The organism is Pseudonocardia nematodicida, assembly GCF_040105385.1.
GTDB classification, from domain to species: Bacteria; Actinomycetota; Actinomycetes; order Mycobacteriales; family Pseudonocardiaceae; genus Pseudonocardia; species Pseudonocardia nematodicida.
Map to the genome: position 1 here is coordinate 111,762 of NZ_JBEDNQ010000005.1, position 227,387 is coordinate 339,148.

Annotated in this window: 223 protein-coding genes, 2 tRNA genes and 1 pseudogene (2 of these 226 cut by a window edge); 100 read left to right on the plus strand and 126 right to left on the minus strand. The window is 74.2% G+C overall.

Going from position 1 to position 227,387, the window contains the following annotated elements; genetic code table 11:
* Positions 1-138 carry the 3' portion of a DUF485 domain-containing protein gene (locus WIS52_RS13500; RefSeq protein ID WP_349298561.1) on the plus strand. The gene continues 273 nt to the left of window position 1, outside the view, so the window shows 138 of its 411 coding nt (coding positions 274-411); its start codon lies beyond the left edge, outside the window; its stop codon occupies positions 136-138.
* Positions 135-1,790 carry a solute symporter family protein gene (locus tag WIS52_RS13505; protein WP_349298562.1) on the plus strand — a complete coding sequence of 552 codons (1,656 nt, stop codon included), beginning with the start codon at positions 135-137 and terminating at the stop codon, positions 1,788-1,790. Before WIS52_RS13500 ends, WIS52_RS13505 begins: the two co-directional genes overlap by 4 nt.
* 129 nt (positions 1,791-1,919) lie before the next feature.
* On the opposite strand, the gene WIS52_RS13510 is transcribed toward WIS52_RS13505, so the two are convergent.
* On the minus strand, positions 1,920-5,321 hold the full coding sequence (locus WIS52_RS13510) for an ATP-dependent helicase (RefSeq protein ID WP_349298563.1): 3,402 nt from the start codon (positions 5,319-5,321) through the stop codon (positions 1,920-1,922).
* Positions 5,322-5,384: 63 nt separating this feature from the next.
* A complete protein-coding gene (serS, locus tag WIS52_RS13515) occupies positions 5,385-6,635 on the minus strand; it encodes a serine--tRNA ligase (RefSeq protein WP_349298564.1) in 1,251 nt (416 codons plus the stop codon).
* 130 nt (positions 6,636-6,765) lie between these two features.
* Between serS and WIS52_RS13520 the strand changes: the two genes are divergently transcribed.
* Both WIS52_RS13520 and WIS52_RS13525 read left to right on the plus strand, forming a co-directional pair.
* Positions 6,766-7,605, plus strand: a complete 840-nt coding sequence (locus WIS52_RS13520) for an LLM class F420-dependent oxidoreductase (protein WP_349298565.1) — start codon at positions 6,766-6,768, stop codon at positions 7,603-7,605.
* Positions 7,606-7,631: 26 nt separating this feature from the next.
* Positions 7,632-8,309, plus strand: coding sequence for a phosphatase PAP2 family protein (locus tag WIS52_RS13525; RefSeq protein ID WP_349298566.1), 678 nt, complete (start codon positions 7,632-7,634; stop codon positions 8,307-8,309).
* Between the two features lies 1 nt (position 8,310).
* Here WIS52_RS13525 and WIS52_RS13530 read toward each other — a convergent pair whose 3' ends face one another.
* Complete coding sequence (locus WIS52_RS13530; RefSeq protein ID WP_349298567.1) at positions 8,311-11,829, minus strand: ATP-dependent helicase; 3,519 nt, start codon at positions 11,827-11,829, stop codon at positions 8,311-8,313.
* Between the two features lie 62 nt (positions 11,830-11,891).
* Between WIS52_RS13530 and WIS52_RS13535 the strand changes: the two genes are divergently transcribed.
* Positions 11,892-12,173, plus strand: a complete 282-nt coding sequence (locus WIS52_RS13535; protein ID WP_349298568.1) for an MGMT family protein — start codon at positions 11,892-11,894, stop codon at positions 12,171-12,173.
* A 205-nt stretch (positions 12,174-12,378) separates the two neighbouring features.
* On the opposite strand, the gene WIS52_RS13540 is transcribed toward WIS52_RS13535, so the two are convergent.
* The 13 genes from WIS52_RS13540 to WIS52_RS13600 all read right to left on the minus strand — a co-directional run bounded on the left by WIS52_RS13540 (position 12,379) and on the right by WIS52_RS13600 (position 30,568).
* Complete coding sequence (locus WIS52_RS13540) at positions 12,379-13,143, minus strand: putative protein N(5)-glutamine methyltransferase (RefSeq protein ID WP_349298906.1); 765 nt, start codon at positions 13,141-13,143, stop codon at positions 12,379-12,381.
* A 76-nt stretch (positions 13,144-13,219) separates the two neighbouring features.
* Entirely contained in the window at positions 13,220-13,978 is a 759-nt protein-coding gene (locus WIS52_RS13545; protein WP_349298569.1) for a sirohydrochlorin chelatase, read from the minus strand.
* Positions 13,975-15,180, minus strand: coding sequence for a uroporphyrinogen-III synthase (locus WIS52_RS13550; RefSeq protein WP_349298570.1), 1,206 nt, complete (start codon positions 15,178-15,180; stop codon positions 13,975-13,977). The genes WIS52_RS13545 and WIS52_RS13550 overlap by 4 nt, the downstream gene beginning before the upstream one ends.
* Before the next feature lie 89 nt (positions 15,181-15,269).
* Positions 15,270-15,665 carry a nitrite reductase small subunit NirD gene (gene nirD / locus WIS52_RS13555; RefSeq protein WP_349298571.1) on the minus strand — a complete coding sequence of 132 codons (396 nt, stop codon included), beginning with the start codon at positions 15,663-15,665 and terminating at the stop codon, positions 15,270-15,272.
* Positions 15,662-18,220 carry a nitrite reductase large subunit NirB gene (gene nirB, locus WIS52_RS13560; protein ID WP_349298572.1) on the minus strand — a complete coding sequence of 853 codons (2,559 nt, stop codon included), beginning with the start codon at positions 18,218-18,220 and terminating at the stop codon, positions 15,662-15,664. Before nirB ends, nirD begins: the two co-directional genes overlap by 4 nt.
* A complete protein-coding gene (locus WIS52_RS13565) occupies positions 18,217-19,668 on the minus strand; it encodes an FAD-dependent oxidoreductase (RefSeq protein WP_349298573.1) in 1,452 nt (483 codons plus the stop codon). The genes nirB and WIS52_RS13565 overlap by 4 nt, the downstream gene beginning before the upstream one ends.
* A 117-nt stretch (positions 19,669-19,785) precedes the next feature.
* On the minus strand, positions 19,786-20,151 hold the full coding sequence (locus WIS52_RS13570) for a hypothetical protein (protein ID WP_349298574.1): 366 nt from the start codon (positions 20,149-20,151) through the stop codon (positions 19,786-19,788).
* Between the two features lie 237 nt (positions 20,152-20,388).
* Positions 20,389-22,506, minus strand: a complete 2,118-nt coding sequence (locus WIS52_RS13575; RefSeq protein WP_349298575.1) for a molybdopterin oxidoreductase family protein — start codon at positions 22,504-22,506, stop codon at positions 20,389-20,391.
* Positions 22,506-23,879 (minus strand): nitrate/nitrite transporter, encoded by a 1,374-nt coding sequence (locus WIS52_RS13580; RefSeq protein ID WP_349298576.1) that lies wholly within the window; start codon positions 23,877-23,879, stop codon positions 22,506-22,508. Before WIS52_RS13580 ends, WIS52_RS13575 begins: the two co-directional genes overlap by 1 nt.
* A gap of 163 nt (positions 23,880-24,042) precedes the next feature.
* Entirely contained in the window at positions 24,043-24,867 is an 825-nt protein-coding gene (locus WIS52_RS13585) for a TIGR02569 family protein (protein WP_349298577.1), read from the minus strand.
* Positions 24,868-25,168: 301 nt separating this feature from the next.
* Positions 25,169-28,084, minus strand: coding sequence for a hypothetical protein (locus WIS52_RS13590; protein ID WP_349298578.1), 2,916 nt, complete (start codon positions 28,082-28,084; stop codon positions 25,169-25,171).
* Between the two features lie 208 nt (positions 28,085-28,292).
* Positions 28,293-29,465, minus strand: coding sequence for an adenylyltransferase/sulfurtransferase MoeZ (gene moeZ / locus WIS52_RS13595; RefSeq protein ID WP_349298579.1), 1,173 nt, complete (start codon positions 29,463-29,465; stop codon positions 28,293-28,295).
* Positions 29,466-29,551: 86 nt separating this feature from the next.
* Entirely contained in the window at positions 29,552-30,568 is a 1,017-nt protein-coding gene (locus tag WIS52_RS13600; RefSeq protein WP_349298580.1) for an alpha/beta fold hydrolase, read from the minus strand.
* Between the two features lie 165 nt (positions 30,569-30,733).
* Between WIS52_RS13600 and WIS52_RS13605 the strand changes: the two genes are divergently transcribed.
* The 3 genes from WIS52_RS13605 to WIS52_RS13615 are packed head-to-tail and all read left to right on the plus strand — an operon-like array spanning position 30,734 to position 34,278.
* Positions 30,734-31,678, plus strand: coding sequence for a hypothetical protein (locus WIS52_RS13605; RefSeq protein ID WP_349298581.1), 945 nt, complete (start codon positions 30,734-30,736; stop codon positions 31,676-31,678).
* Positions 31,679-31,684: 6 nt separating this feature from the next.
* Positions 31,685-33,619: a hypothetical protein gene (locus WIS52_RS13610; RefSeq protein WP_349298582.1), complete on the plus strand. Its 1,935-nt coding sequence runs from the start codon at positions 31,685-31,687 to the stop codon at positions 33,617-33,619.
* Between the two features lie 29 nt (positions 33,620-33,648).
* A complete protein-coding gene (locus WIS52_RS13615; RefSeq protein ID WP_349298583.1) occupies positions 33,649-34,278 on the plus strand; it encodes a TetR/AcrR family transcriptional regulator in 630 nt (209 codons plus the stop codon).
* Between the two features lie 19 nt (positions 34,279-34,297).
* Here the strand turns inward: WIS52_RS13615 and WIS52_RS13620 are convergent, their stop codons facing one another.
* On the minus strand, positions 34,298-35,206 hold the full coding sequence (locus WIS52_RS13620) for an alpha/beta fold hydrolase (protein ID WP_349298584.1): 909 nt from the start codon (positions 35,204-35,206) through the stop codon (positions 34,298-34,300).
* A 285-nt stretch (positions 35,207-35,491) separates the two neighbouring features.
* Between WIS52_RS13620 and WIS52_RS13625 the strand changes: the two genes are divergently transcribed.
* Positions 35,492-36,163 carry a TetR/AcrR family transcriptional regulator gene (locus tag WIS52_RS13625; protein ID WP_349298585.1) on the plus strand — a complete coding sequence of 224 codons (672 nt, stop codon included), beginning with the start codon at positions 35,492-35,494 and terminating at the stop codon, positions 36,161-36,163.
* Between the two features lie 129 nt (positions 36,164-36,292).
* Here WIS52_RS13625 and WIS52_RS13630 read toward each other — a convergent pair whose 3' ends face one another.
* The 9 genes from WIS52_RS13630 to WIS52_RS13670 form a co-directional block, all read right to left on the minus strand.
* Positions 36,293-36,523: a DUF3107 domain-containing protein gene (locus WIS52_RS13630; RefSeq protein ID WP_349298586.1), complete on the minus strand. Its 231-nt coding sequence runs from the start codon at positions 36,521-36,523 to the stop codon at positions 36,293-36,295.
* Positions 36,524-36,615: 92 nt separating this feature from the next.
* Positions 36,616-37,287: a ferritin-like fold-containing protein gene (locus tag WIS52_RS13635; protein ID WP_349298587.1), complete on the minus strand. Its 672-nt coding sequence runs from the start codon at positions 37,285-37,287 to the stop codon at positions 36,616-36,618.
* Positions 37,288-37,354: 67 nt separating this feature from the next.
* Positions 37,355-38,467, minus strand: coding sequence for an ABC transporter ATP-binding protein (locus tag WIS52_RS13640; RefSeq protein WP_349298588.1), 1,113 nt, complete (start codon positions 38,465-38,467; stop codon positions 37,355-37,357).
* Positions 38,468-38,503: 36 nt separating this feature from the next.
* Positions 38,504-39,493 carry a nucleoside hydrolase gene (locus tag WIS52_RS13645; protein ID WP_349298589.1) on the minus strand — a complete coding sequence of 330 codons (990 nt, stop codon included), beginning with the start codon at positions 39,491-39,493 and terminating at the stop codon, positions 38,504-38,506.
* A gap of 5 nt (positions 39,494-39,498) precedes the next feature.
* Complete coding sequence (locus tag WIS52_RS13650) at positions 39,499-40,350, minus strand: carbohydrate ABC transporter permease (RefSeq protein ID WP_349298590.1); 852 nt, start codon at positions 40,348-40,350, stop codon at positions 39,499-39,501.
* Between the two features lie 3 nt (positions 40,351-40,353).
* A complete protein-coding gene (locus WIS52_RS13655; protein WP_349298591.1) occupies positions 40,354-41,277 on the minus strand; it encodes a carbohydrate ABC transporter permease in 924 nt (307 codons plus the stop codon).
* 45 nt (positions 41,278-41,322) lie between these two features.
* Positions 41,323-42,624: an ABC transporter substrate-binding protein gene (locus WIS52_RS13660; protein ID WP_349298592.1), complete on the minus strand. Its 1,302-nt coding sequence runs from the start codon at positions 42,622-42,624 to the stop codon at positions 41,323-41,325.
* 5 nt (positions 42,625-42,629) lie between these two features.
* On the minus strand, positions 42,630-43,661 hold the full coding sequence (locus WIS52_RS13665; RefSeq protein WP_349298593.1) for a LacI family DNA-binding transcriptional regulator: 1,032 nt from the start codon (positions 43,659-43,661) through the stop codon (positions 42,630-42,632).
* A 10-nt stretch (positions 43,662-43,671) separates the two neighbouring features.
* A complete protein-coding gene (locus tag WIS52_RS13670; protein ID WP_349298594.1) occupies positions 43,672-44,613 on the minus strand; it encodes a ribokinase in 942 nt (313 codons plus the stop codon).
* Between the two features lie 416 nt (positions 44,614-45,029).
* Between WIS52_RS13670 and WIS52_RS13675 the strand changes: the two genes are divergently transcribed.
* On the plus strand, positions 45,030-46,787 hold the full coding sequence (locus tag WIS52_RS13675; RefSeq protein WP_349298595.1) for a DEAD/DEAH box helicase: 1,758 nt from the start codon (positions 45,030-45,032) through the stop codon (positions 46,785-46,787).
* Between the two features lie 14 nt (positions 46,788-46,801).
* The gene (locus WIS52_RS13680) at positions 46,802-48,043 is read left to right on the plus strand and encodes an Rv3212 family protein (protein WP_349298596.1); all 1,242 of its coding nucleotides are present in this window, start codon (positions 46,802-46,804) and stop codon (positions 48,041-48,043) included.
* 118 nt (positions 48,044-48,161) lie between these two features.
* On the opposite strand, the gene WIS52_RS13685 is transcribed toward WIS52_RS13680, so the two are convergent.
* The 5 genes from WIS52_RS13685 to WIS52_RS13705 all read right to left on the minus strand — a co-directional run bounded on the left by WIS52_RS13685 (position 48,162) and on the right by WIS52_RS13705 (position 51,451).
* A complete protein-coding gene (locus WIS52_RS13685) occupies positions 48,162-48,422 on the minus strand; it encodes a hypothetical protein (protein ID WP_349298597.1) in 261 nt (86 codons plus the stop codon).
* A gap of 479 nt (positions 48,423-48,901) precedes the next feature.
* Positions 48,902-49,792: a RecB family exonuclease gene (locus WIS52_RS13690; RefSeq protein WP_349298598.1), complete on the minus strand. Its 891-nt coding sequence runs from the start codon at positions 49,790-49,792 to the stop codon at positions 48,902-48,904.
* Between the two features lie 52 nt (positions 49,793-49,844).
* Positions 49,845-50,720: a PHP domain-containing protein gene (locus WIS52_RS13695; protein ID WP_349298599.1), complete on the minus strand. Its 876-nt coding sequence runs from the start codon at positions 50,718-50,720 to the stop codon at positions 49,845-49,847.
* A gap of 16 nt (positions 50,721-50,736) precedes the next feature.
* On the minus strand, positions 50,737-51,294 hold the full coding sequence (locus WIS52_RS13700; RefSeq protein ID WP_349298600.1) for a PH domain-containing protein: 558 nt from the start codon (positions 51,292-51,294) through the stop codon (positions 50,737-50,739).
* A gap of 4 nt (positions 51,295-51,298) precedes the next feature.
* Complete coding sequence (locus WIS52_RS13705) at positions 51,299-51,451, minus strand: hypothetical protein (RefSeq protein ID WP_349298601.1); 153 nt, start codon at positions 51,449-51,451, stop codon at positions 51,299-51,301.
* A gap of 355 nt (positions 51,452-51,806) precedes the next feature.
* Between WIS52_RS13705 and WIS52_RS13710 the strand changes: the two genes are divergently transcribed.
* Complete coding sequence (locus tag WIS52_RS13710) at positions 51,807-52,214, plus strand: NUDIX hydrolase (RefSeq protein WP_349298602.1); 408 nt, start codon at positions 51,807-51,809, stop codon at positions 52,212-52,214.
* A 17-nt stretch (positions 52,215-52,231) separates the two neighbouring features.
* Here WIS52_RS13710 and WIS52_RS13715 read toward each other — a convergent pair whose 3' ends face one another.
* Entirely contained in the window at positions 52,232-52,735 is a 504-nt protein-coding gene (locus WIS52_RS13715) for a MaoC family dehydratase (RefSeq protein WP_349298603.1), read from the minus strand.
* Positions 52,736-52,867: 132 nt separating this feature from the next.
* On the opposite strand from WIS52_RS13715, the gene corA reads away from it, so the two are divergent.
* A complete protein-coding gene (gene corA / locus WIS52_RS13720) occupies positions 52,868-53,974 on the plus strand; it encodes a magnesium/cobalt transporter CorA (RefSeq protein WP_349298604.1) in 1,107 nt (368 codons plus the stop codon).
* Positions 53,975-54,028: 54 nt separating this feature from the next.
* Here the strand turns inward: corA and WIS52_RS13725 are convergent, their stop codons facing one another.
* The 7 genes from WIS52_RS13725 to WIS52_RS13755 all read right to left on the minus strand — a co-directional run bounded on the left by WIS52_RS13725 (position 54,029) and on the right by WIS52_RS13755 (position 61,877).
* Positions 54,029-55,234, minus strand: coding sequence for a class I SAM-dependent methyltransferase (locus WIS52_RS13725; protein ID WP_349298605.1), 1,206 nt, complete (start codon positions 55,232-55,234; stop codon positions 54,029-54,031).
* A 141-nt stretch (positions 55,235-55,375) separates the two neighbouring features.
* Positions 55,376-55,567 carry a YbdD/YjiX family protein gene (locus WIS52_RS13730; protein ID WP_349298606.1) on the minus strand — a complete coding sequence of 64 codons (192 nt, stop codon included), beginning with the start codon at positions 55,565-55,567 and terminating at the stop codon, positions 55,376-55,378.
* Positions 55,568-55,573: 6 nt separating this feature from the next.
* Positions 55,574-57,823, minus strand: a complete 2,250-nt coding sequence (locus WIS52_RS13735; RefSeq protein WP_349298607.1) for a carbon starvation CstA family protein — start codon at positions 57,821-57,823, stop codon at positions 55,574-55,576.
* A gap of 150 nt (positions 57,824-57,973) precedes the next feature.
* Entirely contained in the window at positions 57,974-58,495 is a 522-nt protein-coding gene (locus tag WIS52_RS13740) for a general stress protein (protein WP_349298608.1), read from the minus strand.
* A 107-nt stretch (positions 58,496-58,602) separates the two neighbouring features.
* Positions 58,603-59,796, minus strand: coding sequence for an acyl-CoA dehydrogenase family protein (locus WIS52_RS13745; protein ID WP_349298609.1), 1,194 nt, complete (start codon positions 59,794-59,796; stop codon positions 58,603-58,605).
* A gap of 54 nt (positions 59,797-59,850) precedes the next feature.
* Positions 59,851-60,810 (minus strand): HpcH/HpaI aldolase/citrate lyase family protein, encoded by a 960-nt coding sequence (locus WIS52_RS13750; protein WP_349298610.1) that lies wholly within the window; start codon positions 60,808-60,810, stop codon positions 59,851-59,853.
* 140 nt (positions 60,811-60,950) lie between these two features.
* A complete protein-coding gene (locus tag WIS52_RS13755; protein ID WP_349298611.1) occupies positions 60,951-61,877 on the minus strand; it encodes a PhzF family phenazine biosynthesis protein in 927 nt (308 codons plus the stop codon).
* Between the two features lie 165 nt (positions 61,878-62,042).
* Here WIS52_RS13755 and WIS52_RS13760 point away from each other — a divergent pair, with 165 nt between their 5' ends.
* Together WIS52_RS13760 and WIS52_RS13765 are read left to right on the plus strand one after the other, a co-directional pair.
* Complete coding sequence (locus WIS52_RS13760; RefSeq protein ID WP_349298612.1) at positions 62,043-63,344, plus strand: magnesium transporter MgtE N-terminal domain-containing protein; 1,302 nt, start codon at positions 62,043-62,045, stop codon at positions 63,342-63,344.
* Positions 63,337-63,942, plus strand: a complete 606-nt coding sequence (locus WIS52_RS13765; RefSeq protein ID WP_349298613.1) for a DUF1003 domain-containing protein — start codon at positions 63,337-63,339, stop codon at positions 63,940-63,942. Before WIS52_RS13760 ends, WIS52_RS13765 begins: the two co-directional genes overlap by 8 nt.
* Here WIS52_RS13765 and WIS52_RS13770 read toward each other — a convergent pair.
* On the minus strand, positions 63,932-64,414 hold the full coding sequence (locus WIS52_RS13770) for a MarR family winged helix-turn-helix transcriptional regulator (protein ID WP_349298614.1): 483 nt from the start codon (positions 64,412-64,414) through the stop codon (positions 63,932-63,934). The two genes, WIS52_RS13765 and WIS52_RS13770, sit on opposite strands and share 11 nt — an antisense overlap.
* An 87-nt stretch (positions 64,415-64,501) precedes the next feature.
* Between WIS52_RS13770 and WIS52_RS13775 the strand changes: the two genes are divergently transcribed.
* On the plus strand, positions 64,502-65,650 hold the full coding sequence (locus WIS52_RS13775) for an Mrp/NBP35 family ATP-binding protein (RefSeq protein WP_349298615.1): 1,149 nt from the start codon (positions 64,502-64,504) through the stop codon (positions 65,648-65,650).
* An 81-nt stretch (positions 65,651-65,731) separates the two neighbouring features.
* Here WIS52_RS13775 and WIS52_RS13780 read toward each other — a convergent pair whose 3' ends face one another.
* The 5 genes from WIS52_RS13780 to WIS52_RS13800 form a co-directional block, all read right to left on the minus strand.
* Positions 65,732-66,988, minus strand: coding sequence for an aspartate aminotransferase family protein (locus tag WIS52_RS13780; protein WP_349298616.1), 1,257 nt, complete (start codon positions 66,986-66,988; stop codon positions 65,732-65,734).
* A 235-nt stretch (positions 66,989-67,223) separates the two neighbouring features.
* Positions 67,224-68,153, minus strand: coding sequence for an AEC family transporter (locus WIS52_RS13785; protein ID WP_349298617.1), 930 nt, complete (start codon positions 68,151-68,153; stop codon positions 67,224-67,226).
* 70 nt (positions 68,154-68,223) lie between these two features.
* Entirely contained in the window at positions 68,224-68,895 is a 672-nt protein-coding gene (locus WIS52_RS13790) for a GntR family transcriptional regulator (RefSeq protein WP_349298618.1), read from the minus strand.
* Positions 68,896-68,927: 32 nt separating this feature from the next.
* Positions 68,928-69,656, minus strand: a complete 729-nt coding sequence (locus WIS52_RS13795; RefSeq protein WP_349298619.1) for a maleate cis-trans isomerase family protein — start codon at positions 69,654-69,656, stop codon at positions 68,928-68,930.
* A 66-nt stretch (positions 69,657-69,722) separates the two neighbouring features.
* Positions 69,723-70,223, minus strand: coding sequence for a DUF3830 family protein (locus WIS52_RS13800; RefSeq protein ID WP_349298620.1), 501 nt, complete (start codon positions 70,221-70,223; stop codon positions 69,723-69,725).
* A 106-nt stretch (positions 70,224-70,329) separates the two neighbouring features.
* Here WIS52_RS13800 and WIS52_RS13805 point away from each other — a divergent pair, with 106 nt between their 5' ends.
* Both WIS52_RS13805 and WIS52_RS13810 read left to right on the plus strand, forming a co-directional pair.
* Positions 70,330-71,319, plus strand: coding sequence for a D-2-hydroxyacid dehydrogenase (locus WIS52_RS13805; RefSeq protein ID WP_349298621.1), 990 nt, complete (start codon positions 70,330-70,332; stop codon positions 71,317-71,319).
* Positions 71,316-72,716, plus strand: coding sequence for an amidase (locus tag WIS52_RS13810; RefSeq protein ID WP_349298622.1), 1,401 nt, complete (start codon positions 71,316-71,318; stop codon positions 72,714-72,716). Before WIS52_RS13805 ends, WIS52_RS13810 begins: the two co-directional genes overlap by 4 nt.
* 23 nt (positions 72,717-72,739) lie before the next feature.
* On the opposite strand, the gene tatB is transcribed toward WIS52_RS13810, so the two are convergent.
* The 4 genes from tatB to sigE all read right to left on the minus strand — a co-directional run bounded on the left by tatB (position 72,740) and on the right by sigE (position 76,235).
* Positions 72,740-73,192 carry a Sec-independent protein translocase protein TatB gene (gene tatB / locus WIS52_RS13815; RefSeq protein ID WP_349298623.1) on the minus strand — a complete coding sequence of 151 codons (453 nt, stop codon included), beginning with the start codon at positions 73,190-73,192 and terminating at the stop codon, positions 72,740-72,742.
* 57 nt (positions 73,193-73,249) lie between these two features.
* Positions 73,250-74,860 carry a S1C family serine protease gene (locus WIS52_RS13820; protein WP_349298624.1) on the minus strand — a complete coding sequence of 537 codons (1,611 nt, stop codon included), beginning with the start codon at positions 74,858-74,860 and terminating at the stop codon, positions 73,250-73,252.
* Between the two features lie 68 nt (positions 74,861-74,928).
* Positions 74,929-75,588, minus strand: a complete 660-nt coding sequence (locus WIS52_RS13825; RefSeq protein ID WP_349298625.1) for an anti-sigma factor family protein — start codon at positions 75,586-75,588, stop codon at positions 74,929-74,931.
* Positions 75,585-76,235, minus strand: a complete 651-nt coding sequence (sigE, locus tag WIS52_RS13830; RefSeq protein ID WP_349298626.1) for an RNA polymerase sigma factor SigE — start codon at positions 76,233-76,235, stop codon at positions 75,585-75,587. The genes WIS52_RS13825 and sigE overlap by 4 nt, the downstream gene beginning before the upstream one ends.
* 168 nt (positions 76,236-76,403) lie before the next feature.
* Between sigE and WIS52_RS13835 the strand changes: the two genes are divergently transcribed.
* Positions 76,404-77,036: an O-methyltransferase gene (locus WIS52_RS13835; protein WP_349298627.1), complete on the plus strand. Its 633-nt coding sequence runs from the start codon at positions 76,404-76,406 to the stop codon at positions 77,034-77,036.
* A 40-nt stretch (positions 77,037-77,076) separates the two neighbouring features.
* On the opposite strand, the gene glgC is transcribed toward WIS52_RS13835, so the two are convergent.
* Positions 77,077-78,312: a glucose-1-phosphate adenylyltransferase gene (glgC, locus tag WIS52_RS13840; RefSeq protein WP_349298628.1), complete on the minus strand. Its 1,236-nt coding sequence runs from the start codon at positions 78,310-78,312 to the stop codon at positions 77,077-77,079.
* Between the two features lie 125 nt (positions 78,313-78,437).
* Between glgC and glgA the strand changes: the two genes are divergently transcribed.
* Positions 78,438-79,601, plus strand: coding sequence for a glycogen synthase (gene glgA / locus WIS52_RS13845; RefSeq protein WP_349298629.1), 1,164 nt, complete (start codon positions 78,438-78,440; stop codon positions 79,599-79,601).
* A 51-nt stretch (positions 79,602-79,652) separates the two neighbouring features.
* Here the strand turns inward: glgA and WIS52_RS13850 are convergent, their stop codons facing one another.
* From WIS52_RS13850 to dapE, 8 genes are all read right to left on the minus strand, one after another.
* Positions 79,653-79,820, minus strand: a complete 168-nt coding sequence (locus WIS52_RS13850) for a DUF3117 domain-containing protein (protein ID WP_344026400.1) — start codon at positions 79,818-79,820, stop codon at positions 79,653-79,655.
* Between the two features lie 186 nt (positions 79,821-80,006).
* A complete protein-coding gene (locus WIS52_RS13855) occupies positions 80,007-80,615 on the minus strand; it encodes a DNA-3-methyladenine glycosylase I (protein ID WP_349298630.1) in 609 nt (202 codons plus the stop codon).
* A 20-nt stretch (positions 80,616-80,635) separates the two neighbouring features.
* Positions 80,636-81,166: an SRPBCC family protein gene (locus WIS52_RS13860; protein WP_349298631.1), complete on the minus strand. Its 531-nt coding sequence runs from the start codon at positions 81,164-81,166 to the stop codon at positions 80,636-80,638.
* Positions 81,141-81,503: a DivIVA domain-containing protein gene (locus WIS52_RS13865; protein WP_349298632.1), complete on the minus strand. Its 363-nt coding sequence runs from the start codon at positions 81,501-81,503 to the stop codon at positions 81,141-81,143. Before WIS52_RS13865 ends, WIS52_RS13860 begins: the two co-directional genes overlap by 26 nt.
* Before the next feature lie 36 nt (positions 81,504-81,539).
* Positions 81,540-82,610: a glucosyl-3-phosphoglycerate synthase gene (locus tag WIS52_RS13870; RefSeq protein ID WP_349298633.1), complete on the minus strand. Its 1,071-nt coding sequence runs from the start codon at positions 82,608-82,610 to the stop codon at positions 81,540-81,542.
* A gap of 30 nt (positions 82,611-82,640) precedes the next feature.
* A complete protein-coding gene (locus WIS52_RS13875) occupies positions 82,641-83,231 on the minus strand; it encodes an LOG family protein (protein WP_349298634.1) in 591 nt (196 codons plus the stop codon).
* Entirely contained in the window at positions 83,231-84,016 is a 786-nt protein-coding gene (locus WIS52_RS13880; protein WP_349298635.1) for an LOG family protein, read from the minus strand. The genes WIS52_RS13875 and WIS52_RS13880 overlap by 1 nt, the downstream gene beginning before the upstream one ends.
* 45 nt (positions 84,017-84,061) lie before the next feature.
* Positions 84,062-85,117, minus strand: a complete 1,056-nt coding sequence (gene dapE / locus WIS52_RS13885; protein ID WP_349298636.1) for a succinyl-diaminopimelate desuccinylase — start codon at positions 85,115-85,117, stop codon at positions 84,062-84,064.
* Positions 85,118-85,708: 591 nt separating this feature from the next.
* On the opposite strand from dapE, the gene WIS52_RS13890 reads away from it, so the two are divergent.
* From WIS52_RS13890 to WIS52_RS13900, 3 genes are read left to right on the plus strand one after another with little or no spacing between them, the layout of a single operon-like run.
* A complete protein-coding gene (locus WIS52_RS13890; protein WP_349298637.1) occupies positions 85,709-86,410 on the plus strand; it encodes a helix-turn-helix transcriptional regulator in 702 nt (233 codons plus the stop codon).
* Between the two features lie 11 nt (positions 86,411-86,421).
* Positions 86,422-87,360, plus strand: coding sequence for a 2,3,4,5-tetrahydropyridine-2,6-dicarboxylate N-succinyltransferase (gene dapD / locus WIS52_RS13895; protein ID WP_349298638.1), 939 nt, complete (start codon positions 86,422-86,424; stop codon positions 87,358-87,360).
* 21 nt (positions 87,361-87,381) lie between these two features.
* The gene (locus tag WIS52_RS13900; RefSeq protein WP_349298639.1) at positions 87,382-88,350 is read left to right on the plus strand and encodes a CHAD domain-containing protein; all 969 of its coding nucleotides are present in this window, start codon (positions 87,382-87,384) and stop codon (positions 88,348-88,350) included.
* Positions 88,351-88,359: 9 nt separating this feature from the next.
* Here the strand turns inward: WIS52_RS13900 and WIS52_RS13905 are convergent, their stop codons facing one another.
* The 3 genes from WIS52_RS13905 to fdxA are packed head-to-tail and all read right to left on the minus strand — an operon-like array spanning position 88,360 to position 91,060.
* Positions 88,360-89,589, minus strand: coding sequence for an MFS transporter (locus WIS52_RS13905; protein ID WP_349298640.1), 1,230 nt, complete (start codon positions 89,587-89,589; stop codon positions 88,360-88,362).
* 44 nt (positions 89,590-89,633) lie between these two features.
* Positions 89,634-90,737 carry a succinyldiaminopimelate transaminase gene (gene dapC, locus WIS52_RS13910; protein ID WP_349298641.1) on the minus strand — a complete coding sequence of 368 codons (1,104 nt, stop codon included), beginning with the start codon at positions 90,735-90,737 and terminating at the stop codon, positions 89,634-89,636.
* Positions 90,734-91,060 (minus strand): ferredoxin, encoded by a 327-nt coding sequence (fdxA, locus tag WIS52_RS13915; RefSeq protein ID WP_349298642.1) that lies wholly within the window; start codon positions 91,058-91,060, stop codon positions 90,734-90,736. Before fdxA ends, dapC begins: the two co-directional genes overlap by 4 nt.
* A gap of 127 nt (positions 91,061-91,187) precedes the next feature.
* Here fdxA and WIS52_RS13920 point away from each other — a divergent pair, with 127 nt between their 5' ends.
* Complete coding sequence (locus WIS52_RS13920; protein WP_349298643.1) at positions 91,188-92,252, plus strand: GNAT family N-acetyltransferase; 1,065 nt, start codon at positions 91,188-91,190, stop codon at positions 92,250-92,252.
* Here the strand turns inward: WIS52_RS13920 and WIS52_RS13925 are convergent.
* From WIS52_RS13925 to tsaD, 4 genes are read right to left on the minus strand one after another with little or no spacing between them, the layout of a single operon-like run.
* Positions 92,228-93,037, minus strand: a complete 810-nt coding sequence (locus WIS52_RS13925; protein WP_349298644.1) for a hypothetical protein — start codon at positions 93,035-93,037, stop codon at positions 92,228-92,230. The genes WIS52_RS13920 and WIS52_RS13925 overlap by 25 nt on opposite strands.
* The gene (locus WIS52_RS13930) at positions 93,034-93,414 is read right to left on the minus strand and encodes a hypothetical protein (RefSeq protein ID WP_349298645.1); all 381 of its coding nucleotides are present in this window, start codon (positions 93,412-93,414) and stop codon (positions 93,034-93,036) included. Before WIS52_RS13930 ends, WIS52_RS13925 begins: the two co-directional genes overlap by 4 nt.
* Positions 93,415-93,428: 14 nt before the next feature.
* Positions 93,429-94,316, minus strand: a complete 888-nt coding sequence (gene mshB / locus WIS52_RS13935) for an N-acetyl-1-D-myo-inositol-2-amino-2-deoxy-alpha-D-glucopyranoside deacetylase (RefSeq protein ID WP_349298646.1) — start codon at positions 94,314-94,316, stop codon at positions 93,429-93,431.
* Between the two features lie 9 nt (positions 94,317-94,325).
* A complete protein-coding gene (gene tsaD, locus WIS52_RS13940) occupies positions 94,326-95,435 on the minus strand; it encodes a tRNA (adenosine(37)-N6)-threonylcarbamoyltransferase complex transferase subunit TsaD (protein WP_349298647.1) in 1,110 nt (369 codons plus the stop codon).
* Positions 95,436-95,672: 237 nt separating this feature from the next.
* Between tsaD and WIS52_RS13945 the strand changes: the two genes are divergently transcribed.
* The 5 genes from WIS52_RS13945 to WIS52_RS13965 all read left to right on the plus strand — a co-directional run bounded on the left by WIS52_RS13945 (position 95,673) and on the right by WIS52_RS13965 (position 101,298).
* The gene (locus WIS52_RS13945) at positions 95,673-97,286 is read left to right on the plus strand and encodes a peptide ABC transporter substrate-binding protein (protein WP_349298648.1); all 1,614 of its coding nucleotides are present in this window, start codon (positions 95,673-95,675) and stop codon (positions 97,284-97,286) included.
* Between the two features lie 101 nt (positions 97,287-97,387).
* Positions 97,388-98,314 carry an ABC transporter permease gene (locus tag WIS52_RS13950; RefSeq protein ID WP_349298649.1) on the plus strand — a complete coding sequence of 309 codons (927 nt, stop codon included), beginning with the start codon at positions 97,388-97,390 and terminating at the stop codon, positions 98,312-98,314.
* Positions 98,307-99,245 carry an ABC transporter permease gene (locus WIS52_RS13955; protein ID WP_349298650.1) on the plus strand — a complete coding sequence of 313 codons (939 nt, stop codon included), beginning with the start codon at positions 98,307-98,309 and terminating at the stop codon, positions 99,243-99,245. Before WIS52_RS13950 ends, WIS52_RS13955 begins: the two co-directional genes overlap by 8 nt.
* Complete coding sequence (locus tag WIS52_RS13960; RefSeq protein WP_349298651.1) at positions 99,245-100,279, plus strand: ABC transporter ATP-binding protein; 1,035 nt, start codon at positions 99,245-99,247, stop codon at positions 100,277-100,279. The genes WIS52_RS13955 and WIS52_RS13960 overlap by 1 nt, the downstream gene beginning before the upstream one ends.
* On the plus strand, positions 100,276-101,298 hold the full coding sequence (locus tag WIS52_RS13965) for an ABC transporter ATP-binding protein (RefSeq protein WP_349298652.1): 1,023 nt from the start codon (positions 100,276-100,278) through the stop codon (positions 101,296-101,298). The genes WIS52_RS13960 and WIS52_RS13965 overlap by 4 nt, the downstream gene beginning before the upstream one ends.
* Before the next feature lie 53 nt (positions 101,299-101,351).
* Here WIS52_RS13965 and WIS52_RS13970 read toward each other — a convergent pair whose 3' ends face one another.
* Both WIS52_RS13970 and typA read right to left on the minus strand, forming a co-directional pair.
* The gene (locus WIS52_RS13970; RefSeq protein WP_379610746.1) at positions 101,352-103,202 is read right to left on the minus strand and encodes an ABC transporter family substrate-binding protein; all 1,851 of its coding nucleotides are present in this window, start codon (positions 103,200-103,202) and stop codon (positions 101,352-101,354) included.
* A gap of 50 nt (positions 103,203-103,252) precedes the next feature.
* A complete protein-coding gene (typA, locus tag WIS52_RS13975) occupies positions 103,253-105,187 on the minus strand; it encodes a translational GTPase TypA (protein ID WP_379610841.1) in 1,935 nt (644 codons plus the stop codon).
* A gap of 69 nt (positions 105,188-105,256) precedes the next feature.
* Here typA and WIS52_RS13980 point away from each other — a divergent pair, with 69 nt between their 5' ends.
* A complete protein-coding gene (locus WIS52_RS13980) occupies positions 105,257-105,406 on the plus strand; it encodes a hypothetical protein (RefSeq protein ID WP_349298654.1) in 150 nt (49 codons plus the stop codon).
* Positions 105,407-105,748: 342 nt separating this feature from the next.
* Here the strand turns inward: WIS52_RS13980 and WIS52_RS13985 are convergent, their stop codons facing one another.
* Positions 105,749-106,765: a hypothetical protein gene (locus tag WIS52_RS13985; protein WP_349298655.1), complete on the minus strand. Its 1,017-nt coding sequence runs from the start codon at positions 106,763-106,765 to the stop codon at positions 105,749-105,751.
* A gap of 106 nt (positions 106,766-106,871) precedes the next feature.
* A complete protein-coding gene (locus WIS52_RS13990; RefSeq protein WP_349298656.1) occupies positions 106,872-107,696 on the minus strand; it encodes an NUDIX domain-containing protein in 825 nt (274 codons plus the stop codon).
* A gap of 119 nt (positions 107,697-107,815) precedes the next feature.
* Between WIS52_RS13990 and WIS52_RS13995 the strand changes: the two genes are divergently transcribed.
* The 3 genes from WIS52_RS13995 (at position 107,816) to WIS52_RS14005 (ending at position 110,533) form a co-directional block, all read left to right on the plus strand.
* A complete protein-coding gene (locus tag WIS52_RS13995) occupies positions 107,816-108,826 on the plus strand; it encodes an ABC transporter ATP-binding protein (RefSeq protein ID WP_349298657.1) in 1,011 nt (336 codons plus the stop codon).
* Positions 108,823-109,590, plus strand: coding sequence for an ABC transporter permease (locus WIS52_RS14000; RefSeq protein WP_349298658.1), 768 nt, complete (start codon positions 108,823-108,825; stop codon positions 109,588-109,590). Before WIS52_RS13995 ends, WIS52_RS14000 begins: the two co-directional genes overlap by 4 nt.
* Positions 109,591-110,233: 643 nt before the next feature.
* Positions 110,234-110,533 (plus strand): 4a-hydroxytetrahydrobiopterin dehydratase, encoded by a 300-nt coding sequence (locus WIS52_RS14005; RefSeq protein ID WP_349298659.1) that lies wholly within the window; start codon positions 110,234-110,236, stop codon positions 110,531-110,533.
* Between the two features lie 6 nt (positions 110,534-110,539).
* Here the strand turns inward: WIS52_RS14005 and WIS52_RS14010 are convergent, their stop codons facing one another.
* On the minus strand, positions 110,540-111,340 hold the full coding sequence (locus tag WIS52_RS14010; RefSeq protein WP_349298660.1) for a carbon-nitrogen hydrolase family protein: 801 nt from the start codon (positions 111,338-111,340) through the stop codon (positions 110,540-110,542).
* Between the two features lie 194 nt (positions 111,341-111,534).
* Between WIS52_RS14010 and WIS52_RS14015 the strand changes: the two genes are divergently transcribed.
* The gene (locus WIS52_RS14015) at positions 111,535-112,611 is read left to right on the plus strand and encodes a 3-deoxy-7-phosphoheptulonate synthase (protein WP_349298661.1); all 1,077 of its coding nucleotides are present in this window, start codon (positions 111,535-111,537) and stop codon (positions 112,609-112,611) included.
* Positions 112,612-112,690: 79 nt separating this feature from the next.
* Positions 112,691-113,110, plus strand: a complete 420-nt coding sequence (gene mscL / locus WIS52_RS14020) for a large conductance mechanosensitive channel protein MscL (protein ID WP_349298662.1) — start codon at positions 112,691-112,693, stop codon at positions 113,108-113,110.
* Here the strand turns inward: mscL and WIS52_RS14025 are convergent, their stop codons facing one another.
* Both WIS52_RS14025 and WIS52_RS14030 read right to left on the minus strand, forming a co-directional pair.
* Positions 113,111-113,533 (minus strand): YunG family protein, encoded by a 423-nt coding sequence (locus tag WIS52_RS14025; RefSeq protein ID WP_349298663.1) that lies wholly within the window; start codon positions 113,531-113,533, stop codon positions 113,111-113,113.
* An 11-nt stretch (positions 113,534-113,544) separates the two neighbouring features.
* Positions 113,545-114,033, minus strand: coding sequence for a GNAT family N-acetyltransferase (locus WIS52_RS14030; protein ID WP_349298664.1), 489 nt, complete (start codon positions 114,031-114,033; stop codon positions 113,545-113,547).
* Positions 114,034-114,296: 263 nt separating this feature from the next.
* Here WIS52_RS14030 and WIS52_RS14035 point away from each other — a divergent pair, with 263 nt between their 5' ends.
* The gene (locus WIS52_RS14035) at positions 114,297-114,905 is read left to right on the plus strand and encodes a thermonuclease family protein (RefSeq protein ID WP_349298665.1); all 609 of its coding nucleotides are present in this window, start codon (positions 114,297-114,299) and stop codon (positions 114,903-114,905) included.
* 56 nt (positions 114,906-114,961) lie between these two features.
* The gene (locus tag WIS52_RS14040) at positions 114,962-115,507 is read left to right on the plus strand and encodes a TetR/AcrR family transcriptional regulator (protein WP_349298666.1); all 546 of its coding nucleotides are present in this window, start codon (positions 114,962-114,964) and stop codon (positions 115,505-115,507) included.
* A 60-nt stretch (positions 115,508-115,567) separates the two neighbouring features.
* On the opposite strand, the gene WIS52_RS14045 is transcribed toward WIS52_RS14040, so the two are convergent.
* From WIS52_RS14045 to WIS52_RS14055, 3 genes are all read right to left on the minus strand, one after another.
* Positions 115,568-116,197, minus strand: coding sequence for a hypothetical protein (locus tag WIS52_RS14045; protein WP_349298667.1), 630 nt, complete (start codon positions 116,195-116,197; stop codon positions 115,568-115,570).
* Between the two features lie 516 nt (positions 116,198-116,713).
* Positions 116,714-117,091 (minus strand): DUF3817 domain-containing protein, encoded by a 378-nt coding sequence (locus WIS52_RS14050; RefSeq protein ID WP_349298668.1) that lies wholly within the window; start codon positions 117,089-117,091, stop codon positions 116,714-116,716.
* Positions 117,088-117,624, minus strand: coding sequence for a hypothetical protein (locus tag WIS52_RS14055; protein ID WP_349298669.1), 537 nt, complete (start codon positions 117,622-117,624; stop codon positions 117,088-117,090). The genes WIS52_RS14050 and WIS52_RS14055 overlap by 4 nt, the downstream gene beginning before the upstream one ends.
* A 53-nt stretch (positions 117,625-117,677) precedes the next feature.
* On the opposite strand from WIS52_RS14055, the gene WIS52_RS14060 reads away from it, so the two are divergent.
* Positions 117,678-118,145, plus strand: a complete 468-nt coding sequence (locus tag WIS52_RS14060) for a MarR family winged helix-turn-helix transcriptional regulator (protein ID WP_349298670.1) — start codon at positions 117,678-117,680, stop codon at positions 118,143-118,145.
* Between the two features lie 16 nt (positions 118,146-118,161).
* Positions 118,162-119,022 carry an RCC1 domain-containing protein gene (locus WIS52_RS14065; protein WP_349298671.1) on the plus strand — a complete coding sequence of 287 codons (861 nt, stop codon included), beginning with the start codon at positions 118,162-118,164 and terminating at the stop codon, positions 119,020-119,022.
* On the opposite strand, the gene ychF is transcribed toward WIS52_RS14065, so the two are convergent.
* The 3 genes from ychF to WIS52_RS14080 are packed head-to-tail and all read right to left on the minus strand — an operon-like array spanning position 119,012 to position 122,165.
* A complete protein-coding gene (gene ychF / locus WIS52_RS14070) occupies positions 119,012-120,085 on the minus strand; it encodes a redox-regulated ATPase YchF (RefSeq protein WP_349298672.1) in 1,074 nt (357 codons plus the stop codon). The two genes, WIS52_RS14065 and ychF, sit on opposite strands and share 11 nt — an antisense overlap.
* Before the next feature lie 25 nt (positions 120,086-120,110).
* Positions 120,111-120,791, minus strand: a complete 681-nt coding sequence (locus tag WIS52_RS14075) for a response regulator transcription factor (protein ID WP_349298673.1) — start codon at positions 120,789-120,791, stop codon at positions 120,111-120,113.
* Positions 120,792-122,165, minus strand: coding sequence for a sensor histidine kinase (locus WIS52_RS14080; protein WP_349298674.1), 1,374 nt, complete (start codon positions 122,163-122,165; stop codon positions 120,792-120,794).
* A gap of 344 nt (positions 122,166-122,509) precedes the next feature.
* Here WIS52_RS14080 and WIS52_RS14085 point away from each other — a divergent pair, with 344 nt between their 5' ends.
* The 3 genes from WIS52_RS14085 to WIS52_RS14095 all read left to right on the plus strand — a co-directional run bounded on the left by WIS52_RS14085 (position 122,510) and on the right by WIS52_RS14095 (position 125,086).
* On the plus strand, positions 122,510-122,998 hold the full coding sequence (locus tag WIS52_RS14085) for a hypothetical protein (protein WP_349298675.1): 489 nt from the start codon (positions 122,510-122,512) through the stop codon (positions 122,996-122,998).
* 64 nt (positions 122,999-123,062) lie between these two features.
* Entirely contained in the window at positions 123,063-124,577 is a 1,515-nt protein-coding gene (locus WIS52_RS14090; RefSeq protein WP_349298676.1) for a DNA-3-methyladenine glycosylase 2 family protein, read from the plus strand.
* On the plus strand, positions 124,574-125,086 hold the full coding sequence (locus tag WIS52_RS14095; protein ID WP_349298677.1) for a methylated-DNA--[protein]-cysteine S-methyltransferase: 513 nt from the start codon (positions 124,574-124,576) through the stop codon (positions 125,084-125,086). The genes WIS52_RS14090 and WIS52_RS14095 overlap by 4 nt, the downstream gene beginning before the upstream one ends.
* A gap of 375 nt (positions 125,087-125,461) precedes the next feature.
* Here WIS52_RS14095 and WIS52_RS14100 read toward each other — a convergent pair whose 3' ends face one another.
* The gene (locus WIS52_RS14100; protein ID WP_349298678.1) at positions 125,462-126,037 is read right to left on the minus strand and encodes a DUF4232 domain-containing protein; all 576 of its coding nucleotides are present in this window, start codon (positions 126,035-126,037) and stop codon (positions 125,462-125,464) included.
* 237 nt (positions 126,038-126,274) lie between these two features.
* Between WIS52_RS14100 and WIS52_RS14105 the strand changes: the two genes are divergently transcribed.
* The 3 genes from WIS52_RS14105 (at position 126,275) to WIS52_RS14115 (ending at position 129,394) form a co-directional block, all read left to right on the plus strand.
* Entirely contained in the window at positions 126,275-127,798 is a 1,524-nt protein-coding gene (locus tag WIS52_RS14105) for a DNA recombination protein RmuC (protein WP_349298679.1), read from the plus strand.
* Positions 127,799-127,802: 4 nt separating this feature from the next.
* Positions 127,803-128,642 (plus strand): DUF6542 domain-containing protein, encoded by an 840-nt coding sequence (locus tag WIS52_RS14110; RefSeq protein WP_349298680.1) that lies wholly within the window; start codon positions 127,803-127,805, stop codon positions 128,640-128,642.
* Between the two features lie 206 nt (positions 128,643-128,848).
* The gene (locus WIS52_RS14115; RefSeq protein WP_349298681.1) at positions 128,849-129,394 is read left to right on the plus strand and encodes a L,D-transpeptidase; all 546 of its coding nucleotides are present in this window, start codon (positions 128,849-128,851) and stop codon (positions 129,392-129,394) included.
* A gap of 70 nt (positions 129,395-129,464) precedes the next feature.
* Here WIS52_RS14115 and WIS52_RS14120 read toward each other — a convergent pair whose 3' ends face one another.
* Positions 129,465-130,427 (minus strand): 4-hydroxy-3-methylbut-2-enyl diphosphate reductase, encoded by a 963-nt coding sequence (locus WIS52_RS14120; protein WP_349298682.1) that lies wholly within the window; start codon positions 130,425-130,427, stop codon positions 129,465-129,467.
* Between the two features lie 124 nt (positions 130,428-130,551).
* On the opposite strand from WIS52_RS14120, the gene WIS52_RS14125 reads away from it, so the two are divergent.
* From WIS52_RS14125 to WIS52_RS14140, 4 genes are all read left to right on the plus strand, one after another.
* Positions 130,552-131,139 (plus strand): lipid droplet-associated protein, encoded by a 588-nt coding sequence (locus WIS52_RS14125; RefSeq protein ID WP_349298683.1) that lies wholly within the window; start codon positions 130,552-130,554, stop codon positions 131,137-131,139.
* Positions 131,136-132,587 (plus strand): exodeoxyribonuclease VII large subunit, encoded by a 1,452-nt coding sequence (gene xseA / locus WIS52_RS14130; protein WP_349298684.1) that lies wholly within the window; start codon positions 131,136-131,138, stop codon positions 132,585-132,587. The genes WIS52_RS14125 and xseA overlap by 4 nt, the downstream gene beginning before the upstream one ends.
* Positions 132,588-132,596: 9 nt before the next feature.
* Positions 132,597-132,818, plus strand: coding sequence for an exodeoxyribonuclease VII small subunit (locus tag WIS52_RS14135; protein WP_349298685.1), 222 nt, complete (start codon positions 132,597-132,599; stop codon positions 132,816-132,818).
* 191 nt (positions 132,819-133,009) lie between these two features.
* Complete coding sequence (locus WIS52_RS14140; RefSeq protein ID WP_349298686.1) at positions 133,010-134,191, plus strand: FUSC family protein; 1,182 nt, start codon at positions 133,010-133,012, stop codon at positions 134,189-134,191.
* A gap of 5 nt (positions 134,192-134,196) precedes the next feature.
* Here WIS52_RS14140 and WIS52_RS14145 read toward each other — a convergent pair whose 3' ends face one another.
* Positions 134,197-134,889 carry a DUF4245 domain-containing protein gene (locus WIS52_RS14145; protein WP_349298687.1) on the minus strand — a complete coding sequence of 231 codons (693 nt, stop codon included), beginning with the start codon at positions 134,887-134,889 and terminating at the stop codon, positions 134,197-134,199.
* 192 nt (positions 134,890-135,081) lie between these two features.
* Here WIS52_RS14145 and glpX point away from each other — a divergent pair, with 192 nt between their 5' ends.
* From glpX to WIS52_RS14175, 6 genes are all read left to right on the plus strand, one after another.
* Positions 135,082-136,068: a class II fructose-bisphosphatase gene (gene glpX, locus WIS52_RS14150; protein ID WP_349298908.1), complete on the plus strand. Its 987-nt coding sequence runs from the start codon at positions 135,082-135,084 to the stop codon at positions 136,066-136,068.
* Between the two features lie 29 nt (positions 136,069-136,097).
* Positions 136,098-137,504 (plus strand): class II fumarate hydratase, encoded by a 1,407-nt coding sequence (locus tag WIS52_RS14155; RefSeq protein ID WP_349298688.1) that lies wholly within the window; start codon positions 136,098-136,100, stop codon positions 137,502-137,504.
* A 127-nt stretch (positions 137,505-137,631) separates the two neighbouring features.
* Positions 137,632-138,291: a hypothetical protein gene (locus WIS52_RS14160; RefSeq protein ID WP_349298689.1), complete on the plus strand. Its 660-nt coding sequence runs from the start codon at positions 137,632-137,634 to the stop codon at positions 138,289-138,291.
* Entirely contained in the window at positions 138,288-139,526 is a 1,239-nt protein-coding gene (locus tag WIS52_RS14165) for an alpha/beta hydrolase family protein (RefSeq protein WP_349298690.1), read from the plus strand. The genes WIS52_RS14160 and WIS52_RS14165 overlap by 4 nt, the downstream gene beginning before the upstream one ends.
* Before the next feature lie 131 nt (positions 139,527-139,657).
* Positions 139,658-140,920, plus strand: a complete 1,263-nt coding sequence (locus WIS52_RS14170; protein WP_349298691.1) for an EAL domain-containing protein — start codon at positions 139,658-139,660, stop codon at positions 140,918-140,920.
* Positions 140,921-140,973: 53 nt separating this feature from the next.
* Complete coding sequence (locus WIS52_RS14175) at positions 140,974-142,491, plus strand: ATP-dependent DNA ligase (protein ID WP_349298692.1); 1,518 nt, start codon at positions 140,974-140,976, stop codon at positions 142,489-142,491.
* Here the strand turns inward: WIS52_RS14175 and WIS52_RS14180 are convergent.
* A complete protein-coding gene (locus WIS52_RS14180) occupies positions 142,422-143,171 on the minus strand; it encodes a GntR family transcriptional regulator (protein WP_349298693.1) in 750 nt (249 codons plus the stop codon). The two genes, WIS52_RS14175 and WIS52_RS14180, sit on opposite strands and share 70 nt — an antisense overlap.
* Positions 143,172-143,261: 90 nt before the next feature.
* Between WIS52_RS14180 and WIS52_RS14185 the strand changes: the two genes are divergently transcribed.
* Positions 143,262-144,707 carry a GuaB1 family IMP dehydrogenase-related protein gene (locus WIS52_RS14185; protein ID WP_349298694.1) on the plus strand — a complete coding sequence of 482 codons (1,446 nt, stop codon included), beginning with the start codon at positions 143,262-143,264 and terminating at the stop codon, positions 144,705-144,707.
* Between the two features lie 73 nt (positions 144,708-144,780).
* Here the strand turns inward: WIS52_RS14185 and WIS52_RS14190 are convergent, their stop codons facing one another.
* Together WIS52_RS14190 and WIS52_RS14195 are read right to left on the minus strand one after the other, a co-directional pair.
* Positions 144,781-146,109, minus strand: a complete 1,329-nt coding sequence (locus WIS52_RS14190) for a PhoH family protein (RefSeq protein WP_349298909.1) — start codon at positions 146,107-146,109, stop codon at positions 144,781-144,783.
* Positions 146,110-146,435: 326 nt separating this feature from the next.
* Entirely contained in the window at positions 146,436-147,785 is a 1,350-nt protein-coding gene (locus tag WIS52_RS14195; protein ID WP_349298695.1) for a DUF885 domain-containing protein, read from the minus strand.
* Between the two features lie 307 nt (positions 147,786-148,092).
* Between WIS52_RS14195 and WIS52_RS14200 the strand changes: the two genes are divergently transcribed.
* On the plus strand, positions 148,093-148,485 hold the full coding sequence (locus WIS52_RS14200) for a hypothetical protein (protein ID WP_349298696.1): 393 nt from the start codon (positions 148,093-148,095) through the stop codon (positions 148,483-148,485).
* A 1,084-nt stretch (positions 148,486-149,569) separates the two neighbouring features.
* The gene (locus WIS52_RS14205; RefSeq protein ID WP_349298697.1) at positions 149,570-150,037 is read left to right on the plus strand and encodes a hypothetical protein; all 468 of its coding nucleotides are present in this window, start codon (positions 149,570-149,572) and stop codon (positions 150,035-150,037) included.
* Between the two features lie 138 nt (positions 150,038-150,175).
* On the opposite strand, the gene WIS52_RS14210 is transcribed toward WIS52_RS14205, so the two are convergent.
* Positions 150,176-150,946: an isoprenyl transferase gene (locus WIS52_RS14210; protein ID WP_349298698.1), complete on the minus strand. Its 771-nt coding sequence runs from the start codon at positions 150,944-150,946 to the stop codon at positions 150,176-150,178.
* Between the two features lie 132 nt (positions 150,947-151,078).
* Here WIS52_RS14210 and trhA point away from each other — a divergent pair, with 132 nt between their 5' ends.
* Complete coding sequence (trhA, locus tag WIS52_RS14215; protein ID WP_349298910.1) at positions 151,079-151,705, plus strand: PAQR family membrane homeostasis protein TrhA; 627 nt, start codon at positions 151,079-151,081, stop codon at positions 151,703-151,705.
* Positions 151,706-151,731: 26 nt separating this feature from the next.
* On the opposite strand, the gene WIS52_RS14220 is transcribed toward trhA, so the two are convergent.
* The 3 genes from WIS52_RS14220 to mca form a co-directional block, all read right to left on the minus strand.
* A complete protein-coding gene (locus WIS52_RS14220) occupies positions 151,732-152,301 on the minus strand; it encodes a hypothetical protein (protein WP_349298699.1) in 570 nt (189 codons plus the stop codon).
* Positions 152,302-152,406: 105 nt separating this feature from the next.
* A complete protein-coding gene (locus tag WIS52_RS14225) occupies positions 152,407-152,697 on the minus strand; it encodes a hypothetical protein (protein ID WP_349298700.1) in 291 nt (96 codons plus the stop codon).
* Positions 152,698-152,828: 131 nt separating this feature from the next.
* Complete coding sequence (mca, locus tag WIS52_RS14230) at positions 152,829-153,761, minus strand: mycothiol conjugate amidase Mca (RefSeq protein ID WP_349298701.1); 933 nt, start codon at positions 153,759-153,761, stop codon at positions 152,829-152,831.
* 506 nt (positions 153,762-154,267) lie between these two features.
* On the opposite strand from mca, the gene greA reads away from it, so the two are divergent.
* A complete protein-coding gene (greA, locus tag WIS52_RS14235) occupies positions 154,268-154,756 on the plus strand; it encodes a transcription elongation factor GreA (RefSeq protein ID WP_349298702.1) in 489 nt (162 codons plus the stop codon).
* 73 nt (positions 154,757-154,829) lie between these two features.
* Here the strand turns inward: greA and ilvA are convergent, their stop codons facing one another.
* Complete coding sequence (gene ilvA, locus WIS52_RS14240; RefSeq protein ID WP_349298703.1) at positions 154,830-156,071, minus strand: threonine ammonia-lyase; 1,242 nt, start codon at positions 156,069-156,071, stop codon at positions 154,830-154,832.
* A 93-nt stretch (positions 156,072-156,164) separates the two neighbouring features.
* Here ilvA and WIS52_RS14245 point away from each other — a divergent pair, with 93 nt between their 5' ends.
* The gene (locus WIS52_RS14245) at positions 156,165-156,392 is read left to right on the plus strand and encodes a hypothetical protein (protein ID WP_349298704.1); all 228 of its coding nucleotides are present in this window, start codon (positions 156,165-156,167) and stop codon (positions 156,390-156,392) included.
* Between the two features lie 4 nt (positions 156,393-156,396).
* Here WIS52_RS14245 and WIS52_RS14250 read toward each other — a convergent pair whose 3' ends face one another.
* Positions 156,397-157,542, minus strand: coding sequence for a cystathionine gamma-synthase (locus tag WIS52_RS14250; protein WP_349298705.1), 1,146 nt, complete (start codon positions 157,540-157,542; stop codon positions 156,397-156,399).
* Between the two features lie 49 nt (positions 157,543-157,591).
* Positions 157,592-158,959 carry a cystathionine beta-synthase gene (locus tag WIS52_RS14255; RefSeq protein WP_349298706.1) on the minus strand — a complete coding sequence of 456 codons (1,368 nt, stop codon included), beginning with the start codon at positions 158,957-158,959 and terminating at the stop codon, positions 157,592-157,594.
* Between the two features lie 177 nt (positions 158,960-159,136).
* Here WIS52_RS14255 and WIS52_RS14260 point away from each other — a divergent pair, with 177 nt between their 5' ends.
* A complete protein-coding gene (locus WIS52_RS14260) occupies positions 159,137-160,357 on the plus strand; it encodes an acetyl-CoA C-acetyltransferase (RefSeq protein ID WP_349298707.1) in 1,221 nt (406 codons plus the stop codon).
* Positions 160,358-160,363: 6 nt separating this feature from the next.
* Here WIS52_RS14260 and WIS52_RS14265 read toward each other — a convergent pair whose 3' ends face one another.
* From WIS52_RS14265 to WIS52_RS14275, 3 genes are all read right to left on the minus strand, one after another.
* The gene (locus WIS52_RS14265) at positions 160,364-160,813 is read right to left on the minus strand and encodes a hypothetical protein (RefSeq protein WP_349298708.1); all 450 of its coding nucleotides are present in this window, start codon (positions 160,811-160,813) and stop codon (positions 160,364-160,366) included.
* A gap of 81 nt (positions 160,814-160,894) precedes the next feature.
* A complete protein-coding gene (locus WIS52_RS14270) occupies positions 160,895-161,707 on the minus strand; it encodes a Bax inhibitor-1/YccA family protein (RefSeq protein WP_349298709.1) in 813 nt (270 codons plus the stop codon).
* A gap of 157 nt (positions 161,708-161,864) precedes the next feature.
* Positions 161,865-162,215, minus strand: a complete 351-nt coding sequence (locus tag WIS52_RS14275) for a hypothetical protein (RefSeq protein WP_349298710.1) — start codon at positions 162,213-162,215, stop codon at positions 161,865-161,867.
* Positions 162,216-162,388: 173 nt separating this feature from the next.
* Here WIS52_RS14275 and WIS52_RS14280 point away from each other — a divergent pair, with 173 nt between their 5' ends.
* Together WIS52_RS14280 and WIS52_RS14285 are read left to right on the plus strand one after the other, a co-directional pair.
* Complete coding sequence (locus tag WIS52_RS14280; protein WP_349298711.1) at positions 162,389-162,613, plus strand: hypothetical protein; 225 nt, start codon at positions 162,389-162,391, stop codon at positions 162,611-162,613.
* A 501-nt stretch (positions 162,614-163,114) separates the two neighbouring features.
* Positions 163,115-163,342, plus strand: coding sequence for a DUF397 domain-containing protein (locus WIS52_RS14285; protein WP_349298712.1), 228 nt, complete (start codon positions 163,115-163,117; stop codon positions 163,340-163,342).
* Positions 163,343-163,371: 29 nt separating this feature from the next.
* Here the strand turns inward: WIS52_RS14285 and WIS52_RS14290 are convergent, their stop codons facing one another.
* A complete protein-coding gene (locus WIS52_RS14290; RefSeq protein ID WP_349298713.1) occupies positions 163,372-164,424 on the minus strand; it encodes an NAD(P)H-dependent flavin oxidoreductase in 1,053 nt (350 codons plus the stop codon).
* Between the two features lie 120 nt (positions 164,425-164,544).
* Between WIS52_RS14290 and prcB the strand changes: the two genes are divergently transcribed.
* Positions 164,545-165,327: a proteasome subunit beta gene (gene prcB, locus WIS52_RS14295; RefSeq protein ID WP_349298714.1), complete on the plus strand. Its 783-nt coding sequence runs from the start codon at positions 164,545-164,547 to the stop codon at positions 165,325-165,327.
* Between the two features lie 18 nt (positions 165,328-165,345).
* Here prcB and WIS52_RS14300 read toward each other — a convergent pair whose 3' ends face one another.
* Complete coding sequence (locus tag WIS52_RS14300; RefSeq protein WP_349298715.1) at positions 165,346-165,561, minus strand: hypothetical protein; 216 nt, start codon at positions 165,559-165,561, stop codon at positions 165,346-165,348.
* An 85-nt stretch (positions 165,562-165,646) separates the two neighbouring features.
* Here WIS52_RS14300 and WIS52_RS14305 point away from each other — a divergent pair, with 85 nt between their 5' ends.
* The 9 genes from WIS52_RS14305 (at position 165,647) to WIS52_RS14345 (ending at position 174,031) form a co-directional block, all read left to right on the plus strand.
* Positions 165,647-166,219, plus strand: coding sequence for a TetR/AcrR family transcriptional regulator (locus WIS52_RS14305; protein ID WP_349298716.1), 573 nt, complete (start codon positions 165,647-165,649; stop codon positions 166,217-166,219).
* A 171-nt stretch (positions 166,220-166,390) separates the two neighbouring features.
* Positions 166,391-167,437: an Ldh family oxidoreductase gene (locus tag WIS52_RS14310; RefSeq protein ID WP_349298717.1), complete on the plus strand. Its 1,047-nt coding sequence runs from the start codon at positions 166,391-166,393 to the stop codon at positions 167,435-167,437.
* A gap of 28 nt (positions 167,438-167,465) precedes the next feature.
* Complete coding sequence (gene dctP / locus WIS52_RS14315; RefSeq protein WP_349298718.1) at positions 167,466-168,512, plus strand: TRAP transporter substrate-binding protein DctP; 1,047 nt, start codon at positions 167,466-167,468, stop codon at positions 168,510-168,512.
* On the plus strand, positions 168,509-169,099 hold the full coding sequence (locus tag WIS52_RS14320) for a TRAP transporter small permease (protein WP_349298719.1): 591 nt from the start codon (positions 168,509-168,511) through the stop codon (positions 169,097-169,099). The genes dctP and WIS52_RS14320 overlap by 4 nt, the downstream gene beginning before the upstream one ends.
* Positions 169,096-170,379, plus strand: coding sequence for a TRAP transporter large permease (locus WIS52_RS14325; protein ID WP_349298720.1), 1,284 nt, complete (start codon positions 169,096-169,098; stop codon positions 170,377-170,379). Before WIS52_RS14320 ends, WIS52_RS14325 begins: the two co-directional genes overlap by 4 nt.
* A gap of 21 nt (positions 170,380-170,400) precedes the next feature.
* Entirely contained in the window at positions 170,401-171,744 is a 1,344-nt protein-coding gene (locus WIS52_RS14330) for an enolase C-terminal domain-like protein (protein ID WP_349298721.1), read from the plus strand.
* Positions 171,741-172,904 (plus strand): fumarylacetoacetate hydrolase family protein, encoded by a 1,164-nt coding sequence (locus WIS52_RS14335; protein ID WP_349298722.1) that lies wholly within the window; start codon positions 171,741-171,743, stop codon positions 172,902-172,904. Before WIS52_RS14330 ends, WIS52_RS14335 begins: the two co-directional genes overlap by 4 nt.
* A 16-nt stretch (positions 172,905-172,920) precedes the next feature.
* Positions 172,921-173,628 (plus strand): GntR family transcriptional regulator, encoded by a 708-nt coding sequence (locus WIS52_RS14340; RefSeq protein WP_349298723.1) that lies wholly within the window; start codon positions 172,921-172,923, stop codon positions 173,626-173,628.
* Positions 173,629-173,656: 28 nt separating this feature from the next.
* On the plus strand, positions 173,657-174,031 hold the full coding sequence (locus WIS52_RS14345; RefSeq protein ID WP_349298724.1) for a nuclear transport factor 2 family protein: 375 nt from the start codon (positions 173,657-173,659) through the stop codon (positions 174,029-174,031).
* On the opposite strand, the gene WIS52_RS14350 is transcribed toward WIS52_RS14345, so the two are convergent.
* The gene (locus tag WIS52_RS14350; RefSeq protein ID WP_349298725.1) at positions 174,032-174,430 is read right to left on the minus strand and encodes a VOC family protein; all 399 of its coding nucleotides are present in this window, start codon (positions 174,428-174,430) and stop codon (positions 174,032-174,034) included.
* Between the two features lie 69 nt (positions 174,431-174,499).
* The gene (locus WIS52_RS14355; protein WP_349298726.1) at positions 174,500-175,183 is read right to left on the minus strand and encodes an alpha/beta fold hydrolase; all 684 of its coding nucleotides are present in this window, start codon (positions 175,181-175,183) and stop codon (positions 174,500-174,502) included.
* A 164-nt stretch (positions 175,184-175,347) separates the two neighbouring features.
* On the opposite strand from WIS52_RS14355, the gene WIS52_RS14360 reads away from it, so the two are divergent.
* A complete protein-coding gene (locus WIS52_RS14360; protein WP_349298727.1) occupies positions 175,348-175,797 on the plus strand; it encodes an HIT family protein in 450 nt (149 codons plus the stop codon).
* 24 nt (positions 175,798-175,821) lie between these two features.
* Positions 175,822-176,847 (plus strand): ankyrin repeat domain-containing protein, encoded by a 1,026-nt coding sequence (locus tag WIS52_RS14365; RefSeq protein ID WP_349298728.1) that lies wholly within the window; start codon positions 175,822-175,824, stop codon positions 176,845-176,847.
* 27 nt (positions 176,848-176,874) lie between these two features.
* Here WIS52_RS14365 and WIS52_RS14370 read toward each other — a convergent pair whose 3' ends face one another.
* The gene (locus WIS52_RS14370; protein ID WP_349298729.1) at positions 176,875-177,264 is read right to left on the minus strand and encodes a nuclear transport factor 2 family protein; all 390 of its coding nucleotides are present in this window, start codon (positions 177,262-177,264) and stop codon (positions 176,875-176,877) included.
* 116 nt (positions 177,265-177,380) lie between these two features.
* Between WIS52_RS14370 and WIS52_RS14375 the strand changes: the two genes are divergently transcribed.
* Positions 177,381-177,923, plus strand: a complete 543-nt coding sequence (locus WIS52_RS14375; RefSeq protein ID WP_349298730.1) for a dihydrofolate reductase family protein — start codon at positions 177,381-177,383, stop codon at positions 177,921-177,923.
* 1 nt (position 177,924) lies between these two features.
* Here the strand turns inward: WIS52_RS14375 and WIS52_RS14380 are convergent, their stop codons facing one another.
* Positions 177,925-178,569: a dihydrofolate reductase family protein gene (locus tag WIS52_RS14380; protein WP_349298731.1), complete on the minus strand. Its 645-nt coding sequence runs from the start codon at positions 178,567-178,569 to the stop codon at positions 177,925-177,927.
* Positions 178,570-178,749: 180 nt separating this feature from the next.
* On the opposite strand from WIS52_RS14380, the gene WIS52_RS14385 reads away from it, so the two are divergent.
* Complete coding sequence (locus WIS52_RS14385; RefSeq protein ID WP_349298732.1) at positions 178,750-179,058, plus strand: hypothetical protein; 309 nt, start codon at positions 178,750-178,752, stop codon at positions 179,056-179,058.
* A complete protein-coding gene (locus tag WIS52_RS14390; protein WP_349298733.1) occupies positions 179,055-179,333 on the plus strand; it encodes a type II toxin-antitoxin system RelE family toxin in 279 nt (92 codons plus the stop codon). Before WIS52_RS14385 ends, WIS52_RS14390 begins: the two co-directional genes overlap by 4 nt.
* Here the strand turns inward: WIS52_RS14390 and WIS52_RS14395 are convergent.
* From WIS52_RS14395 to WIS52_RS14405, 3 genes are all read right to left on the minus strand, one after another.
* A complete protein-coding gene (locus tag WIS52_RS14395) occupies positions 179,318-179,842 on the minus strand; it encodes a RidA family protein (RefSeq protein ID WP_349298734.1) in 525 nt (174 codons plus the stop codon). The genes WIS52_RS14390 and WIS52_RS14395 overlap by 16 nt on opposite strands.
* A 247-nt stretch (positions 179,843-180,089) precedes the next feature.
* Positions 180,090-180,386, minus strand: coding sequence for a DUF1905 domain-containing protein (locus tag WIS52_RS14400; RefSeq protein WP_349298735.1), 297 nt, complete (start codon positions 180,384-180,386; stop codon positions 180,090-180,092).
* Positions 180,387-180,498: 112 nt separating this feature from the next.
* Entirely contained in the window at positions 180,499-181,374 is an 876-nt protein-coding gene (locus WIS52_RS14405) for a methylenetetrahydrofolate reductase (protein WP_349298736.1), read from the minus strand.
* Positions 181,375-181,757: 383 nt separating this feature from the next.
* On the opposite strand from WIS52_RS14405, the gene WIS52_RS14410 reads away from it, so the two are divergent.
* From WIS52_RS14410 to WIS52_RS14430, 5 genes and pseudogenes are all read left to right on the plus strand, one after another.
* Complete coding sequence (locus WIS52_RS14410) at positions 181,758-181,988, plus strand: DUF433 domain-containing protein (RefSeq protein WP_349298737.1); 231 nt, start codon at positions 181,758-181,760, stop codon at positions 181,986-181,988.
* A 57-nt stretch (positions 181,989-182,045) separates the two neighbouring features.
* Entirely contained in the window at positions 182,046-182,351 is a 306-nt protein-coding gene (locus tag WIS52_RS14415) for a DUF5615 family PIN-like protein (RefSeq protein WP_349298738.1), read from the plus strand.
* 128 nt (positions 182,352-182,479) lie between these two features.
* Positions 182,480-183,262 (plus strand): hypothetical protein, encoded by a 783-nt coding sequence (locus WIS52_RS14420; RefSeq protein WP_349298739.1) that lies wholly within the window; start codon positions 182,480-182,482, stop codon positions 183,260-183,262.
* Entirely contained in the window at positions 183,259-184,401 is a 1,143-nt protein-coding gene (locus WIS52_RS14425; protein WP_349298740.1) for an XRE family transcriptional regulator, read from the plus strand. Before WIS52_RS14420 ends, WIS52_RS14425 begins: the two co-directional genes overlap by 4 nt.
* Before the next feature lie 118 nt (positions 184,402-184,519).
* A pseudogene (locus WIS52_RS14430) lies at positions 184,520-184,717 on the plus strand (tyrosine-type recombinase/integrase); the annotation flags it as partial.
* Positions 184,718-184,845: 128 nt separating this feature from the next.
* On the opposite strand, the gene WIS52_RS14435 reads toward WIS52_RS14430, so the two are convergent.
* Positions 184,846-184,918, minus strand: a tRNA-Leu gene (locus WIS52_RS14435).
* A 33-nt stretch (positions 184,919-184,951) separates the two neighbouring features.
* Here WIS52_RS14435 and WIS52_RS14440 point away from each other — a divergent pair.
* Both WIS52_RS14440 and WIS52_RS14445 read left to right on the plus strand, forming a co-directional pair.
* Positions 184,952-185,773 carry a class I SAM-dependent methyltransferase gene (locus WIS52_RS14440; RefSeq protein ID WP_349298741.1) on the plus strand — a complete coding sequence of 274 codons (822 nt, stop codon included), beginning with the start codon at positions 184,952-184,954 and terminating at the stop codon, positions 185,771-185,773.
* A 57-nt stretch (positions 185,774-185,830) separates the two neighbouring features.
* A complete protein-coding gene (locus tag WIS52_RS14445; protein WP_349298742.1) occupies positions 185,831-186,178 on the plus strand; it encodes a PNPOx family protein in 348 nt (115 codons plus the stop codon).
* 119 nt (positions 186,179-186,297) lie between these two features.
* Here the strand turns inward: WIS52_RS14445 and WIS52_RS14450 are convergent, their stop codons facing one another.
* Both WIS52_RS14450 and WIS52_RS14455 read right to left on the minus strand, forming a co-directional pair.
* Positions 186,298-187,032 carry a uracil-DNA glycosylase gene (locus tag WIS52_RS14450; protein WP_349298743.1) on the minus strand — a complete coding sequence of 245 codons (735 nt, stop codon included), beginning with the start codon at positions 187,030-187,032 and terminating at the stop codon, positions 186,298-186,300.
* Positions 187,029-187,982, minus strand: a complete 954-nt coding sequence (locus WIS52_RS14455; RefSeq protein WP_349298744.1) for a Ppx/GppA phosphatase family protein — start codon at positions 187,980-187,982, stop codon at positions 187,029-187,031. Before WIS52_RS14455 ends, WIS52_RS14450 begins: the two co-directional genes overlap by 4 nt.
* A 91-nt stretch (positions 187,983-188,073) precedes the next feature.
* Here WIS52_RS14455 and WIS52_RS14460 point away from each other — a divergent pair, with 91 nt between their 5' ends.
* Complete coding sequence (locus WIS52_RS14460; RefSeq protein WP_349298745.1) at positions 188,074-189,717, plus strand: acyl-CoA dehydrogenase family protein; 1,644 nt, start codon at positions 188,074-188,076, stop codon at positions 189,715-189,717.
* Between the two features lie 65 nt (positions 189,718-189,782).
* Here WIS52_RS14460 and WIS52_RS14465 read toward each other — a convergent pair whose 3' ends face one another.
* On the minus strand, positions 189,783-190,961 hold the full coding sequence (locus WIS52_RS14465) for a Gfo/Idh/MocA family protein (RefSeq protein WP_349298746.1): 1,179 nt from the start codon (positions 190,959-190,961) through the stop codon (positions 189,783-189,785).
* 201 nt (positions 190,962-191,162) lie between these two features.
* Here WIS52_RS14465 and WIS52_RS14470 point away from each other — a divergent pair, with 201 nt between their 5' ends.
* Genes WIS52_RS14470 through WIS52_RS14480 form a run of 3 tightly spaced genes read left to right on the plus strand, consistent with a single transcriptional unit; the run spans position 191,163 to position 193,872 of the window.
* Positions 191,163-191,990 (plus strand): sugar phosphate isomerase/epimerase family protein, encoded by an 828-nt coding sequence (locus tag WIS52_RS14470; protein ID WP_349298747.1) that lies wholly within the window; start codon positions 191,163-191,165, stop codon positions 191,988-191,990.
* Entirely contained in the window at positions 191,987-193,012 is a 1,026-nt protein-coding gene (locus WIS52_RS14475; RefSeq protein ID WP_349298748.1) for a Gfo/Idh/MocA family protein, read from the plus strand. The genes WIS52_RS14470 and WIS52_RS14475 overlap by 4 nt, the downstream gene beginning before the upstream one ends.
* 8 nt (positions 193,013-193,020) lie before the next feature.
* The gene (locus WIS52_RS14480; protein ID WP_349298749.1) at positions 193,021-193,872 is read left to right on the plus strand and encodes a sugar phosphate isomerase/epimerase family protein; all 852 of its coding nucleotides are present in this window, start codon (positions 193,021-193,023) and stop codon (positions 193,870-193,872) included.
* Positions 193,873-193,878: 6 nt separating this feature from the next.
* Here the strand turns inward: WIS52_RS14480 and WIS52_RS14485 are convergent, their stop codons facing one another.
* The 3 genes from WIS52_RS14485 to eno form a co-directional block, all read right to left on the minus strand.
* The gene (locus WIS52_RS14485) at positions 193,879-194,364 is read right to left on the minus strand and encodes a DUF501 domain-containing protein (protein WP_349298750.1); all 486 of its coding nucleotides are present in this window, start codon (positions 194,362-194,364) and stop codon (positions 193,879-193,881) included.
* 4 nt (positions 194,365-194,368) lie between these two features.
* Positions 194,369-194,962 (minus strand): FtsB family cell division protein, encoded by a 594-nt coding sequence (locus WIS52_RS14490; RefSeq protein ID WP_349298751.1) that lies wholly within the window; start codon positions 194,960-194,962, stop codon positions 194,369-194,371.
* A gap of 199 nt (positions 194,963-195,161) precedes the next feature.
* A complete protein-coding gene (gene eno / locus WIS52_RS14495; RefSeq protein WP_349298752.1) occupies positions 195,162-196,457 on the minus strand; it encodes a phosphopyruvate hydratase in 1,296 nt (431 codons plus the stop codon).
* A 108-nt stretch (positions 196,458-196,565) separates the two neighbouring features.
* Here eno and WIS52_RS14500 point away from each other — a divergent pair, with 108 nt between their 5' ends.
* The gene (locus WIS52_RS14500) at positions 196,566-196,967 is read left to right on the plus strand and encodes a tetratricopeptide repeat protein (RefSeq protein WP_349298753.1); all 402 of its coding nucleotides are present in this window, start codon (positions 196,566-196,568) and stop codon (positions 196,965-196,967) included.
* 36 nt (positions 196,968-197,003) lie between these two features.
* Here WIS52_RS14500 and WIS52_RS14505 read toward each other — a convergent pair whose 3' ends face one another.
* A complete protein-coding gene (locus tag WIS52_RS14505) occupies positions 197,004-198,191 on the minus strand; it encodes an acyltransferase family protein (protein WP_349298754.1) in 1,188 nt (395 codons plus the stop codon).
* Positions 198,192-198,313: 122 nt separating this feature from the next.
* On the opposite strand from WIS52_RS14505, the gene WIS52_RS14510 reads away from it, so the two are divergent.
* From WIS52_RS14510 to efeB, 5 genes are all read left to right on the plus strand, one after another.
* Complete coding sequence (locus WIS52_RS14510) at positions 198,314-199,654, plus strand: sensor histidine kinase (protein WP_349298755.1); 1,341 nt, start codon at positions 198,314-198,316, stop codon at positions 199,652-199,654.
* Positions 199,651-200,268, plus strand: a complete 618-nt coding sequence (locus WIS52_RS14515; RefSeq protein WP_349298756.1) for a response regulator transcription factor — start codon at positions 199,651-199,653, stop codon at positions 200,266-200,268. Before WIS52_RS14510 ends, WIS52_RS14515 begins: the two co-directional genes overlap by 4 nt.
* Positions 200,269-200,361: 93 nt before the next feature.
* Positions 200,362-201,198, plus strand: a complete 837-nt coding sequence (gene efeU / locus WIS52_RS14520; protein WP_349298757.1) for an iron uptake transporter permease EfeU — start codon at positions 200,362-200,364, stop codon at positions 201,196-201,198.
* Between the two features lie 33 nt (positions 201,199-201,231).
* Positions 201,232-202,374 carry an iron uptake system protein EfeO gene (gene efeO / locus WIS52_RS14525; protein WP_349298758.1) on the plus strand — a complete coding sequence of 381 codons (1,143 nt, stop codon included), beginning with the start codon at positions 201,232-201,234 and terminating at the stop codon, positions 202,372-202,374.
* Positions 202,371-203,606: an iron uptake transporter deferrochelatase/peroxidase subunit gene (gene efeB, locus WIS52_RS14530; protein WP_349298759.1), complete on the plus strand. Its 1,236-nt coding sequence runs from the start codon at positions 202,371-202,373 to the stop codon at positions 203,604-203,606. Before efeO ends, efeB begins: the two co-directional genes overlap by 4 nt.
* On the opposite strand, the gene WIS52_RS14535 is transcribed toward efeB, so the two are convergent.
* From WIS52_RS14535 to WIS52_RS14575, 9 genes are all read right to left on the minus strand, one after another.
* Entirely contained in the window at positions 203,579-204,307 is a 729-nt protein-coding gene (locus WIS52_RS14535; RefSeq protein WP_349298760.1) for a lysozyme family protein, read from the minus strand. The two genes, efeB and WIS52_RS14535, sit on opposite strands and share 28 nt — an antisense overlap.
* A gap of 247 nt (positions 204,308-204,554) precedes the next feature.
* Entirely contained in the window at positions 204,555-205,481 is a 927-nt protein-coding gene (locus WIS52_RS14540; protein ID WP_349298761.1) for a nucleoside triphosphate pyrophosphohydrolase, read from the minus strand.
* 3 nt (positions 205,482-205,484) lie between these two features.
* Positions 205,485-206,411, minus strand: coding sequence for a SurA N-terminal domain-containing protein (locus WIS52_RS14545; RefSeq protein WP_349298762.1), 927 nt, complete (start codon positions 206,409-206,411; stop codon positions 205,485-205,487).
* A gap of 43 nt (positions 206,412-206,454) precedes the next feature.
* Complete coding sequence (locus tag WIS52_RS14550) at positions 206,455-209,817, minus strand: S41 family peptidase (protein WP_349298763.1); 3,363 nt, start codon at positions 209,815-209,817, stop codon at positions 206,455-206,457.
* A 36-nt stretch (positions 209,818-209,853) separates the two neighbouring features.
* The gene (gene mfd, locus WIS52_RS14555) at positions 209,854-213,474 is read right to left on the minus strand and encodes a transcription-repair coupling factor (RefSeq protein WP_349298911.1); all 3,621 of its coding nucleotides are present in this window, start codon (positions 213,472-213,474) and stop codon (positions 209,854-209,856) included.
* 197 nt (positions 213,475-213,671) lie between these two features.
* Positions 213,672-214,484, minus strand: a complete 813-nt coding sequence (locus WIS52_RS14560) for a siderophore-interacting protein (RefSeq protein WP_349298764.1) — start codon at positions 214,482-214,484, stop codon at positions 213,672-213,674.
* A gap of 75 nt (positions 214,485-214,559) precedes the next feature.
* Positions 214,560-214,829: a DUF2277 domain-containing protein gene (locus WIS52_RS14565; RefSeq protein WP_349298765.1), complete on the minus strand. Its 270-nt coding sequence runs from the start codon at positions 214,827-214,829 to the stop codon at positions 214,560-214,562.
* Positions 214,830-214,900: 71 nt separating this feature from the next.
* On the minus strand, positions 214,901-215,926 hold the full coding sequence (locus WIS52_RS14570) for an NAD-dependent epimerase/dehydratase family protein (RefSeq protein ID WP_349298766.1): 1,026 nt from the start codon (positions 215,924-215,926) through the stop codon (positions 214,901-214,903).
* Positions 215,927-216,027: 101 nt separating this feature from the next.
* Positions 216,028-216,714, minus strand: coding sequence for a PIG-L deacetylase family protein (locus WIS52_RS14575; RefSeq protein WP_349298767.1), 687 nt, complete (start codon positions 216,712-216,714; stop codon positions 216,028-216,030).
* A gap of 215 nt (positions 216,715-216,929) precedes the next feature.
* Between WIS52_RS14575 and WIS52_RS14580 the strand changes: the two genes are divergently transcribed.
* The 3 genes from WIS52_RS14580 (at position 216,930) to WIS52_RS14590 (ending at position 219,263) form a co-directional block, all read left to right on the plus strand.
* Positions 216,930-217,000 (plus strand) — tRNA-Gln (locus WIS52_RS14580).
* A gap of 492 nt (positions 217,001-217,492) precedes the next feature.
* The gene (locus WIS52_RS14585) at positions 217,493-218,143 is read left to right on the plus strand and encodes a hypothetical protein (protein WP_349298768.1); all 651 of its coding nucleotides are present in this window, start codon (positions 217,493-217,495) and stop codon (positions 218,141-218,143) included.
* Between the two features lie 454 nt (positions 218,144-218,597).
* A complete protein-coding gene (locus WIS52_RS14590) occupies positions 218,598-219,263 on the plus strand; it encodes a hypothetical protein (RefSeq protein ID WP_349298769.1) in 666 nt (221 codons plus the stop codon).
* Between the two features lie 434 nt (positions 219,264-219,697).
* Here the strand turns inward: WIS52_RS14590 and WIS52_RS14595 are convergent, their stop codons facing one another.
* From WIS52_RS14595 to WIS52_RS14620, 6 genes are all read right to left on the minus strand, one after another.
* Positions 219,698-220,240, minus strand: a complete 543-nt coding sequence (locus WIS52_RS14595; RefSeq protein WP_349298770.1) for a TetR/AcrR family transcriptional regulator — start codon at positions 220,238-220,240, stop codon at positions 219,698-219,700.
* Positions 220,237-220,746, minus strand: a complete 510-nt coding sequence (locus WIS52_RS14600; protein WP_349298771.1) for a GNAT family N-acetyltransferase — start codon at positions 220,744-220,746, stop codon at positions 220,237-220,239. Before WIS52_RS14600 ends, WIS52_RS14595 begins: the two co-directional genes overlap by 4 nt.
* Positions 220,747-220,753: 7 nt before the next feature.
* Positions 220,754-223,264 carry a helix-turn-helix transcriptional regulator gene (locus tag WIS52_RS14605; RefSeq protein ID WP_349298772.1) on the minus strand — a complete coding sequence of 837 codons (2,511 nt, stop codon included), beginning with the start codon at positions 223,262-223,264 and terminating at the stop codon, positions 220,754-220,756.
* Between the two features lie 86 nt (positions 223,265-223,350).
* The gene (locus WIS52_RS14610; protein WP_349298773.1) at positions 223,351-225,648 is read right to left on the minus strand and encodes a hypothetical protein; all 2,298 of its coding nucleotides are present in this window, start codon (positions 225,646-225,648) and stop codon (positions 223,351-223,353) included.
* Positions 225,649-225,774: 126 nt separating this feature from the next.
* Positions 225,775-226,158 (minus strand): hypothetical protein, encoded by a 384-nt coding sequence (locus tag WIS52_RS14615; protein ID WP_349298774.1) that lies wholly within the window; start codon positions 226,156-226,158, stop codon positions 225,775-225,777.
* Positions 226,159-226,452: 294 nt separating this feature from the next.
* Positions 226,453-226,896: an OsmC family protein gene (locus tag WIS52_RS14620; protein ID WP_349298775.1), complete on the minus strand. Its 444-nt coding sequence runs from the start codon at positions 226,894-226,896 to the stop codon at positions 226,453-226,455.
* A gap of 289 nt (positions 226,897-227,185) precedes the next feature.
* On the opposite strand from WIS52_RS14620, the gene glmU reads away from it, so the two are divergent.
* Positions 227,186-227,387, plus strand: the 5' end (the start) of a protein-coding gene (gene glmU / locus WIS52_RS14625) for a bifunctional UDP-N-acetylglucosamine diphosphorylase/glucosamine-1-phosphate N-acetyltransferase GlmU (protein WP_349298776.1). 1,376 nt of this gene lie beyond the right edge of the window; the window shows 202 of its 1,578 coding nt (coding positions 1-202); the start codon lies at positions 227,186-227,188; its stop codon lies beyond the right edge, outside the window.

A 227,387-nucleotide genomic window follows, 5' to 3' on the forward strand; every position in this document is an offset into this window, starting at 1 on the left:
CTGGGTCTGATCCTCGGCCTGCTGCAGTTCGTGTCGACCTTCGCGATCACCGTGGCCTACATCCGGTTCGCGGACCGCAAGCTCGACCCGCTGTCGTCGAAGATCCGTGAAGAGATCGAGGGGAGCTCCGCGAAGTGAACGCCGCCGTGAACGCCGTGCTGGCCCAGGACGGTGGGGCCGCCGCGAACCCCGTCCTCAACATCTCGATCTTCCTCGTGTTCGTCATCGGCACGCTGGCGATCGTGTTCTACGTGAACAGCCGGCACGCCAAGAAGACGGCGGCCGACTTCTACACCGCCGGTGGCGGGTTCTCCGGTACCCAGAACGGCTTCGCGATCGCGGGTGACTACCTGTCCGCGGCGTCGTTCCTCGGCATCGCGGGCGCCATCGCGATCAACGGCTACGACGGGTTCCTCTACTCGATCGGCTTCCTGGTGGCCTGGCTGGTGGCGCTGCTGCTGGTCGCGGAGCTGCTGCGGAACACCGGCCGGTTCACGATGGGCGACGTGCTGGCGTTCCGGATGCGTCAGCGCCCGGTCCGCGCCGCCGCCGCCACCTCGACGCTGGCCGTGTCGTTCTTCTACCTGCTGGCCCAGATGGCCGGTGCCGGCGCGCTGGTGTCGCTGCTGCTGGGTGTGTCCGGTGCGTTCGCGCAGGGCGCGGTGATCGCCGTCGTCGGTGTCGTGATGATCGCCTACGTGCTGATCGGCGGCATGCGCGGCACCACCTGGGTCCAGATGATCAAGGCAGTACTGCTGATCGCCGGAACCCTGGTCATGACGATCTGGGCGCTGGCGCTGTTCGGCTTCAACTTCTCCGCGCTGCTCGGTGCGGCGGTCGACGCCAACCCGGACGCCGGCGCGGGCCTGCTCTCGCCGGGCCTGCAGTACGGCGCGACCACCACGTCGAAGATCGACTTCATCTCGCTGGGCCTGGCCCTGGTGCTCGGTACCGCGGGCCTGCCGCACGTGCTGATGCGCTTCTACACCGTGCCGACGGCCAAGGAGGCCCGTAAGTCGGTCGAGTGGGCGATCTGGCTGATCGGCCTCTTCTACCTGTTCACCCTGGTCATCGGCTACGCCGCCGGCGCCCTGGTGGGCAAGGAGACGATCCTCGACGCGCCGGGCCGGGTCAACTCGGCGGCGCCGCTGCTGGCCTACGAGCTCGGCGGGCCGATCCTGCTCGGCGTGATCGCCGCGGTCGCGTTCGCGACGATCCTCGCGGTGGTCGCCGGCCTGACGATCACCGCGTCGGCGTCGTTCGCACACGACGTCTACATCAACGTGATCAAGAAGGGCGACGTCGTCGACACCGAGGCCACCCAGGTCAAGGTGGCCCGGCGGACCGCGATCGTGATCGGCATCGTGGCGATCCTCGGCGGCATCCTGGCCCGCAACCAGAACGTGGCGTTCCTCGTGGCGCTGGCGTTCGCGGTGGCGGCGTCGGCGAACCTGCCGACGATCCTCTACTCGCTGTTCTGGAAGCGGTTCAACACCACCGGTGCGCTCTTCTCGATCTACGGCGGTCTGGCGACGACCTTGCTGCTGATCGTCTTCTCGCCGGTGGTGTCCGGCCGGGGCGAGGACGCGCCGACGCCGTCGATCTTCCCGGAGGCGGACTTCATGCTGTTCCCGCTGTCCAACCCGGGCCTGGTGTCGATCCCGATGTCGTTCCTGCTGGGTGCGGTCGGGACCTACGTCGGCCAGAAGCGGCACGACGGCAGCAAGTACGCCGAGATGGAGGTCCGGTCGCTGACCGGGGCCGGCATCGCGAAGGCATCGTCGCACTGACGTATCCGCTGCACTGACGTCCGTTCCCTCACCGCAAGGCCCGCGAGCCCGCGTCCCGATGTCCCGGGGCGCGGGCTCGCGGCATGTGGTGGGTCGTGATCGGCTTCCGCTACTCCGTCGCGGTCACGATCACCCCACCGGGACGCCCGCGACGAGCGCGCGCAGCCCGTCGGCGTCGAGCAGGTCGGCGGGGCGCAGGGTGACGCCGTCGCGGACGTAGTGGAACGCCGCCCGCACCCGCCCGGCCGGCACCTCCTGCAAGGCGGCCCAGGCCAGCCGGTACGCGGCCAGCTGCACACCGACGGCATGCTCGCGGCCCGGGGCGGGCGGGCTGCCGGTCTTCCAGTCCACGACGGTCCAGCCGCCGTCCGGGTCGGCGAACACCGCGTCCATCCGGCCGCGCACCGACACCCCGGCGAGCACCGTCTCGAACGACACCTCGACGTCGACGGGCTTGCGGTCCGCCCACTCGGACGCCTCGAACGCGGCCTGCAGCTCCGCCAGCTCCTCGGCATCGGTCTCCGAGACCACCGACTCGTCGGCGGCCCCGGGCAGCTCGTCGAGGTCGAGCAGGCGCTCGGCGCCGAACCGCTGTTCCAGCCAGGCGTGGAACGCGGTCCCCCGGCGGGCGTGCGGGTTGGGCGGCAACGGGACCGGGCGGCGCAGCCGGGTCGCGAGCGCGTCCGGGTCGTCGGCGAGCTCGACCAGCCGGCTCACCGACAGCCGCCCCGGCAGCGCGACGGCCGGTCGCTCCGCGGCGGCGGCCCGCTCGGCGAGCAGGACGTCGACGTCGGCGGCCCAGCCCTCCGGGTCGCCGAGCCCGTCGTCCGGCGCGGACGCGGGCAGGTCGTCGCCGGTGTGCCCGGGGCCGTCCGGCTGTGGCTCGGGCAGCTCCAGCGTGAGCTGGTCGGGCGCGGGCCGCTTTCCCTTCCGGGGCCGCTTCGGTGCCCGGGCCCGCAGTGCGGCGCGGACCAGTTCGGCCCCGGTCCGGACGTCGTCGGCACGGTCGCCGAACGGGTCGGGGGGCCACTGCCCGGTGCGCTCGACGCCGAGCGCGGGGTTGCCGGTGTCGGCCTCCGGCGGCGGGGCCCACTGCTCGACGGTGCCCACCTCGGACCCGCCGGGTCCACTCAGGACCTCGTGCACCTCCTCGAGGAAGGCCGAGGGCTCCCTGGGCCGCTCCCCCGTCGCCGGCCACCGGTGCCCGGACAGCAGCAGCGTGACCTCGGCGCGGGTGAGCGCGACGTAGAACAGTCGCCGCTCCTCGGCGAGCCGCCGCTCGTCGAGTGCGTCGTCGTGGTCGTCGAGGGCGCCCTCGACCTGCTTGCGGTCCGCGCCGGCCGGGGGGAGGTCCAGGCCGGGGAGGTCGTCGGCGTCGCCGCGCAGCGGCACCGGTAGCTCCGAGGGATCGCGGAGCCAGCTGCCGGACTGCTTGCGGCCGGGGAAGACCTGCGCGACCAGGTGCGGGACCGCGACGATCTCCCACTCCAGGCCCTTCGCGGCGTGCACGGTGAGGATCTGCAGCGCCTGCTCGGAGACGTCGACCTCGGGCTGGGCGAGACCGTTCTCGGCCTGCTCGGCGGTGTCGAGGTAGTCGAGCAACGCGGGCAGCGAGGGCACGTCCGCCCCGGTGGCGAACTCGGCGACGACGTCGGCGAACGCGTCCAGGTGCATCCGTCCGGTGCCGCCCGGCCGGGACAGCGTCTCCACGTCCAGCAGCAGGGTCCGTTCGACGTCGGCGACCAGGTCGGCCAGCGGTGCCGCGGCCCGCGCCCGGAGGTGGCCCAGCTCCCGGCCGAGCCGCGTGATCCGGTCGAACCCGGTGGCGGAGTAGCGCTCCGGACCGCCGGGATCGTCGAGCGCGTCGACCAGGCCGGCCTGCTCGGCCTCGTCGCCGGGCAGGGCACCGAGCGCCAGCTCCTGCGGGGTGAGCGGGCCGGGCCGGGCCGGGCGCCGCGGGACGAGCTCGCGGGCCCGCTGCCACAGCGCCGCCAGGTCCGAGATGCCGAGCCGCCAGCGCGGCCCGGTGAGCAGCCGCACCGCCGACGGCCCGGCCAGCGGGTCGGACACCACCCGCAGCGCCGACACCAGGTCCCGTACCTCCGGGGTGGACAGCAGCCCGCCCAGCCCGACCACCTCGACGGGCACGTGGCGGTCGCGCAGCGCGGCGGCGAGCGCGTCCATGTCGGCGCGACGGCGCACCAGGACCGCGGCGGTCGGCGGCTTCCCGGCGTCGGCGACGCGGGCGTGCCAGCGGGTCGCGACGCCGTCGGCGACCCAGTCGATCTCGGTCGCGACGTCGGGCAGCAGTGCGGCCCGGACGTCGCCGGGGCCGGCGCCGTCGAGCGGGCGCAGCTCCCCGACCCGGACGGTGCCGGGCGCGGTGCGGAGCGGCTCGGAGGCCCGGTTGGCCAGGATCAGCACCTCGGCCGGGTTGCGGAAGCTGGTGAGCAGGCCGTGCACCGGCGCCGGATCGCCGTGACCGGTGGGGAAGTCGGTGCGGAACCGGGCGAGGTTCCCCGCGCTCGCCCCGCGCCAACCGTAGATCGACTGGCACGGGTCGCCGACCGCCGTCACCGAGCGGTGCCCGGCCGCGGGGTCCGGCGGGTCGGGCGCGAGACCCGGCGGCACGCCGAACAGCGCGCGCAGCAGCACCCGCTGCGCGTGGCCGGTGTCCTGGTACTCGTCGAGGAGCACGGCCCGGTACTGGTCGCGCTCGATCCGGCCCACCTCCGGGTCGGCCTCGCCGATCCGGGCCGCCAGGGCCATCTGGTCGGAGAAGTCCATCGCCTGCGCGGCCTGCTTGCGGCGGGCGAACTCCGCGACCAGCGGCAGCAGCTCGAGGCGCATCCGTTGCCCGGCGACCCGGGCCTTGTAGCCCGCCGAGGGTTCGGTGCGCTGGCGCTTGCCGGGCGGGGCGTGCACCAGCACCGGCAGTACCCGCTCGCTGAACCGCTCGATGGCCTCGGCGTCGACCAGGTGCTCGCCCATCTCCCCGGCGAGCGCGAGCAGGTAGCCGGTCACGGTGGCCGGGACCCGGTCGATCTCCAGGTCGGCCGCCCAGGTGGAGACGACGCGGTGCGCGAGCTGCCAGGTCGCGGTCGGGCTGAGCAGCCGGTCGGCGGGCTCGGCGGGCAGCCGCAGCGCGTGCTCGCCGACGAGCCGGCCGGCGTAGGCGTGGTAGGTGGAGACGGTGGGCTCCCCCGCCAGCAGCGCGGCCCGCCGGGCCCCGGTGGGGTCGAGGTCGTCGAGCAGCCGCGAGCCGGCGAGCCGGCGCAGCCGCGACCGCACGCGGGTGCCGAGCTGCTGGGCGGCCTTGCGGGTGAAGGTGAGGCCCAGGACCTGCTCGGGCAGCACCCGGCCGGTCGCGACCAGCCAGACGACCCGCGCGGCCATCGTCTCGGTCTTGCCGGCCCCGGCCCCGGCCACGACCAGCGCCGGCCCGTCGGCGGCCGCGACCACCTCGGCCTGCTCGGCGGTCGGCGGGTGCAGCCCCAGCGCCGTCGCGAGCTCGGCGGGGGTGGGGTCCATGCCGATGTTCTACCGCCCGCCCCCGACAGCGTCGCCGCCCGGGCTGCTCGGCGGCGGGGGCGGTCAGGCGGGCGGGGTGCCGACCGTGGCCGGGGCGCCGTGCCGCTGCAGCACCTCGGGGACGGCGACGGTGCCGCGCTCGTCCTGGAAGTTCTCCATGATCGCGAGCATCGCCCGGGCGGTGGCACCTGTCCCGTTGAGGGTGTGGACGTTCTCGGTGGGCGCGCCCGCCTCGCGGCGGAACCGGATGTTCAGCCGTCGTGCCTGGTAGTCGGTGGTGTTCGAGCAGGAAGTGATCTCCCGGTAGCGCTGCTGCGCGGGGAACCAGGCCTCGATGTCGTACTTCTTCGCAGCCGGGTTGCCCAGGTCGCCGACCGAGATGTTCTGCACCCGGTAGGGCAGGCCGAGGTCCTGCACGATCGACTCCTCGTAGGCGAGGAGCTGCTCGTGGATCTCGCGGGACTGCTCGGGCAGGCAGTAGACGAACATCTCGACCTTGTCGAACTGGTGCACCCGGAACATGCCCTTGGTGTCCTTGCCGGCGGCCCCGGCCTCACGCCGGAAGTTCGTCGAGAACGCTACGTAGCGCGCCGGCAGCGTGTCCAGGTCGACGATCTCGTCCATGTGGATCCCGGCGAGCGCGACCTCGGACGTGCCGGTCAGGTACAGGCCGTCCTTCTCCAGCTCGTAGAGGTTCGACGCCTCGGTCGGCAGGAAGCCGGTGCCGTACATCGACTTCTCGTTCGCCAGCACCGGGCCGAGGACCGGGACGAAGCCCTCACCGGCGAGGCGGTCCATCACGAACCGGAACAGCGCCATCTCCAGCATCGCGACGTCACCGAACCGGTAGGCGAAGCGCGACCCGGCCAGCCGCGCGCCGCGGACCATGTCCACCCGCCCGGTGGACGACGCCAGGTCCAGGTGGTCGCGCGGGGTGAAGTCGAACGACGGCGGCTCCCCCCACGTCCGGACGGTGACCGCGTCCTCCTCCGCCATCCCGTCGGCGGCGGTCGGGTCGGGCAGGTTCGGGATCCGGGCGAGCAGCGTGGTGCGCTCGGCGTCGGCCTCGGCGAGCTGCTCCTCGGTGGCCCGCAGCTCCTCCTTCTCCCGGGTGAACTGCTCGATCTGCTCCGGGGTCGGCCTGCCCTTGGGGCGCTGCTTCGCCGCTGCGCGCAGCGAGCCGACGCGGTCGGTCAGCTCGCGCCACCGGACGTCGACCTCGAGCAGGGCGTCGAAGTCCGCGGACGCGCCGCGACGGGAGAGTGCCGCGCGGACGGTGTCCGGGTCCTGTCGGGCCGCTTTGAGGTCGATCACTGCACGTCCAGCCTTTCCTTTGCTCTGCTCACCGGTACGCACCGCGCCAGGCTCACCGGTACGCACCGCGCCACGGAGCCGTCATCGTAGAGCCGGGAATGATCCGGGCCACGCGGTGGTAACCACTCGCATGACTGTCTCCCTCGGCCGGTACGGAGTCTGGCGGCACGCATCGGGCCTGTCGCCCGAGTTGGCCCGCGAGATCGAGTCGCTCGGGTTCGGCACCGTCTGGATCGGCGGGTCGCCGCCCGGCGACCTCCAGCTGGCCGAGGACATGCTGGACGCGACCGGCTCGCTGGTCGTCGCGACCGGCATCGTCAACATGTGGTCGACGCCCGCCGACGAGGTCGCGCCGTCCTACGAGCGGGTCGCGGGGAAGCACCCGGACCGGTTCCTGCTCGGCGTCGGCGTCGGGCACCCGGAGGCGACGAGCGACTACACCCGTCCGTACGCCACGGTCGTCGAGTACCTGGACCGGCTCGACGCCCTCGACGTACCGGTGCAGGGGCGGGTCCTCGCCGCGCTGGGCCCCAAGGTGCTCGACCTCGCCCGTGACCGCACCGCCGGCGCGCACCCCTACCTGACGACGCCCGAGCACACCCGCAGCGCCCGCGAGCGGCTCGGGCCGGGGTCGTTGCTCGCGCCGGAGCACAAGGTCGTCCTGGACGACGATCCGGTGGCCGCCCGCACGCTCGGCCGGCCCGCGGTGGAGAAGCCCTACCTCGGACTGCGCAACTACACGACGAACCTGCGCCGGCTCGGCTGGAGCGACGAGGACATCGCCGACGGCGGCAGCGACGCACTGATCGACGCCCTGGTCGCGCACGGTAGCGCGGAGCAGGTCGCGGCCCGGCTGACCGAGCACCTCGACGCCGGCGCCGACCACGTCTGCGCGCAGGTGGTCACCGCCGGCATGCGCGACCCCGAACCGGACCTGCGGCGGCTGGCGTCCGCGCTCGGGCTCCGCTGAGGGCGGAGGTCGCTACTCTCGATCCGGTGCGCGGCGATTCCCCTCCCTCCCTGCTGGGGCCGCTGCGCCGGCCGGCACCGGTGCTCGTCGCCGTCGCACTGACGGTCTTCGGGGTGCTGGCGGCCCGCTACGCCGGCAACGCCGCAGCAGGGCGGGTCGACGACCGGGCCGATGCCGTCGTCGAGGCGCTCCCGCACCTGCCCGGCGCCCTGCTGGCCCGCGCGATCACCTTCGGCACGCCCGAGTCGGTGGTGCTCTGGGCGGTGACCCTCGCCGGGACCGCGTTGCTGCTGCGCCGGCCGCGCGCGGCGCTGCTGGCCGTGGTCGCACCGGGACTGACCGGGGTCGCGACGACCGTCCTCAAGCCCGTGATCGGCCGCACGATCGGCGCCTTCGAACCCGGCTACGCCTACCCGAGCGGGCACACCGGCGGTGCGGTCGCGATCGGTCTGGTCGCGGCGGTGCTGCTGATCGGTCTGCTGCGGATGACGCGGCCCGGTCCGGCCGTGGCGGTACTCGCCGCCCTCACCCTGGCCGCGGGCGGTGCGGTCGGCGCGGGGATGGTGCGGGTCGGGGCGCACTACGCCACCGACACCGTCGGCGGGTTCTGCACCGCGGTCGCGATCGGGCTCGGGTCGGCGCTGCTGATCGACCGGGTGGCCGATCGCCGCGCCACCCGGGCCGTGCCGCCCGCGTCGAGCTGACTCAACCGTCCACCACGGAGCGGCCCGACTCGACCACCGGGCAGCTCGTACGGACCGGGCAGCGGTCGCAGTCGGGCCCGGCGCGCGCGACGAACACCGCGCCGGCGGAGTCCTCGGCGCAGCGGGCCAGCACGTCGCGCCAGTGCCCCAGCTCCTCGGGCCGCAGCGGGTCCTGCCGTGGCTCCTTCGCCTCGCCGCTCGCCTTCCGGTCGGCGAGGAACAGCAGCCGGGCCCCGCCCGGTCCGGAGCCCGCGCCGACGACGTCGTCGAACGCCCCGAGCGAGGCGGCCACCTGGTAGACGGCCAGCTGGTGGTGCTCGGCGGTCGCCCGGGTGGACGTCGCGGTCTTGCCGGTCTTGACGTCGACGACGACCGGCCGGCCCTGGTCGTCGCGTTCGAGCCGGTCGACCCGGCCACGCAGCCGGATCCGGCGGGCGGCCCGGGCGGCCCCGCCACCCGCGGCCGGGGGCTCCTCCGGGTCGTCGCTCAGCGGGACCAGCGGCTGGTCCGGCGACGCGGCCGAGGCCGGTGGCAGGTCACCCTCCAGGTCCAGCTGCACCGGGTGCTCGACGGCGACCAGGCCGAGCCCCTCGGCGCGGCTGCGGCGGACCCAGTCGTCGAACGCGGCGAGCATCGCCCGGACCCGTTCCAGCTCGCGGCGGCCGAACCAGGGCGCGCCGGCGTCGAGCCGGCGCCACGCCGACCGCAGCGCTCCCTCCAGTTCCGCCGGGTCGGCGCCCGCGGCCCGGGCCTGCACCAGTGCGTGCACCAGCGAGCCGGTGACCGCCGAGAGGGCACCGGACTCGTCGCCGCCGTGCCGGGACAGCACCCAGCGCAGCGGGCAGCCGGCGATCGTCTCGACGTCCGACGGCGAGATCGGCACGAGCTCGCCGTCGGCGCGCAGCGGCGCGGTGTCGGAGAGCTCGCCCACGCCGTACCAGTCGTCGGGGTGGGCGCCGGGTACGTCGTCGGCGGCGAGCCGGGCGAGCTGGGTGGCGGCGCGCCGGCGGCGGGCGGCCCGCGCGGGGTCGCCGTGGTCGGGGTCGGTGACGGCCCGGCGCAGCTCGCCGACCAGCTCGGCCAGTACCAGCGAGCGTTCCGGCTGGTGCACCGGCCGCGACTCGGCGGCGTCGGCCGGGCGCGGGTCGAGCTCGTCGAGGAAACGGGAGGGCTGCTCGTCCTCGCCCTGGACCGCGCTGACCAGCAGCCGTCGCCGGGCCCGGGTACAGGCGACGTGGAACAGCCGGCGCTCCTCGGCGAGCAGCGGCGCCGTCCGCGAGACCGCCTCGCCGGGGTCCGCGACGCCCGCCACCAGGTCGACGAGCTGCTCGTGACCGAGCAGGCTGCCGCGCAGCCGCAGGTCCGGCCACAGCCCCTCCTGCACCCCCGGAACGGCGACGACCGTCCACTCACGACCGCGGGCGCCGTGCGCGGTGAGCAGCTCGACCGCGCCGCCACGCGGGGCCTGCGGGGCGAGGGTCTCCCCGGGCAGCTGCTGGTCGGCGAGGTACTCCAGGAACCCGGCGGCATTCGCCCCCGGTAGCCGGTCGGTGTAGCGGGCGGCGGCGTCGAACAGGGCGAGCACCGCGTCGAGGTCCCGGTCGGCGGCCGCCCCGCCGGGGCCGCCGCGGCCGCTGGCCTCGCTCCAGCGCCGCGCCAGCCCGGTGCGCCGCCACACCTTCCACAGCGTGTCCTCCACCGAGTCGCCCGCGGTGATCGAGCGGGCAGCGGTGTCGAGCAGGCGGCCGACGTCGCGCATCGGGGCGCCCTCGGCCGGGGACAGCACCGCGAGCGGGTCCGGCCGGCCGTCGACGGCCTCGCGCAGCATCTCGACGAGCAGCGGGTCGCTGCTCGCGGCGGCCGGATCGGCCTCGCCGTACTCGGGGTTCTCGTCGTCGGGGTGGACGCGGACGTCGTGCCCGGCGGCGGTATCGATGCGCGGTCCGCCTGCGCTACCCGCGGCGTGCAGCCGGAGCAGGCCGCGGCGCAGCCGGCGCATCCGCATCGGGTCGCCCCCGCCGAGCGGGGAGGTGAGCAGCGAGCCGGCGAGGTCGGCGTCGATCGACGACGGCCGCGTCGCCGCCCGCAGCACCAGCAACAGCGGGACGACGGCGGGCTGGCGCGGCAGCGGCACCTCGTCCGGCGGGGCGGCGATCGGCACCCCGGCGGCGGCCAGAGCGCGCCGCAGCGCGGGCAGGGTGCGGCGGGCCGAACGGGACAGGACCGCCATCTCCGACCAGGGCACGCCGTCGACCAGGTGGGCGCGGCGCAGCCGGTCGGCGATCCAGCCGGCCTCGGCCGACGGGGAGCCGAACACCCGGACCTGGACGGCGTCGTCGTCGGCGGGTGCCGTGGCCGCGTCCGGCGCCGTTCCCGCTGCGGTCCCCGGGGCGTCGCCGTGCCCCGGCGAGGGTGCCTCGTCCGGCCCGCAGCGGGTCCGCGTCCGCCCCGCGCCGGGCAGCTGGGCCGCGATCCGCAGCCCGGCGGCGCGCACCCCGGCCTGCTGCCGGTGGTCGATCGTGAGCAGCTCGGTCGGGGCGTCGACCGCGTTCAGTCCCTGCGGGTCGGCACCGCGGAAGGTCAGCACCGCCTGGTCCGGGTCGCCCGCCAGCAGCGTCGACCCGGCGTCCGCGGCCAGCGCCGCGACCAGCTCCATCTGCTGCGGGTCGAGGTCCTGCGCGTCGTCGACCAGCAGGTGCCGGACCCGCTGCCGCTCCTGGTCGCGCAACCCCGGGTCGGCGGCCAGCACGTCCAGCGCCGCGGCGACGAGCTCGGCGGAGTCCAGCGCCGGCGCGGTGGCCTGCGGGGCACCCCGGCCCGCGGCTCCGCGCAGCAGCGTGACCTGCTCGTAGGTGCGGAAGAACCGGGCCGCGGCGATCCACTCGTCGCGCCCGTGCGCGCGCCCGAGGCCGGCCAGCTCGTCCGGGCCGAGCCCGCGCTCGGCGGCCCGGAGCAGCAGCTCACGCAGCTCCGCGGCGAACCCGGGCAGCCCGAGCGCCGGGTCGAGCCGCTCCGGCCAGCCGGACCCGGGGACGGCGCCGTTCCAGTTCTCGATCTCCCCGGCGAGCAGCTCGCGGACCACGACATCCTGCTCGGCCGAGGCCAGCAGCCGCGGCGGCGGGTCCTCGTGCCGCGCCGCGTGCAACCGCAGCACCCCGAACGCGTACGAGTGCACCGTGCGCACCAGCAGCTCCCGGGTGGTGCGGGCCCCGAAGTCCCCGCCGGCCCCGCCGCCGTCCGCGGTGAGCAGGGTCGTGAGCCGGCCCCGCAGCTCCTCGGCGGCGCGCCGGCTACCGACCAGCAGCAGCACCGAGCCCGGCGGCGCCCCGCCGCGGATCTTCTCGACCATCGCGTCGAGCAGCAGGCTGGTCTTGCCGGTCCCCGGGCCGCCGAGCACCCGCAGCGGCCCGCGATCGTGCGCCAGCACCCGGGCCGCCGCGCCGGACCACTCCCGGGCCGGCGCCGGGCCCGCGACGGCGCGGACCAGGCGCGGCGCCGTGGATTCCCGGGAGGTGGTCACGGCACCGATTCGACCACGGACCCCCGACAGTGACGCCGCGACCCGGCCGGGAGGATCGCTGCGTGGACTCCGAGACCGTCGAGCGCGTCCGGGACGTCGTCCGGGCGATCCCGCCCGGGGAGACGCTGAGCTACGGCGAGGTGGCCGAGCTTGCCGGGCTGCGATCCGCCCGGCTGGTCGGGCGGATCCTCGCCGAGGACGGCGGCGACCTGCCCTGGCACCGGGTCACCCGCGCCGACGGGACCGCGGCCCCGCACATCGCCGCCGAGCAGGCCGCCCGGCTGCGGGCCGAGGGAGTGCTGATGGTCGACGGGCGGCTGCCGCGGGAACACCGGCGCCGGTGACCGCGCCATGATCCGTCTCCATGGAGTCCTGATGCAGGTTCAGTGGCACCTCGGCTCCACGGACGCGGATCATGGCCGTGGGGCGGTGGTGCGCCGGAGGGTGCAGAGCACAGCGGCCTCGGCGCGTGGTGCGTATCGGTGTGCAGAGCAAAGCGGGCCCGGAGCGGCCCGGTCGTGTCGACGCTCCCGTCGAGGAAATCCCAGGTCAGGGAGCCAGGAGCCCGCTGACCCAGGTCGCGTCCCGCTCGTCGTCCCGACCGGCCTCCGCTACGAGCCCGGCCCGGCCGAACACCTGCACCAGCACCGGGGCCTGCGCCCGGCTCGTCTCGATCAGCAGCGTGCCACCGGGCGCGAGCCACTCCGCTGCGCCGGCCGCGACCCGGCGGGCGGGGTCGAGCCCGTCGGCGCCACCGTCCAGGGCGGTGCGCGGCTCGTGGTCCCGCGCCTCACGCGGCATGTCCGCGACCGCCCCGGCCGGCACATAGGGCGTGTTCGCGACGAGCACGTCGACCCGGCCGCGCAGATCCGGCGGGAGCGCGTCGAACAGGTCGCCGGTGTGCACCGTGCCGATCCCGGCGAGGTTGTCCGCCGCGCAGGTGGTCGCGACCGGGTCGAGGTCGGCGGCGTGCAGCTCCACCGGTGTCCGCCGGGCGATCGCGGCACCGATCGCGCCGGAGCCGCAGCACAGGTCGACCAGCACGGAGCCCGGCCGCAGCAGCGGCAGCGCGGCGTGCACGAGGGCCTCGGACCGGCGGCGCGGGACGAACACCCCGGGCACCACCCGGATGTCGAGGCCGTCGAACGAGACCCGGCCGAGCAGGTGCTCCAGGGGTTCGCCCGCGACCCGGCGGGCGACCAGCGACTCCAGCTCGGGACCGGAGACGGCGGCCGCGCACAGCAGGTCCGCTTCGTCCTCGGCGAACACGCACCCGGCCGTCCGCAACCGGGCCACCAGCTCGGATCCGGCCACGCTCACCCGGCCATCGTGCCCATCGCGGCCCCGAGTGGCACACCAGGGTCGTCGCGAGCCGGCGAAATCAGCCCTCTCAGGCCGCGCGGGCGATCTCGGCGGCACCGGCGGTGTAGCGGTCCAGCAGGGCGCGGACGACGTCGTCGTGCACGCCCAGCGGGTCGGCGACGACCTCGGCGCCCGAGTCGAGCAGCCGGTTCTGGAACACCCCGGGCGCGAGCAGCCAGGAGGCCACCGCCACCCGCGACTCCCCCGCCGCGTGCAGGCCCTCGACCAGCGCGGACACCGTCGGGGTGCCGGTCGCGGCGAACCCCACCCGGACCTTGCGCCCGACCAGCGACGACAGCATCCCGGCGGCGAGCCGGACCTGCGCCACGGCCGAGGCGTCCGACGATCCGGCGGCGGCCAGCACGACGGCGTCGCCGTCGCGGTACCCGGCGGCGCGCAACCGGTCCAGCGCCGCCGCGGCGAGCAGCGGGTCGGGGCCCATCGCGGGCGTCGTCCGGAACCGGGCCGGGTCGGCGCCGGCCTCGGCGAGCTGGGCGGGCAGGTCGACCCGCACGTGGTAGCCGGCGGCGAGGAACGCCGGGACGACGACGGCGCCGTCGTACCCGCGGTCCTGCAGCGAGCTGACGGCGTCGACGACCTTCGGGCCGCGGACGTCGACGTAGCAGACCTCGACCTGCGGCCCGTGCGCGGCGACGGCGCCCGCCAGCGACCGGACGACGGCGTCGGCGGCGTCGGACCGCGACCCGTGCGCCACCAGCAACAGCGGCGGGCCGCTCGAGGAGCACAGCGGCGGGCCGCTCGGCGAACACAGCGGCGGTGAGCTCATCGTTCGCCCCCCGGGACGTCCGCGCAGTGCCCGCCGTGCCCGGGCTCGAGCGCCAGCCGGTAGCCGCGGCGCACGACCGTCTGCACCAGCGCGGGGACGCCGAGCGCCGCGCGCAGCCGGGCGATCGCGTTCTCCACGGCGTGCTCGTCCGCGGCGGCGCCGGGCTGCGCGGCGAGCAGTTCGGCCCGCGAGACGACCCGACCGGGACGGCGGGCCAGCACCCGCAGCAGTGCCATCGGCGTCGGCGGGAGCGCGCAGAGCCGGCCGTCGACGAGCACCGCGTGCCCGCGCAGCTCCAGCTCGTGGCCGGCGACCGGCAGCGTCCGGGCCAGGTTCGGTGCGGCCGCCTCGCAGGTCCGGACCATGGCGCCGAGCCGGGAGCGCTGCGGCTGCACGGTCGGGATGTCGAGCGCCTCCAGCGGCGCCGCGGTGACCGGCCCGACGCACAGCGCCATGACCGGTCCGCGCAGCGCGGTCAGCAGCCCCTCGCGCAGCCCGCGCTCGCCGGCCCGGGCCAGGATGCCGGCCGCGGCCGGGGCACTGGTGAAGGACAGGATGTCGACCCCACCGGCCAGGGTGGTGTCGATCAGCCGGTCCAGCGGGCCGATGTCGGCCGGCGGCGCCCACCGGTAGACGGGGACCGTGACGACCTCGGCGCCGGCGAGCTCCAGGGCGTCGACGACGTCGGGCAGCGGTTCGCCGTGCAGCTGAACGGCGATCCGGCGCCCCTCCACGCCGCGGTCGAGCAGGTGCTCGAGCACCTCGGCGGTGGACTCCGACTCCGGCGACCACGCATCGACGAGGCCGGACGCCCGGATCGCGCCGCGCGCCTTCGGTCCGCGGGCGAGCATCTCCGAGCGGCCGAGCGCGGCGAGCAGGTCCTCGCCGAGCCCCCAGCCGTCAGCGGCCTCCACCCAGCCCCGGTAGCCGATGCCGGTGGTGGCGATGGTGATGTCCGGGGGCGACGCGACGAGCTCGCGGGTACGCCGCTCGAGGTCGGCGTCGTCGGCCAGGGCGACGATCCGGAGCGCCGCCCCGTGCTGGATCGTCGCGCCACGCCGTTCGAGCATGGTGGCGAGTTCGTCGGCGCGCCGCGCCGCGGTGATGCCGACGGTGAAGCCGGCCAGCGCCGGGACGGGCTGGGGCGCCTCCGTGGCCGTGCTCTCGCGGCCGGCGGGCGCGCGGGCGGCGGGACGGGTCACCGGGGTCTCCGTTCTCCGCGGGACCGGCACCGGCCGCGGGGCCGGGATCCCGGGGAGGTCGCGTGTGGTGGTGTGGCGGTTCGGGTCCGTCACCGTATCCCCAGCTGGACCGCCCCGCCCACGCATCGGACCGCGAAGGCGGGCAGGCTCACAGCGTCGTCGTCCAGGCAGCGGCCGTCGCGCAGCGCGAAGGACTGCTTGTAGATCGGGCCCGCGACGGTCGGTTCGCCTCCCCGGTCCCCGACGATGCCCCGCGACATCACCGCCGCTCCGCTGAACGGGTCGATGTTGCCGACCGCGAACAGCGCATCATCGGTGTGCCGGAACACGGCCACCTGGACGTCGGAGACGAGCGCGGCGACGCCGCGGAAGGGCTGCAGCCGCTGCAGCGGGCAGATCGTCAGCCAGTCGGCCGGCTCCTCACCCGCGGCGACGGGCCGGCGGTCGGCGACCTGCGACGGGGCGGTGACGGGCTGTGCGGTCATCGCGAGGACACCTCCGGGAGTCCGATGAGGACGGGCTCGTCGGGCCGCCCGGGAGCGGGGACGTTCTGCCCCCGTTCCTCGACGAACCGGACCGTCGGGTCCGGCGTGCCGGGGGCGTTGACGAAGGACACGAAGCGCTCCAGCTTCGCCGGGTCGTTCAGGACGCCGGCCCACTCGTCGGCGTAGGACTCGACGTGCCGGGCCATCGCGGCGTCGAGGTCGGCGCAGATGCCGAGCGAGTCGTCGACGACGACGGCCCGCAGGTGGTCCAGCCCGCCCTCCATCGCCTCGATCCACGGCGCGGTGCGCTGCAGCCGCTCGGCGGTGCGGACGTAGAACATCAGGAACCGGTCGATCGTCCGGATCAGCGTCCCGGAGTCCACGTCGGACACCAGCAGCTCGGCGTGCCGCGGGGTGAAGCCGCCGTTGCCGCCGACGTAGAGGTTCCAGCCGGTCTCGGTGGCGATCACCCCGAAGTCCTTCGAGCGGGCCTCGGCGCACTCGCGCGCGCAGCCCGAGACCCCGGACTTGAGCTTGTGCGGGCTGCGCAGGCCCCGGTAGCGCAGCTCCAGCTCGACGGCCATCCCGACCGAGTCCTGCACGCCGTAGCGGCACCAGGTCGTCCCGACACACGACTTCACGGTGCGCAGCGACTTGCCGTAGGCGTGCCCGGACTCGAACCCGGCCTCGACGAGTCGCGACCAGATCGCGGGCAGGTCCTCGACGCGGGCGCCGAACATGTCGATCCGCTGCCCGCCGGTGATCTTGGTGTAGAGCCCGTAGTCCCGGGCCACCTCGCCGATCACGATCAGGCCTTCGGGGGTGACCTCCCCACCGGCGATCCGAGGGACGACCGAGTAGGTCCCGTTGCGCTGCATGTTCGCCAGGAAGTGGTCGTTGGTGTCCTGCAGCGTGGCCTGCTCGCCGTCGTGGATGTGGCCGTTCCCGAGGGTGGCGAGGATGGAGGCGACCACCGGCTTGCAGATGTCGCAGCCCGCGCCGCGGCCGTGGCGCGCGATCAGCTCGGAGAACGAGGAGATCCCGGCTCCGGCGACGATCTCGAACAGCTCCGCGCGGGAGTGGCCGAAGTGCTCGCACAGCGCCTTCGAGACCTCGACGCCCTGCTGGGCGAGGATCTTCGCCAGGGTCGGCACGCAGGACCCGCAGGTCGTGCCCGCCCGGGTGCAGGACTTCAGCTCCGGGACGGTGTGCGCGCCGTCGCCGATCGCCGCACAGAGCTGTCCCTTGGTGACGGCGTTGCAGGAGCAGATCTGCGCCGAGTCCGGCAGCGCACCCGCGTCCGGCTCCGCGCCGCCCTTCGAGATCAGCGTGACCGGGTCCTCGGGCAGTGCCGAGCCGACCAGCGGGCGCAGCGCCCCGTAGCGGGACGCGTCGCCGACCAGGACACCACCGAGCAGCGTGGACGCGTCGTCCGAGACGACCAGCTTCGAGTAGGTGGCCGCGACCGGGTCGTTGACGACGATCTCCAGCGCCCCCTCGGTGGTCGCGTGCGCGTCCCCGAAGCTGGCGACGTCGACGCCGAGCAGCTTGAGCTGGGTGGACATGTCCAGCTCCTCGGGCGTCATGCTCGCCTGCCCGCCGAGCAGCCGGTCGGCGACGACCTCGGCCATCGCGTAGCCCGGCGCGACCAGGCCGTAGGTGCGCCCGTCCAGCGCGGCGCACTCGCCGATCGCCCACACGTGCTCGTCGGACGTCCGGCAACGGGCGTCGACCAGGATCCCGCCGCGCTCGCCGACCGGCAGGTCGCAGGCTCGGGCGAGCCCGTCGGAGGCCCGGATGCCGGCGGAGAAGACGACGAGGTCGGCGTCCAGCTCGACGCCGTCGGACAGCGTGGCGACCAGCCGGTTCCGGTCCTGCGCGACGCCGTTCAGCGACACCCCGGTCCGCACGGAGATCCCCTGCTCGGCGACCAGCCGGTGCAGCAGCGCGCCGCCGCCGTCGTCGACCTGCACCGGCATCAGCCGGGGTGCGATCTCCACGACCTGCGGGGACAGCCCGAGCAGCCGCATCGCGCGGGCCGCCTCGAGTCCCAGCAGCCCGCCGCCGACGACGATCGCCGACGGCCGGCCCCTGCGCGCCGGGTTCGCGACGGCGGCGGCAGCCGCCTCCTTGATCGCGTCCAGGTCGTCGAGCGTGCGGTAGACGAAGCAGCCGGGCAGGTCCCTGCCCTCGACCGGCGGCACGAACGGGTAGGAGCCGGTGGCCAGGACGAGCGCGTCGTAGTCCAGTGTCCGGCCCGACTGCGTGGTGACCCGGCGGGCGTCCCGGTCGACGCCCGAGACGGCGTCGCCGAGGTGGTAGGTGACCAGCGGGTCGTCGCGCAGGCCGTCGTCGTCGAGCCGGAGCTCCTCCTCGGACTTCCCGTCCACGTAGGACGACAGGGCGACCCGGTCGTAGGCACGGCGGGACTCCTCGCCGAGGACGGTGATCTCCCAGTCCCCCGGGGTGTCGCGGTCCCGCACGGCGGCGACCAGCCGGTGCCCGACCATCCCGTTGCCCACGACGACGAGATGCATCCTGTGTTCCTCCCTCATGCCGCGGTCTCCTGCGGCGGATCGGACTCGGTCAGCCAGTCGGAGATGCCGCACACGGTGCCGGTGCAGCTGCCGCAGCCGGTGCCGGCGCGGGTGCGGCGACGGAGCGCGTCGGCGTCGCGGGCGCCCTCGCGCCACGCGGTGACCAGCGCGTTCTTGGTGACGGTGTTGCAGCGGCAGACGACCGCCGAGCCGGGCATCCGGGACGGGTCGGCGGCCTCGGTGGCGCCGCCGGGCAGCGCGCGGCCGAGCAGCAGCGCGAGCCGGTCCTCCGGTGCGGGCGCGGCGGAGTCGTAGAGCTCGATGATCGACGCAGCGGCGTCGGGCAGGCCCAGCAGGATGGCGCCGACGACGCGGTCGTCGCGCAGCACGAGGGTCCCGTATCGGCCGCGGCGCGGGTCCGAGACGGCCACGGTCTCGTCCCCGGCGCCGACGTCACCGACGGCGGCCAGGTCGATGCCGGCGGCCTTGAGCCGGGTCACCGGGCGGGTGCCGCGGTAGCGCGCCGCCGGGTCGGTCCCGGTGAGCAGGTCGGCGAGCACCGCGGCCTGCTCCCAGCCGGACTGGACGAGGCCGGCGGCGGCCCCGGCGTGCTGGGCGCAGTCGCCGATGGCGTGCACCCGGCCGTCGTCGGTGGCGAGGCGGTCGTCGACGAGGATCCCGCGGTCGACGGCGAGCCCGGCGGCCCGCGCCAGCCCGGTCTCGGCACGGACCCCGGCCGCGACGACGACGGCGTCCGCGGCGATCCGGGTGCCGTCGTCGCAGTCCAGCCCGAGGTCGGGGTTCCATGCCTTGGCCGCGACGCCGCAGCGCACGTCGACGCCGAGCTCGCGCAGCGCGTCGCCGAGCACCGCGGCGGCACCGGTGTCGAGCTGGCGTTCCATCAGGTGCCCGCGCGGGTGGACCAGGGTGACGGCGACACCGCGCCCGGCCAGCCCACGGGCGGCCTCCACCCCGAGCAACCCGCCGCCGACGACGGCGATCCGGGCACCCGGCGCGGCCGCGGCCAGGATGCGCTCGCAGTCGTCGAGGTCGCGGAACAGGCTCACGCCACGGGCCGGAGCGCCGTCCCCGTCCTCGGCGAGCCCGTCGACCGGTGGGAGCCAGGCCCGGCATCCGGTGGCCAGCACCAGCTCGTCGTAGGGGTGGGTGGAACCGTCCGCGCCGTGCACGACGCGCGCGTCGCGGTCGATCGCGACGGCGGCGACCCCGGTGTGCAGGTCGACGCCGTTCGCCTCGGCCCAGCCGTCCGGGTGCAACGACACCATCGCGGGCTTCAGGCCGCCGGCGAGCACGGTGGAGAGCAGCACCCGGTTGTACGCCGGCCGCGACTCGGCCCCGAGCACGGTCAGCGCGACGCGCCCGCCGTCCGGGTCCCGGCGACGGATCTCCTCGGCGAACCGGGCACCGACCATGCCGTGCCCGATCACCACCACGCGCCTGCTCATGGTGTTCGACGGTAGGAACGGGGAGTTACGGGCAGGCGGCCCGCGATGACACGGGCGTTACGAGGTCCTCATTCTCCGCAGGTCGGGATCGTGAGCCGGGTTCCGCGCGGCAACGACTCAGCTCCGGTCGAGGACGGCGGCGACCCGTCCAGCCCAGCGCTCGTGCGCCGACTGCCGGGTGATGCCTGCGGCACCGCCGATCGTCTCCCAGCTGACGCCGATGCGGCGCAGCCCGATCAGCTGCGGGAGCGGGTCGAGCCCGGCGGCGAGTGCGATCCGGAACGCGGCGAGCTGCCACGCCGTCTCCCGGCGTGCCGGGGCGTCGGTGCCCTCCTCGGCGTCCCACTCGGGGGTGCCGGGCAGCGGCGGGACGCCGGCGATCGCGTCGGCGTGCCGGTCGAGCTCGGCGACGGCGGCGGCGGTCACGGCGCGGGCGGCGGCCGAGACGTCGAGGGTCAGGACGTCGTCCATACTCACGGTCATGCTTGTCAGGCTAGACCTGACAAGCATGAGGTGCGATCGAGATTCGCGGCGGCCGACGTCACAGCGCTCACAGGGGCCCGCGGCACCTGCGAGGTTCGCCGGGCCGACCGCAACCGCGTCCTCCCTCGACAACACCCGGGGCACGACGCTCACGCAACCGGCCCGCGCTCACGCGATCGCGTGCGCGTCCACGAGTCCGGTGAGCGCCGTCGGAGTGGGCGAGCGCCCGGGACCGGGTCAGGTGCGGGCGGCGGCGGGTACGGCCGGAGCGGGGTTCGTGGCGGGGGCCCGGACCGGGGTCAGCCGGACCGCGGCGACCTTGAACTCCGGCATCCGGCTGATCGGGTCCAGCGCCGGGTTGGTGACGTTGTTCGCCGCCCCCTCGCCTCCGAAGTGGAACGGCAGGAACAGCGTGTCGGTCCGCAGGGTCGGCACGCAGCGCACCGTCGCCCGCGTCGTCCCGCGGCGCGAGGTCACCTCGGCGAGGTCGCCGTCGGCCAGGCCGTGCCGGGCCGCGGTGTCCGGGTGCACCTCGACGAACACCTCCGGGGTCACCGCCGCGAGCTCGGCGACCCGCCGGGTCTGCGCGCCGGACTGGTAGTGCGCCAGCACCCGGCCGGTGGTGGCCCGCAGCGGGAAGCCGTCGTCGACGTTCTCGTCCGGCTCGACGTGGTCGACCGGCACCATCCGGGCCCGGCCGTCCGGGTGGGCGAACCGGTCGGTGAACAGCCGCGGCGTGCCCGGGTGGTGCTCGCCGGGGCAGGGCCAGTGCAGTGCCTCGCCCGCGTCGAGGCGGGCGTAGCTGACCCCGGCGTAGTCGGCGATCCCCCCGGCCGAGGCGCGCCGCAGCTCGTCGAACACCGTCATCGGGTCGGCCGGGAACTCGCCGGGCGCGTCCAGCGCGGCGGCCAGCCCGGAGATCACCTCGAGATCGGTGCGCACCCCCGGCGGCGGCACCAGCGCGCGTCGCCGACGCAGCACCCGGCCCTCCAGGTTGGTCATCGTGCCCTCCTCCTCGGCCCACTGGGCCACCGGCAGCAGGACGTCGGCCCGCGACGCGGTCTCGCCGGGCAGCACGTCGGCGACGACGAGCAGGTCCAGCGCGTCCAGCCGCTCGGCGACGGCGCGCGCGTCGGGGGCCGAGACGAGCACGTTGGAGCCGAACACCAGCAGCGCCCTCGGGCCGCCGGGCCTGCCAAGGGAGTCCAGGAGTTCGACGGCGCTGCGTCCCTTGCCGGGCAGAGACGCCGGGTCGACGCCCCACACCGAGGCGATGTGCTCCCGTGCGGCCGGGTTCTCGATGTGCCGGTAGCCGGGCAGCTGGTCGGACTTCTGGCCGTGCTCGCGTCCACCCTGGCCGTTGCCCTGGCCGGTGATCGTCCCGAACCCGGAGCCCGGACGACCGGGCAGGCCGAGCGCGAGCGAGAGGTTGATCCAGGCCGTCACGGTGTCGACGCCGTGCGCGTGCTGCTCGGCCCCGCGCGCGGTGAGGACGTAGCGGCGGGTGGTCGTCGCCAGCCACCGCGCGACGGTCCGCATGTCGGAGGCGGCCACCCCGCAGACCCGTTCCGCGCGTTCGGGCCACCACTGCGCGGCGACCCGCCAGACGTCGTCGAACCCGCTCGTGCGCATCTCCACGTAGGACGGATCCAGGTGCCCGTCGACGACGGCGGCGTGCAGCATCCCCAGCGCCAGCACCAGGTCGGTGCCCGGGCGCGGGGCCAGGTGCAGGCCGCCGGAGGCGAGCGCCCGTTCCGCGGTCGGGGTGCGCCGCGGGTCCACGACGACCAGCCGGGCGCGCTGCAGGTGCGACATCAGCGGCGGCATGGTCTCGGCGACGTTCGCGCCGGCCAGCACGACCAGCTCGGCGTCGTCGAGGTCGGTGACCGGGAACGGCAGCCCGCGGTCGACGCCGAACGCCCGGTTGCCCGCGGCGGCGGCCGAGGACATGCAGAAGCGGCCGTTGTAGTCGATCTGCGAGGTGCCCAGCGCGACCCGGGCGAACTTGCCGAGCAGGTAGGCCTTCTCGTTGGTGAGCCCGCCGGCGCCGAAGACCGCGACCGAGTCGGGGCCGTGCTCGGCGCGCAGGGCCGCGAGCCGCCCGGCGACCCGGGCCAGTGCGGAGTCCCAGCCGGTCTCGGCGAACCCGGCGTCGCGCGAGTCCCTGACCAGCGGGTTCGTCAGGCGGTGCGGATGGGTGAGCAGAGCAGAGGACGTCCAGCCCTTCTGGCACATGCCGCCGTTGTTGACCGGGAATTCCCGGGCGTCCACCTCGCCGGACGGGCCGACCCACTGCGCGCACTGCAGGGCGCAGTACGGGCAGTGGGTGGCGGTCCGGTGTTCCGCCGGACTCATCAGACCTTCGCGAGCGCGACGGCTTCTTTCCGGCCGACCAGGGCCGGCTGCGGGCGCAGGTAGACGACGTAGGTGACGACGATGCAGACCAGGTAGAACACCAGGAAGCTCCAGAACGCCGGGGTGCCGGACTGCACGGTGAGGAAGGACTGGCGGAACGCCAGGTTGATGAACAGCCCGCCCAGCGCGCCGACGGCTCCCGCGATGCCGATCACCGCGCCGGACAGCCGCCGCGCGGTGCCGAGCGCGATCGCCCGGTCACCGCCCTCGGCGATCGTGACCCGGGCCCGGCCGGTGAAGATCGCCGGGATCATCTTGTAGGTCGAGCCGTTGCCGATCCCGGACAGCGTGAACAGCAGGATGAAGCCGACCGTGAAGATCGTCAGCGACTGCGCGCCGGACGCCAGGATCACGATCACGGTGGCGACGGCCATGCCGACGAAGTTCCAGAGCGTCACCCGCGCGCCGCCGAACCGGTCGGCCAGCTTGCCGCCGTAGGGCCGGATCAGCGATCCGATCAGCGGGCCGATGAAGGTGACCATCGCGGCCTGCAGCGGGGTGCGGTCGAACTGGTTCTGAAGCACCAGACCGAAGGCGAAGGAGTAGCCGATGAAGGAACCGAAGGTTCCGATGTAGAGGAACGACATGATCCAGGTCTGGCGGTCCCGGCATGCCTCGGCGAAGGCGCCGGTGTCGTTCGACATCGCCGCGATGTTGTCCATCCGCAGCCAGGCGAGCACCGTGGAGACGATCACGAGCGGGATGTAGATCGCGATCAGGACGCGCGGCGAGCCGGCGCCGATCGTGGCGATGACCAGCAGGCCCAGCAGCTGGATGACCGGCACGCCGAGGTTGCCGCCGCCGGCGTTGAGCCCGAGTGCCCAGCCTTTGGTCTTCTCCGGGAAGAACGCGTTGATGTTCGCCATCGAGGAGGCGAAGTTCCCGCCGCCGACACCGGCGAACGCGGCGACGACCAGCAGCGTGGTGTAGGAGACCCCGGGCTCGATGACGACCATCGCCAGGATCAGCGGGACGATCAGCAGCGCCGCCGCGAAGATCGTCCAGTTACGGCCGCCGAACCGCGCGACCGCGAACGTGTAGGGCAGCCGCAGGATCGCGCCGACCAGGGTGGGGACCGCGACCAGGAAGAACTTCTGGGCCGCGTCGAAGCCGTACTCGTCGCCCATGAAGAGCACGAGCACCGACCACATCGTCCAGACCGAGAACCCGATGTGCTCGGAGAAGATCGACTGCCAGAGGTTCCGGCTCGCGATCTTCTTGCCGGTGCGCTCCCAGAAGCCCTCGTCCTCGGGATCCCAGTGCTCGATCCACCGGCCGCCGAGGCGGCGGGACGGCTGTTGTTCGGTCGTCACGAAAGCGTCTCCCTGGGGCGGTCGGTCACGTCGCCGAGGACGGTAGGGATCCGCAGTTTCCGTCGGGTGGCGCCGCGTGACACGGCGGAAACACTTATCTCACACCGAGCGGTCCGGCCGTGTGAGCACGGCCGGCGAAGTCAGTGGCTCACAGCCTCGGGGCTCACAGCCTCCGGCCGACCAGCTCCGCGACCCGCGCGATCCCGGTCATGGACTCGTGCGTCGCGTCCGGGTGCTGCGCGTGCAGCGCGAGCCGGTACAGCACGGCGCGCAGCAGCGACTGCGGCCACTCGGCCAGGTCCGACCAGCGCTCCAGCAGGTCGTCGTCGGCGCCACCCCAGGCGACGGCGTCCACGACGACGACGGCGGCGGCCCACTCGGCCGGCCGCCAGAACGGCACGAGGTCGAGCACCGCCGGGCGCCCCTGCGGGTCGAACAGCATCGCGCCGAAGAGCTCCCCGTGCACCACCTGCGGGGTGAGCCGGACGGTGCGCCGGTACGCGGCGAGCTCGCTGAACAACGCGCCGCCGGTCTCCGGGTGCAGGTCCAGCTTGTGCTCCCCGAACGCGGCCGCGGCTGAGCGGGAGAGCAGGTCGTCGCGGTCGTCGAGCAGGCGCGGACGGAGCACGGTCGAGGTGGCCGCGTGCAGCCGCAGCGACGCCGAGACGACCTCGTCGTGCCGTGGCTCGGGGGCGCCGGGGACGTACCGGGACGCCGCCCAACCGCCGACCACCCAGCGGCCGTCGCTGGACCGCACCGGGCGGGCCAGCCGGACGCCGTCGACCTCGAGGTTCTCCATCACCGTGGCCGACCATGCGGCGACGACGTGGTCGGCGACCGGCCGCAGCAGCACCTCACCGCACTGCCAGGCCCGCTGACCCGCCCACACGACGGGCCGCGGCTCGATGTCGCGCACACCGAAAGCGACGCGGACGTGCTCGGGCAGGGCGCTCGCCGACGCGGTGGCGAGCGTGCGGGCTGCGGTCACGGCGGCGACGGTACCGGCGCCGATGCGGTGACCGGGTCGCGCCACGCCCGGACGTCACTGATCGAACCCGCGACGAACGGGTGAGAGCCGGGGACGCCGGACGGTCCGGCCGGGCCGGACCGGCCTGCCCCGGCCCGCAGCGCGGGACGGCACTCGGTTCCGGAACCGGCCCCGCACCCCGGAGGGGACGCCGCACGTGCTCCGGACGGTGCGCGAGCGGCGACGGGATGCGAGATCGGCGTTTCGGCAGCGGCTGGGCCAGGTCGTCGGGCGTGGGCCGCGTCGTCGGGGCGCGGGCCGGTCAGTCGGTCCCGTCGTCGTGCTGCCCGTCGTCACCGGCGTGCTCGTCACCGTCGTCCTGCCAGCCGTCGCCACCGTCGTCCTGCCAGTCGTCGCCACCGTCGTCCTGCCAGTCGTCGCCACCGTCGTCCTGCCAGTCGTCGCCACCGTCGTCCTGCCAGTCGTCGCCCTGCCAGTCGTCACCATCGTCGTTCTGCCGGTCCCCGCCACCGTCGCCCTGCCGGTCCCCGTCACCGTCGGCCTGCCGGTCCTCGCCACGCTGGTCCTGTCGGTCCTCGTCGTCGTGTCGCTCGTCGCCGCCGTCGCGCCGGCCGCCGTCCTGGTGCTCCTCGTCGCCACCGTCGCGCTGTTCCTCGCCGTGCCGTCCGTCGGGGCCGCCCTCGTCCCGCGGCGGGTCGCCGCGGTCGCCGTGCTCCCGGTCGTCGCCGCGCGCGGAGTCACCCGCGCCGTCGGTGTGGGAGGCGTCGGTCCCTCGTTCTCGCGACGCGATCCGGTCCGCGGCCTGCCGGTCGACCTCGGCGAGGACCGGTGCCGCGGCCTCCTCGCCCAGCGCCGCCTCGACCCACGGTCGGGCCACCGCTCCCGCGAACGTGGCGGGGACCGTCTCGTGGAGCGAGGCACCGCGACCCGGGGTGGCCCCGTCGCCGCCCGACCGATCCAGCGCACCGTCCCTGCCGGACCGGTCCGGCGCCCCGTTGCCGGCCGGGCGGTCCGGCGCCCCGTCGCCGTCACGGTCGCCCCCACCCGCACGGTCGGACTCCCGCCCTCCGGACCGGTCACGATCCGCGCCGGCCGGGTCCCGGTCCACCTCCTCCGCGACGGCCCCGGTCCCCTCCTCCTCGGTCCGGTTCCGTTCCGGGTCGGCCGCCGGTACTGCTCCGCCGTCGACGCCAGGGAGGCCTGCGTCCGCGCCGGCCTGCCGGGCACGCGCATCGCGAGTCCCGGACCGTTGGTCGGTTCCCTCATCCGGGCCGGCCGGAGCCCTGCTCGCGTCGCCGGAGCCCGCCCCCTCACCGGTGTCATCTCCGATGTCGTCACCGGGGCCCGTACGGCCCACCCCTCCCGCGATGTCACCACCACGGCCGACCCCGGCCTCCCCACGGCCACTTCCGGCACCTGCCCGGTCCCCGCGATCACGGTCGGTGCGACCGCGGTCCGAGCCCCCGCCTCCGGGGTCCTCCGCACGGTCGCGGCCCGCGCCGGCCGCACGATCCGCACCGCGGGCATCGGTGCCCTCCGCGACGTCGCCGTCCGTGCGGCCGTCTCCGGCACGGCCCCGGTCACCCACGGATCGATCCGGCGCCACAGCGGGCTCCGCCGCCACCCGTTCGGACACCGGCCCCGAAGCCACGGCGTTCGCAGGCGCCGGGTTCGCAGGCGCCGGGTTCGCGGGACCGGAGGTGCCGCCCGACACGCCACCGGTCGACCCTGCGGCCGGCGCACCCCCGGCGGGCGTCCCATCGCCCGGACCGTCCGCAGCCGGCTCCGCCGGGCGTGCGGCGACCGCCCGCGCCCCCTCGGCAGCATCGGCCACCGCGCCGCCCAGCGCCTCCCCCGGCCCGGCGGCCACGGCGCCCACCACCGGCGCCGCGGAACGCCCGGCCGGGGCCTCCCCGGAGGGCGGCGCTGCGGTCTCCCCAGCCGGCGGGGCTGCGGTCTCCCCGGCGGGCGGCGCCGCAGTCTCGGCAGGCGGGGCCGCCGGGCCCCGGCCGGATGCCCCCTCCGGTCCCTCCGCACGGGGTGCCGTCTCGTCGCGCGGGCCACGCGGGTCGGGCGGCCCGCTGGTACCGACTTCGTCCCGAGGCCGGTCGGCGCCGGTCTCCCGGCCCCCCGGCACCGCGTGCGGGCGTTCCGGCGGACCGGCCGGAGCCTGCGGTGCCGGGGTCTCCCCGCGGCTGAGCGCGAGCACCTCCCCGGCGACCTCGTCGGTCCGGGCCGCGTTGCCGGGGAGCGGTTCGGTGCGGGCCCGGTCGACGGCCGCGTCCAGCGCCGCGAGCTCGTCCGCGGTCGCGTCCCGCCGACGTGCCCGCAGGTCCCGCTGCTCCTCCAGGGTGCGGGCCGCGTCGACCTGGCCGGCGGTGCGGCGGGCGGGCGGGGGCAGCTCGGCCACCACCCGCTCGAGCTGGCCGAGCTCGGCCTCGGCGACGGCGAGCGCGTCCCCGACACCCTGCCGCGAGTCGTAGGCCTCGAGCTGCGCCTGCAACGCGGCCCGCTGCTGGAGCAGGGTGTCGCGCTGCTCCCGGAGCCGGATGACCTCGGCCGGCGGCGTCGCCGGATCGTGCGGCACCGGTGCCTGCCGCCAGGTCTCCTCGGTGCCGTCGAGTGTCTCCAGCTGCTCCTCGATCCCGACCAGAGCGACGCGGGCCGCACCGGCCCACTCCTCGACGGTGCGCTCCTGCGCGGACGGGGTCCCGTCGACCGTCGACGGCGTCGTCGTCAGGGCGTACCCGCCGAGCAGCAGCGCGGTCGCGCCGATCAGCGCGAGGGCACGACGGTGCCGGAGCAGGGTGCGCGGGGCACGCAGCCGCGGAGGCGGGCCGCCGGCAGCGGGTCGGGAGGAGCGTGGACCGGCGCCGGTGACCGGCTTCCGGCCGACCGGCCCGCCGGGCGTGCCCGCAGCGGCCTCCGGTGCCCTCGCGGCCGGGCGGGATGCGCGTGCCGGTCCACCGGCGTCACTGTCGGAGGCGGCAGTCTCACGCGACTCGTCGGGCGGCTCACCGAGGGTCTCGACCGGCTCGCTGAGCCAGTGCGGCGACTCGGGTGCCTCGTCACCGGCGGTGCGCGCGGCGGCACGTCGGAGGATCCGGGCCCGGGCGCGGTGGGCCGCTGAGCAGTAGTGGCGTTCCGGGCGCCGGGGAACGGACTCGATCGGCTCGTCGCACCCTGACAGGGCACACCTGCGCACGGTCTTCTCCACCGACACCACCCCCGGCTCCGCGGGCCGTCCGTCGGCCTGCGAACGGGCACGTCGCACCTACCCGGCGTGATGTTTCGGTCACTCCCTCGCATTTCAGAAGGCAACGACGATGATCACCCGCCCGGAGCAGGGGAAGCGGACAAAAACGACGGAGGCCGCCTCCCGCGGTGCGGGGGCGGCCTCCGGTCGTGGAGCCTCGGCACGAGCCTCAGTAGGTGGGCTGCGAGGGGTCGATCTGCTTCACCCAGGACAGCACGCCGCCACCGACGTGCACGGCGTCGGCGAACCCGGCCCGGTGCAGCGCCGCGAGGGCCTCCGCGGAGCGGCCGCCGGACTTGCAGTGCAGGACGACGGGGCGGTCCTGCGCGATCTCGGCGAGCGCCTCGCCGGACAGGATCCGGTCCTTCGGGATGAGCGTCGCACCCGGGATCTTCACGATCTCGTACTCGTGCGGCTCGCGGACGTCGATCAGCTGGAAGTCCTTGCCCGCGTCGATCATCTGCTTGAGCTCACCGACGGTGATGGTGTGCCCGGCCGCGGCGTCCTGCGCGTCCTGGGTGACGGTCCCGCAGAACGCCTCGTAGTCGATCAGCTCGGTGATCTTCGGTGTCTCCGGGTCCTTGCGGATCTTCACCTGGCGCCAGGTGGTCTCCAGCGCGTCGTAGATCACCAGTCGGCCGAGCAGCGGCTCACCGATCCCGGTGAGCAGCTTGATCGCCTCGTTGACCATGATCGAGCCGATCGACGCGCAGAGCACGCCCAGCACGCCGCCCTCGGCGCACGACGGGACCATCCCGGGCGGCGGCGGCTCGGGGTAGAGGTCGCGGTAGTTGAGCCCCTGCCCGTTCGGCGCGTCCTCCCAGAACACCGAGGCCTGACCCTCGAACCGGAAGATCGAACCCCAGACGTAGGGCTTGCCCAGCAGCACCGCGGCGTCGTTCACCAGGTAGCGGGTGGCGAAGTTGTCGGTGCCGTCCAGGATCAGGTCGTAGCCGGCGAAGACATCGAGCACGTTCTCACTGGTGAGACGCTCGTTGTGCAGCCGGACGTCGACGTAGGGGTTGACCTCGCGGATCGAGTCCCGCGCCGACTCGGCCTTCGGGCGGTCCACGTCGGACTGACCGTGGATGATCTGCCGCTGCAGGTTCGACTCGTCGACGACGTCGAACTCGACGATGCCCAGCGTGCCCACCCCGGCCGCGGCCAGGTACAGCAGGGCCGGCGAGCCGAGCCCGCCGGCGCCGACGACCAGGACCTTGGCGTTCTTCAGCCGCTTCTGCCCGTCCATCCCGACGTCCGGGATGATGAGGTGGCGGCTGTACCGCTCCACCTCCTCCTTGGTCAGCTCGGCGGCCGGCTCGACCAGCGGCGGTAGCGCCATCTCGTCCACTCCTGTCGAAGTTCGCATGTCGCAGCGGTTCGCGGTGCCCGTGTCACGCACGACCCGCGTTCAGGCTTCGGAACGACTCAACGCCCCGTGTCCGCAACATCTTCCCCCGGGCCGGTCGAGGAATCCCACAGCCCGGCGATCGCCGACGCGACCGGTCCGGGCTGCTCGATCTGCGCGACGTGCCCGACCCCGGGCAGCACGACCAGCCGGGAGTCCGGCAGCGCGGCGGCGGTGCGGCGGGCGAGCCGGGGCGTGACGATCCGGTCGTCGCCGCCCCACAGCACCAGCGACGGGGCGCGCACCCGGGACGCGCGCGTCCACGTCGTCCGGCCCGCCCACAGCGCCAGCAGGCCGCGGGTCGCGCCGTCGGTCGCCTCGGCGGCCCACGGCAGCGTGGCGCGGTGCTCGTGCTCGGCGATCAGCTCCTCGAGCCGGCGTTCCGAGCCGCGCTGCGGATCGGCGAAGCACAGCCGCACGACGCGCTCGGCGCGCTCCCGCAGGGGCTCGGCGGCCAGCGAGCGACGGGCGGCACGTCCCAGGTACGGGACCATCGCCAGCGCCATCCGCGGGTCCGACAGCCGCCGCGGGTCCGGCCGGCGGTCCGGCATCGCCGGCGAGACCAGCGTCAGGGAGCGGACCAGTTCGGGGCGCCGGGCGGCAACCGTCATGCAGATCACCCCGCCCAGCGAGTTCCCGACCAGGTGCACCGGACGGCCCCGGCCCGCCAGCCAGCACAGCAGCGCGTCGGCCATCCCGTCCGGGGTGAAGTCGCGGGCCGCGGTCGGCTCGGAGTGGCCGAACCCGGGCAGGTCGACCGACAGCCCGGTGGCGCGCGGCGCGAGCAGTCCCGCCAGATCGGTCCAGTTGGTCGCCGACCCGGCGAGGCCGTGGACGTAGACGGCCTCCGGCGCCTCGACGGGCGCAGGTCCGGGGGTCTCCCGGACGTGCAGCGACACCCCGCCGGAGGTGACGGTCCGGCCGGGCCAGGGTGCCTGGTTCTCCCGCAGCCGGCCCAGCGTCGCCGGATCCGTGCCGCCACGGGGACGGGGAACGGTGTCCGTGACATGAACGGGGAGCGACGTACCGGCGGACATCACACCAGGATGACAAGACGCGGGCGGCGTCGCGGCACCCGGTGACGTCCGTTACTCCCACCTCGGCAAGTTGTCACTCGCCGCGATCAACATACAACGGAGCGCAACACCATCGGCTTCCGAGCGTTGTACCGGACGGGGGACCGACCGGAGGAGGAGACGCAGATGGGGCGGATCGCGAGCGCGGCCGCAGCCCGGCTGGCCGGTTTCGGCGCGGCCTCCGTACTCGTCTTCACCGGTGCGTGGACGGCGGGCGGCGTCGCCGGCACGGTCACCGGCGACGGGACCGGACCGGCCGCCGCCGGCGAGAGCAGCGCGGAGCCGGACGGCGGGCCGGTGCTGCCGGCGGGCAGCGCGTTCGCGCCCGCGAGCGCGGAGGGCGGCGGGGTGACGAGCACCGCCGCCGGCTACACCCTGTCCCCCCGACGCCTGATGCACCCGTGGCGGGAGCCGACGGCGATCGCCTTCACGGTGACCGGCTCGGACGGCGCGCCGGTCACCCGGTACGAGACCGACTCCGACGGGGCACCGGTGATGGACGCCGCGCTGATCCGCCGCGACGTCGCCGGCTACATGCGCCTGCACGCCACCCTCGGCGACGACGGCGTGTGGCGGGCCCCGGTGACCTTCCCCGGCGAGGGGGTGTGGCGGCTCTACGCCGGGTTCACCCCGTCCGGCGGCCCGGCCCTGGACCTGGGTACCGACGTGCACGTCCCCGGCCCGTACGGCGCGTTCTCGTTCCCGGAGGAGAACCGGGCCGGGATGTGCGGCGGCAGCGACCAGCAGGTCCGGATCGACGGGGCGCTGCTGCCCGGCGGGACCTCCCGGCTCTACGCGACCGTCGCCCGCGACGGGCGCCCCGTCACCGATCTCGAGCCGCTCTCCGGCGGCGCGTTCGGCCTGCTCACCGCGGTCCGCCAGGGCGACCTGGCCCGCTTCCCGATCCGCCCGGACGTGACCGGCGCCTCCACCGGCGACCGGGCCGGGCCGGGGGTCGCGTTCACGGCGGCCGTCCCGGCCCCGGGCAGCTACCGGCTGTTCCTCGACTACCGCTCCGGTGGCGAGCTGCGGTCCTGCGAGTTCACCGTCCCGACGGCGCCGGGGAGCTGACCACCGATGACCGGATCTCCGATCGCGGCCGCGGCCGTCGCGGCCGTGGTGGCACTGGCCCTGCCGGTCGCGGCGCTGGCCACCCCCGCGCTCCCGACGGCCGCCACCTGGGCCCTGATCACCGTGACGGTGCTGCTCGCCGTCGCCGTCGTCGCCGTGACCGGGGCGCCGGGGCACCGGGCCGCCGCCCGCGCACTGCGCCGGGGCGAGGCGACCGCCGACGTCGGGGTCTCGGCCGCGACGCTGCCCGCGCTCGCCTGGTCGGTCCCGGTGCTGCTGGTCGGCGCGATCTCCCCGGAGGTGCCGGCCACCGCGCTGAGCAGCGCCGGCGACGGCGGTGCGCCGGTGGACCCGGTGCTGCTCCCGGGGCTCGCCGCGGTGCTGACCGTGGCGGCCGTGGCGGTGCGGGGCACCGGCCGGGAGGACGCCCGGTCCCGGCCGGCCCCGGACGGCGGCACGGAGCGCGGCACGGACCATGCCGCGGCCGGGCCGTCCCCCGACGCGGAGGCGGGCCTGCGGACCCTGGCCGACCGCTGGAGCGCCCGCCTGGTGCCGTTCGCGCTGCTGGCGGCGGTCGCCGTCGCCGGAGCGCGGGCCGGTGCGGGCGAGCCGGTCGTGACGGTGGTCCCCGCCGCGCTGGCCGTCCTGCTCGCGGCGTGCCCGGTCGCGCTGCTGGCGGTGGTCCCGGCCGCGGTCCGGGCGGCGGACCGGGCGGGCGGCACGGCCGTCCGGCTGCCGCTGCCGGTGTCCCTGCGCCCGGTCCCGGCCGCCGACGCCGGCCCGTCGCCGGTCGAGTGGCTGGACCCGGTCGGCTGGACCGCGCCGGCCGGTCCGGCGGTCGCCGACCGGGTGGACACCGTCGTGCTGGCCGGGCCGGACGTGCTCGGCGGATGCGGGCCGGGCACCGTCGAGGTGCACCCGGCCACGGACGAGGACCGGGAGAAGGTGCTGCGGCTGGCCGCCTCGGTCGCGGCGGGCGCCGCCCCGGGGTCGGACCTCGCGCCGGTCGGACGGGCACTGGCCGCGGCCGTGCGGGACGGCGGCGGGGAGCCGCCGGAGGTCGCCGAGGCCGACGAGCGTCCCGGGCTCGGCGTCTCCGGGCTGGTCGCGGAGCTGATCACCGCCGAGGACGACACGACGGTCGTCGCGCACGCCGTCCTGCTCGGCTCCCCCGACTGGCTGCTCGAACACGGCATCGCCCTGCCGCCGGAGGTCGCGACCGAGCGGGAGCGGGCCGAGGACACCGGCCTGGCCGTCGTCGCGGTCGCCTGGGACGGCACCGCGCGCGGCGTGCTGACCCTGGACCGCGCCCCGCACCGGGAGGCCGCGGACGGGGTGGCCGCGTTGCGCTCCCGCGGGGCCCGGCCGGCGCTGCTCACCCCGGACGGCGAGGGCCCGGCCGGCGCGATCGCCGTCGCGGCGGGGCTGGACCCGGCCGACGAGGACGAGGTCCGGGCCGGGCTCGAGGGTGCCGGACGGGCGGCGGCCGTCGCGGGGCTGCAGGTGTGCGGGCGGACGGTGGCGGTCGCCGCCGACCCGGACGCGGACCCGGCGGCCCTGGCGCGCGCCGACCTCGCGATCGCGTTGACGCCCCCGGCCCCCGGCGACGGCGACGGGGCCCCGCCGCCGGTCGCGCCGGCGGGATCGGCGATGATCGCCGTCCGGGGTGGCCCGGCCGAGATCGCGCAGGCCCTCGACCTGGCGCGACGGGCGCGCGGGCACACCCGTTCGGGACTGGTCGCGGGGGTCGCGGTCGTCGTGGCGGGAGCGGTCGTGGCGGTGGCCGGCGCGCCGGTCGCCCCGGCCGGGGTGCTGCCCGTCGTGGCGGGTCTGGTCCTGCATCTCCGGAGGCTCCGGCGGCGCCCTCCGCGACGGCTCCGGGAGGCCCGGCACGCGCGGTCACGCACCGTTCGTCTTCCGGGTTACCTGCGGGTAGGGTGACCCCAGACCGGGTGAGAGGTAGGGGGCCGATGACCGGAACCGCCACGCCACGGGGGGCACGCCTGTCCCGTGGTGCGCGTCGCGCCCAGCTGCTGCTGGCCGCCCGCGACGTGTTCGCCGACCAGGGGTACCACGCGGCCGCGATGGACGACATCGCCGAGCGCGCCGGGGTCAGCAAGCCGGTCCTCTACCAGCACTTCCCCGGGAAGCTGGAGCTGTACCAGGCGCTCCTGACGACCTACGCCCAGGAGCTCGTCGACCGGGTGTCCGGGGCCATCGAGCGAACCGACGACAACAAGGAGCGGGTCCAGGCGGCCGTCGCGGCGTACTTCGACTTCGTCGCCGGCGAAGGCCGTGCCTACCGGCTGGTGTTCGAGTCCGACCTGCGCGGGGACCCGGAGGCCGCGGCGGTCGTGGAGAGCGCGCTGGACCGGTGCATCGACGCCGTCGCCGGCGCGGTGACCACCGACGCCGGGCTGGACCAGGACCGGGCCCGGCTGCTCGCCGTCGGCCTGGTCGGGCTGAGCCAGGTCGGGGCCCAGTTCTGGCTGGACTCCGAGCAGCGGGTCCCCCGGGACGAGGCCGTCGCGCTGATGGCGTCGCTGGCCTGGCGCGGGATCGCCGGGTTCCCGAAGCTGACCGAGGCCGAGCAGGCCTGACCCACCCACCGGCGATCACTCACGCCGCGCGGCTGCCGGCGGCGTGCCGGACCAGGACGGCCAGGCGCGCGGTCACGCCGCCGACGCGTTCCACCGGGAGCATGTGCCCGGCGTCGGGGAACTCGGTCACCGCGGCGCGGGGCAGGTGCGCGGCGATCCGGTAGGTGAACCGCGGCGGGGTGAGCCTGTCCCGCGCGCCGACCATGAGCTCGACCGGCAGGTCGGCGAACGCGGCCAGCGCCGCGTCGCGCTCGTGGGTGGTCAGGGTCGGGGTGAAGCCGGAGATCGTCGTCGGGCGGCAGGCCGCGATCGCCTCGCAGGTCGCCCGCACCGCGGCGGCACCGGGCCGGCGGCCCAGCAGCAGCCGCGCCACCCCCGGCCGCAGCACCCCGGGGTGGGCGGTCAGCTCCGCCCGCCCGGTCCACAACGGACTGTCGGTGACCTTCTCCCGGCCGACGAGGAACAGCTCCGCCGGACGACCGCTCATCCCCAGCGTCGCGGCCGCGCCGAGGCCGCCGCTCGCGGTGCCGACGAGCGCCACCCCGGCGACCCGGGACGCGACGAGCTCCGGGTGCCGCTGGGCCAGCGCCATGACCGTCATGCCGCCCATCGAGTGCCCGCCGAGCACCAGCGGCCCCGAGGGCGCCCGCTGCGCGATCACCTCGGCCATGTCGTCGGCGAGCTGCTCGACGGTCATCGAGGTCCCGGGCGTGTCGTCGGACCGCCCGTGCGCGCGGTGGTCGTAGCGCAGCACCCGCGGGACCGGGCCGGTGCGGACGGAGCCGACCAGCGCGTCGGCGACCGGTGCCCAGCACCGCTCGTCGAGGGTCCACCCGTGCGCCAGCAGCACGGTCACCGCGGCCGCGGCCGGACCGGACTCCCGGACGTGCAACCCGGTCCCGTCCCGGGTGACGACCTGCCTGCTCATCGCCCTCCTCCGGTCGACACGGCGCCGAGCGCGCCGATCACGACGGCATCGATCACGACAGCGTCGATCACGACAGCATCGCGCGGCGGACCGCCGGCCGCGCGCCCGCCACGTCGCCCCATCGGGTCGAGTCGCACCCCGGCCCGGTTCCCGCACCCTGCAGAGTGACCCCGCACCGGCTGAACCCGGTGCGGGAACGCTCCCGGGGTGCGAGGCCGGGACACCGGGGCGTGGTCAGTGCCGCCCCGCTTGTGGCTACCGGGGGTAGCCGTTACCACTGGTCACATGCCCCAGGACCGCAGGACCGACGCGCGCGAGCAGCGCCGCGCGCAGCGACGCGCGGAGATGGTCGCGGCCGCGATCGAGGCGGTGCGGGAGCACGGGCCAGGCGTGTCGGTGGCCCAGATCGCCGCCGCGGCCGGGATCACCAAGCCGGTGCTCTACCGGCACTTCGCCGACCGCGCCGACCTGCAGCGCGCGGTCGGCGAGCAGGCCGCCGAGATGCTGATGGAACGCGTCCACCCGGTGCTCGCGGCCGGGGCCGAGCCGGTCGAGCAGGTGGCCGCGGTCATCGACGCCTTCCTCCACGGCATCGAGGACGAGCCGGAGCTCTACCGGTTCGTCGTCGCGAACCCGGCCGAACCGGCGCCGGGCGCGGAGATCGTCTCCGACGTCCGCGGGCGGATCGGCGCGCTGCTCGCCACGCTGATCGGCGAGCGGGTGCGGGCCGCGGGCCGCGACTCGGGCGGCGCCGAGGTCTGGGCGCACGGGCTGGTCGGGATGGTGCAGTCGGCCGGCGAGTGGTGGCTGGAGCGGCGCACGATGAGCCGGGAGGCGCTCACCGGCTACCTCTCGGCCCTCATCTGGGACGGGATGGCGGGCGTCGCCGGGGTCGGGGCGCCCACCTCCGGCGCCACACCGCTGCGTGCGGTTCCCGACCCCGCGGGCGGAGCCTGACCCGCGCCCCGCCGCCGAGGGGTACACGGGCGACGTCGCCGCATGACCGGCTACTCCCCCCGGACCGCCCGGGCCGCACACACGACGGGCCCGGCTCCCGCAGGAGACCGGGCCCGCCGGGGACGTCGTTCAGCCGCCCAGGCCGAACCCGACCTTGCGCTCCTCCGACGGGCCGATCTCCACGTACGAGATCCGCCGCGCCGGCACGACGAACCGGTTCCCCTGATCGTCGGTGAGGTCCAGCAGCCCCTCGTCGGACTTCATCGCCCCGCTCACGAGCTGGGCCACCTCGTCCGGCGTCTGGTCGCTGGACACCACGAGCTCCCGCGGGGTCTCCGCGATGCCGATCTTGACCTTCACCGGTTGGACCTCCCGATCCGTTCACGTCCTCACTTCGTGCGGGCGCCAGGCTAGTCGAGAACCGCGCGGCGCCGATGTCCGCTCCGGCGAGCTCAGCTCAGCCCGAGCCTGCCCATCCGCTTCCCGTGCGCCGCCTGCACGGTCCTGATCAGACCGGCCACGCCGCCCGAACCGGAGCCCCCGACGATGAACTCGGCCAGCTCGTCGCGCTCGGCGACCACCCGCTGGGCGTGCGTGACCGCCTCGCCGAGCAGCCGGCGTCCCCACAGCGCGAGCCGGTCGCGCTGGTGCGGGTTCGCCTCGCAGGCGGCCCGGACCTCGCGTTCGGCGAAGGCCGAGTGCCCGGTGTCGGCCAGCACCCGGCGCACCAGCTCACCGGTCGCCGGATCCACCCAGCCGGCGACCTCGCGGTAGAAGTCGGCGCCGAGGCCGTCGCCCAGGTAGGCCTTGACCAGCGACTCCAGCCAGCTCCGCGGCGCGGTCGAGGCGTGGTAGCTGTCGATCAGCGCGGTGAACGGCGCCATCGCGTCGGCCACCGCGACACCGGCGCCGCCGAGGTGGTCCTCGACCAGCCGGAAGTGCCCGATCTCCGCGGCGGCCATCGCCGAGAGCTGGGCGCGGCCGGTCAGCGTCGGGGCCGCCCGGGCGTCCTCGGCCAGCCGGTCGAACGCCGACAGCTCGCCGTAGGCCAGCACCCCGAGCAGCTCGACGGTCACCGGGGCGGGTCCGCCGGCGGGGACCTCGGTGCCGGCATCGGTCGTCATGACCGCCACCCTAACCGGGGGCCCTCCGGGCTCGTGAGTCGTTGCGGTCCTGAGGAGCGATCACCACTCACGAGCGCGGAGCGCCGTCGAGACGGTCACCGGTGCCGGGGTCGAAGGCGTGCACCGCGCCCGGGTCGCGGACCACGGCGCGGACGGTGCCGCCGGTGCGGACGTCGGTGTGCCCGTCGGTCCGCATCACCACCGGCTTGCCGTCCTGGTCGCCGGGCGGCCGGCCGTAGACGTAGGCGTCGGCACCCAGCTCCTCGACGAGCTGCACCGCGAGCTCGATGCCGGGCTCGTCCGCCCCGGCCGGTGCGAGGTTCTCCGGGCGGACGCCGACGAGCACCTCGGTGAGCCCGAGCTCGCCGGCGCGGGTACGGACCTCGCGGGTGAGCGGGATCGGGGCGTCGCCGAACCGGGCGCCGTCGGCGGTCAGGGTCGCGGTGAACAGGTTCATCGCGGGCGAGCCGATGAACCCGGCGACGAAGGCGTTGCCCGGGCGGTCGTAGAGCCGGCGCGGCGAGTCGCACTGCTGCAGCAGCCCGTCCTTGAGCACCGCGACCCGGTCGCCCATGGTCATGGCCTCGACCTGGTCGTGGGTCACGTAGACCGTGGTGGTGCCGAGGCGCTGCTGCAGTGCGGCGATGTTCGCCCGCGTCTCCACCCGCAGCTTGGCGTCCAGGTTGGACAGCGGCTCGTCCATCAGGAACACCGAGGGCTCGCGGACGATCGCCCGGCCCATCGCCACCCGCTGGCGCTGGCCGCCGGACAGCGCCTTGGGCAGCCGGTCCAGGTACGGGACCAGGTCGAGCAGTCCCGCGGCCTCCTCGACGCGGCGCCGCACCTCGTCGCGGGGCTTACGGGACAGCTTCAGCGCGAAGCCCATGTTCTGCGCGACCGTCATGTGCGGGTAGAGCGCGTAGTTCTGGAACACCATCGCGATGTCCCGGTCCTTCGGAGGGAGCTCGGTGACGTCACGGTCGCCGATCCGGACGCTGCCGGCGTCGACGTCCTCCAGCCCGGCCAGCATCCGCAGGGCGGTGGACTTGCCCGACCCCGACGGACCGACCAGGACCAGGAACTCGCCGTCGGCGATGTCGAGGTCGAGCCCGTCGACGGCGTGCACCGGCGGTGTGCCCGGGTAGATGCGGGAGGCGTTGCGGTAGCAGACCTCGGCCATGAGACTGCGTCCTTTCTCGCGGGGGGCGGTGCCAGGTCAGGAACGGGTCAGGGTGTCGACGACCAGGTCGACCAGGCGGGCGTTGTCGACGCCGGTGACGACCCGGACCGGCGCCCGGTCCGGCACGTCGAGCCCGGCGTGCAGCACCAGCGAGCCGGGCCGCCAGCCGATCGGGCGGCTGCGGGTCAGGCCGTCGACCTGCACGTCGACCACCCGCTCCTCGGTCTCGACGAGGTCGGGGTCGAGCAGCAGCGCGACGGCCAGCGGGTCGTGCAGCCGGCAGCCGTCGTTGCCCCGGACCTGCTCGGAGTAACGGATCCACGGCGCGGTGGTGCGGCAGAGGTAGTCGACGAGCGGCCCGCCGCGGCCGGCGAGCCGGTCCAGGTCGGGCAGCCGCAGCGACGTCGTCGCGGTGACGTCGAGCGGGACCAGCGTGATCGGCGCGCCGCTGGCCAGCACCACCCGCGCCGCCTCCGGATCCATCCCGAAGTTGAGCTCCTGCAGGTAGCCGGGTACGTCGAAGGCACCGCCCATGATCACGATGCGGGCGACGTCGCGGGCCAGGCCGGGGTGCACCGCGAGCGCGTGCGCGATGTTGGTCAGCGGCCCGATCGCGACGAGCGTGACCTCCCCCGGCGCCGCCGCGACCCGGGCGGCGATCTCCGCGGCCGCGTCGTGCCGGTGGCCGGGGTCGTGCGCGTCCGGGCCGGGCACGCCCTCCCACAGCGTGGACGCCTCGGGCGAGTCGCGCTTCCTCGCGCGCCGGTCGGCCCACGGGGCGAGCGGCTCCAGCAGGGCGTGTGCGGCTCCGGTGTGCACGCCGATCCCCGGCGAGCCGGCCGCCTCGAGCAGGGTCCGGGCGCACGCGAACCCGGTGTCGCGCGGGGTGTTCCCGTCGACGATCGTCACCGCGGTCAGGTCCAGTTCCGGCGACGCCAGCGCGAGACCGAGCGCGAGCGCGTCGTCGACGTCGGTGGCCGGGACACCGTTTCCGGGGTCGCAGTCGATGATCACCTTGGTCGGCACGACCGTCACTCCTTGCTGCCCGACGACGCGAGCGAGTTGGTGAACTGCCGCTGGAACATCAGCAGCAGGATCAGCGGGATGGCCGAGGCGAGGATCGCCCCGGCGAACATCTGGCCGTAGTCGACCCCGGCCTCCTGGGCGAAGTCGGCGATCGCGACCGGGGCGACCCGGACCGAGGGCGCGGGCGCGATCAGCAGCGGCCACAGGAACGACTGCCACTGGAACACGAACAGGATCAGCCCGGCACCGACCAGCGGCGCCTTGGACAGCGGCAGGTAGATCCGCCAGAACACGCCGAACCAGGAGAGGCCGTCCAGCCTCGCCGCCTCGGACAGCGACGTCGGGATGCCGAGGAAGAACTGCCGGAGCAGGAAGATCGACAGTCCGTTGCCGATCGCGGGCAGGATCAGCCCGGCGTAGGTGTTGGCCAGCCCCCAGTCCCGGAACGACGTCGACAGCGGGATCGCGATCGCCTCGAACGGGATCAGGAAGCTGACCACCATCAGCGCGAAGACCGCGCCGCGGCCGGGGAAGTCCAGTGCGGCCAGTGCGAACCCGGCCATCGCGGCGACGAACAGTCCGATCGTCACGCTGAAGAACGCGACGATCACCGAGTTGACCAGCGACATCGCGAACGGTCCGGTGAGCACCGCGACGTAGTTGTCCAGCGAGACCGACTCGGGGACGACCGTCCGCCAGGTCAGCGGGTAGAGGTGGGCGAAGATCTCGTCGCCGGCGCGCAGCGAGGAGATCAGCGCCCACAGCAGCGGGGCGATGGACACCAGCGCCACCGGTACCGCGACGATCAGGCTCAGGTTTCCGGTGCGGCGTTCCCGCCGCAGCGCGTGTTCGGCCACGGTTCAGTCCTTCCCGGGCAGCAGGCGGAACTGGATGGCGACGATCACGACCACGATCGCGACCAGGACGAGCGTCCCGGCGGACGCGGCCTGGGTGTCGCCGAGCGTGTAGGCCCGCTCGGAGATGTCGTACATGATCATGTTCGTGGAGCCCTGCGGGCCGCCCTGGGTGAGCACCCGGACCGGCGCGAAGATCAGCAGGTTGGACACCGTGTCGGCGACCAGCACGAACAGCAGCGGGCGACGCAGCCCGGGCAGGGTGATCGAGCGGAACTGCTGCCAGCCGTTCGCCCCGTCGATCGACGACGCCTCGTAGAGCGAGGTCGGGATGTCCCGGATCCCGGTGACCAGGAAGGTCATCCAGTAGCCGACCCCGACCCACGAGCAGACGATCACGATCGAGGCCAGCGCCACGTCCGGGCTGACCAGCCACGGGACCGACGGCAGGCCCAGCGCGTTAGCGACGCCGTTGAGCGGGCCGTCCGGACGCATCAGGACCAGCCAGATGATCGCCGACACGGCCTGCGGCACGGCGATCGGCAGCAGGATCAGCGTCCGCCACAGCCCGACCGCGGGCAGCTTCTTGGTCAGCAGCACGGCCAGCGCCAGCGCCAGCCCGATCTGGATCGGGTTGACGACCAGGCTGAACAGCAGCGTCACGCGCAGCGAGCCGAGAAAGTCGGGGTCGCTGAAGATGTAGCTGAAGTTGGACAGCAGCGCGCGGTCGGTCCCGAACGGGATCGAGGTCCCCACCGCGGACAGCGTGGGGATGATCCGCAGCGCGAGCAGCGCGACGACGGCGGGCGCGAGGAAGAACAGCGCCGCCGTCCACACGTCACGCGACGTGCGACGCCGGCGGGGCGACGGGGTCGGGGGGCCCGCTGTGCGTTCCCGCGCGGGAGCGGGTTCCCGGAGCGGAGTGGCCACGGTGATACTCCTGTCGGATTCGGGGAGCTCGGGGTCGGGGAGCGGTCAGCGGTCGCCGGCGAGCTCGCGCTGCCGGTCGAGCTGGCGGGTGAGGGTGGCCTGCGCGCCGGCGAGCACCGCGTCGACGTCGGCCCCGTTGCGCAGGTCGCCGAAGGCCCGGTTCATGGTCGTCTCGAACTGGACGTAGCCGACGCTGGTCGGCCGGTGCCGGGCGTAGCGCTCCAGGTCCGTCTCGAGCAGCTCACCGACCCCCGCCGTCTCGTCCGGCGCCACCTCGTCGAGGTAGTCGAGGTAGGCCGGCATCGCGGCGGTGGCGACCGGGGGAAGGGTCATCTCCTGGGACGCGGCGATCACGCCCTGAGGGTCGAGCGTCACGAACCGGGCGAACCGGCGCGCCGCCTCCTGCTTCTCCGAGTACGCGCTGATGCCGACGCCCCAGGAGTCGGTCGGCGTCACCACCGGCCCGCCGGCGGCGTACGGCGCGGGGGCGATCCCCCAGTTCCCGGCGAGGTCGCTGCCGGCGGCCCGGCCGATGCCCGACGCCCCGGTCAGGAAGAACCCCACCTGGCCGGAGGCGAAGAGCTCGGGCATCTGACCCGGGTCGACACCGCGCGGGGCGAGGCCGTCGGCGTACAGGTCGCGGTACCAGTGCGCGAACTGCCGCCACTGCTCCGTGTCGACCGCGGGGGTCAGCTCGTCCGGGCCCTCCAGTCCCGGTCCGGCGCCCATCGACTCGAGGATCGGCTGCAGTGCGTAGTAGCGGTCGACCTGTTCGATGCCGAAGCCGTACCGGGCGGTGCCCGCCTCGGAGACCTTCCGGGCACCGTCGAGCACCTGGTCCCAGGTGAGCCGGTCGGCGTCCGACGGGCCGGGGAGCGGTACGCCGGCCCGGGTGAGCGCGTCGCGGTTGTAGAAGAGGAAGGCGTCGCTGGTCCAGAGCGGGTAGGCCCACGGGCGGCCGTCGACGGTCACCGAGTTGATCCCGACCTGGCTCGAGGTCGACTCCAGGAGGTCCTCCGACGCGCTCTCGTCGGTGAGGAAACCCTGGGCGACCATACCGGCCAGCCGCGGCGGGTCGACCGAGACGACGTCGACGCTGGTGTCGCCGGACGCGAGGCGGGCCTGGGTCTGGGACACCATCTGGTCGAACGGCACGCTCTGCTGCTCGACCCGGACGTCCGGGTTGCGGGCCTCGAACTCGGCGATGACCGCGTCGTAGGCCCCGGCGTGCGGGTTCAGGAACACGATCGTCTCCGGGCCGTCGCCGGCCGGGGCGGCGGCACAGCCGGCGACGACGGCGAGTCCGGCCGCGGCGGCAGCGGCGCGTCGCAGGAGTCGGGCTCTCACGGGGATCACCTCTCGTCGGTGGAAGGTGCGGGAACGGGGGCGGCGGGCGGGGGCCACGGGCAGCCGCAGGACGCCCGGACCACCAGGTCGGACGCACAGATCTCGGCCCCCGGGGCCGGGGCCCCCGCCCGGAGCAGGTCGATGGTCCGGCGGGCGAGCTCGTCGAACCGGGGCGCGACGGTGGTCAGCGGCGGGACCGAGAAGCGCGAGGCCTCGGTCCCGTCGAAGCTGGCGACGGCGAGGTCGCCGGGCACCGCGACGCCCAGCTCGGCCGCGGCGCAGAGCAGGCCCAGCGCCTGGTCCTCGCTCGCCACGAACAGCGCGTCCGGAACCGGACCGGAGCCGAGCAGGTCGAGTCCGGCCCGGTGCCCGCCGGCCCGGGTGAACGGGGCCCACCGGAGGTACCGGTCGTCGGCCGGCACGCCACCGGCGGTCAGCGCGTCGAGCCAGCCCGTGTGCCGGGCGCGGGAGGTGGGCAGGTCCGCAGGCCCCAGCAGCGCCCCGACCCGCCGGCGTCCGTGCCCGAGCAGGTGCTCGGTGGCGGTCCGCGCGCCCGCCACGTTGTCGATCACGACCGAGGCGGCGCGCTCGTCGTCGGCGGCCCGGTCGAGCACGACGACCGGCAGGCCCGCGGCGGTGGCGACCTGCACCGCGTCGTGCGGGCCGACACCGACGTAGACCAGCCCGTCGACCTGGCGGGCGACGAAGGTCTCGACGAGCTCCCGCTCCCGGGTGACGCTCTCGGCCGAGTCGCCGAGCAGCAGGACCAGGCCGTAGCGGGACGCCTCGGCCTCCAGCGCCTGGGCGAGGGTGGCGAAGAACTGGTTGGCCAGCTCGGGGACGACGAGGCCGAGGGTGCGCGTGGAGCCGGAGGCCAGCGCGCGGGCGACGCCGTTGGGCCGGTAGCCGACCTCCTCGATGGCCCGCAGGACCTTCTCCCGGGTGGCCGCGGAGATCGGGCGGGACCCCTCGTTGAGCACGTAGCTGACCACCGCGGTGGAGGTGCCGGCGGCCCGGGCGACGTCGGCCTGGGTCACCCGGCCCCGCCTACCCACGGTCACCCGCCGCGGCGAGGGCGTCCAGGTCGGACGCGTCCGGGTAGGACGACGTCGTCCCCCGCCGCGAGACGGCGACCGAGCCGGCGAGGCAACCGGCCCGGACCGCGTCCGGCAGGGTCGCGCCGGCAGCGAGTCGGGCGGCGACCGCACCGACGAACGCGTCCCCCGCACCCGTGGTGTCGACCACCTCCGACGGCGGGGTCGCGGGCACGTGCTCGATGCCGGTGCCGCTGCCGACCAGGGCGCCGCCGGCGCCGAGGGTGATCACCACGGCGGGCGCGTACCGGCGCAGTGCGGCGAGCAGGTCCCGAGGGTCGTCCCCGGCTACGACGCCGAGCCGGCCGGCCAGCTGCGCGGCCTCCACCAGGTTGACCACCAGCGGGTCCGCGCGCCGCAGCGTCGCCGGGTCGACCGGAACGGCCGGGGCGAGGTTGAGCAGGAAACGGTGCGGGTCACCGGTCGCGGCAGCCACCGCCGCCACCGTCGCGGGCGGGATCTCGCACTGGCAGACGACGACGGCCGGCCGGTCGGCGGCCAGTCCCCGGACGGCCCGTCCCGCGGCGTCCGGACCCAGCGCACGGTTGGCCCCGGAGTGCACGACGATCGTGTTCTCCCCGGCGGCGTCGACCGTGATCGCGGCGTACCCGGTCGCCTCGTCCGGGACCCGGCCGACCGCGTCGACCACGACCGAACGGGCTGCCAGCTCGGCGGTGGCGGCGAGCCCGGCCTCGTCGTCGCCGACCCTCGCGACCATCATGACGCCGGCGCCGAGCCGGGCGGCCGCGATGGCCTGGTTGGCGCCCTTGCCGCCGACCCCGCGGGCGGACGAGCCGGCCAGCACGGTCTCGCCGGGTGCGGGCAACCGGTCGACGTAGGAGAAGCGGTCCTCGTGGATCGAGCCGATCACCACGACGACACCGTCCTGCTGCACGAGTTCTGTCCCACTTCCGTCGGGGGTCTAAGCGCGTAGATCGGCAATCTACGCGCTTAGACCACGTCCACCACGAGACGTCGGCCACTCTCCGGTCGACCGTTCGGCTCCCGCGAGCGAGAAACCTCACCGCCGCGCCGGGCGCCCGCTCGTCGTCACACCACCTCGTTGCGGGTAGGATGCATGCTCAGCACGTCGCCGATCTGCGGCCGACGTGCCCACCGCGCGGGGACCGGGCAACGGGACGGGCGGGACGTGCCGGAACCGCCGTCACGACCGCCACGACTCACCGGGATCCGCACCCGAACTGGTGCGCGCAGCGCCTCGGCGGCTCTCCCGCCCGTCCCCCGCGGACCGGAGTGGTCGATGATCCCGCCCCCGGCTCCTGTGCGCGGAGAGAGGCGATCACCCTGTCCGTGTCCGACAGCTCCACAGAACCCGCCGACGCCCCCGAAGCCGATCCCGGCTTCCTGGACACCGGCATCACCCCCGTCGAGGCCCCGCTCGGGGTCGTCAACCCCGGCGGCGAGAAGCTCCCCCCGACCTTCGCGGAACTGGGCGTCCGCGAGGAGATCGTCACGGCGCTCGCCGAGAACGACATCGTCCGCACCTTCGCGATCCAGGAGCTGACCCTCCCGCTCGCGCTGGACGGCGAGGACGTCATCGGCCAGGCCCGCACCGGCACCGGCAAGACGCTGGGCTTCGGCGTCCCGATGCTGCAGCGGATCACCCCGCCCGGTGAGCGCGCCGCCGCCACCGCCGAGGGCGAGACCGCCGACCGCACCAAGGACGTCCCGCAGGCGCTGGTCGTCGTCCCGACCCGCGAGCTCTGTGTGCAGGTCGCCCGGGACATCGCCGCCGCGGGCAAGAACCTGGGCGTGCGTGTCGTGGCGATCTACGGCGGCCGCGCCTACGAGCCTCAGCTGGAGGCGCTGCGCAAGGGCGTCGACGTCATCGTCGGCACCCCGGGCCGGCTGCTCGACCTGGCCGAGCAGCGCCACCTGGTCCTCGGCCGGGTCAAGGCACTCGTCCTGGACGAGGCCGACGAGATGCTCGACCTGGGCTTCCTGCCCGACGTCGAGCGGATCCTGCGCATGCTCCCCGAGGAGCGGCACACGATGCTGTTCTCGGCGACCATGCCGGGCCCGATCGTGCAGCTGTCCCGGGCGTTCCTCACCCGGCCGACGCACATCCGCGCCGAGGAGGCCGACCAGGGCTCCATCCACGAGCGGACCAAGCAGCTGGTCTACCGCGCGCACGCGATGGACAAGGTCGAGCTGGTCACCCGGGTCCTGCAGGCCAAGGACCGCGGCCTGTCGATGATCTTCACCCGGACCAAGCGGACCGCCCAGCGGGTGGCCGACGACCTCGCCGAGCGCGGGTTCGCCGCGGCCGCGGTGCACGGCGACCTGGGCCAGGGCGCGCGGGAGCAGGCGCTGCGCGCGTTCCGGGCGGAGAAGGTCGACGTGCTGGTCGCGACCGACGTCGCGGCCCGCGGCATCGACGTCACCGGCGTCACGCACGTCGTGAACTACCAGTGCCCGGAGGACGCCAAGACCTACGTGCACCGGATCGGCCGGACCGGCCGGGCCGGCCGCGAGGGCGTCGCCGTCACGCTGGTCGACTGGGACGAGATGCCCCGCTGGAAGATGATCTCGGACGACCTGAACCTCGGGATCGACGAGCCGGTGGAGACCTACTCCACCTCGGACCACCTGTTCTCCGACCTGGAGATCGCCTCCGGTGCGACCGGGCGGCTCCCGCTGTCGGCGCGCACCCGGGCCGGGCTGGACGCCGAGTACATCGACAGCGAGGGGGACCACCAGGGTTCCCGCAAGCAGCGCGGCGGTGGGCGCGGCTCCCGCACCGGCGGCCGTCCGGAGGGTGACGGGGACGGCGGCGACGGTCGTCGTCCGGGCCGCAACCGGAACCGGAAGCGCACCCGGTCCCGCGGCGGGGTCGCGGTGGAGGCCGGTTCGGGCAGCACGGCGGACGCGTCCGGCGCCTCGGGCGCGTCCGAGGCACCCACGGCCGGCCCGGCCGGCGAGGCCGGCGGTGACGCCTCCGGCCCCGAGGGTTCGGCCACGCCGCGCCGTCGCCGTCGCCGCGGCGGGTCCCGCCGCCGCTCGGGCGACGGCGGGTCCGCGGGCGAGACCGACGCCGCCGCCAGCTGACCCCCGCGTCCCGCGTGCTGCGGCCGCGGGACCTGCGGCCCTGGCCGGGGGTCCCTGCCGAACGACGACACCGCGGCGACCGACTGGTCGCCGCGGTGCTCGTGCTGCTGCTGGGAGGTGCCGCACTGCTCTACGCGGTGCAGAGCCCGGCGGCGCGCACCGAGTCGGTGCCGGCGAGCGCACCGGCGGCCGCACCGCCCGGGGTCGGCGGGATACCGGCGGCTCTCGGCGAGCTCTGGCGGGCGCCGAGCCCGGCCACGCCGGTCCCGCTCGCGGCCGGGGACGGCGTCGTCGTCGCCGAGGGGTCGCGGGTGTCCGGCCGCGACGCGCGCACCGGGGCGGAACGCTGGAGCTACACCCGTGACCTGCCGCTGTGCACCGTCGGCGCCGCCGACGGCCGGGTGCTGGCCCTCTACCGCAACGACGAGTACTGCTCCGAGCTGAGCACGCTCACCCCGGACGACGGGCGGCGCGGCCCCGCCCGGACCCTCGACGCCCGTCCCGGGACCCGCCTCATCGGCCAGGACCCGGTGCTCGCGACGGGCGAGGACTACGTCGAGACGTTCCGCTCCGACCTGGTCCGCACCGCCGAGTACGGCACCGTCCGGGCCGCCGAGGAGCCCGGTGACCAGCCACGGGCCGGGTGCACCTTCCGGTCCTTCGCCTCGGCCGGCGACCGCGCCGGCGTCCTCGAGCAGTGCCCCGGCGAGACCGGGGAACGGCTCTCGGTGATCCGGCCCAGCGAGAGCGACGGCAACCGCCCGGAGTTCGACTTCTCCGAGCGGCTCGGCACCGACGACGCCCGGCTCATCGCCCTCGCCGAGGACCGCGCCGCGGTCCTGCTCCCGGGCGAACCACGGCTGCTGCTCCTCGACCGGGCGGGCAAGCGGGTCGGCGAGTTCCCGGTCGACGTCGGGCGGACGGTGAACGTGCCCGCCGACGGCGTCGCCCGCACCAGCACCGACGACACCTCCCGCTACTGGTGGACCGGCGGCGCGACCGTCGCCCTGGACGCCCGCACCCTGCAGCCGCGCTGGACCGTCCCGGACACGACCGGCCCCGGGACCCGCTACGGCGACCGGCTGCTGGTGCCGGTCGCCGGCGGGCTCGCCGACGTCGACCCGGACACCGGCACGGTCGGCCGGACCGTCCCGGTGGACCGCGACGGCTGGGACGGCCCGGTGCAGGTCACCGCGCAGGGCGGGCTGCTGGTGGAGCTGCGCGGCGACGAGGTCGTGGTGCTCGGGCCGGCCTGACCGGCCTGATTCCGGCCCGCCTCTGCTCTGCTCACACCGACGCACCGGAGGCTGGGACCGGGGCTCGGTGGTCGTGCGAGCGGCCGGTCCGGGATCGCGACGGCGGGCCCGCGCGGCGCTACAGGAACCAGCCGAAGCCGAGGACGGCCGCGGCGAGCCCGATGACGCCGAGCGCGGCGAGCGTGCCCGTCCGGTCCCCGCGCCGGTCGGCGACGACCTGCCCGGCGATCGCGCCCACGGCGGCGAGCAGGTGTGTGGTGAGGTCCCCGGGCCCCGGCCCCGGCAGGCCTCCGCGCCCGGCCAGCCACTCGACGCCGGCCAGGACGAGCGCGAGCACGACGAGGCCGCCGGCGAGCACGCCGCTCAGGCCACGGAGCACGCGCCCGCCGGTGTCCGGGCCGGGACGAGCCCCCCGGTCGGAGCGACCGGCACGGTCCGCGCGATCGGCACGGTCCGCGCGATCGGCACGGTCCGCGCGATCGGCACGGTCCGCGCCGTCGCCGCGTCCGGCGCGGTTCCGCCGCGGCGGTCCGGCGGCCGGGTGCTGCCCGGCCGGGTCCGGACGGCCGTCGCGAGCCGTGCCGGCCCCACCCGCGGCACCGCCCAGCCCGCGCCGCGAACCGGCGCCGGGCACCGGATCCCGCCCGGCCGGAGCCACCGCCCCGGGGCGGCCTGCCGGGGTCCGGCCCGGAGCCGGCGGGCCGTGCCGCGCGGGCCGGGTCGGCGCCTCCGCCGCACCGGGGTCGGAGGGCATGCCGCTCCGGCGCGCGGGGCCTCCCGGTGGACGCGGACCGGCCCCGTCGCGCGGCCCGGGACGCCGCGCTCCGGGGGCGCCCGGCAGCGGGTCGCGGAAACCGGTCACGGGACGAGCAGCTCCCACGGCCGCGGCTCGGACACCGCGGCCCGGCCGTCGGGGCAGTGCCGCCGTACCGGGCAGGTCCCGCAGTGGCCGCCGGTGCGCGGCGGGAACAGCAGGTCGGGGTCTCCCCCGGTCCGGACGGCGGCGGTGGCCTCCGCGGCGTCCGACGCCGACGCCTCGGCCGCCGCGACGTGCGCACCCAGCGTGACGTCGTCGTGGGTGAACCCGGCGACCCGTCCGGTCGGCACGTGGTGCAGCTCCACCCGCTCGCACCGGCGCCGGAACACGTGCGCGGCCGCGACCGCGTAGAGCGCCAGCTGGCGTGAGTCGCGGGCGTCGTCCTCGGTGGGGACGCGCCGGCCGGTCTTGAAGTCGACGACGGTGAGCGCGCCGTCGTCGGCGGGGTCGGAGTCGAGCCGGTCGATCCGCCCCTCCACGAGCAGCCCGCCGACCGGTGCGCTCACCCACCGCTCGACGGCGACTGGCTCGGCCGATCCGGCCGGGCCCGCGGCGGCGGCCGCCAGCCAGTCCTCGGCCCGCTCCCGGTACCGCGCCTCCTGGGCGTCGTCGGCGAAGCCCTCGCCGGACCAGTGCCGCCGGACGAGCGCGGCCGCCTCCACCGGGGTGCGCCGGTGCGCGGGCAGGCCGGCGAGCGACCGCAGCGCCAGGTGCACGACCGCGCCGAGCGTGGTGTGCGCGAACGCGCCGCCGCGCGCCGGAGGCGGTGAGTCCACATGCAGCATCCGGTAGCGGCGCCGGCAGGTGTCCCAGGTGTCGAGGCGGGCCGGGGTCACCCGGTGCAGGGCCGCCGCACCGAAGTCCGGGTCCAGCAGGTCGAGGCCGAGCTGGCCGTTCGGGCTCCCGGAGTCGGGCGGGGTTGTCCGGGGCATCCACCCACGGTACCGCGCGGATGATCGCCGACGGTCACGACGCACCCACGCCTCAGGCCCCCACCACCGCCACCCCGTGCGCCCGTGCGACGAGCGTCTCGAACACCTCGGGGTCGGTGGTCTCCGCGGCGAGCGGGGTGGTCTTGTTCGTGCCGTGGTAGTCGCTGGAGCCGGTGGCCAGCAGGCCGTGCTCGGCCGTGAGCCGGCGCAGCAGCGCCCGGTCCTCGGGCCCGTGGTTCGGGTGGTCGACCTCGACCCCGCCGAGCCCGCGCGCCGCCAGGTCGACCAGCACCGAGGGCTCCACCACCCGGCCGCGGACGCGGGCCAGCGGGTGCGCGAACACCGCCACCCCGCCGGCCGTCGCGATCATCTCGACCGCGGTCTCCACCGGGGTGTCGGCGCGCGGCACGTAGTACGGGCTGTCGTTGTGCAGCAGCTCGGCGAACGCCTCGTCCACCGACCCGACGACGCCCGCCGCCACCAGCGCGCGGGCCAGGTGCGGCCGGCCGGCGCTGGCGCCCTCGGGCAGGTGCGCGAAGACGGTGTCGACGTCGACCGGGTAGCCGTCGGCGGCCATCCGGCCGATCATCCGGTGCAGCCGCTGCACCCGCTCGGTGCGCAGTCGCTCCTGCTCGGCGACGATCGCCGGGTGCTCCGGGTCGAACAGGTAGCCGAGCAGGTGCACCGAGCAGCGCGGCTCGCCCTCGCGCCCGGTCGGGCTGAGGCAGGAGAACTCGGCCCCGCGGACGAGCCGGAGCCCGGGCGGGCACGCGGCGACCGCCTCGGCCCAGCCGCCGGTGGTGTCGTGGTCGGTGATCGCGACGACGTCCAGTCCCGCGGCGCCCGCGGCACGGACCAGCCCGGCGGGCGAGTCGGTGCCGTCGGAGGCGGTGGAGTGGGCGTGCAGGTCGATCACGGGCGGGACCATCGGGGCAGGCTAACGCCTACCGCCGCCAGCGGGGCTTCGCCAGCATCCCGGTGGCGCGCGTCTTGCCCTTCTCGCCGAACACGAGCTCGGAGAGCGCCTCGTAGATCTCCTCCGGCCGGGGCATGAAGTCGATCTGGTTGAGCGCCTGGATCTGACCCGCGGACTCGACGACCATCGTCCCGTAGCCGAGCATGCGCCCGGACAGGGTCCGCCGGAACGTCAGGTCGGTGACCTTGCCCAGCGGCATCATGCCGACGTTGTGCACGATGATCCCCTGGGCGATCATCACCCGCTTGTCGGTGATCACGATCCGTTCGATCCACCACAGGATGGTGAGCGCGGTGAACCGCAGCACCGCCACCAGCACCAGGTAGAACGACAGGTTGTCGATGACGACGGTGACCTCGCGGGCGACCTCGGTCTGCGCGAAGAGGACCTGGGTCCCGACCACGACCAGGATGAAGGTCGCCGTCTGGGTCATGTGCTTCGCCATGACCGCCCAGTGCTGGCGCACGCGGATGACCCGCCGCTCCGTGGGGAGCAGGTACTCGTCGATCTCCCGGGGCGCGAGCACGGGGTCAGATCAACGAGGTGACGAACGTGGAGACCGACTGCGCCGCGTCGTAGAGGATGTTGCCGACGTTCGAGACCGAGTTCGCCGCCGCGCTCGGAGCGGTGATCACCAGGAAGATTCCCAGTGCCACAGCGATCAGGATCAGGAGCCTGCGCACGTTATCCGCCCATCCGTTCCGGCCCGTGGGGACTTACCTCGTATGTGGTACCTGACGTCACACCGACGCCGGTACCGGCCACCCGAGCAGCGTACCGTCATTCCGGATGACCGACTGTAGCCGACACGTCCCCCGACTAGGCGGATTCCGGCGCACGGGTCGACGGACGGCACCCCCGATCGGCGCAGCGTACACCCGCTCCGACCAGCACCGATGCGGGTGGCGGCCGCTCGTCCGGGTCCGCGGGCGGATCCGCGCCCGACCGACCGTTGATCGAATCGTGCTTGCGTTGTCGCACAACCGCCCTGCCACCGACACCGGAGCGACACCCGGCCGCGGCGTACCGTCGCTCCGGATGACGGTCCGTAGCCAGCACATCGCCTGCGTCGGGGGAATCGTGTTCGACCCGGACGGCCGGCTACTGCTGGTGCGCCGGGCGAACGAGCCGGGCCGCGGCCTCTGGTCGGTGCCCGGCGGGCGGGTCGAGCCGGGCGAGGACGACCACACCGCCGTCGTCCGGGAACTCGCCGAGGAGACCGGGCTGGTGGTACGGCCGGGCCCGCTGGTGGGCGTGGTGCACCGCGGCCCCTACCGGATCGCCGACTACCTGTGCACCCTCGCCCCCGGCGGCCCTTCCGAGCCGCACGCCGGGGACGACGCCGACGACGCCCGGTTCGTCGACCGGGCCGGTTATGCGGGACTCGACGTCGTCGACGGTCTCACCGAGACGCTGCACGGCTGGGACGTCCTCCCCCGCCGCTGACCGGCGCGCCGTGCGGCTCAGGCCTGCGGGACCGGGCGGCCGGGCTGCTCGCCACCACGGGCGTCGCCGTAGGACCGCGTCGGCACCATGACCTTGCGGCGGAACGTGCACACCACGGTGCCGTCCTGCTTGTAGCCGCGGGTCTCGACGTACACCACGCCGCGGTCGTCCTTCGACCTCGACGGCGTCTTGTCCAGCACCTCGGTCTCGCCGTAGATGGTGTCACCGTGGAAGGTCGGCTTCGTGTGCTTGAGCGACTCGACCTCGAGGTTGGCGATCGCCTTGCCCGAGACGTCCGGCACGGACATGCCCAGCAGCAGCGAGTAGACGTAGTTGCCGACCACCACGTTGCGCCCGAAGTCGGTGGTCTCCCCGGCGTAGTGGGCGTCCATGTGCAGCGGATGGTGGTTCATCGTGAGCAGGCAGAACAGGTGGTCGTCGTACTCGGTCACGGTCTTGCCGGGCCAGTGCTTGTAGACCGCACCGACCTCGAACTCCTCGTAGTAGCGCCCGAACTGCATCGTTCACGCTCCCGTCGCCTCACGATCGTTTTCGGGGGTAACCTATCGGCCGGTCCGCGCGCGGACGGCTGCACGACCGGTCGGACACGTCACACCCCCGCCGGCCGGAGAGGTACGGAAGGTGGGTCCGCGGTGTCGCCCTCGCTCTCCCGGCTCCGCACGACACGGGTCCGCCGGGCGGCGCGCGCCGCCGCCCGGGCCGAGGCCCACCGTCCGCTCTCGCCGCTGCGGGTGCCGCTGTCGGCCTACGTCGTCGACTGCGCCGTCTACGTCGACGGGGTCCGGCTCACCGGCCGCTGGACCCACGACGAGGCGATCGCCGAGGTCCGCGAGCGCGGCGAGGGCTTCGTGTGGATCGGGCTGCACGAGCCGGACGCCGAGCAGATCTCCGGGGTCGCCGAGACCTACGGCCTGCACGAGCTGGCCGTCGAGGACGCGGTGCACGCGCACAACCGGCCCAAGCTCGAGCGGTACGACGAGACGCTGTTCATGGTGCTCAAGACCGTCCGCTACGTCGGTCGTGACGACCCGACGACGGCGAACGAGATCGTCGAGACCGGCGAGGTGATGGCGTTCCTGGGCCGGGACTTCGTCGTCACCGTCCGGCACGGCCGGCACACCGGGCTGCGCGACGTCCGCCGCCGGCTGGAGGACGACCCCGAACAGCTGGCGCTGGGGCCCGCCGCGGTGCTGCACGCCATCGCCGACCACGTCGTGGACTCCTACATCGAGGTGGTCCGGCAGATCGAGGGCGACCTCGACGCCGTCGAGGCCGAGGTCTTCTCCCCCGGTTCGCCGATGAACCCCGAGCAGATCTACGTGATGAAGCGCGAGATCCTCGACCTGCGCCGCGCGGTCATGCCGCTGGTCGGGCCGATGCGCAAGCTCTCCGAGGGCTACAGCGCGCTGGTCCCGCACGAGGTGCGGTCCTACTTCCGCGACGTCGACGACCACCTCGGCGGCGTCGCCGAGCAGGTGGCCGGGTTCAACGAGCTGCTGACCACGCTGGTCGACGCGGTGCTGGCGAAGATCAGCATGCGGCAGAACAACGACATGCGGAAGATCACCGCCTACGCCGGCCTGATCTCCGTGCCGACGATGGTCGCCGGGGTCTACGGGATGAACTTCGACATCATGCCCGAGCTGCACTGGGACTTCGGCTACCCGATGGTGCTGCTGGTCATCGCGACCATCTGTACGCTGCTGTACCGCAACTTCCGCCGCAACGGCTGGCTCTGACGCCGGCGACGGGCCGGCGGTGCCGGGACCCCGCCGACGGGCCGGACTCCCGGCTCAGACCCGCGGCGTGCCGGTCGGCGGGGTCGGCGGCTCCTCCTCGGGATGCGCCGGGCGCGGCCGGCGGATGCCGAGCCGCCGCCGGCCGTTCCCCGGCCTCGCCCCGCCCCCACCGGCCCTCCGGCCGCCGTCGTCGCCGTCGGCGGGATCACCGCTGTCGTCGCCGCCGCCGAGGTCTCCGTCGTCGACATCGTCCTCGCCGCCGGTGCCGGCGCGGGTGTCGTCGTCCTCGGCGCCCTCGTCCTCGCCACCGGCGGCCGGGCGGCCGTCCTCGTCGAGGTCGTCGGGCAGCTCGTCGGCGTAGCCCGGGTCCTGCGGGCCGCCGTCGTCCACCGCGGCGGGCCCGTCCTCGGCCGGCGCCTCCTCCGGAGGCTCCCCGGCCGCCGGGGCGGGCTCGCTCCGCGGCCGGAACCCGGCCGCGGCCAGCACCGACGCCGCGGCGCGCGCCTGCCGTCGTTCCCCCACGACGTCCGGCTCGTCGGGACGCCGTCCCAGGAACGTGTGCACCAGGTGCTGCTCGAGACCGCCGACGGTCTGCACCCGGACGTCGTCGAACCCGGCCCGCTCCATCTTGTGGGTCATCACCGAGGGCCCGCCGGCCGCGCCGATCCGCTTCGTCCGGTAGCGGGCCAGGTCGGCGACGCCCCAGCGCATCGCGGCCATCGGCACCAGGTACGTCCAGGCCGCGGTGGCCCAGCGCATCCGCCCGCGCGCCCCGCCGACGGCGTAGTCGTGCACCGCCAGCGGCGCGCCCGGGGCCAGCAGCGACAGCAGCAGCCGCAGACCGTGCTCGGCGTCGGGCAGGTTCGAGACCAGGTAGGACGCCAGGATCCCGTCGAACGGCCCCTGGACACCGGCCTCGGCCAGCGTCTCGAGCCGGGAGTGGACGAACGTCACCCGGGGCGACCAGTTCTTCCGCCGGGCGACGGCGAGCATCTCGGTCGAGGCGTCCACCGCCACCACCTCGGCGCCCTTCACCGAGGTCAGCAGCGCCTCGGTGGAGATCCCGGTGCCGCAGCCGATGTCGAGCAGCCGCAGCCCCGGGCCGTCGCCCAGCCCCATCCGGGACGCCGAGACCCGCAGGTGCGTCCGGTAGCCGGGGATCGACCCGACGAAGGCGTCGTACCCGGACGCGCCCCGGCCGTAGGCGCGGTGCACCGTGGGAGGGCGGATCTCGTCGCTCTGCCACGCATCGGCGTTCACGCCGTGATCCTCCCCCGCCGACCACCCGCGCCGGAACCCGACGCGCCCGGCCGGGTGGTCGTACGAGGACTCCGCGTTATCAGCGCCCAGGTTCGTTCCGCGAGCTTCTCTCAGCGCCCAGGTTCGTTCCGCGAGCTTCTCTCAGCAGCACCGGCCCTGCGGGTTCCGCTCCTGGTGCTCGGTCCGGGCGCGCCAGTACTCCCGCTCGGTCATCGGCGGGTGGGTGTGCCCGGCGCGGCGGTGGTGATCGAGGTAGCGGTCGTACTTGTCCGCCCCGATCACCCCCCGCCAGAAGCGGTTCAGGCTCCGCAGCCGGTCCACGAGGTCAGCCATCGCCGATCAGTGCCCCGCCCGGACCGTCGTCCCGACCTTCCCCGCCCACTCGGACTCCAGCTCCTTCTCCGCCGGCGTCGCGATCATGCCGGACGGCGCGTAGATCTTCGACGGGATCTCGTCGGCCTCGAAGCCCGGCCGGCCGCCCATCCGGATCGACGTCCAGGCCGCCAGCACCGCGGTGACGATCACGATGATCGCCAGCGTCACGAACAGGATCGACAGCGTGCCCTGGACGAAGGTGTTCCGGACGACCGCGGCCATCGCCTCCGGTGTCCCGGCGTTGCCGAAGCTCGTCTCCCCCGCGGCGATCGCGTCCCGGAACGCGACGTGCTGCGCCCAGTACCCGATCGCCGGCTTCGGCGAGAAGATCTTGTACATCGACGCCGTGATCGTGACGACCGCCGCGAACGCCAGCGGGACCGCGATGATCCACAGATATCTGACGTGCCCGCGCCGGGCGGCGATCGCCAGGCAGACGGCGAGCGCGATCGCGGCGAGCAGCTGGTTGGCGATGCCGAACAGTGGGAAGAGCGTGTTGATCCCGCCGAGCGGGTCGGTCACGCCCATCACCAGGATCGCGCCCCAGCCACCGACCATCAGCGCCGTGCAGATCCAGGCCCCGACCCGCCACGAGGTGTCGCGGAACTTCGGGACGACGGTGCCGATCGCGTCCTGCAGCATGAAGCGCGCCACCCGGGTACCGGCGTCCACCGCGGTGAGGATGAACAGCGCCTCGAACATGATCGCGAAGTGGTACCAGAAGCTCATCATGCCGGGACCGCCGATGAACTGCTGCATGATGTTCGCGAGCCCGACCGCCAGCGTGGGCGCGCCGCCGGTCCGGGAGACGATCGACTCCTCGCCGACCAGCGCCGCGGTCGTCGCGAGCTGGTCCGGTGTCACGTCGACGCCGGTCAGCCCGAGCGAGTTCACGAACAGCGCCGCACCCTCGACGGTGCCCTCGGTCAGCGAGGCCGGGACGTTCATCGCGAAGTAGAGCCCGCGGTCGATGGACAGCGCCGCGACCAGCGCCATGATCGCCACGAACGACTCCATCAGCATGCCGCCGTAGCCGATGAATCGGGTCTGGCGCTCCTTCTCGACCAGCTTGGGCGTGGTGCCCGAGGAGATCAGCGCGTGGAACCCGGACAGCGCGCCGCAGGCGATGGTGACGAACAGGAACGGGAACAGCGACCCGGCGACGATCGGGCCGTCGTCCCGGCCGGCGAACTCGCTGAAGGCCGGGGCGTCGATCTCCGGGCGGACCACGATGATCGCGACCGCGAGCAGGACGATCGTGCCGATCTTCATGAAGGTCGACAGGTAGTCGCGGGGGGCGAGCAGCAGCCAGACCGGCAGCACCGCGGCCACGAAGCCGTAGACGATGATGCCCCAGGCGATCGTCGTCCGCTCCAGGGTGAACAGCGCCTGGCCCCACTCGGTCTCGGCGACCCAGCCGCCGGCCACGATCGCTCCGATCAGCAGCGCGAAGCCGATCCAGGAGACCTCGGAGACCTTGCCCGGGCGCAGGAAGCGCAGGTAGACGCCCATGAACAGGGCGATCGGGATGGTCAGCGCGACCGAGAAGACACCCCACGGGCTCTCACCGAGGGCGTTCACGACCACCAGCGTGAGCACCGCGATCAGGATGATCATGATGCTGAGCGTCGCGACCAGGGCCGCGGTGCCGCCGACCCTGCCCAGCTCCTCGCGGGCCATCTGGCCGAGCGAGCGCCCGCCGCGGCGGGTGGAGAAGAACAGCACCAGGTAGTCCTGCACCGCACCGGCCAGGACGACCCCGACGATGATCCAGATCGTGCCGGGCAGGTAGCCCATCTGGGCCGCGAGCACCGGGCCGACCAGCGGGCCCGCGCCGGCGATCGCCGCGAAGTGGTGTCCGTAGAGGACGCGCCGGTCGGTCGGGACGAAGTCCTGGCCGTTCTCGGCGTACTCGGCAGGGGTGGCCCGCCGGTCGTCCGGCCGCAGGAGCTTGTCCTCGATGTAGGTCGAGTAGAAGCGGTAGGCGATCAGGTAGGTCGCCACCGCGGCGAACACGAACCAGATCGCGTTCACCGTCTCGCCGCGGACCAGGGCGATCATCACCCAGCCCAGGCCGCCCAGCAGCGCGATCGTCGCCCAGATCGCGATCTTGAGCGGGGTCCACGCCCGCCGCTCGCGCAGCAGTACGTCCTCGTCCACCGCGGCCGGCGGGAGTTCCTGCCCCGCAGCGCCGCCGCCTGACACCTGTGTCATCGCGCGTCCTCTTCCGGTCTGTCCGACGCGCGAACTATAGGCATCTCACTGCGCAATGCAACGATCGACCGGACGGGTACCGCCGAGCACGGCCGCCGTCGCCCGTTCGGGCGACGGCGGCCGGAGTGGTCGTCGTGCTGCGGGGCCCGGTCAGAAACCCCCGCCCGGGCCGCCCATCGCCAGCCGGGCCAGCATCTCGCGGGCCTTCTCCGCGTTGCGCGGCTCGCACAGGACGTCGTACCGGCCCGCCACCATCTGGCTCGACGACTGGAAGTCCCGGCGCCCCCGGCTCGCGCCGTAGCCGACGGCGGCGAACACCATCCCGAACACCGCGCCCGAGGCGAGACCGACCACGATCGGCCAGAAGCTCCCGTCGGGCGAGAACAGCGACAGCAGCAGACCGACGAACAGGCCGAGCCAGGCGCCCGACGCCGCCCCGGAGGCCAGGACACGGCTCCAGGTCAGGCGGCCGATGACCCGCTCGACCAGCATCAGGTCGACGCCGACGATCGTCACGTCCCGCACCGGGAAGTCCGAGTCGGCCAGGTGGTCGACGGCCCGCTGCGCCTCCTCGTAGGTGGCGTAGGAGCCGACCGGCCACCCGGTCGGCGGGGTGGGCAGCTGCGGCAGCCCGGGTGCCGGCCGTGGCTGTCCGCCGAAGGGGTTGGTCATGACGCTCTCCTCGCTCCCAGCATGTTCCTACCACCGGTGCAACGGTCGAGCGCCGTCCGGCGTGCCCAGGGAGCCTAGCGACGACCGCTACGTCACGTTCGCCGGTGCTACCGCAGCTTGTAGTCCCGCAGCAGACCCTTCGAGATGATCGTCTTCTGGATCTCCGAGGTCCCCTCCCCGATCAGCAGGAACGGGGCCTCGCGCATCAGCCGCTCGATCTCGTACTCCTTGGAGTACCCGTACCCGCCATGGATGCGGAACGAGTCCTCGGTGACCTCCTTGCAGTACTCCGAGGCGAGCATCTTGGCCATCCCGGCCTCGACGTCGTTGCGCTCGCCGCGGTCCTTCAGCCGGGCCGCATTGACCATCATCAGGTGCGCGGCCTCGACCTTGGTGGCCATCTCGGCGAGCTTGAAGCCGATCGCCTGGTGGTTCGCGATCGGCGTGCCGAAGGTGGAGCGCTGCTGGGCGTAGGAGACGCCCAGCTCGAAGGCCCGGATCGCGATGCCGCAGGCCCGGGCCGCGACGTTGACCCGGCCGACCTCGACGCCGTCCATCATGTGCGCGAACCCCTTGCCGCGCTCCCCGCCGAGGATCGCACTCGCCGGGAGCCGGAAGCCGGAGAACACCATCTCGGTGGTGTCCACGCCCTTGTAGCCCATCTTGTCGATCTTCCCGGGGACGCGGAGCCCGGGCAGCACCTCGCCGTAGCCCTCGGGCTTCTCGACCAGGAACGTCGTCAGGTTGCGGTGCGGCTTCTCGGAGCCCTCGTCGGTGCGGACGAGCACCGCGGTCAGGTTGGACGTGCCGCCGTTGGTCAGCCACATCTTGGCGCCGTCGATCACGAAGTCGTCGCCGTCCTGCACGGCCTTCGTCTTGATCGCCGCGACGTCCGAGCCCAGGTCCGGTTCGGACATCGAGAACGAGCCGCGGGTCTCCCCCGTCGCCATCAGCGGCAGGTACTTCTCCTTCTGCGCGGCCGTACCGTGCTGGCGCAGCATGTAGGCCACGATGAAGTGGGTGTTGATCACGCCGGAGACGCTCATCCAGCCGCGCGCGATCTCCTCCACCACCAGCGCGTAGGTGAGCAGCGACTCGCCGAGGCCGCCGTACTCCTCCGGGATCATGAGGCCGAACAGCCCCATCTCCTTCATCCCGTCGACGATGTCGGACGGGTACGCGTCGGAGTGTTCCAGGGCCGTGGCGTGCGGGATGATCTCCTTGTCCACGAACTGGCGGACGGTGGACAGGATCTCTTCCTGGATGTCGGTCAGTCCGGCGGTGCGGGCGAGACGGGCCATGGTTCCTCCGTGAACGTCGGTGGTCGGCAGGACGGTGCGCTCGGGGCTGCGGCGCTACGCCTCCGGCGGGGTCCACTTCTCGGTGCGGCTCATGCCGGCCGCCCGGCCCTTACCCGAGATCACCAGCGCCATCTTGCGGCTGGCCTCGTCGATCATCTCGTCGCCGAGCATCACGGCACCCCGCGCGCCACCGGCCTCCGAGGTGAACCACTCGTAGGCGTCGAGGATGTTCTCCGCGTGGTCGTAGTCGGCCTGCGACGGAGCGAACGTCTCGTTGGCCGCGTCGATCTGGCCGGGGTGCAGCACCCACTTGCCGTCGTAGCCGAGCGCGGCGGACCGGCCGGCGACCCGGCGGAACCCGTCGACGTCCTTGATCTGCAGGTACGGCCCGTCGATGGCCTGCTTGTCGTGCGCCCGGGCCGCCATCAGGATCGACATCAGGATGTGGTGGTAGGCGTCGCCGACGTCGTACCCGGGTGGCTGCTCGCCGACGACCAGCGACTTCATGTTGATCGAGGCCATGAAGTCGGCCGGGCCGAAGATGATCGTCTCGACCCGGGGCGACGCGGTGGCGATCGCGTTCACGTTGGTCAGGCCGAGCGCGTTCTCGATCTGCGCCTCGATGCCGATCTTCCCGACCTCGAGGCCGTTGGCCTTCTCGATCTGGGTCATCAGCAGGTCCAGCGCGACGACCTGCTCCGGGGTCTGCACCTTCGGCAGCATGATCGCGTCGAGGTTCGCGCCGGCACCCCCGACCACCTCGACGACATCGGTGAACGTCCACTCGGTCGTCCAGTCGTTCACCCGGACCACCCGGAGCTTCGTGCCCCAGCCGCCCTCGTTGAGCGACTCGACGATGGTGGTCCGCGCACCGGGCTTGGCCAGCGGGGCGCACGCGTCCTCGAGGTCCAGGAACACCTGGTCGGAGTCCAGCGTGCGTGCCTTGTCGATGAACTTCTGGCTCGAACCGGGCACGGCCAGGCAGGACCGCCGGGCTCGCAGAGTGGTGCTCACAGGCGTCGCTCCTCATCGAGTTCGCGGGCGGGTGGGTCGTGACTCCCGCGCCGCCGATGCTGGCACGCCGATCGCGCGGGCGCCCCGTCCAGGTGATTGGTTTCTCACCCGCCGGTGGTCAGAACGGGGTTACCTGCCGGTCACCCCTGTTCGGGAGGCGGGGTCAGCGATCCACTCGCCACCGCGACGACGGAGCCACCGACCCAGGTGCCGACGGCCCGCCCGCGCTCGGTGCGGACCCCCGCGTGCAGCGTCGAGGGCCGGCCCATCTCGACCCCCTGGGTGACGACGAACGGGTGCTCGCCGTCGTCGGGCACCAGGCCCCGGTCAGCCAGGAACACGCCCAGCGCGACAGCCGCGGAGCCGGTCGCGGGGTCCTCGGTGACCCCGGATCCGGGCGCGAACATCCGCGCGCGCACCCGCTCGGCTCCCGCGTCCACCGAGGCCACCAGGACGCCGACGGTGCCCTCCCGGACGGCGGCGATCGCGGCCGCGTCGGGGCGTGCGCGGGCGACCGCGTCCGGGTGCACGAGCAGGATCGCGTACTCCACCCCCGCGGCGGCGACGCCGGGCACCGCGGCGCCGTCGACGTCGTCCGGCCCGAGCCCGACGGCCGCGGCCAGCCGGACCGCGTTGAGCTCCTCGCCGACGGACGGGGTGCCGCCCTCCACCCGGGCCCCGCTGCCGTCGACCCGGATCGGGAGGACCCCGGCGCCGCACTCCTGCAGCCGGTCGCCGTGCCCGATCACGCCGTCGCGGGCCAGCACCCAGGCGGTGCCGACGCTGGGGTGCCCGGCGAAGGGCAGCTCGCGGACCGGGGTGAAGATCCGGACCCGGTAGTCGGCGACGTCGTCCGTGGGCGGGAGCGGGAACGCCGTCTCGGACAGGTTGAACTCGGTCGCGATCGCCTGCATGCGCGCCCCCGAGAGGGCCTCCGCACCGTGCACCACCGCGAGCGGGTTGCCGGCGTAGGCGCGGTCGGTGAACACGTCGACGATGTCGTAGTGGAGGGGATCCGGGGCGGGGACGAACCCCTCGTCGGGGTCGTCGCGGTCGGGCTCGGTCACGCCCGGCGAGCCTAATCGGCCCACTCCCCGCGCCGCCCACGTCACCGGCGTGTCGCCGGGCCGGCCACTGCCGTGTCGCCGGGCGGAGCACTGCCGCGTCGCCGGGCCGGGCACCGTCGTGTCGCCGCCCGCACCCGTCGCCCGGCACCGTTCTACGCTCGAACCATGGCCACGGCTCGGGTGTTCGTCGCGCGCATGGCCGCCCTGGCCGTGTTCGGCCCGGACGGCGAGCGGATCGGCAGGGTCCGCGACGTCGTCGTGTCGTTACGCGTCGACACCCGGCCACCCCGGGTGCTCGGCCTGGTCGTCGACCTGTCCGCCCGGCGGAGCATCTTCGTGCCCATGCTGCGGGTCGCCGACGTCGCGCCCGCCGCGGTCACCCTCGCCACCGGCTCGGTCAACCTGCGGGCCTTCGACCAGCGGCCCAACGAGACCCGGGTGCTGGGCGAGCTGCTCGACACCCCGGTCACGGTCCGCGAGTCCGGGGCCGAGGGCTCCGTCGCCGACGTCGCGATCGAACCGACCCGCACCCGCGACTGGGCGGCGACCCGGGTGGCGGTGCGGTTCCGCCGGACCCGGCTGGCCCGGCGGTCGCGGGTCGAGGTGTTCGGATGGGAGGCCGTCTCGGGACTCGACGTCGCCGGCGCGCAGGGCGCCGACCGGCTGGTCGCGGTCTTCGACTCGATGCGGCCGGCGGACGTCGCCGCCGCGCTGTCCCGGCTGCCCGACGGGCGGCAGCGCCAGGTCGTCGACGCCCTCGACGACGAGCGCCTCGCCGACGTCTTCGAGGAGATGTCCGAGTCCGACCAGCGCGAGCTGCTGTCCTACCTGGACGAGGACCGGGCCGCCGACGTGCTGGAGGCGATGAGCCCGGACGACGCCGCCGACCTGCTCGGCGAGCTGCCCGACGACGAGGCCGGCCGGCTGCTGGAGCTGATGGAACCCGGCGAGTCCGAGCCGGTGCGCCGGCTGCTGCGCTACGAGTGGGACACCGCGGGCGGCCTGATGACCCCGGAGCCGATCACCCTGTCCCCGGACGCGACGGTGGCCGAGGCCCTGGCCCGCATCCGGAACCCCGAGGTGCCGCCGGCGCTGGCGTCGATGGTGTTCGTCGTCCGGGCGCCCACCGCCACCCCGACCGGGCGGTACCTGGGCTGCGTGCACTCCCAGCAGCTGCTGCGGGCGGCGCCGTTCGAGCTGGTCGCCGGCATGGTCGACGACGAGCTGCCGCGGATCGGTCCGGAGGCGGGGCTCGGTGAGGTGACCCGGTGGTTCGCCACCTACAACCTGGTCGCGGGACCGGTGGTGGACGCGGCCGACCACCTGCTCGGCGCCGTGACCGTCGACGACGTGCTCGACCACCTGCTGCCGCAGGGCTGGCGGGACCGGGACCTTGCGACCGCCGACGAACTGGCGACCGCCGGCGAACTCGCGACGGCGGACGTATCGGAGGTGCGCGATGCCTGAGCTCGCTCCCGGACGGCGGCTGGACCAGCCGCTCACCGGTCGTCGCCGGTTCGAGGTGGATCCCGACGGCTTCGCCAGGCTGTCCGAGCGGGTCGCCCGGTTCCTCGGGACCGGGCGGTTCCTCGCCATCCAGTCCGTGGTCGTGGTGGTGTGGATCGCGCTGAACCTCATCGCGTGGCAGATCCGGTGGGACCCCTACCCGTTCATCCTGCTCAACCTGGCCTTCTCCACCCAGGCCGCCTACGCGGCGCCGCTGATCCTGCTGGCCCAGAACCGGCAGGACGACCGGGACCGCATCGCCCTCGACGAGGACCGGCGCCGGGCCGAGCGCACCAAGGCCGACACCGAGTTCCTGGCCCGCGAGCTGGCCGCGCTGCGCCTCGCCGTCGGCGAGACCGCGACCCGCGACTACCTGCGCGGTGAGCTGGAGAAGCTGTCCGAGCAGGTGCGGGACGCCGTCGAGCGGGCCGCCGGGACCGGCGACCACCCGGCCGCACACCCGGAGACCGACGGCCGGCCGGCCGACCGGCGGCGGGGACGCGGGAAGGGCCGCGCGGCCGACGGCACCGCCGGGACGGCCCGCCGCGTCACGGAATGAGCTTGCGGCAGATCCGCTCGAGGTCGGTCAGGTCGTCGTCGTCGAGCCGGTCGGCGAAGTGCCGGCGGACCCCCCGCAGGTGGGTCGTCGCGGCGATCCGCAGGCGCTCGTAGCCGGCCTCGGTGAGCTGGGCGGTGACCCCGCGCCCGTCGCCGACGACCTTCGCCCGGACGACCAGCCCAGCCCGCTCCAGCCGGTCCACCAGCCGGGTCACCCCGGACCGCGACAGCAGCACCGCGTCGGCCAGCTCGGTCATCCGCAGCAGGTGCCCGGGCGCCTCGGACAGCTGGACCAGCACGTCGTAGGCCGCCAGCGAGAGCTGCTGCTCGAGCTCCAGCTCGGTCTCGAGCGTGCGGGTGACGCCGGCGTGCGCGCGCAGGAAGCTCCGCCAGGAGGCGAGCTCCTCACGCGTCGGGACCACCCGGCGGCGTGCCCGGGTCGCGCGTCCCACGGCACCCGAAGCCTCCTCCACCCGGAGGATGGTAGGAGACGCGGGGACGGTCCGGGCAGACACGTAGCATGAGGGTGTCCCCGGCAGGAGAAAGAGGTCGTTGCACCCATGCCCGTCACCGGCAGCACCAGCACGGTCGAAGAGGCGGTGCACGCCGCCCTCGGCACCGTCGAGGACCCGGAGATCCACAAGCCGATCACCGAGCTGGGGATGGTCAAGAGCGTCGCCGTCTCGGCCGACGGGCTCGCCCACGTCGGGGTCTACCTGACCGTCGCGGGCTGTCCGATGCGCGAGACCATCACCTCCCGGGTCACCGACGCGGTGACCCGCGTCCCGGGCGTCGAGCGGGTCGAGGTCGAGCTCGACGTGATGAGCGACGAGCAGCGGACCGAGCTGCGCCGCTCGCTGCGCGGGGACGCCGACGAGCCGGTCATCCCGTTCGCCCAGCCCGGCTCGCTGACCCGGGTGTACTGCGTCGCCTCCGGCAAGGGCGGGGTCGGCAAGTCCTCGGTCACCGTGAACCTGGCCGCGGCGATGGCCCGGGACGGGCTGAAGGTCGGGGTCGTCGACGCCGACATCTACGGCCACTCGGTCCCCCGCATGATCGGTGCCGACGACCGGCCGACCAAGGTCGAGAACATGATCATGCCGCCGCAGTCGCACGGCGTGAAGGTCATCTCGATCGGCATGTTCACCGACGGCAACACCCCGGTCGTGTGGCGCGGCCCGATGCTGCACCGCGCGCTGCAGCAGTTCCTGGCCGACGTCTTCTGGGGCGACCTGGACGTGCTGCTGCTCGACCTGCCGCCGGGCACCGGTGACGTCGCCATCTCCACCGCGCAGCTGGTGCCGAACGCCGAGCTCCTGGTCGTCACCACCCCGCAGCAGGCGGCCGCCGAGGTCGCCGAGCGGGCCGGCGCGATCGCCACCCAGACCCGCCAGCGCCTGGCCGGGGTCGTGGAGAACATGTCGTGGCTGGAGATGCCCGACGGCTCCCGCAACGAGCTCTTCGGGTCCGGCGGCGGGCAGACCGTCGCCGACTCGCTGACCCAGCTCCTCGGCGCACCGGTGCCGCTGCTCGGGCAGGTGCCGCTCGACGTCGCGCTGCGCGAGGGCGGCGACGCCGGCACCCCGATCGTCCTCGGGGAGCCGGAGTCCGCCGCGGCGCAGGCGCTGGACACGATCGCCGGGAAGCTCACCACCCGCGCCCGCGGGCTGGCCGGGATGAGCCTGAACATCTCCCCCGTCGGACGCTGAACATTCGGACGCTGAGCATCACGGCAGAGGCCCCGCACACCGGCCGGTGTGCGGGGCCTCCGTCGTGTCGGCCACCCGTCGCTACGCGAGCGCGTCGTCGAGCGCCTTGGTCCACAGGGCCAGGCCCTCGTCGACCTGGTCTCCGGTCACGACCAGCGGCGGGATCATGCGCACGACGTTGCCGTAGACCCCGCAGGTCAGCAGCAGCAGGCCGTGCTCGGCCGCGGTCGCGTGCACCTTCGCGGCGGTCGCGCCGTCCGGCTTGCCGTCGGCGTCGACGAACTCGATGCCGACCATCAGCCCGCGCCCGCGGACGTCGCCGATCGCGCCGACGCCCTCGGCGGCATGGCGTACGCCGGCCAGCAGCTTCTCCCCCTGCACCCGGGCGTTCTCGACCAGGCCCTCGGACTGGACGACCTCCAGGGTCGCCAGCGCCGCGGCGCACGCGACGGCGTTGCCGCCGTAGGTGCCGCCCTGCGAACCCGGCCAGGCCTTCTCCATCAGCGAGAGCGGGGCGGCGATCGCGGACAGCGGGAAGCCCGACGCCAGGCCCTTCGCGGTCACGATGATGTCCGGGGTGAACCCGTCGGCGTGCTGGTGGCCCCAGAACTTCCCGGTGCGGCCGTAGCCGGTCTGCACCTCGTCGGCGATCACCAGGATGCCGTGGCGGTCGGCGCGCTCGCGCAGGCCGTGCAGGAACGCGGCCGGGGTCGGCACGTAGCCGCCCTCGCCCAGAACCGGCTCGACGATGAACGCCGCGACGTCGGCCGCCGGGGCGGTGCTGGCCAGCTGCCGGTCGAGCTCGGCGAGCGCGAAGGCGACGGCCTGCTCCTCGGACCAGCCGTACCGGTAGGCGAACGGGAACGGCGCGAACGCGACGCCGCCCATCATCGGCCCGATCCCGGCGCGGATCTTCGCCCCGGAGGTGGTGAGCGCCGCGGCGCCCATCGTGCGGCCGTGGAACCCGCCGTCGAAGGCGACGATCGTCGACCGGCCGGTCGCCTGCCGCGCCAGGCGCACCGAGGCCTCGACGGCCTCCGAGCCGGAGTTGACGAAGAAGACCGAGTCGATGCCCGCCGGCAGCACCTCCCCCATCCGCTCGACCAGCGTGAGCAGCGGCTGGTGCATCACGGTCGTGTACTGGCCGTGGATGAGCGTGCCGACCTGCTCCTGCGCGGCCGCGACGACCTTCGGGTGGCAGTGCCCGGTGGAGGTGACGCCGATGCCGGCGGTGAAGTCCAGGTGCCGGCGGCCCTCGGTGTCGTAGAGGTAGACACCCTCACCGCGGGCGGCCTGGACCGGGGTGGCCTGCTTGAGCAGCGGGGACAGCTGTGCCATGGGTTCGCAGCTCCTGATCGGTCGAAGATGATCCAGGGTTGTCGAGTTGTCGACAATCTCAGGGAAGCACGCTCGAGCGGCCGAGGGCAAGGCGTTCCCCCACCTCGCTTTACTCTGCACACCCCCACGCGCCACCCCCTGCCGGACGCTCGGTCCGGGCGGTGGTGCGTGGGGGTGTGCAGAGCAAAGGAAGGGTGCGGACACCCCGCCGCACGGGACACGGCGATGATCGTCGTCAGGCCAGCAGTGCCGCGATGACCAGCAGGATCGGGACCGACACGATCGTCGACGCCAGGGCGGAGTCGCGGGCCAGGGTGACCCCGCGTTCGTAGCGGACCGCATAGCCGAAGACGTTCTGCGCGGTCGGCAACGCGGCCAGCACGACCGCGGCGAGCAGCGCCGGTCCGGTGAGGCCGAGCACGCCCGCCGCGAGTGCCCAGGCGATCAGCGGGTGCACCACGTTCTTGATCACGACGGCGATCCACACCGAGCCGGCGCTCTCCCCGGTGCCGGGGAACCGGGCTCCGTACAGCGAGATCCCGAAGGCGAGCAGCATCGTCGGCACCGCGAGGGCCGCGAGCAGCTCGAGCGGCGCGACCAGCGGGCCGGAGAGCGTGAGGCCGGTGGCCGAGACCGTCAGACCGGCGGCGGTGGCGATCGCGATCGGGTTCCGCAGCGGGGCGAACACCACCCGCGCCCAGGACGGAGCCTCGCCGCGGCCGTCCCCGGGGAGCACGTCGAGCAGCGTGGTGAACAGCGGCGTCAGCACGGCGAGCTGGAACAGCAGCACCGGCGCGACGGCGGCGGGGTCGCCGAGCACGTAGGTGGCGATCGGGATGCCCAGGTTGCCGGCGTTGACGTACCCGGAGGCCATCGAGCCGACGACCACCTCCCCCGCCGGCCGGCGACGCAGCAGCGCGATCGGGACGAACAGCAGGCAGGCGAGGAGACAGGTCACCGTGGTGACGATCAGCCCGCCGGAGAAGATCGCGCCGATGTCCGCCCGCGCGATGGTGACGAACAGCAGGGCCGGCGACGCGACGAAGAACGCGAGGCGGGCCAGCACCCGCGCGCCCTGGTCGCCGAGCAGCCGCCCGCGCCCCAGGACGTACCCGACCACGATGACGACACCGATGACCAGGAAACCCTCGAGCACGCCCGCCACGCACCGGTATGTTACGTATGCCAACGACCGGGTGGTGTGCTAAGCGCCGGGATTCACATTCCGGACCACCTCACGCCGCCGGCGGCATCGCCCCCAGGATCCGCGCCACGGCGTCGTCCATGTGCGCCTGCAGGCGGTCCAGCAGCATCTCGGTGCGGCCGTCGCGCAGCGCGTCCCGCAGCAGCTCGTGCTCGGCCACCAGGTCCGGGGCCGGCGGGGCGGTCTGCTGGAACGCGGCCAGGCACATCCGCGTCTCGACGAGCAGCCCGTCGGTCATCCGGCGCAGCCGCGGGCTGCCGGACGCCGCGACCAGCGCCGCGTGGAAGTCGTGGTCGGCGTCGGCGAGCCCGACCGCGTCCCCGGCCGCCGCGGCGGCGCGCATCGCCCCCAGCGGGATCTCCAGCGCGACGACGGCCGAGGACCGGTCGCCCGCCAGCACCTGCAGCGCCGCGGCCCGTTCGACGGCGGTGCGGGCCAGGTAGACGTCCCGGACGTCGTCGGGTCCCAGCTCGCGCACGAACAGGCCGCGGTGCCGCTCGCTGCGCAGCAGCCCCTCGGCGACCAGCCGCTGCATCGCCTCGCGCAGCGGTCCGCGGCTCACCCCGAGACGGCCGGCGAGCTCCACCTCGCCGAGCTGGGCACCCGGCGGGAACGTGCCACGCATGATCGCCGCACGGATCCGGTCCGCGACGATCTCCGCCGTGGACCGCCGGCTGACCGGCTCCAGGTCGTCGGCCGCCACTGCTCGCCCCGGACCCACGGTTCCCACTGCCGTCACCCCTTCCGGAACAGTGTCCCGAGACCCGGGCGGTCGAGGTCCGCTCCGGCCAGCCGCAGGCCCTGCCAGATGCTCACCTGGTTGGCCGTCAGTACCGGCCGGCCCACCCGGTGCTCCAGCGCGTCCAGGATCTCGACGGTGTGCAGCGCGGTGTCGGGCAGCAGCACGGCGTCGGCCTGCGGCGCGTCCGACGCGACGGCCCCGGCGAAGTCCAGCACGGTCCCGTTCGGCAGTGTCCCCACCTCGGCGGCGGTGATGATGTCCCGCGCGGAGACGGTCAGCACCGAGATGCCGTGGTGGGTCAGGAACTGCACGAAGGCGCCCGCGACGTCCGGGGGATAGGTCGCGCCGAGGGCGACCGAGCCGATGCCGAGGCGCCGGCAGGCGTCGACGAACGCGAACGACGTGCTCGACGCCGGCACCCCCGCCGCCCGCTCCAGCGCCGCGGCCTGCCGCGCCGCACCCTCCGGGCCGAAGATGAAGCTGCCCGAGGTACACGCCCAGACGATCGCGTCGAGCGGTCCGGACTCCGCGGCCACCCGCCGCGCACCCTCGGCCAGGACCTCGTCGCCGCCGATGTCGAGCAGCGCGTCCTCGCGGTGGGCGTCGACCTTCATCTCGGTGTGCACCAGCGGCAGGGTGGCGCCGTCGGTGAGGAGCTTCTCGGCGCGCGGGTAGTCGTCCTCGGCGGAGAAGCCCGGGTACAGGATCCCGACCGTCCTCATGTTGTCGACAATCCTACAGAGCTGGGGCGCAACGCAAGGCTCACCCGACTCAAAGGCTCACCCGACTCATTCGGGCAGCCGCGAGTAGACCAGGCGCTCGCCGATGCTCCCGGCCCGCCACACGTCGTGGCAGGCGGTGGCCATCGCGTCCAGGCCCTCGACGATCGTGGCGAACACGTTGCCCGGGACCCAGCCGACGTCGCCGTTGAGCAGCAGGTTGTTCCGCCCGTAGAAGATCGCCAGGTCGATCCCGCCGGCCTCGGGGTCGATGCCCTGGTCGTCCTTGAACGCGGCGTCGAGCATCCCGCCGTGGAAGTCGAAGTAGCAGACGTCGCCCGGGATCGGCGTCACGGTCGGGTTCTCCTGCCCGATCCGCGGACCGAACCGGGGAACGATCGTGTAGACCTCGTTGCGGGCGTACTTGGCGTGCTGGACGTCGCCGCCGAGCGGGCCGTCCGCGAGCGCCTCCCAGACCGCCGCGGACGTCCGCGGAGCCTCCTTCTCCAGCAGCTCGGCGGTGCAGCCGACGCCGCGCTTCACGAGCTCGATCCTGATCAGCTTGCTCAACGACAACCCCTCGGACTCCGAATGCGGACAGGTGGATTGTTGACAATGCTAGGTGCGCTTCCTAGCGTGTCAACGCCGCCGACCGACTCGTCGACAGGACCGAACTTTGCCGGTTTCCGCTGGTCAGGACTCTTCCACCGTCACCGTCCTGCACGGTGGTGACGCCCCGCCCGGACTCAGCGAACGGGTCGGCGGCAGCCGACTGCGGCTCGCCGTCTCCCCCGAGGAGCTGGCCGACGCGCTGCCCGGCAGCGACGTGCTGCTCACCTGGGACTTCACCTCGGACGCCGTGCGCCGGGTGTGGAGCCCGGAGCTGACGACCGACCTGCGGTGGGTGCACACGGCCAGCGCCGGCGTCGACAAGGTCGCGTTCCCGGAGCTGCTCGCCTCGCGCGTGGTGCTGACCAACTCCCGCGGGGTGTTCGACCGGCCGATGGCCGAGTTCGTGCTCGGCGCCGTGCTGGCGTTCGCCAAGGACACCGCGGGCTCGCTGGCGCTGCAGCGGGACGCGACGTGGCGGCACCGGGAGACCGAGACCGTCGCCGGGAAGATCGCGACGGTCGTCGGGAGCGGGCCGATCGGGCACGCCATCGCCCACCTGCTGGGAGCGGTCGGGATGACCGTCCGGCTGGTCGGCCGGCGCGCCACCGACGGGGTGCACGCCTTCGACGAGCTCCCCGGGCTGCTCCCGGACACCGACTTCCTGGTGCTCGCCGCGCCGCTGACCGACGCCACCCGCGGCATGCTGCACACCGGGACCATCGCGCTGCTGCCCGAGCGGGCCCGCGTGATCAACGTCGGCCGCGGGCCGCTCGTCGTGCAGGACGACCTGGTCGGCGCGCTCGCCGCCGGGCGGCTCGCCGGCGCCGCGCTGGACGTCTTCGAGGTCGAGCCGCTGCCGGCCGACTCACCACTGTGGACCATGGAGAACGTCCTGGTCTCGCCGCACATGTCCGGTGACGTCGTCGGGTGGAAGGACATGCTCGTGGAGCTGTTCGCCGACAACCTGGTGCGCTTCCGCGAGGGTGCGGAGCTGCGCAACGTGGTGGACAAGGAACGGGGATACGTGAGCTCGACCTCCGGAGGAATTCAGTGAGCACCGCCGACCTGAGCGCGACCGAACTGCTCGCCGGGTACCGCACCGGGGAGATCTCGCCGGTGCAGGCCACCCGCGACGCGCTGGAGCGGATCGAGGCCCACGACGGCGCGGTCAACGCCTTCTGCCTGGTCGACGCCGACTCCGCGCTGTCGGCGGCCAAGGACTCCGAGGCCCGCTGGCAGGCCGGTGAACCGATCGGCCCGCTGGACGGGGTGCCGACGTCGATCAAGGACATGCTGCTGACGATCGGCTGGCCGACCCGGCGCGGGTCGACCACGACGTCGCCGGACGGGCCGTTCGAGGTCGACGGCCCGCCGGTGGCCCGGGTACGCGAGGCCGGCGCGGTGCTGCTCGGCAAGAACACCACGCCCGAGCTCGCCTGGAAGGGCGTCACCGACTCGCCGCTGACCGGGGTCACCACCAACCCGTGGGACCCGTCGCTGACCGCCGGGGGCTCGTCCGGTGGCAGCGCGGCCGCCGTCGGGCTGGGCATGGGGCCGCTGTCGCTGGGCACCGACGCCGGCGGGTCGGTCCGCATCCCGGCCGCCTTCACCGGCACCGTCGCGCACAAGCCGACCTACGGCCGGATCGCGCACTACCCCGGGTCGGCGTTCGGGACGCTGGCCCACGTCGGGCCGATGACCCGCACCGTCGCCGACGCCGCGCTGCTCCAGGACGTCGTCGCCCGGCCCGACACCCGTGACCCCTGGGTGGCCGACGTGGCCCGTGAGTCCGCCGTCGACCGGCTCGCCGGTGGCGCGCGGGGCCTGCGGATCGCGTTCTCCCCCACGCTGGGGTTCGCCGACGTCGACCCGGAGGTGGCCGCGCTGGTCGCCGCCGCGGCGGACGTGTTCACCTCGCTCGGTGCGACCGTCGAGCTCGCCGACCCCGGTTTCGCCGACCCGATCGAGCCGTTCGAGACACTCTGGTTCGCCGCCGCGGCCAAGTCCCTCGAGCCGATCGGCGCCGAGGCGCGGGCCCGGATGGACCCGGCGCTGGTGGAGATCGCCGAGCGGGGCGCGACGACCAGCGCGCTGGACTACCTGGGCGCGATGGCCGTGCGCAACGAGATCGGCACCCTGATGGGCGCCTTCCACGACTCCTACGACCTGCTGCTCACCCCGACGCTGCCGATCGTCGCGTTCCCCGGCGGGCAGGAGGTCCCGGACGGCTGGCACGCCCCACGCTGGACGTCGTGGACGCCGTTCACCTACCCGTTCAACATGACCCAGCAGCCGGCGACGTCGGTGCCGTGCGGATTCACCGCGGCCGGGCTGCCGGTCGGGCTGCAGGTCGTCGGGCCGCGGCACGCCGACGCGACGGTGCTGGCCGCGGCGCACGCCTACGAGCAGGCCACGGAGCACCACCTGCGACGCCCGGCGCTGCTGGGCTGAGGCCCGGGCCCCCGGCCCCGGCGTCAGGTGGCGTCGGGGTCGACCGGGGGGCGCTCGTCCGACGCCAGCGGGCGCGGCGTCGCCGGCGCAGGCCCCGACGCCGTGGCCCCGGTCCCGTTCGTCGTGGAGCCTGCGGATCCGTTGCTGCGCGCGCCGTTGCTGCCGTTCGTGGACGCGCGGGGGCTGTGCCCGTTCGGCTTGACCGGCTCGTCGTCGGCGAACAGGCTGCGGGTGATCGCCGTGCGGGGGTTGAGCGAGCGCAGGCTGCGCAGCTCGTTCAGCGGCTTCTGGATCTGGTCGAACTCCGGGCCCAGTTCCTTCTTGAGGGTGTTCTGGGCGCCGGTCGCGAACTCCTTGACCTGGCGGACCGCGTTACCCACCCAGCGCGCGGCGTCGGGGAGTCGCTCGGGGCCGAGGATGAACAGCCCGGCCACGACGAGGATCAGGATCTCCACCATCCCGATGTTCTCGAACACGTCCGTCAGCGTACGCAGGTCGGGTGGGCTGCGGGTACGTGGATCGGTGACGGCCGGCTAACGTTCGCCGAGGGTTGCGGTGACCGTCAGCGGCCGGCCCTGGCGGACCAGCTCGATCGGGACCTGCGCGCCCGGGTCGTACTCGCGCACCGCGACGACCATCTCGTCCGCGCTCGCGATCGCCCGCTCCCCCACCCGCACCACGACGTCGCCGTCGGCGATGCCCGCCGCGGCGGCCGGGCCGCGCTCGACGACGTTCTGGATCTGCGCGCCGTCGGTCGCGCCGTCGGTGACCGAGCGCGCGTTCACGCCCAGGTCGGCGTGCGCGACCCGGCCGGAGCGGATCAGCTCCTGGCCGATGGTGCGCGCGTCGTCGATCGGGATCGCGAACCCGAGCCCGATCGACCCGCCCTGGTCGCCGGACTGCGCCGTCCCGGCGCTGCGGATCGCGGTGTTGATCCCGACCACGGCCCCGGTCGAGTCCACCAGCGGGCCGCCCGAGTTGCCGGGGTTGATCGCCGCGTCGGTCTGCACCGCGTCGATCACCGCGTCGCCCGCGCTGCCCTCGGGGTCGAGCCGCACCGGGCGGTCCACCGCCGAGACGATGCCGGTGGTCACCGTGCCCGCGAGACCGAACGGCGAGCCGATCGCGATCACCGAGTCCCCGACGGCGAGCTCGGCGGACCGGCCGATCGAGGCCACCGTCGGGTTGGCGACCGGCACCCGGAGCACGGCGAGATCGGTCAACGGGTCGGTGCCGACGACCTCGGCCGGCACCCGGGACCCGTCGGAGAACACGGCCTCGATGGACCCCTGGCCGGGCCCGGTGGCCGGCGCGACGACGTGGTCGTTGGTGAGCACGTAGCCGTCGGCGTCGATGACCACCCCGGACCCGTTGCCCGCCTGGTTGCCGACGGTCACCTCCAGCGACACCACCGACGGCAGCACCCGGGCCGCGAGATCGGCGACCGAGCCGGGCGGGCGCTCCTTGGCGTCCTCGGTGGACGCCAGCACCGCGCCGGGGGTGGTCAGCGCGCTCGCGCCGGCGGCCGTCCAGTGCCCGACCAGGCCGCCGAGGGCTCCGACGCCGAGGGCCAGCGCCCCGAGCAGTGCGAGCGCCCTGGGCTGCACCCGTCCGCCGAACAGCACCTCGCGGACGCTGAGCCGGGGGCCGTCCGGCCGCGGGGACGGCGGCGGCTCGTCGGCGTCACCGTGCGGGGGTGCCGCGACCACGGGCGTGTCCGGATCGCGCCACGGGTCCTCGGCCGAGCCGCCGGGCCAGAACGCCTCACCTGCGGGATCCGTGTGCTCGGCGCCGTCGGAACCGGGCGGGCGCTGCAGCCCGCCTGCGCCCGCGCGCTCCGGGCGGCCGAACGCGCGCGCCACGGCGGCGGTCGGCGGGGGCTGGAGCGGGAACCCCGGCGCCTGCCGGGACGTGCCGTTCGTGCCGTGCGACGGCGGCGGGTCGAAGGGGGCGTCGACGCCGTCCGGCCGGCCGAACAGGGCCTGCTCGGCGGGGTCGGCCTCGGAGCGCTCCAGCGGACGCGGGCCGAGCCTCGGCGCCGCGCCGGACGGCGGGACCGCAGCGGACGGCGGCACCGCATCGGGTGTGCGGTCGGCACCACCGTCGGATCCCCCGGTGTCCCGGTGGTCCGGGGTCTCGCTCATCGGCGGTCCATCGGGCACGGCACGGGATCAGCCTGCCGGGCGGGCGGTGAAGTCCCTGTTGCGCCGGTTCAGCCGGACGGTGGAAGGTCCGCGTGCCGCATGGCCGGGGTCGCCGGGACGCCCGGAGCTCCCGACGCGGGCGTGGCGGGTGCGGTCGAGCCGGACGGGTACGCCGGGGACTGGCTCGGGTTGACCGCGATCCGGGCCACCGCGGAGTCACCGGGGTGCGGCCCGGACGGGCCGGGCACGGGGGTCGCGGGAGCCCAGCCGGGGACCGCGAACGCCAGCGCGCCCAGCGCGAACCCGGACACCGCGGCACCGGTCCCGAGACGTACCCGGCGGGAACGCCGCCGACGGGTGTCCGGCCCGGAGGGTGTGGGCGACGGGGCCAGGGCCGCCGGTCGCAGCACCGAGACCAGCTCGCCGTCCGGGGTCAGGGCCAGCCCGGCCGGGGGCGCCGGGAGGTCGGTGTCCCGCGGGATCGCCCGCAGGGTGCTCATCAGGGACGGGGGCAGGGTCGGCGCGTCGGCGCCCCGCAGCTCGGTGCGGGCCCGCCGCTGCCCGGCGACCTCGCTCGCGCAGTCCGGACACCGCTCGAGATGACGGTGGGCCCGGTCGTGCGGGCCGGCGGCCAGCTCGTCGTCCACGTAGGCGACGACCGCCTCGAGCGTCAGGTGGGCCTCCCCCCAGTCCGGGGGGACGACCTGGAAACGCCGTCGATCGGTCACGGCACCAACTCTGCCACCGGTCCGTGCGATCCGGCCACCACCCCGTCCACCGGCCGTCGTGCATCGGCTTCCCGGTGGCGCTCCAGCGACGCCCGCAGCGCCGTCCGCCCGCGGTGGATGCGGCTGCGCACGGTGCCCAGCTTGACCCCGAGCGTGGCGCCGATCTCCTCGTAGGACAGGCCCTCGACGTCGCACAGCACGACCGCGACCCGGAAGTCCGGCGCCAGCTCGTCGAGCGCGGCCTGCAGGTGCGGGTCCAGGTGGTTGATCGCGAAGACGGTCTCCGGCTCGGGTCCGCCCCCGGGGATCCGGTCGGTGTCGTCGGGCAGGCCCTCCATCCGCAGCCGGGCACGGCGGCGGACCATGTCGAGGAACAGGTTCGTGGTGATGCGGTGGAGCCAGCCCTCGAACGTGCCCGGCTTGTACGAGGCCAGCGACCGGAACACCCGGATGAACGTCTCCTGGGTGAGGTCCTCGGCGTCGTGCTGGTTGCCGGAGAGCCGGTAGGCCAGCCGGTACACCCGGTCGGCGTGCTCCCGGACGACCTCGTCCCAGCTCGGCGGGGTCCAGTCGGCAGCCTCGCCGGGGCGGGTGCCTGCGGCGGCGTCCCGGGCCGGGACGTCGTCGGTGGAGCGGGGATCGGGCATCGGGGCGGGGCACCTCCGTGATGCGCCGGGCGGCGCACTGGTTCTGTCGTTGCCCTACAGGGTGCCCCGTGGCGATGAGGAGGATGTGAAACCCGTCTGAGAGAAGTCTGTGAAATCGGCGCCGGTCCTTTCCGATCCGGGAAGGGTCCGTGCCGATAATCTTCCGGTATGAGTGATATCGCGGGGGCGACCGCGTACGCCGAGGGCTACCTCGCCGAGGACGACGCCCTCGGCGCGGCCCGATCGGTCGGGACGTCCGCGGCCGCGCACCCGATCACCCCGGCCGGCGGTGCGGCGCTGTCGGTGCTGGCGGCGACGATCGCGGCGCGGGCCGTGGTCGAGGTCGGCACCGGTGCCGGGGTCAGCGGTCTCTACCTGCTCCGCGGCATGGCCCCCGACGGCGTGCTGACCACCATCGACGTCGACCCGGAGCTGCTGCGCTCCGCCAAACGCACGTTCCTCGACGCCGGGTACGGGCCCGGCCGGCTGCGCATGATCAACGGGATGGCGCTGGACGTGCTGCCCCGGCTCACCGACGGCGGGTACGACCTGGTCGTCGCCGACGCCGTGCCGGCCGAGTACCCGGGCTACCTCGCCGAGGCGATCCGGTTGCTGCGCCCCGGCGGCGTGCTGGTCCTCGAGGGCGTGCTGGACGGCGGCCGGGTCGCCGGGGACGGCACCGGGGACGGCCCGGGGACTGCGGCGCTGCGCGAGACGGCCGCCCTGGTCCGGGACGACGAGCGGCTGCTGTCCGCGCTGCTCCCGGTGGCCGACGGGATGCTCTGCGCCGTCCGCAGGTGAGCAGAGCCCTTGCTCTGCTCACCCGGGCGCACCACCCGCTCTACTGCGCGGTGACGCCCTTCCCGAGCACGACGACGCCGCCGTTGGACACCGTGTAGCGGGTCCGGTCCAGGTTCAGGTCGACACCGATCAGCGCCCCGTCGGGCACGACGACGTTCTTGTCCAGGATCGCCCGGCGCACCACCGCGCCCCGCCCGATCCGGGCGCCCGGCAGCACGACCGAGTCGGAGACCTCCGCCCCGCCCTGCACGACGACGTTCGGACTGATCACCGACCGGCGCACGATCGCCCCGGAGATGATCGTGCCCGCGCCGACGATCGAGTCCTGCGCGATGCCGCCCTCGACGAACTTGGCCGGCGGCAGCGCCGGTGTCGCGGTGCGGATCGGCCAGCGGTGGTTGTAGAGGTTGAAGATCGGGTGCACCGAGACGAGATCGGTGTGCGCGTCGTAGTAGGCGTCGATCGTCCCGACGTCGCGCCAGTAGCCGGCGTCCCGCTCGGTCGCACCGGGCACGATGTTGTCGGCGAAGTCGTAGACGTGCGCCTGCCCCGCTCCGACCATGGCCGGGATGATGTCGCCGCCCATGTCGTGGTCGGAGTCGGCGTTGCTCGCGTCCGCCCGCAGCGCCTCGAGCAGCGCCTCGGTGGTGAACACGTAGTTGCCCATCGAGGCGAACGTGACGTCCGGGTCGTCCGGTACCGCGGGGGGCTCGGACGGCTTCTCCAGGAACTCGGTGATCTTCCCGGTCTCGTCGGAGGCGATGCAGCCGAACGCCTTGGCCTCCGCGCGCGGCACCCGGATCCCGGCGACGGTGACCCCGGCCCCGGACTCCGCGTGCTGGGCGATCATCTGCGCCGGGTCCATCCGGTACACGTGGTCGGCGCCGAACACCGCGATGTACTCGGGCTCGTCGTCGTAGACCAGGTTGAGGCTCTGGTAGATCGCGTCCGCGCTGCCGGTGTACCAGCGGCGGCCGAGCCGCTGCTGGGCCGGGACCGTGGTGATGTACTGGTCGAGCACGCTGGAGAGCCGCCAGGTGGTCGAGATGTGCCGGTCCAGCGAGTGCGACTTGTACTGGGTCAGCACGCACAGCCGGTCCATGCCGGCGTTCACCAGGTTCGACAGCACGAAGTCGATCAGCCGGTAGTTGCCGCCGAACGGCACCGCCGGCTTCGCGCGGTCCGCGGTGAGCGGCCACAGCCGCTTCCCCTCACCGCCGGCCAGCACGATCCCCAGCACCTTGCCGGGCAGCCGGCCGGACGACGACGGTCGCATGGGGTGAACCCTAGTGGGCGCACCGTGCTTGAGCCACCCGTCGGGCGCGTCGTGATCGACCGGCGCGGCGGGGAGGAGATCACCTCCTCGCGCCCGCCCGGCCGGTCCCGGTAGCGTCCCCCGGCGTGCGCGTCGGACTGCTCACCCGTGAATACCCGCCCGCCGTCTACGGGGGCGCCGGTGTCCACGTCGGACACCTCGTTCCCGCGTTGCGCGAACGCGTGGACGTCGACGTGCACTGCTTCGCCGAGCCGGGCATGGACACCCCGGCCGACGCGCGGGCGCACTCGGCACCGCCGCTGCCCGACGGCGCGAACGCCGCGCTGACCACGCTCGGCGTGGACCTGTCGATGGCGGCCGAGCTGGAGCGCTGCGACGTGCTGCACTCGCACACCTGGTACGCCAACATGGCCGGTCACGTCGGCGGCCTGCTGCACGGCCGCCCGCACGTGGTGACCGCGCACTCCCTGGAGCCGATGCGGCCGTGGAAGGCCGAGCAGCTCGGCGGCGGCTACCGGCTGTCGTCCTGGGTCGAGCGGACCGCCTACTCGCACGCCGACGCCGTCATCGCCGTCTCGCACGGGATGCGCCGCGACGTGCTGGCCGCCTACCCGTCGATCGACCCGGACCGGGTGCAGGTGGTGCACAACGGGATCGACACCGACTTCTACCGGCCCGACCCGGCCCGCGACGCCGTCGTCGCGGCGGGGCTGGACCCGGACCGGCCGATCGTGGTGTTCGTCGGCCGGATCACCCGGCAGAAGGGGCTCGGGCACCTGGTCGCGGCGGCGCACCGGATGACCACCGACGCCCAGATCGTGCTGTGCGCCGGTGCGCCGGACACCCCCGAGCTCGCCGCGGAGACCGAGCGTGCGGTGGCCGAGCTGTCGGCGTCGCGGCCCGGGGTGGTGTGGATCCGGCGGATGCTGGAGACGACCGAGGTCCGCCAGCTGCTGTCGGCGGCGACGGTGTTCGTGTGCCCGTCGGTGTACGAGCCGCTGGGCATCGTGAACCTGGAGGCGATGGCCTGCGGCACCGCGGTGGTCGCCTCCGACGTGGGCGGCATCCCGGAGGTCGTTGCCGACGGCGAGACCGGGTTGCTGGCGCACTACGACGCCGGCGACACCGCGGCGTTCGAGGCCGAGCTCGCGGAGCGGGTCGACACCCTGGTCGCGGATCCGGCCCGGGCGGCCCGGATGGGCGAGCGGGGGCGGGAGCGGGCGGTCGCCGAGTTCGCCTGGTCCGAGATGGCCCGGCGGACGGTCGAGGTCTACGACTCGGTCGTCTGAGTCGTCCGGAGGGCGGCGCCGGAACACGACGCCGCCACCCGGAAGCAGGCCTCAGCCGACGGTCGCCTTGAGCGCCTCGCTGAGGTCCGCCGCCTCGTCGGGAGTCATCTCGACGACCAGGCGCCCGCCACCCTCGAGCGGGACGCGCATCACGATGCCCCGGCCCTCCTTGGTGACTTCCAGGGGCCCGTCGCCGGTGCGGGGCTTCATCGCGGCCATTCGTCCGTCCTCCGTCAAGATCCACACGGTTGTCGTCCCGCGTGGACGCGTTCGGGGCGCGCGCCGGCCGCGGGAAGGCCATTGTCCCTCATCACCGGTGGCGGGGTGCAACCGAGGCGATCACGGCCCGGACGCGATCCGGGTGCGTTCACGCAGCGCAACGGCCCGGCGACGATCTTCACGCGGCTACCGGCCCTGCTGCCCCGCCCCGGTGGCCCCGGCGAGCCAGCAGTACTCGACGTGGTCGTCGACGAGCCCGGTCGCCTGCATCAGGGCATAACAGGTGGTCGGCCCGACGAACCGGAACCCGCGCTTCTTGAGGGCCTTCGACAGCGCCGCCGACTCGGGGGTCCGGCCGGGCACGTCGGACAGCCGCGCCGGTCGCGGGTGGACGGCGGGGTCGGGGGCGTGGGAGGCCAGGAACTCCCCCAGGTCGACGCCGCCATCGGCGAGATCGAGCACGGCCCGGGCGTTGGCCACGGTGGCCTCGATCTTCTGCCGGTTGCGCACGATCCGGGCGTCACCGAGCAGCCGGTCCACCTCGGCGTCGCCGAACCGGGCGACCCGCTCGGGGTCGAAGCCGGCGAACACCTCGCGGAACGCCGGCCGCTTGCGCAGCACGACCAGCCAGGACAGCCCGGACTGGAACCCCTCCAGGGTCAGGCGCTCGAACCAGGCGGCGGTGCCGTGGACCGGACGGCCCCACTCCTCGTCGTGGTAGGCGACGTAGTCGGGTGCCGACAGCGCCCAGTCGCACCGGCCGCGGTCGTCGGGAGCCCGCTCTGCTCTGCTCACCCCGGCGCTCGTCCCGCTACTCACCGCCCGGCCCGCCAGCGGTCCTCGGTCCGGGTCGCCATCCGTCGCAGCGACCACGTGACCCCGGCGGCGAACGCCGGCCGCACCAGCGGCCAGCCGAGCCGGCCCAGCGTCCCGAAGGGCAGGTCGAGCAGCTCCGACCAGAGGAACCTGCTGCGCCGCGGGCCCAGCTCCTCGACCGCGAACACCCCCTCACCACGAATCACCCGGCCGGTGTGCACGACGACCACGCGCCGCTCCCCGCCCGCACCGGACGGCGGCTCGGTCCACCCGGTGATCCGCATCGTGTCGGCGACGCCGAGCGGCCCGATCCCCGTGACGGCCCGCAGCTCGGTGCCGACCGAGCGCCCGTCGCCGCCGGTGACCTGCACCTGGGTGCCGAGCATCCACTCCGACTGGCCCTCCCAGTCGGTGACGCCCCTCCACAGCACGTCCGCGGGGACGGCGACCTCGACCGGGACGGTCAGCTCGACGCGCTCCCCCGCCGGCCCGCCGGCCTCGCTGTCAGCCCTGCCGGCGCTGCTCGTCATCCGGCCCCTCCTCGGTGCGCATCCGCGCGATCGTCGCCTCCAGGCCCGCGACCCGCTCGGCCAGCGCGTGCCGGTCGGCGCGGACCTGGTCGAGCTCCCCGGCCAGGCGGTCCAGCGCCCAGTCGACCTCGGCCATCCGGTAGCCGCGCAGCACCTGCTGGAAGCGCAGGTCACGCACGTCGGCACCGGACACCTCGCGGGCCGGCAGCCGAGTCGGCGTCGCGTCCGGTCCCAGCGGTGCCAGCTCCTCCCCGCGCCCGAACACCGCCGCCGCCAGCACGAACACCAGCGCCGCCACGACCGCGAGGACGAGCACGTACACGAGCGCGGTCCCCATACCCGCCATCACATCACGGACCACCGACGGCGGGGGTCAGCCCACGCGGGCCGACGACCCGGTCGGGGTGGCCGGAACGCGCCCGGCCCGCACCTCACCGGGCGGCGGCCGGTCGATCTGTTCGAGTGGACGGACCTCGCGTCGCCAACCGCGCCCGGGCCCGTCGGGGACGCTCCACCCGGCCTCATCGGCGCCGACCCCACCGATCGCTCCCGCCGGTACGCCGGCGAGCGGCACCGAGCCGGGAGCCGGCTCCGGCTCCGGCTCCGGCTCCGGCTCCGGCTCCGGCTCCGGCCGGTAGCCGACCACACCCGCGCCCGAGTCGGGGACGCCGCAGCGGTCGAGCGCGGTGGCGAGCACCTCCCGGGCGGTACGCCCCAGCTCGTGCAGCGGCCGGTTGCGGTGCCGGCGCACCCCGAGGTCGGCCTGGGCGATCGCGCCGGTCCCCACGGCCGCGGCGGCGTCGAGCAGCAGGCCGACGTCCACGCCGTAGCCGGTGGCGAACCGGAGCCGGTCGAGCAGCGTGCGGGTCGCGGCGTACTCCCCGCCCAGCGGCTGCGCGATCGCCGCCAGCTCCGGTCGCAGCGCGGCCAGCAGCGGGCGGGCGAGCAGCTCGGTGACCCGGCCGCCGTCGTGCCCGTCCGGGCCGTCCAGCGGGCGCCGGTGATAGCCCTTGACCAGGACGGCGCCGGGCCGGGTCAGCAGCGGGGCGAGCAGCCGCGGGACGAGGTCGGGATGCGGATCGGTCAGGTCGGCGTCGACGAAGCAGACGAGGTCGGCGTCCGCCAGCGTGACCACCGCCCGCCACATCGCCTCGCCCTTCCCGGGCAGCACCGGTACCCCGGGCAGCGCCGCCTCCCGCGAGAGCACCCGCGCCCCTGCCTCCGCGGCGCGTGCCGCGGTGCGGTCGGTGCTCCCGGAGTCGAGCACCAGGAGGTCGTCGACCAGCGGCGACGGGCCGGCCGTCAGCGGGAGGAGCCCGGTGACCAGGGGGCCGATCGTTGCCTCCTCGTCCAGCGCGGGGAGGACGACGGCGACCCGCCGCCCGTCCTTCGCCGCGACGAGCCGGTCCCGGACGCCCCCGGCCTCCACGGTGGACCGCGTCACTCGACCGGCCGGATCACGTGACGGGCCGGATCACGTGACGGGCCGGGCACAGGCGTCGAGGGCGGCGGCGACCGGATCGGTGCAGCCGTCGCCGCCGCGTACGACCCGCAGCCGCTCCATCGGCGCGCGCGAGGCGAACCCGCGGTCGGCCAGCCCGGCGACCCAGTCGAGCAGGCCGTCCCAGTGCCCGTCCGGGTCCAGCACGACGACCGGTTTGCCGTGCAGCCCGAGCGTCGCCGACGTCCACACCTCGAACAGCTCCTCGCAGGTACCCAGACCGCCGGGCAGCGCGAGGAACGCGTCGGCACGGTCCTCCATCAGCTGCTTGCGTTCCCGCATGCTCGCGGTGACGATCAGCTCGTCGCTGTCGTGGTCGGCCCACTCCCGCTCCACCATGGACTGCGGGATGATCCCGACGGTGCGGCCGCCCGCGGTACGCGCGCCGGTACCGACCGCGCCCATCATCGACTTCTTGCCGCCGCCCGAGACCAGCGTCCACCCGCGCGCCGCGACGGCGCGCCCGACCGCGTCGGCGAGCTCGAGGTGGTGCGGGGCGACGCCGTCGGAGCTCGCGCAGTAGACGCAGACCGCGAAGCCCGTGGCAGAAGGACCCACCGACATCAGTGGGTCTCCTCCCAGGCCTGGTAGGCCTCCTGCACGACCTCGACGGCGTCGTCGATGTCGTCGGTGAGGTGCAGCAGGTCCATGTCCTTCTCGGACACCTTGCCGTCGCGCAGCACGGTCTTGCCGATCCAGTCGTACAGCCCGCCCCAGTACTCGGTGCCGAGCAGCACGACCGGGAACTTGGTGACCTTCTTCGTCTGGACCAGGACCAGGGCCTCGAACAGCTCGTCGAGGGTGCCGAACCCACCGGGCAGGCAGACGAAGGCCTGCGAGTACTTCACGAACATCGTCTTGCGCGCGAAGAAGTACCGGAAGTTGATCCCGAGGTCGACCCACGGGTTCAGGCCCTGCTCGAACGGCAGCTCGATGCCGAGGCCGACCGAGAGCCCGCCGGCCTCGGACGCGCCGCGGTTGGCCGCCTCCATCGCACCGGGTCCGCCGCCGGTGATCACCGCGAACCCGGCGCCGGCGAGCCGTGCACCCAGTTCGCGGCCGAGCTCGTACTCGGGCGAGTCGGCCGAGGTCCGCGCGGAACCGAACACGGTCGCGGCCCGGGGCAGCTCGGCGAGCATGCCGAAGCCCTCGACGAACTCCGCCTGGATCCGCAGCACCCGCCAGGGATCGGTGTGCACCCAGTCCGCGGGACCGCGGGAGTCGAGCAGCCGCTGGTCGGTCGTGGTGGTCTCGACGCTGCGGCTGCGGCGCAGCACCACGGGGCCGCGTTGCTTCTCCGGCAGGTGCGGGTTCTCCGGAGATCGGGACTCGGCGTTCTCGTCGGCCATACGCGTCACGGTATTCCGGGGCGGGCCGGGGCCGGCGAACCGGCCTCAGGGAGCGAGGTAGCGGCGGAGCACCTCGGTGCACGCGACGATCGCCGCCTCCGACACGTGCTCCTCCCGGGTGTGGGCCAGGTCGGGGTCGCCGGGCCCGTAGTTCACCGCGGGGATCCCGAGCGCCGCGAACCGGGACACGTCGGTCCAGCCGTACTTGGCCCGCGGTGCGGCGCCCGTCGCCGCGACGAACTCGGCCGCTGCCGGGGCGGACAGGCCCGGCAGCGCACCCGGCGACAGGTCGGTGACGACGGCGTCGATCCCGTCGACGTCGCCGAACACCTCCCGGACGTGGGCGACGGCCTGTTCGGCGGAACGGTCCGGCGCGAACCGGAAGTTGACCGTGACCACGCACTCGTCCGGGACGACGTTGCCCGCGACCCCGCCGCCGATCCGCACCGCCTGCAGCCCCTCGCGGTAGACGCACCCGTCGATGTCGACGTCGCGCGGGGTGTAGGCGTTCAGCCGGGCGAGGATCTCCCCGGCCCGGTGGATCGCGTTGTCCCCGAGCCAGGACCGCGCGGAGTGGGCCCGGCGCCCCGCGGTGCGCAGCTCGAGGCGCAGCGTGCCCTGGCACCCCGCCTCCAGCGCGCCGTCGGTGGGTTCACCGAGGATCGCCAGGTCGGCGGCGAGCCAGTCGGGGTGCTCGCGCTCGATCCGCCCGAGCCCGTTGTGCTCGGCCTCGATCTCCTCGCGGTCGTAGAACACGAACGTGACGTCGTGCCGCGGCTGCGGCAACGCGGCGGCGAGGTGGGCGAACACGGCGTCGCCGGACTTCATGTCCGAGGTCCCGCAGCCGTGCACGATCCCGTCCGCCCGGCGGGAGGGCACGTTGTCGGCGATCGGCACGGTGTCGAGATGCCCGGCCAGCAGGACCCGGTGCGGCCGTCCGAGCCGGGTGCGGGCCAGCACAGCGTCGCCCGAGCGCAGGACCTCCAGGTGCGGGGCCTGGGCGCGCAACGCCCGTTCCAGAGCGTCGGCGAGCTCCTTCTCGGCCCAGGAGACGCTGGCGACGTCGACCATCGCGGCGGTCAGCGTCACCGGGTCGGTCATCAAGTCAAGATCGGGAGCAGTCGACGTCACCTCGGCGACGCTACCGACCGGCCGCCCTCCGTCCTGGCCCCGTCCCGACATCGGCTCTGGACCCGGTCACCGGCGAGTACTGTCGTCGCCGGCCGCTCATCTCGCGATCGAGCGAGCGAGGTGGCTGGGCCTCGCTTTGCTCTGCACACCGGGGCGCACCACCTCGGGAACGGCCGCCGGATCCGGTTCGCGGACAACGGGTCCGTCGACCTACCGCTCGTCGACCACGCATGTCGTCCGCCCCGGGGTCGCTGCGTTGCCGCCCCCGATGCCGAGTAGACGAAGCTGCGGATCGCCCGACGGCGGCGGGGCCCGCCGGGTCGTGGCTTACCGGGAGCCGCGCGCCACGGTGTGCAGAGCAAAGCGGCGTCGCCACCACCCCGGAGACAACGGTCGCCGGGCACAAGATGATCATCGAGACGACCCGCCGTTACCACGTCGCGCCGACAGGAACACCCGGTCAGGGGCGAGGTGGCCGGCGTCTGTCCCCATCCCGCCCGAGGTGTCCACAGCACCGGAAATCGTCGCTCCGGCCGGGCGGAGTGGCCACACGCTCGGAGCATGAGCACCGATGACACCGCGTTCCTCGAGGACCCGTTCCCCGCCGTCGACACACCGGCCGTACCGGATGTCGCGGGCCTGGTCCGGGCGGTCCGGCGACGGGCGGATCTCTCGCAGCGGCAGCTGGCCGAGCTCACCGGCCTGGCGCGTTCCACGATCGGACGTATCGAGAGCCGCACACTGGCGCCGAGCCTGGAGACCCTGGGGGCGATCCTGGCCGTCGCAGGTCTGCGCCTCGTAACGGTGACGGCGGACAACGAACTCGTGACGCCGATGGCCGACCCCCCGACCGACGACCTGCGCGACGGCGCGGGGCGGCGGTACCCGTCGCACCTCGACACGATCATCGACCCCGGCCCGGGCGAGTGGTGGGCCGACCGCTACGGGCTGGCCCGGCCACCCGAGACGTTCCACCGGGACCGGGCCCTGCGCGACGCGATGCGCCGGCGCAGCGTGTGGGAGGTCCGAGTGCAACAGCTCTGGTCGGTGGAGCCGCCACCGACCGTCGAACGATGGATCCAGCTGACCTCGCGCTGCGATCACTGCGGCACGATCCCGGACCCGGTTCCGCCGCCGTTCACGCCCTCGCGGGTCCATCGCTACCTGACGGCCGCGGCGCGGCTCGCGAGCGCCCAGGTGGCGGCCGTCGCCCCTGTGCGACAAGCCCACGGCGCTGCGCCGGGACCGTCGGCGGGACTGTAGGTTCGGGTCCCGTGAGTACCGAGTACCGCCCCGAAGGCGCTTCCGGCACCGGCCTGGCCACGGTGACCACCGACGGCACCGTGCTCGACGTCTGGTACCCCGCCCCGGCACTCGCCGGGACGGGGACGACCGATCCCGCCGACGATCTGGCCGCCCTGATCGGCACCGACGAGCTGCGCGGGGTCCGGACCGAGATCGTGCGCACCGAGATCGGCTCGCTGGCCGACGCCCCGGTCGACGCCGCCGACGTCTACCTGCGCCTGCACCTGCTCAGCCACCGCCTGGTCCGGCCGCACGAGGTCAGCCTGGAAGGCCAGTTCGGGCTGCTCGCCAACGTCGTGTGGACCAACCACGGTCCCTGCCCGGTCCCCGGTTTCGAGCTCACCCGCGCCCGGCTCCGCTCCCGCGGACCGGTCACCGTCACCCACGTCGACAAGTTCCCGCGGATGGTCGACTACGTGGTCCCGGCCGGCGTCCGGATCGGCGATGCCGACCGCGTCCGGCTCGGCGCGCACCTCGCCGAGGGCACGACCGTGATGCACGAGGGCTTCGTCAACTTCAACGCCGGCACGCTCGGCACCTCGATGGTCGAGGGCCGGATCTCGGCCGGCGTCGTCGTCGGCGACGGATCCGACCTCGGCGGGTCCGCATCGGTGATGGGCACGCTGTCCGGAGGCGGCAAGGAGGTCATCTCGATCGGCCGCCGCTGCCTGCTCGGGGCCAACGCGGGCCTGGGCATCTCGCTGGGCGACGACTGCGTCGTCGAGGCCGGGCTCTACGTCACCGGCGGCACCAAGGTGACGCTCCCGGACGGGACGACGACCGCCGCCCGCACCCTGTCCGGGCAGGACGGGCTGCTGCTGCGGCGCAACTCGGTCACCGGCGCGGTCGAGGCACTGCCCCGCACCGGCGACGGCATCGAGCTCAACGCCGCGCTGCACGCCAACTGAGCCCCTGAGCACGACGTGAGCATGGACGGGGCTCCGCTGCCGCCCTCGAACCTCTACGGCGCTGCCGACCTGGCCGAGCCGTTCCGGGCCGGACCTGGCGACCCGGCCGTCGCGCACGTACGTGCGCTGCTGGACAAGCGGCTCCGCGCGATGCTGCACCACGAGCCCGGGGTACGGGACGGGCGCGACATCGACAACCTGCACCGGATGCGGGTCGCGGTCCGCCGGATGCGGGCCGCGCTGAAGTCGGCCCGTCCGCTGCTCGACCGGTCCTGGGCCGACGGGCTCCGGGCGGACCTGGGCCGGCTCGGCCGGGCGCTGGGCCCGGTCCGCGACCTCGACGTGATGATCGAACGACTGCGGGACGAGGTCGCGACGCTGCCGACCGCCGAGCAGGCGGCTGGCGAACGCCTCGTCGCGGTGCTGGAGGCGGACCGGATCGCGGCCCGCGCGGCGATGCTCGACGAGCTCGACTCCGACCGGCACGCCGCGCTGCGCCGCCGTCTGGTCGAGGCCGTGTCCGCGCCGCTGCCCGAGCCGCCCGCCGGCGTGGTCCGGCCGGAGCTGATCGAGCTGGTCCGGACCGAGACCCGCAGGCTGACCCGGGACGTGCGCCGGGCCGGTGCGAACCCGCCGGACATGACGCTGCACGACCTGCGGATCCGCACCAAGCGGCTGCGCTACACCGGCGAGCTCGTGGCACCGGCGATGCGCGACCGCAAGGGCCGCCGGACGAAGGACGCGACGCGGGTCCGGACGATGCTGAAGGCCGCCGAGGGGCTGCAGGAGGTCCTCGGCGACCACCAGGACGCCTGCGTGGCCGAGCACCGCATCCGCAGCCTGCTCGACGGGCTCGGCGACCACCCCGACGCGCACGAGGTGTTCGTGGGCGGCCGGCTCGTCGAGCGGGAACGCGCGCGGGCCGAGGCCCTGCGGGCTCAGTGGTGGGACGCGTGGCTGGTCCTCCTCGGACGCGCCGAGAAGCTCTGACCCGGGCCGTCAGGCTTCGCGCCGGGCCCCGGGCGCACGGTCACCGATCCGTGCGACGGCGACCGCCTGCAGCCCGGCCGCGACGACCAGGAGGACGGGCGCCAGCCCGAACCCGCCGACGTCGACCAGTACGCCCATGAGGACCGGGCCGAGCGCGGCGGCCAGATAGCCGACACCGAGAGCGAGGCCGCTGACCGCCGCGCTGCGGGCCGGGGTCGGGGTCCGCCACGCGATCACGGTGAGCCCGAGCGGGAACCCGGCCCCGACCCCGATGCCGATCAACACCGCCCACAGCACCGGAAGCGGCGTCCCGGCGGCGGGGAGCAACCACGCCCCGACCGTGCCGGCGAGACTGGTGAGCACGCTCACCGACGCCCAGAACCGCCACCGGCCGCGGCGCTCGGCCGCCGCCGGCATCAGCAGAGCGGCCGGGATCTGCGCGACCGTCCACACCGCCAGCAACAACCCGGCCCGTGCGGGGCTCCAGCCGAGGGACTCGTAGAGCGGCGAGAGCCAGGTCACCCAGCCGTAGAAGATCGTCGACGAACCCGCCATGTAACAGGCCACGCGGCGCGCGAACGGGTCCTGCCACACGCGCGGCTCGCGGTCCGGGACGGGCGGCGCCTCCGTCGTGGCAGCGGCCGCGGTCCGGGCCCGAGCGATCCGCGCCGCGACCGGGATCCACACCGCGAGGGCGAGCACCGCCGGGACCGTCCAGATGGCGAGCGAGCCCGGCCACCCACCCAGGACGACGGCGAGCGGCACGGCAGCCGCGGACGCGACCGTCGCGCCGACCATCATGGACACGACGTAGGCGCCGGTCACCGCGCCGACACGGTCGGACAGGTGCTCCTTGACGACGCCGGTGAGCAGCACCCCCGCGACACCGATGCCGAGCCCGACCAGGGCGCTGCCCGCGATCAGCGCCGGCAGCGCGGCGACGCCCCTCAGCAGGCTGCCGGCCGCGATCGCGGCGACGGCGACCCCCAGCATCCGTTCCCGCCCGGCCCGGGCCAGCGCCGCGGCGGCGAACGATCCGGCCGACATCATCAGCACCGCGCCGGCCTGGACCAGCCCCGCGGCGCCGGAACCGATGCCGAGATCGGCCCGGGCCGTCTCCAGCAGCGGCGGGTAGCCGGTCAGTGCCGCGCGCAGGTTCAGCGCCAGCGCGAGCACACCGAGCAGCACGACCACCGGCCGGACCGCCCCGGCTCCGGAGCGCGGGCGCGCCTGGACCATCGCGGCTCCCTCGCCGGTGTGCGGACGGGTGTGGTGTGGGCTGGTCAGCTACCGGCCAGCCGCTCGACGGCGGCGTCGATACGCTCGTCGGGCGCGGTCAGCGCGATCCGTACGTGCCGCGCGCCGGCCGGGCCGTAGAACTCGCCGGGGGCGACGAGGACCCCGAGCCCGGCGAGCCGGTCCACGGTCGCCCGGCAGGGCTCGCCCGCGGTCGCCCACAGGTAGAGCCCGGCCTGCGAGTGCTCCACCTGGAGCCCGGCCTTCTCGACCCCGGCCCGCAGGCGGGTGCGCCGGGCGTCGTAACGGGCGGCCTGCTCGGCGGTGTGCGCGTCGTCGGCGACCGCGGCGGCGACCGCGGCCTGCACCGGACGCGGCACGATCATCCCGGCGTGCTTGCGGACCTCCAGCAGGTCCGCGACCAGTGCCGGGTCACCGGTCAGGAAGCCGGCCCGGTACCCGGCGAGGTTCGACGTCTTGGACAGCGAGTGCACGGCGATCAGGCCGGTGTGGTCGCCGTCGGACACCTCGGGGTGCAGCACCGAGCGCGGGGCCGGGTCGGCGTCGCCGGGCAGGCCGAGGTAGCACTCGTCGGAGGCGACGACCGCGCCGCGCTCGCGCGCCCAGGCCACGACCTTGCGCAGGTGCTCGACCGGGAGGACCCGGCCGGTCGGGTTCGACGGCGAGTTCAGCCAGACCAGCTTGACGCGGGCCGGGCCGGCGGCGGTCAGGCCGTCGGACCGCACGTGGTCGGCACCGGCCAGCCGGGCACCGACCTCGTAGGTCGGGTAGGCGAGCTCGGGGATCACCACGGTGTCGCCGGACCCCAGCCCGAGCAGCGTCGGCAGCCAGGCCACCAGCTCCTTCGAGCCGATGGTCGGCAGCACCGCCGCCGGGTCGACACCGGGCACGCCGAAGCGCCGCTGCAGTGCGGCCGCGATCGCCTCGCGCAGCGGCGCCGGGCCGTGCGTGGTCGGGTAGCCGGGCTCGGCCGCGGCCGGGCCGGCCAGCGCGTCCCGGATCACCGCGGGGACCGGGTCCACCGGGGTGCCGACCGAGAGGTCGACGATGCCGTCCGGGTGCGCGGCCGCCCGCTCACGGGCCGGGACCAGCGAGTCCCAGGGGAAGTCGGGAAGGTCGTGCCCGCTCACTCGTCGTGTTCCTGCGGGGGCAGGCTCTTCGCCGGCTCGACGTCACGGTCGATCTTGCCGACCTTGGACGCGCCGCCGGGCGAGCCCAGCTCGTCGAAGAAGTCGACGTTGGCCTTGGTGTAGGCGGCCCACTGCTCCGGGACGTCGTCCTCGTAGTAGATCGCCTCGACCGGGCAGACCGGCTCACACGCACCGCAGTCGACGCACTCGTCGGGGTGGATGTAGAGCATCCGGCCACCCTCGTAGATGCAGTCCACCGGGCACTCCTCGATGCACGCCTTGTCGAGCAGGTCGACGCAGGGCTCGGCGATCACGTAGGTCACTTCGGTGGTCCTCCACTCGGGGCGCGGGCACCCGGGGATCGTGTGGTGGCGGGGTACCCGGTCAAACTGGGACCCGGGCAGGTTAACCCGCGACACCGGGGAGGGCAGGGGCGAGGTGGTCGGCGCCATGCTGGAGGAACTGACGGGACGCAGGGTGGCCCTGCGACACCGTATCGCCAGTGACGGCTCGGACGGGCCGCGGTTCACCGACGCGGTCGGCGAGCTCGCCGCGGACGGGCGGGACGCGGTCGTCGTGCACACCCGGGGTGGACCGGTCCGGGTGCTCCGGGACGCCGTCGTCGCGGTCCGCGAGGTGCCGCCGGCCCCGCCCCGCAGGGCGTCGTGGGCGGCGGTGAACCGGATCGAGCGGCTGCGGGCCGCCGCCTGGCCGTCCCCGGTCCGCGAGGACGTGGGCGAGTGGCGGCTGCGGGCGGCCGGCGGTTTCACGAACCGGGCGAACTCCGCGCTCGTGCTCGGCGACCCGGGGGTTCCGCTGGTGCGGGCCCTGGACCGGCTGCGCGAGTTCTCCGCCGAGCAGGGGATCGACCCGGTGGTGCAGGCACCGGTCGGTTCACCCTGGTCGAACCGGATCCTCGAGGCGGGCTGGCACGTCCTGCCCGCCTGGGGTGGGCAGTGCCTGGTGCTGGTGGCGCCGACCGGTTCCGCCGACGGCGCGCCGGACTGGCCGGCGGCGCCGGGCGACGGCTGGTGGGCGGTGCACGGCGTCACGGCGCCCGCTGCGGAGTCACCGGCCTGGTCGGTCCTGACCGCGGGGGCCCCGGGGGCGCGCGGAGGTGAGCAGAGCAAAGGGGCAGGGGTGGCGCCCCCGGGTGAGCAGAGCAAAGGCGGCGGGGAGAGGGACCGTCCGTCGGCCGCCGGGCCGCGGGAGGACGCCGTGACCGTCGGCTTCGGCGTGCTCGACGGTCCGGACGGCGCACCCGCCGCGGCGGTGCGTGCGGCCGTCGTCGACGACCACGTCTACCTCGCGCGGCTGCACGTCCGCGCCGAGCACCGCCGCCGGGGGCTGGGCGCCCGCCTCACCGAGCAGGCGCTGACCTGGGGCGCGGCGCACGGGGCGCGGCACGCGATGCTCGACGTCGCGGGTGACAACACCGCGGCGCTGGCCCTCTACGAGCGGGAGGGCTGGCGGGTGCACCACCGCTACCACTACCTGGTGCCGACGCCGCCCTGAGCCGGCCCGTGCCGGTCCAGCCAGCGCCGACCCAGCTTGGCGGCGCGCTTGAGACCGGACCACTCGCCGAGGTACTTCCCGACGACCCCGACCACCGGCAGCATCCCGATCATCTGGTGGTGGAAGCGCCCGTGCGGCCGCTTGTCGAGCTCGTCCTCGACCGACAGCAGCGCGCGACCGAGCCGCCAGACGGCCGTCGCGACCCGCTGCAGCGTGACCCGCTTCCCGGTCCCGGCCAGGTCGCCGGTGAGCTCCGCGGCGCGGGCGTCGGCGGCGGCGTCCTCGTCGGCGGACAGCGCCCGGTCGCCGAGCGCGAGCTCGCGGCGGAACAGCACCGAGGCGAGCAGCTCGACGAGCCGGTCCTCGTCGCGCACCCCGTGCTCGCCGGCGATCGCGACCAGCAGCAGTCCCTCGCCGGCCGCGCCGACGGCGTCCGAGACCGGCAGTGTGCGGGCCAGGGCCCCGCCGAGACCGGGGATGGCGGCGATCAGCGTGGTGAACCGGCCGACCCGGTAGACCCACCAGTGGTCGCGGGCCTCGGTGTCCATCGCGGCCCACGCCGACGTGCCCGGCACCCGCACCGAGGCGAGCGCGTCGAGCACCCGGTCCACCCGCGAGCGTTCCGCGGAACCCGGAGCGGCGCCCGAACCGGATCCGGACGGCAGGACGCGCGACCGCAGCCCGAACGGGTCGGACTCGCGCAGGCCGTCGAGCACCGGCCGGGTGGCCCGCACGAACGGGCGCAGCACGGCGACGAGCGCGTCGTCGGAGATCGGCGGGTTCACGGCCGGGGCCCGGAGACCATGCGGTCGAGCTCGCGCCGGAACGAGATCAGCCCGGCCGCGGCGCCCGCCGCCAGCAGCAGCAGCGACTGCCAGTTGCCCGGCAGCAGCACGTCGCCGCCGGGACCGAGCACACCGAGGACCAGCACGAGGGCGAACCAGACCACGACGGGGGCGGCCGCCCCGGCCGTCGTCGCCGAGACCTCCGCGACGGTGCAGCGCGCCAGCCAGGGCAGCGAGACGATCACGATCACGGTGCCCAGCGGGATCGGCACCGGTCCGATGTAGAGCATCTGGAACATCAGCTCGAACGCGACGAGCAGCACCGAGATCGCCAGCAGCAGCGTCGCGAACGCGACGCGCTGCACGCCGGGACGCACGGGTCCCACGGTTCTCACGGGTCCACCCCCTCGAACAGGTCGGTCTCGGCGCAGCCGGGGTCGGCGCCGGCCAGCACGAACTCCTCGACGCCGAGCAGCGGCTGCACGATGCCGTTGCTCATCGCGAACGCCGTCCAGTCCGCCCCGGTCCGCACGTCGATCTGGGTGGCGTGCGCCCGCATCGCCGCGATCCGGCCGTCGTCGTGCTCCCCGACGTCGATCCTGGTCGTGACGGCCGCCGCGTCGTGCCCGGGGTGCTCGTCGGGCTCGGGCCAGCGCAGGCCGGTGCCGTCGGCCCCACCGGAGGCCGCGCGCAGCTCGGCCAGGCCCTTGTCCAGCAGCTCGGTGGAGCGCACGGCGTAGTACAGCTTCGCGACGACGTCGGGCCGGGCGGCCGCCGCGGCGGCGGTCAGCTCGTGCGCGCGGACGTGGTCGGGGTGGCCGTAGGTGCCGTCGGCGGCGTAGGACACGAGCACCTGCGGCCGCAGCTCGTCGACGATCTCCAGCAGCTGCGCCAGCTGCGACCCGAACGGCCCGGGCGCCGCGAACGCCCGCGGGTGCACGTGCTCCGGCAGCGTCGCGCGGGTGCCGTGCCCGGCGAGCGCCATGCCGGTGTCCCGCCAGCGACCGGCGCCGCCCAGCCAGCGGTGCGCCGGGCCGCCGAGGGCGTCGAGCGCGGCGTCCAGCTCACGGATCCGATAGCCGCCGAGCTGGTCGCCCCGGTCCGGGGCGAGCTCGGCCAGCTCCGGCGGGATCACCTCGCCCTCCTCGCCGAGGGTGCAGGTCACCACGGTGACCTGGCAGTCCGGATCGGCGGTGTAGCGGGCGATCGTGCCGCCGGTCGTGAGGGTCTCGTCGTCGGGGTGCGCGTGGACGAGGAGCAGGCGGCGGGCGGGAGACACCCGATGAGCCTACGAGGCGCTGATCGGCGTGGCCGATACGGAGGTGGGCAGCGGGTAGAGCGCCGCCTCCCCGTCCGCGGCGGGCACCGGGACCGAGGCGCCGGTCAGCGCGACGGTCGGCACCGCCGTCGTCGCCAGCCCCTCGGGGGTGTTCCCGGCCCGCACGAGCAGGTCGCCGAGCGCGGCGATCATCGCCCCGTTGTCGGTGCACAGCCGCGGCGCCGGGACCCGCAGGGTGATCCCGGCGGCGGCGCAGGCCCGTTCCATCTCCGCCCGCAGCACCCGGTTCGCCGCGACCCCGCCGACCATCAGCAGGGTGTCGGCCCCGCGCTCGGCGCAGGCCCGGAGCGCCTTGCGCACCAGCACGTCCACCACCGCCATCTGGAACGACGCCGCCACGTCCGCGACCGGTACCACCCGGCCCGCGTCCTGGGCCGCCTCGACGTGCCGGGCCACCGCGGTCTTGAGCCCGGAGAAGGAGAACCCGAACACGGCGTCGCGCGGGCCGGTCATCGGGCGCGGGAACGCGATCGCCGCGGGATCGCCGTCCACCGCGGCGCGGGACACCGAGGGCCCGCCGGGATAGGGCAGGCCGAGCAGGCGGGCGACCTTGTCGAAGGCCTCCCCCGCCGCGTCGTCGACGGTGTCCCCGAGGTGCTCCACCGGGTCGCGGGCGAGGTCGCCGAGCGCGAGCAGCGAGGTGTGCCCGCCGGAGACGATCAGCGCGACGCAGCGTGGCGGGAGCGGCCCGTGCTCCAGCACGTCGACGGCCGCGTGCCCGGCCAGGTGGTGCACGCCGTAGAGCGGGACGTCCAGCGCCGTCGCGTAGGCCTTGGCGGCCGCCACCCCGACGTGCAGCGCCGGGGAGAGCCCGGGGCCTGCGGTCACCGCGACGGCATCCACATCGGACAGCGAGACCCCGGCGGCGTCGACCGCGGCGCGCACCATCGGCGCGATCGCGCTCACGTGCGCCCGCGCGGCGACCTCCGGCACGACGCCACCGAACCGGGCGTGCTCGTCGGCCGACGACGCCAGCCCCTCACCGAGCAGTACACCGTCCCGGACGAGACCGGCCCCGGTCTCGTCGCACGACGTCTCGATCCCCAGCACCAGCGACACGCCCACCAGTGTCCCACCGGCCGCGTGCCGCCCGACCGCCCGGACCCGTCACGGAGAGCGACGAACTCTTCGCCCGGCCGATTTCTTAACCGAAACTTGGGGTACCGCATCGTTCCGTCCGGGTGCAATTGATTTGTAACCTACTCGGGAGTTCGTCCCGGTTAGTGTGCGTTCACCATCGCTCGTTCCGGCCGCTCCCACCCCCCAGCGCGGCCCCACCACAGAAACTGGATCCCGATGCGATCACGTCGAGTAGCGGCCCTCCTCGCGCTCTCCCTGTCCTCCGCGCTGGTCCTCAGCGCCTGTGGCGGTGGCGGCGACACGGCGGGCGGCGACGCCCAGGCCGACGCCCCCACGATCTCGGTCTTCGGCACCGAGCCTCAGAACCCGCTGCTGCCGGGCAACACCCGCGAGACCGGGGGCAGCAAGATCATCGACTCGCTCTGGTCGGGTCTGGTCGAGTACGACCGCGAGGGCAACCCCCAGAACCTCGTCGCCGAGTCCATCGAGTCCGACGACTCGCAGAACTACACCATCACCGTCGCCGAAGGGTGGACGTTCCACGACGGCACGCCGGTCACCTCGCAGAGCTTCGTCGACGCCTGGAACTACGTGGCCTCCGCGGCCAACGGGCAGTCGAGCACAGCGTTCTTCTCGGACATCGCCGGCTATGCCGACGTCGCCCCGGCCGAGGGCGAGCCGACCGCCGAGACCATGTCGGGCCTGCAGATCGTCGACGACCGCACCTTCACCGTCGCGCTCACCTCGCCGTCGCCGATCTTCGAGACCCAGCTCGGCGACATCGCGTTCTTCCCGATGCCGGAGTCGTTCTTCGCCGACCCGACCGCGTTCGAGGAGAACCCGATCGGCAACGGGGCGTTCCGCTTCGAGTCCCGGGTCCCGGACCAGAACGTGACCGTCACCCGGTACGACGAGTACGGCGGCCCCGCTCCGGCCAACGTCGGCGGTGTGGAGTTCCGCTTCTACGCCGACAGCGAGGCCGCCTACCAGGACGTCGTCGCCGGCAACCTCGACTTCCTCGAGTCCGTCCCGGGTTCGGCGCTGATCGACAACCTGTACCAGCAGGACCTGCCGGACCGGAACGGCAACGAGCCCTACGCGGGCATCAACACGATGGCGTTCCCCGTGTACGACGAGCGCTACGCCGACCCGCAGCTGCGCCAGGCCATCTCGATGGCGGTGGACCGCGACGCGATCATCAACAACGTCTACAACGGACTCGTCGAGCCGGCGACCGGGTTCATCCCGGCCGGCGTGCCCGGCCACGTCGACGACCAGTGCGGCGAGCTGTGCACCTTCCAGCCCGATCGCGCGAAGCAGCAGTTCGACGCCTCCGGCTTCGAGGGCAACATCGAGCTGATCTCGAACGTGGACTCGGCCATCAACCGGGAGTGGATGCAGGCCGCCTGCATCAGCATCACCAACACCCTCGAGGTCGAGTGCAACTTCGTGCCGGTGCCGACGTTCGCCGAGTTCCTGGACCAGCGCCAGTCCCAGCAGCTGAGCGGCATCTACCGGTCCGGCTGGATCGCCGCGCAGCCGACCATGGACTATGTCCTCAGCCCGCAGTACGTCACCGGCGCCGAGAACAACGACGGCCAGTACACCAACCCGGAGTTCGACGCGCTGGTCGAGCAGGGTGGTAACGCCGCCTCCCTCGAGGAGGCGCAGGCGACCTGGGCCGAGGCCGAGCGGATCCTGGTGCAGGACATGCCGGCCGTGCCGATCAACGACCAGTCCGCCCAGTTCGGCTGGTCCGAGCGGCTGACCGACGCCGAGCTGACCTACGACCGCGAGCTGAACCTGATGACGGTGAACGTCCAGGGCTGATCCGTCCGTCCCACCACCGCCGGCGGCCGGGTCACCACCCGGCCGCCGGCGCACGTGTCCGGCGCGACCTGCCGGACCCGCCCCGATCCTGGAGGTGACCCGTGGGGCGCTATGTCTCGCGACGACTCCTGCAACTGGTGCCGGTGTTCCTCGGCACCACGTTCCTCATCTACTTCATGGTCTGGGCCCTTCCCGGCGACCCGCTGGCCGGCAAGTGCGGCGACCAGGCCTGCCCCCCGGCGTTCATCGAGCGGATGCGCGAGGAGTTCGGGCTCGACCAGCCGATCCTGGTCCAGTACTTCTCCTACCTCGGCGGCCTGCTGCAGGGCGACTTCGGAACGAACTTCCGAGGCCAGGAAGTCGGGACGCTGATCGCGAACGCCTACCCGGTCACGATCAAGCTCGCGCTGGTCGCGTTGATCATCCAGGCGGCCATCGGCCTGACCGCGGGTGTGCTCACGGGTCTGCGCCCCGGCGGTTTCCTCGACAACCTCGTGCTGACCGCCACGCTGTTCCTCGTCGCCGTCCCGGTGTTCGTCACCGGGTACGTGCTGCAGACGGTTCTCGGGCTGCGGCTCGGCCTGATCCCGCCGACCGTTCCGGCGAACCCGGGGATACTGGATCTGATCGTCCCCGGTTACGTGCTCGGCAGCCTCTCACTGGCCTACGTGGCCCGGCTGACCAGGACCTCCATCGCGGAGAACGCGCGGGCGGACTACGTGCGGACCGCGACCGCGAAGGGGCTGACCCGGCAACGCGTCGTCGGGGTGCACCTCACGCGCAACTCGGCGATCCCGGTCATCACGTTCCTGGGCGCCGACTTCGGCCAGCTTATGGCCGGTGCCATCATCACCGAGGGCATCTTCAACATCAACGGGATCGGCGGTCTCATCTTCCAGTCGATCCAGCGACTCGACGGGGTCGTCGTCACCGGGGTCGTCGTCCTGCTGGTGATGATCTACCTCCTCGCGAACCTCCTCGTGGACATCACCTACGCGCTGCTCGATCCGAGGATCCGCCTTGACTGACCCCACCACTGCCACCTCGGACAAGCCGGTCGGCACCCCGGAGGCTGCCCAGGCGGCCGTGACCAGAGCCCGCAGCCTCGGCGCCGACGCGTGGTACGACCTGCGGCGCCGACCGCTGTTCCTGGTCGCCGCGACGCTGATCGGCGCCCTGCTGGTCCTCGCCGCGTTCCCACAGCTGTTCACCTCGGTCGACCCCACCGTGGGCGACCTGTCCCGGGCCCGGCAGGACCCGTCGGCCGAGGCATGGTTCGGCTACGACCACCTGGGCCGTGACGTCTACGCCCGCACGATCTACGGCACCCGGGTCTCGATCATCGTCGGCGTGCTGGCGACGACGCTGGTCGTCCTGGCCGGCGCGGTCATGGGCCTGATCGCCGGCTTCGTCGGCGGCTGGGTGGACTCGCTGCTGGCCCGCATCGCCGACGTGTTCTTCGGGGTGCCGTTCATCCTCGGCGCCATCGTCGTGCTCTCGACCTTCCGCCAGTCGGTCGGCAACAGCGTGATCGGGATCAGCGGTCTGGTCATCGGCACCATCGGCCTGCTGTCCTGGCCGATCACCATGCGCATCATGCGGTCGGCCGCGATCGCCGCGCGGAGCCAGGACTACGTGAAGGCGGCCCGCGCCCTCGGGGCCGGCCCGTGGCGGATCATCACCCGGCACATGCTGCCGAACACGATCGCCCCGGTGATGGTCTACGCCACGATCGCCCTCGGTGCCTTCATCGGGGCCGAGGCCACACTGTCCTTCCTGGGCGTCGGCTTGCGCGACCCCGTCGTGTCCTGGGGCGTGATGATCAGCGAGGCGCAGAGCTACCTGCGTACCGCGCCGCACCTGCTGCTGTTCCCCGGCGCGTTTCTGGTCGTCACCGTGCTCGCCTTCGTGCTGCTCGGTGACGCCGTGCGCGACGCGTTCGACCCGAAGGGGCGCTGATGAGCGAGACGACGGCGGCCGCGCCGCACGGCGCACCGCAGGACAACGGCGCGGCACCGCCACTGCTCGAGGTCTCCGACCTGCACGTGGAGTTCCACACCCGCGACGGGGTGGCCACCGTACTCAACGGGGTCGACTACCACGTCCGGGCCGGGGAGACCCTCGCCGTGCTGGGCGAGTCCGGCTCCGGCAAGTCGGTCACCGCGAACACCGTGATGGGCATCCTGCCGATGCCCCCGGCGAAGATCACCGGCGGCGCGATCCGTTACCGGGGCGAGGAGCTGCTCACCGCCACCGAGGAGCGGCGCCGGGAGCTGCGCGGCGAGAACGTCGCGATGATCTTCCAGGACGCGCTGTCGGCGCTGAACCCGGTGTTCACCGTCGGGTTCCAGATCGGCGAGCAGCTGCGCACCCGGCGTGGGATGAGCAAGCGCGACGCCCGCAACCGGGCGGTGGAGCTGCTCGACATGGTCGGCATCCCCGGGGCGAAGCAGCGGGTCACGAACTTCCCGCACGAGTTCTCCGGCGGCATGCGGCAGCGCGTCATGATCGCGATGTCGCTGGCGCTGGACCCGGACGTGCTGATCGCCGACGAGCCCACCACCGCACTCGACGTCACCGTGCAGGCCCAGATCATGGACCTGCTGGCCGACATCCAGCGCGAGCGGGAGATGGGCCTGATCCTGATCACCCACGACCTGGGCGTGGTCGCCGAGGTCGCGGACCGGATCGCAGTGATGTACGCGGGGCGGATCGTGGAGCAGGCCGACGTGCACCAGCTCTACGCCAAGCCCTGCCACCCCTACACCGAGGCGCTGCTGGCCTCGATCCCGCGGCTGGACAGCAAGGGCACCGAGCTGCAGGCCATCACCGGCCTGCCGCCGACCCTGACCCGCATCCCGTCGGGCTGCCCGTTCCACCCGCGCTGCCCGCGCGCCGCGGACCGCTGCACGGAGATCGACCCGCCGCTGACGGCACTGCCCGGTGGGCGCGCCTCGGCGTGCCTGTTCGCGGAGGAGATGGCCGCACGATGACCCAGAACAGCACGACCGAACCGATCCTCGAGGTCGACGGGGTCGTCAAGCACTTCCCGGTCAAGGCCGGCGCGGTGGTCAAGCGGACCGTCGGGCACGTCAAGGCCGTCGACGGGGTGTCGTTCACCCTGAACAAGGGCGAGACGCTGGGCATCGTCGGCGAGTCCGGCTGCGGGAAGTCGACCCTGGCCCAGGTGCTGATGCGGCTGGAGCCGCCGACCGCGGGCGCGGTGCGGTTCCGTGGCGAGGACATCTTCGGCAAGCGCGGCGCGGAGCTCAAGGCGCTGCGCCGGCAGATGCAGATCGTGCTGCAGGACCCCTACACCTCGCTCAACCCCCGGATGACGGTCGGCGACATCATCGGCGAACCGTTCGAGATCCACCCGGAGGTCGCGCCGAAGGGCGACCGGCAGCGCAAGGTCCAGGAGCTGCTCGACGTCGTCGGGCTCAACCCCGACTTCGTCAACCGCTACCCGCACCAGTTCTCCGGCGGCCAGCGCCAGCGGATCGGGATCGCCCGGGCGCTCGCGCTCCGCCCGGAGATCATCATCTGCGACGAGCCGGTGTCCGCGCTCGACGTGTCCATCCAGGCCCAGGTGATGAACCTGCTGGGCAACCTGCAGCGCGAGTTCGGGCTGTCCTACGTCTTCATCGCGCACGACCTGTCGGTGGTGCGCCACCTCTCCGACCGGGTCGGCGTGATGTACCTGGGCAAGATGGTGGAGCTCGGCACCGAGGACGAGATCTACACCCGGGCCGCGCACCCCTACACCCAGGCGCTGCTCTCGGCGGTCCCGGTGCCCGACCCGTCGGTCCGGGAGGGACGCTCCCGGATCCGGCTCGTCGGTGACGTGCCGAGCCCGGTCGACCCGCCGAGCGGGTGCCGGTTCCGGACGCGCTGCTGGAAGGCCACCGAGATCTGCTCGACCGACGAGCCGGAGCTCAAGGTCCGGTCCGGCGGTGGGGCACACCAGAGCGCCTGCCACCACGCGCACGCGGAGAACCTGCTCCCCGGCTGATCCTGCCCTCGGCGGCCGTGCCCGGAACCCGGGCACGGCCGTCGTCGTCGGTACTAGTTCGCCGGGTCCTCGTCGTCGCCGGACCGCTCCTCCGCCGAGCCCTCCGGCTCGCCCCAGTCCTTCGCGCTGCTCAGCGGCCCGGTGGCGATCGGGCCGGGCGTCACCCGGGTGGACTCGTCGGTCTGCCGGTTGCTGACGACCAGGCCCTGGGCCTGGTAGAGCGGCAGCGCCGGCAGCTGGCGCCACAGCACCCGCTCGGCCTCGCCGATCACGGCGGGGTCCTCCGGGCCGGTGAGCAGCTCGTCGAGCAGCGGCTGCAGCGCCGGGAAGCAGGAGGTGCCCGGCAGGTCGTCGCCGACCCCGTCGGGCGGGCAGCCGTAGTCGGAGTTCAGCCGGGGCCCGATCGCCCCGTACGCCGGGCGCGGCACCACGACGACGTCCACCGCCACCGCCGACCCACCGCCGGCTTCCGGGCTCGGGGACGCCGTCGGCGACGCGGGGGCCTGCGACGGCGTCTCCCCACCGGGTGCGGGTCCCGCCCCGGGCGCCGGCGTAGTGGTCGGCGACGGCGTGACGGGCGCGACGGTGTCGCTGGTCAGCAGGTCCGGCGCGGGCGGTGCGACGACGGTCGCGCCGACCCCGCCCGCCTCCAGCTGCTCGGCCACGACGCGGGCGATCTCGACGTCCTGGGTGCGGCTCGCCCCGGCACCGATCACCAGGCTCAGCGGGCGCCCGCCGAGCGCCCAGCGCCCGTCTGCGTCCCGGACGTAACCGGCCTCGGTCAGCGCGGCCGCCGCCTCGACCGGGTCCTGCCGCGCGGGCGCACCGTCCGGGGCCGTCGCGGTGTAGCCGGGGTCGGACGGGGCCGCGCCGAACGCGTCGACCGGCGTCGCGTCCGGGCTGACCCGCTCGCGGATCGCGTTGCGGTCGAGCAGCGCCGCGATCCCCTCGCGCACCCGCGGGTCGGCGAGCGGGCCGTCCTCGGAGCGGAACTCCAGCTGCTGCACCAGCGGGCGGGGCGCGCGCTGCACGGTCGGCGGCTCGGGCGAGCGGGCCAGGACGTCGAGCGCCGCGGTCACGTCGGGCGCGGCGTCGGGCAGCGCCATGTCGATGTCCTGGCTGGACAGCGCGGTCGGCAGGGTGTTCGGCGGGATCGCCCGCAGCACGATCTCGTCGGCGACGGCCGGGACGTCCCAGTACGGGTCGTTGCGGGCCAGCAGCACCTCGCCGCGCAGCCGGTCGACCTGCATCAGCCGGAACGGGCCGCCGGATGCGGGCAGCCCGTTCTGGAACGGCGCCGTCCAGCCGCCCGGGGCGTCCTTGAGCAGGTGCGCCGGCAGCAGGTTCGCGAACAGCTCCTGCCAGTGCGGGTAGGGCTGGTCGAACTCGACGTCCACGGCCTTGCCGGCGGCCCGCGAGCGGACGTCGGTGATCTCCCGGTAGCCCGCGGCGCCCACCGTGTTCGGCTGGCTCGACATCTGCTGCCAGAGGTAGACGAAGTCCTCGGCCGCGATCGGCGCGCCGGACGACCACCCGGCCTCGACGTTGAGCTCGTAGCTGACCGTGAACGGGTCCTGCGAGGTGACCTCGGCGCTCGTCGCGACCGTCGGGTCGATCCGCAGGTTCCCCTGCTCGTCCGGCCGGAACACCGACGGCAGGGTGATCGCCGCGAGCGCGGTGGTGGTCGTCGACTGGTCCGAGCGCAGGTGCGGGTTGAAGCCCGGCCCGAGCCCGTCGACGCCCACGGTTACCCGGGTCGGCGCGCCGACGGCCTCGGTGGGAACCGGCTCCTCCGGCGCGGGGGCGGGTTGCGGCTCCGCGCTGCAGGCGGTCAGCGCCAGCAGGCCGGCCAACAGCAGCGCGGGCAGCGCCCGGAACGGTCGACGAGCGGTCACGCCGACCATTCTCCCCGGCCGGGTCACGGGGCCCGCGCCCGCCACCCGGCCGGCGGTGATCACTGGGCGTTGGCGGCGGCCTTGGCCCGGGACCGGGCGCGGGCCCGCAGGTTCGGGTCCAGCTCGATCTTGCGGATCCGCACGTTCTCCGGGGTCACCTCGACGCACTCGTCGGGCGCGCAGAACTCCAGCGACTGCTCCAGGCTCAGCAGCGTCGGCGGGACGAGCTTGACCAGCACGTCGCTCGTCGAGGAGCGGATGTTGGTGAGCTTCTTCTCCCGCGTGATGTTGACCTCGAGGTCCTCGTTGCGGGTGTACTCGCCGACGACCATGCCGCCGTAGACCAGCGTGGTCGGGCCGACGAACAGCGTGCCCCGGTCGGCCAGCTGGTCGATCGCGTACGGGGTGACCGGGCCGGACCGGTCGGAGATCAGCGAGCCCTTGTTGCGGGTGCGGATCTCGCCGACCCAGGGGCCGTAGCCGTCGAAGACGTGGCTGGCGATGCCGGCGCCGCGGGTGATCGTCAGGAACTCGGTGCGGAAGCCGATCAGGCCGCGCGAGGGGACCCGGAACTCCATCCGGACCCGGCCGTCGCCGTGCACCATGTCGCCCATCTCGCCCTTGCGGGCGGCGAGCAGCTGGGTGACGGCACCGAGGGCGTCCTCGGGGACGTCGACCGAGAGCTGCTCGAAGGGCTCGTGCAGCTTCCCGTCGATGGTCCTCGTGACGACCTGCGGCTTGCCGACGGTGAGCTCGAAGCCCTCCCGGCGCATGGTCTCGACCAGGACGGCCAGCGCGAGCTCGCCGCGGCCCTGGACCTCCCAGGCGTCGGGGCGCTCGGTCGGCAGCACGCGGATCGACACGTTGCCGATCAGCTCCGCGTCGAGCCGGTTCTTCACCAGCCGGGCGGTCAGCTTCTTGCCGGGGTGCGGGTCGCGCCCGGCCAGCGGGGAGGTGTTGGTGCCGATCGTCATCGAGATGGCGGGCTCGTCGACGTGGATCCGCGGCAGCGGATGCGGGTTCTCCGGGTCGGCGAGGGTGTCGCCGATGGTGACGTCGGCGATCCCGGCGACGGCGACGAGGTCACCGGCGCGGGCCTCGTCGGCCGGGACGCGGGTGAGCGCCTCGGTCATCATCAGCTCGGTGATCTTGACGCGCGGGGTGCTGCCGTCCTCCCGGCACCAGGCGACCTGCTGGCCGCGGCGCAGCACGCCGCCGCGGATCCGGCAGAGCGCGATCCGGCCGAGGAAGCTGGACGCGTCGAGGTTGGTGACGTGCATCTGCAGCGGCGCGGCCGGGTCGTCCGACGGCGACGGGACGACGTCGAGCATCGTCTCGAACAGCGGGGTGAGGTCGGAGGAGTCGGGCAGCTCGCCGTCCGCGGGGCGCATCCGGGAGGCCTTGCCGGCCCGGCCGGAGGCGTAGACGACCGGCAGGTCGAGCAGGTGCGCGGTGGCGGACTCGTCGAGCTCCAGCTCGTCGGCCAGCTCGAGCAGCAGCTCGAGGGACTCGTCGACGACCTCGGCGATCCGGGCGTCGCCGCGGTCGGTCTTGTTGACCACCAGCATCACCGGCAGCCCGGCGGCGAGGGTCTTGCGCAGCACGAAGCGGGTCTGCGGCAGCGGCCCCTCGGAGGCGTCCACGAGCAGCACGACGCCGTCCACCATGGACAGCCCGCGCTCGACCTCGCCACCGAAGTCGGCGTGGCCGGGGGTGTCGACGACGTTGATCGTGTAGCCCTGCCAGCTCACCGCGGTGTGCTTGGCGAGGATGGTGATGCCCTTCTCCCGCTCCAGGTCGCCGGAGTCCATGACCCGGTCGACCGGCTCGGCGCGCTCGCCGAAGGCACCGGACTGGCGGAGCATCGCGTCGACCAGGGTGGTCTTGCCGTGGTCGACGTGCGCGACGATCGCGACGTTGCGCAGCTCGGGGCGGCCTGCGGTGTCGTCGCCGGGGGCGCTGGCGGCGTCGCGGACCGCGCTGGAGTGGGGCAGAGTCACACCACACGGTATCCCGGAGCAACTCTGGCCCTCGCCGCGGCGGCAGGTTAGCCTCGCCTACCAATGGGCAAGGTGAAGAAGAAGTGCTGCCGGTCGAAGCCGAAGCGGTGCAAGAGCTGCCCGGTGGTCGCGCTGCGGATGCGCAAGGCCGGCGCCGACGAGCTGAAGGGCAAGGCGTTCCAGCGCGCCCTGAAGGTCGCGCGGATCTACTGAGCCCGCACGTGCGCCGCTGACCAGCGACGACGCCCGTCCGTCCGCGCCTGGGCGGCGCCGACGTCCTGATCTTGTCCGATCGGTCGCGGGTCGACCACCCGGCCGCGCGGGGACTCGTCCCGGCGGTGCGGAGTCCGGTGCGCCGGACGCGCGGTGCCCGGATTTCCGGCTCGCGGCCGCCCCTGGCCCCATGACCGGAATCACACTGTCGTCCCGGTCATGCCCCATCGCCGGACCCGCCGGCGTCACCGGGCCGTCACCCGCCGGTAGCGCCGCGGTTTCCGGCGGGCGCCCGGAGCCGGTCGGCCGGATCCCCGCGGACCGTGCTCCACCCGGCCGCGCTCATCCCGCCGCCCTCGCCGCACCCGTCCCGCCGGAGCCGGCCGGCAGGACCCCACTGCCGGCGGGGTTCCCGGCCACCGCGTGCCGGACCGCCGCCAGCGTGGCGCCCGGCCGGGCCCACGGATCCGCGGGATCGAGGACCAGCACCCGCCAGCCCTGCCGGCGCAGTACCGCGCGTCGCCAGCCCCGTCCGTCGTCGTCCGGACCATCGCCCCGGATCTCCACCGCGAGCCGCGCGGCGGGGAACGCCAGCCGGACGACGATCCCGGCGACGGCGTGGTCGACCCGCCAGCCGTCGGTCCCGTCCCGTACGAGCAGCGCGCGCATCCGGCGCAGCGCCGAGGCGGTCGCGCTCCGGGACACCGTCGCGAGCAGGCGGCCGGTCGCGGCCGATCCGTGCGCGCCGAGGTTGCGCCGGTGTGCCGCGGTGAGCGCGGCGAGGTCGACGGCCGGCGCACCGGTCCGCGGACCGGGTCCGGTGACGAGGCGTCCGAGCAGGGCCGGGCCCGCGGCGTCCCCGAGCTCGACGGCGGCCTCGAGCGCGGCGAAGGCCGGCGCGGCCACCGCGATCCCGGCGTGCCGCACGACGTCGGCGGCGGGCAGGCCACGGCGGCGCACCGTCACTCCCGGCCGGGACCGCGGCGCGCGCCGGCGCGGGACCGTCACGGTGACGACGTCCGGGGCCGGCCCGGGCCCGGTCAGGCCCCACCACCAGGCCGCGGCGGCCCCCGTCAGCACCGCCCCCTCCCCGGCCCACAGCACCGCCGCGATCACCCGGGCGCCGTCGGTGGCCGGGTGGCGGGCGTCGCGGTAGACGCACGGGTGCTCCGGCCGCCAGCGGCGCGCCGCGAGCCGCCGGTCGACGGTGTCCGGGGACAGGCCGTGCGCGACGGCCTGGGCGCGGGTGACGACGCCGGCCTGGGCGGCGATGAGCCTGTCCAGTGCCTCGTCGTCGCGGGGGCTCGGCGGGTGGGTCCGCGGACCGGAGCGCCGGTCGTCGGGTGCGGTGCGTGTCATGCGGCTTGGACGACGGCCACGGCCCGCCGGTTCCCTCCGGCCCGGAGCGATCGGGCACCGGGGACCGCGCAATGCACCGTGCCGTCGGCCCGCCCGGGTGGCGGGGTCAGCGGCGCAGCAGGTCGACCAGGTCCGCGACGACGGCCCGGTCGGCGTCCAGCCACCCCAGCGCCGCGACCTCGCCCGGGCCCACCCAGCGCAGCGCACGGTGCTCCCGGGCCTCGGGCTCCGGGGAGCCCGGATCCAGCCGTGCCCGGTGGATCCGCACCACGCGACGCCCGATGGGCAGGTCCGTACCGACCCGCCGGCCGGGCGTCACCCGCGCGCCGAGCTCCTCGGCGCACTCGCGGACCAGGGCGTCGGACTCGGTCTCGCCCGGCTCGACTCCGCCGCCGGGGAGCTCCCATCGTCCGGCCAGCTCGGCCGGGTAGGAGCGCTGCGCGACGAGCACCCGGCCGTCCCGGACGACCGCGGCGCCGACCACGACCGGCGCCCGGGCGAGCTCGGCGACGCGAGCGGTGAGGACCTCGCGGCGGGCGGCGAGCAGGCGTCGTGCGAACCGGCGCAGCACCGGATCGGAGAGCCGGCCGGCGGCACCGAGCGGGGGTGTCCAGCTCAGCTCGTCGTGCACGGTGGTCCCGGTCCCGGCGGCCGCGAGCCGGGTCGCGTGCCGCAGCGCGGTCACCGGGCCCGCGGCCAGCTCGGACCACAGCCCGTCCGTGCCGGCCCTGGTGATCCGGGTGCGGCAGCCGAGCAGGCCACCGGGCAGGGTCACCCGGACCTCGTCCCCGGCGACGAGCAGCCGGACCGGGGAGCCGAACCCGGCGCCGACCCGCGCGAGCGCGGCCGCCGCCGGGCCGGTCTCCCGCAGCACGCCCGCGACGAGCCGCGGGGATCCGTCCACGTGGTGGTCGAGGCTGATCACCGGCACGTCGGTGATCCTCGCAGGACCGGTCCTGCGAGGATGCCGGCGGCGCCGTCGCCGGGATGTCCCCGGCGACGTTCGGCGAATCGCCCACGGTCGCGAGCGGCACCGGTCACCCTGTTCCGGTGCTGCAGACCGCCCCCGCTCCCACCGGTCCCCCGCGGGGCCTCTCCCCGGCCCGGCCACCGGCCGTCCGCGCCCTCGGCGTCGCCCGCGGGTTCGGGCCGGTCCGCGCGGTCGACGGGGTCGACCTCGACATCCCGATGGGCTCCGTGCTCGGTCTGCTCGGGCCGAACGGGGCCGGCAAGACGACGCTGATGCGGATGCTGCTGGGCCTGCTCGCGCCCACCGAGGGGGCGGTCGAGCTGCTGGGCCGGCGGCTGCCCGACCGGGCGACCGAGGTACTCCCGCACGTGGGTGCGCTCGTCGGGGAACCGGCGCTGCACCCGCACCGGACCGGCCGGCAGAACCTGCTCCGCTACGCCGCCGCGGAACCTCTGCTGGACACCGCGCGCATCGCCCGCGCGGTGGACGCGACGCTGCACCGGGTCGGGCTGGGGCACGCCGCGGACCGTCCGGTGCGCGGCTACTCCACCGGGATGCGGCAGCGGCTGGGGCTGGCCGTACCGCTGTTGACCCGGCGACGGCTGGTGGTGCTGGACGAGCCGACGAACGGTCTCGACCCGGCCGGTACCCGCCACGTACGGCGGCTGATCGCGGAGATGAACGCGACCGGGGCGACCGTCGTCGTCAGCTCGCACCTGCTGTCGGAGATCGAGGCGACGTGCTCGCACGTCGCCGTCATGCAGGCCGGGCGGCTGCTCGTCGCGGGGCGGCTGGACACGCTGCTGGACTCCGGCCCGGGCACGCTGGTGGTGACGACGCCCGACGCCGGGCGGGCCGTGCGCGTTCTCCGGGCCCACGGGGTCGGCGCCGAACAGAGCGCCGGGTCGCAGGTGCGCGTCGCACCCGGCCCGGAGGCCCCGGACGTCGTCGCCGCGCTGGTGCGCGCGGGCGTCGCGGTGGAGCAGGTGACCCGGCCCGCCGCGCGGCTGGAGGAGGTGTTCGCCCGGCTGACCGGCGACACCGGCTCCCCCGACGCCGGCTCGTGGGCACCGGCCGGGGCCGGGCGATGACCGCATACCGGACCGCCGCGCCACTGGGCCGGCTCGTGTGTTCCGAGCTGGAACTGGCGCTCTGCCGGCCGCGCACCGCCGTCGTGCTCGGGGCGCTGACGGTGGTGCCGTTGCTCGCGACGGTCCTGCTCGCCATCGACGCGGGCCCGCTGTCGTCGACGGCCGGGGTGCTGACGGTCTCGCTCAGCGAGGCCGCCGCGTTCTCGCTCGGCATGCCGGTCGTGCTGATCGCCGCGGAGGCGTTCGCCACCGAGCGGGCTCGCGGAACCCTCGACGGGCTCCGGCTGTCCCCGGTCGGCCCGGGACGGCTGGTGCTGCTCAAGACAGCCGCCGTCGGAGCGAGCGCGGTGCTCGCCGCCGGCACCGTCGTCGCGGTGTCCCTCGTGGCCGGGGCCGTGGTCCTGGGGACGGGCGAGTTCGGCACCGGCGCGACGCTGAGCCGGGCGCTGCTCCTCGGGGGGTGGGCGACCGGGCAGCTGATCGGGCTGGGAATGCTGCTGCTGGCGCTGTCCGCGTCAGTCCGCCGACCGGTGGCGGTGGTCGCGCCCGGCCTGGTCGCGCTGACCGTGGCCCCGCTGGCGAGCGCGCTCTGGCAGGCCTCGGCGTCGGCGCTGCCGACCGGTCGGTGGCACGAGGTGCTCGCCGGAGTGATGTCGGTGCCCGCGGAGACCGGCACGCTGTGGGCGACGACGGTGCGGGCGGCCGGATTCGCGGTCGCCGGCGCCGGGATCACGGTGTTCCTGCTGACCCGCCGCGACGGCTGAGCAGCCCGCATCCGAACCATCGTCGACCGGTACCGACCCGTCGCGCTGGGCCGACGCGGGAGCCGGCACCGGCGCCGCACAGGTTGTCGCCGCGCCGCACAAGCTACGACCTGTGCGGAGGTCGGCCCAGGTCCAGCGGTGGACCGTCAGTCCTGTCGCCCGGAGCGCGTCCTCGCGCAGCTTTTCCCGCCGGACGGCATCGCCGGGCTGCCCCGGCGCGGAGCAGCCGGCCGTACGTGACGCGGCCGTGGAACTCGCCGACCAGCCGGTGCTCCGGCCAGGCGAAGTCGACCCGGTGCGCACGCCCCGCCAGCACGACCTCCCACTGGAGCGTCGGCACCGGCAGGCCCGCCTCGGCGAGCGCGAGCCTGCTCAGCGTCTCGCCCACGCTGCCCGGGAGACCGTCCGCGACGGTGGCGACGCGCCGGGCACGGCCTGCACCCGTCCGGCCGCCGAGCGCGCTGACGGCGTCGGCGAGCTCGGCCGTCGCGAGGAGGGGCGGCTCCTTCCTCGACGGCCGGGCGAGTGCGCGGTCGGCGACGACGAGCGAGGACCGTCGCACAGGTTCAGACCGGCGCCTCCGTTGCACGTCGAACCGGCCTCCCGGCGCGACGCCGCGCCGATGCTGCGCCACGATGACCCCATGTCCACCCCGTTGCTGACCGACGCCGAGATCGCCGACGCCCTGCAGAAGCTGCCCGGATGGGAGCGGGAGGGGACCGCGATCGTCCGCACCGCACAGCTCCCCGACTTCGTCGGCGCCGTCACCGTCGTGGACCGGGTGGCCGAGGACGCCGAAGCCGCCGATCACCACCCGGACATCGACATCCGCTACAACACGCTGACCTTCCGGCTGTCGACGCACTCCGAGGGCGGACTGACCGCGAAGGACACCGAGCTGGCCGGGCAGATCTCGGACCGCATCACCGGCGCCGGCGGCTGAGGGCCGCTAGAAGCGGCGGTTGCGCAGCACCGGGATCTTCGCCCGCACCGTCTCGGCAGCCTCGGGGTCGAGGTCGACCACCAGGAGCCCCGGCTCCGGACCCAGCGCGCCGATCACCTCGCCGTAGGGACCCGCGACCGTGCTGTAGCCGATCCCGGTCGGCGCCTTGCCGTGCTCGCCGCCGTCCGTGGTCGGGTCGGCCTGGTCGCACGCGACGACGAACGAGCCGGTGTCCAGGGCCCGGGCCCGCACCAGCAGCTCCCACTGCTCGCGCTTGCCCTCCCCCGCGCCCCACGACGCCGGGACCAGCTGCACGGTCGCGCCGGCGTCGGCGAGGCGCTGGTACAGGCCGGGGAACCGGACGTCGTAGCAGGTGGTCAGGCCGACGGTCACGGTCCCGGAACCGTCGGCGACCTCGATCGTGACCGGGGCCTCGCCGGGCGCGACGGTGTCGGACTCGGCGAACCCGAAGGCGTCGAACATGTGGATCTTGTCGTAGTGCGCGTCGACGCCCGCGCCGGTCGCGATCAGCGTGTTGCGGACCCGGCCGTCGGGGGCCGGGGTGAACATCCCGGCGACGACGGTGACCCCGGCGACCGTCGCGATCTCCCGCACCCGGGTCGCCCACGGCCCGTCCAGCGGCTCGGCGACCGGCCCGAGCGGGACCCCGAACCGGCACATCGTGGCCTCCGGGAGCACGACGAGCCGGGCTCCGGACGCGGCGGCCTCGGTCACCCGGCGGGCCAGCTCCGCCAGGTTCTCCTCGGGGTCCGTGGTGGACGAGATCTGGGCCAGGGCGATCCGCATGTGTCGGTGGTACCACGCCTCGGGTACGGTCACCGGCGTGCGCAGCGCCTACTACTACTGGTTTCGCCAGCCGGCCCGGGATGGGTCGGCCGGTGCCGTAGTGCGCTGACCCCCATCCCTCGAGCCGGCATCGGACCGGCTCGGGCGAGGTGATCCCCCGGCGGTCCTCCGCCGGGAAAGGACCACCACCTGCGATGAGCACTCCCCTGTCCGACACCGCTCTGCTGGACACCCCGCTCGACGACCGCCGCATCGAGCGGATCAGCCCGCTGATCTCCCCCGCGCTGCTGCGCCACGAGCTTCCCGGCACCGCCGAGGTCGCCGGGACCGTGACCCGCGGCCGGGCCGGCGTGACCGGCATCCTGGACGGCGACGACGACCGGCTGCTCGTCGTCGTCGGTCCGTGCTCGGTGCACGACCCGGACGCCGCACTGGACTACGCCCGGCGGCTCGCGGCCCGCGCCGAGGAGCACGCCGACGCGCTCTGCATCGTCATGCGCACCTACTTCGAGAAGCCCCGCACCACCGTCGGCTGGAAAGGCCTGATCAACGACCCGGGCCTGGACGGCACCTTCGACGTCAACCGCGGCCTGCGCACCGCGCGGAACCTGCTGCTCGACATCTCCGCACTCGGCCTGCCCGTCGGCTGCGAGTTCCTCGACCCGATCACCCCGCAGTACATCGCCGACGTCGTGTCCTGGGGCTCGATCGGCGCCCGGACCGCGGAGAGCCAGGTGCACCGGCAGCTGGTCAGCGGGCTCTCGATGCCGGTCGGGATCAAGAACGCCACCGACGGCGCGGTCGGCGCCGCCGTCGACGGGATGCGGGCCGCGGCCGCGTCGCACGTGTTCATGGGGGTCAACTCCGACGGCCTCGCCGGGCTGGTGACCACCCGCGGCAACCCGGACACCCACGTCATCCTGCGCGGCGGGGCGCGGCCCAACTTCTCCGCCGACGACGTCGCGGCCACCGCGGCCACCCTGCGCGGCGCGGGCCTGCCGGAGCGGGTCGTCGTCGACGCCAGCCACGGCAACAGCGGCAAGGACCACGTGCGCCAGGCCGAGGTCGTCCGGGAGCTCGCGGAGCGGATCGCCGGGGGTGAGCGGGCCGTGACCGGGCTGATGATGGAGAGCTTCCTGCTGGACGGCCGCCAGGAGCTCGGCCCCGAGCTGGCGCGCGGACGGTCGATCACCGACGCCTGCATGTCCTGGGAGACCACCGACGCACTGCTGGAGACGCTCGCCGACGCCGTCCACTCGGGACGCCGCTGAGCCCTGTGGAGTCCGCACCGGACCCCTGGCACGCTCGCACCGGCCGGGGCCGTCCCGGCCGCGCGAGGCGGGAGGGCACATGATCAAGGGGTTCCGGGACTTCGTGATGCGGGGCAACGTCGTCGACCTGGCGGTGGCGGTCGTGATCGGCGCGGCCTTCACCTCGGTCGTCACCGCGTTCACCGACTCGTTCCTCACCCCGTTGATCCGGGTGTTCTCCGGCGGCGGCGAGCTCGCCGGCGCGTTCGCGATCAACGGGGTGGTGTTCGACTGGGCCGCCTTCGTCAACGCGCTGATCACGTTCCTGATCACCGCGGCGGTGGTGTACTTCCTGGTCGTGCTGCCGCTGAACACGTTCGCCCAGCGGCGCCGCCGCGCGGTGGCGGACGAACCGGCGGCACCGACCGAGATCGAGCTGCTCACCGAGATCCGGGACCTGCTGCGCGAGGAGCGGGCGGCCGGCCGCGGCGCCGCCGGGGACCCGGCCACCGGAGCCTGATCAACCGGCGGCGAGCCGGGACAGCACCCGGGCACGCAACCGCTCGTACTGGTCCCGGCAGCGCCGCGGCGGACCGTCCGGTCGGGCCACCGCCCGCGGTGGCTGCACCGTCTCGCCGGTCCGGAACTGGTCCGCGGTCAGGTCGACCTCGCGCCCACCCGGCAGCCGGTTCCACCAGTGGTAGCCCTGCAGCCGGCCGTCCGGGTACCAGACCTCGGCGAGCAGGAGCTCCCCGCCGAACAGGTCGTGCAGCACCAGCGCGGTGGAACCGCACTGGCCGCGGGAGGGGCGCTCCGGTGTCCAGTCGGCCACGTCGGCGTCGTCGCAGGTGTCGAGGGCCCACGACGCCCGCACCGCGGCCGAGACCTCGACGAGGGCGGGCGGGGCGGGAACGGGCGGGGCGGCACGGGGCGGGCTGCTCATGACCGCGGAAGCTACGCCCGACCCCTGACAGCCACGGGGCGCTCCATGCGGTGCTCGACGATCCCGTCCGGCTGACGCACCAGGCCCAGGTCGACGAAACCGTGCCGCCGGTACAGCGCCGCGGCGCGGGTGTTGCCCCGCACGACGTGCAGGGCCAGCCGGACGGCACCCCACCCCGTCGCGTGGCCGAGCACCGCCTCGATCAGCGCGTCGGCCGCGCCGGTCCCCCGGGCGTGCGGGGCGACCCAGAGGGAGATCAGGTCGGCGACACCGTTCTCGTCCGGCGGTACGGCGATGACCATTCCCGACGGCTTCCCGTCCAGGTCGGCCACCAGGTAGCGGCCCGGGGCCACCAGCCGTTCCCGCCAGGTGTCCTCGCCGGCGCCGACCCAGTCCGCCAGCCGGCTGTGGAACGCGTCCGGGGCCTCGGCGAGCGCGGCGAGACGCAGGTCGCGCCAGGTGACCCAGTCGTCGGGACCCAGCTCCCGCACAGTGATCATCACGGCCTCCCGGACCGACGGAGGGAGTCCAGAACCTAACAGCGGACACCCGGTCGGCGATCGTGCGCCCGCGGCGTCCCGGAGCCGGCCGCGGCGCGCCGCCCCGGCCCGTCGGCGGCAGCCCGCCGACGACGGGCCGGAGGACGGCGCACTGCTCCATTCAGGCGTCGCCGGCCCGCGAACGGTGGTCCGATCGGTCTCATGCCGTCACGACCCGCCTCCCGTCCGGCAACCGGGGACGAGGTTCGGTACGAACGGTGGTCATGCTGCCCGAACCGCGTCATCGAGCCCGGACGCTGATCTCGTCGTGGTCGACCGGCCCGCGCCGCGTCGTCGCGGCCCTGGCGGTCGCCGCGCTGGTCGCCGCCGGCCTCGTCGCCGGACTGATGATGGCCCGCGGCGGCGAACCGCCGGCGGCCGCCGGCGAGGCGCCGCCTGCGGAGAACGCCGCGCTCGGCGCCGTCACCGGACCGCCCACCCTGATCGGGCGGGTCCAGGAGGTGGTCGACCCGGCGACCGTCGTGGTCGAGGTGCAGGGCCGGCCGGTCACGGTGTCGGTGATCGGTGTCGACATCTCGGCGACGCCCGAGTGCGCCCGTGCGGACGCCCTCGCCTTCGCCCGGCAGTTCCTCGACGGGCAGGAGGTCACGCTGGTGCCCGACCCGACGCTGCCCGAGCCCGCACCGGAGGCGACGGTCTGGCCCGCCTACCTCGTGCTGCCGAGCCAGCAGTCCTACACCGACGCCGCGCTGACCGCCGGCTGGGTCTCCCCCGGCGACGGCCGGTACCGGCCGGGATTCGAGACCGGGCAGCGGATCGCCCAGGACGAGAACGCCGGGATGTGGGGGCCACCGTGCAACCGGGCGAGCTGACGTCGGGTCGCCGCCGGCGCGAGTCCGCTGGGAGGATCCCGGCCGTGGATCCCCGCGTGGTGCGCACACGAGGGCGGTTGCAGGACGCCCTGCTCGACCTCGCGCGGGAACGCCCGCTCGAGGCGATCGCCGTCGCCGACGTGGCCGAGCGGGCGGGGGTCAACCGCAGCAGCTTCTACCAGCACTACACGGACAAGGAGTCGCTGCTCGCCGATGCGCTGAGCGCGCAGGCCACGATCGCCGGAGCCGACCTGTCCGGCATGGTGCTCGCCGACGTCGGCCCGGAGCCCCCGGCGGCGTTGCGGCGCTGGTTCGCCCACATCGCCGACCACGCCCCGCTGTACCGGCAGGCGCTCGGTGGTGCGGCGGCGCCGGACGCCGCCGCCGGCATGCGGCGCTGGATGCAGGGCTTCGTCGCCGACACCGCGCACCGGATGGGGTTCAGCGAGTCCGACAACGGCCTGCCGCTCGACGTGTTCGCCGCCGGCCTGACCTGGACGCTGCTCGGGGTGGCGGCGAGCTGGCTGGAGCACGACCCGCTGCCCGCTCCGGAGGTGGCCGCCGGGTGGGCGTGGCGGATGCTGGTGCGCCGGGACTTCTAGGCGCTCCGCGCCTGTGAGTGGTTTTCGTGGCCGGGACCACGAAAACCACTCACGGGGGCGTCAGCCCTGGATGATCCCGGAGTTGCTCTGGTCCACCGTGGTGGTCGACTGCGAGACCGGGCCGCTGGACAGCAGTCCGCCGAGGTTGACCGACGGGTTGACCGCGACGTCCAGCCCGAGCAGGCCGCCCGCCTGCGAGGTGGCGTGCCCGCCACCGTGCGTGCCGCCGCCGGACTGGAGGACACCGCTGTTCGAGTCGTCGACGACGGTCGTCGACTGCTCGACCGGTCCGGAGTTGAGGATTCCGCCGACGTTCGCCGACGGGCTGACGTCGAGCCCCAGGCCGACCAGGTCGGCGACCTGGACCGCCTCACCGGCCGCGCAGCCGGACTGCACGATGCCGGAGTTCGACCGGTCGACGTCGGTGACGTGCTGGGCGACCGGCCCGCTGTTGGCGATCCCGCCGATGTTCAGCGCGGGGTCGACGGCGGCGTCCAGCCCGAGCAGGCCGCCCTTCTGCTGGGCGACCGCGGTGCCGCAGTCCTTCTGGTGCTTGCCGGCGTCGTGGCCGTGGTCGCCGGCGAACGCGAGACCGGCCGAGCCGAGGGCCAGCGGCACGGAGAGCGCGCCGGCTCCGGCGATCCGGCGGATCGTGCGACGGGTGGAGGACGTCGTGTCGGGGGCGTTCATGACACTCCTTCTCTGCGGTGTGAGCCCGGCCCGCTGGCACTCACTTTGAGTCACTGACCGGTGAGCAGAACGTACGGAACTCCCCGGAGAACAGATCGTCGACCCTCACTTACGAGCCCGAAAGTCCGTTTTCACGCGCATATGTCTACCGCTCGACTCTGATCAACTACACGGAGTGTTATCCATCAACTGTCGGATAGATACTCTCCGTGTTCGTCACCACCGCTCGTCGACGGCGGCGGAACCCGCACCGGAGGAGATCGACGTCACTGCGGGGCAACGGAGGTGCCCACCGGACGTCCTGGAGCGCGGTCGGCCCACGACGCGCGCCGCGACACCCCCGCACTTGTCGCGCGACGTGCGCGGACGAGCGCGCACCCGGGCGCGCGCCGCCCTCGCCCACTCACTCCCTCGAGGTCACCCGATCGGTGAACGGCACCGCGACGAGCGGCCCCGGACCGAACCGCCCGGCGCGCCCGGGACCGCCCGGCGCGAAGACGGCATCAGCCGACGCTCTTACGGCCGCCACCGCTGGACAGCCCGGCCGTCGACTCCTTGCTCGCCCGATGTCCGGTCGACCGCACGCACGACCAGCAGACCCCCGACGGCGGGGACCCAGGCGAGCAGCCGGGTGCGCGCCGCGCACGGGAGGATCCAGGTCGAGGCGATGACGACGAGGTAGGCGAGGCCGTGGATCGGACCCGTCACCGAGGCGACCGCCGGGTGGTGCACCGTGGCCAGGTTGACCAGGAGGGTCCCGAGGGAGAGCACCTCCACCCACGCCGCGACGCGCAGCAGCCGCGTCGGCAGGGCGTGCTCGTCGGGCTCGAGCGCGAGCTCGTCCTCGGACTCCGCCCCGCCCGGGAACGACCGCCCCGCCCCCGGCCCGGTCACGCCATCGCCCCCGGCCGAGCGATCATGAGCACGACCACGACGACCCAGATCAGCGCGAACACCCCGGTCGTCATGCCCAGGCGGCGCAGCCGTCCGCGCGCCGCCTCCAGCGCACCGGCGGGATCCTCGGGTGCGCCGCGGACCCCCAGCTCCCGCAGCACCGACCGCTGCCCCGGGACGATCACGGTCCCGAGCAGGGCGGCCGCGGCGACGGTCAGCGCGATCGACGCCCACAGCCAGGTCTCGTGCAGGATCCCCATCGACAGCGCGGTGGCGATACCGAACACCGGGACCGCCAGGGCGGGGACCGCGTACCCGCTGCTGATGCGGTGCAACGCCAGCAGCGCCGACGCGCCCGACGGGACCCGCGGGGCGGCGTCGGGCGTCCGGCCCACGACGTCGAGGCTGCGCACGGCCAGCCGGCCGTAGCGGGGGAAGGCACTCGCCGCCGCGGTGATCGGTCCGATGAACACGATCGCCGCCACGACGTGCAGGCTCAGGAGGACGATGGTCGTCAGTTCTCCGGGTGACACGCCGTCGAAGATACAGTCTGACTGAAACTTGGGTCGACCGGGATGATGGGGACGTGTCCGCACCACCCGGCCCGCCCGCCCCCAGTCCGACGTTCCTGATCATCGCGCTCGGCCGACGGCTGCGGGAGCGGGTCGAGCGGACCCTCCGTACCCGGGGGATGTCGATGCGGCACCTGTCCGCGCTCGGACACCTCGGGGGTGATCCGGGGGTGTCCTACAGCGAGCTGGCCCGCCGGGCCGGGGTCACGGCACAGAGCATGCAGGCCACGCTGCGCCAGCTCGAGGAGCTCGGAGCCGTGGATCGCGAGGGTCCGGCCGGCCGGGGCAACACCGCACGGCTGCACGTCACCGAGCACGGGCAGGAGCTGGCCGCGTGGGCCCGGTCGGTGCTCGAGGAGACCGACCGGGAGCTGTTCGGGCACCTCGGGGAGGCGGAGCGCGCCGGGCTGACGGGCGGGTTGCTCACCGCGTTCACGGCGCCGGAGCGCGACGGCGCCGGGAACGGACCGACGGCCGGCTGAGGATCGGAGGAGAGGCGTGGTCGTACTCGCCGCCGGTCGGCGGCACTCCGTCGGATGCCGGCCGGACGGGACGGTCGTCGCCGTGGGCGACGGCCGGGCGGGCGAGTGCGACGTCGGCACCTGGACCGGCATCGTCGGCGTCGCGGTGGGGAACGTGCACACCGCCCGCAACACCGGGCGCGCGCACACGGTCGGGCTCCGCGCCGACGGCACCGCGGTCGCGACGGGCTGGAACGACGACGGCCAGTGCGACACGACCGGCTGGACCGGGGTCACGGCGGTCGCGGCCGGATGGCGGCGCACCGTCGGGCTCCGTGCCGACGGCACCGTAGCGGCGGCCGGGCGGGACACCGAGGGTCAGTGCGCGGTGGCGGGATGGCGGGAGATCGTCGACATCGCCTGCGGCGACTGGCACACGGTGGGCGTCCGGGCCGACGGGACGGCGGTCGCCACCGGCACCCGGCGCCGGGGGCAGTGCGACGTCGACGGCTGGCGGGGCCTGGTCGCCGTCGCCGCCGGCCACCTGCACACGGTCGGGCTGCGCGCCGACGGCACGGTGGTCGCGACCGGCGGCGGTGAGGCCGGTGAGTGCGACGTCGAGGACTGGCGTGACGTCGTCGCGGTGTCGGCGGGCAGCCGGCACACGCTGGCGTTCCGGGCCGACGGACGGGTCCTCGCCGCCGGGGACGGCAGCGACGGCCGGTGCGACGTCCGGGCCTGGAGCGGGCTCACCGCCGTCGCCGCCGGGTCGGCGCACTCCCTCGGGCTGCGTGCGGACGGCACCGTCGTCGCCGCCGGGAACGGGGCGGACGGACGGTGCGACGTCCACCGGTGGCGGCTCCGGAGGCCGACCGGAGCCTCCGGCGCTAGACGTTGAACCGGAACTCGACCACGTCGCCGTCGGCCATGACGTAGTCCTTGCCCTCCATCCGCACCTTGCCCGCGGACTTGGCGGCGTTCATCGACCCGGCCTCGACGAGGTCGTCGTAGGACACGATCTCGGCCTTGATGAAGCCCCGCTCGAAGTCGGTGTGGATGACCCCGGCCGCCTGCGGCGCGGTCGCGCCGCGGGTGATCGTCCAGGCCCGGGACTCCTTCGGGCCGGCGGTCAGGTAGGTCTGCAGGCCCAGCGTCGAGAACCCGGCGCGGGCCAGCGCGCCCAGGCCCGGCTCGTCCTGCCCGATCGACTCGAGCAGCTCCAGCGCCGACTCGGCGTCGAGCTCCAGCAGCTCGGCCTCGACCTTGGCGTCGAGGAACACCGCCTGCGCGGGCGCGACGAGCTCGGTGAGCTCCTTGCGCTTCGCCTCGTCGCCGAGCACGCCCTCGTCGGCGTTGAAGACGTAGAGGAACGGCTTGGTGGTGAGCAGCGTCAGCTCGCGCAGCGGCTCGGGGTCGACGCCCGCCTGGAACAGCGTGCGCCCGGAGTTCAGCACCGACGCGGCCTGCTGGGCCGCCTCCAGCGCGGGGCGCCGGTCCTTGTGCGTACGGGCCTCCTTCTCCAGCCGCGGGAGGACCTTCTCCAGCGTCTGCAGGTCGGCCAGCACGAGCTCGGTCGCGATCGTCTCGATGTCGCTCGCGGCGTCGATCCGGCCGTCGACGTGGATCACGTCCGGGTCGTCGAACACCCGCACGACCTGGCAGATCGCATCCGACTCACGGATGTTGGCGAGGAACTTGTTGCCCAGGCCGGCGCCCTCGGAGGCCCCCTTGACGATCCCGGCGATGTCGACGAACGACACCGTCGCCGGGATGATCTTGTCCGAGGAGAAGATCTTCGCGAGCGCGTCCAGCCGCGGGTCCGGCAGCGGCACCACGCCGACGTTCGGCTCGATCGTCGCGAACGGGTAGTTCGCGGCGAGCACGTCGTTGCGGGTCAGCGCGTTGAACAGGGTCGACTTGCCGACGTTGGGCAGCCCGACGATGCCGAGGGTGAGGGACACGGACGACCAGGGTAGTCGGGCGTCGTCAGGCGGGTTCGAGCCGGTAGCCGGCCCCGCGCACGGTGGCGATCCACTCGGGTCCGAGCTTGCGCCGCAGGTAGCGGACGTAGACGTCCACGATGTTCGAGGAGAGGGCGTTCGACGACGCCCCGTCGCCACCCCACACCAGGCGCAGCAGCTGGTCCCGGGACAGCACCTGCCCGGGGTGCCGGAGGAACGTCTCGGCCAGCGCGAACTCCCGCGCCGAGAGCTCGACGGTCGTCCCGTGCACGGCGACGTGCCGGGTCCGCGGGTCGAGCGCCAGCCCGCGGAACTCCAGCACCGCCCGGTCCGGCGCGGGCCGGGCCCGCTCCAGGCGCAGCCGCACCCGGGCCAGCAGCTCCTCGAACTGGAACGGCTTGGCCATGTAGTCGTCGGCGCCGCCGGTCAGCCCGGCGACGGTGTCCCCCACGCTGTCCCGCGCGGTCAGGATGATCACCGGGAGGGCGCTGCCACGGGAGCGGAGCCGGCGCAGCACGTCGAACCCGTCCGCCCCGGGCAGCCCGATGTCGAGCACCAGCAGGCCGAACCCGCCGGTGACGGCGTGGTCGTGGGCGCTCGGCCCGTCGGCCACCACGGTGACCTGGAACCCGGCCGCGACCAGCCCCTTCTTGATGAAGGACGCGATGCGCGGCTCGTCCTCGGCGACCAGGATGTGCTCGGTCACTCACTCGCTCCTCGGCAGGTCCAGGGTGAAGGTGGCGCCCGTGCCCGGGCGGCTGTCCAGCAGCACGCGCCCACCGTGCGTCGTGGCGATCGCCTCCACGATGGACAGTCCCAGCCCGGCGCCGTCCGACCGCGGGGCGTTCTCCCCGCGGGCGAACCGACGGAACACCCGCTGCCGGTCCGCCGGCGGGATGCCCGGACCGGTGTCGGCGATCCGGATCCGCAGCCGGTCCCCCACCACCCGGGAACCGAGCGAGATCCGGTCACCCTCGGCGGTGACGCGGGTCGCGTTGTCCGCCAGCGCGACGACGGCCTGGGTGATCCGGTGTGGATCGAGCCGCGCCCGGGTGTGGGCGACGGTCTCCAGCCGCCAGTCCCGGTCGGCGAGCCCGGTGAGCTTGTCGAACAGCTCCCGGGTCAGTGCCCCGACGTCGACCACCTCGGGACGCAGCAACGACGGCTGCTCGGCGCGGGTCAGCGCGAGCATCTCCGAGACCAGCCGGTTCATCCGCTCCAGCTCGTCGTCGACCAGCGCGACGGTGTCGACGACGTCCTCGGGGTCGTTCGGGTCGAGCACCCCGAGGTGACCGCGGACGATCGTGATCGGGGTCCGCAGCTCGTGCCCGGCGTCGTCGACGAAGCGACGCTGCGACTGCACCCCGCTCTGCACCCGGTCGAGCATCGCGTTGAGCGTCCCGGCCAGCTCGGCGATCTCGTCCCGGGCCCGGGCGTGCTGGGGCACCCGGCGGGACAGGTCCGTCCCGGTGATCGCGTGCGCGGTGGCGGCCACGTCGCGCAGCGGCCGCAGGATCCGGCCGGACACCAGCCAGGCCCCGACCGCGGTCAGCAGGGCCGTGCCGGTCCCGACCAGCACCATCAGCCGGGCGGCCTCGTGCGCGAACTCGTGCTCCTGCTCGGTGAAGTAACCGATCACGATGACGCCGCGGTCCGGCGACCCGGGGAGCGCGACCGGCAGCGCCGACCAGCGCACCTCACCGACGGCCGTGGGGTGGCTGCCGCGGGTCGGACGGTCGACCGCCCGGACCTTCTCGTGGAAGCCCGCGTCCTCGCGCAGCAGCACCGTCGGGCTGGTCCGCCGGGACTCCCAGCGCAGCTCGCCGTCCAGGTAGCCGAGGAACTTCTCGTTCGGCCGGGCCACGTTCGCCGCGATCACCGAGCGGAGGATCTCGTCGACCGACGAGTAGCGCTGACCGGTCGTCGGGTTCACGCCGGCCTCGGTCACACGGGCGAACTCGGCGATCTCAGAGCTGAGCGCGGTCTCGATCCGCCGGTCCGTCTCGTTGATCAGCAGCAGCCAGGTGACCAGCGTGACCACGCCCAGCGAGGCGAGTACGAGCAGCAGGACCCACCCCACGATGCGGGTGCGGGCCGCGCTCGCCCGGCCCGGTCGGCGGCCCTCCGCCCCGGCCGTACCGGCCTCGCTCTCGATGGTCGTCCCCTTCCCGCACAGCGTCGCCGATCATGATTCCGCACGACCGTTGCGCGCCGAGCGGGAGACCCCGTCACGAACCGACCCTGATGGCCGCTCACATTGGTCCGAGAGGAGTACGCAATACTGCGCCGAGCACCGGGATGTGACGGTCGGTCCGCCGTCGCGACCCGGGGCATCACCCGGAGGTCGCAACGACGACCGGGTCGGGTGAGAACGTGAGGCGCCGAGACCGAGGGGGATTCATGCGCCTGCCCGGGATCCGAGCCGTGCTGACGGTCGGAGTCGTCGCGCTGGCCACCGCCGGCACCGTCTCCGCCGTGTCGCTCACGTCCGCCATGGACGAACCGCTGCCACCGCCCACCCCGGCGGCGGGCGCCGAGCCGGCACCTGCGGCGACCCCCGAACCACCCCCCGAGGAGCCGGCGGCCGACGCGGTGCCCGCTCCCGAGCCGACGACGGCACCGGGCACCGGATCGGGTTCCGGTTCGTCGACCGGGTCCGCGCCGGCCGTGGGCGGGAACGGCGCCGGGACCGCGCCGCGGCCCGGCGGTGGCTCCGGCGGCTCCGGCGGCTCCGGGGCCGAGGCACCCGCACCACCACCCCCGCCGCCCGCCGACCCGCCGCGCCCGGACCCGGGTGGCGGGGACGACGGCCTGCCGCCGCGCGGCGCCCCGGACAACGAGTCCGAACGCCAGCAGCAGATCGACTTCGCCTGCGAGCAGGGCTGGATCCAGGGCAGCGTCTGCGGGGACTGACCCCGCCACATCGACGACCGATTCCCGCGAGTCCGCACCGGTCGGCGGTGGCAGAGTCGGTGTCGTGCTCCTGGACCACGACACCTGCTACCGCGCCGTCGCCGCCAAGGACGCGCGGTTCGACGGCCAGTTCGTCACGGCCGTGCGCACCACCGGCATCTACTGCCGGCCGTCCTGCCCGGTGCCGCCGCCGAAGGCGCGCAACGTCGAGTTCCTGCGCACCGCGGCGGCCGCCCAGTCGGCCGGCTACCGGGCGTGCCGGCGCTGCCTGCCCGACGCCGTCCCCGGTTCCCCGGAGTGGAACCTGCGGGCCGACGCGGCCGGGCGCGCGATGCGGCTCATCACCGACGGCGTCGTCGAGCGGGACGGGGTGCCCGGGCTCGCGTCGCGGCTGGGGTACTCGCCGCGCCAGCTCGGCCGGATCCTGTCCGCCGAGCTCGGCGCCGGGCCGCTCGCGCTGGCCCGGGCGCAGCGCGCGCACACCGCCCGGATCCTGACCGAGACCACCGCGCTCGGGCTGGCCGACGTCGCGTTCGCGGCCGGGTTCGGCAGCGTGCGCCAGTTCAACGACACCGTCCGGGCCGTCTACGGGGTGCCGCCGAGCCGGTTGCGCGCCGAGGCCGCCCGCCGGGCCCCGGCGCACCGCCACCACACCGGCGACGGCGGCGCTCCCGGAGCGCTGACCCTGCGGCTGCCCTACCGGTCGCCGTTCGACCCGCACGGGCTGCTGGCCCACCTCGACGCCCGCGCCGTGCCCGGCGTCGAACGGGTCTCCGAGGGGACCTACCGGCGGACGCTGCGGCTGCCGCACGGCCCGGCCGCCGTCGCCCTGGACCTCACCGCGCGGCCGGGGGCGGTGGTCGCGACGCTGCGCGCGTCGGACCCCCGCGACGTCGGACCCGCCGTCGCCCGGCTGCGCCGGCTGCTCGACCTGGACGCCGACCCGCAGGCCGTCGACGGCGCGCTGGGCACCGACCCGGTGCTGGGCCCGCTGGTCGCGGCGACGCCCGGGATCCGGCTGGCCGGCACGGCCGATCCGGCCGAGACCGCGGTCCGCACCGTGCTCGGCCAGCAGATCTCGGTGGCCGCCGCCCGGACCGCGGCGGCACGGCTCGCGACCGCGCACGGCGACCGGCTGCCCGCCGCGCTGCGCTCGCCCGGCGATCCCGACCTGCTCTTCCCCACTCCGGCCACCCTCGCGGACGGCCTGGCGCGCAACCCGCTCGAGGGGCCGGCCCGGCGGGCCGAGTCGCTGCGGGTGCTGTGCGCGACGCTCGCCTCCGGCGAGCTGGTGCTCGACCCGGGCCGGGACCCGGACGCGCTGCGCGCCGAGCTGCAGGAGCTGCCCGGGATCGGGCCGTGGACCGCCGGCTACCTCGCGATGCGGGTGCTCGGCGACCCCGACGAGCTGCTGGCCTCCGACCTCGCGGTGCGCCGCGGCGCCGAGGCACTCGGCCTGCCCGGTGACGAGGCCGCGCTCACCGCGCGCGCCCGCGCCTGGGCCCCCTGGCGGTCGTACGCCGCCACCCGTCTCTGGCGGGCCGCGTCGTCCGCCACCACGACCAGGAGGACCGCATGAGCACCGCCACCTACGCCACCCGGACGACCCCCGCCGGGCCGTTCACCGCCGTCGTCGACGCCGACGGGTACGTCCTCGCCTCCGGCTGGACCGACTCGGTCGACGAGCTGCTGGAGTTGATCCACGAGTCGCTGGCCCCGTCCGAGGTGGTGGAGGGCGAGCTCGGCGCGGTCGGCGAGGCGATCGACCGCTACCACGACGGCGACCTGTCGGCGATCGACGACGTGCCGGTCCGGCAACGCTCCGGGCCCTACCGGGAGCACGCCTGGGAGGTGCTGCGGACGGTGCCGGCGGGCGCGCCGGTGACCTACACCGGCTACGCCGAGAAGACCGGCCGGCCGGCCGCGGTCCGGGCGGCGGCCGGGGCCTGCGCCTACAACGCCGCGGCGCTGTTCGTGCCGTGTCACCGGGTGCTGCGCACCGACGGGTCGCTGGGCGGGTTCCGCTACGGCCTCGAGGTCAAGCGGTGGCTGCTGGACCACGAGTCCGCCGACCTGCGCCTGACCTGACGCCGTCCGGAGCTGCGGTTCGGTTCGACCGGGCTGAAGCTCCATGAGTGGGCCGGTGGGCGGGGCGGCGGGCAGCCGCGCTCCGGGACCGAGCCCCGGTGATCGTCGTCCGGGTCCTGGCCGGTGCCACGGATGGCACCGGTCGGGACCTTGTCGGTGATCATGGCTCGCCTGCGCCGGGGTGCATTCGTCGACCGGCGCCGGAACGGTGATCAGTCCGTGCACCGGACCGGCCGCGGGTCGCCGCCCACACCCGGCCGCCGAGACACGCATGATCGTCGTTCCGGCGGCGGCCATCCGTGGCACCGGCCGGCGCCGGAGCGGTGACCACTGCTCGCGCCCCGGACCGGTCGATCGAACAGCGGGCGGCAGCCCTCAGCCGGCGGTCGGGGTCGCCGTGACCGGGCCGACCTGCATCCCGCCGTCGACGCCGATCGGACCGTGGGCGGTGAACTCGCCCGGGATCGCGCCGTCCGGGCCGTTCAGGGTGAAGGTCACCTCGTCGGCCTGGGCCGGGCCTCCCGAGTTCGGGACCTGGATGTCGAACTCCGCGGGATCCGCGGGGCCGAGGACGACCGGGGTGGTCTGGTCGCCGTAGGGCACCGCCTCGACCGCGCGCGGCGAGCCGTTCAGGCTGAAGACCAGTCCGGTCGGCGACCCGGTCAACGTGCACGGGGCGGTGTGCGGGGCCGCGGTCAGCGCGACCGTGTAGTGGCTGTGGCCGGCGCTCGCCGGGGCGGGCGTGATCGTCGCGTTCACGTGGTTCGGCCGGCAGGAGCTCGGCTCCGGGTCGGCCTGGGACACCGGGACGGACGACGACACCTGCGCGGTCGACGACGCCGGCGCGGCGCTCGCGACGCCGGCCGGGACGAGCACGGCGCCGGCCGCGAGTGCGGTGGCGGCGGCGAGACGGGCGGACGCGGCAGCGGTGCGGGCGAGTCGGGTGTGCACGGTGGGACCTCTCTCGTTCGCATGTCGCTCCCGGAGCGGGCCCGGAAGCGCTGACACAGGACAAGACGTGGTGCACCGGGGAACGGTTCGCCCAGCGTGTCGTCGACCTCCGGGAGGCAACCCCCTGAGCCGTCCAGCCGTCCCCCGCTGCGCCGATCGCCAAACGTCCGCCCGTGGACACGCCCATGACCTGCGAATCGTCCGGTTCTGTCAGGGGTGGGGTGCACGCTGCCGGGCGTGGATGTCATCAGCCTGCTCACCGGGACGGTCCTCGGGGCCGCGGTCGCCGCCGTGGTCACCTGGCTCCTCGCCACGGCCCGGTTCCGCGCCGAGGCTGCGGAGGCCGCCCGGGTCGCGGCCAACACCGCGGCCACCACCCGGGCGGACGCGGCGGGCCTGCGTGCCGAGCGCACCGGCCTGCTCGAACGCATCGAGGAGCTCCACGAGTCGCTCGACGAGGCCAGCACCAGGGCCCGTCGCGCCGAGTCCGACGCCGCAGGCGCGAGCGCGGCGCTGCACGCCGAACGGCAGGCCCGGGTCGAGACCGAGGCCGGACTGAAGGACTCGTTCGCCGCCCTGTCGCAGGACGCGCTGGCCCGCAACAACGAGGCGTTCGTGGCGCTGGCCGAGAGCAGGCTGAAGGAGACGACGGCGGCGCTGTCGGCGAAGGCCGAGGGCGACGAGACCGCCCGGGCGAAGGCCGTCGAGCAGCTGCTGGACCCGCTGGCCACCGCGCTGGGCCGGGTCGAGGGGCAGCTGCGCACGGTGGAGAAGGACCGGGAATCGGCCTACGCCGGGCTGCGCGAGCAGGTCCGGGCGATGGCGGCCAGTTCGGAGAAGCTCGGTACCGAGACGAAGGCTCTGGTCAACGCGCTGCGCGCGCCGCAGGTCCGCGGGCGCTGGGGCGAGATGCAGCTGCAACGGGTCGCCGAGATGGCCGGCATGGTCGAGCACTGCGACTTCTCCACCCAGGTGAGCGCGGACGGTGAGGACGGCGGCGTCCGGCCGGACATGGTCGTGCGGCTGGCGGGCGGCAAGCAGATCGTCGTCGACGCCAAGGTGCCGTTCGCGGCCTACCTGCAGGCGGTCGAGGCCTCGGATCCGGACGTGCACGCCGACCGGCTCGCCGCGCACGCCCGGCAGCTGCGCGCACACGTCGACCAGCTGGCCGCCAAGGCGTACTGGGCGGCGTTCGAGCCGACGCCGGAGTTCGTGGTGCTGTTCGTGCCCGGGGACCCGTTCCTGGAGGCCGCGCTGCGCTCCGACCCGGCGCTGCTGGAACACGCCTTCGGCCGCAACGTCGTGCTGGCCACCCCCACCACGCTGGTCGCGCTGCTGCGCACGGTGGCCTACGGCTGGCGGCAGGAGGCGCTGGCCCGCAACGCGGCCCAGGTGCACCGGCTCGGACGCGAGCTGCACGGACGGCTCGCGACGATGGGAACGCACGTGGCCAAGCTCGGGCGCAGCCTGGACTCGGTGGTCGAGAGCTACAACCGCACGGTGTCCTCGCTCGAGGCCCGGGTACTGGTCAGCGCCCGCAAGTTCGCCGAACTGCAGGTCGCCGACGGAGAGCTGCCCACCCCCGCCACCGTCGACCGGACCGCCCGGGGCGTCTCGGCGCCCGAGCTCGTCGCGTCCGCGGGTGACTCGCTGGTGTCGTTCGAGGACCTGACCCGGCGCGGCGACGACGGCGAGCACCGGACCGAGCAGTGGGACGGAGGTGACGGGTCGGCACCGTTGCGACACGGGGAGTTAGGCTGACCGGGTGAGATCGACCCAGCCGAGCTCGGCCCGCCGGGACGGCGGGTCCCCCTCCGGGCGGCCCGTCGCGCGGGGTGGCTGGCCGGTCCGCGAGCGGTCCCTGCTGCCCCCGGTCCTCGGCATCCCGCCGCTGGCCGCGGTCGGCCTGGCGGTCGGTGTCACGGCGCTGGCCGTGATCGTGGACCTGCTGCGGATCGGCACCGTGGGCCGGGTCTTCGAGGTCGGTTACCTCCTCGGCTGCGTGCTGGCGGTCTGCTGGGTCCGGCGGCGCGGGATCTTCCTGCCGTCGGTGCAGCCGCCGCTGCTGCTCGCCGTGGTGGTGCCGCTGGTGGCGGTGCTGATCGGCGCCCCGACCGGCGGCGGCACGGCACAGAACCTCCTGATGGCCGGGGCCCCGCTGATCAACGCGTTCCCGGCGATGGCGTTGACGACGCTGGTCGTGCTGCTGGTCGCGGCGTTCCGGCTGCTGCTCCAGCGGCTGGGGCCGGACGACACCGTCGGCCGCCTGCGGGCGCGGCTGGGCCGCGACCCCGGCGGGCACGACCCGGACGGCACCGGCCGCCCGTCCGGCGCGGGCGCACCGGACGGGCGCCGCCGGCGCGGCGGGCCGGGCGGGTCCGCCTCGGGCGACGACACCCGGCGCCGGCCCCGCTCGGAGGCAGGCAGGCCGGGGCGTGGCGCCGGCTCGCGCGGTGGTTCCGGCTCGCGCGGTGGCTCCGGCTCGCGTGGTGCTTCCGGCTCGCGCGGCGGGGCGGACACCGGGGGCGGTGCCGGGCCGGGCGGCGTTCCGGGGTCGCGCGGTGGCCCCGGCTCCGGCACCCCGCCGCGTCGCGGACCCCGCTGACCGTGCCGCCCACCGGCGGGCGCGACGCTGCCTCCGTTCACCCCGCCGGCGTCGTCGCAGGTAGGCGGTTCGGCGGACCCCGGTGTACCCGACCGGGTGAACCCATCGGAGAATCGAGGCAACCCGGGACCCGCCCGGGCGTCCTACACACGGGGTAGCCGTCACCCCGCTACGCTCCCCGCGCACGCCGGACGACCTGGAGATCGATGTCCACCACCCGGATCACCCGCTTCCCCCGGCCGGGGGTCCTCGTCGCCCTCGGCGTGGTCGTCGCCGCGCTGGTCGGTGCGGGCACCGCGCTGGCCGCCTCCCCCGCCGCGCAGGCGTTCCGCGAACAGCCGCTCGTGCCGGGGACCCCGTGCACCGTGACGGCCCGGGCGTGCGTCGACCTCGACTCCCAGCAGTCCTGGCTGTTCGACGGCGGCAAGGTCGTGAGCGGCCCGGTGCCGGTCGCGACCGGCAGCCCCGACAAGGCGACTCCGGTGGGGCACTCCCTGCGCGTGTACCGCAAGGAGGAGCTGCACCGCAGCGGCGAGTACACCGCGACCAACGGTGAGCCCGCCCCGATGCCGTGGGCGACGTTCTTCGAGGACGGCGGCATCGCCTTCCACGAGGGCCGCACCGACACGCCGTCGGCCGGCTGCGTCCGGCTGGCCCGCGCGAACGCCGAGGCCTGGTTCCACCACCTGCAGATCGGCGACCAGGTCCAGGTGGTCTCGGCCGCCGCGGTGAACGCCGACCGCAACGGCTGAGCCCGGCCGCCACGTACGGAGAACGCCCCCGGACCGAGAGGTCCGGGGGCGTTCGTCGTCAGGGTCGGGCCTACCGTGCCGCGGCCCGCGCCGGGCGCAGCTCGCGCGGCAGCGAGAAGACCAGGGTCTCCTCCGCGGTGTCGACCTCCTCGACGGACCCGAACCCACGCTCGGCCAGGTGCTCGACGACCCCGCGCACCAGCACCTCGGGCACCGAGGCACCGCTGGTGACACCGATCGTCGTCGCGCCGGAGAGCCACGCGTCGTCGATCTCCTTGGCGTAGTCGATCAGGTACGACGCACCGGCACCCGCACCGAGCGCGACCTCGACCAGCCGCACCGAGTTCGACGAGTTCCGCGAGCCGACGACCAGGACCAGGTCGCAACGCGGCGCCATCGTCTTCACCGCGACCTGGCGGTTCTGGGTGGCGTAGCAGATGTCGTCCGACGGCGGGTTCTGCAGCTTCGGGAACCGCTCGCGCAGCGCCCGCACCGTCTCCATCGTCTCGTCGACCGACAGCGTGGTCTGGGACAGCCACACGACCTTGTCGGGGTCCCGGACGGTCACCTTGCCGACGTCGGCGGCGGACTCGACGAGCTGGATGTGCTCCGGCGCCTCCCCGGCGGTCCCCTCGACCTCCTCGTGCCCGGCGTGCCCGACGAGCAGGATGTCGTAGTCCTCGCGGGCGAACCGCTTCGCCTCCTGGTGGACCTTGGTCACCAGCGGGCAGGTCGCGTCGATCGTCTTGAGCTCGCGACCGCGGGCCTCCTCGCGGACCGCCGGCGAGACGCCGTGCGCGGAGAACACCACGTGCGCGCCCTCCGGGACCTCCGAGGCCTCCTCGACGAAGATCGCGCCGCGGTCGCGCAGCGTCTCCACGACGTGCTTGTTGTGCACGATCTCCTTGCGGACGTAGACCGGGGCGCCGTACTGGTCGAGTGCCTGTTCCACCGCCTCGACGGCGCGGTCGACGCCCGCGCAGTAGCCGCGGGGCTTGGCGAGCAGGACCTGCTTGGCAACCGAACCGGACATGCCTCCAGCGTACGGACCACCCCCGAGAGCGGTCAGCGGGATGTGGGACGGCTCCCGTGATCGATCGACCCGACCGGCGGGTCCGGCGCGACACGACGGCCGGCATCGGGGAACAATGGCCCACATGTCGCCGCTGCCGTTCCCCGTACGGATCGCCGCAGGCCTCGTCGTGACGGCCGTGGAGCAGGTCCGCGAGCTGCCCCGGCACGCCGTCGAGCTGCCGGTGACCGCGGTCAGCCAGGCGCTGCAGGTGTCGATGCGCCTGCAGCAGACGGTCACCGAGCTGGCCATCAAGGGGGACCGGGCGCTGGGCACGCTGCGGCCGGTCGACGACGTCCCGAGCTGGGCCACCTTCGACGACGACCTCCCGGCCCCCGACCCGCTCGCGCCGGCCGACCTCGCGCGACCCCGGCCCGACGACACCCCCCGCAACGGGACCGTCTCGACGTTGCGACCGGCCCGGGCCGGCATCCCGATCGACCGTCCCGAGCGGCCCGCGCGGGCGTCGAACCGGCCGGACGCCACCGCGGCCGCGCCGGCCGCGGTGCCCGAGTACCCGACGCTGACCGTGCCCCAGCTGCGCGGCAAGCTCCGCGCCCTCGACGTCGACGACCTCTCCGACCTTCTCGCGTGGGAGACCGCGCACGAGAACCGTCCGGCCTACGTCACGATGCTGACCAACCGCATCGCGACGCTCTCCCAGGAGAAGTGAGCACTCCCCCCGCGACCAGCAAGCCCGCGACCAGCGAGGAGAACCCCTGGCCGGTCCGGACGGTCGCCCGCAAGATCTCCGACTGGGTGGACCGGCTCGGCGCCGTCTGGGTGGAGGGCCAGCTCGCCCAGGTCAACGCCCGCACCGGCACGGCGTTCCTGACGCTGCGCGACCCGGCCGCGGACGTCTCGCTGCAGCTCACCGCACCGTCATCGCTGGTGCGCGAGTCCGGGGACGCCGTCACCGAGGGCAGCCGGGTGATCGTGCACGGCAAGCCGTCGTTCTACCTGGGCCGGGGCACGCTGAGCCTGCGGGTGGACCGGATCCGGGCGGTCGGGCTGGGTGAGCTGCTGGCCCGGATCGAGCGGCTGCGCCGGCTGCTGGCCGCCGAGGGGCTGTTCGACGCAGTCCTCAAGCGCCGTCCCCCGCTGCTGCCGCACACCATCGGCCTGGTCACCGGCCGGGACTCGGCCGCCGAGCACGACGTCGTCCGCAACGCCACGGCGCGCTGGCCCGCCGTCCGGTTCCGGATCGAGAACGTGGCGGTGCAGGGCGGGCTGGCGGTGGAGCAGATCGTCGGCGCGCTGCGCACCCTGGACCGGGACCCCGACGTGCAGGTGATCGTGCTGGCCCGCGGCGGCGGGAGCGTCGAGGACCTGCTGCCGTTCTCCGACGAGACGCTGTGCCGGGCCGTCGCGGCCTGCCGGACGCCGGTGGTGTCCGCGATCGGGCACGAGCCGGACACCCCGCTGGTCGACCACGTCGCCGACGTCCGCTGCTCCACGCCCACCGAGGCCGGCCGCAGCCTGGTACCGGACCTGGCGGAGGAGACCGCGCGGATCGCGGGCCTGCGGGACCGGGCGCGGCGCGCGCTGCACGGCTGGGTGGACCGTGAGCAGCGCCGGCTGGACGACCTGCGCCACCGGCCGGTGCTCACCGACCCGCTGCGGATGGTCTCCTCCCGCAGCCGGGAGATCACCGAGGCCCGCGCCGCCGCGCACCGGGCGGTGCTGCGGCGGATCGACCGGTCGGCCTCCGAGCTGGAGCACCTCACGGCCCGGCTGACCGCGCTCGGGCCGACCGCGACGCTGGCGCGCGGGTACGCGATCGTGCAGCTCAGCGGGACAGCGCGGAGCGGAGCGGGAGCGCGCATCGATACCGCGGACGGCCCGGTGCCCCCGCTGCTGCGCTCGGTCGCCGACGCGCCCGCCGGGACCGCGCTGCGGATCCGGGTCGCCGACGGCGCCGTCGCCGCGACCGCGACCGGCCCGGCGGACGGGGTCGGCCCGGCGGACGGGGTCGGCCCCGCGGACACCGACGATGCGGCTCGATCAGCAGGGACCGGTCGGGCGCGCCGGACGACGAGGGCCGGTGCGACGAAGGCCGGTGCGACGAAGGCAGCCGGGCGATCCGGTTCGTCGAGGCGGAGGAGTGGAACCGATGGCTGAGTGGACCCGATGACCGAGCGCCCGGCGGTCGACGAGCTCGACTACGAGAAGGCCCGCGACGAGCTGATCGAGGTCGTCCGCGCCCTGGAGGTCGGCGGTCTCGGGCTCGACGAGTCGGTGGCCCTCTGGGAACGCGGCGAGGCGCTGGCCCGCCGCTGCGACGAGCAGCTGGCCGGCGCACGCACCCGCGTCGAGGAGCGCCTCGCCCACGCCGACGACGAGAAGGACTGACCGCTTCACACCTGTTCGCCGTCCTTCACACCCGTCGCTGCGGGTGTGCAGCGAGGCGAGGGGGTGTGAGGTGTGCGACGGGACACCCCGGGAGCGACGTGTGGCGCGCGGGTGGGCGGGCATCTGGGCGGTGCGGTCGAGCAGTGGCCGGTGCCCGAAAGCCCGACGTGTCATCGGAGAGTGTCACGACCGTGCCCACTGCCCGCGCCCCCTGGCGCGCGTCCACCACCGAACTCGTCCGCGCCCGCGTCGGTCTCGCCTGGCGGGCCGGCCTCGCCGCCGCCCTCGCCTGGTACCTGGGGAGTCTGCTGCCCGGCGCTCCCGGCGAGTACCCCTTCTACGCCCCGCTGGGGGCGCTGCTGGTCAGCTACCCGACCGTCGTCGACTCCGTCAGCAACGGGGTACGGGCGCTGGCCGCGACCCTGATCGGCGTCGCCCTCGGAGCCGGTGCACTCACCGTCGCCGGCCCGGACTGGTGGGCGGTCGCCCTCGTCGTCCTGATCGCCATCGCTCTCGGCGGCCTGCCCCACCTGGCGGCGCAGCGGGACACGGTCCCGATGGCGGCGCTGTTCACCGTGCTGATCGGCAGCACCGACCCGTCCGGCTACGTCGCCGGCTACATCGGACAGACGGTGCTCGGCGTCGCCGTCGGGCTCGCGGTGCACCTCGCCCTGCCGCCGCCGACCCGGATCCGGCACGCCTCGGACGAGCTGGACCGCCTGCGCGACGGCGTGTGCGAGCACCTCGAGGAGATGGCCGGGGTGCTGGCCGAGCAGTGGCCCCCGGAGCGCGACGAGTGGACGAAGCGCCGGCACGACTTCGAGCCGCTGATCGCGGCCACCCGGGCCGCCGTCACGTCGGCCGACGCGAGCCGCCGGGCCAACCTGCGCGCGCGCCGCTACCGCCGGCGCGGTCAGGAGCAGTTCGCCTCGGCGCGGACCCTGGAACAGATCGCGGTGCTCGTGCGCGACATCAGCACGGTGCTCGCGCACACCGCCTGGGCCGAGCGGACCGTCCTGGTGCTGGACCCGGAGCTGCGCCGCCCGATCGCCGACGCGATGACCGCGCTGGCGTCGGCGTTGCGGACGAGCGACCTGCGGGAGCGCGCACCGGCCTGCGACGCCGGGTGCACCGACCAGGTCTCGGCGGCCCGCGCCGCGTTGCGGCGGGTCACCGACCGGCTCGACGGCGACCGCAGCGCGGCCTGGGAGGACACCCTCGCGGCGAGCGGCATCGTGCTGCACCTGCGGCGTTGCCTGGACGCCGTCGACGACGGCCCGTCCGGGATCGCGCCGGTCACCGTCATACGGGCACCCGAGGAGGTCCGGGACCCGGTCGCGGACGGGACCGCCACCGCCGACGCCCGCGCCTGAGCGGCTCAGCTGCCGGCGGCCACCGGCGGCGCGTCCACGACCGCGCGGGCCAGCGTCCCGAACTGCTCCTCCGACGCCGAACCGGTGATCAGCACCCGGACCTCGGGATCACCCGGCAGCGTCGCGATCCGGTACGGCTCGCCGCCCTCGGCCTGGTAGACCTCCCAGGTCAGCCCGGCCGCCGTCGTCGTCCCGCGGTTCAGTGGCGGGCCCTCGCCGCGCCCGGCCGCGCCGGACTCGGTCGCCAGGACCCCCTCGGTGCTCCCGTCGGTCTGGACCAGGCTCAGGTAGTCGGCGTCCGGGGTGATGTAGCCGACCCGCACCGCGGTCCCGCCGCCCTCCACGGGCCCGCGGTCGGTGGAGTTCGCGCGGAACGGGACGTCCGGCACGCGGATCGGGAACGCCGAGCCGCGGTCGTACTCGGCGAGCCGCTCGGCGACGTTCACCGTCGGGCCGGACTCCGCGTCCTCGACCGGGCCGCCGGGCGCGAACGAGCAGGAGCTGCCCACGCTGAACAGCAGCAACGCGATCGGGACCAGGATCAGCAGGGCTCCGACCATGTCCCGCACCGAGGTCTCGCCGCGGCCGGGCTTGCGCAGCGGCCTCGGCCCGATCTCCGGGCGCCGGGAGCCGCCGGAACGGTCGGCGGGCTCGGTGCTCTCGCGGGGGGTGCTGCTCGGGTCCGGTCCGGAACTCACGCCGCCATGGTCCCTCAGCGGCGCTCGTCACTCCTCCCCCGGCCCCGCCACGTGCGAGGATCGGTCCACCGAATGAGAGACCCACCCCGAGGCGACGCACCACCTACGCCGCCCGCGAAGGAGACGTCCGTGAGCCAGCCCGCCACCCCGTCCGCGTCCCGCCGCCGCGAGGCGCCCGACCGCAACCTGGCGATGGAGCTGGTCCGGGTCACCGAGGCCGCGGCGATGGCGGCCGGCCGCTGGGTCGGGCGCGGCGACAAGAACGGTGGGGACGGCGCCGCCGTCGACGCCATGCGCCAGCTCATCTCGTCGGTGTCGATGCGCGGGATCGTCGTCATCGGCGAGGGTGAGAAGGACGAGGCGCCGATGCTCTTCAACGGCGAGGAGGTCGGGAACGGCGAGGGCCCGTTCTGCGACGTCGCCGTGGACCCCATCGACGGCACCACCCTGATGAGCAAGGGCATGCCGAACGCACTGGCGGTGCTGGCCGTCGCCGAGCGCGACGCCATGTTCGACCCGTCCGCGGTGTTCTACATGGAGAAGATCGCCGTCGGCCCGGAGGCCGCCGACTCCATCGACATCACGGCCCCGGTCGCCGAGAACATCCGCCGGGTCGCCCGCGCCAAGGAGGTCGACGTCGCCGACATCACCGTCTGCGTGCTCGACCGGCCCCGGCACGAGCAGATCGTGCACGAGATCCGCGAGGCCGGCGCCCGGATCTCCTTCATCTCCGACGGCGACGTCGCCGGTGCCATCGCCGCGGCCCGGCCCACCTCGGGCGTGGACATGCTCTACGGCGTCGGTGGCACCCCGGAGGGGATCATCACCGCGGCCGCGCTGAAGTGCATGGGCGGCGAGATCCAGGGCCGGCTGTGGCCGACCGACGACGCGGAGCGCGAGAAGGCGGTCGCTGCCGGGCACGACCTGGACAAGGTCCTCACCACCACCGAGCTGGTCCGCGGGGACAACGTGTTCTTCTGCGCCACCGGGATCACCGACGGCCCGCTGCTGCGCGGCGTGCACTACCGCGGCGGCGGGGCCACCACCCAGTCGATCGTGATGCGGTCCAAGTCGGGCACCGTCCGGCTGATCGACGGCTACCACCGGCTCACCAAGCTGCGCGAGTTCTCCTCGGTGGACTTCGACGGCGTCGAGGGTGAGGCTCCTCCCCTGCCGTGAGCCCCGCGGAGGGAGCAGGATCTCCGGGTATGAGCGACGAGCAGGACTACCGCATCGAGCACGACACGATGGGCGAGGTCCGGGTCCCGGCCGATGCGCTGTGGCGGGCCCAGACCCAGCGGGCGGTGGAGAACTTCCCGATCTCCGGACGTGGCCTGGAGCGCGCCCAGATCCGCGCGCTCGGTCTGGTCAAGGCGGCCGCGGCCCGGGTGAACGGCGAGCTGGGCGTGCTCGACGACGACCGCGCCGCCGCCATCGCGGCCGCCGCCGACGAGGTGGCGCAGGGCCGCTACGACGAGCACTTCCCGGTGGACGTGTTCCAGACCGGCTCCGGCACGTCGTCGAACATGAACGCCAACGAGGTGATCGCGACCCTGGCGTCGCGGGCCGGTGTGGACACCCACCCCAACGACCACGTGAACGCCTCGCAGTCGTCGAACGACGTGTTCCCGACGACGATCCACCTGGCCGCGGTCGAGGCGCTGGCGACCGACGTCGTCCCGGCGCTGGAGTACCTGGAGGCGGCGCTGCGCCGCCGCGCGGCGGACTGGGCCGAGGTCGTCAAGGCCGGCCGGACGCACCTGATGGACGCCGTGCCGATCACGCTGGGCCAGGAGGCCGGCGGCTGGGCGAGCCAGGCCGGCTACGGCGCCGACCGGGTCCGCGACGTCCTGCCCCGGCTGGGCATGCTCGCGATCGGCGGGACGGCCGTCGGGACCGGGCTGAACGCGCCCGACGGGTTCGGCGCAGCCGTCGTCGCGGCCCTGCGCGAGGCCACCGGGCTCGAGGTGCTCACCGAGGCGCCCGACCACATCGAGGCGCAGGGCTCGCGGGACGGGCTGGTCGAGGCCTCCGGCGCGCTGCGCACCGTCGCGGTGAGCCTGTACAAGATCGCCAACGATCTGCGCTGGCTGTCCTCGGGCCCGCGCACCGGGCTGGCCGAGATCCACCTGCCGGACCTGCAGCCCGGTTCCTCGATCATGCCGGGCAAGGTGAACCCGGTGATCTGCGAGGCCACGATGATGGTCTGCGCCCAGGTCATGGGCAACGACGCGGTGGTCGGGTTCTCCGGCTCGCAGGGCAACCTCGAGCTGAACGTGATGATGCCGGTGATGGCGCGCAACGTGCTGGAGTCCGCCCGGCTGCTCGCGAACACCTCCCGGCTGCTCGCCGACAAGGTCGTCGACGGTATGGAGGCCGACGTCGAGCGCACCCGGGAGTACGCCGAGTCGTCGCCGTCGATCGTCACGCCGCTGAACTCCGCGATCGGCTACGAGGAGGCGGCGGCCGTCGCCAAGCAGGCGCTGGCCGAGCGGAAGACCATCCGCGAGGTCGTGATCGAGCGTGGCCACCTGGCGTCCGGGGCGCTGACCGAGGACCGGCTCGACCGCGCGCTCGACGTGCTGGCGATGACCCGGGGTGAGAAGCGCGGCTGACACGCACGGGTGGTGCCGTGTCCGGTTCCCGTCGGATGGCGGATGTTCCGGCCACGTCCGGGGGGCACCGTCGCTCGTCTCGCGTCCGGGGCGGGCCCGGGCGACCTGACCTGCGGAGGTCACCGCGATGGCGCACCCGGCTCCGGCACGGCTCGGCCACGGCACGACTGCCCTCGGGCTCGTCCTGGGCTTCGTGCCCCTGTTCGCGTTCAGCATCATCGCCGACCGGCTGGCGGCGAACGGGGTCGCCTGGAGCGCCCTGATCGCGTTCGTGATCACGGTCCTGGCGCTGGCCGAGGGGTACCGCCGGCACGCCCCGCGGATGCTGAACCTGGCCTCGCTGATCCTCTTCGCCGCCGTCATGGTCGCCGGGTTCGCCGGGGGGCCCGGGGTCGATCGCTGGCTCTACGAGTGGGGCCGGCCGCTGGTCGGGGTGGTGCTCGGGCTGTTCGTGCTCGCCACCGCGCCGGTGTTCCCCTTCACCGCCGAGTACGCCCGGCGCGACGTGCCCCGCGAGTACTGGCACTCGCCGACGTTCCTGCACATCAACCGGGTGCTCAGCGGGGCGTGGGGCCTCGCGATCGTGATCATCGGGCTGCTGTCGCTGCTGGCCACGGCGCTCGGCGCGTTCGCGATCGACGCCGGCTCGCCGCACCTGGACGAGCTGCTGCTGCGCTGGGTGCTGCCGATCGCGGTGCTCTGGCTGACGATCCACCTCACCTTCACCTATCCCGACCGGGTCACCGGGCGGACACCCACGGCCGGCCACCACGAGGAGGCCCGGTGACCGCCACTTCCGGCACCCGGGCCGGCGCGCCGGTCGCCGCGTTCTTCACCGACCCCGGTTTCGACTTCGGGATGCGCTGCGCGCTGGGTGCCACCGGCTACGGCGTCGGCGACCCCGGTTCGGTCCTGGCCACCGCGGCCGCGATCACCGACGGGGACCGGCAGAGCTGGTTCGACGCCTGGACCGCCCGCGGCGACCGGTTCGCCGCGCTCGCCGGGGAGGCCGACCCGCACGGCGCGGTCTGGGCGCAGCGCTCCGCCTCGGCGGCGTACTCCCGCGCGCTCGAGGCCGCCGACGGGCTGCCCGGCGGGCCGGACGCCGTCCTGCTGCCGACGTTCCGCCGGTCCCGGGAGTGCTGGGAGGCGATGGTCGACGCCTCGCAGGGCCGGTTCGTGCGGATGGACGTGGACGGCCCGGACGGCCCGATGCCCGGCTGGCTGCTGCGCCCGGACGCCACCGGAGCGGTGCGTCCCACGCTGGTCCTGACCAACGGCAGCGACGGCTCACTGGCCGACCTGTGGGGCTCCGGCGCGGGCGAGGCGGTGGCCCGCGACTGGAACGCCTTCGTCTACGACGGCCCCGGCCAGCAGTCGATGCTGTTCGAGCGCGGGGTGCCGTTCCGCCCGGACTGGGAGACCGTGCTGACCCCGGTGGTCGACGCGCTGGTCGCCCGGCGGGACGTCGACGCCCGCGCGCTCACCGCGTACGGCGTCAGCCAGGCCGGGTACTGGCTCCCGCGGGCGCTGGCGTTCGAGCACCGGTTCGTCGCGGCCGTCGCCGATCCCGGGGTGGTGGACGTGTCGACCTCGTGGACGGCGTTCCTGCCGCCGGAGATGACCGCGCTGCTCGACGCCGGCCGGCGCGCGGAGTTCGACGGGTACATGGCGCAGGCCGGCGGGGATCCGGCGACCGCCCGCGAGTTCGCCTTCCGGGCCCGTCCCTACGGCATCACCGACCCGTACGACCTGTTCACCGCGGTGCGCGGCTACCACCTGCGCGACGTCGCGGACCGGATCCGGACCCCGCTGCTGATCACCTCCCCGGACCGCGAGCAGTTCTGGCCGGGGCAGTCCGAGCAGCTCGCCGCTCTGCTCACCGCCCCGCACGAGGTCGCGGCCTTCAGCGCGGTCGACGGGGCGGACGTCCACTGCGAACCACTCGCCCGGCGGTATGCCGCCATGCGGATGTTCGCGTGGCTGGTAGGCCGGCTCATCGGGAGTTCCCGCAGGTCGTAGCCCGTTGCGACCGGATGATCGCGGGCGGTCAGTGCTCTTGTTGTTCACGTTCCCGTTGCCTTACGGTCGCAGCGTTCGTGACACCGTGTGACCGATTGCCGATCTTCTGCCACTCGAACGGACGCACTCCGATGAGCGACCAGCGCTTCGCGTACGAGCCCGTCCACGACCTGCGCAACGGCCGCTTCGCCGGCGTCGAGGTCGTCCCCCGGCACTCCTACGACGCCGTCGCAGCGCAGGTCCACGACCGGGGTTGGAACGTCCGCCAGATCGCCGAGCTGGACGCCGGTACCGCGGTCTCCGCCGTCCTGTCCGCCCGGGCGGCGGCGCTGCCCGTCCCGGTCCAGGTCGACGTCGCCGGGGACACCGTGCTGTACGCGCGGGACCGGCTGCGCGCGATGCTGGGCGCCGCCTCGGGCGTCGCGCCGCTGCTCGAGATCGGGCCGCCGATCGCGGCCGCCGCACCGCCCGAACATCTGGTACCGGCGCTGGCCCAGCTGCGCGGCTGGGGGTTCCGGATCGCGCTCGACGGGGCCGGGCGGGCGTTCGGCCCGGAGCTCGTCGCCGCGGTGCGGCCCGACCTGGTGAAGCTGGAGCCGTCGCTGGCCGACGGCCCGCCGGACCCCGTCCGGATCGCCGCCGTGCGCGCGGTACTGGAGGTCGCCCGGGCGATCGGCGTACCGGTGGCGGCGACCGGGGTCCGCGACCCCGAGCGGCTGCTCGAGCTGCACGGATGCGGGGTGGCGTTCGCGCAGGGGCCACTGCTCGGCGGGGCACGCGCGACCCCGGAGCCGGCGCCGGGCACGCCGGCCGAGCTGACGACGTTGCTGCAGGCCGAGATCTCGGCCCGGACCGGTCCGCGACCGCCCGGCCCCGCTCCCGCTCCCGCTCCGGAGGGCCCGCCGGTGCGCGCGCTGGCGACGGCGGCGGTCGCGCTCGCCGACGACGTCACCGCGGACACGGTGCGCGAGACGATGCGCGAGCACCCGGACTCCGCGGGTGTGGTGCTCGTCGACGCACGACGGCGCCCGGTCGGCTACCTGGACCGCAGCCGCTTCCTGCTCACCATGGCCGGGCGGTTCGGGCACGCGCTGTGGGCGGACAAGCCGGCCACCGGGCTGGCCGACCCGCCCCGCACCGTCGACGAGCGCACCCCGCTGCCCCGGGCGCTGGAGCTCAGCCTGACCGGTGACCCGGCCCGCGGGTACGACGACCTGGTCGTCGTCGGCCCGGACGGGTCCTGCCGCGGGGTGGTCACGGTCGCGGAGCTGTGGCGGCAGGCGATCCTGCCCACCGCCGGCGCGCACGCCGCCGGCCGGTCCCCCGGTGCCCCGTCCCCGGAGCCCGCCGGGGCCGACGGCCCGGTCGTGCCGTCACCCGCCGCGAGCGTCTGAGACGCGACCCCGGCGGCGCGCGGCTGTCGGGGGTCGCTGCTTCACTGACTCCCGTGTTGTTCACCGACGTCGTCACCACCTCGGCCGCGGTCGGCGCGACCCGCGCACGCACGGAGAAGACCGCCGCGCTCGCCGCGCTGCTGCGCGCCGCGGAGCCCGGCGAGATCGAGCCGGTGGTGGCGTGGCTGTCCGGCGTCCCCCGACAGGGCCGGATCGGGACCGGCTGGCGGACGCTGTCGGCCGTCGCCGTCGCGCCCGCCGCCGGGCCCACGCTCGATGTCGCCGCAGTGGACCGGCTGCTCGACGAGCTCGCCGGTACGGCGGGGGCCGGGTCGGCGCAGCGCCGCAGCGACCTGCTGACCGGGCTCTACGGCGCGGCCACCGCCGACGAGCAGCGGTTCCTGCACCGGCTCCTCAGCGGGGAGCTGCGCCAGGGCGCGCTGGAAGGGCTGATGGTGGACGCGGTGGCGGCCGCGTCCGGAGCCGGCCAGGCGGCCGTCCGGCGGGCGTTCATGCTGTCCGGCCGGCTGCCGGAGACCGCCGCCACGGCGCTCTCCGGCGGGGAGCGGGCCCTGGCCCGGATCGGGCTCGAGGTGGGGCGCCCGGTCCGGCCCATGCTCGCCTCCCCCGGCGACTCCCTGGAAGGAGCGCTGGGGACCGACGTCACGGTCGAGTACAAGCTCGACGGCGCCCGCATCCAGGTGCACCGCGACGGCGACGAGGTGCGCGTCTGGACCCGCACGCTGCGCGAGGTCACCGACGGCGTCCCCGAGCTGGTGTCGCTGGTCCGGTCGCTGCCGTGCCGGACCGCGGTGCTGGACGGCGAGACCCTGGCCCTCGACGACGACGGCCGCCCCCGCCCGTTCCAGGACACGATGAGCCGGTTCGGGTCCGACCAGGACGAGACGGTCCTGCTCTCGCCGTTCTTCTTCGACCTGCTGCACCTCGACGGCCGCGACCTCGTGGACGAACCGCTGGAGACCCGGCTCGACGCGCTGGCCGGGCTGCTCGCCGCGGACGAGCACGCCCCACTGCGGATGCCCGGGGCCCGGCGCCCGTCGGCGGACGCCGCCGCCGCGGTCCTCGACGACGCACTCGCGGCCGGTCACGAGGGTGTCGTGGTGAAGGACCTCGCGGCGCCCTACGCGGCCGGCCGCCGGGGCAGGGCGTGGCAGAAGGTCAAGCCGGTGCACACCCTGGACCTGGTGGTGCTCGGCGCCGAGTGGGGGTACGGCCGGCGGACCGGGTCGCTGTCGAACATCCACCTCGGGGCCCGCGACCCCGACGGCGGCGACCCGGTGATGGTCGGCAAGACGTTCAAGGGGATGACCGACGAGCTGCTCGCCTGGCAGACCGAGACCTTCCCGCGCTACGCCGTCGCGGAGGAGCCGGGGGTGGTGTACCTGCGGCCGGAACTGGTCGTGGAGATCGCGCTGGACGGTGCCCAGCGCAGCACCCGCTATCCGGGCGGGGTCGCGCTGCGGTTCGCCCGGGTGCTGCGCTACCGCCCGGACAAGACCCCGGCCGAGGCGGACTCGGTGGAGCAGGTGCGGGCACTGCTGCCGGGGTAATCGGCGCCGGCCCCGGCGTGCGCGCGCACGATCGCGACGGCCAGCACCCGGCCGTCCGGTCCGGTGAGCGTGCGTTCCGCCCCGAGCAGTGGGGTCCCGGGCGCGACGCCGAGCAGCGACGCGGCGTCCGGATCGGCCGGGACCCACCCGGAACGGGTCCGGGTGGAGTCCGGCCGGAGCCGGGCATCGGCGAGCAGCCGCTCGAACGGTCCGGTCTCGGGGACGGTGAGCAGCTCGGCCGCGCCGGCGCCGGCCAGGTAGTGGGTCTCCAGCACGGTGCCGCCCCCGGACACCGGCGCGAGGCACTCCAGGCGCAGGCACGGGCTGCCGGGGTCGACCCCGAGCCAGCCGGCGAGCACCTCCGGGGCGGCGACACCGGCCCGGTCCAGCCAGCGCACGGACCGGTCCGGGTCGGTGACGGCGTCGCGTTCCCCGGTGTACTCGGGCCGGGCGACGACGCGGTGCGCGGCCGGGCCCGGGCGCAGCAGGCCCTCCTCGGACAGCAGCGCGAGCGCGACGCGGACGGCGGAGCGGGCCACCCCGAAGTCGAGCATCAGCTCGTCCTCGCGCGGGAGCAGGCCCCGGGCGGCGGGTCGGGCGGCGACGGCGACGCGGAGCAGGTCGCGCAACCGGCGGGCGTCGCCCGCGCGCAGCGGCGGGATCGGCGACGGCACCGGCATGGGATCCACGGTAGGCCGACACCGTTGCCCGGGGGTTCGGATCCGATGACGGGCGCGTGACATGCGAGGTCCGCGTACCATTCCGACACCGTGCGCTTCCTCGACGACCGCCCGCCGGAGCACGACCTCACCTACGACGACGTCTTCCTCGTCCCGCGCCGCACCTCGGTCGCGTCCCGGTTCGACGTGGACCTCGCGACCCCGGACCGCACCGGGGCGACCGTGCCGGTGGTCGCGGCGAACATGACCGCCGTCGCCGGCCGCCGGATGGCCGAGACCCTGGCCCGCCGCGGCGCGCTGACCGTGCTGCCCCAGGACGTCGCCACCGACGCGGTCGCCGACATCGTGGCCTGGCTGAAGTCCCGGCACCCGGTCTGGGACACCCCGCTGGTGCTGCGGACCGGCGACGCGGTCGCCGACGCGCTGAACCTGCTGCCCAAGCGGGCGCACGACGCCGTCGTGGTCGTCGACGACGGCGGCCGCCCGGTCGGCACCGTCGACGAGGCCGCCTGCACCGGCGTCGACCGGTTCACCCGGCTCGCCGACGTGCTCGATCCGGACCCGCTGATGCTGCCGACCCCCACCCCGCCGCGGGAGGTCTTCGAGCAGCTCGACGCGCGCCGCGGCCGGGTCGCCCTCGGCCTGGACGACGACGGCCGGCTCGCCGGGCTGCTCACCCCGCTCGGCGCGATCCGCGCCGGGATCTACACCCCCGCCCTGGACGGCTCCGGCCGGCTGCGGACCGCGGCCGCGCTCGGGATCAACGGCGACGTCGCGGTCAAGGCGAAGGCGCTGCTCGACGCCGGTGTCGACGTCCTGGTCGTCGACACCGCGCACGGCCACCAGGAGAAGATGATCGACGCGCTGGCCGCGGTGCGCCGGGTCGTCGACGACGCCGGGCTGCCGGTCCCGGTGGCGGCGGGCAACGTGGTGACCGCCTCCGGGGTCGCCGACCTGGTCGACGCCGGCGCGGACATCGTCAAGGTCGGCGTCGGCCCGGGCGCCATGTGCACCACCCGGATGATGACCGGCGTCGGCCGGCCGCAGTTCTCGGCCGTCGCCGAGTGCGCCGCGGCGGCCCGCGAGCGCGGCGCGGTGATCTGGGCCGACGGCGGTGTCCGGCACCCGCGCGACGTCGCGCTCGCCCTCGCCGCCGGCGCGGCCTCGGTGATGATCGGCTCCTGGCTGGCCAGGACCTACGAGTCCCCCGGCGACCTGCTGCGCGACGAGCACGGGCGGCCCTACAAGGAGTCGTTCGGGATGGCCTCCAAGCGCGCCGTCAGCGCCCGGACCCGCGGCGACAACGCGTTCGACCGGGCCCGCAAGGCGCTGTTCGAGGAGGGCATCTCCGCCTCCCGCCAGCGCCTCGACCCGGAACGCCCGGGCGTCGAGGACGTCCTCGACGAGATCTGCTCGGGGGTCCGCTCGGCCTGCACCTACGCCGGTGCCCGCACCCTCGACGAGCTGCACGAGCGCGCTGTCGTCGGCGTGCAGACCGTCGCCGGGTTCACCGAGGGCACCCCGCACGGCCTGTAGCTCCGCCCCGGCATGGGCGTGGCCCCCCGCGCAGCGCTGCGCGGGGGGCCACTGTCGGGAGCGGCGAGCCTTCCTAGGAGGTGGGGCCCTCCAGCATCTCGGTGACCAGCGCGGCGATCGGCGAACGCTCGCTGCGGGTCAGCGTGACGTGCGCGAACAGCGGGTGGCCCTTGAGCTTCTCGATGACGGCGTTGACGCCGTCGTGCCGGCCCACCCGCAGGTTGTCCCGCTGCGCGACGTCGTGCGTGAGCACCACCCGGGACGCCGAGCCGAGCCGGGACAGCACCGTGAGCAGCACGTTGCGCTCCAGCGACTGCGCCTCGTCGACGATCACGAAGGTGTCGTGCAGGGAGCGGCCGCGGATGTGGGTCAGCGGGAGCACCTCGAGCATCCCGCGGGCGATGACCTCGTCGATGACGTCCTGGCCGGCGATCGCGCCGAGCGTGTCGAAGACCGCCTGCGCCCAGGGCGCCATCTTCTCGCTCTCGCTGCCGGGCAGATACCCGAGGTCCTGCCCGCCGACGGCGTAGAGCGGCCGGAACACCACGACCTTGCGGTGTGCCTGACGCTCCAGCACCGCCTCCAGACCGGCGCACAGCGCGAGCGCCGACTTGCCGGTGCCGGCCCGGCCGCCGAGCGAGACGATCCCGACCTCGTTGTCCAGCAGCAGGTCGAGCGCGATCCGCTGCTCGGCCGAGCGCCCGTGCAGGCCGAACGCCTCCCGGTCCCCGCGCACCAGCTTGATCCGCTTGTCCGCGGTGACCCGGCCCAGCGCGCTCGACGCCCCGGTGAGCCGCAGCCCGGTGTTGCAGGGCAGCTCGCGGGCCGCGTCGTGGTCGATGACCCCGTCCCGGAACAGCGCGTCGACGTCGTCGGGGGTGACCTCCAGGTCGGTCATCCCGGTCCAGCCGGAGAACAGCACGTCCTGGCCGTGGTACTCGTCGGCGTCCAGCCCGACGGCTGCGGCCTTGACCCGCAGCGGCATGTCCTTGGTGACCAGGACGACGTCGCCGGGGGAGTTCGGGTCCGCCTTCAGGTTGAGCGCGCAGGCCAGGATGCGCGAGTCGTTCGAGTCGGTGCGGAACCCCGCCGGCAGGACGGTCGGGTCGGAGTGGTTCAGCTCGACGTGCAGGCTGCCGCCGGAGTCGCCGACGGGGATCGGCGCGTCGAGCCGGCCGTGCTTGACCCGCATCTCGTCGAGCTGACGGAGCGCGGTCCGGGCGAACCAGCCCAGTTCGGGGTGGTGACGCTTGGCCTCGAGCTCGGAGATCACGACCAGCGGCAGGACGACCTGGTGCTCGTCGAAGCGGAGCAGCGACCACGGGTCGGACAGCAGCACGGAGGTGTCGAGCACATAGCAACGGGTGGTACCTGCCGGTGCGTCCCCGACGGCCCCTTCGATGGCGGGCCGGTCGGTGAGGGCGGGACGACGATCGGTCACGGGTGCTCCCTCGCAGGCGCGGCACCGCGCCTGCTCTGCGTCGGGCCGGTGCGGTCCTGCTGCGGTCGCGACGGCGCGGAGAACCGTGTCGGTCCTCCGGCCGGCACGCCCGCAAGGGCCGGGTGCCGGCCCTCTCGGGTGCGTGTCGACACCACGTCCAGGGCCTCCCGGACGGGTCGCATCGGGTACGACCCGTCGACCGGGACGCTACCGGTGGTCACCCTCGTGCGGTCAATAGCAACTCTCGGTCGGCGAGGCGAACTCGACCCCGATGGAAGAGTCGTAACCTACCGTTCACCGTGTGCTGGATACCGTCCGACGTCTGCGTCACCAGCGGCGACACGGACGGTTGCCGACCGTTCGTCGCATTCGTGGCGCGGCGACCGGAGTAGCCCAGCGGTCGGAACCCTCTCCGGAACGGAATGGTTCGGCGGCGTGTCGCCACCGTCGGTGATCGGGACGTCGAGGAGGTCCGCGGGCAGCACGGGCGTGTCGAGCAACACCCGCAGCCCAGCCACCGGTCCGCCGGAATGCCGGGAGAGCCAGTTCCGGACCAGCGGGGCGCCCTCCGCGTAGGTCACCGGGTAGCTGCGCCACTGCGGATGGTCCAGGAAATCGAGCATCCGCCGGGCCCGCTCCTCGGGCACGAGGAGCCGGTGCGACAGGTGGGCGACGACCTCGTCGGGACCCGCGCCGTCGACGTGCCGCATCAGCGCCGCCTCCTGGCGGACCCCGGCGAGCCCCTCCAGCTCGGCCTCGACCCGCTCCGCGAGGTCACCGTCGAGCCGGACGCCGGCACCGGCCAGGGCGTGCTCGGCCACCCGGCCCCACCCCGACCCGGGCAGCACCGACGCGGCCGCCTCCGCGGCCCCCTCGGCGATCAGCGCCTGCGGGCTGTGCACCAGGCGCAGGCCCAGCTCCGGGAACCGGTGGGTGGCGACCTCCGCCCGGCAGTACTGGGTGTGGTGACCGGGGTAGGCCTCGTGCGCCAGCAGTGGCAGCAGCTGACCGGCCCGGACCCGGGCACCGGTGCTCAGCGTGATCCGGCTGCGGAAGCCGCCCCGGTAGCGGGTGAAGGCGGTCCACGGACGTTCCCCGACGACGTCGAGGTCGGCGTGCTCGCCGGGCGGCAGCCCCAGCGCGTCACCGGTCCGCCGCCGCAGCTCGGCCGCGATCGCGCGGGCGGCGGGCCCGAGCCGGTCGGCCGGGACGAGGTCGTTCTCCCGGTAGGCCTGCATCCGCGCGGCCACCGGGCCGCGACCGGGCAGCAGGTCGGCGAGGCGCCGGTGGACCTCGGCGTGCACGTCCGGCTCGGAACGCCGCGGCAACACCCCGTAGAGCGCGTACACCTGCGCGAGGTGGCCCACCCTCTCGCCGGCCAGCAGGCGGGCCTGGCAGTGCAGCGCGACGAGCTGGGCGTCGAGATGGTCCGCACCCGGGACCGGTCCCGCGTCCGCGATCTCCCGGCGGAGCCGGACCGCCTCGGCGACCAGGTCGCGCGGGTCCGGACGGGGCTCGTCCGCGACACGCCGGACGACGTCCGGGTACGGCGCCGGGCCGTCCAGCACTCCCGGGCGCAGGCGGTCCAGTCGCGACGCGAGCGCCGTCGCCGCGCGTACCCACCGTTCGAGAGGCATCGCCGAGCAGCGTAGGCCGGACGAGGGGCCGGACGCCCGAACACGCCCCCGTCCGGCGGCCACAGCTCGCAGAGAGTGATCACCTCGGGGCCTGCACGGATTCGGATACGGTCGCGGAAATCCGGTCAGCGGCCGTTCGATGAACGCTCCGTAGCAAGATCATCCGATGGGGTTGCAGCATTTGTTTCCGACCATTTCCGCGGATAGATTGAACGGCAGTCGGCACGGGCTCCCCCCTCTTTGTCATCGTGCCGTCAGATGATGAGACCGGCTCCGGGCGGCCTCGAGACTCACCAGGAGAAGAACTGTGCTGAAGAAGGCTGGAATCGTGGTGGCGGCCTCGGCCGCGTCCCTGCTCGCGATCAGCCCGCTCGCCTTCGCCGGCGACATGGGCCACGACGACACCAAGGGCAAGCACCACCACAGCGCCGGGAACACGATCGACAAGGACTCCAAGGGCCTGATCTCCGGGCTGAACGGCAACAACGTCAACGTGCCGATCCAGGCCTGCAACAACAACGTCCCGGTCAACGCCGCGGGCGTGCAGGTCCCGGTCGAGAACGGCGCGGGCCTCAACGGCCTCACCGGCGCGCTGGGCGTCCTGGGCGGCGACGCCGGGGCCGTGTCCGGCGACTCGGTCACCGACCAGTCCGACGCCTGCGCGCAGGAGTCGGGTGCGGGCGACACGATCGTCGACTGATCTCAGACGGTTCACGAGAAAGCCCGGGGCGTTCCGCCCCGGGCTTTTTCGCGCGCCTCGTTCTCTTTCACCCGGGACTCAGAGTGATCATCGTCGGGTCCGTGCCGGAATGTGCCGCTCCGTCGAGTGATCATGCTTGGCGCGATGCCGGAAAGCACGCCGGAGATGATCACTCGGGGTGACAACGGCGGGGGTCCGAGCCGCCCACCCTCGGCCGCGGCGCACGTCCGGGTACGGGCCCCGGTCCGCATCGGGGCCGGCTCGCCTCGAACTCGGCGCGCCGGCGGCCCCCGCTCCGCGCCGCTCCCGCCCGCACCACGCGGTGAGTGACGCACCCGCGCTGCACGCCCGCCGTCCCACACCTCGCGGCCCACACCTCGCGGCCCACACCTCGCGGCCCGCACCTCGCGCGCTCCTCACCTCGCGCCCCGCGCCCCGCACCCCGCACCTCGCACCTCGCGCGCTCCGCACCTCGCGCCCCGCGCTCCCGCGCCCGCGCTTCCCGCGCCGCGCACCTCGCGTCCCACACTCGCCGGCCCCGCGGACGGCGCACGCCTGCTCTCCACGCCGTGCCCGTCGCCGGTGCCGGCCATCGAGACGTCGCACTCCGCGGACCCGGGGTCGCCCCGGCAGGGCGCCATCCGCACCCCGCGGGCCGGAGCCCGCGACAGGTGCGCCCCCGCGGCACCCCGTCGGCGTGCGTAGCACCCCTTCACACCGTGCGGCACCCCATCGGAGGGGTGCCGCGGATGGTCACGGGGGCCGCAGCGGCGGAGCGGATCGACCGGCGGCAGTCGGCTTGCTGCGGTACGCCCGAACGGTCGTCTTATGTTGCGCCGGTCTCCGCACCCGCGACACGGCCGTACGACACGCCGAGCGAATGACGCTCTCACCAGGAAATCCGCAGGTACACGAACGGGCCTCGCGATAACCCCAGGAAATACGCAGGGTCAGATTGTCCAGCCCCGAGTCGTCCGTTAGATTGACGCCCAGTCGATGCGGGCTCCCCGGTTCGAGCGTCGACAGGTACCGAGAGTGTTCACGGCAAGCCGTGCGTGCTCTCCTACTCATCAGGAGACGGACTGTGCTGAAGAAGGCTGGAATCGTTGTGGCCGCCGGTGCCGCGTCGCTCGTCGCGATGAGCCCGCTGGCGTTCGCGGGCGACACCACGGAGAACAGCAACAACGACAACTCGCAGCGGTCGGTGACGAAGACCTACACCGACAACACCAACAACAGCAAGGACATCGACAAGACCGACCTGGACTTCCAGAAGGGTCACAACGGCGGCAACGTCGCCGACAAGTCGGGCTCCGGGCTGATCAACATCTCGGGCAACAACGTCAACGCGTCGCCCACCACCTGCGGCAACCTGCTGTCGGGCAACAGCATCGTGGACGGCGCCCTGGGCGGCCTGTTCAACGAGAACACCACCGAGTCCGCCGCCGCGGCGGCCACCGAGTGCGACGTGGACTCGGCCACCGGCGACAACTTCCACCAGAAGAACGTCGACCCGGCGCACCACTACGGCGACAGCAAGGGCACCAAGTAAGACGCCCGCGCTCCGCGCACTCGAAGGCCCCGGGGTTCCGCCCCGGGGCCTTCCCCGTTCCCGGGCCGACCACCCCGCGCTCGGCCCGGGAAAGAGCAATAACGAGCGAAGTGCCCGAAGGTTACGCTCGAATTGTCATCAGCCGCCGAAACGTCGGTGCCGTGCGGCAAAATCGCGCAGTGCCCGCAGGAAGTCGACCCGGCGGAACTCGGGCCAGTAGGCCTCGCAGAACCAGAACTCCGAATGGGCCGACTGCCACAGCAGGAAGCCCGACAGACGCTGCTCCCCGCTGGTCCGGATGACGAGGTCGGGATCCGGCTGTCCGGACGTGTAGAGATGCTCCGCGATGTGGTCGACGTCGAGGCTCTCGGCGATCTCCTCGATCGTCCGCCCTGCCTCCGCCTGGGTGAGCAGCATCTTCCGGACGGCGTCGGCGATCTCCTGCCGTCCGCCGTAGCCGACGGCGACGTTGAGCTGCAGTCCGCCCCGTCCGCTGGTCCGCGCCGCGGCGGCGGCCAGCCGGTCGGCCAGCGACGACGGCAGCAGCTCCATCGCCCCGACGACCCGCAGCCGCCACGGCGTCTCCGGGCCCGAGAGGTCGTCGACCACCCCGGCGATGATCTCGAGCAGGTCCTTCAGCTCGGCCGGGGACCGGGTGTCGAGGTTGTCGGTGGACAGCAGGAAGACCGTCACCACCTCGACGCCGGCCTCGGCACACCAGCCGAGCATCTCGGCGATCTTCGCGGCGCCGGCGCGGTGTCCCTCGGCGGGATCGTCCAGGCCGGCCTCGCGCGCCCAGCGGCGGTTCCCGTCCAGGATCAGCGCGACGTGCTGGGGGCTGTCGGCCCCGGCGATCTGGCGCAGGATCCGGCGCTCGTACACCGAGTACAGCAGGTCTCGTACGGCCACGTGCCGGGAGCCTAGTCCGCCCCGATTCTCCTGTGGCGTTCGTCCGGCACCGGTCACGGAGAACGCCACGGCACGTAACGTCGCAGCGTGTCCTCGGTGAGCACGCCCTCCCCCGTGCCGGCGCGTCCCCGGATGCGTGGCTGGCTGCACCTCTGGAGCCTCGTCGCGTCGGTGTTCGCCTGCGCGACGCTGATCAGCATCGCCGGTGCGCTGGTGGGCGCGGCGGCCGCCACGGCGACCGCGGTCTACACCGTGACCACGTTCGGACTGTTCGGGATCAGCTCCCTCTACCACCGGCGCACCTGGTCGGATCCCGAGCAGCGGCGCCTGATGAAGCGCCTCGACCACTCGATGATCTTCCTGTTCATCGCCGGCACCTACACCCCGGTGTCGGTGATGGCGCTGCCCGCGGAGACCGCGACCTGGGTGCTCGCCGTGGTGTGGGGCGGCGCGCTCGCCGGCGTCGCGCTGAAGCTGGCGTGGCCCGGGGCCCCGGCCTGGGTCGGCGTCCCGATCTACGTCGCGCTCGGCTGGGTCGCGGTCCCCGTCCTGCCCGGCCTGCTCGCCGGGGGCGGGGTCGCCGCCCTGGTCCTGCTGCTCGCCGGCGGGGCCCTCTACACCGCCGGGGCGGTGGTCTACGCCCTGCGCCGCCCCGACCCGTGGCCGTCGACGTTCGGGTACCACGAGATCTTCCACGCGGCGACGGTCCTGGCCTGGACCTGCCACCACATCGCGATCTGGCTGGTCCTGCTGCGCTAGGCAGCACAGCCAGGGCCCGCGGGGGCTCAGCTTCCGTCCGGCCCCTGCGCCCGCAGGTCGTCGACCCGCGACATCGCCGCGCGCAGCTCGCCCAGCCACTCGTCGGCGTGCCGGCCGACCAGCCGCACCGACCAGCTCAGCGCGTCCGAGCGCGACCGCGCGACGCCGGCGTCGACCAGGGTGTCGAGCACCGCCCGCTCCGGCTGGCGCAGCCGGGTCATGACCGGGACCGAGACGTTCGTGAACAGCTCCCGGGTCCCGCCGACCCGGGCACCCCAGGCCACCTTGCGCTGGTACCGGGCCTCGGCCTGGCGGGCGATCTCGATCCGCCGGTCCCGGGTGTCCTCGCGGAACCGGGAGATCCGTCCCGACTCGGCCGCGGCCGCGTCGGCCCGCCCCGCGTCGGTGTCGGGGTACTCGGTCCCCAGCGCCGGGAGCTCGCCCACGACGACGATCTCGTCGCGGTCACAGGTGATCTCCGGTGCCCCGGTGAACCAGTCGTCCGGCAGCCGTCCGGCGAACCAGGCCACCGCGTCGTCCGACGACGGCAGCTCCGCCTGCTGCCAACCGCCGCGCCCGCGTCCTCGTGCCGTCATCACACACCTCCGTCGTCGTGATTACACGATTACATAGCAACGGAGGTTACGCCGACGGTCGGGACGGGACCAGCGGAGTGCAGGAGAGGGGGCGGTGGGGGCCCGTCAGGTGTCGCGCGAGCCCGAGTCGGCCTTCTTCGCGCCGTCCTCCGGCCCGTCGACGGCCGGATCGTCGTCGACGGGCCGGTCGTCGAAGGACTGCGGCAGCCGCTTGATCCGCTTGCTCATGTTGTGGATGAGGAAGGCCGTGGCCAGCATCAGCACCAGGACGAGCGCCAGGCCCACGGGCGCGGCGCTGCCCCACTCCGGCAGCTGCCCCTGCGGGGGCTCGGGGTTCTGCGCGGGAACCAGCCCGATCGTCGACACCGTTTCGATCAGCACCGTCTCGATCAGCACCGCCGACCGCCTCCGAACCTCGTTCCCTGGCCCCGCGGGTCGCCGCCGGGGCCGGAGCACAGGCTACCCGCGCAGGGCGGACGCCCTCGAGCACAGGGCGGACGCCCTCATCCGGCGCAGGGCGGACGCCCTCACCCGGCGCGGCGCTCCTGGGCGGTCCCCACCGCGATCCCGGCGAACAGGTCGTTCTCCGGGGTGCTCGTCTCCACCAGCGAGTGCACGAGCTCGTAGTCCTCGGTGGGCCAGACCCGGGCCTGCACCTCCAGCGGGGTGAAGAAGAACCGGCTGTTCGGGTCGATCTGGGTGGCGTGTGCGCGCAACGCGTCGTCGCGACGGCCGAACCAGTCCGCGCAGACGACCTTCGTCGTGACCCGGGTCCCGGGATCCGGACGGTCGCTGGTCCAGTTCTCCAGCCACTCGGCGTACGGCGACTCCTGCCCGGACTCCAGGATCGCGTGGTGGAACGCCTCCAGGCGGGCCTTCGAGAAGCCGTGCCCGTAGTAGAGCTTGAGCGGCTGCCACGGCGCGCCCGCCTCCGGGAACCGCGCCGGGTCCCCGGCCGCCTCCCAGGCCGCCATCGAGATGACGTGGGTGCGGATGTGGTCGGGGTGCGGGTAGCCGCCGTTCTCGTCGTAGGTGACGATCACGTGCGGACGGAACTCGCGGATCACCCTGACCAGGGCGGCCGTCTGTTCCTCGACGTCACCGGTGGCGAAGCAGCCCTGCGGCAGCGGCGGCTTCGGGTCCCCCTCGGGCAGGCCGGAGTCGACGAACCCGAGCCAGACGTGCTGCACGCCGAGGATCTCCGCCGCCTTCGCCATCTCGGCGTTCCGGACGGCGGTCATGTTCTCCAGCACGTCCGGCCGCTCCATGGCCGGGTTGAGGATGCTGCCGCGCTCGCCCCCGGTACAGGTCACGACCATGACCTCGTGACCCTCGTCGGAGTAGCGGGCGGTGGTGGCGGCGCCCTTCGAGGACTCGTCGTCCGGGTGGGCGTGCACCGTCATCAGCCGCGGGAGCTCGCCGGCGGCGAGCACGTGCGGGGCCGGGGGCTGGATGGTCATCGGGGCGGGTTCCTCCACGGTCACCGGACTCGGGTCCCGCGCTCCACGGCGTGGCCCCGGAGCGCGGGCGGCGAGATCGTGCGTCGGGACCGATCCTGGCAGAGGCCACCGACAACGACCGTTCCGACTCTCGCCGCAGGAGGTGCAACAGCACCGGCGAACCGGCTGTTCCCTGTGCTGGTACGGCCGTACCGGAATGGCCGCCCCGCGTCGCGGCGGACGGTTCGTCTCCGGTTCGGAAGTGTCGGGCGGACGGAATCGACATGCCCTCTCACCTGCGAAGATCCGTGGATCGGGAACTCGCGTACAGGGTCGCCCGTTCATCGAATGGCTGCGACGAGCGGCGCGCATCGTGCTAAGGTGGCTCACACACGGCCCGCCAGCGGGTCGTGTTTTTCCTTACTCGGGGCGTGCCGTCGGGTGCTGCCACCCCCGTGTGTGCCCGCCGGCGCCGGTGACGCGCCCCGGCGGCGACACGTCCTGTATTCCTGGAGGAGTTGATGACGGTGACGGACACCCAGGCGACCTGGTTGACCCAGGAGGCCTTCGACCGGCTGAAGACCGAGCTGGACGGGCTGATCGCGAACCGGCCCGTCATCGCCGCGGAGATCAACGCCCGCCGCGAGGAGGGCGACCTGAAGGAGAACGGCGGCTACCACGCCGCCCGCGAGGAGCAGGGCCAGCAGGAGGCCCGGATCCGCCAGCTGCAGGAGCTGCTGCGCACCGCCCAGGTCGGCACCGCGCCCACCAGCGCCGACGAGGCCACCCCGGGCACCGTCCTCGAGATCAAGTACGAGGACGACGAGGACACGGAGAAGGTCCTGCTCGGCTCCCGCGAGGAGGGCAGCCACGGCGACCTGCAGGTCATCTCGCCGAACTCCCCGCTCGGTGCCGCGCTGCTCGGCGCGAAGCCGGGCGACACCCGCGAGTACCAGCTGCCCGACGGAGGCAGCATGAAGGTCAGCCTGGTCGGGGTCGAGGCCTTCCAGGGCTGACGAGCTCACCAGACACCCGCACGGGCCCGGCCGGATCGGCCGGGCCCGTTCCGTCGTGGTGTCGACGGCGCGCTCAGGCCACCGCGTGGCCGGCCGCGCGCAGGCCCTCGACGATCACGTCCCGGTGCTCGGACCCGCGGGTCTCCAGGCTCAGCTCGACGTCGACCTCGCCGACCGGCAGCGCGCCGCTGATCCGTGAGTGCGCCACGTCGGTGACGTTCGCGCCGAGCGAGCCGACCCGGGACAGCAGCTCGGCCAGCGCCCCGGGCCGGTCCTGGACCTGCACGTGCAGGGTCAGGTAGCGCGACGACGCGACCAGGCTCTGCCGGACGACCTGCAGCAGCACCAGCGGGTCGACGTTCCCGCCGGACAGCACCGCGACGACCGGGCCGGGCCACCGGCCGGGATGCTCCATCAACGCCGCGATCGGGGCCGCGCCGGCCGGCTCGACGACGAGCTTCGCCCGTTCCAGGCAGTGCACCAGCGCCCCGGACAGGGCGTCCTCGGACACCGTGACGAGCTCGTCGACCAGCCCGGCGACCTGCGGGAAGGTGATCTCCCCCGGTCGCCCGACGGCGATCCCGTCGGCCATCGTGCGCATGGCGGCCAGCGGCATCGGCCGTCCGGCGGCCAGCGACGACGGCCAGGCCGCCGCACCGGCCGCCTGGACCCCGACGATCCGGGTGGCCGGCCGGTGCTCGCGCAGCACGGCGGCGATCCCGCCGAGCAGCCCACCGCCGCCGGCCGAGACGAGCACGGTGCCGACGTCGGGGACCTGGTCCAGGATCTCGAGGCCGACCGTGCCCTGGCCGGCGATGACGTCCGGGTGGTCGAACGGGTGCACCAGCACCGCGCCGGTGTCGCGGGCCGCCGCCGTCGCGGCCTCGACCGCCTCGTCCACCGACTCCCCGGTGAGCACGACCTCGGCGCCGTAGCCGCGGGTGGCGTCGACCTTCGGCAGTGCCGCCCGCTCCGGCATGTAGACGGTGGCCCGCACGCCGAGCAGCCGGGCCGCGAGCGCGACGCCCTGGGCGTGGTTCCCGGCGCTGGCGGCGACGACGCCGCCGGCCCGCTCGCCGGGGGTGAGCCGGGCGATCCGGGTGTACGCGCCGCGGATCTTGAACGAGCCGGTGCGCTGCAGGTTCTCGCACTTGAGGTGGACCGGCGTGCCGGTCAGCTCGGAGAGCGCGCGGGCGCCGGCGACCGGGGTGGTGCGGACCACCCCCCGCAACAGCTCGCGGGCGGCGTTTACGTCGGCTGCGTTGACCGGTGGGACGAACGGCCGGGTGACGGGGGCGTCCGGTGGGGCGACCATCCGGGCAGTCTCGCACTCCCGCGGGTAACCTCGACGAGGTCTCACCGGGCGTGATCCGCTCATCACGCCCGGGTGTGGGGAGGGACTTCTCGAATGACCCGGCTGCGCACCACTGCGCCCCTGTTGCTGGCCGGCGCCCTGACGGCGCTCGCGGTGGCGACCGTGCAGGACGCGGGCTGCGACGAGCCGGGCCGCTACGAGCTGCGGCCCGACGGGACCTGGTCGCTGGTCGGCGGGTGCGTCGACCCGGCGGACCTGGTCATCCCGCCGGCGCCGGGAGATGGCACGCCGGTCCCCGGCCCCGAGGAGTCCCGGAGCTGAGTCCCTACCGCGCCGCGTCGAGCGCGGTGCGCAGGTCGTCGACCAGGTCGTCGGCGTCCTCGATGCCGACCGAGAGCCGCACCAGCGAGTCCGGGACCTCCAGCATCGAGCCCGCGGTCGACGCGTGGGTCATCTGCCCGGGGTGCTCGATCAGCGACTCGACCCCGCCGAGCGACTCGGCGAGGGTGAACAGCCGGGTCCCGGCGCAGATCCGCAGCGCCGCGTCCCGCCCACCGGCCGCGGTGAACGAGATCATCCCGCCGAACCGGCGCATCTGCTTGGCCGCGACCTCGTGGCCGGGGTGCTCGGGCAGGCCCGGGTAGAGAACCCCGGCCACGGCCGGGTGCGCGGTGAGCATCTCGACCACCCGCTCGGCGTTGTCGCAGTGCCGATCCATCCGCACCGCGAGGGTCTTCGCGCCGCGCAGGGTCAGCCAGGCGTCGAACGGGCCGGGCACCGACCCGACCGAGTTCTGGGTGAACGACACCTGCGCCGCGAGATCGTCGTCGTTGCACACCAGCGCGCCGCCGACGACGTCGGAGTGGCCGCCGACGTACTTGGTCGTCGAGTGCACGACGACGTCCGCGCCCAGCGCGAGCGGGGTCTGCAGGTAGGGCGAGGCGAAGGTGTTGTCGACGACCAGCCGGGCACCGGCCTCCCGCGCGACCCCGGCCAGCCCGGCGATGTCGGCGATGCCGAGCAGCGGGTTGGTCGGGGTCTCCGACCAGATCACCTTCGTCGTCGGCCGGACCGCCGCCCGGGCCGCGTCGAGGTCGCCCAGGTCGACCGGGGTGTAGGTGACCCCGAACCCGGACAGCACCTTGTCGACCAGGCGGAAGGTGCCCCCGTAGGCGTCGTGCGGGATGACCAGGTGGTCACCGGGGCGCAGCAGGATCCGCAGCAGGGTGTCGGTGGCGCCCATCCCCGAGCCGAACGCGTGCGCGTGCCAGCCCTCCTCGAGCGCCGCCAGGCACTCCTGCAACGCGGTGCGGGTGGGGTTGGCGCTGCGGGAGTACTCGTACCCGCCGCGCGTCCCCCCGACGCCGTCCTGGGCGTAGGTGGAGCTGGTGTGGATCGACGTGGTGACGGCCCCGGTCGTCGGGTCCGGTTCCTGCCCGGCGTGGATCGCGCGCGTGGAGAAGCCCTGCATGGGCGCGAAGGCTACTCCCGGGCGGGTGGGGACCTGCGCAGTACGGCGCTCACCCGTTGCCGAGGAACGCGATGACGTCGGACCGGGTCACCACCCCGGCCGGCTTGCCGTCCATCAGCACCAGCGCGGCATCGGCCTTGGCGAAGGCCTCCATCGCGTCGTGCAGCGGCTCGCCGGCGCCCAGGGTGGGCAGCGGCGCGGACATGTGGTGCTCCAGCCGGTCGGCGAGCTGCGCCCGGCCGGTGAACAGCGCGTCCAGCAGGTCCCGTTCGATCACCGCACCGGCGACCTCGGCCGCCATCACCGGCGGCTCGGCCTTCACGACCGGCATCTGGGAGACGCCGAACTCGCGCAGGTACAGCGCCGCGTCGGCGACCGTCTCGTTCGGGTGCGCGTGCACCAGCGCCGGGATCGAGCCGTCCTTGCGGCGCAGCACGTCGCCGATGGTGGCGCCCTCCGACGGCGGCAGGAAGCCGTAGCTGGCCATCCAGCGGTCGTTGAAGACCTTGCCCAGGTAGCCGCGGCCGCCGTCGGGCAGCAGCACGACGACCACCGCGTCGGCCGGGAGCCGGCTCGCGACCTCCAGCGCGCCGACCACGGCCATCCCGCAGGAACCGCCGACCAGCAGCGCCTCCTCGCGGGCCAGCCGGCGGGTCATGTGGAACGAGTCGCCGTCGGAGACGGCGACGATCTCGTCGCAGACCTCCCGGTCGTAGGTGGTCGGCCAGAAGTCCTCGCCGACGCCCTCGACCAGGTACGGACGCCCGGTGCCGCCGGAGTACACCGAGCCCTCCGGGTCGGCGCCGATGATCTGCACCTTCCCGCCGGAGACCTCCTTGAGGTAGCGGCCGATCCCGGAGATCGTCCCGCCGGTGCCGATGCCGGCGACGAAGTGGGTGATCTTCCCCTCGGTCTGCTCCCAGATCTCCGGGCCGGTGGAGTGGTAGTGCGACTCGGGGTTGGCCGGGTTGGCGTACTGGTTCGGCTTCCAGGCCCCCTCGATCTCGGAGACCAGCCGGTCCGAGGTGCGGTAGTAGGAGTCCGGGTGGTCCGGCTCGACCGCCGTCGGGCACACGACGACCTCGGCGCCGTAGGCCTTGAGCACGTTGCGCTTGTCCTCGCCGACCTTGTCCGGGCAGACGAACACGCACTGGTAGCCCTTGCGCTGGGCCACCATCGCCAGCCCGACACCGGTGTTGCCCGAGGTGGGCTCGACGATCGTGCCGCCCGGCCGCAGCTCGCCGGAGGCCTCGGCGGCCTCCACCATCCGCAGGGCGATGCGGTCCTTCACCGAACCGCCCGGGTTCAGGTACTCGACCTTGGCCAGGACCGGCGGCGCGATGCCCTCGGCCACCGCCCCCAGCCGCACGAGCGGGGTGTTCCCGACCAGGTCGACGACGTGCTCGACGTAGCGCATGTGCGCATCCTCGCACCGGTCGTCGCCGCCCGACGGTGCGCATCCCCGCATCCGGTGTCCACCATCGGACGACGAGCCGGTCCCGCCGCCCCTGACGACTTCGTCACGCACGACCGGAATCGCGCCTACCGCTGAGTAGTGTCGCCCGGACACATCCTGCGATGGAGGAGGACGTCGATGCCCGAAGCCGTGATCGTCGCCGCGGCCCGGTCCCCGATCGGCCGCGCGAACAAGGGCTCGCTGGCCGGCATGCGCCCGGACGACCTGACCGTGCAGATGGTGCGCGCGGCGCTGGACCAGGTTCCGGCCCTGGACCCCGCCGAGATCGACGACCTGATGCTCGGCTGCGGGCTGCCCGGCGGTGAGCAGGGACACAACCTCGCCCGGATCGTCGCGATCCAGCTGGGCTACGACGGGCTCCCCGGCACGACGGTCAACCGGTACTGTTCGTCGTCACTGCAGACGACCCGGATGGCGCTGCACGCCATCAAGGCGGGCGAGGGCGACGTGTTCGTCTCGGCCGGCGTGGAGACGGTGTCCCGGTTCGGGAAAGGCACCTCGGACTCGCTGCCGGACACCCGTAACCCGCTGTTCGCCGAGGCCGAGGCCCGCACCGCCGAGACCGCGGAGACCGGCGCCGGCTCCTGGACCGACCCGCGCGAGAAGGACCTGCTGCCCGACGCCTACATCGCGATGGGCCAGACCGCCGAGAACCTGGCCCTGCACAAGAACGTCTCCCGCGAGGACATGGACCGGTTCGCGGTGCGCTCGCAGAACCGGGCCGAGGCCGCGATCGCCGACGGCTTCTTCGCCCGCGAGATCGCGCCGGTGACGCTGCCCGACGGCTCGGTCGTCGACACCGACGACGGGCCCCGGCCGGGCACCACCTACGAGAAGGTCTCCGAGCTCAAGCCGGTCTTCCGGCCGGACGGCCGGATCACCGCCGGCAACGCCTGTCCGCTGAACGACGGCGCGGCGGCGCTGGTGATCATGTCCGACACGAGGGCCGAGCAGCTGGGGATCACCCCGCTGGCCCGGGTCGTCTCGACCGGCGTCACCGGGCTGTCCCCGGAGATCATGGGCTACGGGCCGGTCGAGGCCTCGACGCAGGCACTGGCCCGGGCCGGGCTGACCATCGACGACATCGACCTGGTCGAGATCAACGAGGCGTTCGCGGCGCAGGTCCTGCCCAGCGCCCGCGACCTGGGCATCGACGAGGAGAAGCTGAACGTGCACGGCGGTGCGATCGCGCTCGGCCACCCGTTCGGCATGACCGGCGCCCGGATCACCGCCACCCTGCTCAACGGCCTGCGCGCCCGCGACGGCCGCTACGGGCTGGAGACGATGTGCGTCGGCGGTGGACAGGGCATGGCGATGGTGCTGGAGCGCCTGTCGTAACGGGTCTCAGGCGGCGGCCGGGGGCGGGTCGATCCTGATCCCGGCCGCCTCGAGCTCGGCCTCGGTGCGCAACCGGGCCAGGTCGCGGTCGGCGTCCAGCGCCCCCGCGGTGCCCCCGCGCTCGACGTAGGGCCGCAGCGGCGGGTCCTCGACGCCGGCCGCCCGGCAGGTGGCGAGCAGCACGTCGTCGTAGGCGGCCAGGACCGCGACCCGCTGTGTACGGGTGTGCGGGGGCGGGCCGCGCCGCTGCCGGTCCAGCCGGCGCAGGTCGGCGACGAGCCGTTCCAGCGGCGGGCCGGTCGGCGCGGGCGGCGGTGGACGGCGCCGCCGGTACGCCTCGGCGATCCGCCGGACGACCCCGGGCACGCGCAACAACAGCCACAGCAGTACCGCGGGACCCAGTGCGATGGCCGCGAAGACGGCGACCCCGGCCGCGACCGGGTCGTTCCCGGGCACAGGAGAGACGGTACCGGAGAAATACGACGACGACGCCGCGGGCACCGGAGGCGGTGTCCGCGGCGTCGTCGTCTTCTCGGATCAGTCGCCGCGCAGGTAGCTGAGCAGGCGCAGGATCTCGATGTAGAGCCAGACCAGGGTGGTCATCAGGCCGAACGCGATGTACCAGGAGTACTTCTCCGGGACACCGGCCTTGACGGCGTTGTCGGCCGCGTCGAAGTCCATCAGCAGGCTGAACGCGGCGACGCCGATCACGACGATGCTGAACAGGATGGCCAGCGGACCACCGTCACGGAGACCGAAGCCGCCCTCGGTGAAGAAGCTCGCGACCAGGTTCGAGATCATCAGGACGACGACGCCGATCATCGCGCCCATCATCCACTTCTGGAACCTGGGCGTGACCTTGACGGCGCCGGTCTTGTAGACGACCAGCATGCCGAAAAAGACACCCGCGGTACCGATGAGCGCCTGGAAGGCGATCCCCGGGTACATGGCGTTGATCGGCGCGGTGATGCCGCCGAGCGCGACACCCATGGCACCGGAGTAGGTCAGCGTCAGCGGTGCGCTGGGCTTCTGCTTGAAGATGACGATCAGCGCCACCACGATGCCGACGACGAACGCCGGCAGCGCCAGCCAGGTCATCCCCGACATCACGGTCAGCAGGCCGGCGACGAGCGCGAGACCACCGCTGATCGCGGTCTTCTGGACGATGTCGTCGACCGTGATCGGGCGCCCGGTCTCCTGGACCTGGTTCGGGTCGACACTCGACGTCTGGGAGCCGGCGTAGGCGGAAGCTCCGCCCATCATGCCGCCTCCCGAGCTGCCGAACGTGGCGTAGCCGCCCTGCCCCTGGGTGGGCAGGTTGCGGAACGCCGGGTTGCTCGTGGAGCGCACCTGGATCCTCCTCGGCGGAACGTGTGCGGGGCTCACCCTCGGCAAGCCCTCGCAGTATGGCAACGCCACGGGGCCGCCAGGGGTTCCCGCCGGTAAAAGAAAATTTACCGCCTACTCCTCCCGCGGGGACAGACCGGTGGCGAAGATCGCGTCCGGGTCAGCGACCGGAGCGGCTCACCTGGGGCATCCCGCGGGTGGGCGGCAGCGGCTCGTCCCGCACGGCCGGGATCTCCGGCGTGGTCATCTCCGGCCTGGTCATCTCCGGCGTGGTCGTGTCCGGCGTGGTCGTGTCCGGCGTGGTCGTATCCGGCGCAGCACCGGTGCGGGCGTCGCCGGCTCCGAGCGGGGCCTGACCACGCAGCTCGGACCGGATGTGCGCGGGCCAGCGCCCGACCGCGGCGAACACCGCCCGCAGGCCCCGGCGCCCGGCCGGGACGGCGAGCAGGACGACCAGCAGCAGTGCGACGGCGACAGCGGTGGTAACCGCGCCCGAACCCGGAGCGAACACGGGTCCACCTCCTCGTTGCCCGGGCGACCGGCGGGGGCACCGGACGCTCCTCCGGAGATCAACGAGCGGACGTCGCCGGGGTCACCCTCGCGCGCCGGGCGGGACGGGCGGCGCCGTACTAGATTGCGCGGGCCGCCCCCGGTCGACACCGGGTCGCCGAGAGGAGTCCGAGGATGTGGGCACTGCTGTCCCGTCACCTGCGGGTCTGGCTGCTGCTGGCCGTGGGGGCACCGCTGCTCGCCTGGGTCCTCGGGCGGATCGGTGAGGCGATCGAGCGCCGGCGTGGGCCGAACGTGCTGAGCCGGTCGGCCCAGGCCGGCCGGCGCTTCCTGGAACGCCGCACCCGTGGCCCGCTGCGCCGCCGCGAGCAGCCCGACCCCGACCGGCTGGCCCGCTGACCCGGATCGCGAGCGGGGGCCCGGATCGCCGGCGGGCCGGATCGGGTCAGGCGGGAAGGCCGCGCCACAGCCCCGGACGCCGGCTGCGCCGGTCCCGCTGGGCCGTGACGACGGCCGAGGGGGCCAGCTGCACGCACCGCCCGCACGGAGCACCGTCGGCCTCCACGAGCGGCGCCGGGGCCACCAGGTGCCCGCAGAGCGCGGCGAAGCGCCCGGTGTGCGACGCGTGCGGAGCACACAGTTCCGTGTCAGTTACTTTGTGTGCACGGTTGTCGATGACCGACGTCAATGTGAGGACGTCGGGTTCGTCGGCCCGACTACTCCGCCCGGTCGTCACGACGAGGACCCACGGGAAGCAGATCGGTGCGTCGTCCGGCACATCCTGGAGTCTCCTTCGCACTGGCTAGTCTCCATCGTCGCGAATGCCGGTTGCGGATGCAAGATCAGATGCACAGTCGACCGACACTCTCCGCAGTCGATTCGTCCACATCGGAGGTCCGGATGTCTCACCCGAACGGAACCCGCGCGGCCGAACTGGGCCCGGTGCGGTGGCGGCGGGCGACCGGCGGCGGCGCTCCCGGCCTGGAGTTCGCCGTGCTGGACGACGGGCAGGTGGCCGTCCGCAGCGGTGCGGACCCCGACGGCCCGGTGCTCGTCTACACCCCGGAGGAGATCTCCGCGTTCGTCGACGGCGCCAAGAAGGGCGAGTTCGACGACATGGTCGAGTAGCGGGCGGCGCCTGCTCCTCAGGAAAGGACTCAGGGGAGGAGCGCGCCGGCCTCCCGCCACATCCGCGCCACGACCTCACGGGCCGGATCGGCCGTCGCCCGTCCCGCCGCCTGACCGGCCCAGTGGTTGACCCGGTCCACCGCGCCCGGCTCGCCGGCCCGGTAGCGGGCGACCAGGCGTCGCTGCTGTGGGTAGGGCGCCGGGTCCGGCGCGTGCGGGTCGTCCCAGGCCCGGACGTAGCCGGTCGGCACCGCACGGGCCGGCCGCCCGGTGTAGGCGCGGGTCAGCACCGGCCGCTCCGGCGGGAGACCGTCCAGCGACGCCGCCCAGCCGTCGTCCACCCCGGCCTCGGGGGTGCGCAGCAACGTCGTCCCGATCTGGACGGCGCTCGCCCCGAGGGTCAGCGCCGCGGCCAGCGCCCGCCCGTCGGCGACCCCGCCGGCGGCGACGACCGGGATCGACAGCGCGTCGGCCAGCGCCGGGACGAGGGCGAACGTCCCCACTCCGGTCCGCGTGGCGAGGCCCGGGTCCGCCGTGCCGCGGTGCCCGCCCGCCTCGATCCCCTGCGCGACGACGGCGTCGGCACCCGCCCGCTGCGCGGCGAGCGCCTCGTCGAGCGTGGTGGCGCAGGCGAACCAGGCGACGCCGGCGTCGTGCAGCGCTGTGACGAAGGCCTCGTCGAACAGGCCCATGATCGACGACGCGACCGTGGGGCGGGCGTCGAGCACCGCCTGCTGCTGGGCCGCGTACTCCGGTCCCGCGCCCGCGGTGTCCGTCGCGCGTCCGCCGAGCCGATCCAGGAACGCGGCGACCGCCCGCTCGTCACCGGACTCCGCGGGTGGGTCGGGGACCCACAGGTTGAGCTGGAACGGCGCGTCGCCGGCGAGATCGCGGAACCGGCGGGCCCAGGACGCGATGGTCTCCGGCGGGTCGTTGACCACGCCCGCGGCGCCCATCCCGCCCGCGGCGACGACCTCGGCCGCCAGCTCCGGCGGGCAGGCGCCGGCCATCGGCGCCTCCAGGACGGGCGCCCCCAGCCCGTACCGCTCGCAGAAGTCCCGGGCCCGTGCGCGCGCATCCACCCGCCCAGTGTGCGCGCCCCGGGATCTCGCCGGGCGGCCGCGCGCTGGACCGCGGGCGCCGGGGAGGGAAGGATCGGTCTCCGACCACCGGCGACGGCCCCGAAGGAGCACGCTCCCCGCATGTCTTTCCTGGACCACCTGCGCGCGCACGCACCCGAGGCGCTGCCGGCCGCGCTCCCCCGCGACCCGGCCCAGCGGGTACGGACCGACCTGCGCACCCCGCACGGCACGACGATCGTCGCGCTGACCTTCGACGGCGGGGTGCTGCTCGCCGGGGACCGCCGCGCGACGCAGGGGAACGTGATCGCGCAGAAGGACCTGGTGAAGGTGGTCGTGCTGGACGCGACGTCGGCCGCCGGGTTCGCCGGGTCGGTCGGGCACGCGCTGCGGATGCTCGAGCTCTTCGCCGCCGAGGTGGAGCAGTACGAGAAGATCGAGGGCGCCCCGATCAGCCAGGACGGCAAGATCCGCCGGCTGTCCGCGGTGGTCCGGGAGAACCTGCCCGCGGCGATGGAGGGCTTCGTCGCGCTGCCGCTCTACGTCGACTACGACCCGGCCGACCCCGACCCGGGCCGGATCGTCACCTTCGATGCCTCCGGCAGCATCGCCCGCGACCGGTCCGGCTACGCGAGCATCGGATCGGGCTCGTGGTTCGCCGAGGCGGCGCTGAAGAAGCGGCACTCCCCCGGCGTCGACCGGGACGGCGCGGTCTCGCTGGCCGTCAACGCGCTGTGGGACGCCGCCGACGACGACACCGCCACCGGTGGGCCGGACCTGACGCGGTCGATCTTCCCGAACGTCATCACGGTGACCGCCGAGGGCGCGGCGGAGGTGCCGGAGTCCGAGGTGCGGGCCGCGACCGAGCGGATGCTCGCGGAGCGGGCGGAACGCCCCGGGGGCTGAGGCGGCACCGGGGCGGGCTCACCCGCCGTCGCGCTCCCGGCGGTGCAGCACCGCGAGAAGCGCCACCGCGACCACGAGCACCAGCACCGGGTAGAGCCACGGCACCGGCGGTTCCGCACCGACGACGAATCGCCACAGGCCGATCCGGCCGGTGACCAGGTACTGGACCAGCGGGAGCACGCCCAGCGTGATCCCGACGAAACCGACCGCACCCTGCAGCGCTCTGGCGTCCACGATGTCTCCCTTCGTTGCAATGCGATCGCATCGCAACACTCGGTCCCGGTTCTTGTCAATGCGATCGCATTGCTACGGTGCGGCCATGCCCCGATCCGCCGACCACACGGCCCGCCGCGCGGAGATCGCCGACGCGGTGCTCGCGCTCGTCGCCCGGGCCGGCACCGAGGGGGTGTCGCTGCGCTCGGTGGCCGCCGAGGCGGGCGTCTCGATGGGCCGGGTGCAGCACTACTTCACCGGGAAGGACGAGCTGCTGCTGCACGCCCTCGCGCGCTCGCACCAGCGGATGGAGACACGGATCGAGACCCGGGCGACGGCGACGGGCGGGACCGACCGCGACGTCCTCGCGACGATCCTCGACGAGCTCCTCGGTGAGCATCCGGAGACCCGGGACGCGATCCGGATCCACGCCGCGTTCGCGACCCGGGAGGTCGACGAGCGCGCCCGGGCGATCCTGACCGACGGGGACGACGAGATCCTCGCCCTGGCCGTCTCCGTCGTGCGTGCCGCCGGTTCCCCGGACCCGGACACCGACGGCTACGCGCTGATGATGCTGACCTCGGGCCTGAGTCACGACGTCGTCCTGCACGGGGCCCCGCTCGACCGCGCCCGCCGGACGTTGCGCGCCGCGCTGGACCGGCTCGCCCCGGTGTCGTGAACGGCGGCGCCGTGACCGCCGACCGGACCGTCGTGGGGCCGGTGGTCGCGGGAACCCTCGTCTGGTGCCTCCGGCTCACCCGGTACCGCTACCGCCCACGCTGATCGTCCCTTGCCGCCCGGCGGGTCCGGCCTATACGTTCGGTCCGGTTCCTATAGGGAAGGTGCGACGATGCGTCCTGTTCCCGACGTGGTCGACTTCGGCCGGCGCGCGCTGGCCGCCGTCGGCGTGTCCGACCACGACGCCGGGCTCGTCGCCGACTCCCTGGTGGCCGCCGACCGTCGCGGCATCGGATCGCACGGGATGCTGCGTCTCCCGATCTACGTCGAGGCGCTGCGCGCGGGCGGGATCGCGGCGACGCCGGACCTGCGCTGGACCGCCGGGCACGGCGCCACCGCCGTCCTCGACGCCGGCGGCGGACTCGGCCAGGTCGCGATGGCCGCCGCGGTCGACCGGGCCGACCGGCTCGCCGACCAGCACGGGGTCGCCGTCGTCGCCGTCCAGAACAGTGCGCACTACGGCGCGGGTGCCTACTGGACCGACCGGCTCACCGACCGCGGCATGGTCGGCCTGCTCACCTCGACCACCGGACCGTCCGTCGCTCCCTTCGGCGGGGCCCGCCCACTGCTCGGGACCAACCCGCTGACCGTCGCCGTCCCGAGCGCCGGGGCACATCCGCTCACCGTCGACATGGCCACCAGCACCGGCGCCTACGGCAAGATCGTCGCCGCTCGCAACGAGGGCGAGCCGATCCCCGAGGGCTGGGCGGTCGACGCCGACGGCGTGCCGACCACCGACCCCGCCGCGGCCCTGAGCGGGGCGCTGCTGCCGTTCGGTGGAGCGAAGGGCTCCGGGCTCGCGGTCCTGCTCGAGGCGCTGGCCGCGTCGCTGAGCACCGCCGGGTACGCCCACGAGACCGTCGACATCTGGGCCGACCCGAGCTCGCGGATGAACGCGGGCCACCTGCTCGTCGCGATCGACACCGCCGCCTTCACCGGGCGGGAACACACCGAGGCGCGTGTCGCGGGCCTGCAGTCCGCGGTGCGCGCCACCGCGCCACCCGGCGGGACCGTGCACGCGCCCGGCGATCCCGAGCGTGCCCGCGCCGGCGCGGCCACCGACGTCGTCGCCCTGAGCGACTCGACCGCCGACGCGCTGGACGGACTCGCCGACACGCTCGGACTGGACCGGCTGCAGCGCTGGCACCACCACCCCTGACGGACAACGGAGTTCGGAGGAGCACCACATGGTCGAACGGGACACCGGCCCACCGGGGCCGCGCAGGAACCGGCGGGGACGGGTGGTGGCCGCGCTGGCGGCACTGCTGCTCCTGGCGGGCTGCGGGTTCGGCGGGCGGATCGACGCCTCGGAGATCCCCACCGCGCCGGGCGAGCCGGGCGACACCGTGCTCCGGCTGGCCAACGCCTACGAGTCCGTCCACCCGGTCAACGCCTGCGGCGTCCCGGCCATGCAGGAGGTGCTGCTCGGCAGCGGCATCACCGTCGAGGCCTACCCGTCGGCCCAGCTCGGCACCGAGGCCGAGTCGCTCGAGCAGGTCGCCGCGGGCGGGCTGGACCTCACCATCGCCGGTCCGTCCTTCCTCGGCGTCTGGCACGACCCGGCCGCCGTGCTCGACGCCGCGTACCTGTTCGACACCGTCGAGGGGTTCACCGCCGCCGTCGAGGGGGACGTGATCGCCGGCGTGCACGAGGACTTCCGTGAGCGCAGCGGGATGCGGGTGCTCTCGAGCATCTACTACGGCACCCGGCACACGACCTCGAACCGGCCGATCAGCGCACCCGCCGACTTCGCGGGCCTGAAGCTGCGGACCCCGGACGCGCCGCTCTATCTGATCAACACCGCGGTGATGGGCGGCACCGCGACGCCGATGGCACTCGGCGAGGTCTACCTCGCCCTGCAGCAGGGCACGCTCGACGCCCAGGAGAACCCGGTCCCGACGATCGCCTCCGCAGGCTTCGACGAGGTCCAGCAGTACCTGAACCTCACCGGGCACATCGTGCAGGCCGTCCACCTGGTGACCAACGACGAGATCAACTCCGCGCTCGACCCCGAGCAGCGCGACCGGCTCGACGAGGCCGCGGCCGCCGGGAGCGCGGCGACCCGGGAGTGCGTCCTGCGCGAGGAGCGGGAGCAGGTCGAGGCCTGGCAGCAGGACGGTTCGATCACGGTCAACCCGGTCGACACCGCCGCGTTCGCCCGGCAGGCGCACGAACAGATCCCGGAGCGGGTCGCGTGGGGCGACCTCTACACCGAGCTGCGGGAGGAGCGATGACCGCGAGCGCCCACCCGCCGGAGACCGAGGACGCTCCCGAGGCACCCGACCTCCTGGAACGGAACAGCCGCGCCTACCGGTTGCTGGTGAACGTCGAACGAGCCGTGGCGTGCGCGCTGCTGCTCGGCGTGCTCGCCGCGGTGCTGCTGCAGGTCGTCACCCGCTACGTGTTCGGCACGCCGCTGAGCTGGACCGAGGAGATCGCCCGCTTCCTGCTCGTCTGGCTGACCTTCGTCGCGGCGGGCTACGTGATGTCCCGGAGGCTGCACATCGTGGTCGACCTTCTGGTGGACCGGCTCGGCGCCCGCGGGTCGCGGGCGGTCGACGTGTTCGCCGCCCTCGTCGTCCTCGTCACGTCCGCGACGATGGCGATCGCCGGCGCGGGCTTCGCGGCGGGCAGCGTCGCGCTGCTGGCTCCGGCCACGTCGCTGCCGCTGACCGTCGTGTACTCCGCGGCCGTCGCCGGGTTCGGGCTGCTGTTCCTGCACGGCGTGCTCAACACCTGGCTCGCGATCCGTCACCCGGAGGAGATGCCCGGCGCCGTCGACACCCTCACCGCCGGCACCACCGGAAGGAACGCGCCGTGACCCTCGCCCTGATGATCATCGCGCTGGTCCTGCTCCTGCTGCTGCGCGTCCCGGTGGCGCTCGCGTTGCTGGTGCCCTCTCTGGTCTACGTGCTCCTGGACCCGACGGCCTCGCTCGGCATCGCGGTGCAGCAGACGATCTCCGGCGTCAACAGTTTCCCGATCCTCGCCGTCCCGATGTTCATCCTGCTCGGGAACCTGGCGAACGCCTCGGGCATCACCGACCGGATCTTCGACGCCGCCACCGCGCTGCTCGGCCGGATCCGCGGGGGACTCGCCTACGTCAACATCGCCTCCAGCTTCGGGTTCTCCTGGATGAGCGGGGCCGCGATCGCCGACGCGGCCGCGATGGGGCGGGTGCAGGTCCCGGCGATGGTGTCCCGCGGGTACCCGCGGGCGTTCAGCGTCGGGTTGACCGGCGCGTCCTCGCTGATCGCCCCGCTGATCCCGCCGAGCATCCCGGCGATCATCTACGCGGTCACCGCCGGAGTGTCGGTCGGCGCGCTGTTCATGACCGGGATCGTGCCGGCGGTGCTGCTCATCATCGCGCTGTGCGCGACGTCGTGGTGGATCCTGCGGAAGCGCAGCGACCTGCGGGAACCGGGAGTCCCGTGGTCGGAGCGCGGGCGCGCGGCGCTGGGCGCGCTGCCGGCGGCGGGCGCCGCGGTGATCATCCTCGGCGGGATCCTGTCCGGCATCTTCACGCCGACCGAGGCGTCCGGCGTCGGCGTGCTCTACCTGCTGGTGCTCGCGCTGGTCTACCGGTCGCTGGACTGGCGGCGGGCCTACCGGACGCTGCTGCAGACCGTCGAGACCTCGGGGTCGGTCCTGGTCATCGTCGCGTCGGCGGCGTTGTTCGGCTGGGTGCTGGCCCGGGAACGCGCGCCACAGCTCGCCGCCGAACTGATCTTCACGCTGACCGACCACCCGATCGTCTTCCTGATCCTGGTCAACCTGCTGCTGTTCGTCGTCGGCGCGATCCTCGAGCCGACCGCCGCGATCCTGATCCTGGTCCCGGTGCTCGCCCCGGTGGCGGTGATCTTCGGGATCGACCCGCTGCACTTCGCCGCTGTGGTGATCTTCAACCTGATGGTCGGGCTGCTGACGCCACCGATCGGGCTGGTGCTGTTCGTACTGGCCGGTGTCACCCGCACACCGATCCCGACGATCATCCGCGGGCTGCTGCCGTTCTACGGGGCGATGGTCGTGGTGCTGGCGATCATCACCTTCTTCCCGGTGCTCACCACCTGGCTGCCCGCCGTACTCGGCTTCGTCGAATAGCCCTCTCCAGAAAGGACACCCATGCCCGTCGTCACGTCCGTCCGGACCCGGGACGTCCGGTTCCCGACGTCCATCGACCTCGACGGTTCCGACGCGGTCAACGTCGACCCCGACTACTCGGCCGCCTACGTCACCGTCACCCTCGACAGCGGCGAGGCCGGGCACGGCCTGGTCTTCACCGCCGGGCGCGGCAACGAGCTGGTCGTGCACGCGCTGCAGAGCTACGGCGCGCTGCTCGTCGGCCAGGACGTCGATCTCGACGACCTCGGCGCGGCGTCGCGGCGGCTGGTGCACGACTCACAGCTGCGCTGGCTCGGCCCGGAGAAGGGCGTCTCGCACATGGCCTGCGGCGGGCTGGTCAACGCGCTGTGGGACCTGAAGGCACGCCGGGCCGGACTGCCGCTGTGGGAGCTGCTGTCCACGATGGAGCCGGCCGGGCTGGTCGACGTCGTCGACTTCACCCACATCCGCGACGCGCTCACCCCCGAGGATGCCCTTGCTCTGCTCACCTCCGCGCGCCAGGGCCGTGACCAGCGGATATCGGAGCTCCGCCGGGACGGCTACGCCGCCTACACCACCTCGCCCGGCTGGCTCGGCTACAGCGACGAGAAGCTGGTCCGGCTCTGCCGGGAGGCCGTCGACGACGGCTTCGGACTGATCAAGCTGAAGGTCGGCGGCGATCCCGACGACGACCGGCGCCGGATGCGGCTGGCCCGCGAGGCGGTCGGCGACGACGTCCGGATCGCGGTGGACGCGAACCAGCGCTGGGAGGTCGACGAGGCGATCGAGCGGGTGAGCGCGCTCGCCGAGTACCGGCCGTGGTGGATCGAGGAGCCGACCAGCACCGACGACATCCTGGGGCACGCCCGGATCCGGCAGGGCGTCGCGCCGGTGAAGGTCGCGACCGGCGAGGCGGTCGCGAACCGGATCGTGTTCAAGCAGCTGCTGCAGGCCGGGGCGATCGACGTCATGCAGATCGACTCGACCCGGGTGGCCGGGGTGAACGAGAACGTCGCGAACATCCTGCTCGCCGCCCGCTTCGGCGTCCCGGTGTGCCCGCACGCCGGCGGGGTCGGGCTGTGCGAGCTGGTGCAGCACTTCTCGTTCTTCGACCACGCCGCGGTCAGCGGGACGACCGCGGACCGGGCGATCGAGTACGTCGACCACCTGCACGAGCACTTCGCCGACCCGGTCGTCGTCCGCGACGGGCGGTACCTCGCCCCCACCGCTCCCGGCAACGGGGCCCGGATGCACGAGGAGTCTCTCGACCGCTGGGAGTTCCCGGACGGGCCCGGGTGGCGCGAGCTCGCCGCGTCCGGCGCGCTGCACGCCGGCACCGGTCGCGACACGCGGGCGCTCACGTGACCGGGGTCCTGCCCGACGACGCCGTCGACGCCCTGCTGGTCGGACGGGTGTGGGACCCGGCCACCGGCGGTCCGCGCCCGGTCGGGGTGCGCGACGACGCCGTCGTCGACCTGTTCGACGCCGCACCCACCGTGTCGCGGCTGCTGGAGACCCCCGCCGCCGACGTCGCCGCCGCGGTCGCCGCCGGCCCGGCCCGCTGGGACCTCGACGAGATCCTGGAGGCGTCGGAGCGACGCCGGGGGGACGCGCCGCACCTGCTCGCCCCGGTCGACCTGCAGGCGGTCAAGGCCTGCGGGGTCACCTTCGCCGGGTCCATGGTGGAGCGGGTGATCGAGGAGCGGTGCGGCGGCGACCCGGCCCGCGCCGCGCAGGTGCGCGCGGAGGTCGACGACGCCCTCGGCGGTGTCGACATCGGACGGATCGTGCCGGGCTCCGACGACGCCGCACGGGTCAAGGAGGTGCTGCAGCAGCGCGGGCTGTGGTCGCAGTACCTGGAGGTCGGGATCGGCCCCGACCCGGAGGTGTTCACCAAGGCCCCGGTGCTGGCGTCGGTCGGGTACGGGATGCGGGTCGGGGTGCCGGAGTTCTCGACGTGGAACAACCCGGAGCCCGAGCTGGTGCTCGTCGTCGACTCCCGGGGACGCGCCCGCGGGGCGACGCTGGGCAACGACGTCAACCTGCGCGACGTCGAGGGCCGCAGCGCGCTGCTGCTCGGCATGGCCAAGGACAACAACGCCTCCAGCGCGCTCGGCCCGTTCGTGCGGCTCTTCGACGACCGATTCACCGCGGCCGACGCCGCCGCGATGCGCATCTCCCTGCGCGTCGAGGGCACCGACGGCTTCGTGCTCGACGACGTCAACGACGTCGCCCGGCTCAGCCGCACCTTCGAGCGCCTGATCGCCGCCGCGCACGGGGAGCACCACCAGTACCCGGACGGCTTCGTGCTCTACACCGGCACGCTGTTCACCCCCACGCAGGACCGCGGCGATCCGGGACTCGGGTTCACCCACCGGTCCGGTGACGTCGTCACGATCTCGAGCCCGCAGCTGGGGACGCTCGCGAACGAGGTCGCGCCGACCGGGACACTGTCCCCGTGGGAGTTCGGGATCGGTGCACTGGTCGACTACCTCGACCGGTGCCGGTCCGCCGCGCGGGCCTGATCGACCGGGGAACCGGATGACCGGGGAGCCGACCGCGGGCGGGACGACCGCCGCGGTCTACGAACGGATCCGCACGCTGATCCTGGAGAACCGGATCGCGCCGGGCGAGCGGATCAACCTCGACGCGCTCGCCCGCGAGCTGGGCGTCTCCCAGACCCCGGTCCGCGAGGCGATCCGGCTGCTGGAGGGCGACCACCTGGTGGTCCGGACGGCCGCGCGCGGCTACCGCACCACAGCCCTGCTCGACCTCGACGACCTGCGGGAGCTGTTCGAGTTCCGGCTGCTCGTCGACCTGTGGGCGGTCCGAGCCGCGGCCGTCAACCGGCTCGCCAACCCCGCCCACGACCTGGGACGGGAGGTCGACCGGTTCGAGGCCGAGGCGTCCGGTGTGGACGACGTCCGGCACCTGCTGCTCACCCACGACACCCGGTTCCACGGCACGATCCTGGCCGCGGTCGGCAACCGCGTGGCCCGGCAGGCCTACGACGGCACGCACGGCCACCTGCACGCGTTCCGGCTCTACTCCCCCGACACCGACGGGACCGCCACGGTCACCGAGCACCGGGAGATCCTGGCCGCGATCGCGGCCTGCGACGCCGACGCGGCCGAGGACGCGATGCGCCGGCACCTGGTGGCCGCGTTCCACCGGTTCGCCGGGGCCTTCGACGCGGGCCCGGGCTCGCCGGACGAGCTGCGGATGCCGGCCCGGCACGACCTGTTCTGAGGTCGTCCAGGTTGTCCACACCGGAGCTGTGGACAACGCTTCCGATGTGGACACCGAGGACGTGGACGAGCTCGTGACCCTCGAGCGCCGGCTGCAGGAGCCCGCCACGCGGCGCGACCGCGCCGTCGTCGAGGAGCTGCTCGATCCGCGGTTCCACGAGTTCGGATCCTCCGGCCGGGAGTGGGACCGGGCCTCGACCGTGGAGATGCTGGCGACGGCCGACCACCCCGCGCCGGAGATGACCGTGCTCGGCGCCGTCCGGCTGTCCGGCGACGCGGTGCTGCTCACCTACCGGACCCGCGACGACCGCGGGGCGACGCTGCGGAGCTCGATCTGGTGCCGCGCCGACGGTCGCTGGCGGCTGGTCTTCCACCAGGGCACGCCGCAGCACCCCGGCTCGTGATCACGCCGGTCGCGGGCCGAACACCCGGAACGGGTTGCCGTCCGGGTCGTCCATCTCGATCCACCGGACACCGCCCAGCTCGTTGTCCGAGCGAAGCGCCGCACCGAGCTCCTCGGCACGGTCGGCGAGTGCGCGCCAGTGCTCGGGATCCTCGGTGCCGAGGTCGAGGCCGATCCGCGGGTGGGTGGCGGGACCGGCGTCGTCGCGCTGGAACAGCCAGGTCTGCGGGGCGACCGCGTGCTCGAAGTCGAGCATGACCAGGTCGTCGGTGGAGTGCTCGGAGACCGGAAGGTCCATGAGTGCGGCCCAGAACGCGCCCAGCGAGCGCGGATCGGCGGTACGGAACGAGTACATGCCGACGATCGGCCGGGACGGCAGAGGCGTGGTCGACGTGATCATCGGTGTGGCTCCCTCGGGGGTGTGCTCGGTTCGTCCGGTCCCAGTACCGACCGCGGCCGGGCAGCGGAGTCATCGCCGGGCCGCGCGGTCGACGACGTCCGCGACGGCAGCGGGGTGGGCGACGTACAGGTTGTGCCCGCCGTCGAGCACGGTCGGCTCGACACCGAGGCGATCGTGGGCGACGCGCTCCATCCACCCGGCGTCGAGCGACCGGTCACCGGCCGGGCGGATGTAGGTCGAGGGCCGGGCCGCCGGGTCGATCCGGGGCACCTCGGCGAACACGTCCGACAGGTCGCACCGGTGCACTGTGGACAGCACCTCGCGCAGGGTCGCCAGATCGGCGTCGTGGAACAGGAAGTAGGTCGCCAGGACCGGATCGGACGTCGGGTCGGTCCCGATCCACTCCGGACGGAAGACCGCGGTGGGATCTGCGCGGATCTCCTCGAGCAGGCTCCGGCGACCCGCGTGGTCGGCGACGGCGGCGGCGATCCAGACCTGGTGCCGCGCGTCGAGCCGGGCGGCCAGTTCGGGCAGCAGCACCCCGGAACCCGAGTGCGCCGCGACGACGGGCCGGAGCAGGTCGGCCGGCAGACCCGCGGTCATCGCGTCGGCGATCCCGGCCGCCGTGCGCGCCGTCCCCTCGGGCACGGTGACCGTCAGCGGCCGGTGGCCGCGGGCGCGCAGCTCGGCGGCGAGCCGGTCGAAACCGGCCGCGGTCTGGGTGGTCCCGTGCAGCAGGACGACGTCGGTCATGTCGCCAGCCCGCGACGGCGCTCGTAGCGCAGCCGCACCGTCTCGTCGCCGAGCAGGACACCCACACGGCTCCGGTACCCCCGCGCAGACCGACGCACGCGCATCGGCCGCGATTTCTTGTTCCGACGCCTACACCGGCGGTCCGACCGGACGATGATGACCCGGTGTCCGATACCGACTGCGCGATCTGCGAGAAGCACCGTGGCCGCGGTCCGCTGGCGGGGCCGCTCGTGTGGACGACCGGCACCGTCCTGGTCACCCACCAGCCCGCCGGGCCGGACGGCCTCGGTGTGCTCGGCTACCTGCTCGTCGAGCCCCGCCGGCACGTCGCCACCTGGGATCTCATGACCGAACAGGAGGTCGGCTCCGTCGCCGAGGCGGCGTGGCTCTCGGCCCGGGCGCTACGCCGGCTCCTCGACGCCGACGGCGTGTTCACCGCGATCGTCGGACGCCGGATCGCGCACGTGCACCAGCACGTGTTCGTCCGGCACGCCGGGACGCCCGACGACATCGCCTGGGACGACTCTCCGATGTGGACCGGAGCGCCGCGCGGGACCCCGGTGGAGATCGAGGAGTTCGCCGAGCGGGTCACCGCGGCGATCGAGGACGAGTGACGACCGGCGCGGCACAATTTCGTCATGGCCTTTCTCCTGCCGCGTGCGACTCTCGACCAGCTGCGCCGCCAGGCGTCCGAGCTGCTCCGAGCCTGCCGGGCCGGGGACACCGCGGCCCGGGCCCGGATCCGGGCCGTGGCGACGACCGAGGACCCGACGCCGGACACTGCGCGGCTGGCGCTGGCCCGCGAGTACGGCTTCGACGACTGGCCGCAGCTCGAGGCCGAGGTCGGGCGCCGTGCCGTGCTCGACGCCGTCGACGTCGACGCCCTGGTCACGCTGATCAGGAACGACCCCGCGCAGGCGACGGCCCCGATGCGGCACTGGTGCGACCATCCGCTGAGCGCGGCACCGCTGAGCTACGTGGCGATGATGCGCTACGACACCGCCGATGAGGTCTGGCGCGACGTGCCGGGTGCCGACGGCCTCGCTCGCGTGTTGCTCGCCGCCGGGGCTCCGGTCGGGGGCGAGCCCGGCGGCACCGAGACGCCGCTGATCACCGCGGCGAGCTACGGCGATCCCGCGGTGGCCCGGGTCCTGATCGACGCGGGCGCAGACGTTCACGCCGTGGCCGCCGGCCAGGGAGCCGTTCCCGGGGGAACGGCGCTCGACCACGCCGCGGTGTTCGGCATGACCCGCGTCGTCGACGTCCTGGTCGCGGCCGGCGCCCGGCCCGCCGGGATCGCGATGGCGGCCGCCGCCGGTGACGTCGGCGGATGGCTCGACGAGGACACCGACCCGGCTGATCGGATCCGCGCCCTCGTGATGGCCGCACGCCACGAACGCCTCCCGGTCATCGACCGGCTGGTCGAGGCCGGAACCCCGGTCGACGCGGTCGGCGAGCGCTGGGGCGGGCATCCGCTGCGGGACGCGCTCTCCCGGCCGGCCGCGGTGCGCCGGCTGCTCGACCACGGCGCGGATCCGAACCTGCGGGACGGTGACGGGCGGACGCCGCTCGAGCTCTGCCGTTCCGAGCGGGCCCGCCGGCCCGGCGAGCCGGGATACGCCGAGGTCGAGGCGATCCTCGCGCCGATCACCGACCGGCTGTGACCACGCCATCCCGACACCTCGTCGCTGCTAGAACATTCCGTTCCCGTTGGCCGAGGTGGCCGGGACGACCTGCAGGACGTCCCAGTGCTCGACGACCTTGCCGTCGCCGTCCAGCCGGAAGATGTCGATCCCGGCGTAGTCGTCGCTCCCCGGCCACGTCTGGTGGCAGTGCAGGACGACGAGGTCGCCCTCGGCGATCACCCGGACGAACCGCACGTGCTTGCCCGGGTACTCGGCGGCCATCCGCTCGAAGTAGTCGATGAAGGCCCGCTTGCCGTCGGCGACGTGCACGTTGTGCTGGGTGTAGGTCGCCCCGGCGTAGCGCTCGATCGCCTCGGCCGGCCGGCAGCGGTTGAACATCAGGTCGTAGAACGCCTGCACGGTGTCCTTGTTGCGCTGGAAATCCTTCTCGCTCACGACGGGCTCGCCTCCGCACTCGTGGGTGTCCACCCCGACGCGGCGACCAACCCCGGTACGGCCGTGTTCATTCCGGGCACCGATGAGTTCGTGTCGTCCGCGGGGTCATGGCCGGCATGAGTGATGCGGATACCGGCGCCGGCCTGGTCGTCGTGAACCGGGCGATGTCGCTGGACGGATTCGTCGCCGGTCCCGGCGACGCGATGGGCTGGGTCGTCGAGACCGGGACGGAGTACGCGTTCCCCGAGATCATGGCGGCCACCGGTGCGATGCTCGTCGGCCGGAGGACGTACGAGGTCGGCAAACGGATGTCCGACGAGGACACCAGCTACGACGGCGGCCCGGTGTTCGTCCTGACGCACCGGCCGCCTGCCGAGCCGGATCCCGGGGTGACGTTCCTCAGCGGCGACCTCGACGACGCGGTCGCCACCGCCCGCGCCGCCGCCGGCGGGAAGAACCTCGAGATCCTCGGTGCCGACCTGGCCGGTCAGTGCCTGCGACGCGGGCTCGTCGACGAGATCCTGGTCTACGTACTGCCGCTGCTGCTCGGCGACGGCGTGCGGTTCTCGACGTCGGCCATCGGCCGGATCGACCTCGAGCCGTTCGACAACAGGCAGGCGGGCCCGGTGACGATGCTCCGCTTCCGCGTGCGGAGGTAGGTCAGGCCGGGACGTTCCTGTTCCAGAGCTGATGGGTGAGACCACTCGGCGAGGCGATCGTCTCGACGGTGAAGCGGTCCTCGACTCCGCTCAGCCCCTCCCACAGCGAGACCCCTCGCCCGAGCGTGACGGGCTTGATCACCAGGTGCATGACGTCGACCAGGTCGGCGTCGAGGAACTGGCGGATCGTCGAGGGACCTCCGCCGAGCCGGACGTCCAGGTCCCCGGCGGCCTCCTGGGCCAGCCCGAGCACCTCCCGCGGCGCCCCGCCGACGAAGTGGAAGCTCGTCCCGTTGGCGAACTCGATCGGCGGGCGCGGGTGGTGGGTCATGACGAACACCGGTGTGAGGAAGGGTGGCTCGTCGCCCCACCAGCCCCGCCAGCCGTCGTCGGGCCAGTCGCCGGTCTGCGGGCCGAACTTGCGCCGTCCCATGATCTCGGCGCCGATCCCCTGGGCCCAGGTACTGGTCAGGACCCGGTCGAGGGTGACGGGCGCGTCCGCCTTGTCGATCCCGTGGATGAACCGCCCGTCGAACCCCGCGAAGAGCCGCCCGGCATCGCCGATCGGGGCGTCGAGGGTGACGTACTCGCCGGCCGCGTAGCCGTCGAGCGAGATGTTCAGGTTGTGCACCCGGGTGCGGGGCATGGCGCCTCCTCGTGGGATCGCGTGATCGCGGGTCCTGGTCGGTCGACCGACGAGGACGGCGGGACTCATCGCTCCACCGCCACCACTCCGAAGTGATCTCCTTTCGCACGACGTCCCGGAAGACGGCCGGAGTGGTCGAGGGGGTACGCCGGGCGGCACCGTCCGCCTACTCTCGACCGCATGAGCGAGCAGCCGGCCAGCGTCTCGGCCGATGCTCTGCACGCGGTCGGCCAGCAGGCAGCCTCGTGGGAGCAGGCTGTGCGCCGCGCCCAGGACGGGGAGACCGTGGCGGTGCTTGCGCACGGGCAGCATGTCGCGGACGTCGTGCCGTCCGGGGAGATCGAGCGGCTGCGCGAGACGATCGAGGTGTTGTCGGACACCGATCTCCTCGAGGATCTTCGGGCCGGCCTGGACGAGATGCTCGAGGGCCGGGTGGTCTCCGCCGATGCAGTGGCTGCGGACCTGGAGCGACGCGCCGGGCAGCAGTGACCTCGCCCGCTGCCTATCAGGTGGTGTTCACGCCGGCTGCTCGGCGCGGGATGAACCGGTTACCACCAGTCGCAGCGCAAGCGATGTTCGAACACCTGACTGGGCCGGTGGCAGAGAACCCGCACCGGCTGGGTAAGCAGCTCGATGCACCGCTCGACGGCCCGCGGAGCACCCGACGGGGCGAATACCGGGCGCTGTACGGGGTCCACGACAACAAGCTCATCGTCACCGTGGTGGTCGTCGCTCATCGTCGAGACGCCTACCGGTCACGTTGATCGATGCCCCACGGCGGGTCCGGGTCGGTCACCGCGGCGATCACCACTTCCGCCGAGGCGATGACCGGCAGGTTCAGCGGCAGGGCCCCGACCCCGATCGCCGTGCGGGCGTGCTGTCCGACGTCGCCGAACACGTCGAGCAGGAGATCCGAGAGTGGATTCAGCACCGCGGTGGTCTGCCCGTATCCCGGATCGGCGTTCACGAACCCGTTGACCATCGTCCACGCCTGCACGCGGTCGAGGTCACCGATGGCCCGGCGCAGCGAGGCGATCAACGCCAGTCCCGCGCGTCGTGCCGAGGCCTGGGCGTCCTCCAGCGGGACCTCGCCCGGGACCCGACCGAACGGCGGGCACGGGCGTCCTTCCGGGTCGAGCGCTCCGTGTCCACTGAGGAGAACCCGGTCCCCGACGACCCTGGCCCACTCGAAGGGGATCCTGACCGGGGCCTCCGCCGCGAGGACCGGCGGCAGGGCCAGGCCGAGATCGGCGAGACGCGCTTCAACTCCCACGAGCAGCTCCTCGCGACGACGGCACCGGGGACGGGGAGTCTCCCGCCGATCGCGATGGCGGCGCTACGACCGACCGGGTCCGGCGCGATCGGCCGACGGCCGGCTCGATGGACGTCGACCCCGCGGCCGCGTCGGAGTGCGGGGTCCTGTCGGTCGCCGAGGACGGCGTCGGAGCCCGGCCACTGGTACTGGACGCCGGTGAATGAGGCGCGCGCCTGCCGTCAGGACCACAGTGGCCGGTGCGGGACTACCGACGCCCCAGACGTTCGTCGAGATGGACGACGACGGTGTCGCCTGCCTGCTTGCCGATGGCCGCCCGGACTGCGGCGGCGACCGGCAGCTTGTGCGTACCGTCCCCCAGCGCCATGAAGGAACTCCGGAACGGGTGGCCGTCGACCGTGCCGCGCACCGTGACCAGGCCCCGGGTGCCGAAGAACTCGGCGGACCAGTCGGTGCGCAGGTACGTCCACCCGCCCGGTGCCTCGCTCTTCTGCAGGGTGCCGGTGAAGGTGTGATCGAGGACGTGGGTGATCGGTGCGCTCATCGCGGTCTCCTCGTGAGTCGCCGCCCCGGCCGACGTGACCTGGACGAACGTGGGGACCAGCACGAGGCCGCCGACTCATCGGTGCGGCACCGGCAGGCATGGCCCCGGAGCGCTAGCGCTGCCGTTCGAGTTGCGCCGCCACTTCGCGGAAGCGGCTCACGGGGACCAGGTGCACCCCGGCGAAGGCTCCGGTGTCGCGCAACGCCTGGATCTGCTCGCACGCCGCGTCGACACCCGCGGCCGGACTGCCCGCGACGCGGTCGACGAGCTCGTCCGGGATCTCGATGTCGGGGATGGACGCCCGCAGTCTCGTCGCCATCCCGGCACTCGCGAGAACCATGACACCGGCGTAGACGGGCAGGTCGGTCGGATTGGCCTCGCGCCACCGCAGGAAGGCGTCGACGGAGTAGCCGACCTGGACGAAGACGAAGTCGGCGGCCTGCTTCCAGGCTGCCATCCGGCGATGATGACCAGCGGCCACCCCGAGCCGGAAGGGCTCGACCCCCGCGAACGGATCCTGACCGGTGGCCGCGCGAGCCTCCTCGATCATGGCCCGCACCGTCAGCTCGCCGGTCCGGTCGCCCGCCGACGGCTTGTCGCCGTGCACGAAGAGGAACTGATCGACTCCGTAGGCCGCGGCGGTCAGGAGGTCCCGCCGGAAGCCGAGCAGGTTGCGGTCACGCGAGTTGACGCAGGCGATGCTGCGTCCGCCCACGGCCCGGACCTCGTTCGCCACCGCGATGCTCGACACCGTGGCCCGACCGATGTGGTTGTCGGGTATGAGGAACGAGTCCGACACCGGGCTCAGCACACCGATCTGGTGGCGGGCGTGCTTCAGATCGGGCTTCGTCGGCGGCTCGATCTCGCAGATGATGCGGAATCCCTCGGTCACGGGTCCGACGATAGGACTCGTGCCGCCGCGAAACCGAACCGAGCGGAGCGGATCACAGAGCGCTGCCGCACCGGTCCTGAACTGCGACGCGACCACGGACCGTCCGGCCCGCGTCCGCGTCCGGCCGCCGCTGCGCATCGGCATCGACGATCTCCGACCGAGGGGGACGGTCGAGAATCTGCGGCCCCCACGGACTGGACCTCAAGTTCGGTCCAGCTCCTAGCCTCCCCACATGGAGTGGCGTCCAGCAGAGTGGTGGGTGCTGCGCACCAACATCGGCGCGATTCGGTCCTACGAAGGTCTGCATGCCCGGCGACTCGATGAGACCGAGGCAATCCTCTGCCTCGACCGGGCGAACCTGCCATTCCGCGATGTGGCGCCAGGGCCGTTGCGGGATGACCGAGGGCTCGAGCTTCGGCCTGTGTTCGACGCAGACCAACACGCTGTGCCAGGTGCGCAGACCGCCGTATCATCGGCGCATGACGTTCGAGCGGATCATGGTGGACCCCGCCCTGATGGGCGGCGTCCAGACGGTGCGCGGCCTGCGAATTCCGGTCGCGGCCGTCCTCTCCATAGTTGCCGACGGCATGAGCACCAACGAGATCCGCCAGGACCTTCCGGACCTCACGCCCAACGACATCGCCGAAGCAATGCGCTACGCCGCCGAGGCGATGCGCGAGCACACTCTCCCGCTGCACCCCTCTGCATGAGGCTGTTGCTCGACAACAACCTCTCCCTTGGCTTGCCGAAATTCTGATCATGGAGGGTTGGGGCATCGTCGACGTGGGATCGCTCCGGCTGCGGCTGCCGGCGACGACGACGTCCTCTCCACCGCCCGCCGCGACCACCGAGTCCTCGTCAGCGCCGACACCGACTTCGGGGCGCTCCTCGCCGCATCACACGAGCCAGGGCCTTCCGTCGTGCTGGTCCGCCGTATCGTCGGGCGCCGCGTCCGCGAACTCGCGGGCATCCTGGTCGCGAACCTTCCCCAGGTCGACGAGGACCTCAGGCCGGGCAGCATCGTGGTCATCGGGGACGACTCGATCCGGGTCCGCCGCCTGTCGATCGGCTGACAGGCACAGGCCGGCCGTTCTCCTCCGCACAGCCGAGGACCACGCACCCGAGGTTCATCCGACACGCGAATCTCGGCACCGTGGTTCAGTTTCAGACGCAAAGTTGGTCATCTGATAGCCTGACGCACGTGAGTGAGCAGGCTGATGCGATCAGCGACCTGGGCCGTGCCGGTGTTCTTGATGCGCTGTCGTGGTGCGGTTGGGCCGCCTACCGGGGCGTGATGGCGGACTTCCGCCCGGAGGCTGGTCATGATCAAGGCTGGGTGGGATACAGCGGTCACAAGCTCATGCTCAACATGCAAGATCGAGTCTTCAGCTGCGAGGGCTTCGCGGTGGACGAATCCTCCCCGGTCCTCGGGGCAGACCTGGTCCAAGCAGGCATCTCCGAGTTCGAGTACCGCTCCATGCCCGACCTTCGGCCGCTCACGGTGGGGCGTGACAACCTGAACCTCTCCCCTGCGTGGCGCCTGGGGCAGTGGCGGTGGCTCATGAGCTCAGCAATGTTCGGCCGGGTCGAGGAGTTTGACTGGCGGCAGGCTCGTCCGACCAAGCGCCGCGTCGCCCAGGAGCCGTTCCTCGAGGGCCCTGACTTGTTCACCGGCTCCGAGGACGACCCCATCGTGGCGGCCTGGCGAGCGCTTCGCACTAGCGAGGACCCTCACAATCTCGTAGTTATGCACACGGTGGACATCACCTCGGGCCAGTTCGAAGGATTCCTCGGGCGTCCACGGCTCTCGGATCGAGACGATCACGGCTCGTGGCACTGGCTTGTCCGACTCGACGACTGGGACCCGCGTCACCTCGGTCGTGGCTACAGCGCACCCAGGCCCACCGACGCGCCCGCAGCCAGCACTGTTAACGATGCGCCTGTGACGCTTCGGAAGCAGCCACAGCAGAAGAAGAAGCCGTGACTCAGGGTCGTGATCGCGCTCAAGACGCGGCAAGACTGTTCGATGGCGAGCGACTTACTTTGGCTCGTCAGCTTGCTGGATTGCGCAAGAACCAACTGGCCGAGAAGATCGACAAGACTCCTACATCGATCACGGCTTATGAAAGTGGTCGAAAGCGGCCCGCAGCAGCCACAGTGGCCCAGCTCGCAATGGCACTCGGCATCGATCCGGATTTCTTCCTGCCCTCCAGCGGCGAACTTCAAGCCGCGAGTGCGCCCCATTTTCGATCGCTCCGATCCACCACGCAGATCGCCCGGGACAGTGCACGAGCCTACGGCCTAATGGTGATCGAGATCGTTTCATCTCTGGAGCGACACGTCGAGTTCCCCACTCTCGATCTACCGACCCGGTCTGTCGACCTTGACTCCTGGGAGGTTGACGAACCACAGGAGGCTGCCAGACTCGTTCGCTCAGCATGGGAAATGACGACAGGGCCAGCTGGTCACATCGTCAGACTGCTCGAGAACAAGGGCATTTTCCTCGCATTCACTAGTCGCCAGATCTCAGCAATCGACGCATACTCATTCAGCTCGGACTCTCGGCCCATAATCCTGCTGAACCCCACAAAAGACGACTACTACCGTCAGCGCTGGGACGTTGCCCACGAGCTGGGCCACTTAGTTATGCACGCTGACGCCGAGCCGGGCAGTCGAGACGCCGAGGAGCAGGCGAACCGGTTCGCGGCCGAGTTTCTACTTCCCGAGTCCGAGGTGCGCTCACATCTTCCCGATCGCGCCGATTGGCGTCACTTACAAGTCTTAAAGGAAGAGTGGGGAGTCAGTATACAGGCACTACTTTTTCGAGCACGTCGCCTCGGGGTCATGACCGAACAGGCTTACAAGACCGCAATGACGACTGTTTCAGCTCGCGGATGGAGACGGCAGGAGCCGGGAAGATCGGTTCTCATCGAGCAGCCATCGCTTCTGCCGCGGGCCGTAGAGGTGCTAGATCAGGTCGGCATTACTGATTACTCACTAGCGAACGAGTGCCGGGTTCCAATCGAATTGTTCCGCATAGCGACAGCCCGGACACCCAATGCTTCTTTTCCGAACGAGGTAGGGCATAAACGCGTTACAAGTCGACTGACCGTCGTGCCCTAATCTGGCGTCGAGCTGGGTGCTGATCGCGCACTTCCACCTGCCGCACTGCGCCGTCTGAGGACTCCGTCCGAACCCGACACCGGCCCATTCGCGGCGACGTGACCTTGGACCGGACGGCGCGCGCCGTCCCTACGATCTCCGGCACGCAGCCGTGTCAACCTGGCTCAACGCCGGAGTCCCGCCGACTCAGGTCGCCGAGTGAGTCGGACACAGCGTTTCCGTGCTCCTCCAGATCTACGCCAAGTGCATCGCAGGTCAGGAGGAGACGACCCGGCAGCGGATCGCCGACGCCCTCGGGGAGCCCGGCCGTGGTTGAAACTTCGACACGTATTCGACACAGCCACCCGGTGGGCACCGGTTCCGGCCGGTCGCAGTCGGACAACACCAACACGCTCTCGGCAGGCGAACCTGCTGGTCAGGGGCGTAAAGTCTCGGCCAGACGGGTGCCCCCGGTCGGACTCGAACCGACACTGGGACCCTTTTAAGGGGCCTGCCTCTGCCATTGGGCTACGGGGGCGCCCGCGCACCCTATCCAGCGGGGACGGCACCGATGACGAGCACCGAACGGGTCGAGCTGCACGGCGCCGCGGCGACCACGCTCATGACGCTGTTCCTGCACCGCCTCGACGCCCGGGCCCGCCGGCCGATCCTCGGCGACCCGTACGCCGAGGACGTCTACGACCGCATCGACCACGACGTCCACGGCCTCTGGCAGGCCACCGGCGACGCCACGGCGATCGTCTGCCGCGCCGCGGTCCTGGACCGGTGGACCCGCGAGTTCCTCGCCGGCGACCCGGACGGCCAGGTCCTGCACCTGGGCTGCGGGCTGGACAGCCGCCCGCTGCGGGTCGGCGCGCCGCCGTCCTGCCGCTGGGTGGACGTCGACCAGCCCGAGGTGATCGACGCCCGCACCCGGCTCTACGACCTGCCCGCCCACGTCGTCCAGGTCGCCGGGTCCCTCACCGGCGACGACTGGTGGGACGCGGTCGACCCCGAGCGGCCCACCCTTGCCGTCGCGGAGGGGGTGTTCATGTACCTGCCGCCGAGGGCCGTGCACGCGACCGTCGAGCGGATCGCCTCCGGCACCCCGCGCGGGGAGATCGCCTTCGACGCCGTCGCACCGTGGACGGTGGCCGTCACCCACTGGGCGCCGTTCTTCCGCGCGCTCGGGACCACGTTCGACTGGGCGTGGGATCCGGCCGACTTCGCGGACCGGCACCCGGACCTGTTCGCGCGGGACGACGTGTCGATCTACGACGAGGTGATCCTCCGGGAGCCGCGGATCTGGTTGCGGCCGTTGCTGGCCACCGCCGGCCTCCTCCCGGCATTGCAGGACTCGATGCGGTTGCACCGCTTCACCGTCGGACCCTGATCCGGCCGGGGTCGGACTACGCTCTCCTTCTCCTGGTCACGCCGGAAAGGCGGTTCGATGCCCGTCCTGCAGACGTTCGCGAACGCGGTGAACACCGTCGTCCGGCCGCTCGTGCTCTCCCCGCGGTGGAACCGGCTGGTCGGCAAGCGGATGACGGTCCTGACCTATACCGGCCGCCGTTCCGGACGGCCGATCACCCTGCCGGTCGGCTACCGGATGACCGGGCACGACCGGCTACTGATCGACATCGCGATGCCGGGACGCAAGACGTGGTGGCGCAACTTCACCGGGGAGGGGGGCCCGCTGGCGCTGCATCTCGACGGCCGCGACCGCGCCGGGCACGGTGTCGTGGTGCGCGACGGCGGCACGGTCTCGGTGGACGTGACGCTGGACCCGATGACCTGACCCCGCCGCCCTGACCTGCCACCCGATGATCACCGGGCAGGGGTGGTGCGTAGAGGTGTGCAGAGCAAAGCGGCCCACCGACCTGCGACGACGCGCGAGAAGAACGGCGCGAAGATCGACTACGGATCGGTCGGCGACAGTCCGCCGGCCCGGGCGGTGTCGGCCAGGACGCGCTCGAGCATCGCCGGGGTCAGCCGTCCGGTGAAGGTGTTCTGCTGGCTCACGTGGTAGCAGCCGAACAGCTCCAAGGGCGCCCGTCCGGACCCCGGCGCCGGGGCCAGCGTCACCGAGGCGCCGTGCGAGAACTTCGGCGCCAGGCGCGGGACGGTCCACCCGGCACCGGCGAGCACCGGCAGCAGCGCCTGCCACCCGAAGCCACCCAGCACCATGACCGACCGGACGGTCGGGGCGAGCAGGTCGAGCTCCCGTTCCAGCCAGCTCCGGCAGGTGTCCCGCTCGGCCGGGGTCGGCTTGTTCGCCGGCGGCGCGCAGTGCACCGGCGCGGTGATCCGCACCCCGTACAGCTCCAGGCCGTCGTCGGCGTGCGTGGCGGTCGGCTGTGACGCGAGCCCGACGGCGTGCAGCGCCGCGTAGAGCACGTCACCGCTGCGGTCGCCGGTGAACATCCGGCCGGTGCGGTTGGCGCCGTGCGCCGCCGGGGCGAGTCCGACGATCAGCATCGCCGCGTCGGCCGGCCCGAAGCCGGGCACCGGGCGTCCCCAGTAGGTCTGGTCGCGGAACGCGGCCCGCTTCTCGGTCGCGACCCGCTCCCGCCACTCGACCAGCCGCGGGCAGGCCCGGCAGTCGGCGACCTCCCGGTCGAGGCGCGCGAGAGCACCGGGACCGGCGCTCATGCGATCGAGCGTGCGATGCCGTCCAGGATGTCGTGCTCGGACACGACGACCTTGTCGATGCCGGCGCGCGCGTGCAGCTCGTCGGCCAGGGCCTGCACCACCAGCGACCCGGCACCGATGACGTCGACCCGTCCGGGGTGCAGCGCGCCGTGCTTCTCCCGCTCCGCGCGCGGGGCGTGGATCAGCTGGTCGGCCACCCGGTGCAGGTCCTCGCGCGACAGCGTCGACAGGTGCACCGCCTCGCGGTCGTAGGCCGGGAGCTCCTGCGCGATCCCGGACAGCGTGGTGATTGTCCCGGCGACGCCGACCCAGGTGCGTGCGCCCTCGACCGGGACCGAGGCGAAGGCCTCGGCGAGCACCTCCGTGGCCACCGCCCGGGCCGTGGCGATCTCGTCCGACGACGGCGGGTCCGAGGGCAGGCAGCGCTCGGTCAGCCGCACCGAGCCGATGTCGACCGACCGTGCCGCGGTCACCTCGGCGACGCCATCGCGCAGCTCCCCGACGACGACCTCGGTGGAGCCGCCGCCGACGTCGGTGACCACGAACGGCCCATCGTCGGGATCCAGGTCACCGACGGCGCCGACGAACGACAGCCGCGCCTCCTCGTCGCCGGTGATGATCTCCGCCTCGACGCCGAGGACGTCGCGCACCATCGCGAAGAAGTCCTCCCGGTTGGACGCGTCGCGGGTCGCCGACGTCGCCACCATCCGCAGCCGCTCGGCGCCCTTGCGCCGGGCCGCGACCGCGTAGTCGACGAGCGCGACGCGGGTCCGTTCGAGGGCCTCGGGGTCGAGCCGGCCGGTGGCGTCGACCCCCTTGCCGAGCCGCACGATCCGCATCTCGCGGTGCAGGTCGCGCAGGTCCTTGAGCCCGTCGAAGGACTCGGTGACGTCGGCGACGAGCAGGCGGATCGAGTTGGTCCCGCAGTCGATGGCGGCCACCCGCGACATCGGCACTCCTCCGGATCGGTGGACGGCGAGCGCCGATCACCGTACGCGTCGGGCCTGGAGGGCGGCGCTCCGGCGAAGTTACCCTCCGGTAGTGACGACGACGCACACCCCGCCGCCGCTGGCCGGCCTGGGCACCCACCAGGTCGTCAACCAGGTCCGGGAGCGCGCCGAGGGCGACCTGCTGAGCGCCGACCCCGGCCTGGTCGAGGCGTGCGTGCGGGAGGGCGGCGACCCCGCGGCACTGGAGCGTCTGGCCGCGGTGATCGGCACCGCGACGCACCGCGAGCACGCCCGCGCCGCGAACACCCACGAGCCGCGGCTGCGCACCCACGACCGGACCGGGCACCGGATCGACGAGGTCGAGTTCCACCCGTCGTGGCACGCGCTGATGCGGGTGAGCGTCGAGCACGGCCTCGCCGGCGCGCCGTGGGCGGAGGCGGCCGGCGGCGGCGCGCACGTCACCCGGGCGGCGGGCTTCGCGCTGGCCTCGCAGATCGAGCAGGGCCACCTGTGCCCGATCTCGATGACCTACGCCGCCGTCCCCGCGCTGCGGCACGCTCCCGAGCTCGCCGCGGCCTACGGACCCGCGCTGACCGCCCGCACCTACGCCCCCGGTCTCACCGGGCCGTCGGAGAAGGACGGTCTGCTGGCCGGGATGTCGATGACCGAGAAGCAGGGCGGGTCCGACGTCCGGTCCGGCAGCACGACGGCGGCCCCGCAGCCGGACGGCAGCTACCGGCTCACCGGCCACAAGTGGTTCACCAGCGCGCCGATGAACGACCTGTTCCTCACCCTGGCCCGGGCGCCCGGCGGGCTCACCTGCCTGGTCCTGCCCCGCGTGCTGCCCGACGGCACCCGCAACGCGATCCGGCTGCAGCGACTCAAGGACAAACTGGGCAACCGGTCCAACGCCTCGGCGGAGCTGGAGTACGACGGCGCCGTCGGGTGGCGGGTCGGCGACGAGGGCCGCGGCGTCGCGACGATCATCGAGATGGTCTCGATGACCCGGCTCGACTGCGTGCTCGGAGCCGCTGGGACCCAGCGGGCGGCCGTCATCGAGGCGGCCCACCACGCGGCACACCGGTCGGCGTTCGGTGCCCGGCTGACCGAGCAGCCGTTGATGCGGGAGGTCCTCGCCGAGCTCGCCGCCGAGACCGAGGCCGCGACGGCGCTCGGGATGCGGCTGGCGGGGGCGGTCGACCGGGGCGAGACGGGATTCCTGCGCCTCGCGCTCCCGGTGGCGAAGTACCTGGTGTGCAAGCGGACCCCGGCGGTCGTCGCGGAGGCCCTGGAGTGTCTGGGCGGCAACGGCTACGTCGAGGAGTCCGACCTGCCGCGGCTCTACCGGGAGGCGCCGCTCAACTCGATCTGGGAGGGCTCGGGGAACGTCACCGCGCTGGACGCGCTGCGGGCGGTCACCCGCGCACCGCACGCGGTCGACGCGCTGCTGGCCGAGATCGACCTCGGCGCCGGCCGGGACCCGCGGCTCGACGCCACGGTCTCCGCGCTGCGCACCGAGCTCGCCGACCCGCAGGAGCGCCGCGCCCGCCGGCTGGCCGAGCTGGCCGCGCTGGCGCTGCAGGGATCACTGCTGGTCCGGCACGCACCGGGCGCCGTCGCCGAGACGTTCCTGGCCACCCGGCTGGGGACCGGCCCGGACCTCCGCGCCGCCGGCGCCCGGCCCGGGCCCGACGCCGGTGTCGTGCTGGACCGCGCCACGCCGGGCACCCCGTAGCAGTGGACCGGACCCGGAGCCGTGCGCACCGGGGGCGGCTCCGGGCCCGTGCCTTCGGGGGGGCGTCAGGAGCCGCCGGTGCCCGCCGGACGCTCGTCGAACTTCCCCTCGGCGCGGATCCGCTCGTTGAGCTCGGCGAGGTAGACGTCCTCGTCGAAGTCGAGCGGCACCTCCCTGCCGAGCCAGCTCGACAGGTGGATGGCATTCGCCAGCCGCACGCCGTGCATGCCGTCGCTGCCCGGCGCCAGCAGCGGCGTGCCGTCGAGGATGTTCGCCGCGAAGTTCTCCAGCACGCCCCGGTGCTGCGCGCCCCAGGCCGACTCGAACTCGACGACCTCCTGCGAATAGAACTGCGTCGGGTCCATCTCGCCCTTGAAGAGCTTGCGCACGTCGTCGGTGGCCATGGAGTCGGAGATCTCGCGCTCGTCCTTCACCAGCCGGGTGACGGTGGCGGTCTTCGACCGGTCGACGACGATCTTGCCCTGGTCGCCGAGGATCTCCAGCCGGTCGGTCCCCGCGAGGTCGTGCGTGGCGGTGACGAAGGTGCCGGTGGCCCCGTCGCCGTAGTCGACCACGGCGGTGACCTCGTCCTCGACGGCGATGTCGCGGCGGAACCCGTAGGCCACCTTCGCGTAGACCGACTCCGGCACGCCGCAGATCCACTGCCAGAGGTCGAGCTGGTGCGGGGCCTGGTTGACCAGCACCCCGCCGCCCTCGCCGCCCCAGGTGGCCCGCCACTCGGACTGCTCGTAGTAGCCCTGCGGGCGCCACCAGGTGGTGATGAGCCAGTTCGTCCGTCGGATCCGGCCGATCTCGCCGTCGTCGACGATCTGCTTGATCCGCTGGTAGAGCGGGTTGTTGCGCTGGTTGAACATGATCGCGTAGGTCAGCTCGGGGTGCCGGGCGGCGACCGCGTTGAGCTCCGCGACCTGTCCGGTGTAGACGCCAGCGGGCTTCTCGACCAGCGCGTGCACGCCGGCCTCCAGGGCGGCGATCCCGATCTCGGGGTGCAGGTAGTGCGGCACCGTCGTCACGACGGCGTCCACCTCGCCGCTCGCCAGCAGCGCGTGGTGGTCGGCGTACACCGGCACGCCGTACTTCCCGGCGGCCGCGCGCTTCTCCGGGTCGGTGTCGGCGATCGCGCCGAGCTCCATGTTCGGGACCGTGCCGTCCGCCAGGAACCCGGCGTAGAGGCCGCCCTGGGTTCCGAGGCCGATGATGCCGAGCCTGACCTTCCGGGACATGCGGGCGGTCCTCCTTCGTCCGGGACTGCGGTGTCGCCGATGACAGTGCGTCCCGGCGGTGTCGACGGCCACGGGTTGCCACATGTTCCGGCACCGGGACAGCGCGGGAACATACGGCAACCCGTGGGCGCGGCGGTCCCCGCCGTTCACGGTGAACAGCAGCGACTCCACCGCCGAGCTCAGTGAGGAGCATCCCCACCCATGTGGACACTCTCCGGTTTCGCCGACGAGATCTCCCCCGATCTCGACGAACAGACCGCGCTCGTCGCGAAGCTCGGCCTGTCCCACCTGGAGTTCCGCAGCGCGTGGGGCACCAACGTGCTCGACCTCGACGACGAGCAGCTGACCCGGGCGAAGGCGACCCTCGACGCCCGCGGGCTGGGCGTGTCGAGCATCGGCTCGCCGATCGGGAAGATCTTCGTCGACGAGGACTTCGACGCCCACCTGGAGCGGGCCCGGCACGCCGTCCGGGTCGCGCACCACTTCGGCGCCCCCTACATCCGGATCTTCTCCTTCTTCATCCGCCCCGGTGCGGACCCCGACGCACACCGCGACGAAGTGCTGCGCCGGATGTCCGCGCTGGCCGCCGTCGCGGAGCAGGGCGGGGTCGTCCTGCTGCACGAGAACGAGAAGGAGATCTACGGCGACGTGCCGCGCCGCTGCGTCGACCTGCTGGAGTCGGTCGGGTCGCCGCACCTGCGCGCGGCCTGGGACGCAGCGAACTTCGTCCAGGTCGGGGTCCGCCCCTTCAGCGAGGGCTACGCCGCGATCCGCCCGTACCTGGACTACGTCCAGATCAAGGACGCCCTGCTCGCCGACGGCGAGGTGGTCGCCGCCGGACGCGGTGACGGCGAGGTCGCCGAGACGATCCGGGCGCTGCGCACGGACGGGTTCGACGGCTTCTTCTCCCTCGAACCGCACCTGTCGCAGGCGCACGCCCTCGGCGGGTTCTCCGGCCCGGACCTGTTCACCGAGGCCTGGCAGGCGTTCACCGACCTGCTGAAGACCGAGGGTGTCGAGTACCGGTGAGCGGACCGAGGACCGCGGCCGTCGTCGGCTGCGGGGACGTCTCCACCGTGCACCTCGAGGCGATCGCGGCCGTCGACGGGATCGACCTCGTCGCCGTCTGTGACACCGACCCGGCGGCGCGCGCGGCCACCGCCGAGCGCCACGGCGTCCCCGGGTTCGCCGACCACCGCACGATGCTCGCGGAGACCTCCCCGGACGTCGTGCACATCTGCACCCCGCACCACCAGCACGCCGACGTCGCGGTGGACCTGCTCGACGCCGGCGTGCACGTGCTGCTCGAGAAGCCGGTCGCGCACACCCTCGACGAGGCCGCCCGCGTCGTCGAGGCGGCCGAGCGCAGCACCGCCCGGATCGGGGTCTGCTTCCAGAACCGGTACAACGCCACCGCGCAGGCCGCACGCGAGCTGCTCGCCTCGGGCGAGCTGGGCGCGGTGCTCGGCGCCGCCGCGACGGTCATGTGGACCCGCACCCCGGACTACTACCGCGCCCGGCCCTGGCGCGGCCGCTGGGAGACCTCCGGCGGCGGGCTGCTCATCAACCAGGCCATCCACACCCTGGACCTGGTCCAGTGGCTCGTCGGCGACGTCACGCACGTCGACGGGCACGCCGCCACCCGGTTCTACTCCGACGTGATCGAGGTCGAGGACACCGCCGAGCTGCTGCTGACCCACGACGGCGGGGCGCGCAGCATCGTCTACGGCTCGCTGGCGAACGTGGCCCACTCCCCCGTCACGATCGACGTCACCGCCGAACGCGGGAGCCTGTCGATCCGCGGCGGCCTCACCGTCACCCGTGCCGACGGCCGGGTGGAGACGGTGCCGGAGCGGGTGGCGCCGTCGAACGGGCGCACCTACTGGGGGGTCTCGCACGAGGTGCTGATCCGGGACTTCTACGCCCGCCTCGACGACGACGAGCCGTTCTGGATCAGCCCGCGCGAGGCGACGAAGTCGCTGCGCATCCTCACCGACGTCTACGCCCGCAGCGGGATCGGGCCGCACGCAGTGACTCCCTCTCACCTCTAAGGAGCCCCATGCCCACCATCGGCGTCCAGATGATGATGCTGAAGACCGAGGTCGAGAAGACGGGCCCGTACGAGGTGCTCCGCCGGCTGACCGAGTCCGGGTTCTCCGCGGTCGAGGTCTCGCAGATCCCGATGACCGCGGAGAACGTGGCCGAGATGCGCCGCGCCCGCGACGAGCTCGGCATCGACTACGGCGCGCTGTCCGCCGGGATCGGCGCCGGACCGAACGACTGCCTCGCCGAGAAGTTCGACAAGATCGTCGCCGACACTCACGCGCTCGGGGCCTCCCGGCTGCGCATCGGCATGATGCCGCTGTCCGCGATGGCCACCCCCGAGGGTGTGCTGGAGTTCTGCCGGCAGACCGAGGAGATCTCCACCCGGCTGGCCGACGAGGGGATCACGCTCTACTACCACAACCACCACGTCGAGTTCGCCAAGCGCGGGGGCACCACGATCCTCGACGTGATCCGTGCCGAGGCGCCCACGATGCGCCTGGAGATCGACGTGCACTGGGTGCAGCGCGGCGGCAAGGACCCGGTCCGCACCCTGCAGAAGTACTCCGGGCTGGTCGACCTGGTGCACCTCAAGGACTACCGCGTCGGCGAGCTGGACCCGGCCGCGCTGGAGTACATGCGCGCGGGCGACCGGGCCGGCTTCATGCGCGAGTTCGGCGCGGTGATCGAGTTCGGTGAGGTCGGCGAGGGCAACCTCGAGTGGGCCGAGATCGTCGACCAGTCGGTCGCCTCCGGCGCGGAGTACCTGCTCATCGAGCAGGACATCCTCTACGGCCGGGACCCGTTCGAGTGCCTGCGGATCTCCCGGGACCACCTGGTGTCGCTGGGCTACGAGAAGCTCTTCTGAGGTCTCTCAGCAGCATTCCCCGCCACGCCACCACTCGCCGATCTCGGCCAGCGCCTCGTCGCCGAACGGGTTCACCCCCGGTCCGACGGCGAGGGAGTGGGCGACGTGCACGTGCAGGCACTTGACCCGGTCCGGCATCCCGCCGGCGGTGACGTCCGGGTGCGTGGACAGCGGCTCGATCGCGTCCCGCTCGGCGAGATAGGCCGCGTGCGCGGCCCGGTAGCGGGCGGCGAGCTCGGGGTCGTCGGCGAGCCGGTCCTGCATCTCCTGCATCCGGCCCTCGGCCTCCAGGGTGCCGATCCGCGACGCCAGCCGGGCGCAGGTCAGGTAGTACAGCGTCGGGAACGGGGTGCCGTCGGGCAGCCGGGGCGCGGTCTTCACGACCGACGGGTGCCCGCACGGGCAGCGGTGCGCGACCGCGAGGATGCCGCGCGGCGCGCGACCGAGCTGGCGGGCGACGGCGTCGACGTCGACCTGGCTGACGGAGTTCACCCGCTCATCGTCGCGGTTCACCGGAGACGTCGTTCCACAGGGTCGTGAACCACGGGACGCCCGGCTCGGCCTGACCGTCGTCGACGACCGGCTCCTCCGGTTCCGGGAACTGCACGATGTAGGGGGTCTCCCCGGGCCGGACCATGCCGAGCCGGGTGCGGGCCTGTGCCTCGACCTCGGCCGGGTCGGACAGCCGTTCCCGGTCCGCGGACAGCCGGGCCACGTCGGCCTCGAGAGCCTGCTGCTTCTCGGTGACCGCGGCCAGCTCCTGGCGCTGGGCGACGTAGTTGTGCAGCGGGACGGCGACCGTCAGCGCGAGCGCGCACACCACGATCGCCAGGATCGCGGCCCGTTTGGTCGACGAGAGCCCCAGCAGCCCGGTGGTGCGGGCCACCACCTCGCCGGCCTTGGACCGGGCCCGGGTCAGCCGCGGGCGCGCAGCCTCCCGCTCGGCCGGGCGGGACCGCCCCGATGCCGCGCGCCCGGGCGACGAGCGGGGCGCGGCGGCCCGGGTCGCGGACGCCGACCGGTTGCGGCCGGAAGCGGACCCGGGGGCACGCGTGCGGCCGTCGCGGCCACGCCCACGGGTCTCCGCCATGCGCCCCCCGCCTCCGATCGAGCCGCCGTGCCTGAAGGTGCGTACACCGCCACCGCGCCGGGCCGTTCGCCGGCACCGGCGTCGCTGCGCGTGTCCGCACCCCCAGCATGCCGCCCGATCGGGCGTCGGTCAGGGTGCCGCGCCGAGCCGTCCGTGAACGATCGGCGCGGCCCCCGTCACGACGGGACGGTCGACCCGGTCAGCCCGCGTCCGGGGCCTGGTAGCGCGGGAACGCCAGCTCGCCGTTGTAGCGGGCGGCGTCGCCGAGCAGCTCCTCGATGCGCAGCAGCTGGTTGTACTTCGCCACGCGCTCCGACCGGGCCGGGGCGCCGGTCTTGATCTGGCCACACCCGGTCGCCACGGCCAGGTCGGCGATCGTGACGTCCTCGGTCTCCCCGGAACGGTGGCTCATCATGCAGCGGTAGCCCGCGTTGTGCGCCATCGTCACCGCATCGAGGGTCTCGGACAGCGTGCCGATCTGGTTGACCTTCACCAGCAGCGCGTTCGCGGCGCCGCGGGCGATGCCGTCCTCGAGGCGCTCCGGGTTGGTGACGAACAGGTCGTCGCCGACCAGCTGCACCTTGTCGCCGATCGCCTCGGTCAGCGAGACCCAGCCGTCCCAGTCGTTCTCGTCCAGCGGGTCCTCGATGGACACCAGCGGATAGGCGCCGACCAGCTCCTCCCAGACCCCGGCCATCTCGGCCGCGGACAGCTTCTTGCCCTCGAAGGAGTAGCTGCCGCCGTCGTGGAACTCGGTCGCGGCGACGTCGAGGGCCAGCACGACGTCGGTGCCGAGGGTGAACCCGGCCCGCCCGACGGCCCCGGCGATCAGGTCCAGCGCGCCGCGGGTGCCGCCCTCGACGTCCGGCGCGAAGCCGCCCTCGTCGCCGAGCCCGGTCGAGAGCCCCTTGGCCTTCAGCTCGGCCTTCAGCGCGTGGTAGACCTCCGCGCCCCAGCGCAGCGCCTCGCGGAACGACTCCGCCCCGATCGGCGCGACCATGAACTCCTGCACGTCGACGGAGGTGTCGGCGTGCGCACCACCGTTGAGGATGTTCATCATCGGGACCGGGAGCACGTGCGCGTTCGAGCCGCCCACGTAGCGGAACAGCTCCAGGCCGCTCGACTCGGCGCCGGCCTTCGCGACCGCCAGCGAGACGCCCAGCAGCGCGTTCGCGCCGAACCGGGACTTGTCCGGGGTGCCGTCGAGGTCGACGAGCCGCTGGTCCACCAGCCGCTGGTCCACCGCCTCGACGCCGACCAGCTCCGGCCCGATCTCGTCGAGGACCGCCGCGACCGCCTTCTCCACACCCTTGCCGCCGTAGCGCTTCGGGTCGCCGTCGCGCAGCTCGACGGCCTCGTGCTCACCGGTCGAGGCGCCCGACGGGACGGCGGCACGGGCCAGCGTGCCGTCGTCCAGTGCGACCTCGACCTCCACCGTGGGATTGCCCCGGGAATCGAGGATCTCGCGTGCCCCGACCTGCTCGATGACCGCCACCGTCACTCCTTCACGCATTGCGGGTCGTGTCCGGTGCGTCAGCGTAGTCGCCGGAGCGGTTGTCAACCCCTCGCGCTCCCGGTGGATCACACCTAACGTGGGGCGACCATGAGCAGTCCACGTGCGAACCACCCGGACCCGGTCGCGGCGTTCCGTCGTGCGGAGAAGCTGCTCGGTGCCCGTCGCCCGCTGGAGGCGCTCAGCGCGCTCGGCCCGGTGCTCTCCGGCACCACCGACACCTCGGCCGGTGACGCCTCGGTGCACCTGCTCGCCGGGCGTGCCTACCTGGACTCGGCCCAGCTGCGCAACGCCGAGGCGGCGTTCGAGCGGGTGATCGGGATCGATCCGGCCGACCACTACGCCCGGTTCGCCCTGGGCAAGACGCTGCAGCGCCAGGGCCGCCTGCACGAGGCCGAGACCCAGCTCAAGATGGCCTCGGCGATGGACCCGCGGCCCGAGTACCAGGAGGCGCTCGGCGAGGTCCGGGCCCGCATCGCCTTCGGCTCGTGAGCCGGAGGCTCCCCCGGTCGGCAGCGGGGTCCGGCCTCAGCCGCGCCGCAGCAGCACCGACCGGCGGCGACGCCCGTTCAGCCAGGCGCCGATCCAGGTGGAGCGGACCAGCACGTCGTAGCTCACCAGCAGCAGCACCGCGGTCACCGTCCAGGTCAGCGCCAGCTTCGCCAGGATCGGCCAGGACTGGTCGGCGATCAGGAGCTCGATGCCGACGAGCACCGGCAGGTGCAGCAGGTACCCCCAGTAGGCCGAGTCGGCGAGGTAGCGCATGACCTCGCTGCGCCGGTCCAGGACGGTGCCGAACAGCCCGATCAACCCGTAGGTCCAGGTCATCCCGGCCAGCGCGACGACGGCGGCCGCGACCGGCAGCGGGACCTCACCGTGCGAGACGAACCAGCCCAGCACCGTGGCGGGCACCGCGATCCCCAGCTGCACCGGCCAGGTGCGCCCGATCCGCTCGATGGAGTCCGGCCGGGCGTGCAGCGCCCAGCCGACCATGAACGCGCCGAGGTAGCCGACCAGCGGGGCGAGCTCCGGAACGATCGTGAACGGCTCCACGATGCCGCCGGCCACGGTGCCCTGGATCAGCAGCGCCAGCAGGTAGGGCACCGCCGCGAGCAGCATCCCGGCCCGGGACGACAGCACGGTCCCGGCGGCGCGGGTGAACCGCGCGACCCGCTCGGCACCGAGCAGCCGGATCGCGACCGCCCGCAGCACGACGACGGCGAGCACGCACTCGATCAGGACCAGCAGGAACCACAGCTGCCCCGGGGTGAAGAGCTGCAGGATCTCGGGCGTGCCCTCGGCCGGCGGCACCATCTCCGGGATCGGCTGCCCGAACGCGAACACCCCGACGACGCTCAGCACCCACAACGACATCACCGACACCGGCCAGAACGCGACCAGCGGCAGCCCGATCCGCGTCAGCCGGTCCCGCACGAACTCGCGCGGGCCGCGCCGGGTCAGCAGCATCCGTCCGAAGTAGCCGGCGAGCAGCATGAACAGCACCATGCGGAACAGGTGGATGACGTAGACCGGGACGACCGCGGCCGGGTCGGTCACCGAGTCGGTGACCATCCACGGCATGTCCGGGACGAACGGCAGCAGCGAGTGCAGCACGATCCCCAGCCCGAGCGCGATCGCGCGCAGGGCGTCGAGCCCGTGCCGGCGGGTGTCGGTCGACGCGGCCGGCGGCGCGGCGGCGGGAACGGTCGAGGTCATGGCATCGACGTTAGGAAGATCAGGGGCACCGCCGCCTCGACCGACCGGCACGGGCCGGGTCAACCAGGTGGTGGATGCGCCCCCTCTGGCCCTGATCGGCTCCGCGTCCGAGAATGGGCCGCATGGTCGATTCCCCGGTCGGTGCACCGTCCGCCGCATCCGGCACCGCGCGGCCCGGCCTGCACTTCCGGATCGACTCCTGGGTGCCGCTCGCCCTGGCCGCGGTGTCCTGGCTCATCGGGTGGGCGGCGGTGGGCTCCCTGCTCGAGGCCGGTCCCGTGTTGTGGGCGCTGCTGCCCGGCGCCGGCATGCTCGTCCTGCGCGGGGTGCTGCACCGCGTCGCCCGGCACGAACCCGCGGGCTCCCCGGCGCGGATCGCGGTGCTGGTGGTCCATCAGCTGCTGCTGGTCGTCGCGGTCGCGCTCAACCCCTTCTTCTGCATCTACGCCTTCATCGGCTACGTCGACACCGACAAGCACCTCCGGGGCCGGCAGTGCGTCCCCGGCCTGCTGGTCACCGCGCTGACCTGCGCGTTCGGTCAGTCCGGCGGTGTTCCCGGACTGTTCGGCTCACCGCTGCTCTACCCGGCGCTCGCGCTCGTCAACGCCGGGATCGCCTTCGTGATGTTCCAGGCCGACCGCCAGCGGGAGCAGGAGCTGGTGGCCCGCGAGCAGGCGGCCGAGGAGCTCGCGCGGGTCACCGGCGAGAACGCCGCGCTGCAGGACCAGCTCGTCGCGCAGGCCCGGGCGACCGGGGTGGCCGAGGAGCGCGCGCGGCTGTCCCGGGAGATCCACGACACCGTCGCCCAGGGCCTGGTCGCGGTCATCCGGCAGCTGGAGGCCGTGCCGGGCCGGCTGGACCCGCCGGCCCAGCAACGGGTCGACGCCGCCGAGGAGGCCGCGCGGGACTGCCTGCTGGAGGCCCGTCGCGCCGTCGCGGCGCTGTCCCCGCACCAGCTCGACGACCGCGCGCTGGAACCGGCCCTGGCCGACCTGGTCCGCCGGTGGGCCCGCGAGCACCGCATCGTCACCGAGCTCGACAGCGACGAGGCACCCGCGGTCGTCGCGCACCAGTCGGAGCTGCTGCGGGTGGCCCAGGAGTCGCTGACCAACATCGCCGCGCACGCCGGCGCGACGACCGTGCGGATGCGGCTCGCGGCGGGCGAGCGCGGCACCGTGCTCGAGGTGCACGACGACGGCACCGGGTTCGACCCGGCGACGGTCGCCCGCGGGCGCGGCCTGGACGGCATGGCCGAGCGGGTGCGCGCGACCGGCGGCGAGCTGGAGCTGCACTCGGGCGCCGGCGGCACCGTCGTGCGGGCCACGGTCCCTGCGGCGGTCGCCTCACCTCCGACGGACCCGCCGCCTCCGGGAGACCTGCCTCCCACGACCACCCCGTCGCCCACGACCGCACCGTCGCCCACGGCGGACCGGGCGACCGTGACGGACGTGGTCGCCCGATGACCCCGGTGCGCGTGGTCGTGGTCGACGATCATCCGGTCGTCCGCGACGGGCTCACCGGGATGTTCGCCGCCGAGCCGGACATCGAGGTCGTCGGCGAGGCCGGTGGGGGCGACGAGGCCGTGGCGGTGGTCGCCCGCACCGCCCCCGACCTGGTTCTGATGGACCTGCGGATGCCGGACGGCTCGGGCGTCGACGCGATCCGGGCCATCCGCAAGGAGCAGAAGAGCGGTCCGCGGATCCTGGTGCTGACGACCTACGACACCGACCGCGACATCCGCGGCGCGATGGAGGCGGGTGCCGACGGCTACCTGCTCAAGGACGCGCGGCGCGCCGATCTGGTCCGGGCGATCCACGACGTGGCCGCCGGGCGCCCCGTGCTCACCCCGCTCGCGCTGGCCGCGCTGACCGGCCGGACCGAGCGCAAGAGCCTGACCGCCCGGGAGATCGACGTGTTGCGGCTGGTCGCCGACGGTCGCACCAACCGGGCGATCGCCGGGGACCTGGGGATCTCCGAGGCCACCGTGAAGACGCACCTGCTGCACGTCTACGACAAGCTCGAGGTCGTCGACCGCGCCTCCGCGGTCCGGCTCGCCTGGGAGCAGGGCCTCGTGTAGGCGGCTGCGCCGCTGTTGCGCCCTGCATCGCTAAGGGCTAGCTTCCCTCACGGCAGTGCATCCTCACCTCGCGGCTGCGCTCAGGGAGGTCGCATGCTGGGCAACGCGCTGATCGGGCTCCGGGAAGGACTCGAGGCGTCGCTGGTCGTCGCGATCCTGGTCGCCTTCCTGGTTCGGACCGGGCGCCGCGCGGAGCTGCCCCGGGTCTGGCTCGGCGTCGCGGTGGCGGTCGCGGTCAGCGTCGCCGTCACACTCGGGCTGACGCTCACCCAGCAGGCGCTGACCTTCGAGGCGCAGGAGGCGCTCGGCGGGTCGCTCTCGATCGTCGCGGTCGGCTTCGTCACCTGGATGATCTTCTGGATGCGCGCGCACGGCCGGACGCTGTCGGCCGAGCTGGAGGGCAGGCTGGACCGGGCGATCGCGATGGGTCCGTGGGCCGTCGTCGTCGTCGCCACCCTGGCCGTCGGCCGCGAGGGCCTGGAGACCGCGGTGTTCTTCTTCGCCGCCGCGCAGGCCGCCGGGCAGACCACCGGACCGCTGATCGGCTTCCTGGCCGGCATCGCCGTCGCGATCGCGATCGCCTACGCGATCTACCGGGGGGCGCTGAAGATCCACCTCGGCCGGTTCTTCACCGTCACCGGCTTCCTGCTGATCTTCGTCGCCGCCGGGATCGGAGCCTACGGCGTGCACGACCTGCAGGAGGCCGGGATCCTGCCGGGCCTGACCACGCTGGCGTTCGACGCGAGCGCGGTCGTCCCGCCGGACTCCTGGTACGGCGTCCTGCTCAAGGGCTTCTTCAACTTCTCGCCGCAGACCACGGTGCTGCAGGCGATCGTCTGGTCGATCTACGTCGTCGCGGTGCTGGCGCTGTTCCTGCGCCCGGCCCGGCGCGCGGCGCGGGCACCGGCCGCCGCCCCCGAGCACGGCTGACCCGACCCGTCCCCTTCCCCGATCAGGAGCGCCATGTCCCTCGCCCCGCGCCACGCCGCCGTCCTGGTCCCCCTCGCCGCCGCGGCCACGGTGCTGTCCGGCTGCGTGTCCACCGCACCGTCGGCGGCCGGCCCGGATGGACCGATCACGGTGAACGCGACCGACTCCGCCTGCGAGGTCTCCACGACCACCGCGCCGGCCGGCACCGTCACCTTCCAGGTCACCAACGACGGGTCCCAGGTCACCGAGTTCTACCTCTACGGCACCGGCGACCGGATCATGGGCGAGGTGGAGAACATCGGCGCCGGCCTGACCCGGGATTTGGTCGTCGAGGTTCCCGACGGCGGCGCCTACACCACGGCCTGCAAGCCCGGGATGTCCGGCGACGGCATCCGGGCGCCCTTCACCGTGACCGGCTCCGCCGAGCGCTCGACCGACACGAACGCCGAGCTGGCCGCGGCCACCGCGGGCTACCTGCGCTACGTCACCAGCCAGTCCGAGGCGCTGACCGCGCGGACGACCGACTTCGCGAACGCGGTGAAGGCCGGCGACGTCGAGCAGGCCAAGGCCCTCTACCCGCAGGCCCGCACCTACTACGAGCGCATCGAGCCGATCGCCGAGTCGTTCGGCGACCTCGACCCCAAGCTCGACGGCCGCGAGGACGACGAGCGCGACCCCGGCGTCGCGTGGACCGGCTGGCACCGGCTGGAGAAGGACCTCTGGGTGGACGGGCTGCAGCCCGACTCCGCGCGGACCGCCGACACCCTGGTCGCCGACACGAAGGACCTGCAGGGCCGGATCCCGGCCCTGACGCTGACCCCCGCCGAGCTCGCGAACGGCGCCAAGGGCCTGCTCGACGAGGTCGCCACCGGGAAGATCACCGGCGAGGAGGACCGCTACTCGCACACCGACCTGTGGGACTTCCAGGCCAATGTGGAGGGTTCGCAGGCGGCGGTCTCGGCGTTGCGGCCGGTGCTCGATCAGAAGAACCCGCAGCTCGGGCCGGTCCTCGACCAGCGCTTCGAGGCGGTGACGACGATGCTGCAGGACTATCGGACCGCCGACGGCTACCGGCTCTACACCGAGCTCACGCCGGACGACACGAAGAAGATGTCCGCGTCGGTCGACGCGCTGGCCGAGCCGGTGAGCCAGGTGGCCGGCGTCGTCACGTCGTGACCGGGCCGGTCTCCCGCCGCGGGCTGCTCGGGCTGGCCGGGGCCGGAGCCGCGCTGGCCGGGGCCGGGGCGGCCGCCGGGTACGGCGTCGCCCGGGAGCCCGTCGCGGCCGCCGACGACGGCGTCGTCGCGTTCCGGGGCGTGCGCCAGGCCGGGATCGTCACCCCCGCCCAGGACCGGATGCACTTCGTCGCCCTCGACCTGACCGCGACCGACCGCGGCGCGGTCCGGGACCTGCTGCGGCGCTGGACGGCCGCCGCCGAGCGGATGACCGCCGGGCAGGACACCGCCGACGACGGCGCGCTGCCGGGCAACGTCTACGCGGTCCCGGCCGACACCGGGGAGGCGATCGGCCTGGCGGCGTCGAGGCTGACGCTGACCTTCGGGGTGGGCCCGTCGTTCCTGCAGAAGCTGGGGCTGGCCGACCGGCGTCCGGCCCCGCTGGCGGACCTGCCGGCGTTCCAGGGTGACCGGCTCGACCCGGCCCGGACCGGCGGGGACCTGTGCCTGCAGGCGTGCGCGGACGACCCGCAGGTCGCGGTGCACGCGGTGCGCAACCTGGTCCGCGCCGGCTTCGGCGTCACCGAGGTCCGCTGGTCGCAGCTCGGGTTCGGGCGGACGTCGTCGACCTCGACCGGGCAGGCCACCGCGCGCAACCTGTTCGGGTTCAAGGACGGCACGAACAACCTCAAGGCCGAGGAGCCCGACCTGCTCGACCAGCACGTGTGGGTGGGCGACGAGGGTCCGGAGTGGCTGCGCGGCGGGTCCTACCTGGTCGCCCGACGGATCCGGATGCACATCGAACCGTGGGACCGGTCCAACCTGGACGAACAGCAGCGGATCGTCGGGCGCACCAAGGGCGTGGGCGCACCGCTGTCGGGATCGAACGAGTTCGACCTCGCCGACTACGCCGCCACCGACGCGGCCGGGCCGGTCATCCCCGACGACGCGCACATCCGGCTGGCCTCGGCCCAGGCCAACGCCGGCGCCCGGATCCTGCGCCGCGGCTACAACTTCGTCGACGGCTCGGACGGCGACGGCCATCTCGACGCGGGCCTGTTCTTCGTCGCGTTCGTCCGCGACCCGCAGCGCGGGTTCGTGCCGATCCAGCGCTCGCTGGCGAAGTCCGACGCGATGAGCGAGTACCTGGAGCACAACGGGTCGGCGGTGTTCGCGGTCCCGCCGGGCCTGTCCGGGCCTGACGACTACTGGGGCGCCGCGCTGCTGGCGTGATCGACCCGGCCGGTGTAGTCGGCGGCGGCGGACCAGACGTCGCGGGCGTAGGAGGTCGAGCGGTTGTAGGCCAGCACCCCGTCCCACCAGCCCGCGCCGGCGGCGACGTCGCGCCCGCCGCTGCACAGGTAGCCGGCCGCGGCGAGCGCGGCGTCGTCCACGTTCTGCGGGTCACCCTCCCCGAACATCTCCCAGGTCCCGGGCAGGAACTGCATCGGCCCGACGGCCCGGTCGAGCTCCGGGTCGCCGTCGAGCCGGCCGCCGTCGGTGTCCGCGATGCGCCGGGTGCCGTTCGTCCCGTCCAGCGGGATCCCGACGATCGGCGGGTCCACCCGGCCGTCAGCACCGGGCTCCGCGCCGCGGATCGTGCCGTGCCGGGACTCGATCCGGCCGATCCCGGCGAGGGTGCTCCAGCTCAGCCGGCAGTCCGGGGTGCGCTCGCGCTGGGCCAGCTCGGCGCGCGCGTAGGCCTGGAGGGTGCGGGCCGGGATGCGGGTGTCCCGGGCGGCCGTCCGGGCCCAACCGGCGACGTCGGTGTCCGCGGCCAGCGGAGCGGCAGCGGGCGGCGGGGCGCCGCGGTCGACCGGGACGCGCTCCGGGCGGCCGCCCAGGACGGCTCCGGCGGCGAGCACGACGACGGCGACCAGCCCGACCGAGAGGAGCAGCCCGCCGAGGACGGCGAGGAGGGACCGGACACGCACCCCGTCCACCGTACCCACCGCGCGGCGACACCCGCCGACGCCCGATGCGCGAGCCGCCGCCCCCGTGATCACCGGCCGGGTTCCGGTCGGTGCCACGGATGGCACCGGTCGACACCCGGACGACGATCACCCGGGAGCCGGGTGCGCGCGGACCCGAGCCCGCTCAGCCGTGATCACCATCCGGGTGCTGGCCCGTGCCAAGGATGGCACCGATCGGAACCCGGTCGACGATCACCGAATGTGCCCGCTACGGGGTGTTCCAGTGCTCCCGCCAGTCGTCGCCGGTCAGCGTGTGCGGGTCGCGCCCCGCGGCGGCCGCGGCCTTCTCGGCGGCGCGCACCCGGGCGTCGAACGCACGGGCCGCGGTGCGCAGCGCGGCCTCCGGGTCCCCACCGGCGAGCTGGACGGCCGCGGCGAGCCGGAACAGCCGCTCGCCGGGCTCGTCGCCGCCGGGCAGCAGGTCGGCGGGCAATCCCGCCTTCGCCGTGCGGGAGGCCAGCTTCGCGGCGAGCGCGACGGCCGGCTGCGCCATCGCGACCCCGTCCACACTGGAATCGCGCTGCTTTTCGGTGCGCTTGAGCTCGTCCCAGCGGCGGTCCTGGTCCGCCGCGGTCACCACGCGCTCTCCGGAGGCGAACACGTGCGGGTGCCGCCCGACGAGCTTGTCGACCAGCCCGGTCGCGACGTCGTCGATCCCGAACGGCGACCCCGGGTCCTCGGCGGCGACGCGGGCGTGGAACAGCACCTGCAGCAGCACGTCGCCGAGCTCCTCGCGCAGCTCGGTGCGGTCGTCGTCCTCGATCGCCTGGTACAGCTCGTAGGCCTCCTCGACCAGGTAGCGCAGCAGCGAGGTGTGCGTCTGCTCGGCGTCCCACGGGCAGCCACCGGGTGAGCGCAGCCGGTCCATCACGGCGACGGCGTCGAGCAGGGCGTGCCCGTCCGGTGGTTCGATCCCGCCGGCGGCGGCCGGGTGCCCGGCGGGCACGAGCAGCACGGTGCCGTCGGGCAGGGCCGCCGGGTCGGTCCCGTCCCACGGGGTCGCGCCGGCTGCGGCAACGGCGGCCGGGTCCAGCTCGGGCGCCGCGAGCACGGCGACGGCGCCGCGCAGCGCGGGCACCGCCGCGGCCGGGAGGGCCGCACCGCGGCGCGGACAGGTGACGACGACGGCGGGCACCGCTCAGCCCGCCGGTGGCGCCGCGGCGCCGTCGCCGACCGGAATCACCTCGGAGGCCTGCTCGGCCGGGACCGCGAGCATCTGCACCGGGTCCCAGACCCCGTAGCGCGGGTTGAGCTCGACCCCGGTCCTCAGCGAGGTCGGGGTGAGCAGCCGGAGCCCGGCCTCGGACAGGGTCGCCGGGTCGAGCCGGGCGGCGGCGGAGGCCTCCGGCTCCGCCGGCGGTCCGTCCAGGGTCCGTTCGGTCACCCGGATCACCAGCCAGCGCTGGCCCTCGCCACCGGACACCACGGCCACCCAGCCGGCCGGGATCCCGATCAGCGGGCTGGCCGCGAGCTGCGGCGTCTCGCTGGGCCGCACGGTGAGACCGCGCTGGGTGGTCCCGGGCTCGGCCAGGGCGGCCTCGGCGCGCGACCCGCCCGCGGCGAGGTCACGGGCCAGCGCCGTCGCCTCGTCCCGCGACTCGGCGACGGCCACGTCGGCGGTCACCGACAGCCGGTCGACGTCGCGGCGGGCCAGCTCGGTCAGCAGCAGCTGGTCGCGGACCGCGGCACGGGCCCCGCCGACCGCGAGCGACTGCGCGGTCACCGCCTCCTCGCCGCCGGCCCGGTCGATCTCCTCGGTCACCTGCTGGTCCGACACCGAGATCCCCTGCTCGGCGGCGGTCCGCTCGAGCAGGTCGCGGATCACCAGCTGGGAGACCACGACCCGGCCGATCTCCGGCCCGCTGCCGCCCGAGGCCTGCAGCTGCTCGGCCAGGCCGGGCCGGGTGAGCACCGAGGTGATCGCCGGCTGGACCTCCGAGAGCGGGATCGACTCGTCGCCGACGATCGCGGCGGAGTCGACCCGGCTCGGCCCGCTCCCGCACCCGGCGACCAGCGCGCCGACCATCCCCAGGACCGCGATGTACCTGCCCGTTCGTGTCCGCACGCCGGTCAGCCTCTCACGCGGTGTGGCGTCGATCTCCCGCCGGTCACGACTGCCCGCGCGGCGGCAGGGTGGGCCGGGCCACCGAGGGCCGGGTCGCGACGTCCGGCGGGCGCGCCGGCGGGTGCTCCTCGAGCCGCGCGAGGGCGATCTCGATGGCCCGGTCCAGCTGCGGGTCCCGCCCGGCCGCCCGGTCCTGCGGGGTCACGACGACCTCCACGTCCGGGTCGACGCCGTGGTTCTCCATCGTCCAGCCGACCCCGTCGAACCAGTGCGAGTAGCGGGGCTGGGTGACCAGGGTGCCGTCCACCAGCCGGTAGCGGCTGTCGATGCCGATCACTCCGCCCCAGGTGCGGGCCCCGACGACCGGCCCGACCCCGAGCCGCTTGATCGCACCGGTGACGATGTCGCCGTCCGAGCCGGAGCGCTCGTCGGCGAGGGTGACCACCGGTCCGCGCGGGGCGTCCAGGGGCCAGGTCGTCGGCGCCTTGTGCCGGGGCACCGTCCAGCCACCCACCGTGCGGGCGAGCTTCTCGACGACCAGCTGCGAGGTGTGCCCGCCGCGGTTGCCGCGCACGTCGAGCAGCAGGCCGTCCCGGGTGGTCTCGCGGGCCAGGTCCCGGTGCAGCTGGGCCCAGCCGGGCGCCATCATGTCCGGCACGTGCAGGTAGCCCAGCCGGCCGCCGGAACGCTCGTCGACCTCGGCGCGCAGCCGGGCCACCCGGTCCTGGTAGCGCAGGGCGTCCTCGGACGGCAGCGGGCGGACCGCGACCCGCCGGACGGCCCCGGCGTCGGTCCGGCCGGGACCGGAACGGACCGTGAGCTCCACGGTCCGCCCGGCGGTGGAGACCAGCAGCGGTGCCGGTCCCCAGTGCGGGTCGACCGGTCGGCCGTTCACCTCGAGCAGCACGTCCCCGGCGCGGACGTCGACGCCGGGCGCGGACAGCGGGCTGCGCGCCGCGGGGGCGGACGTCTCCGGCGGCAGCACCCGGACGACCCGCCAGCCCTCCCCGGCGCCGGCCGGCTCGAGATCGGCCCCGAGCACGCCCGGACGCCCGGTCCGGTCACCCGGCGAGCCGTTGCCGAGCACGTAGGCGTGCGAGGTCCCGAGCTCGCCCTGCAGCTCCCACAGCAGGTCGCCGAGGTCGTCGTGGCTGCCGACCCGCTCGACCAGCGGCCGGTACCGGGCGGTCTCCGCGGCCCAGTCGACCCCGGCCATGTCGGCGACCCAGAAGTGGTCGCGGGCCAGCCGGGCGGTCTCGTCGAACATCTGCCGCCACGTCGCCGACGGGTCGATCGTGACGACCAGCCGCCGGGTGTCGATCGTGAACTCGTCGCCGCCGTCGTCGTCCGGGGCCGACGAGCCGGACCTGCCGGCACGCAGCAACCGCACCGTGTCCCGGTCGCGCACGACGATCCGCGTCCCGTCCCCGCTCACGGCGAACCGGGAGGCCGGGTCGGCGATCACCGTGACCGAGCGCCGGGCGAGGTCGTACCGCTCGAGCACGGCACGGTCCCGTTCGGCGTCGTCGTCGCGCAGGCTGTCGCCGAGCACCCCGGTGCCGGTCGGCGGCCGCAGCCACACCAGACCGCCCTCCACCGGGGACAGGTCCCGGTAGTGGGCGGCCTCGACCGGGATCCCGACGACCCGGTCGGCGAGTCCCTCGACGTCGACGACGACCTCCGGCGGGCCCTCGCCGCCCGGCTCGTCGCCGGTGCCCGCGGCGGCCGGCGGGTCGGGCGGGGGCGCCGGCGGGTCCTCGGACCCCTGCTCCCCCGGGGTGGCCGGGCGGCCGTCCGGGCTCGCGCCGAACGGCGACGGCGTCCGCGCGGCCAGCGGCACGAGGAACGGCTTCCAGCCGGTGCCGAAGGTCAGGTCGAAGGCGTGCTGGTCGTAGGTCGGGTCGAACACCCGGCGGGACAGGAACGCGAGATGGCGGCCGTCGGCGGTGAACACCGGGTCGCTGTCGTGGAACCGGCCGGGCGTGACCTCGGTGTGCGCGCCGTCGGCGACCCGGGTGAGCACCACCCGCGACGGTCCCGCCGCGGTGGGGTCGCACCAGGCCAGCCACGCCGAGTCGGGCGACCACGAGACGTCGAACGGCTCCCCGGCCCCGGCCCGGTGCAGCTCGCGCAGCTCCCCGGCGTCACCGCCGGTCCCGGTGGGCAGCACCAGCAGCCGGCCGTCGTGCGTGGTGACGGCGACCGCGCTGCCGTCCGGGGCAGGGGACAGCTCGAGCGCCCGACCGATGTCGCCGGCCGCGTACCGGACCGGCTCCGGCGCGCCCGGAGCGTGCGGGTCCAGCGGGGCCACGCACACCGCGTCCTCCCCGCACGCGTCGTCCACCCACACCGCGCGGTCGTCGCCGAGCGGGTGCGCGAGCCGTCCGCGGACGCCGGGTTCGGCGAGCAGCGCGCGGGCCGGGCCGTCGCGGTGGGTGAGCCGGTGCACGGTGCCGCGCACCTCGACCACGCTGCTGCGCCCGGTGCGGTCCGGGCGCACCGACCCCAGGGCCCGGGGTATCTCGGCGCGGAACGGCTCCCGGGCCGAGCGGGGCCCGCCGAGCCGCACGTCGAGCCGGCGCGGCGCCGATCCCGGCCCCAGGTCGTCGAGCAGGAACAGCTCCCCGGCGCACTCGTAGACCACCCGCCGGCCGTCGGTCGAGGCGTGCCGGGTGTAGAAGTCGGGCTGCCCCTCCCGGCCCGCGCCGTGGTCGGTGTGCCGGCGCAGGTCGCTGCCCGGGTCGGCCGAGGGGACCGAGTAGACGTTGCCCCAGCCCTCGTGGTCGGACACGAACACCAGGCGCGGCCCGCCGCCGTCGTCGACGATCATCGGGCACTCCAGCTGACCGTCCAGTTCGGACAGCACCCGGACGAAGTCGCCGCCGCCGGCGGCGTCGAGCCAGAGCCGGCCGGCCCGGCCGCCGCGGTAGCGCTTCCAGTGCGCCGCGTCCCGGACGCCCTCGACCTGGGTGAGCACCGCGGGCCCGCCGGACTGCAGTGCGAGCGCGGTCATCGCCCCGTACGGCAGCAGCCGCGGGGTGCCGCCGCCCGCCGGGATCGCGTACGCCCAGGTCCGCGACGTCGCGTCGCCGTGCGCGGACAGCGCCACGACCTCACCGCCGGGTGTCCAGCCGCCGGCCCGGGTGAACGGGTCGCCCCACCAGGTCAGCCGCCGTATCCCGCCGCCGTCGAGATCGGTGGCGTAGACCTCCCACGCCCCGTCCCGCTGCGACGCCCAGGCCACCGATCCGCCGTCCGGGGAGATCCGCGGTGCGCTCACCGGGACCTCGTCGGCGGTCAGCCGGTGGGCCCGGCCACCCGTGACCGGCGCGGTCCAGACGTCGTCCTCGGCGACGAGGACCAGGGTGTCACCGTGCAGGTGCGGATGGCGGAGGTAGCCGGGCATGCGATCACGCTAACCGGTGACACCGACAGAATCCGGTCATCCGGACGAGCTGTGCACCGGGGTCGACGACGGCACGATCTGCAGCAACAGCTCCGCGCACCACCCGAGCAGCTCGGTGTCCCGGATCGCCGCCCCGCCGATCCGTCCGCCCTGCACCGGCTTGGGCACGGTCACGATCTGCGCCGCCGCCTTGTACTGCGACTTCGGGTAGAGCCGCCGCAGCCGCAGCTGCGCCGAGTCGGGCAGCTCGACCGGGCCGATCCGCAGCTGCGTCCCGGCCGAGGCGACCTCACGGATCCCCAGTCGCCGGCACAGCTGCCGGAACCGGGCGACCTCGAGCAGGTTGCGCACCGGCGTCGGCGGCTCGCCGTAGCGGTCGGTGAGCTCCTCGACGATCGCGGTCAGCGCGCCGTCGTCCGGCGCCTCGGCGATCTTGCGGTAGACCTCCAGGCGCAGCCGCTCGCCGTCGACGTAGTCGTGCGGGACGTGCGCGTCGACCGGCAGGTCCACCCGGACCTCGACGAGCTCCTGCTCCTCCTCGCCCGCCTCGCCGCCGGCCTGCTTCCGGAACGCCGCGACGGCCTCGCCGACCAGCCGGATGTAGAGGTCGAACCCGACCCCGGCGATGTGGCCGGACTGCTCCGCGCCGAGGATGTTGCCCGCGCCGCGGATCTCCAGGTCCTTCATCGCGACCGCCGCGCCGGAGCCGAGCTCGGAGTGCTGGGCGATCGTGGCCAGCCGGTCGTGGGCGGTCTCGGTGAGCGGGTGCTCGGGCGGGAACAGGAAGTAGGCGTAGCCCCGCTCCCGGCCCCGGCCGACCCGGCCGCGCAGCTGGTGCAGCTGGGAGAGTCCGAGGGTGTCCGAGCGCTCCACGATCAGCGTGTTCGCGTTCGAGATGTCCAGGCCGTTCTCGACGATCGTGGTGCAGACCAGCACGTCGGACTCGCGGTGCCAGAACGCGTTGACCGTGCGCTCGAGCACCTCCTCGTTCATCTGGCCGTGCGCGACCGCGACCCGGGCCTCGGGCACCAGGTCCTGGATCCGCTTGGCCGCCTTGTCGATCGAGCTGACCCGGTTGTGCACGAAGAACACCTGGCCGTCGCGCAGCAGCTCGCGGCGGATCGCGGCGGCGGCCTGCTTGTCGTCGTAGGCGCCGACGTAGGTCAGGGTCGGGTGCCGGTCCTCGGGCGGGGTGGTGATCGCCGACATCTCGCGGATCCCGGCCAGGCTCATCTCCAGGGTCCGCGGGATCGGCGTCGCGGACAGGGTGAGCACGTCGACGTGCGCGCGCAGCGCGGTGATGTGCTCCTTGTGCTCGACACCGAAGCGCTGCTCCTCGTCGACCACGACCAGCCCGAGGTCCTTCCAGCGGATCCCGGACTGCAGCAGCCGGTGCGTCCCGACGACGACGTCGACGGTGCCCTCGGCGAGCTTCGCCACCGTCTCCTTCGCCTCCGCGGCGTCGGTGAACCGGGACAGCCCGCGGACCGTCACCGGGAAGGCCCGCATCCGGTCGGCGAACGTTGTGAGGTGCTGGGTGGCCAGCAGCGTCGTCGGCACCAGGACCGCGACCTGCTTGCCGTCCTGCACCGCCTTGAACGCCGCCCGGACCGCGATCTCGGTCTTGCCGAACCCGACGTCGCCGGAGATCACCCGGTCCATCGGGACCGGCCGCTCCATGTCCTTCTTGACCTCGTCGATCGCCGAGAGCTGGTCGGGCGTCTCGGTGTAGGGGAAGGCGTCCTCCAGCTCGCGCTGCCACGGGGTGTCCGCGCCGAACGCGTGCCCCGGCGAGGCCTGGCGGGCCGCGTAGAGCTGCACCAGCCCGGCGGCGATGTCCTTGACCGCCTTGCGGGCCCGGCCCTTGGTCTTGGCCCAGTCGGCGCCGCCGAGCTTGTTGACGGCCGGCTGCTCCCCGCCGACGTAGCGGCTGATCTCGTCGAGCGCGTCGGTCGGCACGAACAGCCGGTCCGCGGGCTGGCCGCGCTTGGAGGAGGCGTACTCCAGCACCAGGTACTCGCGGGTGGCGCCCTGGATCGTGCGCTCCTTCATCTCGACGAAGCGCCCGATGCCGTGCTGGTTGTGCACCACGTAGTCGCCGGGCTGCAGCACGGCGAGATCCACCGCGTTACGACGCCGGGGGGTCGTCTTGCGCGGCGCTGCGTCGAGCCCGGCGCGGCTGCCGGTCAGGTCGGCCTCGGACAGCAGGACCAGGCCGACGTCGGTGGCGGTGAACCCGTTCAGCACCCGCCCGCAGGTGACGGTGACCAGGCCCTTGTCCGGCACGTCGGGCAGGGTCTCGACGCGGGTGGCGGGCACCTCGGCCTCGCGCAGCTGCTCGATCGAGCGGTCCGCGGTGCCCGGGCCGGCAAGCACCAGCACCGCGGCGCCGCCGGTCGCGACGTGCGCGCGCAGATCGGTCAGTGCCCGGTCGATGTCGCCGCGGTAGGGCTCGACCTCGTGCACGGCCGGGACGAGCGCGTCGGAGTCGCCGGACAGCAGCGGGGACAGCGTGACGACGGCGCGGCCGCTCGCGGTCGCGTGCTCGAGCGTCGTGCCGAGGTCCCGGTAGGCCGAGCCGGAGACGTCGATCGGCGCCTCGCCGCCGGCGCCGGTGGCCAGCCAGGACGCCTCCAGGAACTCCTGCCCGGTGCGCACCAGGTCGGCGCAGCGGGTGCGGATGCGCTCCGGGTCGGCCAGCAGCACCCGCGACGAGGCCGGCAGCAGGTCGGTGAGCAGCTGCATCTCGCCCGCGACGAGGGCGGGGATCAGCGACTCCATCCCCTCGCCGGGGATGCCCTCGGCCAGCTTCTCCAGCAGCTCGCGCAGCGGGTTGCGGTTCAGCCCGGAGTTCTCCGGCTGCTCGGCGCCCAGCGCGGCGGCGCGCTCGCGGACCGGCGCGGTCAGCAGCAGCTCCCGGCACGGCGGGACGACGACGCGCTCCACCTCGCCCACCGAGCGCTGGTCGGCGACGGCGAACGAGCGCAGCTCGGAGACCTCGTCGCCCCAGAACTCGATCCGCACCGGGTGCTCGGCGGTCGGCGGGAACACGTCGAGGATGCCGCCGCGCACCGCGAACTCGCCGCGGGTGGTCACCATCTCGGCGCGGGTGTAGGCGAGCTCGACCAGCCGCTCCAGCAGGGCCTCGAAGTCGTGCTCCTCGCCGGGCGCCAGCGACACCGGCTCCAGCGCCCCCAGCCCGGGTGCGACGGGCTGGATGAGGCTCCGCGCGGCTGCGACGGCCACCCGGGGAGCGGTCTCCGCCGACGACAGCCGGTGGAAGATCGTCAGCCGGCGGGCGACGGTGTCCGGGCGCGGCGAGAGCTTCTCGTGCGGCAGCGTCTCCCACGAGGGCAGCACGACGACCGGGGCGTGCGCCGGATCCGTGACGGTGTCGGCGGCGGCGTCCCGCGCCTCGCCGTGCCCGAGCAGGTCGGACACCGCGGCCGCCAGGTCCTCGGCCTCCCGGTCGGTGGCGGTCACGGCGAGGACCGTGGAGCTCTCCGCGAGGGCGGCGGCGAGCAGCGGACGGAGCGCGGACGGGCCCTCGACCCGGACGGCCGGCGTCTCGCCCGCGCGGGTGTCGGCGGCGCGGGCGGCGTCGACGGCGGCGCGCAGGCCGGCGTCGGACAGGGCGGAGGTGAGCAGACCGGACAGGATGGCCACGGTGGCGCGGACTCCTCGGGAGGTGGGGCTGGTGCTCGGAGCACAGGACAGACCCCTGCCCGGGACGGCGCTGCCGTAGGTGCTGCCGCGCCGGCGGCCCGGTCGGGGTGCCGGTTCCCGACCATACGCCCGCGACGGTGCGGCGCATCCGGTGCGTCGCCGGGGACTCCGGCGACACCGCCACCGGGTCAGGGGCTGAGCAGGCCCTCGCGGGTCAGGGTCGCCTCGTAGAGGTCCATCATCGTCTCCTCGTCCCCGCCGCTGGCCGCCTCGGCGTCGGCGTAGGCCCTGGCGAAGCGCTCCTGGTTGGCCTCCCAGGTCCGGCGGAACGTCTCGCCGTTGCGCCGCCAGTACCCGAGCACGCCGTAGGCCGAGGGCGGCAGCCCGCGTTCGTGGCGCAGGTGCTTGCGGGCGGCGCGGGTCGCGGCGGCCTCCCCGCCGACGTAGACGTAGCCGGGGCCCTCGGGCAGCTCCAGCCCGGCGACGATCTCGGGGATCCGGCTGCCGTTCTCCGGCGGGACCTCGCGCCGGACCCGGACGTGCTCGGCGAAGTCGGCCGGGATCTCGTCGACCTCGAGGATCACGTCGGTGGTCAGCCCGGGCGGGGTCTCGGCGACGACGCGGGCCAGCGCCGGCAGCGCGGCGGCGTCCCCGACGAGGATCTGCCACCGGGCGTCGGCCGGCCGGCGGAACCAGCTGTGGCTGCGGGACACGCCCAGCTCGTCACCGACCCGGGCGCGGCGGGCCCAGCCCGCGCCGACGCCGCCGGCGTGGCAGACCAGGTCGATGCGGGCGCGCCGGCGGTCCGGGCTGATCTCGCGCAGGGTGTACCAGCGGCCGATCTCGTCCCGGCCGCCGTCGGCGAGCGGGAAGTGGAAGACGCAGGCCTCGTCCGGGACGCCGGGCAGGCCGAGCGCGGCCAGCGCGTCGCCCTCGACGTCGGCGCGGACGAACGTCTCGGACAGCCGGTGCACACCCGTCACCCGTACCGCACCGCTCACCACTGGCCCCCCTCGTAGGTGAGGCTCAGCTAACCACGAGCGGGACGACGAAGTCCACGTGATCCGTTTCGCCGCTCAGCGGGCGTAGCGCAGCTCCGCGCGGGCCCGCGCCTTGGCCGCCTCGACCTCGCGGTCCTTCGGCGGGGCCGTCGTCACGAGCCCGTCGAGCAGCTCCCGGGTGGCCTCGGCGACGGCGGCGACGGCCTTCTCGAACGCCTCGGCGTTGGCCTGCGAGGGCTTCGCGGCGCCGGAGATCTTGCGGACGTACTGCAGCGCGGCCGCGTCCACCTCGTCGGCGGTGGCCGGCGGCTCGAAGTTGTGCAACGTCCTGATGTTGCGGCACACAGGCGCCTCCGGCGCTCGTGAGTGGTTATCGCGGTCGGAGCCACGATAACCACTCACGAGTGCGGTAGCGCCTATCCGATGACGTGCATCGACTCGTCCAGCTCGCCGGCCGCCTGGCGGGCGTTGAGCACGGCGAGGCGGGTGAAGGAGTTGTCGAACGCGTCCTGGGTCAGGCCGCGGTCGCGGTACTCGGTGGCCAGCTGCTCGGCGCCGGCCGGGATCGACCAGGACGCCTCGAAGCCGAGCTCCTTGCGGGCCCGGGAGAAGTCGACCCGGTAGGAGCGCGGGTCGTTGCCGGCCTCGCCGGTGATGTTCAGCGTCGAGCCGGGGACGGCGTCGATCACGGCCTGCGCGATCTCGGCGACGGTCCGGTTGTTGGTCTCGGTGCCGACGTTGTAGGCGCGGGCCCGCACGACGTCGGCCGGCGCGGCCAGGGCGGCGACGACGGCGCCGGCGATGTCCTCGGCGTGCGCCAGCGGGCGCCACGGGGTGCCGTCGGAGAGCACCGTGACCTCGTTGGTCAGGATCGCCCGGCCGACCAGGTTGTTCAGCACGATGTCGGCGCGCAGCCGCGGCGAGAAGCCGAACGCGGTGGCGTTGCGCATCGAGACCGGTACGAAGTCGCTGGAGGCCAGGTCGGCCAGATCATCTTCGACGCGCACCTTCGAGATCGCGTACGGGGTGACGGGCTTGAGCGGGGCGTCCTCACCGACGAGCTCGTCGCCGGACTGGGCGCCGTAGACCGAGCAGGTGGAGGCGTAGACGAACCGGCCCACCCCGGCCTCCTTCGACAGCCGGGCCAGCCGGGTCGAGGCGTGGTGGTTGATGTCGTAGGTGATCTCCGGGGCCAGCGAGCCCAGCGGGTCGTTCGACAGCGCGGCCATGTGCACGACGGCGTCGAAGCCGGCCAGCTGCTCGACGGTCACGTCCCGCAGGTCGGTCGTGAGGCCGTCGACGTCGGGGGTGTCGAGCTCGCCCAGGATGCAGGAGGCGAACAGCCCCGTGTCGAGCCCGGTGACGTCGTGGCCGGCGGTGGCGAGGAGCGGCGCCATCACCGTTCCCAGGTAGCCCTGATGCCCGGTGAGCAGAACCCGCATGGTGGTCGGTCCCTTCGGTGGTGTCGTCCGCGTCCACTGCAGGAGACGCGTGTGTCGTGCATCGGTTCAGCGCATCGTGAAGCGCATCACTGTTCCCGGCCTCACTGTCCGGCCCCGAATCCGGTCGGATCGGAGCCGCCCATCGGCGCCACGGACAGGGTCATCTTCGGGACGTGGAACGCCTCGGCGTAGCGGGCGTGGCACTGCACACCGCGCACCCGGGCCAGCCCGCGGAAGGTCTCGTCGTCGAACCAGGTGCGGTCGCGCTGCGAGCCGTAGTGCTCGCCGAGCTTCGCGATCTTCTCGGTGAGCACCGGCTCGGCGAGCGGGAGGAACGCCGTCGGCTGGGCCAGGTCACCCTCCCACTTGAGGATCTCGTAGCCCAGGGTCAGGTGGTCCCGGAAGACGGTCGGGACCAGCTCGGCGAGCGTGCGGTGGTCCTGGTGGGCGTCGTGCGCGGACGGGCCGATCACCAGGTCCGGCTCGCTGCGGGCCCGGAGGTCCTCGAGCGCGAGCTTGGCTCGCTCCCAGTGCACCGGGACGCGGCCGTCGGGCAGGTCCATGACGACGACGTCGAGGGTCGCGCCGGGAGTGAAGGCAGCCAGCGCAGCCCGCTCCTCCTCCTCGCGCAGCGACCCCGCGCCCGTCAGCACCAGCGCGGTGATGTCCACCCCGGGGTGCGCTCGGCACAGCTCGAGCAGCGTCCCGCCCGCGCCGATCGCGATGTCGTCGCAGTGCGCGCCGAGCAGCAGCATCCGGTCCAGCCGCTCGGGCAGCAGGTTCAGCACGGGCTCTCCACCACCTCGGCCGGCCCCCCGGTTCCGCCACCGACGTCCGCACTCCGCACGGAGCGCAGTCTGTCAACCCTACGGGTGAACGCCGCGCCCGGGGTGACCCGACCGGGCGAGTACGCGGTCGCGCGTGGACCGGCCGTCGCAAAGCGCCGGAGGCTCGGGTGCGCTGCGGGGAGGCCGAACCGGACGTGACACGATGACGGGCACGATCCGCCGTGGTGTAACGGCAGCACCTCGGATTTTGGTTCCGATGGTCCAGGTTCGAATCCTGGCGGCGGAGCAGGACGTTCAGCGCGGGACGGGCTCGGGGCGATCCTGTCGTGGCCGTTCCAGCAGGAGCACGTGGAACGACCCGCGCGGCAGGGCCGGTCGACCCGGTGGGCCGGCGTCGGGGAACGCGCCGCGCCGGAGCACCGGCGTGCGGCGCCCGATCCTCTCTTCGGGAGGGGAGTCACGAGTCCTCCCCGCACTAGTGCATCCCCCGACCGGACCGTCGGGCTACCCCCCGGACGGCCTAGTCGATCATCCAGGAGGATGACGGCGACACCCCGGCACGTCGGACGTGAAGGCCTCAACGCGCATGACCCACCCCTCCGGCCCACCGGCGGCCGACCCCCGCCACGCCCCGGCTCCGCACGGTCACCGGCCGCACCCGTCCGGCCCGCTCCCGCGGCCGCCCGGGCCGTTCCCGCCGCCGCCCCACGGACGACCCGTTCTGCTGCCACCGGCCGCATGGCACCGGCCCGCCGTGCCGGCGTCGCCACGCCCGGTCATGAGGGCGCGGCCACCCGCCGGCCACGCCGGGACCGCGCCCGGTCACCGGCGGCCCGCACCCGGGCCTGCACCGTGGGAGCGGCCGCCGTCCGACCGTCCGCGACACGAGCGACACGAGCGGCCGGCCCGGGACCACGACGTCCGGGAGCCGGACGACGACCGCGACCGCCGGATCCGGGCCGCCCTCGCGACCGACCCGGACGGTCCCGACACGGCGCCGGACGCCGACTCCGACGACGACCGCTCCTCGGGCGTCGGCGACCGGTGGCCGTGGGTCCTGGGCGGATCCCTGCTGGCGGCCGGGGCACTCGTCGGCGGCTACCTGGTCACCGGAGGCGCGCCGATCCCCGGCGAGGCCGGGACGGTCCGCTACGAGCTCGAGGGACCGGGGGCGGCCGGGCACGTCTTCCACACGGGCACCTCGGGTCCCGAGCAGATGACCCGGGTCGAGCTGCCGTGGTCGGCCGACATCGCGTTCGGCAGGACACCGCCGGACGTGTTCACGCTCAGCGGCAGCCGCGGCCTCGACGGCACCAGCGGCACGCTCACCTGCCGGATCACCGACGCGGCCTCCGGGCGGGTCCTGGTCGAGTCCACGTCGGACGGTGAGTTCGCCAGCGTGCAGTGCCGCGGGTTCCCGGCACCCTGACGCACGCGGGGTCACCCGGACGTGGTGAGGTCAGCGGGTACCGGACACCGGCGCGCACCTTGCGATCACCTTGCGGCGGCTAACGGGCAGCCCGAAGAAGTCGATCACCGAAGGTGACGGCACCCCGACCACATCGCCTGGAAGGCTCATGACGTACCCGCCCGGCCGACCCGCAGGCGGCGACCGGCAGCGTCCCGCCGGACCGCCACCGCCGCACCGGGACCCGCGGCCGCAGCACCCGTCCGGTCCCCACGCGCGACCGCCCGTACCGCCCGGGCCGCCCCGGCACGGTAGCCCGGTCCCCCCACCGCCGGCACCGCGCCGGCAGCCCCCGCCGGAGCGGACGGGTCGTCATCGCCCGGCCCCCTCGCCCGCCGCGCCGCCGCACGACCGGGCACGTCGGCAGCGCGTTCCGGCCCCGCCCCGGGAGGGGTGGGACCGGCCGTCCCCCGAGGTGCCCGGCCGGGCCCGACGACACGGGTCGCGCGGACCGGAGACGCGGGAGCAGGAGGTCCGTACACGGCCGGAACCCGAGCAGGGCGACCGAGAGCACGCGGTCGTCCCGGACGAGCTGATCCCGGCCGAGATGGTCCCGGCCGACACGGAGCCGGCCGCGGACGAGCGGGACGACGAGACCGTCGCCACCCGGCGGCGCTGGCCGTGGGTCGTGGGTGCCGCGGTGCTGGCCTCGGCCGCGCTCGCCGGCGGCTACCTGGCCCTCGCCGGCGGCACGGAGGACCCCGTCGCCACGGCGGAGGCGCCGGCCGAGGCGCAGCCCGCCCCCGTCCTGCCCCCCGGTGAGCCGGGGACGATCCGCTACGTCCTGGAGGGCCCGGGCGCGGCCGCGCACGTCTTCTACACCTCCGCCGCGGGATCCGAGCAGGTCACCCGCCTCGAGATGCCGTGGACGGTGGACGTCCCGTTCGGCGAGGCACCCCCGGAGATCTACACGCTCAGCGCCAGCCGCGGCCTCGACGGCACCAGCGGCCCGCTCAGCTGCCGGATCCTCGACGCGGCCACCGGCGACGTGCTGGCCGAGTCCTCATCGGACGGTGACTTCGCCAGCGTGCAGTGCCGCACGGAACCGGCTCCCGCGGCTCCTCCCGCTCCCGCGCCCTGACCGTGCCAGGACCCGACATCGACGTCGTCGTCCTGACCTCACCGCAGGCCGTCACCGCTGCCCGTCGTGAGTCCCTGATGGACTGCTGGGGCCCCGTCCGGCACCTGCGGAGCCACCCCCGGTTCCGCGGGCTCGGCGTCGGCACGGAGCTGATGTCCGCTGTGACCGGTCCTCAGGGCTACGGCGCCGCGGTCGGCCGAGGGCCGTCTCCCTGAACGGGACGGTCCACCAAGGGGATCTGCCCGTGCCGGACCGAGCTCCACGCGTCGACGCCGCGGCCGATCTCCCGCACGGCACGCCACGCGGCCCGGGCCGTCGCTCGGAGCGCCGTCGTCCACTCGTTCATCGTTGCCACCTCCTGAGTTCCTGATCGCGAGACTCCACCGTAACGAATGAGACAACAATGTCGCAACCAGGACAGAGGTGACGCACGCTCACGGCTGCTCCTTCTCCTGGATCCCGGCGAGCAGTGTCCGCTCGGTGACGTCGGCGATGTCGCCCGCGGCGAGCCGGCCGCCGTGCGCGGCCCGCACGGCGCTGGTCAGCAGGGCGTAGAGCGCCTCGGCCATCCAGGTCGCGGACTGCACGACGCAGAAGTCGCCGGCCCGCTGCCCGCGCCGGAAGAGCTCGACGAGCATCGAGTCCATCGCGTCCGTGCGGTCGAACAGGTCGGCGCCCGCGTAGACCCGGCCGGCCAGCACGAACAGGTCGGCGAACGGCACGAACGCGACGATGACCCGGTGCACCGCCTCGCGCGGGCTCCCCTCGTCCACCCGGGCCGACCGGATCGCCTCGATCCCCCGCTCGATGCCCAGGTCGACGAGCTCGGAGACGAGCGCGTCGCGCCCGGGGACGAGCCGGTGCAGCGTCGCCCGGCTGATCCCGGCGCCGGCGGCGATCTCGGACATCGACGCGCCGGGGTTCTGGACCAGGACCGCAGCCGCGGCGAGCAGGACATCGTCTCGCGCAACCGTCACCGTTCGACGATATCCGCCGTCCCGCCGGTCAGCGTCCGGGCCATCTGCTGGGTGGTGACGGCGTATCCGCAGCTCTCGTAGAGGGCGATCGCGGCCGTGTTGGCGCCGAACACGTTGAGCCCGAGCTGCTGCGCACCGGCGTCCCGGGCGAGCCCTTCGACCGCACGCAGGGCGGCGCGGGCGTACCCGCGACGGCGGAAGGGCTCCTCGATCCGGATCTGGTAGAGCCACGCGACCTCGGTCGAGCCGGTCCGGGGGTCGGTGAGCGCCAGCCAGACCTGGCCGACGACGTCTCCGAGTTCGTCCTCGATGCCGAGCAGCCGGTGACCGGGGGTGTCGGGGCCCTCCGGCAGCAGCCGCTCCAGGTCGTCGCGCACCTTCGCCCGCGCCGTGTCCTCGGGCAGCGCGGTCCGCACGGCGTCGAGGTACTCGACCTCCTGGACGCTCCAGAACGCGTCGAACTCGCCGCGGGACAGGGGACGCAGTGTGATGGCCGGTGGTGTCACCGGGGAATCATCCCGCCGACGGCACCGCCCCCGGCGGCGATGTGGGGAGCGCGCCGCCGAGCTCCGCACGGCTCCCGATCCCGAGCTTGGCGTAGACGTGCCCGAGGTGGGTCTCGACCGTCCGCACCGACAGCACGAGGGCACGGGCCATCTCCGCGTTGCTCGCCCCCTCGGCGGCGAGCGCGGCGACCTCGCGTTCCCGGGTCGTCAGGCGTGGACGGACCAGCCGGTCGAGCGCCGGTGTCCGGGCGCCGCAGGCCGCGGCCAGCTCGGTCGCCCGGGCCGCCGACGCCGCCGACCGGCGTCGCTCCCCGCACCGGCGGTGCGCCGCGGCCGCCGCGGCGGCGACGTCGGCGGCGTCGAGCCGCGCTCCGGCGGTGACGAGCTCGGCGGACACCCGGTCCAGCCGGGCGCCGGTACGAGCGTCCTGCACGGCCGCGGCCCCGGCGTGCGCGGCGAACAGGCGGGGCAGCGGGGCGCGGGCGCGCTCGGCGAGCGTCCGCAGCCGGTCCGCGACGGCGGCCGGCCGGCCGAGCCGCGCGACGTCGTGCAGCAGGACCGCCTCGGTGACCAGATCGCCCCGGGCGGCGGCCTCCCGCGCGACGGCGAGCAGCGGGCGGACCGGGGCGGCGCCGGTGACCCCGGCGGCGCGCAACCAGGTCCGCGCCCGCTCCATCGCCGCGCCGGCCGGACCGGGCACCCGGTCCGGCACCGGGTCGAGCAGCTCGGCGGCCGCGGCGAGATCGCCGCGCAGCACGTGCACGAGCGCCAGCGACCCGACGCAGTCGGCGGACAGCGCGAGCGGGTCGCGCTGCGTCGTCCCGGCCCTGGCCTCGGCCAGCCGTCGCCCGGCGAGCTCGAGGTCGCCGCGGGCCAGAGCCGTCCGGCCGTGCTGCCAGGAGAGCCAGGCGTCCCCCGCCCAGCCCGGTGACGCCAGGTTCCGGTGGTGGGCCTCGTCGGCAGCCCGCTCCAGGTCGTCCGGGCGCCCGGCCATCCGCAGCGCGGAGAGCTCGGCGTCGACCACCAGCAGCCGGGCGAGCGCGGTCTCGACCTGCTCCGCGCCGTCGTCGGCGAGCGCCTCCCCGGCCCGGCCGGCGGCGTCGAGGGCCTCCGCCGGCCGGCCGGCGGCGGCCAGCCGGCCGGCCCGGGCCGCGAGGAAGAGCGCACTCCAGCACCCGCCCGGCGCCCCACCGGGACCCGGCGCGGCGCCGGCGCCGGACACGCCGCCGCGGTCCAGCGCCACGCCGTCCAGCCGGGCCGTGGCCTCCCGCACCGCTGCCGCGGCGGGCCCCTCGTCCGCGGCGTCGAGGGTGTCGAGGGCGACCTCCCCGCGCCGCCGGGCCAGCAACGCGTGGGTGAGCGAGAGCCGTGCGCGGCCGTCGGGTCCACGCAGGCGGCGCCCGGCGTCGGCGAGCAGCGGCCCGAGCTCCTCGACCCGGTCCTGCCAGCGCAGGTCCTCGATCAGCTCCAGATCCGCACGGCTGTCGGGATCCCGGTGGCGAGCCCCGGCGTCCGCCTGCCGTGGCACGACCGACGCCGGCGGGAACGGTGCGGCCGTCCCCGCCCGCGCTCCACCGGTGGCCCCCAGCGCCGCGGCCAGCAGCGGCGCCACCCCGACCCGGCCGGCCTCGTCGAGCTCCAGCAGGCCGCGCCGCTGCAGACCGGTGACCGTGTCCGGATCGCCCGGGTCACCGATCCGCGCGGGATCGACGGGGCCGCTCACCGCCACCCGTTCGAGCACCAGCCGCTCGGTCGCGTCGGTCCCGGCCAGGAGGAACCCGCTCAACCGGCGCGGGGGCTCGACCGGGCCGTCCCATCGCCACGGGCCGCCGTCGGTCGTGAGCCGGCCGGAGTCCCATCCCGACCGCACCAGTTCGCGGAGGAACAGCGGGATCCCGCCGGCCAGATCGCACAGCCGCTGCGCCGTGCGCGCCTCGACGTCGCCGCCGAGCATCCCGGCGAGGAGCAGTTCGGTGTCCTGATCGGACAGCGGGCCGACGGACAGCGGGCTCACGTCGTCCCCGAGCGTCCGCAGCCGCTCGACCGGTGCCCGCTCGCTCCGCTCGGTCGCGACGACGGTCGCGTCCCCGGCGGAGGCGAGCGTCTCGAGCACCGTGCGGGTCAGCTCGTCGAGCCGGTGCGCGTCGTCGACCGTCACCAGGGCCGGCGGGCCGTCGCCCCGCAGCGCGGTGAGCGCGTGCTGCAGCAGGAACAGGCGGTCCGGAGCGCCCGCCACCGGCGGGAGGAGGTGTGCGAGCGGTCCGAGCGGGACCTCGGCCGCGTTCCCGCGGACGTGCACGACACGGCGGTCGTGCGCCCGCCCGGCCCGGGACGCCTCCCGCAGCAGCCGGGTACGCCCCACCCCGAGCGGGCCGGTCAGCAGCAGGCCCGGCGACGCCGGGTCGGCCACCACCTGTTCCAGGACGGCGAGCTCGTGCGCCCGTCCGATCAGCGGCGGCTCCCCCGCCGGGACGGCCAGGACGTGCGGGCGCGACGACGGGGCGGTCGTTCCGGCCACGATGCCCACCTCCCGGTCTTCTACCGGTATGTCCGGATGTCCGCGCCTCCCGGTTCACTCCACTGCGGATTCCGCGGTGCAACTGTTCAGCCGGGGGCCGGGGACGCACCCGCCGACGGCGCCGCGCCGCCGGTCGGGCCCGCCCGCTCCGCGGCGGCGGTCACCAGCGGGCCGCTCCCGGCCAGCAGCACCAGCACGACGACCGCCGCCACCCCGCCGGCGCGGGCCGGACGGTCCCGGGGCAGCGCCCGGTCCGCGAGACCGGCACCGAGCATCGCCAGGACCGGCCCGAGCAACAGGAGGGCGGGGGTCGTCGTGCCGGGGAACACCGACAGCGCCAGCAGCACGAGCGCGCCGGTCGCCACCGGCGCGAACGGGCGCCGGTACCGCAGGGTCGCCAGCGCGACGACGGCGCCGGTCGCGGCCGCGGCGGCCCACCCGGCCGTCGCCGCCGGCCCGGCCCCGCCGAGTCCGATGAGGAACCCCCCGCCGGTCGCGGCGACCGTGGTCGCGGCCACGCCGACCGCCCGGCGGCCGGGCGGGCGCAGGCGGGGTCCGAGTTGCCCGGTCCGCACCGCGTGCGCGACGAAGGCCGCGACGGCCACCAGGGCGACCGGGCTGATCACGGCGGCCAGCACGCACGCCAGGTAGGCGCCGCGGTTCGCAGACGGTCCCCGCCCGGCGAGCAGGGCCGCGAGGACGAGGCAGAGTGCGGCGGGCGCGGCCGGGTCGGCCGCGGCGTGCACGACCAGGAGCGGCGGCACCGCCCCCGCGAGCGCGACGGCGAGCCCGGCGACCGGCACCGGCAGCGCGATCCGCCGGCACAGCGGCCACAGCGCGACCGCGGTCGCGATCCCCAGGAGGACGCCGGCGACGGGCTCGGCGCCCGGTCCGCCCAGCAGGGTGACCAGCGCCTGCACCAGCCGTTCCCCGAGGCCGGCGGGGTCCGCCGAGGGCGCCGGGACCGGCAGCGCACCGGCACCGGCCACCGCGAGCGCGGCGAGCAGCGCCACCGGCACCAGCACGCCGGCCAGTGCCGGGAGCCCGCGGTCGGTCCGGGCGCGTGTCTCGGCCAGCCGGCGGGCCAGCGGCCGCGACACCGTTCTCGCCACCAGCCCGAGCAACAGCAGCACACCGAGCACGGGCAGGACCAGCAGCGTCGCCCGGACCGCACCGAGTACCGCCTCGGTGGTGTCGCCGGCGCGGACGCCGGCGGCGGCATCGGCGAGGTACCCGCGGGCCCCGGCCAACACCTCGGGGAGCACGGACGGCGCGACGACCAGGAACCAGCCGAAGAACAGGACGAGGAAGGGCACGACCAGCGCCACCCACAGCCGCACGATCCGCCGCACGGCCGGGCGCAGCCGGGTGAGCTTCGGATCCGGTGCCGCGCCGGGCAGCCAGCCGCGCAGCACCGGGCCGAGATAGGTGAACAGGTCGGGAACGCCGACGATGTCACTGAGGATGTAGTAGCCGTCGAGCCGGATCATCGGCAGGAACTGGCGGACGGTCTCGACGTGCAGCAGCGCGAGCACGAGCAGCAGCCAGTCGGTGCCGGTGAGCAGCCAGGTCGCGGCGATGCCGCCGAGCACGACCGCGTTGAAGTAGACGCCGCCCAGGTCGGTGCGCAGCCGTCCGGCGCGGGAGAGCCGGTAGCTGTCGGTCACCGTGCTGTAGAAAGCCGGCCAGACCAGGTAGATCCCGACCCCCATCGCGCCCGGCCGGGCACCGCCGTATCGGCAGGCCGAGACGTGCCCGAACTCGTGGAACGCGCCGGTGGCGAGGAAGATCGCGAGTACGGCGAGCACGAGCGACGGGTTCGCGACGACGTCACCGGCACCGGCGACCGCCGCGGTCAGACCTCCGCCGAGCAGCACGGCGGCATCGAGCGCGAGGAACGCGACCAGCACCGGGACGACGACCACCGGCCGGTGCATCCACCGGAACAACCCCGCGATCACCCAGGTCGTCGAGGCGGGGACGACCGGCAGCCGGAAGCGCAGCATCAGCAGGTGGTCCGGGCGCTGCTCGGGTTCGGCCACCTCGCCGGGGTCGGGGTCCCCGAAGCCGGTCTCGACCAGGCCGGCCGGGACGAGCCGTTCCCGGACGAGCGCGTCGACGTCGCCCGCGACGACCTCCTGCCCGGTCTCGCCGGCGACCCGCCGGGCCAGCTCCCCGGTCCCCGCGCGGCCGTCGATCGCCTCGGCGATGCGGTAGAGCAGCTCGGACACCTGCACGACCTGGCCGTCCGGACGGGCGATCACGTAGCGCGGCTCGAGGTACCCGGATCCCTGGTACGGGCCGACGAGCTCGACGCCCTCGGCGCGCCGGAACGGGGGCGCGGTGAACTCGGTAGGCGGATCGAGAAGCGCGGTCCCGGCCATGGACTCACCCCCGAATAATCTGAAGAATGACAGCAGAAATGTCTTGCGCAACCGAGCGGGGGGTGGCCGGCGACCACCCCCCGCTCGTCACGGAATGCCGGGAGAACGAGCCCCCGGCCTACCGGGTCAGCTCCACCTCTGGGAGACCCACGACGAGCCGGAGCCGCCGTCGCCGCCGTCACCGCCGTCGCCACCGTCGCCGTCGCCACCGTCACCGCCGGACGAGGAGGCGCTGCTGTCGCCACCGGAGCCGCCCTCGGCCGACTGGTTGGTGTCGCCGCCGTCGCCGGTCAGGCTGTTGCCGTTGAGCAGCGAGACGTTGATGCCGTCGCCACCGTCGCCGCCGGAGCTGCTCGCCGACGAGCCGCCACCGTCACCGCCGGAGCCGTCGCCACCGCTGCCGCCGTCGCCGCCCCCGCCACCGAGCACGCCCAGCAGGCTGAGCTGGGTGCGGGCGGGGAGCAGCTCGACCTGCTCGGCGTCGAGGTGCCGGGAGATACGTTCGGTCATCGTGCACTCCTTCGTTCCAGGAGGGCGGATCCGTATTTCTTCTCGAACCGGTTCCACCGTGGGAAATCGACCCGTCCGGATCGATCTGTTTTCCATCCTTGCCGCGCCCGGAACGGATTCGCAATCAGATCGACCACGTACAAATCAATGCCGATCACCACGTATGTTCACCTCTCGACCACGGAGATCCGGGCTCCCGCCACGGAGATCGACGGACCGGCCACGCACACGACGACGCCCCGCCGACCGGGGATCCGGCCGACGGGGCGTCGGTGGTGCGGTGCGGTCGGAGGGTCAGCCCTCCAGCGCGGCGTCCAGGGAGATGTCGACGCCGGACAGCGCCTTGGAGACCGGGCAGCCCTCCTTGGCCGCCTGCGCGGCCTTCGCGAAGCCGTCCGCGTCGAGACCGGTGACCTCACCGCGGACCTTCAGGGTGATCCCGGTCAGCTTGAAGCCGCCGTTCGCGTCGTCCGGGCCGAGCGAGACGTCGGCGGTCACGTCGAGCGACTCCGGGGTGCCGCCGGCCTGTCCGATGTTCGCCGAGAGCTGCATCGCGAAGCAGGCGGAGTGCGCCGCGGCGATGAGCTCTTCGGGGCTGGTGGTGCCACCGGCCTCGTCGGCGGCCCGCTTCGGGAAACTGACCTCGTAGGTGCCGACCTTCGAGCTGCTCAGCTCGACCTGCCCGGAGCCCTCCTGCAGGGTGCCGTTCCAGGCGGTGCGAGCGGTACGCGTGGGCATCGTTCCTCCATGCTCATCGGGATCGGTCGTACGCAACCGGTCAACCCGGACCGGGCGTCGACCACTCCCTTCCCGAGGCGCACGGCGGCGAAACGACCTCCCGGCGCGGCGGGCGGTGCGGCCGGGCGCGCCGACGGCCCGGTGGTCGGCGAAACGGTGCCCGTACGATCCGGTACCGGCGCGGCGGCCGGTCCGCGCCCGGTGGGCACGGCCCCCGGGGAGCCGGCCGGCGCGACCCGGCGCGGCGGACGAGAACGCCGTCCGGTGGAACGGCAGCAGGAGGATGACCATGCCCGATGCCCAGCAGGGCGGCACCGGAGAACGTCCCACCGTCCGCGTCGGCGCCGGAGTGGTGCTCGCGGCCGGTGAGGGGTCGCGGATGCGGTCCACGACGCCGAAGGTCCTGCACCCGCTGGGCGGGCGCCCGATGCTCGGCCACGCACTGCACGCGCTGGCCGGCGTCTCCCCCGAGCACCTGGTCGCCGTCGTCG

Coding starts and splice junctions, on each gene's coding strand:
- WIS52_RS13510 (WP_349298563.1), bottom strand. CDS start 5,321: ATGGACCCCACCCCCGCCGAGCTCGCGACGGCGCTGGGGCTGCACCCG.
- WIS52_RS13520 (WP_349298565.1), top strand. CDS start 6,766: ATGACTGTCTCCCTCGGCCGGTACGGAGTCTGGCGGCACGCATCGGGC.
- WIS52_RS13545 (WP_349298569.1), bottom strand. CDS start 13,978: ATGAGCTCACCGCCGCTGTGTTCGCCGAGCGGCCCGCCGCTGTGCTCC.
- nirD (WP_349298571.1), bottom strand. CDS start 15,665: ATGACCGCACAGCCCGTCACCGCCCCGTCGCAGGTCGCCGACCGCCGG.
- nirB (WP_349298572.1), bottom strand. CDS start 18,220: ATGAGGGAGGAACACAGGATGCATCTCGTCGTCGTGGGCAACGGGATG.
- WIS52_RS13565 (WP_349298573.1), bottom strand. CDS start 19,668: ATGAGCAGGCGCGTGGTGGTGATCGGGCACGGCATGGTCGGTGCCCGG.
- WIS52_RS13570 (WP_349298574.1), bottom strand. CDS start 20,151: ATGACCGTGAGTATGGACGACGTCCTGACCCTCGACGTCTCGGCCGCC.
- WIS52_RS13575 (WP_349298575.1), bottom strand. CDS start 22,506: ATGAGTCCGGCGGAACACCGGACCGCCACCCACTGCCCGTACTGCGCC.
- moeZ (WP_349298579.1), bottom strand. CDS start 29,465: ATGGCGCTACCGCCGCTGGTCGAGCCGGCCGCCGAGCTGACCAAGGAG.
- WIS52_RS13600 (WP_349298580.1), bottom strand. CDS start 30,568: ATGTCCGCCGGTACGTCGCTCCCCGTTCATGTCACGGACACCGTTCCC.
- WIS52_RS13605 (WP_349298581.1), top strand. CDS start 30,734: ATGGGGCGGATCGCGAGCGCGGCCGCAGCCCGGCTGGCCGGTTTCGGC.
- WIS52_RS13610 (WP_349298582.1), top strand. CDS start 31,685: ATGACCGGATCTCCGATCGCGGCCGCGGCCGTCGCGGCCGTGGTGGCA.
- WIS52_RS13615 (WP_349298583.1), top strand. CDS start 33,649: ATGACCGGAACCGCCACGCCACGGGGGGCACGCCTGTCCCGTGGTGCG.
- WIS52_RS13620 (WP_349298584.1), bottom strand. CDS start 35,206: ATGAGCAGGCAGGTCGTCACCCGGGACGGGACCGGGTTGCACGTCCGG.
- WIS52_RS13625 (WP_349298585.1), top strand. CDS start 35,492: ATGCCCCAGGACCGCAGGACCGACGCGCGCGAGCAGCGCCGCGCGCAG.
- WIS52_RS13635 (WP_349298587.1), bottom strand. CDS start 37,287: ATGACGACCGATGCCGGCACCGAGGTCCCCGCCGGCGGACCCGCCCCG.
- WIS52_RS13640 (WP_349298588.1), bottom strand. CDS start 38,467: ATGGCCGAGGTCTGCTACCGCAACGCCTCCCGCATCTACCCGGGCACA.
- WIS52_RS13690 (WP_349298598.1), bottom strand. CDS start 49,792: ATGCCCCGGACAACCCCGCCCGACTCCGGGAGCCCGAACGGCCAGCTC.
- WIS52_RS13695 (WP_349298599.1), bottom strand. CDS start 50,720: ATGGTCCCGCCCGTGATCGACCTGCACGCCCACTCCACCGCCTCCGAC.
- WIS52_RS13710 (WP_349298602.1), top strand. CDS start 51,807: ATGACGGTCCGTAGCCAGCACATCGCCTGCGTCGGGGGAATCGTGTTC.
- WIS52_RS13715 (WP_349298603.1), bottom strand. CDS start 52,735: ATGCAGTTCGGGCGCTACTACGAGGAGTTCGAGGTCGGTGCGGTCTAC.
- WIS52_RS13730 (WP_349298606.1), bottom strand. CDS start 55,567: ATGGCTGACCTCGTGGACCGGCTGCGGAGCCTGAACCGCTTCTGGCGG.
- WIS52_RS13735 (WP_349298607.1), bottom strand. CDS start 57,823: ATGACACAGGTGTCAGGCGGCGGCGCTGCGGGGCAGGAACTCCCGCCG.
- WIS52_RS13740 (WP_349298608.1), bottom strand. CDS start 58,495: ATGACCAACCCCTTCGGCGGACAGCCACGGCCGGCACCCGGGCTGCCG.
- WIS52_RS13745 (WP_349298609.1), bottom strand. CDS start 59,796: ATGGCCCGTCTCGCCCGCACCGCCGGACTGACCGACATCCAGGAAGAG.
- WIS52_RS13760 (WP_349298612.1), top strand. CDS start 62,043: ATGGCCACGGCTCGGGTGTTCGTCGCGCGCATGGCCGCCCTGGCCGTG.
- WIS52_RS13765 (WP_349298613.1), top strand. CDS start 63,337: ATGCCTGAGCTCGCTCCCGGACGGCGGCTGGACCAGCCGCTCACCGGT.
- WIS52_RS13775 (WP_349298615.1), top strand. CDS start 64,502: ATGCCCGTCACCGGCAGCACCAGCACGGTCGAAGAGGCGGTGCACGCC.
- WIS52_RS13780 (WP_349298616.1), bottom strand. CDS start 66,988: ATGGCACAGCTGTCCCCGCTGCTCAAGCAGGCCACCCCGGTCCAGGCC.
- WIS52_RS13795 (WP_349298619.1), bottom strand. CDS start 69,656: ATGAGGACGGTCGGGATCCTGTACCCGGGCTTCTCCGCCGAGGACGAC.
- WIS52_RS13820 (WP_349298624.1), bottom strand. CDS start 74,860: ATGAGCGAGACCCCGGACCACCGGGACACCGGGGGATCCGACGGTGGT.
- sigE (WP_349298626.1), bottom strand. CDS start 76,235: ATGCCCGATCCCCGCTCCACCGACGACGTCCCGGCCCGGGACGCCGCC.
- WIS52_RS13835 (WP_349298627.1), top strand. CDS start 76,404: ATGAGTGATATCGCGGGGGCGACCGCGTACGCCGAGGGCTACCTCGCC.
- glgC (WP_349298628.1), bottom strand. CDS start 78,312: ATGCGACCGTCGTCGTCCGGCCGGCTGCCCGGCAAGGTGCTGGGGATC.
- WIS52_RS13850 (WP_344026400.1), bottom strand. CDS start 79,820: ATGGCCGCGATGAAGCCCCGCACCGGCGACGGGCCCCTGGAAGTCACC.
- WIS52_RS13860 (WP_349298631.1), bottom strand. CDS start 81,166: ATGACGAGCAGCGCCGGCAGGGCTGACAGCGAGGCCGGCGGGCCGGCG.
- WIS52_RS13865 (WP_349298632.1), bottom strand. CDS start 81,503: ATGGGGACCGCGCTCGTGTACGTGCTCGTCCTCGCGGTCGTGGCGGCG.
- WIS52_RS13875 (WP_349298634.1), bottom strand. CDS start 83,231: ATGTCGGTGGGTCCTTCTGCCACGGGCTTCGCGGTCTGCGTCTACTGC.
- WIS52_RS13880 (WP_349298635.1), bottom strand. CDS start 84,016: ATGGCCGACGAGAACGCCGAGTCCCGATCTCCGGAGAACCCGCACCTG.
- dapE (WP_349298636.1), bottom strand. CDS start 85,117: ATGACCGACCCGGTGACGCTGACCGCCGCGATGGTCGACGTCGCCAGC.
- WIS52_RS13890 (WP_349298637.1), top strand. CDS start 85,709: ATGAGCACCGATGACACCGCGTTCCTCGAGGACCCGTTCCCCGCCGTC.
- WIS52_RS13900 (WP_349298639.1), top strand. CDS start 87,382: ATGGACGGGGCTCCGCTGCCGCCCTCGAACCTCTACGGCGCTGCCGAC.
- WIS52_RS13905 (WP_349298640.1), bottom strand. CDS start 89,589: ATGGTCCAGGCGCGCCCGCGCTCCGGAGCCGGGGCGGTCCGGCCGGTG.
- WIS52_RS13920 (WP_349298643.1), top strand. CDS start 91,188: ATGCTGGAGGAACTGACGGGACGCAGGGTGGCCCTGCGACACCGTATC.
- WIS52_RS13945 (WP_349298648.1), top strand. CDS start 95,673: ATGCGATCACGTCGAGTAGCGGCCCTCCTCGCGCTCTCCCTGTCCTCC.
- WIS52_RS13960 (WP_349298651.1), top strand. CDS start 99,245: ATGAGCGAGACGACGGCGGCCGCGCCGCACGGCGCACCGCAGGACAAC.
- WIS52_RS13965 (WP_349298652.1), top strand. CDS start 100,276: ATGACCCAGAACAGCACGACCGAACCGATCCTCGAGGTCGACGGGGTC.
- WIS52_RS13970 (WP_379610746.1), bottom strand. CDS start 103,202: ATGGTCGGCGTGACCGCTCGTCGACCGTTCCGGGCGCTGCCCGCGCTG.
- WIS52_RS13980 (WP_349298654.1), top strand. CDS start 105,257: ATGGGCAAGGTGAAGAAGAAGTGCTGCCGGTCGAAGCCGAAGCGGTGC.
- WIS52_RS13985 (WP_349298655.1), bottom strand. CDS start 106,765: ATGACACGCACCGCACCCGACGACCGGCGCTCCGGTCCGCGGACCCAC.
- WIS52_RS14000 (WP_349298658.1), top strand. CDS start 108,823: ATGACCGCATACCGGACCGCCGCGCCACTGGGCCGGCTCGTGTGTTCC.
- WIS52_RS14005 (WP_349298659.1), top strand. CDS start 110,234: ATGTCCACCCCGTTGCTGACCGACGCCGAGATCGCCGACGCCCTGCAG.
- WIS52_RS14010 (WP_349298660.1), bottom strand. CDS start 111,340: ATGCGGATCGCCCTGGCCCAGATCTCGTCCACCACGGACCCCGAGGAG.
- WIS52_RS14015 (WP_349298661.1), top strand. CDS start 111,535: ATGAGCACTCCCCTGTCCGACACCGCTCTGCTGGACACCCCGCTCGAC.
- mscL (WP_349298662.1), top strand. CDS start 112,691: ATGATCAAGGGGTTCCGGGACTTCGTGATGCGGGGCAACGTCGTCGAC.
- WIS52_RS14025 (WP_349298663.1), bottom strand. CDS start 113,533: ATGAGCAGCCCGCCCCGTGCCGCCCCGCCCGTTCCCGCCCCGCCCGCC.
- WIS52_RS14030 (WP_349298664.1), bottom strand. CDS start 114,033: ATGATCACTGTGCGGGAGCTGGGTCCCGACGACTGGGTCACCTGGCGC.
- WIS52_RS14035 (WP_349298665.1), top strand. CDS start 114,297: ATGCTGCCCGAACCGCGTCATCGAGCCCGGACGCTGATCTCGTCGTGG.
- WIS52_RS14045 (WP_349298667.1), bottom strand. CDS start 116,197: ATGAACGCCCCCGACACGACGTCCTCCACCCGTCGCACGATCCGCCGG.
- WIS52_RS14095 (WP_349298677.1), top strand. CDS start 124,574: ATGAGCACCGCCACCTACGCCACCCGGACGACCCCCGCCGGGCCGTTC.
- WIS52_RS14115 (WP_349298681.1), top strand. CDS start 128,849: ATGTCCACCACCCGGATCACCCGCTTCCCCCGGCCGGGGGTCCTCGTC.
- WIS52_RS14120 (WP_349298682.1), bottom strand. CDS start 130,427: ATGTCCGGTTCGGTTGCCAAGCAGGTCCTGCTCGCCAAGCCCCGCGGC.
- WIS52_RS14125 (WP_349298683.1), top strand. CDS start 130,552: ATGTCGCCGCTGCCGTTCCCCGTACGGATCGCCGCAGGCCTCGTCGTG.
- WIS52_RS14135 (WP_349298685.1), top strand. CDS start 132,597: ATGACCGAGCGCCCGGCGGTCGACGAGCTCGACTACGAGAAGGCCCGC.
- glpX (WP_349298908.1), top strand. CDS start 135,082: ATGGAGCTGGTCCGGGTCACCGAGGCCGCGGCGATGGCGGCCGGCCGC.
- WIS52_RS14155 (WP_349298688.1), top strand. CDS start 136,098: ATGAGCGACGAGCAGGACTACCGCATCGAGCACGACACGATGGGCGAG.
- WIS52_RS14160 (WP_349298689.1), top strand. CDS start 137,632: ATGGCGCACCCGGCTCCGGCACGGCTCGGCCACGGCACGACTGCCCTC.
- WIS52_RS14170 (WP_349298691.1), top strand. CDS start 139,658: ATGAGCGACCAGCGCTTCGCGTACGAGCCCGTCCACGACCTGCGCAAC.
- WIS52_RS14180 (WP_349298693.1), bottom strand. CDS start 143,171: ATGCCGGTGCCGTCGCCGATCCCGCCGCTGCGCGCGGGCGACGCCCGC.
- WIS52_RS14195 (WP_349298695.1), bottom strand. CDS start 147,785: ATGCCTCTCGAACGGTGGGTACGCGCGGCGACGGCGCTCGCGTCGCGA.
- trhA (WP_349298910.1), top strand. CDS start 151,079: ATGCGTGGCTGGCTGCACCTCTGGAGCCTCGTCGCGTCGGTGTTCGCC.
- WIS52_RS14220 (WP_349298699.1), bottom strand. CDS start 152,301: ATGACGGCACGAGGACGCGGGCGCGGCGGTTGGCAGCAGGCGGAGCTG.
- mca (WP_349298701.1), bottom strand. CDS start 153,761: ATGACCATCCAGCCCCCGGCCCCGCACGTGCTCGCCGCCGGCGAGCTC.
- ilvA (WP_349298703.1), bottom strand. CDS start 156,071: ATGGTCGCCCCACCGGACGCCCCCGTCACCCGGCCGTTCGTCCCACCG.
- WIS52_RS14245 (WP_349298704.1), top strand. CDS start 156,165: ATGACCCGGCTGCGCACCACTGCGCCCCTGTTGCTGGCCGGCGCCCTG.
- WIS52_RS14250 (WP_349298705.1), bottom strand. CDS start 157,542: ATGCAGGGCTTCTCCACGCGCGCGATCCACGCCGGGCAGGAACCGGAC.
- WIS52_RS14255 (WP_349298706.1), bottom strand. CDS start 158,959: ATGCGCTACGTCGAGCACGTCGTCGACCTGGTCGGGAACACCCCGCTC.
- WIS52_RS14260 (WP_349298707.1), top strand. CDS start 159,137: ATGCCCGAAGCCGTGATCGTCGCCGCGGCCCGGTCCCCGATCGGCCGC.
- WIS52_RS14280 (WP_349298711.1), top strand. CDS start 162,389: ATGTGGGCACTGCTGTCCCGTCACCTGCGGGTCTGGCTGCTGCTGGCC.
- WIS52_RS14285 (WP_349298712.1), top strand. CDS start 163,115: ATGTCTCACCCGAACGGAACCCGCGCGGCCGAACTGGGCCCGGTGCGG.
- prcB (WP_349298714.1), top strand. CDS start 164,545: ATGTCTTTCCTGGACCACCTGCGCGCGCACGCACCCGAGGCGCTGCCG.
- WIS52_RS14305 (WP_349298716.1), top strand. CDS start 165,647: ATGCCCCGATCCGCCGACCACACGGCCCGCCGCGCGGAGATCGCCGAC.
- WIS52_RS14310 (WP_349298717.1), top strand. CDS start 166,391: ATGCGTCCTGTTCCCGACGTGGTCGACTTCGGCCGGCGCGCGCTGGCC.
- dctP (WP_349298718.1), top strand. CDS start 167,466: ATGGTCGAACGGGACACCGGCCCACCGGGGCCGCGCAGGAACCGGCGG.
- WIS52_RS14320 (WP_349298719.1), top strand. CDS start 168,509: ATGACCGCGAGCGCCCACCCGCCGGAGACCGAGGACGCTCCCGAGGCA.
- WIS52_RS14330 (WP_349298721.1), top strand. CDS start 170,401: ATGCCCGTCGTCACGTCCGTCCGGACCCGGGACGTCCGGTTCCCGACG.
- WIS52_RS14340 (WP_349298723.1), top strand. CDS start 172,921: ATGACCGGGGAGCCGACCGCGGGCGGGACGACCGCCGCGGTCTACGAA.
- WIS52_RS14350 (WP_349298725.1), bottom strand. CDS start 174,430: ATGATCACGTCGACCACGCCTCTGCCGTCCCGGCCGATCGTCGGCATG.
- WIS52_RS14355 (WP_349298726.1), bottom strand. CDS start 175,183: ATGACCGACGTCGTCCTGCTGCACGGGACCACCCAGACCGCGGCCGGT.
- WIS52_RS14365 (WP_349298728.1), top strand. CDS start 175,822: ATGGCCTTTCTCCTGCCGCGTGCGACTCTCGACCAGCTGCGCCGCCAG.
- WIS52_RS14375 (WP_349298730.1), top strand. CDS start 177,381: ATGAGTGATGCGGATACCGGCGCCGGCCTGGTCGTCGTGAACCGGGCG.
- WIS52_RS14380 (WP_349298731.1), bottom strand. CDS start 178,569: ATGCCCCGCACCCGGGTGCACAACCTGAACATCTCGCTCGACGGCTAC.
- WIS52_RS14385 (WP_349298732.1), top strand. CDS start 178,750: ATGAGCGAGCAGCCGGCCAGCGTCTCGGCCGATGCTCTGCACGCGGTC.
- WIS52_RS14400 (WP_349298735.1), bottom strand. CDS start 180,386: ATGAGCGCACCGATCACCCACGTCCTCGATCACACCTTCACCGGCACC.
- WIS52_RS14410 (WP_349298737.1), top strand. CDS start 181,758: ATGACGTTCGAGCGGATCATGGTGGACCCCGCCCTGATGGGCGGCGTC.
- WIS52_RS14440 (WP_349298741.1), top strand. CDS start 184,952: ATGACGAGCACCGAACGGGTCGAGCTGCACGGCGCCGCGGCGACCACG.
- WIS52_RS14445 (WP_349298742.1), top strand. CDS start 185,831: ATGCCCGTCCTGCAGACGTTCGCGAACGCGGTGAACACCGTCGTCCGG.
- WIS52_RS14450 (WP_349298743.1), bottom strand. CDS start 187,032: ATGAGCGCCGGTCCCGGTGCTCTCGCGCGCCTCGACCGGGAGGTCGCC.
- WIS52_RS14455 (WP_349298744.1), bottom strand. CDS start 187,982: ATGTCGCGGGTGGCCGCCATCGACTGCGGGACCAACTCGATCCGCCTG.
- WIS52_RS14465 (WP_349298746.1), bottom strand. CDS start 190,961: ATGTCCCGGAAGGTCAGGCTCGGCATCATCGGCCTCGGAACCCAGGGC.
- WIS52_RS14470 (WP_349298747.1), top strand. CDS start 191,163: ATGTGGACACTCTCCGGTTTCGCCGACGAGATCTCCCCCGATCTCGAC.
- WIS52_RS14480 (WP_349298749.1), top strand. CDS start 193,021: ATGCCCACCATCGGCGTCCAGATGATGATGCTGAAGACCGAGGTCGAG.
- WIS52_RS14490 (WP_349298751.1), bottom strand. CDS start 194,962: ATGGCGGAGACCCGTGGGCGTGGCCGCGACGGCCGCACGCGTGCCCCC.
- WIS52_RS14500 (WP_349298753.1), top strand. CDS start 196,566: ATGAGCAGTCCACGTGCGAACCACCCGGACCCGGTCGCGGCGTTCCGT.
- WIS52_RS14505 (WP_349298754.1), bottom strand. CDS start 198,191: ATGACCTCGACCGTTCCCGCCGCCGCGCCGCCGGCCGCGTCGACCGAC.
- WIS52_RS14510 (WP_349298755.1), top strand. CDS start 198,314: ATGGTCGATTCCCCGGTCGGTGCACCGTCCGCCGCATCCGGCACCGCG.
- WIS52_RS14515 (WP_349298756.1), top strand. CDS start 199,651: ATGACCCCGGTGCGCGTGGTCGTGGTCGACGATCATCCGGTCGTCCGC.
- efeU (WP_349298757.1), top strand. CDS start 200,362: ATGCTGGGCAACGCGCTGATCGGGCTCCGGGAAGGACTCGAGGCGTCG.
- efeO (WP_349298758.1), top strand. CDS start 201,232: ATGTCCCTCGCCCCGCGCCACGCCGCCGTCCTGGTCCCCCTCGCCGCC.
- WIS52_RS14550 (WP_349298763.1), bottom strand. CDS start 209,817: ATGCCCGGCTACCTCCGCCATCCGCACCTGCACGGTGACACCCTGGTC.
- WIS52_RS14570 (WP_349298766.1), bottom strand. CDS start 215,926: ATGCGGGTTCTGCTCACCGGGCATCAGGGCTACCTGGGAACGGTGATG.
- WIS52_RS14585 (WP_349298768.1), top strand. CDS start 217,493: ATGAGGGCGCGGCCACCCGCCGGCCACGCCGGGACCGCGCCCGGTCAC.
- WIS52_RS14610 (WP_349298773.1), bottom strand. CDS start 225,648: ATGGCCGGGACCGCGCTTCTCGATCCGCCTACCGAGTTCACCGCGCCC.
- WIS52_RS14615 (WP_349298774.1), bottom strand. CDS start 226,158: ATGACCGAACGTATCTCCCGGCACCTCGACGCCGAGCAGGTCGAGCTG.
- WIS52_RS14620 (WP_349298775.1), bottom strand. CDS start 226,896: ATGCCCACGCGTACCGCTCGCACCGCCTGGAACGGCACCCTGCAGGAG.